General features: G+C 43.8%; 193 protein-coding genes and 2 pseudogenes (1 of these 195 running past the window's edge). 144 read left to right on the forward strand and 51 right to left on the reverse strand.

Features of this window, described 5'->3' with window-relative positions; genetic code table 11:
* Window positions 1-129: 129 nt before the first annotated feature.
* On the forward strand, window positions 130-753 hold the full coding sequence (locus NSQ20_RS15760; RefSeq protein WP_340020325.1) for a hypothetical protein: 624 nt from the start codon (window positions 130-132) through the stop codon (window positions 751-753).
* A 237-nt stretch (window positions 754-990) separates the two neighbouring features.
* Here the strand turns inward: NSQ20_RS15760 and NSQ20_RS15765 are convergent, their stop codons facing one another.
* The gene (locus NSQ20_RS15765) at window positions 991-1,656 is read right to left on the reverse strand and encodes an MBL fold metallo-hydrolase (RefSeq protein WP_076327648.1); all 666 of its coding nucleotides are present in this window, start codon (window positions 1,654-1,656) and stop codon (window positions 991-993) included.
* Between the two features lie 205 nt (window positions 1,657-1,861).
* On the opposite strand from NSQ20_RS15765, the gene NSQ20_RS15770 reads away from it, so the two are divergent.
* Entirely contained in the window at window positions 1,862-2,332 is a 471-nt protein-coding gene (locus tag NSQ20_RS15770; RefSeq protein ID WP_051449730.1) for a GNAT family N-acetyltransferase, read from the forward strand.
* A 142-nt stretch (window positions 2,333-2,474) separates the two neighbouring features.
* On the opposite strand, the gene NSQ20_RS15775 is transcribed toward NSQ20_RS15770, so the two are convergent.
* Window positions 2,475-2,840 (reverse strand): helix-turn-helix domain-containing protein, encoded by a 366-nt coding sequence (locus NSQ20_RS15775; RefSeq protein ID WP_076327920.1) that lies wholly within the window; start codon window positions 2,838-2,840, stop codon window positions 2,475-2,477.
* A 105-nt stretch (window positions 2,841-2,945) separates the two neighbouring features.
* On the opposite strand from NSQ20_RS15775, the gene NSQ20_RS15780 reads away from it, so the two are divergent.
* Both NSQ20_RS15780 and NSQ20_RS15785 read left to right on the forward strand, forming a co-directional pair.
* On the forward strand, window positions 2,946-3,803 hold the full coding sequence (locus NSQ20_RS15780) for an arginase family protein (RefSeq protein WP_076327646.1): 858 nt from the start codon (window positions 2,946-2,948) through the stop codon (window positions 3,801-3,803).
* 144 nt (window positions 3,804-3,947) lie between these two features.
* A complete protein-coding gene (locus tag NSQ20_RS15785) occupies window positions 3,948-5,126 on the forward strand; it encodes an MFS transporter (protein WP_076327645.1) in 1,179 nt (392 codons plus the stop codon).
* Between the two features lie 87 nt (window positions 5,127-5,213).
* On the opposite strand, the gene NSQ20_RS15790 is transcribed toward NSQ20_RS15785, so the two are convergent.
* The gene (locus NSQ20_RS15790; RefSeq protein ID WP_036608062.1) at window positions 5,214-6,026 is read right to left on the reverse strand and encodes an undecaprenyl-diphosphate phosphatase; all 813 of its coding nucleotides are present in this window, start codon (window positions 6,024-6,026) and stop codon (window positions 5,214-5,216) included.
* 210 nt (window positions 6,027-6,236) lie between these two features.
* Between NSQ20_RS15790 and NSQ20_RS15795 the strand changes: the two genes are divergently transcribed.
* From NSQ20_RS15795 to NSQ20_RS15815, 5 genes are all read left to right on the forward strand, one after another.
* Window positions 6,237-7,265 (forward strand): ABC transporter substrate-binding protein, encoded by a 1,029-nt coding sequence (locus tag NSQ20_RS15795; protein ID WP_083677359.1) that lies wholly within the window; start codon window positions 6,237-6,239, stop codon window positions 7,263-7,265.
* A 186-nt stretch (window positions 7,266-7,451) separates the two neighbouring features.
* Complete coding sequence (locus NSQ20_RS15800; RefSeq protein ID WP_036608058.1) at window positions 7,452-7,877, forward strand: MarR family transcriptional regulator; 426 nt, start codon at window positions 7,452-7,454, stop codon at window positions 7,875-7,877.
* Window positions 7,878-8,014: 137 nt separating this feature from the next.
* Window positions 8,015-8,659 carry an SDR family oxidoreductase gene (locus NSQ20_RS15805; protein WP_076327643.1) on the forward strand — a complete coding sequence of 215 codons (645 nt, stop codon included), beginning with the start codon at window positions 8,015-8,017 and terminating at the stop codon, window positions 8,657-8,659.
* A 51-nt stretch (window positions 8,660-8,710) separates the two neighbouring features.
* Window positions 8,711-9,055, forward strand: coding sequence for a rhodanese-like domain-containing protein (locus NSQ20_RS15810; RefSeq protein ID WP_076327642.1), 345 nt, complete (start codon window positions 8,711-8,713; stop codon window positions 9,053-9,055).
* 112 nt (window positions 9,056-9,167) lie between these two features.
* Complete coding sequence (locus NSQ20_RS15815; RefSeq protein ID WP_076327641.1) at window positions 9,168-10,190, forward strand: NADH:flavin oxidoreductase/NADH oxidase; 1,023 nt, start codon at window positions 9,168-9,170, stop codon at window positions 10,188-10,190.
* Between the two features lie 133 nt (window positions 10,191-10,323).
* Here NSQ20_RS15815 and NSQ20_RS15820 read toward each other — a convergent pair whose 3' ends face one another.
* On the reverse strand, window positions 10,324-11,247 hold the full coding sequence (locus tag NSQ20_RS15820) for an AraC family transcriptional regulator (RefSeq protein ID WP_076327640.1): 924 nt from the start codon (window positions 11,245-11,247) through the stop codon (window positions 10,324-10,326).
* A 288-nt stretch (window positions 11,248-11,535) separates the two neighbouring features.
* Here NSQ20_RS15820 and NSQ20_RS15825 point away from each other — a divergent pair, with 288 nt between their 5' ends.
* The gene (locus NSQ20_RS15825) at window positions 11,536-12,114 is read left to right on the forward strand and encodes a TetR/AcrR family transcriptional regulator (protein ID WP_076327639.1); all 579 of its coding nucleotides are present in this window, start codon (window positions 11,536-11,538) and stop codon (window positions 12,112-12,114) included.
* 98 nt (window positions 12,115-12,212) lie between these two features.
* On the opposite strand, the gene NSQ20_RS15830 is transcribed toward NSQ20_RS15825, so the two are convergent.
* Window positions 12,213-12,632, reverse strand: a complete 420-nt coding sequence (locus NSQ20_RS15830; protein ID WP_036608041.1) for a MerR family transcriptional regulator — start codon at window positions 12,630-12,632, stop codon at window positions 12,213-12,215.
* A 185-nt stretch (window positions 12,633-12,817) separates the two neighbouring features.
* Here NSQ20_RS15830 and NSQ20_RS15835 point away from each other — a divergent pair, with 185 nt between their 5' ends.
* The 4 genes from NSQ20_RS15835 (at window position 12,818) to NSQ20_RS15850 (ending at window position 16,516) form a co-directional block, all read left to right on the forward strand.
* On the forward strand, window positions 12,818-13,858 hold the full coding sequence (locus NSQ20_RS15835; RefSeq protein WP_047842906.1) for an NAD(P)-dependent alcohol dehydrogenase: 1,041 nt from the start codon (window positions 12,818-12,820) through the stop codon (window positions 13,856-13,858).
* A gap of 186 nt (window positions 13,859-14,044) precedes the next feature.
* The gene (locus NSQ20_RS15840; RefSeq protein WP_076327638.1) at window positions 14,045-14,518 is read left to right on the forward strand and encodes an HIT domain-containing protein; all 474 of its coding nucleotides are present in this window, start codon (window positions 14,045-14,047) and stop codon (window positions 14,516-14,518) included.
* 104 nt (window positions 14,519-14,622) lie between these two features.
* Window positions 14,623-15,876, forward strand: a complete 1,254-nt coding sequence (locus NSQ20_RS15845; RefSeq protein WP_143781408.1) for a hypothetical protein — start codon at window positions 14,623-14,625, stop codon at window positions 15,874-15,876.
* Between the two features lie 268 nt (window positions 15,877-16,144).
* On the forward strand, window positions 16,145-16,516 hold the full coding sequence (locus NSQ20_RS15850) for an iron chaperone (RefSeq protein WP_047842909.1): 372 nt from the start codon (window positions 16,145-16,147) through the stop codon (window positions 16,514-16,516).
* Between the two features lie 75 nt (window positions 16,517-16,591).
* On the opposite strand, the gene NSQ20_RS15855 is transcribed toward NSQ20_RS15850, so the two are convergent.
* From NSQ20_RS15855 to NSQ20_RS15865, 3 genes are all read right to left on the reverse strand, one after another.
* Window positions 16,592-17,572 carry an aldo/keto reductase gene (locus NSQ20_RS15855; RefSeq protein WP_076327636.1) on the reverse strand — a complete coding sequence of 327 codons (981 nt, stop codon included), beginning with the start codon at window positions 17,570-17,572 and terminating at the stop codon, window positions 16,592-16,594.
* 231 nt (window positions 17,573-17,803) lie between these two features.
* The gene (locus tag NSQ20_RS15860) at window positions 17,804-18,682 is read right to left on the reverse strand and encodes an NmrA family NAD(P)-binding protein (protein WP_074095023.1); all 879 of its coding nucleotides are present in this window, start codon (window positions 18,680-18,682) and stop codon (window positions 17,804-17,806) included.
* A 146-nt stretch (window positions 18,683-18,828) separates the two neighbouring features.
* On the reverse strand, window positions 18,829-19,146 hold the full coding sequence (locus tag NSQ20_RS15865) for a helix-turn-helix domain-containing protein (protein ID WP_017688544.1): 318 nt from the start codon (window positions 19,144-19,146) through the stop codon (window positions 18,829-18,831).
* Between the two features lie 369 nt (window positions 19,147-19,515).
* Between NSQ20_RS15865 and helD the strand changes: the two genes are divergently transcribed.
* The gene (gene helD, locus NSQ20_RS15870) at window positions 19,516-21,930 is read left to right on the forward strand and encodes an RNA polymerase recycling motor HelD (RefSeq protein ID WP_076327635.1); all 2,415 of its coding nucleotides are present in this window, start codon (window positions 19,516-19,518) and stop codon (window positions 21,928-21,930) included.
* Between the two features lie 221 nt (window positions 21,931-22,151).
* Complete coding sequence (locus NSQ20_RS15875; RefSeq protein ID WP_036616036.1) at window positions 22,152-22,856, forward strand: SDR family oxidoreductase; 705 nt, start codon at window positions 22,152-22,154, stop codon at window positions 22,854-22,856.
* 117 nt (window positions 22,857-22,973) lie between these two features.
* Here NSQ20_RS15875 and NSQ20_RS15880 read toward each other — a convergent pair whose 3' ends face one another.
* From NSQ20_RS15880 to NSQ20_RS15890, 3 genes are all read right to left on the reverse strand, one after another.
* A complete protein-coding gene (locus tag NSQ20_RS15880; RefSeq protein ID WP_017688542.1) occupies window positions 22,974-23,804 on the reverse strand; it encodes a carbohydrate ABC transporter permease in 831 nt (276 codons plus the stop codon).
* Between the two features lies 1 nt (window position 23,805).
* A complete protein-coding gene (locus NSQ20_RS15885; protein WP_062834362.1) occupies window positions 23,806-24,678 on the reverse strand; it encodes a sugar ABC transporter permease in 873 nt (290 codons plus the stop codon).
* Window positions 24,679-24,746: 68 nt separating this feature from the next.
* Window positions 24,747-26,060, reverse strand: a complete 1,314-nt coding sequence (locus NSQ20_RS15890; protein WP_076327634.1) for an ABC transporter substrate-binding protein — start codon at window positions 26,058-26,060, stop codon at window positions 24,747-24,749.
* Between the two features lie 206 nt (window positions 26,061-26,266).
* Between NSQ20_RS15890 and NSQ20_RS15895 the strand changes: the two genes are divergently transcribed.
* The 3 genes from NSQ20_RS15895 (at window position 26,267) to NSQ20_RS15905 (ending at window position 31,802) form a co-directional block, all read left to right on the forward strand.
* Window positions 26,267-28,030 carry a sensor histidine kinase gene (locus NSQ20_RS15895; protein WP_076327633.1) on the forward strand — a complete coding sequence of 588 codons (1,764 nt, stop codon included), beginning with the start codon at window positions 26,267-26,269 and terminating at the stop codon, window positions 28,028-28,030.
* 16 nt (window positions 28,031-28,046) lie between these two features.
* Entirely contained in the window at window positions 28,047-29,573 is a 1,527-nt protein-coding gene (locus NSQ20_RS15900) for a response regulator (RefSeq protein WP_076327632.1), read from the forward strand.
* 243 nt (window positions 29,574-29,816) lie between these two features.
* Window positions 29,817-31,802 carry a methyl-accepting chemotaxis protein gene (locus NSQ20_RS15905; RefSeq protein WP_076327631.1) on the forward strand — a complete coding sequence of 662 codons (1,986 nt, stop codon included), beginning with the start codon at window positions 29,817-29,819 and terminating at the stop codon, window positions 31,800-31,802.
* A gap of 79 nt (window positions 31,803-31,881) precedes the next feature.
* On the opposite strand, the gene NSQ20_RS15910 is transcribed toward NSQ20_RS15905, so the two are convergent.
* The gene (locus NSQ20_RS15910) at window positions 31,882-32,754 is read right to left on the reverse strand and encodes an AraC family transcriptional regulator (RefSeq protein WP_076327630.1); all 873 of its coding nucleotides are present in this window, start codon (window positions 32,752-32,754) and stop codon (window positions 31,882-31,884) included.
* 245 nt (window positions 32,755-32,999) lie between these two features.
* Between NSQ20_RS15910 and NSQ20_RS15915 the strand changes: the two genes are divergently transcribed.
* Both NSQ20_RS15915 and NSQ20_RS15920 read left to right on the forward strand, forming a co-directional pair.
* Entirely contained in the window at window positions 33,000-34,199 is a 1,200-nt protein-coding gene (locus tag NSQ20_RS15915; protein WP_340032939.1) for an MFS transporter, read from the forward strand.
* A gap of 216 nt (window positions 34,200-34,415) precedes the next feature.
* Window positions 34,416-35,171, forward strand: coding sequence for a gamma-glutamyl-gamma-aminobutyrate hydrolase family protein (locus NSQ20_RS15920; protein WP_076327918.1), 756 nt, complete (start codon window positions 34,416-34,418; stop codon window positions 35,169-35,171).
* 107 nt (window positions 35,172-35,278) lie between these two features.
* Here NSQ20_RS15920 and NSQ20_RS15925 read toward each other — a convergent pair whose 3' ends face one another.
* Together NSQ20_RS15925 and NSQ20_RS15930 are read right to left on the reverse strand one after the other, a co-directional pair.
* Window positions 35,279-37,603, reverse strand: a complete 2,325-nt coding sequence (locus NSQ20_RS15925; RefSeq protein ID WP_076327628.1) for an MMPL family transporter — start codon at window positions 37,601-37,603, stop codon at window positions 35,279-35,281.
* A 19-nt stretch (window positions 37,604-37,622) separates the two neighbouring features.
* Entirely contained in the window at window positions 37,623-38,270 is a 648-nt protein-coding gene (locus NSQ20_RS15930; protein WP_076253018.1) for a TetR/AcrR family transcriptional regulator, read from the reverse strand.
* 237 nt (window positions 38,271-38,507) lie between these two features.
* Between NSQ20_RS15930 and NSQ20_RS15935 the strand changes: the two genes are divergently transcribed.
* The 4 genes from NSQ20_RS15935 to nspC all read left to right on the forward strand — a co-directional run bounded on the left by NSQ20_RS15935 (window position 38,508) and on the right by nspC (window position 44,182).
* Window positions 38,508-39,401, forward strand: a complete 894-nt coding sequence (locus NSQ20_RS15935) for a TetR/AcrR family transcriptional regulator (protein WP_076327627.1) — start codon at window positions 38,508-38,510, stop codon at window positions 39,399-39,401.
* Between the two features lie 215 nt (window positions 39,402-39,616).
* Window positions 39,617-40,876, forward strand: a complete 1,260-nt coding sequence (locus NSQ20_RS15940) for a cytochrome P450 (RefSeq protein ID WP_076327626.1) — start codon at window positions 39,617-39,619, stop codon at window positions 40,874-40,876.
* A gap of 938 nt (window positions 40,877-41,814) precedes the next feature.
* Window positions 41,815-43,053 carry a saccharopine dehydrogenase family protein gene (locus NSQ20_RS15945; RefSeq protein ID WP_036616010.1) on the forward strand — a complete coding sequence of 413 codons (1,239 nt, stop codon included), beginning with the start codon at window positions 41,815-41,817 and terminating at the stop codon, window positions 43,051-43,053.
* Between the two features lies 1 nt (window position 43,054).
* The gene (nspC, locus tag NSQ20_RS15950) at window positions 43,055-44,182 is read left to right on the forward strand and encodes a carboxynorspermidine decarboxylase (protein ID WP_076327625.1); all 1,128 of its coding nucleotides are present in this window, start codon (window positions 43,055-43,057) and stop codon (window positions 44,180-44,182) included.
* A gap of 195 nt (window positions 44,183-44,377) precedes the next feature.
* On the opposite strand, the gene NSQ20_RS15955 is transcribed toward nspC, so the two are convergent.
* On the reverse strand, window positions 44,378-45,151 hold the full coding sequence (locus tag NSQ20_RS15955; protein WP_076327624.1) for an SDR family NAD(P)-dependent oxidoreductase: 774 nt from the start codon (window positions 45,149-45,151) through the stop codon (window positions 44,378-44,380).
* 111 nt (window positions 45,152-45,262) lie between these two features.
* Here NSQ20_RS15955 and NSQ20_RS15960 point away from each other — a divergent pair, with 111 nt between their 5' ends.
* The 7 genes from NSQ20_RS15960 to NSQ20_RS15990 all read left to right on the forward strand — a co-directional run bounded on the left by NSQ20_RS15960 (window position 45,263) and on the right by NSQ20_RS15990 (window position 50,600).
* The gene (locus NSQ20_RS15960; RefSeq protein WP_076327623.1) at window positions 45,263-45,619 is read left to right on the forward strand and encodes a MerR family transcriptional regulator; all 357 of its coding nucleotides are present in this window, start codon (window positions 45,263-45,265) and stop codon (window positions 45,617-45,619) included.
* 90 nt (window positions 45,620-45,709) lie between these two features.
* Window positions 45,710-46,582, forward strand: a complete 873-nt coding sequence (locus tag NSQ20_RS15965) for a YitT family protein (RefSeq protein ID WP_017688526.1) — start codon at window positions 45,710-45,712, stop codon at window positions 46,580-46,582.
* A 251-nt stretch (window positions 46,583-46,833) separates the two neighbouring features.
* The gene (locus NSQ20_RS15970; protein WP_076327622.1) at window positions 46,834-47,175 is read left to right on the forward strand and encodes a multidrug efflux SMR transporter; all 342 of its coding nucleotides are present in this window, start codon (window positions 46,834-46,836) and stop codon (window positions 47,173-47,175) included.
* Between the two features lie 3 nt (window positions 47,176-47,178).
* On the forward strand, window positions 47,179-47,493 hold the full coding sequence (locus tag NSQ20_RS15975) for a multidrug efflux SMR transporter (protein ID WP_100526216.1): 315 nt from the start codon (window positions 47,179-47,181) through the stop codon (window positions 47,491-47,493).
* 138 nt (window positions 47,494-47,631) lie between these two features.
* Window positions 47,632-47,826: a hypothetical protein gene (locus tag NSQ20_RS15980; RefSeq protein ID WP_340032940.1), complete on the forward strand. Its 195-nt coding sequence runs from the start codon at window positions 47,632-47,634 to the stop codon at window positions 47,824-47,826.
* 181 nt (window positions 47,827-48,007) lie between these two features.
* Window positions 48,008-49,978, forward strand: a complete 1,971-nt coding sequence (locus tag NSQ20_RS15985; RefSeq protein WP_340032941.1) for an AraC family transcriptional regulator — start codon at window positions 48,008-48,010, stop codon at window positions 49,976-49,978.
* Between the two features lie 31 nt (window positions 49,979-50,009).
* On the forward strand, window positions 50,010-50,600 hold the full coding sequence (locus tag NSQ20_RS15990) for a nitroreductase (protein ID WP_340032942.1): 591 nt from the start codon (window positions 50,010-50,012) through the stop codon (window positions 50,598-50,600).
* A gap of 106 nt (window positions 50,601-50,706) precedes the next feature.
* Here NSQ20_RS15990 and NSQ20_RS15995 read toward each other — a convergent pair whose 3' ends face one another.
* On the reverse strand, window positions 50,707-51,114 hold the full coding sequence (locus NSQ20_RS15995; protein ID WP_036615998.1) for a MerR family transcriptional regulator: 408 nt from the start codon (window positions 51,112-51,114) through the stop codon (window positions 50,707-50,709).
* A gap of 148 nt (window positions 51,115-51,262) precedes the next feature.
* Between NSQ20_RS15995 and NSQ20_RS16000 the strand changes: the two genes are divergently transcribed.
* From NSQ20_RS16000 to NSQ20_RS16010, 3 genes are all read left to right on the forward strand, one after another.
* Entirely contained in the window at window positions 51,263-52,117 is an 855-nt protein-coding gene (locus tag NSQ20_RS16000; protein ID WP_340032943.1) for an aldo/keto reductase, read from the forward strand.
* Window positions 52,118-52,374: 257 nt separating this feature from the next.
* The gene (locus NSQ20_RS16005; protein WP_340032944.1) at window positions 52,375-53,508 is read left to right on the forward strand and encodes a serine hydrolase domain-containing protein; all 1,134 of its coding nucleotides are present in this window, start codon (window positions 52,375-52,377) and stop codon (window positions 53,506-53,508) included.
* Window positions 53,509-53,802: 294 nt separating this feature from the next.
* The gene (locus NSQ20_RS16010; RefSeq protein ID WP_340032945.1) at window positions 53,803-54,945 is read left to right on the forward strand and encodes a DUF4309 domain-containing protein; all 1,143 of its coding nucleotides are present in this window, start codon (window positions 53,803-53,805) and stop codon (window positions 54,943-54,945) included.
* A gap of 103 nt (window positions 54,946-55,048) precedes the next feature.
* Here the strand turns inward: NSQ20_RS16010 and NSQ20_RS16015 are convergent, their stop codons facing one another.
* Window positions 55,049-56,017, reverse strand: a complete 969-nt coding sequence (locus NSQ20_RS16015; RefSeq protein WP_340020354.1) for a DMT family transporter — start codon at window positions 56,015-56,017, stop codon at window positions 55,049-55,051.
* Between the two features lie 160 nt (window positions 56,018-56,177).
* Window positions 56,178-56,738, reverse strand: a complete 561-nt coding sequence (locus NSQ20_RS16020; protein WP_127548802.1) for a TetR/AcrR family transcriptional regulator — start codon at window positions 56,736-56,738, stop codon at window positions 56,178-56,180.
* A gap of 200 nt (window positions 56,739-56,938) precedes the next feature.
* Between NSQ20_RS16020 and NSQ20_RS16025 the strand changes: the two genes are divergently transcribed.
* The 10 genes from NSQ20_RS16025 to glyA all read left to right on the forward strand — a co-directional run bounded on the left by NSQ20_RS16025 (window position 56,939) and on the right by glyA (window position 66,897).
* Window positions 56,939-57,346 carry a cupin domain-containing protein gene (locus NSQ20_RS16025; protein ID WP_076253026.1) on the forward strand — a complete coding sequence of 136 codons (408 nt, stop codon included), beginning with the start codon at window positions 56,939-56,941 and terminating at the stop codon, window positions 57,344-57,346.
* Between the two features lie 308 nt (window positions 57,347-57,654).
* A complete protein-coding gene (locus tag NSQ20_RS16030) occupies window positions 57,655-58,644 on the forward strand; it encodes a LacI family DNA-binding transcriptional regulator (protein ID WP_340032946.1) in 990 nt (329 codons plus the stop codon).
* The gene (gene rbsK, locus NSQ20_RS16035; RefSeq protein ID WP_036615980.1) at window positions 58,637-59,515 is read left to right on the forward strand and encodes a ribokinase; all 879 of its coding nucleotides are present in this window, start codon (window positions 58,637-58,639) and stop codon (window positions 59,513-59,515) included. Before NSQ20_RS16030 ends, rbsK begins: the two co-directional genes overlap by 8 nt.
* Window positions 59,515-59,916, forward strand: coding sequence for a D-ribose pyranase (gene rbsD / locus NSQ20_RS16040; RefSeq protein WP_127548484.1), 402 nt, complete (start codon window positions 59,515-59,517; stop codon window positions 59,914-59,916). The genes rbsK and rbsD overlap by 1 nt, the downstream gene beginning before the upstream one ends.
* A gap of 14 nt (window positions 59,917-59,930) precedes the next feature.
* Window positions 59,931-61,412 carry a sugar ABC transporter ATP-binding protein gene (locus NSQ20_RS16045; RefSeq protein ID WP_127548486.1) on the forward strand — a complete coding sequence of 494 codons (1,482 nt, stop codon included), beginning with the start codon at window positions 59,931-59,933 and terminating at the stop codon, window positions 61,410-61,412.
* Window position 61,413: 1 nt separating this feature from the next.
* A complete protein-coding gene (gene rbsC / locus NSQ20_RS16050) occupies window positions 61,414-62,385 on the forward strand; it encodes a ribose ABC transporter permease (RefSeq protein WP_036615973.1) in 972 nt (323 codons plus the stop codon).
* A gap of 14 nt (window positions 62,386-62,399) precedes the next feature.
* Window positions 62,400-63,332, forward strand: coding sequence for a ribose ABC transporter substrate-binding protein RbsB (gene rbsB, locus NSQ20_RS16055; protein WP_036615972.1), 933 nt, complete (start codon window positions 62,400-62,402; stop codon window positions 63,330-63,332).
* A gap of 326 nt (window positions 63,333-63,658) precedes the next feature.
* The gene (locus NSQ20_RS16060; RefSeq protein ID WP_076212076.1) at window positions 63,659-64,402 is read left to right on the forward strand and encodes a YggS family pyridoxal phosphate-dependent enzyme; all 744 of its coding nucleotides are present in this window, start codon (window positions 63,659-63,661) and stop codon (window positions 64,400-64,402) included.
* A 19-nt stretch (window positions 64,403-64,421) separates the two neighbouring features.
* Entirely contained in the window at window positions 64,422-65,627 is a 1,206-nt protein-coding gene (locus tag NSQ20_RS16065) for a benzoate/H(+) symporter BenE family transporter (RefSeq protein ID WP_101313745.1), read from the forward strand.
* A gap of 25 nt (window positions 65,628-65,652) precedes the next feature.
* On the forward strand, window positions 65,653-66,897 hold the full coding sequence (glyA, locus tag NSQ20_RS16070; RefSeq protein ID WP_340032947.1) for a serine hydroxymethyltransferase: 1,245 nt from the start codon (window positions 65,653-65,655) through the stop codon (window positions 66,895-66,897).
* A gap of 96 nt (window positions 66,898-66,993) precedes the next feature.
* On the opposite strand, the gene NSQ20_RS16075 is transcribed toward glyA, so the two are convergent.
* Together NSQ20_RS16075 and NSQ20_RS16080 are read right to left on the reverse strand one after the other, a co-directional pair.
* A complete protein-coding gene (locus NSQ20_RS16075) occupies window positions 66,994-67,614 on the reverse strand; it encodes an SDR family oxidoreductase (protein WP_127548490.1) in 621 nt (206 codons plus the stop codon).
* Between the two features lie 45 nt (window positions 67,615-67,659).
* Window positions 67,660-69,090, reverse strand: coding sequence for a PLP-dependent aminotransferase family protein (locus tag NSQ20_RS16080; RefSeq protein WP_340032948.1), 1,431 nt, complete (start codon window positions 69,088-69,090; stop codon window positions 67,660-67,662).
* Window positions 69,091-69,375: 285 nt separating this feature from the next.
* Here NSQ20_RS16080 and NSQ20_RS16085 point away from each other — a divergent pair, with 285 nt between their 5' ends.
* The 4 genes from NSQ20_RS16085 to NSQ20_RS16100 all read left to right on the forward strand — a co-directional run bounded on the left by NSQ20_RS16085 (window position 69,376) and on the right by NSQ20_RS16100 (window position 74,469).
* The gene (locus NSQ20_RS16085) at window positions 69,376-71,481 is read left to right on the forward strand and encodes a serine hydrolase domain-containing protein (protein ID WP_340032949.1); all 2,106 of its coding nucleotides are present in this window, start codon (window positions 69,376-69,378) and stop codon (window positions 71,479-71,481) included.
* Window positions 71,482-71,824: 343 nt separating this feature from the next.
* Window positions 71,825-73,270, forward strand: coding sequence for an amino acid ABC transporter substrate-binding protein/permease (locus tag NSQ20_RS16090; protein ID WP_340032950.1), 1,446 nt, complete (start codon window positions 71,825-71,827; stop codon window positions 73,268-73,270).
* A complete protein-coding gene (locus tag NSQ20_RS16095; protein ID WP_340032951.1) occupies window positions 73,263-73,991 on the forward strand; it encodes an amino acid ABC transporter ATP-binding protein in 729 nt (242 codons plus the stop codon). Before NSQ20_RS16090 ends, NSQ20_RS16095 begins: the two co-directional genes overlap by 8 nt.
* Window positions 73,992-74,112: 121 nt before the next feature.
* The gene (locus NSQ20_RS16100; RefSeq protein ID WP_340032952.1) at window positions 74,113-74,469 is read left to right on the forward strand and encodes a hypothetical protein; all 357 of its coding nucleotides are present in this window, start codon (window positions 74,113-74,115) and stop codon (window positions 74,467-74,469) included.
* A gap of 56 nt (window positions 74,470-74,525) precedes the next feature.
* Here NSQ20_RS16100 and NSQ20_RS16105 read toward each other — a convergent pair whose 3' ends face one another.
* The 3 genes from NSQ20_RS16105 to NSQ20_RS16115 all read right to left on the reverse strand — a co-directional run bounded on the left by NSQ20_RS16105 (window position 74,526) and on the right by NSQ20_RS16115 (window position 77,435).
* Window positions 74,526-75,806: a glycoside hydrolase family 27 protein gene (locus NSQ20_RS16105; protein ID WP_340032953.1), complete on the reverse strand. Its 1,281-nt coding sequence runs from the start codon at window positions 75,804-75,806 to the stop codon at window positions 74,526-74,528.
* Window positions 75,807-75,914: 108 nt separating this feature from the next.
* The gene (locus tag NSQ20_RS16110) at window positions 75,915-76,796 is read right to left on the reverse strand and encodes an AraC family transcriptional regulator (RefSeq protein WP_340032954.1); all 882 of its coding nucleotides are present in this window, start codon (window positions 76,794-76,796) and stop codon (window positions 75,915-75,917) included.
* 27 nt (window positions 76,797-76,823) lie between these two features.
* Window positions 76,824-77,435, reverse strand: coding sequence for a TetR/AcrR family transcriptional regulator (locus NSQ20_RS16115; RefSeq protein ID WP_074095055.1), 612 nt, complete (start codon window positions 77,433-77,435; stop codon window positions 76,824-76,826).
* Window positions 77,436-77,573: 138 nt separating this feature from the next.
* Here NSQ20_RS16115 and NSQ20_RS16120 point away from each other — a divergent pair, with 138 nt between their 5' ends.
* The 4 genes from NSQ20_RS16120 (at window position 77,574) to NSQ20_RS16135 (ending at window position 81,287) form a co-directional block, all read left to right on the forward strand.
* Window positions 77,574-78,335 carry an alpha/beta hydrolase gene (locus tag NSQ20_RS16120; protein WP_340032955.1) on the forward strand — a complete coding sequence of 254 codons (762 nt, stop codon included), beginning with the start codon at window positions 77,574-77,576 and terminating at the stop codon, window positions 78,333-78,335.
* Window positions 78,336-78,592: 257 nt separating this feature from the next.
* On the forward strand, window positions 78,593-79,027 hold the full coding sequence (locus tag NSQ20_RS16125; RefSeq protein ID WP_340032956.1) for a ribonuclease domain-containing protein: 435 nt from the start codon (window positions 78,593-78,595) through the stop codon (window positions 79,025-79,027).
* Window positions 79,028-79,041: 14 nt separating this feature from the next.
* Window positions 79,042-79,317, forward strand: coding sequence for a barstar family protein (locus tag NSQ20_RS16130; RefSeq protein ID WP_340032957.1), 276 nt, complete (start codon window positions 79,042-79,044; stop codon window positions 79,315-79,317).
* 275 nt (window positions 79,318-79,592) lie between these two features.
* Entirely contained in the window at window positions 79,593-81,287 is a 1,695-nt protein-coding gene (locus NSQ20_RS16135; RefSeq protein ID WP_340032958.1) for an ABC transporter substrate-binding protein, read from the forward strand.
* A gap of 118 nt (window positions 81,288-81,405) precedes the next feature.
* On the opposite strand, the gene NSQ20_RS16140 is transcribed toward NSQ20_RS16135, so the two are convergent.
* On the reverse strand, window positions 81,406-82,275 hold the full coding sequence (locus NSQ20_RS16140) for an AraC family transcriptional regulator (protein WP_340020370.1): 870 nt from the start codon (window positions 82,273-82,275) through the stop codon (window positions 81,406-81,408).
* 163 nt (window positions 82,276-82,438) lie between these two features.
* Here NSQ20_RS16140 and NSQ20_RS16145 point away from each other — a divergent pair, with 163 nt between their 5' ends.
* The 5 genes from NSQ20_RS16145 (at window position 82,439) to NSQ20_RS16165 (ending at window position 90,749) form a co-directional block, all read left to right on the forward strand.
* Entirely contained in the window at window positions 82,439-83,956 is a 1,518-nt protein-coding gene (locus NSQ20_RS16145) for a glycoside hydrolase family 43 protein (RefSeq protein WP_340032959.1), read from the forward strand.
* Between the two features lie 7 nt (window positions 83,957-83,963).
* Window positions 83,964-85,508, forward strand: coding sequence for a glycoside hydrolase 43 family protein (locus NSQ20_RS16150; protein WP_340032960.1), 1,545 nt, complete (start codon window positions 83,964-83,966; stop codon window positions 85,506-85,508).
* Window positions 85,509-85,638: 130 nt separating this feature from the next.
* Window positions 85,639-87,324 carry an extracellular solute-binding protein gene (locus NSQ20_RS16155; RefSeq protein ID WP_340032961.1) on the forward strand — a complete coding sequence of 562 codons (1,686 nt, stop codon included), beginning with the start codon at window positions 85,639-85,641 and terminating at the stop codon, window positions 87,322-87,324.
* Window positions 87,325-87,381: 57 nt separating this feature from the next.
* The gene (locus tag NSQ20_RS16160; RefSeq protein ID WP_036615921.1) at window positions 87,382-89,139 is read left to right on the forward strand and encodes a histidine kinase; all 1,758 of its coding nucleotides are present in this window, start codon (window positions 87,382-87,384) and stop codon (window positions 89,137-89,139) included.
* Window positions 89,124-90,749 carry a response regulator gene (locus NSQ20_RS16165; protein WP_076253035.1) on the forward strand — a complete coding sequence of 542 codons (1,626 nt, stop codon included), beginning with the start codon at window positions 89,124-89,126 and terminating at the stop codon, window positions 90,747-90,749. The genes NSQ20_RS16160 and NSQ20_RS16165 overlap by 16 nt, the downstream gene beginning before the upstream one ends.
* A gap of 124 nt (window positions 90,750-90,873) precedes the next feature.
* Here the strand turns inward: NSQ20_RS16165 and NSQ20_RS16170 are convergent, their stop codons facing one another.
* Window positions 90,874-91,641, reverse strand: coding sequence for a helix-turn-helix domain-containing protein (locus NSQ20_RS16170; protein WP_047842955.1), 768 nt, complete (start codon window positions 91,639-91,641; stop codon window positions 90,874-90,876).
* A gap of 274 nt (window positions 91,642-91,915) precedes the next feature.
* On the opposite strand from NSQ20_RS16170, the gene NSQ20_RS16175 reads away from it, so the two are divergent.
* From NSQ20_RS16175 to NSQ20_RS16245, 15 genes are all read left to right on the forward strand, one after another.
* On the forward strand, window positions 91,916-93,271 hold the full coding sequence (locus tag NSQ20_RS16175; RefSeq protein WP_340032962.1) for an extracellular solute-binding protein: 1,356 nt from the start codon (window positions 91,916-91,918) through the stop codon (window positions 93,269-93,271).
* A gap of 105 nt (window positions 93,272-93,376) precedes the next feature.
* Window positions 93,377-96,274 carry an extracellular solute-binding protein gene (locus tag NSQ20_RS16180; RefSeq protein WP_340032963.1) on the forward strand — a complete coding sequence of 966 codons (2,898 nt, stop codon included), beginning with the start codon at window positions 93,377-93,379 and terminating at the stop codon, window positions 96,272-96,274.
* Between the two features lie 19 nt (window positions 96,275-96,293).
* Window positions 96,294-97,250: a sugar ABC transporter permease gene (locus tag NSQ20_RS16185; protein WP_036615906.1), complete on the forward strand. Its 957-nt coding sequence runs from the start codon at window positions 96,294-96,296 to the stop codon at window positions 97,248-97,250.
* A 2-nt stretch (window positions 97,251-97,252) separates the two neighbouring features.
* The gene (locus NSQ20_RS16190; protein WP_026081082.1) at window positions 97,253-98,128 is read left to right on the forward strand and encodes a carbohydrate ABC transporter permease; all 876 of its coding nucleotides are present in this window, start codon (window positions 97,253-97,255) and stop codon (window positions 98,126-98,128) included.
* Between the two features lie 15 nt (window positions 98,129-98,143).
* Window positions 98,144-99,607 (forward strand): hypothetical protein, encoded by a 1,464-nt coding sequence (locus NSQ20_RS16195; RefSeq protein ID WP_340032964.1) that lies wholly within the window; start codon window positions 98,144-98,146, stop codon window positions 99,605-99,607.
* Window positions 99,591-100,226 (forward strand): YIP1 family protein, encoded by a 636-nt coding sequence (locus NSQ20_RS16200; RefSeq protein ID WP_036615901.1) that lies wholly within the window; start codon window positions 99,591-99,593, stop codon window positions 100,224-100,226. The genes NSQ20_RS16195 and NSQ20_RS16200 overlap by 17 nt, the downstream gene beginning before the upstream one ends.
* 17 nt (window positions 100,227-100,243) lie before the next feature.
* Window positions 100,244-102,820, forward strand: coding sequence for a DUF5696 domain-containing protein (locus tag NSQ20_RS16205; protein ID WP_340032965.1), 2,577 nt, complete (start codon window positions 100,244-100,246; stop codon window positions 102,818-102,820).
* A gap of 53 nt (window positions 102,821-102,873) precedes the next feature.
* The gene (locus tag NSQ20_RS16210; protein WP_082219083.1) at window positions 102,874-103,719 is read left to right on the forward strand and encodes a sugar ABC transporter permease; all 846 of its coding nucleotides are present in this window, start codon (window positions 102,874-102,876) and stop codon (window positions 103,717-103,719) included.
* Between the two features lie 17 nt (window positions 103,720-103,736).
* Complete coding sequence (locus tag NSQ20_RS16215) at window positions 103,737-104,684, forward strand: carbohydrate ABC transporter permease (protein ID WP_340032966.1); 948 nt, start codon at window positions 103,737-103,739, stop codon at window positions 104,682-104,684.
* Between the two features lie 58 nt (window positions 104,685-104,742).
* Window positions 104,743-104,964, forward strand: a complete 222-nt coding sequence (locus tag NSQ20_RS16220) for a hypothetical protein (RefSeq protein ID WP_339199706.1) — start codon at window positions 104,743-104,745, stop codon at window positions 104,962-104,964.
* A complete protein-coding gene (locus NSQ20_RS16225) occupies window positions 104,961-106,667 on the forward strand; it encodes an RICIN domain-containing protein (protein ID WP_340032967.1) in 1,707 nt (568 codons plus the stop codon). Before NSQ20_RS16220 ends, NSQ20_RS16225 begins: the two co-directional genes overlap by 4 nt.
* A gap of 294 nt (window positions 106,668-106,961) precedes the next feature.
* Complete coding sequence (locus NSQ20_RS16230) at window positions 106,962-109,313, forward strand: helix-turn-helix domain-containing protein (protein WP_340032968.1); 2,352 nt, start codon at window positions 106,962-106,964, stop codon at window positions 109,311-109,313.
* Between the two features lie 276 nt (window positions 109,314-109,589).
* On the forward strand, window positions 109,590-110,444 hold the full coding sequence (locus NSQ20_RS16235; RefSeq protein ID WP_036671100.1) for an ABC transporter permease subunit: 855 nt from the start codon (window positions 109,590-109,592) through the stop codon (window positions 110,442-110,444).
* 27 nt (window positions 110,445-110,471) lie between these two features.
* The gene (locus NSQ20_RS16240; RefSeq protein ID WP_036615892.1) at window positions 110,472-111,401 is read left to right on the forward strand and encodes a carbohydrate ABC transporter permease; all 930 of its coding nucleotides are present in this window, start codon (window positions 110,472-110,474) and stop codon (window positions 111,399-111,401) included.
* Between the two features lie 38 nt (window positions 111,402-111,439).
* Window positions 111,440-113,080: an ABC transporter substrate-binding protein gene (locus NSQ20_RS16245; protein WP_036615889.1), complete on the forward strand. Its 1,641-nt coding sequence runs from the start codon at window positions 111,440-111,442 to the stop codon at window positions 113,078-113,080.
* Window positions 113,081-113,304: 224 nt separating this feature from the next.
* Here NSQ20_RS16245 and NSQ20_RS16250 read toward each other — a convergent pair whose 3' ends face one another.
* Complete coding sequence (locus tag NSQ20_RS16250) at window positions 113,305-114,447, reverse strand: glycosyl hydrolase family 8 (RefSeq protein ID WP_340029477.1); 1,143 nt, start codon at window positions 114,445-114,447, stop codon at window positions 113,305-113,307.
* Window positions 114,448-114,735: 288 nt separating this feature from the next.
* On the opposite strand from NSQ20_RS16250, the gene NSQ20_RS16255 reads away from it, so the two are divergent.
* The 14 genes from NSQ20_RS16255 (at window position 114,736) to NSQ20_RS16320 (ending at window position 131,377) form a co-directional block, all read left to right on the forward strand.
* Window positions 114,736-116,019, forward strand: a complete 1,284-nt coding sequence (locus NSQ20_RS16255) for an SGNH/GDSL hydrolase family protein (RefSeq protein WP_340032969.1) — start codon at window positions 114,736-114,738, stop codon at window positions 116,017-116,019.
* A 41-nt stretch (window positions 116,020-116,060) separates the two neighbouring features.
* Window positions 116,061-116,834 carry an alpha/beta hydrolase-fold protein gene (locus NSQ20_RS16260; protein WP_340032970.1) on the forward strand — a complete coding sequence of 258 codons (774 nt, stop codon included), beginning with the start codon at window positions 116,061-116,063 and terminating at the stop codon, window positions 116,832-116,834.
* A gap of 71 nt (window positions 116,835-116,905) precedes the next feature.
* Complete coding sequence (locus NSQ20_RS16265; protein WP_047842966.1) at window positions 116,906-117,541, forward strand: glycoside hydrolase family 11 protein; 636 nt, start codon at window positions 116,906-116,908, stop codon at window positions 117,539-117,541.
* Between the two features lie 133 nt (window positions 117,542-117,674).
* Window positions 117,675-118,514, forward strand: coding sequence for an SUMF1/EgtB/PvdO family nonheme iron enzyme (locus NSQ20_RS16270; RefSeq protein ID WP_340032971.1), 840 nt, complete (start codon window positions 117,675-117,677; stop codon window positions 118,512-118,514).
* A gap of 349 nt (window positions 118,515-118,863) precedes the next feature.
* A complete protein-coding gene (locus NSQ20_RS16275) occupies window positions 118,864-119,979 on the forward strand; it encodes a helix-turn-helix domain-containing protein (protein ID WP_340032972.1) in 1,116 nt (371 codons plus the stop codon).
* A 4-nt stretch (window positions 119,980-119,983) separates the two neighbouring features.
* Complete coding sequence (locus NSQ20_RS16280; RefSeq protein WP_340032973.1) at window positions 119,984-121,765, forward strand: sensor histidine kinase; 1,782 nt, start codon at window positions 119,984-119,986, stop codon at window positions 121,763-121,765.
* 13 nt (window positions 121,766-121,778) lie between these two features.
* Window positions 121,779-123,320: a response regulator gene (locus NSQ20_RS16285; protein ID WP_340030308.1), complete on the forward strand. Its 1,542-nt coding sequence runs from the start codon at window positions 121,779-121,781 to the stop codon at window positions 123,318-123,320.
* A 139-nt stretch (window positions 123,321-123,459) separates the two neighbouring features.
* A complete protein-coding gene (locus NSQ20_RS16290) occupies window positions 123,460-125,115 on the forward strand; it encodes a sugar ABC transporter substrate-binding protein (protein WP_340030309.1) in 1,656 nt (551 codons plus the stop codon).
* A 112-nt stretch (window positions 125,116-125,227) separates the two neighbouring features.
* Complete coding sequence (locus tag NSQ20_RS16295) at window positions 125,228-126,193, forward strand: ABC transporter permease subunit (protein WP_017688458.1); 966 nt, start codon at window positions 125,228-125,230, stop codon at window positions 126,191-126,193.
* A gap of 12 nt (window positions 126,194-126,205) precedes the next feature.
* Complete coding sequence (locus NSQ20_RS16300; RefSeq protein WP_017688457.1) at window positions 126,206-127,108, forward strand: carbohydrate ABC transporter permease; 903 nt, start codon at window positions 126,206-126,208, stop codon at window positions 127,106-127,108.
* Window positions 127,109-127,391: 283 nt separating this feature from the next.
* Window positions 127,392-127,766 carry a response regulator gene (locus NSQ20_RS16305; RefSeq protein WP_036615858.1) on the forward strand — a complete coding sequence of 125 codons (375 nt, stop codon included), beginning with the start codon at window positions 127,392-127,394 and terminating at the stop codon, window positions 127,764-127,766.
* Window positions 127,756-128,391, forward strand: coding sequence for a chemotaxis protein CheC (locus NSQ20_RS16310; protein ID WP_076253050.1), 636 nt, complete (start codon window positions 127,756-127,758; stop codon window positions 128,389-128,391). Before NSQ20_RS16305 ends, NSQ20_RS16310 begins: the two co-directional genes overlap by 11 nt.
* Complete coding sequence (locus NSQ20_RS16315; protein ID WP_047842973.1) at window positions 128,384-129,346, forward strand: sensor domain-containing diguanylate cyclase; 963 nt, start codon at window positions 128,384-128,386, stop codon at window positions 129,344-129,346. Before NSQ20_RS16310 ends, NSQ20_RS16315 begins: the two co-directional genes overlap by 8 nt.
* A 1,233-nt stretch (window positions 129,347-130,579) precedes the next feature.
* On the forward strand, window positions 130,580-131,377 hold the full coding sequence (locus tag NSQ20_RS16320; protein ID WP_036615847.1) for a hypothetical protein: 798 nt from the start codon (window positions 130,580-130,582) through the stop codon (window positions 131,375-131,377).
* 72 nt (window positions 131,378-131,449) lie between these two features.
* On the opposite strand, the gene NSQ20_RS16325 is transcribed toward NSQ20_RS16320, so the two are convergent.
* Window positions 131,450-131,794 (reverse strand): helix-turn-helix domain-containing protein, encoded by a 345-nt coding sequence (locus NSQ20_RS16325; RefSeq protein ID WP_074095086.1) that lies wholly within the window; start codon window positions 131,792-131,794, stop codon window positions 131,450-131,452.
* A gap of 266 nt (window positions 131,795-132,060) precedes the next feature.
* Between NSQ20_RS16325 and NSQ20_RS16330 the strand changes: the two genes are divergently transcribed.
* From NSQ20_RS16330 to NSQ20_RS16350, 5 genes are all read left to right on the forward strand, one after another.
* A complete protein-coding gene (locus NSQ20_RS16330) occupies window positions 132,061-133,164 on the forward strand; it encodes a Gfo/Idh/MocA family oxidoreductase (protein ID WP_340030310.1) in 1,104 nt (367 codons plus the stop codon).
* Between the two features lie 115 nt (window positions 133,165-133,279).
* Complete coding sequence (locus NSQ20_RS16335; protein WP_340030312.1) at window positions 133,280-134,626, forward strand: NtaA/DmoA family FMN-dependent monooxygenase; 1,347 nt, start codon at window positions 133,280-133,282, stop codon at window positions 134,624-134,626.
* A gap of 14 nt (window positions 134,627-134,640) precedes the next feature.
* Complete coding sequence (gene nfsA / locus NSQ20_RS16340) at window positions 134,641-135,381, forward strand: oxygen-insensitive NADPH nitroreductase (RefSeq protein WP_340030313.1); 741 nt, start codon at window positions 134,641-134,643, stop codon at window positions 135,379-135,381.
* A gap of 138 nt (window positions 135,382-135,519) precedes the next feature.
* The gene (locus NSQ20_RS16345; RefSeq protein WP_340030314.1) at window positions 135,520-135,945 is read left to right on the forward strand and encodes a MarR family transcriptional regulator; all 426 of its coding nucleotides are present in this window, start codon (window positions 135,520-135,522) and stop codon (window positions 135,943-135,945) included.
* A 284-nt stretch (window positions 135,946-136,229) separates the two neighbouring features.
* Window positions 136,230-138,548 carry a glycoside hydrolase family 95 protein gene (locus NSQ20_RS16350; RefSeq protein ID WP_340030315.1) on the forward strand — a complete coding sequence of 773 codons (2,319 nt, stop codon included), beginning with the start codon at window positions 136,230-136,232 and terminating at the stop codon, window positions 138,546-138,548.
* Window positions 138,549-138,666: 118 nt separating this feature from the next.
* On the opposite strand, the gene NSQ20_RS16355 is transcribed toward NSQ20_RS16350, so the two are convergent.
* On the reverse strand, window positions 138,667-139,518 hold the full coding sequence (locus NSQ20_RS16355; RefSeq protein WP_340030316.1) for an AraC family transcriptional regulator: 852 nt from the start codon (window positions 139,516-139,518) through the stop codon (window positions 138,667-138,669).
* A gap of 159 nt (window positions 139,519-139,677) precedes the next feature.
* Between NSQ20_RS16355 and NSQ20_RS16360 the strand changes: the two genes are divergently transcribed.
* The 8 genes from NSQ20_RS16360 (at window position 139,678) to NSQ20_RS16395 (ending at window position 152,986) form a co-directional block, all read left to right on the forward strand.
* Window positions 139,678-141,660 (forward strand): hypothetical protein, encoded by a 1,983-nt coding sequence (locus tag NSQ20_RS16360; RefSeq protein WP_340030317.1) that lies wholly within the window; start codon window positions 139,678-139,680, stop codon window positions 141,658-141,660.
* A gap of 101 nt (window positions 141,661-141,761) precedes the next feature.
* The gene (locus NSQ20_RS16365) at window positions 141,762-143,348 is read left to right on the forward strand and encodes a response regulator (protein ID WP_340030319.1); all 1,587 of its coding nucleotides are present in this window, start codon (window positions 141,762-141,764) and stop codon (window positions 143,346-143,348) included.
* Complete coding sequence (locus tag NSQ20_RS16370) at window positions 143,330-145,069, forward strand: sensor histidine kinase (protein ID WP_036615824.1); 1,740 nt, start codon at window positions 143,330-143,332, stop codon at window positions 145,067-145,069. The genes NSQ20_RS16365 and NSQ20_RS16370 overlap by 19 nt, the downstream gene beginning before the upstream one ends.
* A 121-nt stretch (window positions 145,070-145,190) precedes the next feature.
* A complete protein-coding gene (locus tag NSQ20_RS16375; protein WP_340030320.1) occupies window positions 145,191-146,852 on the forward strand; it encodes an ABC transporter substrate-binding protein in 1,662 nt (553 codons plus the stop codon).
* 42 nt (window positions 146,853-146,894) lie between these two features.
* Window positions 146,895-148,571, forward strand: coding sequence for an ABC transporter substrate-binding protein (locus NSQ20_RS16380; protein WP_340030321.1), 1,677 nt, complete (start codon window positions 146,895-146,897; stop codon window positions 148,569-148,571).
* Window positions 148,572-148,748: 177 nt separating this feature from the next.
* Window positions 148,749-149,690, forward strand: coding sequence for an ABC transporter permease subunit (locus NSQ20_RS16385; RefSeq protein ID WP_047844314.1), 942 nt, complete (start codon window positions 148,749-148,751; stop codon window positions 149,688-149,690).
* A gap of 15 nt (window positions 149,691-149,705) precedes the next feature.
* On the forward strand, window positions 149,706-150,626 hold the full coding sequence (locus tag NSQ20_RS16390; protein ID WP_036615816.1) for a carbohydrate ABC transporter permease: 921 nt from the start codon (window positions 149,706-149,708) through the stop codon (window positions 150,624-150,626).
* A gap of 98 nt (window positions 150,627-150,724) precedes the next feature.
* Window positions 150,725-152,986 (forward strand): glycoside hydrolase family 3 N-terminal domain-containing protein, encoded by a 2,262-nt coding sequence (locus tag NSQ20_RS16395; RefSeq protein WP_340030322.1) that lies wholly within the window; start codon window positions 150,725-150,727, stop codon window positions 152,984-152,986.
* Between the two features lie 91 nt (window positions 152,987-153,077).
* Here the strand turns inward: NSQ20_RS16395 and NSQ20_RS16400 are convergent, their stop codons facing one another.
* Window positions 153,078-153,722, reverse strand: coding sequence for a TetR/AcrR family transcriptional regulator (locus tag NSQ20_RS16400; protein ID WP_036615814.1), 645 nt, complete (start codon window positions 153,720-153,722; stop codon window positions 153,078-153,080).
* Complete coding sequence (locus NSQ20_RS16405; RefSeq protein WP_036671164.1) at window positions 153,715-154,917, reverse strand: tetracycline resistance MFS efflux pump; 1,203 nt, start codon at window positions 154,915-154,917, stop codon at window positions 153,715-153,717. Before NSQ20_RS16405 ends, NSQ20_RS16400 begins: the two co-directional genes overlap by 8 nt.
* 137 nt (window positions 154,918-155,054) lie before the next feature.
* Here NSQ20_RS16405 and NSQ20_RS16410 point away from each other — a divergent pair, with 137 nt between their 5' ends.
* From NSQ20_RS16410 to NSQ20_RS16450, 9 genes are all read left to right on the forward strand, one after another.
* The gene (locus NSQ20_RS16410; protein WP_340030323.1) at window positions 155,055-155,477 is read left to right on the forward strand and encodes a DUF3237 domain-containing protein; all 423 of its coding nucleotides are present in this window, start codon (window positions 155,055-155,057) and stop codon (window positions 155,475-155,477) included.
* Window positions 155,478-155,716: 239 nt separating this feature from the next.
* Window positions 155,717-157,297 (forward strand): histidine-type phosphatase, encoded by a 1,581-nt coding sequence (locus tag NSQ20_RS16415; protein WP_340030324.1) that lies wholly within the window; start codon window positions 155,717-155,719, stop codon window positions 157,295-157,297.
* A 185-nt stretch (window positions 157,298-157,482) separates the two neighbouring features.
* Window positions 157,483-157,974: a sigma-70 family RNA polymerase sigma factor gene (locus tag NSQ20_RS16420; RefSeq protein ID WP_036615805.1), complete on the forward strand. Its 492-nt coding sequence runs from the start codon at window positions 157,483-157,485 to the stop codon at window positions 157,972-157,974.
* A complete protein-coding gene (locus tag NSQ20_RS16425; protein WP_340030326.1) occupies window positions 157,974-158,948 on the forward strand; it encodes a hypothetical protein in 975 nt (324 codons plus the stop codon). Before NSQ20_RS16420 ends, NSQ20_RS16425 begins: the two co-directional genes overlap by 1 nt.
* A 198-nt stretch (window positions 158,949-159,146) precedes the next feature.
* Window positions 159,147-159,902 (forward strand): carboxymuconolactone decarboxylase family protein, encoded by a 756-nt coding sequence (locus NSQ20_RS16430; protein ID WP_340030328.1) that lies wholly within the window; start codon window positions 159,147-159,149, stop codon window positions 159,900-159,902.
* Window positions 159,903-160,030: 128 nt separating this feature from the next.
* The gene (locus NSQ20_RS16435; RefSeq protein WP_340030329.1) at window positions 160,031-160,912 is read left to right on the forward strand and encodes a LysR family transcriptional regulator; all 882 of its coding nucleotides are present in this window, start codon (window positions 160,031-160,033) and stop codon (window positions 160,910-160,912) included.
* 178 nt (window positions 160,913-161,090) lie between these two features.
* A complete protein-coding gene (locus tag NSQ20_RS16440) occupies window positions 161,091-162,980 on the forward strand; it encodes a beta-glucoside-specific PTS transporter subunit IIABC (protein WP_340030330.1) in 1,890 nt (629 codons plus the stop codon).
* Window positions 162,981-163,008: 28 nt separating this feature from the next.
* Entirely contained in the window at window positions 163,009-164,433 is a 1,425-nt protein-coding gene (locus NSQ20_RS16445) for a 6-phospho-beta-glucosidase (protein WP_340030331.1), read from the forward strand.
* A 131-nt stretch (window positions 164,434-164,564) separates the two neighbouring features.
* Window positions 164,565-165,755 (forward strand): MFS transporter, encoded by a 1,191-nt coding sequence (locus NSQ20_RS16450; protein WP_340030332.1) that lies wholly within the window; start codon window positions 164,565-164,567, stop codon window positions 165,753-165,755.
* Between the two features lie 59 nt (window positions 165,756-165,814).
* Here NSQ20_RS16450 and NSQ20_RS16455 read toward each other — a convergent pair.
* Window positions 165,815-166,232, reverse strand: a pseudogene (locus NSQ20_RS16455) (N-acetyltransferase).
* Window positions 166,233-166,262: 30 nt separating this feature from the next.
* Window positions 166,263-167,138, reverse strand: coding sequence for a LysR family transcriptional regulator (locus NSQ20_RS16460; protein WP_340033034.1), 876 nt, complete (start codon window positions 167,136-167,138; stop codon window positions 166,263-166,265).
* A 109-nt stretch (window positions 167,139-167,247) separates the two neighbouring features.
* On the opposite strand from NSQ20_RS16460, the gene NSQ20_RS16465 reads away from it, so the two are divergent.
* The 6 genes from NSQ20_RS16465 (at window position 167,248) to NSQ20_RS16490 (ending at window position 175,763) form a co-directional block, all read left to right on the forward strand.
* Window positions 167,248-168,639, forward strand: a complete 1,392-nt coding sequence (locus tag NSQ20_RS16465) for an MFS transporter (RefSeq protein ID WP_340030333.1) — start codon at window positions 167,248-167,250, stop codon at window positions 168,637-168,639.
* Between the two features lie 394 nt (window positions 168,640-169,033).
* The gene (locus tag NSQ20_RS16470) at window positions 169,034-170,398 is read left to right on the forward strand and encodes a cytochrome ubiquinol oxidase subunit I (RefSeq protein WP_036615789.1); all 1,365 of its coding nucleotides are present in this window, start codon (window positions 169,034-169,036) and stop codon (window positions 170,396-170,398) included.
* The gene (locus NSQ20_RS16475) at window positions 170,398-171,411 is read left to right on the forward strand and encodes a cytochrome d ubiquinol oxidase subunit II (protein WP_340030335.1); all 1,014 of its coding nucleotides are present in this window, start codon (window positions 170,398-170,400) and stop codon (window positions 171,409-171,411) included. The genes NSQ20_RS16470 and NSQ20_RS16475 overlap by 1 nt, the downstream gene beginning before the upstream one ends.
* Window positions 171,412-171,425: 14 nt before the next feature.
* Window positions 171,426-173,249 (forward strand): thiol reductant ABC exporter subunit CydD, encoded by a 1,824-nt coding sequence (cydD, locus tag NSQ20_RS16480; protein WP_340030336.1) that lies wholly within the window; start codon window positions 171,426-171,428, stop codon window positions 173,247-173,249.
* Window positions 173,246-174,973, forward strand: coding sequence for a thiol reductant ABC exporter subunit CydC (gene cydC, locus NSQ20_RS16485; protein ID WP_340030337.1), 1,728 nt, complete (start codon window positions 173,246-173,248; stop codon window positions 174,971-174,973). Before cydD ends, cydC begins: the two co-directional genes overlap by 4 nt.
* 166 nt (window positions 174,974-175,139) lie before the next feature.
* Window positions 175,140-175,763, forward strand: coding sequence for a hypothetical protein (locus NSQ20_RS16490; protein ID WP_340030339.1), 624 nt, complete (start codon window positions 175,140-175,142; stop codon window positions 175,761-175,763).
* Between the two features lie 221 nt (window positions 175,764-175,984).
* Here NSQ20_RS16490 and NSQ20_RS16495 read toward each other — a convergent pair whose 3' ends face one another.
* On the reverse strand, window positions 175,985-176,260 hold the full coding sequence (locus NSQ20_RS16495) for a hypothetical protein (RefSeq protein WP_340030341.1): 276 nt from the start codon (window positions 176,258-176,260) through the stop codon (window positions 175,985-175,987).
* Between the two features lie 187 nt (window positions 176,261-176,447).
* Here NSQ20_RS16495 and NSQ20_RS16500 point away from each other — a divergent pair, with 187 nt between their 5' ends.
* Together NSQ20_RS16500 and NSQ20_RS16505 are read left to right on the forward strand one after the other, a co-directional pair.
* On the forward strand, window positions 176,448-178,064 hold the full coding sequence (locus NSQ20_RS16500; protein ID WP_340030342.1) for a helix-turn-helix domain-containing protein: 1,617 nt from the start codon (window positions 176,448-176,450) through the stop codon (window positions 178,062-178,064).
* A 28-nt stretch (window positions 178,065-178,092) separates the two neighbouring features.
* The gene (locus NSQ20_RS16505; protein ID WP_340030343.1) at window positions 178,093-179,838 is read left to right on the forward strand and encodes a sensor histidine kinase; all 1,746 of its coding nucleotides are present in this window, start codon (window positions 178,093-178,095) and stop codon (window positions 179,836-179,838) included.
* A 105-nt stretch (window positions 179,839-179,943) separates the two neighbouring features.
* On the opposite strand, the gene NSQ20_RS16510 is transcribed toward NSQ20_RS16505, so the two are convergent.
* The 4 genes from NSQ20_RS16510 to NSQ20_RS16525 form a co-directional block, all read right to left on the reverse strand.
* Window positions 179,944-180,834, reverse strand: coding sequence for a carbohydrate ABC transporter permease (locus tag NSQ20_RS16510; protein WP_100526293.1), 891 nt, complete (start codon window positions 180,832-180,834; stop codon window positions 179,944-179,946).
* A gap of 18 nt (window positions 180,835-180,852) precedes the next feature.
* Complete coding sequence (locus NSQ20_RS16515) at window positions 180,853-181,743, reverse strand: ABC transporter permease subunit (protein WP_076253078.1); 891 nt, start codon at window positions 181,741-181,743, stop codon at window positions 180,853-180,855.
* 90 nt (window positions 181,744-181,833) lie between these two features.
* Window positions 181,834-183,438, reverse strand: a complete 1,605-nt coding sequence (locus NSQ20_RS16520) for a hypothetical protein (protein WP_340030345.1) — start codon at window positions 183,436-183,438, stop codon at window positions 181,834-181,836.
* A gap of 186 nt (window positions 183,439-183,624) precedes the next feature.
* Window positions 183,625-184,635 carry an alpha/beta fold hydrolase gene (locus NSQ20_RS16525; RefSeq protein WP_340030346.1) on the reverse strand — a complete coding sequence of 337 codons (1,011 nt, stop codon included), beginning with the start codon at window positions 184,633-184,635 and terminating at the stop codon, window positions 183,625-183,627.
* Window positions 184,636-184,758: 123 nt separating this feature from the next.
* Here NSQ20_RS16525 and NSQ20_RS16530 point away from each other — a divergent pair, with 123 nt between their 5' ends.
* Window positions 184,759-185,643: a LysR family transcriptional regulator gene (locus NSQ20_RS16530; RefSeq protein WP_340030347.1), complete on the forward strand. Its 885-nt coding sequence runs from the start codon at window positions 184,759-184,761 to the stop codon at window positions 185,641-185,643.
* Window positions 185,644-185,754: 111 nt separating this feature from the next.
* Complete coding sequence (locus NSQ20_RS16535) at window positions 185,755-186,219, forward strand: NUDIX domain-containing protein (RefSeq protein WP_074095115.1); 465 nt, start codon at window positions 185,755-185,757, stop codon at window positions 186,217-186,219.
* Between the two features lie 162 nt (window positions 186,220-186,381).
* Here the strand turns inward: NSQ20_RS16535 and NSQ20_RS16540 are convergent, their stop codons facing one another.
* Entirely contained in the window at window positions 186,382-186,729 is a 348-nt protein-coding gene (locus NSQ20_RS16540) for a helix-turn-helix domain-containing protein (RefSeq protein WP_221821145.1), read from the reverse strand.
* 134 nt (window positions 186,730-186,863) lie between these two features.
* Here NSQ20_RS16540 and NSQ20_RS16545 point away from each other — a divergent pair, with 134 nt between their 5' ends.
* On the forward strand, window positions 186,864-187,778 hold the full coding sequence (locus NSQ20_RS16545; RefSeq protein ID WP_340030348.1) for a DsbA family protein: 915 nt from the start codon (window positions 186,864-186,866) through the stop codon (window positions 187,776-187,778).
* Between the two features lie 116 nt (window positions 187,779-187,894).
* Entirely contained in the window at window positions 187,895-188,467 is a 573-nt protein-coding gene (locus tag NSQ20_RS16550; RefSeq protein WP_340030349.1) for a hypothetical protein, read from the forward strand.
* A 631-nt stretch (window positions 188,468-189,098) separates the two neighbouring features.
* Here NSQ20_RS16550 and NSQ20_RS16555 read toward each other — a convergent pair.
* Window positions 189,099-190,607: an alpha-N-arabinofuranosidase gene (locus NSQ20_RS16555; RefSeq protein WP_218641565.1), complete on the reverse strand. Its 1,509-nt coding sequence runs from the start codon at window positions 190,605-190,607 to the stop codon at window positions 189,099-189,101.
* Window positions 190,608-190,816: 209 nt separating this feature from the next.
* Between NSQ20_RS16555 and NSQ20_RS16560 the strand changes: the two genes are divergently transcribed.
* Window positions 190,817-191,734 (forward strand): ArsR family transcriptional regulator, encoded by a 918-nt coding sequence (locus NSQ20_RS16560; RefSeq protein WP_340030350.1) that lies wholly within the window; start codon window positions 190,817-190,819, stop codon window positions 191,732-191,734.
* A 131-nt stretch (window positions 191,735-191,865) separates the two neighbouring features.
* The gene (locus tag NSQ20_RS16565) at window positions 191,866-192,990 is read left to right on the forward strand and encodes a phosphotransferase (RefSeq protein WP_340030351.1); all 1,125 of its coding nucleotides are present in this window, start codon (window positions 191,866-191,868) and stop codon (window positions 192,988-192,990) included.
* Window positions 192,991-193,088: 98 nt separating this feature from the next.
* Here NSQ20_RS16565 and NSQ20_RS16570 read toward each other — a convergent pair whose 3' ends face one another.
* Window positions 193,089-193,940, reverse strand: coding sequence for an AraC family transcriptional regulator (locus tag NSQ20_RS16570; protein ID WP_340030352.1), 852 nt, complete (start codon window positions 193,938-193,940; stop codon window positions 193,089-193,091).
* Between the two features lie 176 nt (window positions 193,941-194,116).
* Here NSQ20_RS16570 and NSQ20_RS16575 point away from each other — a divergent pair, with 176 nt between their 5' ends.
* The gene (locus NSQ20_RS16575) at window positions 194,117-195,523 is read left to right on the forward strand and encodes a glycoside hydrolase family 4 (protein WP_340030353.1); all 1,407 of its coding nucleotides are present in this window, start codon (window positions 194,117-194,119) and stop codon (window positions 195,521-195,523) included.
* Window positions 195,524-195,611: 88 nt separating this feature from the next.
* On the opposite strand, the gene NSQ20_RS16580 is transcribed toward NSQ20_RS16575, so the two are convergent.
* Window positions 195,612-196,499, reverse strand: coding sequence for a LysR family transcriptional regulator (locus tag NSQ20_RS16580; RefSeq protein ID WP_340030355.1), 888 nt, complete (start codon window positions 196,497-196,499; stop codon window positions 195,612-195,614).
* Window positions 196,500-196,883: 384 nt separating this feature from the next.
* Between NSQ20_RS16580 and NSQ20_RS16585 the strand changes: the two genes are divergently transcribed.
* The 3 genes from NSQ20_RS16585 (at window position 196,884) to NSQ20_RS16595 (ending at window position 199,521) form a co-directional block, all read left to right on the forward strand.
* Window positions 196,884-197,630: an acetoacetate decarboxylase gene (locus NSQ20_RS16585; protein WP_083677352.1), complete on the forward strand. Its 747-nt coding sequence runs from the start codon at window positions 196,884-196,886 to the stop codon at window positions 197,628-197,630.
* A 14-nt stretch (window positions 197,631-197,644) separates the two neighbouring features.
* A complete protein-coding gene (locus tag NSQ20_RS16590) occupies window positions 197,645-198,676 on the forward strand; it encodes a ketopantoate reductase family protein (RefSeq protein ID WP_036671215.1) in 1,032 nt (343 codons plus the stop codon).
* A gap of 194 nt (window positions 198,677-198,870) precedes the next feature.
* Window positions 198,871-199,521, forward strand: coding sequence for a hypothetical protein (locus NSQ20_RS16595; protein ID WP_340030356.1), 651 nt, complete (start codon window positions 198,871-198,873; stop codon window positions 199,519-199,521).
* A 42-nt stretch (window positions 199,522-199,563) separates the two neighbouring features.
* Here the strand turns inward: NSQ20_RS16595 and NSQ20_RS16600 are convergent, their stop codons facing one another.
* Together NSQ20_RS16600 and NSQ20_RS16605 are read right to left on the reverse strand one after the other, a co-directional pair.
* Window positions 199,564-201,282 (reverse strand): AraC family transcriptional regulator, encoded by a 1,719-nt coding sequence (locus NSQ20_RS16600; protein WP_340030357.1) that lies wholly within the window; start codon window positions 201,280-201,282, stop codon window positions 199,564-199,566.
* A gap of 171 nt (window positions 201,283-201,453) precedes the next feature.
* Window positions 201,454-202,407 carry an ABC transporter substrate-binding protein gene (locus tag NSQ20_RS16605; protein ID WP_340030358.1) on the reverse strand — a complete coding sequence of 318 codons (954 nt, stop codon included), beginning with the start codon at window positions 202,405-202,407 and terminating at the stop codon, window positions 201,454-201,456.
* 498 nt (window positions 202,408-202,905) lie between these two features.
* On the opposite strand from NSQ20_RS16605, the gene codB reads away from it, so the two are divergent.
* Entirely contained in the window at window positions 202,906-204,183 is a 1,278-nt protein-coding gene (gene codB / locus NSQ20_RS16610; RefSeq protein ID WP_100527848.1) for a cytosine permease, read from the forward strand.
* Window positions 204,152-205,420 (forward strand): cytosine deaminase, encoded by a 1,269-nt coding sequence (locus NSQ20_RS16615; RefSeq protein WP_076253096.1) that lies wholly within the window; start codon window positions 204,152-204,154, stop codon window positions 205,418-205,420. The genes codB and NSQ20_RS16615 overlap by 32 nt, the downstream gene beginning before the upstream one ends.
* A gap of 84 nt (window positions 205,421-205,504) precedes the next feature.
* On the opposite strand, the gene NSQ20_RS16620 is transcribed toward NSQ20_RS16615, so the two are convergent.
* Window positions 205,505-206,629, reverse strand: a complete 1,125-nt coding sequence (locus NSQ20_RS16620; RefSeq protein ID WP_338706022.1) for a GerAB/ArcD/ProY family transporter — start codon at window positions 206,627-206,629, stop codon at window positions 205,505-205,507.
* A gap of 131 nt (window positions 206,630-206,760) precedes the next feature.
* Between NSQ20_RS16620 and NSQ20_RS16625 the strand changes: the two genes are divergently transcribed.
* Together NSQ20_RS16625 and NSQ20_RS16630 are read left to right on the forward strand one after the other, a co-directional pair.
* Complete coding sequence (locus NSQ20_RS16625) at window positions 206,761-207,723, forward strand: WYL domain-containing protein (protein WP_340030359.1); 963 nt, start codon at window positions 206,761-206,763, stop codon at window positions 207,721-207,723.
* A gap of 85 nt (window positions 207,724-207,808) precedes the next feature.
* Window positions 207,809-208,339, forward strand: a complete 531-nt coding sequence (locus tag NSQ20_RS16630; RefSeq protein ID WP_340030360.1) for a VOC family protein — start codon at window positions 207,809-207,811, stop codon at window positions 208,337-208,339.
* A 359-nt stretch (window positions 208,340-208,698) separates the two neighbouring features.
* On the opposite strand, the gene NSQ20_RS16635 is transcribed toward NSQ20_RS16630, so the two are convergent.
* On the reverse strand, window positions 208,699-209,328 hold the full coding sequence (locus tag NSQ20_RS16635) for a GNAT family N-acetyltransferase (protein WP_340030361.1): 630 nt from the start codon (window positions 209,326-209,328) through the stop codon (window positions 208,699-208,701).
* A gap of 173 nt (window positions 209,329-209,501) precedes the next feature.
* On the opposite strand from NSQ20_RS16635, the gene NSQ20_RS16640 reads away from it, so the two are divergent.
* The 3 genes from NSQ20_RS16640 to NSQ20_RS16650 all read left to right on the forward strand — a co-directional run bounded on the left by NSQ20_RS16640 (window position 209,502) and on the right by NSQ20_RS16650 (window position 213,105).
* Window positions 209,502-210,809, forward strand: coding sequence for an AraC family transcriptional regulator (locus tag NSQ20_RS16640; protein WP_340030362.1), 1,308 nt, complete (start codon window positions 209,502-209,504; stop codon window positions 210,807-210,809).
* Between the two features lie 146 nt (window positions 210,810-210,955).
* Complete coding sequence (gene map / locus NSQ20_RS16645; protein ID WP_036615705.1) at window positions 210,956-211,696, forward strand: type I methionyl aminopeptidase; 741 nt, start codon at window positions 210,956-210,958, stop codon at window positions 211,694-211,696.
* A 170-nt stretch (window positions 211,697-211,866) separates the two neighbouring features.
* The gene (locus NSQ20_RS16650; protein WP_340030363.1) at window positions 211,867-213,105 is read left to right on the forward strand and encodes a DUF418 domain-containing protein; all 1,239 of its coding nucleotides are present in this window, start codon (window positions 211,867-211,869) and stop codon (window positions 213,103-213,105) included.
* 923 nt (window positions 213,106-214,028) lie between these two features.
* On the opposite strand, the gene NSQ20_RS16655 is transcribed toward NSQ20_RS16650, so the two are convergent.
* Together NSQ20_RS16655 and NSQ20_RS16660 are read right to left on the reverse strand one after the other, a co-directional pair.
* Entirely contained in the window at window positions 214,029-215,912 is a 1,884-nt protein-coding gene (locus NSQ20_RS16655; protein ID WP_340020413.1) for a beta-glucoside-specific PTS transporter subunit IIABC, read from the reverse strand.
* Between the two features lie 227 nt (window positions 215,913-216,139).
* The gene (locus tag NSQ20_RS16660; RefSeq protein WP_036671246.1) at window positions 216,140-216,982 is read right to left on the reverse strand and encodes a PRD domain-containing protein; all 843 of its coding nucleotides are present in this window, start codon (window positions 216,980-216,982) and stop codon (window positions 216,140-216,142) included.
* 110 nt (window positions 216,983-217,092) lie between these two features.
* On the opposite strand from NSQ20_RS16660, the pseudogene NSQ20_RS16665 reads away from it, so the two are divergent.
* Window positions 217,093-218,247, forward strand: a pseudogene (locus tag NSQ20_RS16665) (6-phospho-beta-glucosidase); the annotation flags it as partial.
* A gap of 150 nt (window positions 218,248-218,397) precedes the next feature.
* Here NSQ20_RS16665 and NSQ20_RS16670 read toward each other — a convergent pair.
* Together NSQ20_RS16670 and NSQ20_RS16675 are read right to left on the reverse strand one after the other, a co-directional pair.
* Complete coding sequence (locus tag NSQ20_RS16670; RefSeq protein WP_076253108.1) at window positions 218,398-219,363, reverse strand: LacI family DNA-binding transcriptional regulator; 966 nt, start codon at window positions 219,361-219,363, stop codon at window positions 218,398-218,400.
* A 232-nt stretch (window positions 219,364-219,595) separates the two neighbouring features.
* A complete protein-coding gene (locus NSQ20_RS16675; RefSeq protein WP_076253214.1) occupies window positions 219,596-220,039 on the reverse strand; it encodes a MarR family transcriptional regulator in 444 nt (147 codons plus the stop codon).
* 116 nt (window positions 220,040-220,155) lie between these two features.
* Between NSQ20_RS16675 and NSQ20_RS16680 the strand changes: the two genes are divergently transcribed.
* The 8 genes from NSQ20_RS16680 to NSQ20_RS16715 all read left to right on the forward strand — a co-directional run bounded on the left by NSQ20_RS16680 (window position 220,156) and on the right by NSQ20_RS16715 (window position 226,719).
* On the forward strand, window positions 220,156-220,908 hold the full coding sequence (locus tag NSQ20_RS16680; protein WP_100527860.1) for an SDR family NAD(P)-dependent oxidoreductase: 753 nt from the start codon (window positions 220,156-220,158) through the stop codon (window positions 220,906-220,908).
* Between the two features lie 45 nt (window positions 220,909-220,953).
* Window positions 220,954-221,784 carry an SDR family oxidoreductase gene (locus tag NSQ20_RS16685; RefSeq protein ID WP_100527861.1) on the forward strand — a complete coding sequence of 277 codons (831 nt, stop codon included), beginning with the start codon at window positions 220,954-220,956 and terminating at the stop codon, window positions 221,782-221,784.
* A gap of 203 nt (window positions 221,785-221,987) precedes the next feature.
* Window positions 221,988-222,380, forward strand: a complete 393-nt coding sequence (locus NSQ20_RS16690; protein ID WP_340030364.1) for a metalloregulator ArsR/SmtB family transcription factor — start codon at window positions 221,988-221,990, stop codon at window positions 222,378-222,380.
* Window positions 222,377-223,243: an aldo/keto reductase gene (locus tag NSQ20_RS16695; RefSeq protein WP_100527863.1), complete on the forward strand. Its 867-nt coding sequence runs from the start codon at window positions 222,377-222,379 to the stop codon at window positions 223,241-223,243. The genes NSQ20_RS16690 and NSQ20_RS16695 overlap by 4 nt, the downstream gene beginning before the upstream one ends.
* Window positions 223,244-223,884: 641 nt before the next feature.
* Window positions 223,885-223,977: a hypothetical protein gene (locus tag NSQ20_RS16700; protein WP_308600194.1), complete on the forward strand. Its 93-nt coding sequence runs from the start codon at window positions 223,885-223,887 to the stop codon at window positions 223,975-223,977.
* 27 nt (window positions 223,978-224,004) lie between these two features.
* The gene (gene dnaN / locus NSQ20_RS16705) at window positions 224,005-225,129 is read left to right on the forward strand and encodes a DNA polymerase III subunit beta (RefSeq protein WP_340030365.1); all 1,125 of its coding nucleotides are present in this window, start codon (window positions 224,005-224,007) and stop codon (window positions 225,127-225,129) included.
* A 102-nt stretch (window positions 225,130-225,231) separates the two neighbouring features.
* The gene (locus tag NSQ20_RS16710) at window positions 225,232-226,086 is read left to right on the forward strand and encodes an AraC family transcriptional regulator (RefSeq protein WP_340030366.1); all 855 of its coding nucleotides are present in this window, start codon (window positions 225,232-225,234) and stop codon (window positions 226,084-226,086) included.
* Window positions 226,087-226,272: 186 nt separating this feature from the next.
* On the forward strand, window positions 226,273-226,719 hold the full coding sequence (locus NSQ20_RS16715) for a GNAT family N-acetyltransferase (RefSeq protein ID WP_340030367.1): 447 nt from the start codon (window positions 226,273-226,275) through the stop codon (window positions 226,717-226,719).
* 103 nt (window positions 226,720-226,822) lie between these two features.
* On the opposite strand, the gene NSQ20_RS16720 is transcribed toward NSQ20_RS16715, so the two are convergent.
* Window positions 226,823-228,172 (reverse strand): response regulator, encoded by a 1,350-nt coding sequence (locus tag NSQ20_RS16720; RefSeq protein WP_340030368.1) that lies wholly within the window; start codon window positions 228,170-228,172, stop codon window positions 226,823-226,825.
* Window positions 228,172-229,881 (reverse strand): histidine kinase, encoded by a 1,710-nt coding sequence (locus NSQ20_RS16725; protein WP_340030369.1) that lies wholly within the window; start codon window positions 229,879-229,881, stop codon window positions 228,172-228,174. The genes NSQ20_RS16720 and NSQ20_RS16725 overlap by 1 nt, the downstream gene beginning before the upstream one ends.
* 317 nt (window positions 229,882-230,198) lie before the next feature.
* Here NSQ20_RS16725 and NSQ20_RS16730 point away from each other — a divergent pair, with 317 nt between their 5' ends.
* Window positions 230,199-230,686, forward strand: the 5' portion of a protein-coding gene (locus tag NSQ20_RS16730) for an ABC transporter permease subunit (protein WP_036616097.1). 397 nt of this gene lie beyond the right edge of the window; only the first 488 of its 885 coding nucleotides appear in the window; its start codon is at window positions 230,199-230,201; the stop codon falls past the right edge of the window.

Raw genomic sequence — 230,686 nt, forward strand, 5'->3', positions numbered from 1 at the left:
AAGTCAGAACGTTTTACGGTCCACATAACCCGCCATATGGGAAAGAGATTATTACGTTTGAAATAGACCCCACTAATGTTACAATGGTGAGCTATGTTCATACGAATGATTGAAAGGAAGGCGGTACGCATGAATCTGTATCATATCCAGTCCACCGTGCACGGAATCAACAGGGTAACATCCTTTTTGGAAGACAATTATATTGGTATTGCTTGGTCAGGTACAGGGGATCTAGAGCAAACGCCTCCGGAGCTATGGAAGGAACAGTTGGTTCAACACTATCCCTTGGATGAAGCAGAATTGGCGAGCACACTCGCGACACTACATATGTTTGGTAACCTCATGCAGGATGGAGATTATGTATTAATTAGCGATGATGAATGGACGTATGTTGGGGATATCGGGGATTATTATTACGACGATTCCGCTGGCACAGAAAACGACTTGATCTGTCACCGTCGGGGAGTTACATGGTTGGGTCGTATTCCTCTCGCTGAGCTGAATGACAGAGTGCAGGCACTGCAAAATGATTCAGCCATCCTTGCGAAATTTGAGTATCCTATATCACAAGCACAGCTGGATCGAGGTCTTGCAGTCAGCATAACAGCCGAAGCAACGAACTCTCTCTCAACAGGGGTAGATGAAGCCACGATTCAAACAGCTCTTAATGTGCTGAGAGAAGCGTTACACAGTGAAGAAGAAGAGCTGCGAATCCGTGCGGCTACAGCCATTTTGCAGTATGCCAAACAATAGGAAGACTATGCATAATTATAGAGAATTATAGTGGCATATACAGGATTTATTCGCTAAACAACCAATTGAAATATTATTAAGAAGCAGAGCGTTCGCCTACAAGCTTTCTGCAAGAAAGCTACATCGGAAGCATGCGCTATCCTCGGATTTCCCCTTTTAAAGACGGAATAAAAAAATCTGGGGATAACAGCGATCGGAAGGTTGTTCTGTCATCGGAGTGTCCAGTGTAAATATTCGTTAGTTCATTTTATATAGCTCTGAGATCTGTTCATTTACATTCCTATGAGTTAGTCCTCCGTGATAACAAACCACAGATGAAATGTCGAGTTCGATATACTTTTTCAAAGAGATTCGAGCAGTCTCTGTATCCAGCGTAGTAGGTTCATGAATGCCTCCAAGCATGCCGTCTACACTGTACATTGAATCTCCGGCGATGAGCGTCTTGCTGTCCATCAAATATAGACTGATATGACCTGGCGTATGACCAGGTGTATGAATAACGCGAATTCCACCGCAAAACGGCAGTTCCTGACCATCAGTAACCGTTTCATCTACTTTTCCCATTGGAGGATGTTCAAGGTGACCATCTTTGAGAAGAGGGAGCTGCCCCTCAATATATGGTTTATCCAGCTCATGCGCATATATCTTGACTTGTGAGCCACACTCCTGCAAAATCTCGGGAAGACACCCGATATGGTCCATATCCTGATGCGTCAAAATCACTGCTTTAAGTTGGCTGATCGGCACACCAATCTTTTCGAGTGCGATACACAAATCGTCATATTGTCCAGGGAATCCGGTATCAATTAACACAACCATTTCTTCATCCCATATCAGCACAGGGTGAATTATATTCCCCTCAAAATCAAGCTGAAGCATCGTTATTCCCTTTGAAATTTCCATAATATCAGACCTCCGAGAGTTGAATTTCATATACATCGTTGCTCGTTATATTTCTTATGTAAACGAATAAAGACGGCAAAAAGATACGTTCGGTTGCTTATAGAAATATTCAATGAATGGGGGAATTGACGCTTGGTGTTGGGAATGATAATTTAGATATATCATTTAAACCAATAAGTCCAATAAGATAAAGGGGGTATGTGGGATGACACATATCGTGCATGCAGCAGCTGAAGATATTCGGAGCGAGGATTCGCTACTATTGATCAAGGAACTGAGTGAAGAACTCGGTTTGTTATATGGTGGTGATGGAACTGCAGGATTTCAACTGTCAGACGTTGAGGTGCCCCGTGCGGCTTTTATCGTTGCCAGGATCGACGGGTATCCGGTTGGTTGCGGAGCACTTAGACCCCTTGATGAAACATCTGTAGAAGTTAAACGCATGTATACACGCAATGGTTACCGCCGTAAGGGGATTGCCCAGGCTATATTGGCCGAGGCAGAGCGTCTTGCGAACGAACTTGGTTATACGAATCTGAAACTGCAAACAGGTCCATTGCAACCAGAAGCTGCAGCGCTGTATGAGCGTGTAGGGTATTATCGAATTCCTGTTTTCAGTGGCAATTGGGACAGAGTGTTGGCCTATCAGAAAGATCTGGTACACGAAAAAGTATAATTCTACGAATCACAGCTTTTATTTGCTGAACGTACAGAGGAACACAAGATAAAAGTAAAAAAGTCGCCGATTGGCGACTTTTTGCATTTTAACATGCTGCATTTACTCCAATTATCTCATCTGAAAATATAGACAAAAGCGTTCAATCCATTGCGCTATTATTGATCGAAGGTTCCTGATGTTGAACACCCCATTCGCATAGTCCTTCCAAAACGGGCAATAACGTTTCAGCTTTGGCTGTCAGACGGTACTCGACTTTAGGAGGGACTTGAGGGTACTCTTTCCGTTCGACCATACCATCTGCTTCCAATTCTTTGAGCTGTGAACTCAGCGTTTTATACGTGATAGCGCCGATCTGTCTTTTAAGTTCATTGAAGCGGACAGGCTGGTTATCAGCGAGAAGATACATAATCACCATTTTCCATTTGCCACCAATGACAGACAACGTATATCCAAAAGGGGTATCTTGAATGTTTTTAACTTTACCGTGGTATTCAGCCATACTCATCATTTACACTATCCTTCCGGGTAGTACCTATCATAAAAGACCGTACTATTTATTTGTTTGGGCTCAGTTTATACTAACCTTACTTTGAAGTAAAGGGGATTTACGATGACTCAAAAAACAATACGTCTGCTTATGCCACAATGGCAAGGTGGAGATAATCCAAACTACTCATTTGGAGCGGAGTTGCTTGCATGGCTTGCACCTGACAATGATCAACCTCTCATTCATGTTCCTGTTGAGGCTTATGATGGAACATCTCTGGTAAGCGAGAACGGGATAAAAGGCAGAGCACCGCTACTTCAGCAATTGCAGGCTGCCCAGCATATTATTCAAGCTCACCAGCCCGATCGCATTGTCATGTTTGGCGGTGACTGTTTGGTTGAACAAGCCCCGTTTGCTTATTTAAATGAACGATATGGCGGAGAACTTGGTTTGATATGGATTGATGCACATGGTGATCTGGTTAGATACGAGGGCTATGACAACGGTCATACTTTACCGCTTGGGAACCTTCTTGGGGAAGGCGATCCGGAGTTTGCTAAACATGTGAGTGTCCCCTTGAAGCCCGAACATGTCTTCATGGCCGGGTTGACAACCCCCACGGAACAGGAAACCGAAGTGATTCAAAGATTGGGTATCCGAACGGCTGGAACTGAAGAATTAACCCGTGGCATGGATTCGATTAAGAAGTGGATTAAAGAGACTGGGTTTAAACACCTGGCAATTCATCTTGATCTGGATGTGCTTGATCCCAACATGTTCCGTTCATTGTTATTCGCCAAGCCAGGAGAACCTTATGAGTTTTCACCAGCGGGAACCATGCAAATACCTCACTTGCTTCATCTGATCAAAGAACTGTCTGAAGAAACAGATGTAGTTGGATTAGGAATAACTGAGCATATGCCGTGGGATGCCATTAACTTGAAGAATTTGCTTGGAGAAATACCTATCCTGAACCAGTGATATAGGTAATAAGTCACCAGAATATATCAGAATACTGATATAAGGAGTCAAAATATAGGAAGATTACAGATAGAAATATCAATATTATTATATGGGTGGTTCGATGAGAATCAGAAATTAAACAAACTGAGGAGAGACACCCAGATGGTCACGTTATTGTTAATCATTATTTATCTCGCATTTATAGGGCTGGGATTACCTGATGCTTTACTTGGCAGTGCCTGGTCCGTTATGAAAAACGATATACATGCGACAACAGAAATGGCTGGTTACATATCGCTAATCATTTCATTTAGTACAGTAGTGTCCAGTCTAATGGCCAGCCGATTGTTACACCGGTTCGGAACGGGTAAAGTCACATTATTCAGTATCCTCTCAACAACGATCGCGCTGTTGGGATTCTCATTCTCTGAGAATTTTGTGTTTTTACTGATTCTGGCGATCCCTCTCGGCTTAGGTGCAGGTTCGGTGGATGCGGCACTAAGTAATTATGTAGCATTGCATTTCAAGGCCAAGCATATGAACTGGTTGCATTGTTTCTGGGGAATTGGCGCAGTGACAGGCCCACTCGTTATGGCATATTGGCTGAATCAAGCAAACAACTGGCGTGCAGGATACGTTACTGTGGGGTTGATTTTGCTTGGGATCTTGGTGGTCTTATTATCAACTTTGTCTCTATGGAAGATTTTTGAGAAGGGAAGAGTAGAGGGTTCAGGCGATGAGAAGAAACGCGTAAGCAACCGTGAGGCCATACGTATCCCCGGCGTGAAAATGTCGATGATTGCGATGCTCTGTTACAACGGTTCCGAAACTGCTACCGGTCTGTGGATGGCTTCTTTCTTCATTGTTAGCAAAGGAGTTTCTCCAGGCACTGCCGCAGCACTATCCTCTCTATTTTTCATTGGCATTATCTTGGGACGTGTAATCTCAGGTTTTCTTTCGACTCATGTATCCAGCAAAAATCTCATCAGATATGGTGGAATCGTCGGATGCTTCGGATTAGTTATCCTGGTTATGCCGATTCCTTACTGGATTGCCGCAGGGGCTTTATTTATCGTGGGATTGGGCGGAGCACCGATCTATCCGAGTATTGTTCATGCGACACCGGAACGCTTCGGTGAGAAGGCATCCCCAAGTGTAATTGGACTTGAAATGGCCAGTGCCTATACAGGTTCAACACTCATCCCGTTAGGTATGGGACTTATAGCCAGCCAATGGGGAATGTCAATGGTACCCCTGATCCTGCTGATTCTGTTCAGTGTTATGTTCGCGGCTACAGAGCTGGTTAACAGAAGCAACAAGGCTACGCGCCTGACCGTCTAGCTCTTGCTATAGGTCATTAAGGTTCTGCCACTATACAACAAAGGAACAACCATCGCTGGTTGTTCCTTTTGGTGTGTGGACTATTTTTTATAAGAAGATCAGTAACAATGTTCCTGCAGCAAAACAGTAATACGAAAAGTATTTCAGATTGCCTTTGGCCATAATGCCCATAAACCATCTCATGGAGAAATACGTGACAAAGAGTGTCGTGATGAATGCGATCAGATAAGGGATAGCCAGTTGTGATCGATTCGGATCATTGGCAATGTCAGATACCCCCATGATAAGTCCGCCAATACTGATGGGAATGTACAGCATAAAGGAGAACTTCAAAGCTGTTTCCTGTTTCATGCCAACAGCGATGGACGCAATTACAGTTGCCCCTGAGCGGCTAATCCCCGGAATAAGAGCGACCGCCTGAGCCAGACCTACCAACAATGCATCTTTCGTAGACAGATCACCGTCTTGCTTGCGACCACGAAGATTACGAATAAGCCACAAGGCAACCCCGGTGATTAATAGCGCGATGGAAACGGTATATACGGATGAGAAGATTTCTTCAATCCGGTCCTTGAACAGGACTGCAACGACAGCAGCAGGGATCGTACCAATAATTATGTATAAGCAAAACATGAAGTCTGCTCGATATTCTTCTTTACGAGTACGCAGGTAACCTAATGCACCAATAATCAACTTTTTGATATCTTCCCGGAAAATAAAAATAATAGCGATAAGTGATGCTGTGTTTGTTAAAATCTCAAATGACAATCCATTCTGCTTGATGCCCATAAGTTTCTGGGCGATGATCAGATGACCGCTTGAGGAGACGGGGATTGGCTCCGTCGCACCTTGAACAATACCTAAAAACAAATACTTTAACCACAATATAATCTCTTCCATGTTGTCCTCCTTGATTACGTTTCATTGGCTTTTCAAAACTCTCTTTTTTTAAAAAAGTGAATGGTTTACTCTATTGATGATAGCTGTTTAACTTGGTGACTTGCAAGTTAGAGTTCATAGAGGGGGTGAAGTAAACATAGCTTGTCAAATCCTGCATAGCATGATATCGTTGATAACGATTATCAATATCAACGAAAAGGTGGGTTTATTTTGCGTAAACAGATAAAATCAATATGGATCATGATGGCACTTATCTTGCTGATTGTACTTAGTGCATGTGGTCAGTCTGCTACGACCAATAGTACAACCGGGGACAGCACGAATGCGGCTACGGAGACAGAAACCAAGACGGACTCGGATTCAGCTTCTTCCGCTGATAAAGCGGCAACTGCCGAAGAGGAACTTGTTACATATCAATCGGATGCAGGCGAAGTACAGGTACCGAAGAATCCTAAGCGCATTATTGATTTGACATCATTTTCGACAGGCTACTTTGTTGCCCTGGATGCACCGGTAGTCGGCGCTTTATCAGGAGCGATGAACAACAAATATATCAAGGATCAACTTGCAGCAGCGGGCACCAGTGATCTGGGTCAAGAGCCTACACCAGAGAAACTAATCAGTTTAAAACCTGACTTATTTATCGTGTACACTGGAACAGAGGGCATCGACAAGCTGGAGCAGATTGCGCCTGTTGTACAGATTGCATATGGTAAGCGCAATTTCAAGGATCTAATGCTTGAAATGGGTAAGCTCACCAATAGAGAAGACGCAGCGAAAGCTTGGAATGCTAAATGGGAAGCGAAGATCAACGAACTGAAGCCCAAGGTTCAGGAAGCTGTAGGCGATCGTACCGTTTCCATACTGAATCCATACGCCAAAGGATTATTTGTATTCGGTCATAACTATGGTCGAGGTGGTGAAATTATTTACGGGGAGTTTGATCTCAAGGCACCAGCCAAGGCCCAAGCTGAAGCGATTGACAGCGGAACTGGATGGGCTTCAATCTCCATGGAACTATTACCGGAGTATGCGGGGGACATCATCTTCACCAGCCCGTGGTCGGGAGATACAACCGATCCCAAGATCGTATATGACAATACATTATGGAAGAACTTGCCTGCGGTGAAGGCAAATCATGTGTTCCAGCTTGATCCGACTTCAGACTCGTACAACGATCCGTTAACGTTGGAAGGTCAGCTTCAATTTATTTCCGATAGCCTGCTTACCGCGAAGTAAGATTAGACTGCATAAATGGTAATACTGGAGCATTTCTAAATGTCGGTACAAGACGGGGAAATGCTCTTCTGATGAGCTTAGGATGTTATATACGTCGAACTTGGATGGGTTTTGACCAATGTAATTAAGCTTGATACAATAGGATAACAGCTGATGAACATTAAATATCAAGTGGGGTGATCTAGATTGCAGCAAAAGAGTGAACGTTTGAATGTTTGGTTGGCTTTCTCTAACATTCATACCCATCTGAACGAGAAGCTGGAACAAGCTCTGCTTCAACAATATGACTTATCTTTGAAGGAATTTTATGTGTTAAACTTCATATATAATGCGGAGGGTAAGGAATTACGCCTACAGCAACTTCAAGAACTAGTAGGCTTGAGCCAAAGTGCTACTTCCAGGCTCGTCGTTAGGATGGAAGCCAAAGACTGTGGGGCTCTGGAAAGACATGCATGTGAAGATGACCGACGTGGCATTTACACTCGTATTACGGAGCTTGGAGAGAATAAATACAAGAGAGCACTTCAAACGTTTAATCAGGTCTTGCAAACTGAATTGGAACAGGATGGATTTGAGACTCGATTAGAGAACCTCACTAAAGAATTGTTCTAAGGCTAGGGTGAATATAGGGTAATGTAGTCATTTACCCTATAAGAAGACTTGACACTCATTAATATATCCGTTAAATTAAATGCATGCGCATGAATTTAATATGGATGCGGTGATTTTGTATAAAGGAGGTATTGAACATGAGGGTGTTCGTCGTGGGATCTAATGGACAGATTGGTCAACAACTTATTCATCTTTTGAAGAATAGTGAAGAACACACCGTTCTTGCCATGGTACGAAAACAAGAACAGGTAGATTCATTTGCAGCACAGGGTGTGGAAACGGTGCTTGCCGACTTGGAAGGTACGGTTGACTCACTTGTAGCTGCTGTAACGGGTTGTGATGCAATTGTATTTGCGGCTGGTTCTGGCGGTACAACGGGATATGATAAAACACTCCTGATTGATCTGGATGGTGCCGGGAAAACCATTGAAGCGGCTCAAAAAGCGGGTATTGATCGATTTATCATGGTGAGTGCGATCCAAGCCAATAATCGTGAGAACTGGCATGATAACATCCTTCCATATTATGCAGCGAAACACTATGCTGATAGATTGTTAGAGATCAGTAGATTAACATATACCATTATACGTCCGGGGATTCTAATGAATGAACCGGGAACAGGAAAAGTAACTGCTGCTGAGAATATAACAACCGGTAACATTGCTCGTGAAGATGTAGCTCATGTGATTTTGGCCAGTTTGAGTGAGAAGAATACCTACAAGCGTTCATTTGATCTAATCGCTGGTGAGGATACAATATCTGAGGCATTGAGTGGGCTCTGATCCAAAACAAAATTTTCGACGATATCTGATGAGTTAAGAGAGGGCTATACAATGATTATGTTGATGCTTTTGACCTTCATATTAGGTATCTTCATCGTTGTACGTCAATTTTGGCCAGTACGCAATCTTGAATATATAGATTATCAAGTATTTCTCAGACAAGAGCGTGATTTTCGGCAGTATAAAGTGATTGATATTCGAGATGCGACGGATTATATGGCTAATCCTACTCCGGATACGATTAACATCTCATTGGGACGCCTTGCTTTCACATGGGAAAAATACCTTCTTCGAGAAGATAACGTAATTATAATGTCACCTGGTATGCTTCAATCCAAAAAGGCTGTTCGTATTTTGCGAAAGCATGGATTTGATTGTCTTTATGTGATGAAGTAAAAGATATATCTGAGTTCCAAATCATACGGAGTTATTAATTGTAGGCATTGATTCGATGCTTGCGCATGCATTTTTATTATTCATGATTCATGAAAAGGGGAGTTTTATTTTGATGACAGATTTGTTTAGTCCATATTCTTTTAAAAGCCTAGAGCTTAAAAACCGTGTCGTAATGGCTCCAATGTGCCAATATTCAGTTGAGCGAAAAGATGGTATTGCAACAGATTGGCATTATATGCACTACGTTAGTCGTGCCGTGGGAGGAACGGGTCTCATTATCATTGAAATGACAGATGTGGAGCCGGATGGCCGAATCTCAGATTATGATCTTGGGTTATGGTCAGATGAACAGATCCCGGCTCTGAAGCGGATCGTAGATGCGTGTCACAGTTATGGTGCCAAGGTTGGCATTCAGATTGCTCATGCGGGCCGCAAAGCAGAAGATGCTGAGGTTCCAGTTGCTCCGTCCGCGATCGCCTTTGATGAGAATTCCAAGCAACCTCGAGCGCTTACAACGGACGAAGTAAAAGGAATGGTTGAAAAATTCCGGAGTGCTGTAGCTCGAGCTGTGAAAGCTGGTTTTGATGCGATTGAGCTTCATGGCGCACATGGATATCTGATTCATCAGTTCCATTCTCCACTAACAAACAAGCGAGAAGACGAATATGGTCAAGATTTAACGTTATTCGGCCGGGAGATCATTCAGGCTGCAAAGGCAGAGATGCCCGAGGATATGCCCTTGATGATGCGTATTTCAGCCAAAGAATACGTCGAAGGTGGCTATGGCATTAACGAAAGTTCCGAGTTTGCCAAGGCTTATAAAGAGGCAGGTGTTGACGTATTTGACATCTCATCTGGTGGCGAGGGACCTATTGGTGCATCGGGCAGACCAGGAACTCACGCAGCTTATCAAGTACCTCTCGCTAAAGCAATCAAAGAAGCTCTTGATGTGCCTGTGATTGCTGTTGGAAGGCTGGACGACCCGAAATTGGCAAATGCAGTCATCGGAAATGAAGAAGCCGATCTCGTTGCAGTCGGCAGAGGTCTGTTAAGAAATCCTTACTGGGCCTTGGAAGCTGCGACTGCTTTGCGCAAGACAACGGACGTTCCAAAACAATATACAACTGGTTTTTAATGTATTAATAATTTAACGATTAAATGATCTTCATTAATACAGAAATAAGAAAGGACTCCTCTAATAAAACAGAAGGAGTCCTTTTTGAGGTTAAACTAGACGAGCTAAAGGAGCGATATTAGCCAGTAACCAGTCAAGAGATGGTAGTCGTCTCATCGGTTTTACCTCGCAGTCGTTTAATATCTTCTCTGGGCGGAAATCCGAACATGCGTGAATATTCACGGCTGAATTGGGAAGGGCTCTCGTAACCTACCTGAAATGCTACATCTGCTGCATCGGTGGACTTGGATAATAACAGGCGGCGAGCTTCTTGCAGCCTCAGTTGTTTTTGAAACTGAATCGGACTCATGGCAGTCACTTCTTTAAAGTGTCTGTGCAGCGAGGCAGTACTCATATTTGCCAAATCCGCCAATTCCTCAACCCGAAAATTCCGCTCAGAATGATTCATAATATATTCAATAACGTCTCTGATCCGATAGGTATGGCTGCCTTCCATGGTAGCTTGTTCTAGTGCAATCCCATGTGGACCTTTCAGAACTTTATAGAGAATTTCTTTTTTGAACAAAGGAGCGAGCAGCGGGATATCTTCCGAATGATCTTCCAACAAACGGGCTAACCTGACGACCGCATCCAGCAGAGACGACTCAGCTTGGCTGACAAACATCGCACGTCTCGTTGTTTTCCGCGGTCTTGCTGGGAAATCGGAATGGTTCAATACCTCCAGAATCTCACTGGATGTGAATTCAAGCTTCAGGGCCAGATAGGGAGCCTCAGACGAGGCTTGAATCACTTGTCCACTAACCGGCAAGTCAACGGTTGCCACGATATAACTTCCTGGACCATATCGGAAACGATCTTGTCCCAGCAGGACCTCTTTTTCACCCTGAACGATAATGCAAAAGGATGGTTCATTCACTCTAAATATAGGTTCAGTAACGACCGATTCACGGATTAGAAATAATGAAGGGATTGCCGTAGGATGTACCCCATCCTTGTCAGAATAACGATCAATGAGTGTGGCTAATTCGTTTTGTTGTTCATGTATTTGATCAGACATGCAAAGTTCTCCTTTTTCCTCACAACATAATAATCACATTCTATCGTATATTGACCGAAGGCGGTAGAAAACGGATAGGAATAGGCAAACATTTGATGTGAATGGATAAGACATTCTGATTGCTGGTTACATAATCACAAGTACACAGGTCATGATATACAACAAGTACAGAAGATATACACTTACGGTTGAGCTAATACATGCTCAGATGAGAATGAGATGGGTATCTGCATCTTTTATTTACTGATCGTTCCCGATGTGTTAGATTGATTTTGGGAGGGAAGTCGAATGGCTAGAAGTAAAGAGTTTGAAGTGAACGAAGTATTGGATAAAGCAATGAAGATCTTCTGGGAACAAGGTTACGAGAAAACGTCGATGAGTGACCTGGTTGAGCATATGGGAATTCATCGCAGAAGTATATATGATACATTTGACGACAAACATTCGCTGTTTTTGCAGGCAATGGATCGTTACAGAGGTAAGGTCAGCACCACATTACTTGCAGAAATCAAGGCATCCAAGACGGCAGTGGAAGCACTGCATAAAATTTTTGATGTTATGATCACTGAAGCAGAGGAGACACCATCGGGTTGTTTGATCGTGAACTCCGCCGTGGAGCTAGGCACACGCGATCCGGACGTGGATACGCGATCTCTTGATTCATTTAATGAAGCAGAGCAGATGTTTGAGCAACTCATTCAATGGGGGCAGCGGGAGGGAGAATTCTCTTCTGATCATGATGCGAAGGAAATGGCAGAGTACCTGCACAATATTTCTGTCGGCATCAGAGCCATGGCAAGAACCTCGACGGAAAAAGAAAAACTAAACCGTATTATCAATGTAACGATGAAACTTTTGGAAAAATGATGAGTAGAGACATACCCAAAAAAGTAGCTTGAAATCCGTTAGAGGACTTCAAGCTACTTTTTTGTGCGCTAATTTTAGAAAATAGAAAGTATGAACCATTAATTGGTGATGGCATTTTCCATCGGTTTAATTTTGTGAATCTCTTCGGTCCCAGCCTCCAAAGCTGTTTCGTAGTAGGAGCGTTTGTGCTCGATGACTTCCATGGTTCTTCTTAGTTCCTCCATTTGTGCTTCCACAATAGCTTTTCGCTCCGTAAACATGTCATATCTTTGCTTCAGCGAGGAGTCCCCCTCAGAGCACCATTCAATAAAGTCCTTAATGTCTTTAATAGGCATGCCGGTCAGCTTCAGACATTGGATGATCTTTAAAAAGTCAATGTCGGAGTCTTTGAACAAACGTGTTCCACTCGTGGTACGTTCCACAAAAGGCATGAGTCCTTCCTTGTCGTAGTAACGCAATGTATATACCGTAAGGTCTAATTTTTTGGCAACTTCACCGATTGAATAGGTCATTTTCATAAAATTCCTTTCTACTGGGGGTAGACTTCGAGTTAACTCTAGGATGATCCGAGTGAATTCTACCATGTTGGATTACTGGATGTCAAAGTACGTTGGAGATAAAAAAATAAGATAAACATTTGACCTAGAGTTAACTAGAGGGAGTAAGATTATTTTGAACTTTAAATTACTAGGAGGTTATCCCATTGATTATAGCTAAAGCCAGAGCCGTTGACGGACCAGACCAACAATTCAGAAGTGCTGAAATTAAACGACGTGATCTGGATACTAATGATGTATTAATTGAGATTAAATATGCTGGTATCTGCCATTCTGACATCCATACTGCCCACGGTGAATGGGGCCCTGTGAATTATCCACTTGTTCCTGGACACGAGATTGCCGGGATTGTAACCGATGTAGGAACAGGGGTCTCCAAATATAAAGTCGGTGATCGAGTAGGAGTCGGATGTATGGTTGACTCTTGTGGCGAGTGTGATAACTGCCGCAAAGGTGAAGAGCAATACTGTCTCAAAGGAAATATTCCTACTTACGCTGGTGTAGACAAATACGGTGAGCCTACGCAAGGTGGATATTCAACTCATATTGTTGTCGTAGAGGATTTCATCGTGCGCATCCCTGATAACATTGCACTTGATGCTGCTGCACCTTTGCTGTGTGCCGGTATTACGACGTATTCACCACTTCATCACTGGGGAGCTGGCCCAGGTAAGAAGGTTGCCGTTGTAGGTATGGGTGGTCTAGGTCATATGGCTGTCAAAATTGCACATGCGATGGGTGCGGAAGTAACGGTTCTCTCCCAATCCTTGAGCAAAAAAGAAGATGGACTACAATTTGGTGCAGATCACTACTTTGCCACCAGCGAGCCGGAAACATTCGAGAAACTTGCAGGCACATTTGATCTGATGATTAACACGGTAAGTGCGAATATTGACATTAACGCTTATTTCTCACTGCTCACACTGGATGGTACACTCGTGAACGTGGGTGCTCCTGCAGAGCCTTTAGCTGTTAACGTATTCTCACTCATCGGCCATCGCCGTTCATTCGCGGGTTCCATGATTGGTGGCATTCGTGAGACACAGGAAATGCTTGATTTCTGTGCAGAACATGATATTGCACCTAACATTGAGGTCATCTCCGCCGATCAGATTGACGAAGCATACAAACGTGTACTGGCTTCCGACGTGAAATATCGCTTTGTTATTGATATCAGCACCATGTAATTGTGAAGTGTGCAATAGTGATAGTTAAAGATAGTAGAAAGCAGCCGCCGCCAAGGTCAGCTGCTTTTTGCTTTTCAGTTTGTTAATTGCTGATCATTCTACAACCCGTGCTCTTTTCGCAACGAACAGAAGATACCTGCGTCTAATAACTAGTGAAGTAAACATGAAGGGAGTGGAATGAGAAAGATGACAGTATCATTTTCACATCAGCCTGAAGGGTACGAATGTCCATTTTGTCGTATTTGGGGTATCGAGCGACCTGATCAGGGAACAAAACAAAGGGATATCATCTATCAAAATGAAAAGGTAACGGCATTTATAGCGGGCAAATGGTGGCCAAACAATAAAGGACATGTTCTTACTGTTCCGAATCAACATTTCGAGAACATCTTTGAACTCCCTGCGGATTACGCTGTTGAGATTCACCGTGCGGCTCAGCTTACAGCATTTGCAATGAAAAGTACATATGGATGTGATGGGATTTCGACACGGCAACATAATGAACCTGCTGGTAATCAAGATGTGTGGCATTATCATCTCCATGTTTACCCCAGATACGTGAACGATCAACTTTATCTGACAAATGGTTCCCAGTCCGATCCAGATGAACGCTCGCTCTATGCGGATAAGTTGCGTTCTTGGATAAAGGAAAACATTTAAGGTCTAGAAGGAGATGAATCTGAGACCCTATGTTATATTTGATCAGAAGTAGCTACATTAGGATATTCTTTGTAACGAAAAAATCATAAGATAAGAGAAGGGCTGTGCCAGTATTGAAAGGTAAGATATCTAAAAGGTTGATAGCAATTTTCGTAGTTTTCACATTGTATTTAGGCAGCACAGATCAGATGTATGCAGAATTTACCGAGTTAAGCTTAGAGGAGCACGGAGGGCTACAGCAGGAATGGGTACATACTTTTCCTAAAGAAATTGATTATCTGAGCTTTGAATTAGGTCACACTCCACAAGACCATATTAATCGTGCTGCTCAGCTTGTTATGTTAAACCCCGCCACTGTGTCTGGTAATAACTTTAGCCTATATACGATAAATATTAAGACAGGGAAACTTGCCTGGACGTATGACATTAAAAATAAAGTGAAAAACTTTTATCCGTTGAATCATACATGGTTTTATAACGAGAGCGGTAATATATTTTATCAGTATTCTACAAATCACGGGAAAACGTTCAACATTCTTAGTTTGGATGCAAAAGGAAAGCGTTTATTCGAAAAGAAGGATTTAAGTTTCTCAAATATCTATCCGTATAAAAATGGAATTGTTCTGCAACAAACGGATAGTCTTAAAAATCAATCCCGTTTTATCACACTAAATTCCAAAGGAATAACGACAAGCGAGACTGTGTTAGGTTATAAAACTGAAGTACTGACTTCTGGTTATGTACTCCATTTTGTAGGTGAGAATAAAATCGAGGTTTTTAAAGATGTAAACTCTTTGAAAAAGCCGTTATTTACGATTAACTCCAAAAAGTTTGGTGGTTTCTACGTTGCGGGTTATCATCAACTAAATGGCGGTACACTAATTGTAGAATATGCAAGATCCAATTCATATGGTGGACAGAAATTAATGGCCTATGGAGTTAATGGTAAACTCAAATGGGACACCGTGCTTGATAGAAACATGAATATTTCTATGCATTCAACCGGAAGTAAACTATTAATTGATAACCAATCTGAACACAGTATCACTTTATATGATCATAACTTCAAAAAGCTGTTTTCTCGTACGTATGAAGGAGAGCTTAATTTTAATGGTTTAATGAGATCCTATCGAAACGATAGCTATATTGAGTATACAAGCTTTGGGACCATTGATGACAAATGGGGAGAGAGGTATACCTTAATGAAGGATAATGGAGACATTATACTTAGTAAATACTTTGTTTTAGATGATGTTCATAAGAGTAACTTTGCATATGACTCGTCCGAAAATGTGGTCTATCGCACTGTGATTAGCGACCACCGATATAAACTGATTAAATACAAGTTAACTAAATAATAGTTGGAGTGCCGTTGATAACAACAATCAACGGCTTTTTATATTCTATGAAGTTTCAATATATTTGGAAGCAGGTTTGCAATCCAATCTTAAATTTCTTAAACTGTTGTATACATCGTAAAAAAACGCCTATTAAAGAGAACTTTGTTGTTACAGATTCTTTTTGCATTAAAACAACCGATAAGGGTTTTTGAATTTGATATTCATGATAGAATAAGATTGAATTGGACAATATAAGTAGTAGATTTCTTGTTATAGGGGGAAACTAATGGAGACCTTTGCAGAATTTATAGCACGCATCGATAACCCGGAACACCAGGCACGAACGGAAGAAGTATTGAACTGGGTCACTGAAAAATTCCCGAATTTAAAACAAAAAATAGCCTGGAATCAACCGATGTTTACCGACCATGAGACCTTTATTATTGGCTTTAGTGTATCCAAGCAACACTTGGCTGTTGCTCCCGAGAAGGCAGGAATTAATCGTTTTTCGGAAGAGATCACACAGGCGGGTTATGATCACACCAAAGAGTTGGTGCGGATGAAGTGGAAACAGGAGATTGATTTTTCGTTACTTGAGAGAATGATTGAGTTCAATATAGCGGATAAGGCAGAATGTTCAACATTCTGGCGAAAATAAATCGTGATATAAAAAGAAGACCCCCAACTTCCGGATACGGAAAGAGGAGGTCTTCTATATTTTAAGCAAAAGCGATTATTGAGCACCTACTACGGGGTGAGGTACATAAGGCTCTTCAAGGAAAGTTACGTCTTCTGAGGTCAACTTAACGGAAAGAGCACCTACAGCATCTTCCAGATGCGATATTTTGGTGGCACCGATAATTGGTGCCGCTACAGTGTCTTTTTGCAGCAACCAGGCAAGTGCAATGTGTGTGCGAGGGACACCGTATTTTTCTGCAATGGATGCAACTCGTTCAACAACAAGCCGATCCGCATCACTTGTCGCATTGTACTTGGATTTCTGAATTTTGTCTGTCTCGGATCGAAGTGTTGATACGGACCAGTCACGGGTTAACCTGCCTGAAGCAAGAGGACTGTAGGGAGTCACACCAATCTTTTCTTCCTTGCATAAAGGCAACATTTCTCGTTCCTCTTCACGGTAGATGAGATTCAGGTGGTTTTGCATGGAGACAAACTTGGTCCAACCATTTTTCTCTGCTACATGTAATGCTTTTTGGAACTGCCATGCAAACATGGCCGAAGCGCCAATATATCTCACTTTACCGGACTTCACCACATCATGTAAGGCTTCCATGGTTTCTTCAATAGGCGTATTGTAGTCCCAACGATGAATGATATAGAGATCCACATAATCGGTTTCCAATCGTTTCAGGCTTTTATCAATCTCACTCAGGATGGCTTTTCTGGAAAGACCAGAACCGTTGGGTCCTTGATGCATTTGTCCGTGTACTTTGGTAGCAATGACAACCTCATCCCGATTGGCATAATCTTTTAACGCCCGACCAAGATACTCCTCGCTTGTACCCAGAGAGTATACATTCGCTGTATCGAAGAAATTAATGCCTAGATCCAGCGCTTTCTTTATCACCGGGCGAGAATTTTCTTCATTCAGTACCCATTCATGAACCCATTTACTGGCATCCCCAAATCCCATACATCCCAGGCAAAATCGAGATACGTCCAAGCCTGTATTACCAAGTTTAGTATATTCCATGTCATGTTCAAATCCTTTCTAATGTTTATTATTGCCACCTGTAGGGTGATCTATATACACATTATTATGTCATAATGAAGGGAACAACCTGTACCACATTTCTATCAAAGTTTTGCCTAATCCTATCAGAATCTCTGAATTTGAATCAGTTGAGCCCATTAAAGTTCTCATATAAAAAGAACAAGCCACTCGTTTCTCCGTTGGAGATTCAAATGGCTTGTTCATAAAATATTATTTAATCATTGTTTGATGAATCCAATCGCTTATTTTGGTTAATTTAAGATTGGCTTTGATATTATCATCTAACTCTTCATACCGTGGAAGAAGATCTGTATGCCCATCAATCCATTGGTACAATCCTTTAAGACCTGCTGCTGTCTCACTTCCCAACAAAGGCTGAATCGCTGCTTCAAAATGATCAAAAGGAAGAGACATGAAGCTGATCTTTTCACCTAATACAGCACTGAATTGTTCCGCTAATTGTGTACCTGTCAGGGCTTCTAATCCGGGTGCTGGGATAATGCTTCCTGCCAATTCCGAATGAGTCAAGGCATAGTAGTGGAATTGAGCTGCATCGTTTAAGCTAATCCAGGAGATCGGCTTGTCTGCTGGTACCGGGTAGGCCAAAACGCCATTGTTCAGTATTCCGGGAATCAGAAAGTTTTCCAAGTATACAATGGGTTCCACAATGATATATGGAAGACCACTTTGCTGCAATTCATGGATAACTTCACGTTTCAATTCAATTCCTTTGGAATGGGTGATAGGGTCAGGAACATAGGTACCCGTGTTAACTACAATCAATTTAACGTTTGCCTGTATAGCAGCATCAATTGCATTTTTGGTATATTGTCTGATCTTATCCGGATTGAACTCCACCGGCAGGTTCAGGAATACTTTACTTACACCTTCATGCGCCGTATGGAGCTGTTCCACATCTGATAGATCCCCGATGAAAGCTTCAATGTTTTGTTCCTTCAGTGTGTTGGCTGTTGCCTCATTTCGAGTAATCGTGCGAACCTCACAACCGTGTTGAACGAGTAATTGAGCGACAGCGCCGCCTTGGGAGCCCGATGCCCCATATACTAAAAATCGATCATTCTGTGTCATAATGGTCAATAACTTCCTTTCAATATGTGATTGGAATGAATGAGTTAACACTCAGCATTGACCTCAGCATAACGGATTTAGAATAGGAGCGTAAGTACGCACATTAATGATATAAAGTATCCCTTGGGATACTATGGGAAGGCGTTTTACATATGTTTCGATCCCCAATCACCTAGCTGAAACAAGATCGAAGTCAGGCTTTGTCCTTTTTCTGTAAGGGAATATTCGACTTTAGGCGGAACTACAGGGTGGGTAACACGGTTTATCAAACCAGCTTCTTCAAGTTCTCGTAATTGCCTGGTTAATGTGCGATGCGTAATGGGGTCCAGCATTTTCTGTAATTCATTGAATCGAATTGTTGAATGGCGGATGAGACGATTTATAATTAATAACTTCCATTTCCCACCAATCATATTGACTGCAAACTCAACAGGACACCGGTCCTCCACAGGTTCTATATTCATATTTATGTATCCCTCCCAAAAGCATCAACTCATGTTTCATGTTTCGTTCATTTTATCGAATTTATAAAGGGGTGTATAGCTTACAGCGCATTCAGGGTATGAACCATGCCCAGGACACAAAAAAAGATGCCCCCCAGTGTAGCTCGAGGGACACCTTATATAATATAAATTATTGTTCAACTCAGACAGAACGAAAAAAAGCATTGAACGTGAAAAAAAGCCATGATATAATCTATAGCGCAATTGACATTTATATTGAATGTAAAGGTTGAATCATTATTTCTCCTAATTTAATTTTACATCCGACATTCCGATTTGTCAATGCTCTTTTTTTGGTCCTAATAAATGGAAAAGGGAGTGGACTCATTCATGGATAAAACAAACGAATGGAAGTTGGAAGAGGAAAGACTAGTGCAGGTGAGGAACAAACTTCAGGCACGACTCGACGAGTTAGAACCGAAGGTTGCCGGACTGCATGAACAGGCTGCCGAAATTCGTAAACGGTTCTGGGAAGAAGTAACGATTAATACGGGTTCGTACACGGATTTTGAAGATGCATTCTATACCATTAATCAGCAGTCGAGAGTGTTGGCCGAGAGGGAGCGCGGGCACAAGCTGTTAACACAACAATGGAAAAATACAAAGAGACTGCTTCCAACGCCGTATTTTGGCCGTTTCGACTATAAGGAAAAAGGCATGACATTGACTGAACAGATCTACATCGGCGTATCATCCTTCATGGATGAAGATGGTTTGAACTTTCTAATCTATGACTGGCGTACGCCAATTGCGAGTCTGTACTATGATCACTCTCCCGGGCCAGCAAGTTATGACACACCTTCAGGACGAATCGAAGGAAAGATGGAGCTCAAGCGTCAATTCCAGATTCAACATGGGCAACTTCATAGCATGTTTGATTCAACTGAGACGATTGGTGACGAATTGTTGCAGCAAGTGCTCGCCAAGGGTGCAGACTCACAAATGAAGAGTATTGTAGCAACTATCCAGAAGGAACAAAACGCCATCATCCGTGATGACCGAAGCCGAATGCTTATCGTTCAGGGGGCAGCTGGCAGTGGCAAGACGTCGGCTGCGTTACAGCGAGTCGCTTACTTACTATATAAACACCGCCAGACAGTTAAAGCAGATCAGATTGTACTTTTCTCGCCGAATCCGATGTTTACCAGTTATATCTCGACTGTGCTCCCGGAACTTGGGGAAGAGAATATGCAGCAGACGACTTTCCAGGAATATCTGAATTATTGGCTGGATTCCTCCATCCAACCAGAGGATGCCTTTGATCAGATTGAATATGTGCTGACAGCTCAGAATGATCCGGGATATGAAGCTCGTATGGAGGCGATCAAGTACAAAGCTTCCGAGACATTCCTGCAAGTGCTCCAAAACTACGGTAAGTGGTTAGGAAGAGAGGGGATGCGGTTTAACGGCATTCAATTTCGGGGACGTGAATTCATCAGTTCAGACCAAATCAAGACCCAATTTTACAGTTTGGATCAGAATCTTACCTTGTCCAACCGTATACTTCTTTTGCAGGAATGGTTGCTGAGAGAACTTGTTTCGCTGGAACGTCTGGAACGGGAAGCAGACTGGGTTCTGGAGGAGTTGAATTATCTGGACACGGATGAGTATGTGGAAGCTTTCCGCATGTTGCACAAAGAAAAGCCTGTGTTCGATGTAGCGGAAAAATACGCAGCACGAGATAACGGTAATGACAGCGCAGTGCAAGATGAGGGTGCCTTTAACTTTGCAGTGCGAGAAGAGGAGCTGCTTCGTCAGAAACTGGTGAAAGACATGTTTAAACCTTTAAGAAAGAGTGTGCGGAAATTCCAGTTCGTGGATGTGAAAGGTATATACGAACAACTATTTATAGATGAAGCCGCTTATCAGGAACAAACGAATGGGGCAATCCCCCCACAGCACTGGCCTGAGATTTGTAAACAGACCAAGGCCATGATCCTTCAGAACAAGCTGTTCCATGAGGATGCTACTCCGTATTTATATGTAAAAGAGATGATCGAAGGCGTACGGACGAACACAGAGATTCGTTATGTCTTTGTCGATGAAGGCCAGGATTATTCGGCGTTTCAATACGAATATCTCAAGAAACTGTTTCCTCGTGCCCGCATGACGGTGCTGGGGGATTTCGGGCAAGCCATCTTTATGCAGGCTACGGATTTGGCAGCATCCAACTCGCCACTGGTTCACCTTTACGGAGAAGGCGAAACTACTTTGATACGGCTCGTACGCAGTTATCGTTCAACCAAAGAGATTGTTGAATTCACGAGACAGATGTTACCAGGGGGAGAAGAGATTAGACCGTTTGAAAGGGGAGATCAGAAGCCTCTTTTAACAGGATTGAAGGACGAAAAGCTGCGTGGTGCGCAGATTCTCGCAGACATCGCCGCACTTAAGGCGGAGGGGTTCGATTCCATCGCTGTGATTACGAAAACCGCGGCTGAAAGCCGTGACGCCTATGAAAGGTTGCAAAGTCAAGGCGGCGAAGGGTTGCAGCTCATAACAAAGGACACACAGATTTTTGAAAAAGGAATCATGGTTATTCCTGTGTATCTCGCCAAAGGCGTTGAGTTCGATGCTGTCCTGGTCTATGATGCTTCACCCGTTGCTTACAGCCAGGAATATGATCGCAAGCTTCTGTATACGGCCTGCACACGAGCCATGCACCGACTTCATCTATATACAGTGAGTGACTGGTCACCATTTGTGCAGGCGTTACCTGCGAATCTGTATGACATAAAATCATAATCCATATGTAAATCCGTTCTCAATGAAGGACCAAAGAAAGATGCTCGGAGCCTTTTTTCAAAGGTTATCGGGCATCTTCTTTTATTAAAGACATGGATTATAAAAGTTATTCTTTACTGATCGTTCCCGATGTGATAGATTGATATTGGGAGTTATGAGAATGATCATTCCCATAACAGCTCGAAAATGAATACATTCTCAATGAGAGGGAGTAATAATAAATGAATATTTCCAAACAAGTTGCTATTGTAAGTGGGGCTAATCGAGGGTTGGGTAAGGAACTTGCTCTTGAACTGCTGGCGAGGGGAACCAAAGTGTATGCTGGCGCGCGAAACCCTGAATCCATTGATCTGCCCGGGGCTATTCCACTGCAACTCGATATTACGGATCCACAATCTGTCATGGCTGCAGCTGAGGTAGCTAGTGATGTAACCCTTCTAATTAATAATGCTGGTTCCGCTACGGGTGCTTCTCTGCTCACAGGTGAGCTGAACGATATTCACTTGGAGTTCAATACACATGTATTCGGTACGCTTTCAATGATTCGTGCGTTTGCACCGGTAATAGAGAAGAATGGGGGCGGTTCGATACTGAATATCCTGTCCGCTCTATCTTGGCTAAGCCTTGGTAACTCAGGTGCATATTCAGCTGCAAAATCCGCTCAGTGGGGAATTACGAATGCATTACGTCTCGAATTAGCCCCTAAGAACGTTAGCGTTGCCGGATTGCACGTGGCGTTCATGGATACGGATATGACGGCAGGTATCGACGCACCAAAAACGAGCCCAACGGATATTGCCAAAATTGCAATAGATTCCATCGAAGCGGATCTCTACGAGATTATTGCTGATGATACCAGTCGGAATGTACAACAGGGTCTTGCTGGTGGTGTTGCTGCCCTTTACCCGCAATTGTTTCAAAAATAAAGAGGCGTAGATGCATTTTCTCGCTATAAATAAAACAACCCCCGCCAGATCTGGTGGGGGTTGAGTACGTCATGAATAATCCAATTCTATGCCTTGAGAACCGTGAGAATATAAGGTTTAACCTTTAACTGCACCGGCAGTAAGGCCGCTGACAATATATTTTTGCCCAAATAGATACAGGATGAATACAGGCAGCGAAGTAAGCACGAGATTAGCGAAGATCAGGTTCCAGTCCCGGCTATATTTGCCGTAGAAATTGTAGATCGATAGTGGCATCGTCCAGGTGGAACTGTCTGTCAGGAAGTATACCGGAATTGTAATGTCATTCCAGACGGACATGAACACCATGATCGCTACCGTTGCGTTAACGGGCAGGATAAGCGGTGTGACGATGCGGAAGAACACCCCGAACACACTTGCTCCTTCCAGAAATGCCACTTCGTCCAGCGCTCGTGGAATGGTTTTGATGAATCCACTATACAAGAATACACTGAAGGCTGTATTTAACGCGGCGTAGATCAGGATAACACTTGTGATGCTGCCGTAGAATCCCAATCCTTGTACAACTCGTATGGTCGTAATAATCGACATTGGCGCAATCAGTCCCATGAAGAAATACATGTAGATCGTGCCGGATAGCTTGGTTTCCCGACGTGCCAGAATGAATGCCGCTGCTGAAGAGGCAACGATATTAATAATGGAAGATACACCAGTAATCAAAATGCTGTTGAAGAACGCTCGCGACAGGCCGCCTTCCTGGAAGACACGAACATAGTTCGAGAACTGCCATGTTTCCGGGAAACTCAGGGAGAAGCTAAGCACTTCGGCGCTGGTTTTAAATGAACCAAAGATCAGAATGACTAGCGGCAACAGAACGATAAGAGAGGCCAGGATCAGGAAACCTTCCACAATATAGTTGCGGATGGCGAGTTTGCGTGTATAGCCCATGTTATTCCGTAACCTCCTTACGCCGCATGAAGATCAATAGCGGTATAGCAATAATGGTAACGACCACGAAGAGAAGTGTGTTGACCGCGGTACCAAGTCCCCAGTTGCCTTCGCCGAAAGATCGCAGAATGATTGTACCTACCACCTGTGAGGCGTTACCCGGGCCACCACCGGTCATGACATATACTTCGGAGAATACTTTGAGTCCGCCGATCAATGTCAGCATCAGGTTAATGTTAATCGCGGGCAGCAAGAGTGGAAGTGTGATTTTGAAAAAACTTCTCCACGAACTTGCGCCATCAATCTTGGCTGCCTCATAATACTCTTGAGAAATGGACTGCAGGCCCGCCAGATAGATGGCCATCTGGAACCCGGCACTCTGCCAGATCGAGACGATGGCAATCGTCCAGATCACAATCGATGGGTTGGTCAGCCAAGCTTGGCTTAACGAATGTAACCCAACAGATTCCAATAAATTGTTAATTGTACCTTCGGTACGCAACATGGGAGTGAACAGGATGCTGATCACAAGGATGCTGAGAATGGAAGGGGAGTAGAAGATCGCGCGCAGTAGGTTCTTTGTTCTTAATCGCATGTTAAGTCCTACGGCCAGCAATAGACCGATGACATTTTTGCCAACTACGGTGACGATTGCAAATATCGCCGTGTTTTTCAGCGCCAGAATAAGCGTTTTGTCCGAGAAAATTTTCTCGAAATTATCCCACCCGATGAACTTCAGCTCCAGCCGATCCAGCCGCCAATCCGTGAATGAATAATAGAAAGCGGCGAGAGCAGGCACAACGAAAAAGATGGAGTAGATAATCAGTGCGGGAAATATCATGTAATACGAGTACAGATTTTTAGTCCTTTTCATGTCTCACACTCCGTTATAGCTAGGCAGCATAACGAATGATTATGTTATGCTGCCTTATATTTCACTCTTTAGAAACCTTCTACGCCTTTATCCTGCATCAACTGACTGAACTTCTCATCCCAGGATTTCAGTACTTCTTCTGGTGACAATCCACCCGCGAATTGATCCTGTAACAACCGATACAGTTCGCTGCGATCAACCAGCATGTATGCATCCGTTGTCAGCACGGTTTTCTTCGGCGTAATATAGTTGTCTACAATATCCTGCTTGTAAGCCGGCAATTCTGGTGTGGTGACGTCACTGAAATTGGATACGTACCCTTTGGAGTCCACGATCTGTTGTGCAACTTCCTTGGAGGCGATGTAGTCCAAGAATTGTTTAGCTTCTTCCAAATGTTTGGATTTCTTCGGAATGAACAGTTGTCCGCCGAGTGGACTTGCACCCAGACTGGCATTGTCTGACGATGGAATCGGGAATACGCCCAGTTCCATATTTGGATCTTGCTCGGCCACGCCTTCAATTAACCAATCGCCCATAAACATCATGGCCACTTCCTTGTTCAGGAATTTACCTACGGCCATGTCATAGCTGTCGCTAAGCACATCCGTGTTGGTGTAACCTTTGGTGTAAATTTCATATTGTTGTTCCAGGAATGTTTTGAATTCCGGGATATCAGACCATTTTTTCTTGTTGCTGTTCAACTCATCAAAAAAAGTCGGTTCATTTTTGGCTACAAAATCGGCAAAAGCTGCAGCAGGCCAGATGTTGGCAGCCCAGGCATCTTTGTACGGCATAAATACAGGTGTAATGCCACTTGCTTTGATTTTTTCACAGATCGCCAGGAATTCTTCGTAGTTGGTTGGAATCGACAACCCGAGTTCTTCAAAGATTTGTTTGTTATAAACGACCCCTTGCATCCCCGTATCTTGGCTGACATGGAAGCTGTAGAGATGACCACCAGAAGAGAGGACGTCTTTGTTCACAATTCTGCTTGCCCAAGGCTCGTTATCCAGAATCTCGAAGTTACGTTCAAGGTTCAGGTCCGTGACTGCGCTCGCCAGATTGTACTGAATAATGTCAGGCGTTTCATCTACAGCCAGTTTGGTTTGCAGTACAGTTGTTGTTTGTTCCGCTGGAATCAGCTGCAAATTGACACGAATGTTCGTTTGTTTTTCGAATGCATCAAGAATGTCCTGCTGGATGAAAGCAGAGTCCTGAGAACTTTTAGAGATTGCCAGCTCCAATGTGACTTTGCCACTCTTGCTGTCCCCGCCAGCAGTTGTGCCGGAATCCGTACCCCCTGATCCACAAGCCGTTAACGAGACCGATAATAAACTGGCCAGAATAATAGAAAACGCCTTTTTTCTTTTTATTGTTTTCAATGCAAATCCCCCTCTGAAACGTTTAGTGAATCCGTTTACAAGTCCGATTATAGATTCTTTTCTCGCCCCGGTACATGTCTGTGCTTGAACGTTGATGTGTAAAATCCTGAACTTGAAATCGCTATCATTTCATGAAATACCGTGATAGAGTAGACATGAATATAAGGGATTTCACATCATGTCAGAACAGGAGGGCATCTCTGAGAATGGCAAAGCTCATACATAAAGCAACTCAATTCAGTTTGCAGACAAAGGTGTTTTTGACATTTCTGGCTCTGCTTTTGTTTGTGCTGGGCTGTTTTATCGTGTATGTAAATGTGATCGTTGTCCGCCCGCTCAAACTGAAAACAGAGCAGGATACGCTCGTTACAGCTACGAAGGTAAGAGAGCAAGTTGATCTATACGTAGAACAACAGAACCAGATGTCGCAGCGAATATTATCCAGCAAAAATATATTTGTAGCCATGGACAAGAGCTCCTCAGCTCATAGTAACTATGAAAGACTGAAGCAAATTCGGATCATCAAAGACATCATGTTTCAGGCCATCGGGCCGAGTATGAATATCAAGGACATGTCCATCTACGACAATCACGGGGTTCTCCTGACATCATATCTGGGTTCGGGTAATCCCCCCGCAATCCTGAACACCATGATGGAGAGTAGTCAGGTCGGACGAGATTGGACGGAAAGTGGTTTTGTTCTGCTGCGTCAAGACGATACGATCTCATTTGTGCGCACGATCAATGATCAGAACGGCAAGGTGTACGGTTATCTTAGCATCCAGATGGAACAGGCCTATATACAGAACCTAACAGAGGGTATTACCGCTGGCGAAGTCTATATTCTGAATGAACAAGGCGAGCAGATGACAGGTTCGGAAGCGGGTGTGACATTTACCAATTGGACAAAGCCTGCATCAGACGAGGGACTGGATGTGGACAAAAACGACAATTATATCACGCATTCCACTTCACCCAGTACAGGCTGGATCACGTATATCATAACGCCCAAAAAATCTGTTCTAGGCTCGATCCATTCGGTTCAGACGATGTCCATTCTGCTGATTACAGCACTGATGCTGGTTTCGTTTGTGTATATCTTCTTGTCGACACGTAACCTGCTGCTGCCTATCCGCAAGCTACGCGGTCAGATCTGGCGCATGAATTACAGCAATATGAATCTGAAAGTGGATGAAACGCCGAAGAATAACGATCTCTTATTGCTGAATGAAGCCTTTCAGGATCTGATGGAGAGGCTGCAGCAATCCATTGACCGGGAAAAATCGGCGCTTCATGAAGAAGTAAAGGCGCGTAATTCGGCGCTGCAAGCCCAGATTGCACCTCATTTTATTCATAATGTCTTATACCTGATCAGTATTGCCGCCCAAGAGGGGAAGACCAAAGTTGTATCGGATATGTGCAAACATCTTTCGGACAGTCTGCGTTATATTGTCTCTTCACCATACGCGCATGTGACTTTGGCTGAGGAGCTTCAACATACGAGACATTATCTGTCCCTTGTACAACAAAAGTACGAAGAGGATCTGGAGTGGGACATCTGTGCTGACGAGCTGGCGAACGATATCCGATTGCCGCGGTTGGTCATTCAGCCGTTTGTGGAAAACTGCATTGAACATGCCTTTGCCAACACCACGCCGCCTTGGCGTATCCAGATTACCGTGAAGCAATATAACGGATTATGGGCTTTGGAGATCAAAGATAACGGAGAGGGCTTTCCACCGGATAAGATCCAGGAGATTTTAGCCAATATTCAGGCATCGGGTTCCGGAATGAACCAGACTGCCGATCGTGCCACAGCCCTTGGTAACATGGGGATTATCAACAGTGTCAATCGACTCAAACTAATGTATAACAACCGGCTCTTTATTAATATATTTAACAATCATGCGGAAGAGCAACATGGAGCAACGATTCAAATCATCGGCTCACTGACGAAGGATTTTTACTAACTAGGAGGCATAGGCGATGTATAACGTTATGATCGTTGAGGATAGCAAACCGATATTACGTAATATTAAAATGCTCTTGGAAACGCTGAGCTTCCCGATTCGTGTAACGGCTACGGCAACAAATGGAGAGGAAGCCTTGGCGGCGATAAAGCAGTCACCGATTGATCTGCTGTTGACCGATATACGAATGCCGAAAATGGACGGACTGTCCCTGATTGAGCAAGCCAAAATTGCCAACCCGGATCTGAAGGTCATCTTGATTAGCGGTTACAGCGATTTTGAATACACAAGAAAAGCATTGAACCTGCAAGTGTTTGACTATTTGTTAAAACCCGTCGAGCGAGAGGCGCTTGAAGAAGTCATGGGTCGGGTAATTGACCAACTTGATCAACAGATGTCCAAGGAACTGCTGGATTTGCAGGAAATCATTCATCCCCAATGTGAGACTACGTCGAAACAGGGGGAGCATTTTCCGCCTTTATTCAGCCAGATGATGATCATTATGAGCAGACAGCCTTTTACCGCAGGGCATGAACGTTGGGTGCAGGTGGAACTTGAGGGCATAGTGCAGGATTTTTTTGCATTCCATCCTTGTCGTGTTTACACTAGTCAAACTTCATATCAATTTATCGCTTTTGTCAACAAGAGTGCACTTGAGGTGTACTCTTCCGTACATGAATGTCTTGAGTCGTTGCGACGGCATTTGGTTGCGCATGACATCGATGCGATCATTGGAGGACAACTTCTATTCACTGAGTCTGGTAATCTGCCTGAGCTCTATCACCGCATGTCGTCGATTTTGTCTGAGCAGCAACGGTTGAAACAAGGAATAGTGTTGGATACCGGGAATCCGGTGTCGATGGCCAGATCTGAGACAGGCTGTCTGGATCCGGTGCAGGAATCTGCTTTTGTACAGATGATACAGGCTCGGCAGAAAGAACGGTTTGCTTTTAAGTTATCCGAATTGCTGAATCGATGGGCAGAGGAAAATGTACATATGACCGAGGTGGATCGGTTTATCGGATTGATTGTAGACACGTTTGCTCATCTGTACGAGGAACAGGGGTCGGGCATGAGATTGGGCCTGGAGCTTCGGTCAAGACAATTCGCCCAGGCACAGTCCTATGCCGATTTTTGCCGGGAACTGGCGGAATGGACGGGACAGTGCTTCGATATGCTGCAATCCCACGTTCGAAAAAGCAAGGCGATCCTGTTCGAACAGATTGACGATTACGTAAAACTAAATAAATACTCTCAATTATCTATCAACGACATTGCCATGAAGTTTCACGTTAGCCCGTCGTACGTCAGCAGAGTGATCAAAAATGCAACACAAATTACGTTTGTCCAGTATTACACCCGGCTTCGCATTCAGGAGGCATGCAGACTGATGGAAAGTCTACCCGACATGAAGTTTAAGGAGGTTTCCGATGTACTGTCATTTAGCGACCAGCACTATTTCTCGAAGGTGTTCAAAGAGTATACGGGGCTAAGTCCTACGGATTATAAACAACAGATGTCTGGTATAAAGACCCAATCATAGTTAACAAACCCTTTTTATTTATGTTATAATACTAAACAAATACGGCTTGTTACTGAATTCATTCAGGCAATACCTATGTATATACATGCTCAAAGTTTCTTTGGGTGTGCATATATATGGGTTTTTTTGCGTTTACTGGCCGATTAGATCTACCAAAAATGAATAAAGAGAGGAAGATTGAACTTGAAAAAGGAAAGTGAAAAAAGGTCATTTTATAAGAAAGGAGGAGCCGTTTTACGATTAATGAGCACTCGACTCATTGCAGCTTTCCTTGCGGTACTTATTATCCCCACTGCACTTATCGGATATTTCTCGTATCATAGTGCCAAAGATCAAGTACAACAAAAAATGACAGAGCCCATCAATACCATATTAACGATGACCGGACAGCATATTAACAATCTGGTAGGGGAAAAAGCAGAATTATTGAGTTATATAGACAGTATGTATGGCTCCGATCCCAGTCAGGCGAACAACGAAGTAATACAAGTAGGAATCGACCAGTTAGCTGATACATATCCTGATATTCTTGCCATAACCGTGGGCAACGACCAAGGCGGTGTTATATCATCTCCAGCAATAGAGGATGCAACATACGATCCACGCAGCACAGAATGGTATGCCAATGGTACAAGTAACAATGGATCACTCTATTTTTCGAGTATTATGAATGATCCGGCATCCGGGAAGATTTATGTAGAGATTTCAAAAGCTCTTTCAGATGAACATGGTGTAGCAAGTATTAAACTTGATCTGGAGCCATTAGCAAAAGCGTTATCATATGTTGATGTAGGAGGCAATGGAAGTCTGATTGTAGTGGACTCCAATCGAACGATTGCAGCTTGGTCCGGTGCGATTGCAAAAGGTGGAGGAGGAGAGCTCGGCGGAGCACTGATCGAGGGAATTCCAGTCCATCCAAATACGGCTTCAAGTTCCGATGAACCGATGGCATTTTCCCAATTTGTTAGAACGGATCTGGCGTATGATCTGGAGGTATATAACGGTGTTAATGCTTTGACGGGTTGGAATGTCATTGCTTTGATGGGCCATGAAGATTTTATCGCCGCAGCGAAACCCATTATGGTATCGAGTCTAACGGTCATTGCTATATCTGTATTGATTGCCGGTGTAATTATTTTCTTCATTCTGAGATCTTTTATCGTACCTATGCAAAAACTGCGAAAGGCCACCCGCAGCGTAAGCGAAGGGAATCTGTCCGAACGGGTTAATCTTAAAACCGAAAACGAATTTGGTATATTGGCAAATGATTTTGACCAAATGACCATCTCCCTTCAATCGGTGGTTGATGAACTTCACCAGACTTCATCGTTGTTAAGTCACTCTTCCCAGATGATTCAGGAAAGTACAGAACAAACCACCCAATCGGTTCAACATGTGGCTGAAACCATGCAACAGACTGCGGAATCAGCTATCGTTGGGGCGGAGAATTCGGAACAAACCGCGAATGCTGTAGAAGAGATGGCGAGAGGCATCAGTGCAATTGCAGAATCTGCGAGTGCGATTGTGGACTCGGCTGAAGAGACGGAGCGCGCTGTTGCTAATGGTGGGAAAACGATAAACCAGGTCGGAGAACAAATGGAACATATTCTCGGAGCTGTTGAAGAAACCTCGGCATTGATTAACGAGCTGTCCAGTCTATCCGCTGAAGCCAATCGAATGAATGAAGCGATTGCGGATATCTCTCGGCAAACCAATCTTCTATCACTGAATGCCTCTATTGAAGCATCAAGAGCAGGAGAACACGGCAAAGGTTTTGCTGTCGTTGCTGGTGAAGTGCGCACGTTATCGATGCAATCCAAACAAAGTGCGGACGAGATTGGCGCTACCATTGGTAAAATGCTTGATCTGATTGCCAAATCCACGTCTCTTATGAATGATAAAGTTCGTAATCAAGTCGGTGAAGGAATGCGGATCAGCCAAGAAGCTTCTGCAACCATATCGAACATTGAACAATATACAACGCATATCGTGGATCAAATTCAGGATATTTCCGCTGTCTCAGAACAGTTGTCAGCCAGTACGGAAGAAGTCTCGGCTACCGTTGCCGCGATGAGTCATATCTCTAAAGTGTCGGCTGATAGTGCTCAGACAACTTCAGCAGCAGCCCAAGAACAAATGGCGGCGATGCAGGAGATATCGGCATCATCTGCACAGCTCTCCAAAACAGCTGAGAACATGCATGAATTGGTTCGCCGCTTTAAGCTTTAGAGTAGAAGTAAGTGTGTAAAGAAATATGTAAAGCAAAAGGCGCTCCCCCCAATGGAGCGCTTTTTTGCATTTAGAGAGATTAATAAGAATGTGACGCCTCATCCCCGAACATATCCTTTTGATTCTTTTTCCGGAAACTTCGAGGTGATTCACCAACGGTTTTGGTAAATAGAATCGTAAAGTAATTGGGGTTATCGTAACCGACCAGTTTGGCAATTTCCCATATTTTTTTGTTGGTTGAGACTAATAATCGGGTGGCTTCACCCAATCTTCGTTGAATCAGGTAATGATAAGGAGAAGTGCCATAGTGATTTTTATACATATGAATTAAGTAATAAAAATCGATATGAAATTGATCTGCCAATTCTTTGAGCTTAATGTTTTGCCGATAGTTGGTATCCAAATAGTCTTTAATGCTCTCAGCAAGGGTATTGCTCTCAACGATCTCCCCACTAGGAAGCTGTTGACGGGACTGCCGATCGATGATCAGAAGTATTGCTTTCAGGACATGCCCAGAGATCGACTCGTATCCATGTTCCCGGATTGAAAATTCATTGAAGAGAGTCTGCATTAACGAATGGAGCTCATCGGAATATCGGTTGGCTCGAATGATCGGATTGTTAGAGGGAGGGATGACCCAATCCTCAAGGGTCTGGGTGCCTTCTGTAAAACGAAAGCCGCAATAAAAGGTGGATAACGGGAATTCAGGATTGGATTTCTCCTCGTGAAGAGTACCCTTGTTATATATGAGCATGTCCCCTTTTTGAGCCCAGTGTTTGGTGCCGTCAATGGTGAACAATCCTTTGCCTTCAGTTACGTAGATAATCTCATGCAGATCGTCATGTTTATGCGTCGGAAAACTCCAATGGGGATTGTCGGCCAGTTTTCCTACATAAATAATGGTGCAATCTCGATTTGGATGCCGTTGGCCGGATTCGTGGTGTGTATTCATCTATGTCTTCCCTTCAGAATCAGTAATGAAAGTCTGTGTTGAAATGACAACATATATAATGTTTTGCAATAAAACCACAACAACCTTGATTGTCGCCATGGTATATCTGACAGTACAATTTCACTATCCAAAATGTACTATATATCGAAAGTGAAGGGATGGGAAAGCAGAAAATACATGAATTAATGATCGTAGACAGAATTGAAGCGCTTGCAACAATAGAAAGGATTAGTGAGTATTGATTTATGACTAGAAATAGAGAGAACCTACTTATTTTAACGCTTACGCTTGTTAGCTTTGTACTGGGAACAACCGAGTATGTTATCGTGGGTGTGTTGAAGGAAATTGAAAGTTACATGAAAGTATCACTTGCTGCCGCGGGTATGCTTGTCTCCGGTTTTGCGATTGCATACGCAGTGGGTACACCATTTGCTGTGGCTTTCTTGGCCAAAATATCCAGAAGAAGTTCCATATTGATCGGATTTGCAATCGTGTTAACATTAAATCTATTGACCGTGTTCTCAACAACGTTCTCTTCTCTGATGGCCATTCGCATCGTGTCGGCCGTTGCTTGTGGACTTACGATATCGCTTTCGATCTCGATCGTAAGCGACGCAGTGAACCGGGAGCGAAGAGGGGAAGCTATCGCCTGGATTTTAGGCGGATTTTCAATCGCTAATGTGCTAGGTGTTCCGCTCGGTACTTTTATCGGACAACATCTGAGCTGGTCCATGACGTTTTTTGTTACGGCATGCATAGGTGTTGTGCCCCTGGTGTTCATGTTCCGTATTCTGCCACGCCAAACAACAACGATTGCAGGTTCGTTCAGTGATCAGATGTCTCTCTTTTTAAAACCACGGATATTGCTGGCCTGTCTGATCCCGGTACTGGGAAACAGCTGTATTTTCGTCGTTTTTACTTACATTACACCACTCCTGAGTGAGACGATGGGTGTGCCAGTACAATGGATTAGTGCCATACTCCTGATCTATGGCGCCTGCAGCATCCTGAGTAACTGGATTGGTGCCAAAATAGCCAGGGGTGACTTCCTGCCCAAGCTCAAGCGGCTTTTCGTCATCCAAGCCATCCTGTTCCTTGGCATGAGTTTTACCGTTTCTAATGTGTGGCTCGGCTTGGCATTTCTATTCCTGATTGGATGTCTGTCATCCTCCATGAGCGCGGCATCCCAGTTATATTTGTTTGATGTGTCAGGATCGATCGCGCCGGGGTCCAAAGCATTTGCATCTACACTCCTGCCTGTGGCGGCCAATGTAGGTATAGCGCTAGGCTCTGGTGTAGGGGGAATTGCCGTTAATATGGGTGGTCTCCAGTGGGTGCCTCCAGTTGCTGTGATGCTTGCCTTGCTGGCTTTTGTCGTTACCCTGATATGCCAGCGTTCCATCCAAGTGAATTCAGACGAAGCAACCACTGTAAAAGCAGCTTAGATGAGATGATGTTTAAATTCATCAAGTGAATCCATATCCATGGTATTTGAACTACAAACAAAGTCGCTGTTATAGCGGCTTTGTTTGTTTTTTTAGTTTTCCAGCATTCTGGATGAAACGGGTTCGTAGATGATAGAGGTAGGATAATGCAATAATTCAGTGAATTTATATATGAAGAGATCTGATAAAATGAATGAAAAGCTGGGAGGTAAAGCCATGAAAAAGCCCATGATCGGTGTACTGCCTTTATATGATACGGACAAAAAAAGTTACTGGATGCTTCCAGATTATATGAACGCCATAGAAGGAGCAGGTGGGATTCCAATTATGCTGCCTTTGACAACGGATACCGAGATCATAGCAACGCTGGCTAATCAGTTCGATGGGTTCCTGTTCACCGGGGGACATGATCTCAATCCTGAGCTGTATCATGAGCTTGCAGAGGTTACCTGTGGAGAGTTATGTATTGAACGCGATATGATGGAGTCGATATTATTACAAAAAGTAATTGAGGTTGATAAGCCTGCTTTTGGCATATGCCGTGGACTACAACTATTTAACGTTATGTTGGGTGGAACGTTATATCAAGACATTCCGACTAGCCTTCAACTTCATGGGAACAAGATCGTTAATCATAAGCAAAGTCCGCCGTATACGAATCTTGTACATGATGTACATATTGAGAAAAATAATATCCTATACGATATTTTGCAAACCGATACGATAAAAGTGAACAGCTACCACCATCAGGGAATCAAAATGTTATCGGATAAGTTAACTGCTGTGGCCGTCGCTGAAGATGGACTCGTTGAATCCGTGGTCATGCCAAACCGCTCGTTTGTTTTGGCTGTGCAGTGGCATCCAGAGTACAGCTATAAAGTAGATGACTACAGTCAGAAGTTATTTGCGGCGTTTGTTAATGCTGCTAAATCCCCAAGCTATACTATCCATATTGAAGACATCACCGCATAAAATGTGAAAAAGAAAAAAGACCTCCTGTTTATAAAAACAGAGGAGGTCTTTGTATTGGTGAATATAGTCGTAATAGTAATCATGGTATCACCGTTCTATTGGCAGGATTATTTTAATCCAGACTTCGTGTTGGCATGCTCTTCAGCATTCAGGGAAGCAATCAGCTTCTCGCCTTCAACATCCAGGTTTGGCAGAATGCGATCCAGCCATTTTGGAAGTGCCCAAGCTTTGTCTCCGAAAATAGCCATGATGGCAGGGACCAAGCCCATACGGATGATGAAAGCATCAATCAGAATGCCTACCGCCAAAGTGAAACCAATCTGTTTGATCATGACATCGTCAGTGAATATAAATCCTGCAAATACAGAGACCATAATCACTGCTGCGGCAACAACCACGCGACTTACCTGATTGTACCCATGAACAACGGATTCGGTCCCGCGATGACCATGCACATAGGATTCCCGCATGGAGCTCACAAGGAAGACTTGATAGTCCATCGCGAGGCCATACAGGATACCTGTCACGATGATCGGCATAAAGCTCAGCAGCGGGCCGCCTGTATCGAAACCAAAGAGCGAATGCAGCCAGCCCCATTGGAATACAGCAGTGGTGATCCCGAATGTAGCCAGGATACTAAGCAGGAAACCAATCGTTGCTTTGATGGGAACGATGATCGAACGGAATACAAGTAACAGGATGATCAGCGAGAGCAGGATGATGATGCCTACATAAATAGGGAACACCTGCGCCAGTTTGGCAGACATATCGATGTTAACAGCTGTGAGTCCAGTAACTCCGAGTTTCACATCATAGGTCTGTGCGATGCCGGAATCAGCCGAGCGCAGATCAGTGACCAGTGTTTTAGTGAGATTATCGTTTGGACCCGTTTTTGGAATGAGACTGAAAATAGCTAAATCTTCTGTCATCCCAAGCGGTGTGACTTGTGCAACGTTATTCTGACCTTGGAGTTCCATCACCAGACCACCCAAGAGTTCTGGTGTAACTTTTGCGGAAGACTGATTAGGCTCTGCGACCAGAATAAGGGGTCCGTTGAATCCTTCTCCGAAGCCTTCGGAGATGGCATCATAACTTTGTCTTGCAGTTGTATCCAGATTCGCTGAGGAAGCGCCGGGGATACCCATTTCCATTTTGGTGATCGGCGTCGCGGCAAAACCAAGAATGACGATGATGGCGATAATGGTAGCCCAACGATTTTTGATAACGAATTTCACCCATCTGTTCGCGACTCCGTGGTTAGTGGCTTTAGGATGTTTCGCGCTTTTCTCACGAGCTTTGGCGGAACAGATGCGTTCTCCTACCAATCCCAGTAAAGCCGGCAACAGGGTTAAAGCAACAAATACGTTGATGAGCACGGTGGCAGCTGCGACCAAAGCCATCGTAGACAAGAATGTGAGACCGATGACAAGCATACCGCACAGTGCAATAATGACGGTTAATCCGGCAAAAAATACTGCGCTGCCCGATGTACCAATGGCTCTGGCCGTTGCTTCTTTTGCGCTCAAGCCTTGATCAATGATCATTCGACGCTGGCGATTAACAATGAAGAGCGCATAGTCGATTCCAACAGCCAATCCAACCATGAGAGCTAGAACGGAAGTGACACTAGGCATTTCAATGAATTTGGAGATGGAGAACGCACCACCAACTCCAATGGCAACACCGAGGAGTGCAGTGATCAGAGGTAGACCTGCTGCAACAACGGAGCCAAGGGTGATCAGCAATACAATGATAGCAATGACCAGTCCGACAATCTCTGCCGAGCCGACTCCAATCGATACCGTTTTGAGCGTTTCGCCCGGCAGCACCTTAATATTGGTTCCTTGCTCTACCGTCATAACGGACTGAATAACGGAATCAAATACATCCTGTGTTATGGCAGACTGTTCAATTGTAAATTGGAACTGGAACAGTGCAATGCTGCCGTCTGAAGAGATCAGCATTCCAGGTACAGGAACACCATCCACCATCAAAGGTCCATAGGGAGGAGGCGTGGTTGTTGCGGATTGCGCCATATCAGTAGCCTGAGCATTCTGAGCCATCTCCGCCTGAGCACCCGAATTACCCGCTTCAGCTGCATAGTCCGCAGGGTTAATGACTTTGTCTAATCCGTAAACTTCATTAACACCTTTCATCATGGCGGCCAAACGTTCAGGCGTATCCAAACGCTCGTTGTCTGGAGCTTTGAAGACAACACTTCCTTGACCGCCGGAGGCGGCAGGCAGTTCTTTTGCCAATTGATCCAGAACCTTCTGTGACTCTGTGCCTTCAATCTTCATTTCGGAACTGATGTGAATACCATTGATGCTGATCATGGAGATGACAATTCCCAGAATTAAAACCCAGCCAATGATGAAATAGGCAGGTTTGCTAAAAGCGGTTTTCCCCACTCTGTATAATAATGTAGACATTTCTCTATTTTACACTCCTCTATGATGAATGTGGATGGTTGGCATGTTCAAATCCTGCCCGTAAATGATTAAACGTGGTTTCCAAAAATTGATCGAATGTTAAAACACCGGGCTTGGTATCTTCAGTAATGACTTGTCCGGGCAGTAACACATTGAGTCTTCCATCAATTAATGGCAGTATTGTTCCATATAGTGCGTTGATCAAAAGATAAGTATAGATCTCGTCATACTTCCCGTTAGATAAGTCTAATAAGGTATCTTGTGCCTGCGTCTGCATCCGGTGCATGGCTCCAAGGTAATGCGGTTCAAGCACGGGATAGGTCTGGGATAGCGATAGTAGCTGATGAAGTCTTCCTATTAGTTCTGTTGTAAGCTGCATCTTGATCAGGTTATACAGTACGTCAAGCAAGGAGACGTTGTCGGGCAATTCGGTAAGCAACTCTTCGAGTTCCGTTGTATTCTGAACGGATATTGCGCCTCTTGCTACGGCTTCTTCTTTACATGTGAAGTAGTTTGCAAATGTTCTGCGGGAACAACCCACCTGATGCACGATATCTTCAACCGTAAAGCCATCAAGCCCATGTTCAAGGGTAAGTTCAAATGCAGCACTAGCAAGTGCTTTTTCAGTTGCTTCTTTCTTCAAATGTCGCAAGTTTCGTTTGATCATTATTCTCCGCTTATGCGTTCACCTCCAACACCAATGACTATGGTTTAATTCTTTTTAAGAAGAGCACACTTACTGAATATGCACTTTGTGAGGTTTATCATAACAAACAAGTTGCTCATTGTGCAAATTTACTCATTGTGCAATTATTTTATATGATATCTATACTGCGAATCAACGCTTCAACTCCTGAGGAATGAATGTTAAAATCAATAGAAAAACTTGGGGCGATAACGAGATATGAGTAGTCGTAAACAAAGTTTATTGGAAACAGCACTTGCACTATTTTTAGAGCACAGCTATGCAAATACAACAATCCAGATGATCTTGGATCAATCGGGTGTATCCAAAGGCACATTCTACAAATTCTTCAGTTCAAAAGAAGACTGTTTATATTCTATTATTGATCAGCGTATGCAAGAGGATGTTTTCATTCGCAAAGAGCTTGAACAAAATCACTATACATCGGATTATGACCTGCTCGTAGATCAGATTGCGATTCCTATGTCTGTACCTAATAAAGAGCGAGTATGGGAATTATATTGGACGGGTTTTTATTCCGGGGAGATCAACTCAGCCAAACTGGCTACAGTTCACCTAAAATGGCTGTCCACACGCTTGATTCAGGTTTACGGGAACGATATTAGCTTATATGCCAACGAAGGGGCCATATTGTGCTACGGCATATTACATCAGATTGCCAACACATCAAGAAGTCTAAATACGCCAAAACCGGTATGGAGCGAAGTGGTTCCCAAAGTATTAACGTACATTGAAGTGATCCTAAGAACAATGCATCAGAGAAATGAACATATTTTCGACTTTCAGTCTCTCTATTTCCTGAATGCCGATGAGCGTAACCATGATATGGGTCTGGACATCGATAATATATTGATCGAATTTAATGAGTTCAACAACCGTGTACAAAAATCCAAGGAATCTGCATCATTCAAGCAACTTTCGAAGGGGCTTTTAGCGCTATTACAAGATCAAGAGGATTTAAATATTCCTGTAATCGAAGTGGTGCTGCAAGCGTTTCACAAAGAGTACAAATCCAGTGCGTTTCAATCTGAAGCCAATAGACTGACCGAAGCCTGTTGGTGGTATTTGGAACTAGTGAAGCAACGTAATTAATATGGGGGTTGGCTCGTAGCCGACCTCTTTTTTTGCTTTTTTATGCCCGTAGTTTTTATTAATATACTATGAGTATATTAATTATTTATTGTTATAACAGTTATTTTTTCTGTTCAAACTATGATATTTGAAATTAATTATACGAGTAGTATATAATCGGAATGAACATATATTTCCATAGATTTGAATAACTTCACTTCGAAAGGAAGATTTATATGAATAACTCGAATAACCAGACATCAGAAAAAGTAGAATTTAATTTGTTTAGCGAAGAAAATAGTAAAGATCCATTTGCCATGTTTGCACAGATGCGTGCCAAAGGTTCCGTTGTCCCTATTCCTAATCCAATGGGTGGAGCAGGGCAAACCTGGATTGTAACTCGGATGGACGTCGCCATGGAAGTGCTGAAAGATCACTCTCGATTTACGGTAGATATGAACTCTATTGATAGTGGTAATGATATTCGAAAGAATCTCTCAGGTGAGCTTGGTTCATCGGAACCCCAGACTTTTTTTACCGGAAAGTCGATGCTCTTTGTTGATGAACCGGATCACCGAAGACTGCGTAGCCTGGTTTCCAAAGCGTTCACGCCAAGATATATGGAAAGCCTGCGTCCACGCGTCCAGGAAATTGCCGATGAGTTGATTGACCAAATCGAAGGAAAGGGAGAGATGGATCTTGTAAAAGACTATGCCTATCCTTTCCCAATCAACGTTATTTCCGAGATGTTGGGTATACCTCAGGAAGACCGACCTCAGATCCATGTATGGTCTGAAGCCATTGCCAAAGGTCTTGGTTTTGGTAAACAGGACCCTGCCGTAGCGCAGCACTTGCGATCATTCGCAGAGTACACCTCACAACTTGTGGCGAACAAACGAGTAGAACCTTCAGATGACCTCATCAGTCAATTGATTGCGATTGAGGAAGAGGGGGATCGACTGAATGAAGATGAATTAATATCCATGATCACGTTATTGATATTTGCCGGACATGAGACAACTTCCAATCTGATTGCAACTGGTTCTTATCTTCTTCTGACCCATCCCGAACAACTGGAACAACTGAAACAAGATCTGAATCTGGTTCCTTCTGCGGTGGAGGAGTTGCTGCGATATAACGGACCCGCGACTTCCTCAGGTCCTCGTTATGCAACGCAGGACACGGAGTTGGATGGACAATTGATTCAAAAGGGAGATGTTGTGATTCCCCTTCTGAAATCAGCGAATCGGGACGAGCAGCAGTTCATTGACCCCGAAGAGTTGGATATCGAACGCAAAATAAAACGGCATTTGGCCTTTGGACACGGCATTCATATGTGTCTTGGCGCTCCGCTTGCTCGTGTAGAAGGGGACGTGGCGTTTACTACGCTTTTACGTCGGCTACCGGATATTCAGCTCAGTATTCCTCAGGAAGAGATTCATTGGCACTCTGCTTTGTCATCACAGGGATTGGCAGCATTGCCCGTAAAATTTTAATAGATAAACTTAGTGTAACCCATTGGAGTATGACGAATTTTCGTCATACTCTTTATTTGTATAGATGATAGAATGGAATGAACAAGACACATATTAATGGATTGAACACTGCTTAATGTAAAAGATAAAGTGGGATACATAATTTTTGTGGTGGAGGTAAACCTTATGAATAAAGATGAACAATTCATGCATAAAGCCATTGAGATTGCTCTGCAAGCTCGCAAAGAAGGAGACGAACTATTCGGCTCATGATCAATTAGCGGAAATTGCTGGCGGCAACATCATGATCTCGTGTGAAGAAGTATTCGACAAAAGTCCTCAAAAGCCTGAAGTAACAGGGAAATTACTTAACACAGAAGGCTTAAAAGTTTTCGAAGGATATCAATTTCATTCCAACGCGTAATCAGATCAAAAAATTAATTTTAAATTATTGCTTGATTTTTTTTTCGACGTCTGATAGTGTAAGACCTGTGATTTTGGGAAGTTAATTTATCAATATGAATTAGAGCTTTCCAGCAGATAATTTGACCACTTCACCAGGAAGTTAAGGCCATACGGACAGCCGGGTCAAACGCCGATTGGCAACTTATGTTGCTTTATTGATTGAGTTCAAAGCTCAAATTTTATAAGTTGGTTACTTTACAACCAGTGCAATTGCACATCAACTTGTGAAACGGTCAATAAGAGTGGTAAAGGCGAATTATTTGCTATATAGACTCTGATCCAATATTGATATACATGAAGAAGCTTTCCGCCAAAGGAGTTCTTGTGAACTTTTTTGGTCATGGAGACTTCACGTCTTTTTTTATGATGTATATCGATAAGCAAGTGTGATGATGCGCGATTGCGAGCATTTTTCACCTTGCTTTTTTTGTTGTCTTGTTGTCACCGTATTAAACCAATTTAAAAAAATACATATTGGGATAGGAGAATGTAAAATGGGAAAAGCACTAATCATCGGCGCCGGCGGCGTTGCTTCCGTGGCAGTACACAAATGCGTTCAAAACAGCGAAGTTTTTGAGGAAATCTGCATCGCGAGTCGTACAAAATCAAAATGTGATGAACTCAAAGCCAAGCTGGACGGCGGAAAAACAAAAATTACAACAGCACAAGTTGATGCTGACAATGTTGACGAACTGATCGCTCTGATCAACGAAGTTAAACCGGATATCGTTATGAACCTCGCTTTGCCGTATCAAGATCTGACAATCATGGATGCTTGTCTTGCAACTAAAACAAATTACATGGACACAGCTAACTATGAGCCACATGATACAGCGAAGTTTGAATACAGCTGGCAATGGGATTACAAAGAGCGTTTTGAACAAGCAGGCATCACTGCATTGCTCGGTAGTGGATTTGACCCAGGTGTGACTGGCGTATTCTCCGCTTATGCCCTGAAGCACTACTTTGACGAAATTGAGTACATCGACATTCTGGACTGCAATGGCGGCGACCATGGCTATCCGTTCGCAACCAACTTCAACCCTGAGATCAACATTCGCGAAGTATCTGCGAACGGAAAATATTGGGAAAATGGTGAATGGATCGAAACGAAGCCGATGGAAATCAAACGTGTCTACGACTTTAAAGAAGTGGGCGAGAAAGACATGTACCTGTTGTATCATGAGGAACTGGAATCTTTGGCAAAAAACATGCCAGGTCTGAAACGTATCCGTTTCTTCATGACATTTGGTCAAAGCTACCTGACTCACTTGAAAGCTCTTGAAAATGTAGGCATGACTTCAATCGAGCCTATTGAATATGAAGGTAAACAAATTATTCCACTGCAATTCCTGAAAGCAGTACTGCCTGATCCAGCATCCCTTGGACCACGTACTGTAGGTAAAACAAACATCGGTTGTATTTTTAAAGGTAAAAAAGACGGCAAAGACAAAACATATTATGTTTACAATATCTGTGATCACCAAGAGTGTTATAAAGAAGTGGGTTCCCAAGCGATCTCTTACACTACAGGCGTTCCAGCAATGATCGGTGCAGCAATGGTCATGACAGGCAAATGGAACAAACCAGGCGTATATAATGTAGAAGAGTTCAACCCAGATCCATTCATGGAAGAGTTGAACAAATGGGGTCTCCCATGGGTAGAAGACTTCAACCCGGTACTCGTTGATGAGCTGCCAGAAGAAGTTAAAGAATCGGAGCTTGTTCGCTAAAATGCGGTTCGAGCAATTACCGACACCATGTTTTGTTGTTGACGAGGCGCTTATTGAGAAAAACCTGAAAATCCTGAACGGTGTTATGCAGCGTACAGGTGCCAAAATCGTGCTGGCTCAAAAAGCATTCTCCATGACTGCGATGTATCCGCTGATTGGAGAATACCTGAGCGGTGCAACGGCAAGCGGTTTGTATGAAGCGCGTCTGGGCCATGAGGAAATGGGCAAAGAGAATCATGTCTTTGCTCCAGCATACCGCGCAGAAGAGATCGACGAGATTATCTCCATCTGCGACCACATTATTTTCAACTCATTTTCACAGCTTGCAAAATTCAAGGATAAGGCGCTTCAAGCTGGCCGTAAGGTCGGCTTGCGCGTCAACCCTGAATGCTCTACCCAAGAAGGACATGAGATCTACGATCCGTGTTCTCCGGGTTCGCGTTTTGGCGCAAAACTGGAGGATTTCGATGCAGACCTGTTGGAAGGCGTTTCCGGACTGCACTTCCACACACTGTGTCAGCAAAACTCCGACGATCTGGAGACTACGCTGAATGCAGTTGTCGAGAAGTTCGGACAATGGTTGCCGCAGATGGAATGGATCAACTTCGGTGGTGGGCACCATATCACACGTGAAGATTATGATATTCCAAGACTGGAAGCATGCATCAAGCGTATGCAGAACGACTATGGTCTGGAAGTATATCTGGAGCCGGGAGAAGCTGTTGCGCTGAACGCGGGTTATCTGGTGACCTCTGTGCTGGACTTCCATAAGAACGGTATGGACATCGCTATTTTGGATACTTCAGCTACATGCCATATGCCGGATGTGCTGGAAATGCCATATCGCCCGCCGCTGATCGGTTCGGGAGAAGTGGGCGATAAGGCTCATCTGTATCGCCTTGGTGGACAAACCTGTCTATCCGGTGACGTGATTGGGGATTATTCATTCGATCAGCCTTTGCAAGAAGGCGACCGTCTGGTATTCGAGGACATGGCGATTTACTCCATGGTGAAAACCAACACCTTCAACGGCATGCCGCTTCCAGCGATTGCAGTCAAAAGAAAAGACGGCGATTGCGAAGTTGTTCGCGAATTCGGATATCAGGATTTCAAAATGAGGCTGGCATAATTACTTCATTATATAGTAAGTATTAATATAGAATTGATTATAAATACAAAGAAGGGAACCTGGAGACAGGTTCCCTTTTTAACGTTAACTGAAGTTTAACGATTAGATTTAATGATGTTTATTAGCCGGGTTAGATGATGTCTAACCGTATTCCGGTGATTCGGTTTCGAGTTCAGTTTCGAATTCGGTTTCGGATTAATTTTGTGGTTTCGAGGATGCTCTCGCAGCGTATGGAAAGATCGGTTCTCTTAGTTCAAAGTCATACGTCAACCCATCCACAATGCCGACTACACTTTCACTGTCATACAACTCCAGCAAGAATCCAGCCATTTGTTCCGCCGTATGGAACTTGGGGACTCTGCCTTCATATTCAAACTCATCTACATTAAAAGAATGTTTCGCAAATTCTGTCTCGGTTGCAGCCGGTGCGAGAACCTTGGCTTGCATCGCTGCGTTCTTACCTTTTAACTCTTGCGCAAGTCCTTCCGTAAAGGCACTTACATAGAACTTGGTTGCGCAGTAGGTTACTGCATCGGCTACAATCGTATATCCACCACCAGAGGAGATATTAATGATCTGTGTGCCATCAACATCTGCATAATCACGTACATACAGGGAAGAAAGAATCGTAAGAGCTTCTATATTTAGATGAAGCATCTGTTCAATCTTGGGCAGATGTTGTTCGCCCACGGAAGCAAAATTTCCGAATCCGGCGTTGTTAATCCACGTCTCAATGGAGTAAGCCTGAAGACTCTCATAGAATTCATGCACATTAGCGGCAATGGACAAATCCACTGTACGAATGACAACATCCAGAGCAGGATTGATTTCAGCTACTTTTGCTTTTAACTTGTCCAATTCATCGGTTCTGCGCGCTGCCAGAATTATATTTTTGCCACGAGTTGCAAAAGCTAAAGCCGCTTCATATCCAATGCCTGAACTGGCACCGGTAATCACTGTATATTTCATGGGAATTCCTCCTGGATCTGATTTCATTTTTTATTGTGATGTGACCACGAGTTGATTATACTGATTAGAGCTTACTCTAAGTCAAGCGGGAAAATGGAGGGGAGGTTAACCATGCATACCATTGGTGAAGTGGCAGAATTACTCCATATCAGTGCACATACGTTGCGTTATTATGAGAAGGAACAGATTGTAACTCCTCTCCGAGATGCCAGTGGAGACAGGCGATACAACGAGTCACACCTGAAGTGGCTGCAATTTGTGATCAAATTAAAAGAGACTCAAATGCCCATTGCTATTATTAAGAAATATGCGTCCTTGTTTCAGGAAGGGGAGCATACGGCGGGGGATCGTTTGAAGCTGCTGGAGGAGCATAAAGAGTCGATTCAAAAACAGATGCACATACTTCACACAGCAGATGAGATGCTTGAGCATAAAATTTCGTCGTATCGAACGCTCATCGGACAATGAACTAACACACACAAATGACGATCTATTGCCAAAACAGTGATTTTTATTATAGACTGTTTTTTATCGGTTGTTCATCAAGGGGGAAATGCAATGCATCAAAACAGAAAACAAAAGTCAAACAAGTTAAAGATCCTCTCCAAAGTATTATTGATTATCATTGGGGGATTTATAACGGCATATGGCCTCGAAGCCATATTGATCCCGAATAATGTCTCAGATGGTGGTGTCACAGGTCTGAGTATCGTAGGATCACAGCTGTTCGGATTACCACTGGGGATGCTCATCGGGATTATTAACATTCCATTTGTGTGGCTCGGGTACAAGCAAATCGGAAAAAGCTTTGCGTTATATTCGATCATCGGTATTGCTTCACTCGCAATCAGCACCAGTCTGATGCACCATATACCAACCATCATTGAAGGTGATACCTTGCTTGTTACGGTGGTCGGCGGGATTATCATCGGTTTTGGTATGGGACTTGCATTACGTAATGGCGGGGCATTGGATGGCATAGATATGCTGGCTGTACTCCTTTCGCGAAAAGTACCTTTTGGAACCAGTGATCTCATCCTGTTCCTCAACATGTTTGTATTTATTGTCGTTTCTACCGTGTTTGGTCTGCAAGGCGCGATCTTGTCAGGACTTGCGTATTTTATTGCTTCTAAAGTAATACATATTGTTGAAGAGGGCTTGAGCGGCTCCAAAACGTTTAAAATTATTACGAATCAACCTGAGATTATGGTTGAAACCATTCGGGACCGTTTAGGCCGTGGAGCAACGTATACCGAGGCTTACGGTGGCTACTCTAATGAGCAATTCAAGGAAATTACTTGTGTCATTAACCGGATGGAAGAGAGTAAAATTAAAGATATCATTCACGAAATTGACCCAACTGCTTTTGTAGTCGTATACGATGTAGCTGAAGTGAGAGGCGGCAATTTCAAAAAGAAAGATATTCACTGATTCCGAAAAACAAAATTAACTTATACGTAGTTGGTCAACCAGGAACTTCTGGTTGGCTTTTTTTGTATGTTCACAGCGTAACTTGAAGTTTTAACAGGCGGATTTTCTTATTAGTTTGATACGAATATTTAAATTTGCAAATAAAATAAAGATGATTTATTATTATATCAAATGATACAAATTACTATCATTATTGAATGTGAATGTTGATTACAAAACAACAACATGAATGCTGAAGAGGAGAATGTTTTATGGCGTGGTTATTCCTTATTCTTGGAGGGATTTTAGAGGTAGGTTGGGCATTAGGTTTGTCATTCTCCGATGGTTTTTCGAAAATCGAGATCGTAATCCCCACGGTTATTTTAATGATTGGCAGCTTCTACTTCTTTGCAAAATCCACTAAAGTACTTCCTGTATCAACGGCTTATGCGGTGTTTACCGGACTTGGTTCATTTGGAACCGCAATTGTGGGAATGATTTTTTTGGGGGACTCCGTAAGTGCAATCAAAATCGTGCTGGTCATGATATTAATCAGTTGCATCATCGGTCTGAAATTTGTATCCAATGAACCTAAACCAAAGGCAGGTGTATAGAATATGAGTTGGTTTTTCTTGATCTTAGCTGGTTTATTTGAAGTTGGCGGTGTAATATTTCTGAAACTTTCAGATGGATTCACCAAATTGAAACATACATTGATGTTCGCTATGTTTCTGGGATTAAGTTTCATTTTTCTTTCCCTGTCTTTGAGAGAGATCCCAATCAGCATTGGTTATGGAATCTGGACAGGTATTGGGGCATCGGGCAGTGTACTATTAGGGATGTATGTATTCAAAGAGCCCAAAAATGCAAAGAAATTGGCTATCGTTAGTGGAATTATCGTCAGTATTGTGGGATTGAAACTAGTCTCTTAACTGGATAAATTAGCTGTACTAACAACGGAACGATATCCATCTCATCTATATTCATGCATAAGTACAGCTCTCTTATGGAAAACTTCTGTAGTACGAATTAAATTGCATGACTTCAAGTATGTATGGGAGGTTAGCATAGTGACAAAGCAGGACCCGCAAGAGCTTTTGAAGCAAAAACATGAACTGGATGATCAAAAAAGACAGTTCACTACTTTTTCCCGAAATATTTCAGGTCATGGTGAGGTTGAAGCTGGTCAAGAGTTCAGTGTTGACCGAGTGCCAGATGACCAAAACCGTATGAAATCGGTTGAGAACAGACGCGGCGAAGTCTAAAACGTTACAACATAAGCCGATCCTTTCATGGATCGGCTTATTCGTGCGTAGCATTTTATCGAATAGGAAGATATATGTTGTAGTTGAGAATGATTATCGATAGAATGGAGAAAAGTGAAAATATCCGCTGATTTTGCTGATGTTTTGCTAACTTAATGGGTTGTGGAAGGTGAAGGAAGAGATGCACGTAGAAGAGCATGTGAAGTTATGGAATCTGGCCTCAATTAAAATATGGGATGTGCGTCACGTCGTCGTGCGCGCTGGCGAACCCATCCATGCCTATCGATTTCCAATTAGCGGTTTTATATATACAGTTCGCGGCAATGCAACGATTACGCTGGATGACACGATGTACGCGATCGATCAGGTGCAAGTCTTACATGGAGGCAAGGGGGTATGGATGAATATCTCCCTGAACGAGGATTCATTCGAATTTTATTTGATGTTTTATCGGGCTAATTTGTCGTTATCCAATACTCGTGAGAATCAAGCTCTGCTCAGGCAACATGTCCCGTTTCACGTACAATATGCTTTCGCCCCAAGCTATCCCATTGACTTATATGATAAAGTCCAAAGAATAGAGCAACATTGGGAACGGACGGATGCGTTCTCGAAATTTCAGGTAAAGACGTTATTTTATCAATTTATTAATGAATTAATGAGGCAGTTAAGTGCACAAGGAATTGAGACTGCCAAGCCCGATCTGGTAGCTCAAGCCGTTCGTTATCTTCAAGAGAACTACATGTTGCCCGTTATGGTCGATCCGCTCGCAGAACTTCTGGATTGCAGTGCAGGGCATCTGTCGAGAACGTTCAAGAAAGAGACAGGCAACAGTCTGATTACCTATTTAACTCGGATACGGATGTACAAAGCCAAGGAGCTGCTGTTGCACACAGATGCATCTCTTCAGAAGATTGCCGAGGCAATCGGCATTCCGGATGTGATCTATTTTAATCGTGTATTTAAAAAGTATGTTGGCCTTTCACCAGGTCGGTTCAAACAAAAATGTATCGCCTTGCCAACCGGTCAGAATAATGCTATCCAAGAATCAGAATTGTCCATTGTCAGTCCCATGCATCGCGGTTATGATCCTATTGATGATGATAATTATTATCAATACAACACAAAAGGAGAATCACTTACATCTATGAGATCGAGAAAACCCGTTGCATTGCTTTTGATGCTCAGCCTTACATTATTAATATCAGCCTGTTCCCCTTCTCAGGGCAGTTCAGCAACAAGCAGTAATGGAACAAGCGGTAACAATGCTCCAATCACCGAAGTCGCGCAATCCACCGAATCAGCAGTACAGGAGCGTGTTGTTAAGCATCCTTGGGGAGAAACTGTCATCAAAGGTGATCCTCAGCATATTATTTCGTTGTTCCCGGCTGCAACTGACTATTTGTTAGCACTCGGTATTGTACCCCAGGCAGCATCCAGTAATGAGGAGGGGAGTGATCAGTTTCCTACCTACCTGTCCGATCAACTACAAGGAAAAGAAAATCTGGGCTGGCAGGTTGATCCCAACTACGAAAGCATATTGGCGGCAGAGCCAGACCTGATTATCGGTCAGGATTTCATGAGTGATGCCTATGACAGCCTCAGCAAAATTGCGCCTACCTTGCTGGCAGAGAAGCTGCAGGACGAGCAAGGTATTATTCGTATGAAGACAAGCCTGTTACATATGGGAGATATGTTAGGGAAGACGGATCAGGCCAAACAGGTCATTGAAGAATACGAAAAGAAAGCTGCAGAAGCCCGTGAGAAAATCAAGCAATCCATCGGAGACGAGACCGTGATGTTCCTGCGTTTATCCGATAAAGAAGTGCGTTATTACAGTAAAAGAAACTACGAGGTTCTGTACGACGATCTAGGCTTGACACCTCCTGTATCCATACCTGACCCGACAGATTCAATGAAAGTAATCTCCATGGAGTCGTTACCATCAATTAACCCGGATCATATTTTCCTGTTGTCATCAGACGAGAATGAAACGACAGAATTGCAAAAAACAGCAGTGTGGAAAAGCCTGAATGCTGTTAAAAATAACAATGTCTACATCGTTGACTACGGCTTGTGGTTCCAAGGTCCGGGAGGACCCATTGGACAGAGCAAGATTATCGACGAAGCGGTAAATTTCCTTACCCAATAAATAAGGAAACGAGACAGGAGGATTAATGCATATGGAAACGTCCGTCGTAGAGAAGCTCATTCGTGAACGAAGAACCATTCGTCAGTTTAATGGCAAACCGCTGGCGAAAGAAACGATCATGCACTTGCTGGAAGCGGCCGTGTGGGCACCTGTTCATTCCCGTAAAGAGCCATGGCGCTTCATATTATTTGTAGAAGAAGGTCGGAAGCAATTTGCTGATGCGGTGCTACATACGTTTTCCAAAGATGAGCGGGAGCGCTGGACAGAGAAGCTGCAAAAGGACTATTGCGAATCTATCCAAGCCCATCTGCTGGTTGTGATTGAGGCTGATCCGAGACAACGGGTATGGGAAGATGCTGTGGGGGCTAGTGCTGCCCTTATACAAAATATTCAACTCCTTGCATGGGAGCAGGATATCGGCGTAGTGTGGAAGACAAATGAATATAATTTTGACCCTGATTTCTACGCCAAGACCGGTGTGAGACCAGGGGAGAGAATTGTTGGCACACTTCATCTGGGGTACTTTGATCAGGATAAGATTCCCAAGCCTCGTCCTCGTACTCCAGCAGAAGAGTTATTGACCTGTGTCTCGGTGGCAGGAGAAGACGCGCAACAGCATTAGTTGCCATTAGTAACGTACTATCAGATGTTCAAAAATTCATAGAATATTTCTCACCAAGCCGCTAAATTAGCGGCTTTTTTGGCGATCTTTGAATTTTGCGTAACAGTCAGGCTTTCATTTTGTTCCAATGTCCCGGATTGGTATCATCTGGGATGATTAAGTTAATAATATCCTGATAATGGTCTGCTTTATTGATCATATATTGGACTCGTTGTTGGGCTTCTTCCAACTGAGCAAACGCGGCTTCCTTCTGCCGTAAAATGATCTCATAGCGCTTTTGTATGGTTGAGTTCCCCTCAAGGCAGAGATCCACATAAGCTTTAATTTGTTCCACAGACATACCGCACTGTTTTAGATATTTTACACCCGTAAGCCAGTTTACGGATTCTTCGTCAAAAAGACGGTTATTGTTTTTGTCGCGTTGCAGATTTGGAACGAGCCCTTTATCTGTATAGAAACGAACCGTATGTTCGGAAAGGTCGAGCAGTTTGGCGACTTCTTTGACGTTATACATGACGAAACTCCTTATGTCTTCAAGTATGGAATGAAAAATGATAGAAAAAGATTGACTTCGAGTTACTCGAAGGTGATACCCTAAGTATAGTTTAAGGTTATTAGACTGTAAATCTCAAAAAATTATAACTAACAAGGAGTGTCACTCGATGGAATATGTAACGTTGAATAACGGAGTTCAGATGCCTATTTTGGGATATGGTGTGTACCAGATTGCTGATCAGGAAGAATGCGAGAAATGTGTGCTTGATGCAATCAGCGTTGGGTATCGTTCTATTGATACAGCACAAGCCTACCGTAACGAAGAAGCCGTGGGCCGCACTATTCAAAAAAGCGGAGTACCTCGAGATGAATTTTTCATCACGACCAAGGTATGGATTTCAAATGCAGGGTATGAAAAAGCCAAAGCATCCATAGAGGAATCTCTGCGGAAACTCCAACTGGAATATCTGGACCTGGTCCTGATCCATCAACCGTTTAATGACTATTATGGAACATATCGAGCTATGGAAGAGTTATATAAAGCGGGGAAAATCAAAGCTATCGGAGTAAGCAATTTCTATCCGGACCGATATATCGATCTTGTTCAGTTCAGCGAAGTCGTACCGGCAATTAATCAAGTTGAAACCCATGTGTTCAATCAGCAGACAGAGGCACATGAGATCATGAAAAAATATAATACGCAGATTGAATCCTGGGGACCATTTGCGGAAGGCAAAAATGACTTATTCACGAATGCGACGTTGCATGAAGTAGGTCAAAAATACAACAAATCGACGGCCCAAGTCGCTCTGCGTTTCTTGATTCAAAGAGGAGTGGTTGTTATTCCGAAAACGGTCAACAAAAATAGAATGGAAGAGAACTTCAATGTATTTGATTTTGAATTGACCTTGGAGGATATGGAAAAGGTAGCAGCACTGGATACAGGAACAAGCTCCTTTTTCTCACATTATGATCCTCAAACCGTAGAATTCTTGACTGACTATGGCAAGAAAGGACTGTAATCCAACTTATTCAATATCGTGCTCATTGTAGACGAACTTATGAAATTACAACAAGCCAGACAGATCATCTGTCTGGCTTGTTGTATTACAGGAAGAGAATCTCAGTTAACCAGCTGTTCCTGTTACGATCATTGAAGCAATATAGATGGTAGTCAATCGTTGTAAAAGGTCGTATATTAATAATATGTCGATTGTGGGAGGGAACATGTACCACATCGCAAAATGATAAACGATTTTACATAGAAGGACGGGAAAAAATGGACTTTAAACCGCTTGCTTCATTTATTGACCGCATTACATCCTGGCGTGTACCGTGGGCAGAGGTGCTGGTGATGCATCGAAATGATACCGTTTTCCATTATCGTAATGGATACGCCAATCTGGAAGAGAAAACACCTATCGGTGATGGAGCGATCTTCAATCTATACTCCATGACCAAAATTATGACTTGCGTGGCAGGGCTGCAACTGGTGGAGAAAGGGGCAATGCTGTTAAGTGATCCCTTATCTGATTATCTGCCAGAGTACGCTGAGATGACGGTTAAGAAAACGATGCCGAACGGGGAGATCCGACTGGAAAAGGCGACAAGAGCCATTACAGTACGTGATTTGTTCACCATGACTGCCGGGTTCTCGTATGACGTTGGTTGTCCAAGCATTCAAGAAGCTGTAAAAAGCACCGATGGAACATTGCCAACACGCGACTTCGCGAGAGCGCTTGCGAAAGAACCGTTGCTGTTTGAACCAGGGACACACTGGAATTACAGCATGTGCCATGATGTGTTAGGAGCCTTGGTGGAAGTGGTAAGTGGCAAACGCTTTGGTACGTATCTGCGGGACGAAATCACAGGACCCCTTGGCATGAACGATACAGCGTTTAATCTGAACGATGAGCAGCAGACACGTCTGATTCCACAGTATGCTTACAATGATGAGCTTGAAAAGGCTGTACGTTTGGACGGCAATGGATTCCGTGTGGGTACGGAGCTGGAAAGCGGCGGTGCAGGGTTACTATCAACCGTTAGCGATTATGCACGTTTTCTGAACGCGCTTACTGGGCATGGTACGAGTCCCGAAGGCGTGCGCATTCTGTCACAAGCTTCAGTGGAACTGATGCGAACGGACCACCTGAACGAGATGACTCGTGCTGATTATTCCTGGGATCATATGTATGGATACGGCTATGGACTGGGTGTTCGCACACATATCTCCAAAGCAGCAAGCGGCTCACTGAGTCCAATTGGCGAATTTGGATGGAGCGGCGCTGCTGGTTGTATGGCTATTATTGATCCGGATTCAGAGCTTACAGTTATGTATGCACAGCACCTGCTGAACAGTCAGGAGCCATACGTTCAACGACGCCTACGTAATGTGGTTTACTCCTGTCTATAAATCATATCGTATTCGAAGTTACTTGAAGAGCCGCTAAATAGCGGCTTTTTTATGTTATATGAGTCGAAATCTATTAATTAGATTGTTATTTCTTTATTAGAAAGGGTATGTTATCATTCTTAGGAAATTAGTACTAGTAGGAGGATATGCTTATTGAACATGAACCTAAATTCATTACATAGTTTGATCAAGATTACACGCTAGCAAGTACCTGTTTGAATGTTGAGATTGTGAACGATTCATAATTAGAAAAGAGCTGTTAGATTTTATTTTTTACTCAAAGGAGAGTCATCAATGATACACCCTAAACACAACGCAAAATGGGCTTCTCTGGCCTTACTTACCTTAATCGCCTATGTTCTGAGTGCATTGCTTCTGCTACCACCTAATGCCGCTGCCAAAGGAGAGAAAATCTCCGCCAAACAGCTCGAAAGTATGAGCCGACTTTCATTTACGCTTCGTGATGCCAAGCAAACGGCTTACACCGTTTATATTTTTGCTTATGATGAACAGAAGAGTACACTAACCGAAGAAAATGGTTGGACCAACAATAAAAAAGGCGACAAGAGTTATTCAGGAACGTATCGTGCAGCCTTGCTGAAAAAAGGTGCAGCATACGGAACTGTTCAGGCAGCAAAACTGGATCTGAGTACGATTATTTTGCCTCAAACCTGGAACTTTGTTGTGAAGAGCAAAGAGGCCAGTACACCAGACATGCTGATGATCACCGATTGGGGAACTTCTAATTTCAATGAGGTGAAAACGTATATTGTTCGTTCCGGGGAATTGCGCCGTGTAACATATGTCGATAATAAGGGAAAAAAAATCGACGATTCCTACTCTGCAAGCAGAGATGATGGAATCCGTACTCTTTCAGGTGCTCGAGTGCAGTTCAAAAATTACAACAACCTTCAATTCGTCTATGGGGTTGATACATTTAAGTTGAATGTGAATAAATTGGAAATGCGGTTGGAAGATACGCGTAACCTTCGTTCAAAAGCTTGGCCGAACTCGGGTGTTGGCGATCGCGCTTACCTGAAAAGCCTGAAGGAAGCCGCTTTAAAGGGTGTGTTGCCAGGCCGGACGGACATCAAGATTGGTATGACGCTTCAAGCAATGCAAAAAAAATTGGGGAAACCCAATTCTCGTTCAAACGGGGAATGGGGAGCGTACTATTATTATTCTAAATTCGGCATCGGGTTTGATTCATACATGCACGAGCTTAGCAAGAAATCACGTATTGCGGTTATCCAGCTGTACAATGAAAAGCAGTACCTCTCACCATGGAATGTGAAACGATGGATGGGAAAACCCACCTCGGAATATTATAATGAAGTTGTGGGTGGTTATGAGATGGAATATGAGCTGGGTAAGCACACTATAGTTTTTAATTATTTGGAAGAAGAAGACTTAATTGACTTTACGAATATATATTAAGGTATAGCATCGTAAAGAAATGAAAGCATAGCTTGATCACATTTACAAAAAAAAGCCGCTGATTAGCGGCTTTTTTTGTTATCAATGAAAGTGGACGCGTAGTCTATTTCATTGGAGTGTTATTAGAGCTTTGCACAGAACGTACACGATTGACTAAATAAATGCCAACCGACACGAACAGCAATGCGACCAGATTTTTCAGTTCCAAGATCGTTTCCCCCAGGAATAACGCTGATAATAAAGCTCCAAATACAGGGATTAGGAAGTTATAGACAGACACTCTTCCGACCTTGTTGTACTTGAGAAGCATATTCCATAGACAAAATGCGACAGATGACAGCAAAGCCAGGTAGATTAAGTTACTCGTGGATTCCAAGGTGAAATGGGTGACACGACCGCCGAGTGATAGACCTAACAGCGTAAGTACCAGTCCCCCGACGAATAAGCTGACACCTGTTATGATCAGAACATCGATCGTAGCCGTGAGACGTTTCGCGTAAAGGGCTGTAACGGAAAAAACAAGTGCCGCTATAATAACGAAGCCTTCGCCTGTGAATGAAAAGGAAAAAGCAAGCAGATCCGTATGGAAGTTTACGATGATTACACCAACGAATCCAAGCAAGCAACCAACGATTTTATTTCTGCTTAATTTGTCGTTTTTATAGATGAAATGGGCCAGAACAACACTGAAAAAGGTTGTAGTAGCGTTCATAATGGAGCCTTTGACACCCGTTGTATTGGCTACGCCGACGTAGAAAAACATATATTGCAAACCCGTTTGCAATATACCTAGCATGATGAGGCTGGTCCACTGCGGCTTGGATAATTGGAGCTTCTCTTTTCTAACGATACGAGACAGGAGCAAGAGCAGCAAGCCCGCCAGTGTAAACCGGTATCCGGCAAATACATACTTGGAAGCAATATCTTCCGGCAGAATGTTAAACGCGATATATCCAAGTTTGATGGATGGGTACGCACTTCCCCATAACAAGCAACAAAGGCTTGCCACGAGCATGACAAAAATGGGATCACTAAATTTACTCGGTTTCTCAAGGGTATTTCTCTCTATCACTTTCGATCTTCTCCTCACATTTCATGTACATATGTATGTATGAATCTATTAACATCCTCACTGACCATATCACATATCGTTAATCTTTGTAATGATAATTAATAAACCGCTCCTCAGCTGATAAGAATATCAAGAAGGAACGGTTCATGAGGAGTCTATGTTATAGATTCCTTTCTAATAAAATCCCTATTTGTTCTGCGACAATATGAGGTTGCCGGGGTAATCCATTGGTGAAATAGGATTCCACGATACCCACGATTGCTGTACCAAAGAACGTGAGAATCACTTCTTTTGTTAGTCCTTTATTTTTTCCCTCCGTCACATTCACCTCATCCTCCAGTTCTTCAATGACGAGAGCAAGGAAGCGATTGCGGAAAAAAGGGGCTCCTTTACTCAGTAACATAGCCGAGAAAAATGAATAGTGAACTTCAAAATAATCGAACCAAAGTACATTGCTTTCTATAAAATCCAGATCGGATGCTTCCTTGCACAATCTTCTTAGTTCATCGATATGTTCTTCAATTAATTTATCCAGCAAGTCAAATTTGTCCGAATAGTGATGGTATATCGTTCTGCGGCCGACATTTGCATGATCAGAGATATCTTGCATCGTAATGGTATCAAAAGGTTTCTCGTTCATGAGTTTGATAAAAGCGGATTTGATCGCTTCCTGAGACTTAAGTATTCTTCGATCTGTGATAAAAACGATAGTAATCACCATTCTTTCCAGAGAGTAATTGCACAAATGTTGTCTTCTTGCGCCATAAGACACAGATCGAGTTCATTTGATCCTTGCAGAGGCAGTGCAATTACTTTATATTATACACAAATGTGCGATATCGCACGTATGTGTGTAATCACTTTTAGGTCAACATAGGAGCAGGAAGCATTAATCAATAAGATCACACTGGAGGAAATAAAATGGCTAAACATGAAGAAGTTAAAGATGGAGTGATATTCCCGGTAGGAGAAAAAAACGAAGCATTTTCGCAATATTTCATAGGGCAAAGTTATCTCCAATCCTTGGTTGCTGATCCCAAAGTGAATGTGGGTGTTGGTAATGTAACGTTTGAACCGGGATGCAGAAATAACTGGCATATCCATCGTGGTGGATTTCAGCTGTTGTTAGTGACTGGTGGGGAAGGTTGGTATCAGGAAGAAGGAAAACCTGCCCAATTCCTCAAAGCCGGCGATGTTATTGTGACTCATGATGGTGTAAAACACTGGCATGGGGCCGCTAAAGATAGTTGGTTTGAACACATTGCGATCACTGCGGGTACACCGGAATGGTTGGAACCAGTGACAGATGAAGTATACGGGGAGTTGTAAAATAAACGCTATGAATTGATTTATTCGAAAATGGTACTATCTAATTTGTTAATTAAAGGCTAAATAAGTTCAGGAGATTGCTGATTCTTATGTTGATCTGGGTGCCATCACTCTCAGTTTTAATCGAGTGATGGCTCTTTACATCTATGAAGTATCAATCTCCTGGCAGGAAGAAACCATGATATAGATGAATTCTAGTGCACTTTATGTATACTTGGAGAAATTTCCAGAATGAAAACGCTTGTCAAATTAAAAATAATATGATAATTTAATGTCTGTAACCGGTTACACATAGAGGAGAGCAACTTATGACAACAATTAAAGACGTAGCTCAACTGGCTGGCGTATCTGTAGCCACCGTATCCAGGGTCATTAATGATAGAGGTTATGTTCATGCGGACACACGCAAAAAAGTGGAAGATGCAGTGAAGGCGCTTAACTTTTCACCAAATGAAGTGGCCCGCTCATTATATAAACGCAAGTCCAAACTGATTGGCCTGTTGTTGCCGGATATTACGAACCCTTACTTCCCGCAGTTAGCCCGCGGCGTAGAGGACCGGATGCAGGAGCAGGATTACAGACTGATATTTGGAAATAGTGACGAGGATGAACGGAAGGAGCAGGATTACATCCAGACGTTTATCCAGAACAACGTGGTTGGTGTGATCTCTTCAACGAACTACCCTCATTCTTCGATATATGAAAAACTAAAGATTCCCGTTGTGTTTCTGGACAGAACTTCACTGGATCGTCCATCCGTGTATGCGGATGGCAGGGAAGGTGGAAGACTAGCTGCAAGGGAGATTATCAAACGCGGCAGTCGCCGGATCACAGTTATGCAGGGACCGTCACAGATCAGACCCGCTCAAGATCGTTTTGAAGGGGCGATTGAAATCATCCGTGATGCTGGGTTAGACTACCGGGTGATCCAGACGACCTCATTTTCAATTAACGAGGCAAGTGTATGGGCTAAAGAATTATTCAGGAAGTATGCGGACACAGACGGGGTCATTGCCAGCAATGACATCGCAGCTATGGCAGTACTGCATGAGGCATCACGAATCGGGAGAAAGGTTCCTGATGACGTACAAGTGATTGGTTTCGATGATATTCCGATGAGCAGCCTGTTATCGCCGGCATTGTCCACCATCCGTCAGCCAGCATACGAGATGGGAAGAGAAGCGGCGGGATTACTTATCCAGCTTGTGGAACAAGCTGCAATAGAGAATAAAAACATACAGTTGCCCGTGAGTTTCATCGAACGGGGCACTACGAGAAAGGTGAGATCAGATGGCTAAAATATGTGTAATTGGAAGCAGTTCAATGGATCTGGTTGTTACTTCGTCAAGACGGCCGGGGGCGGGTGAAACCGTTCTTGGCGATAGCTTCAAAACGGTTCCTGGTGGCAAAGGAGCCAATCAGGCTGTTGCCGCTGCACGACTGGGTGCCGAGGTTGCGATGATCGGCCGGGTAGGCGACGATGCTTTTGGCAAAGATATTGTAGAGAACTTTAGAGCAAATGCTGTAAATACGCAAAATGTGAAACCGGTTACACATTTAGAAAGTGGTACGGCTCATATCATTCTGGCAGAAGGTGATAATAGTATCGTAGTGGTTGAAGCGGCGAATCGGGAAGTCACTCCTGCATATGTCGATGAAGCAGCTGAAGTGATCCGCGATGCAGATATCGTATTAATTCAGCAGGAAATTCCGGAGGAAACGGTTGTGCATGTGAGTGCATTGTGTGCAGAATTCGGAACACCGCTACTGCTTAATCCCGCTCCGGCGAGAACATTGCCGCAAGAAGTGATCGACAACGCTGCATATATCACACCGAACGAGCATGAAGCTGAGATTTTGTTTCAGGGCATGAGTCCGGCACAGGCATTACGTCAGTATCCAAACAAGTTGTTCATCACGGAGGGCAGTAAAGGTGTACGGTACTTTGATGGCACTGACGAAATTCTAGTCCCAACTTATAAAGTTGAGGCTGTTGATACTACGGGGGCAGGGGATACGTTCAACGCCGCATTTGCAGTTGCTTTGGCTGAAGGAAAAGCGTTACAAGAGAGTATACGCTTCGCCAATCGGGCTGCATCGTTGTCCGTCACCAAGTTCGGAGCGCAGGGCGGCATGCCGACGCGTGATGAAGTAGAGGAGAGCTTGTAATGAAAAGAAATGGCATGTTGAATAGTCACATTTCCAAGATTTTGTCTGATCTGGGCCATACGGACATGATTGCGATTGCGGATGCAGGTCTGCCAGTACCGGACGGGGTACTCAAAATTGATCTGGCCCTCAAACTGGGAACACCAAGTTTTCGCGAAGTGGTGGAAGTGATTGCAGAAGATATGGTCATTGAGAAAGTCATTGTGGCTGAAGAGATTCGCGAAGGTAATCCCGTAGCCATTCAATTCATCACAGAGAAATTCGGGGTAGAAGCAATCGATGCTTCCGTCAGCCACGAACAATTCAAAGCATTAACACGGCAGGTGAAAGTGGTCATCCGCACAGGTGAAGCCACACCTTATGCCAATTGCATTTTACAATCGGGAGTCCATTTCGGTTAAAAGGAGGTTGCGTAATGCACATTCAGATGCAAGACATTCATAAAGCGTTTGGAACGAATCAGGTGCTGAGCGGAGTGGATTTTGAACTAAAAGATGGTGAAGTTCATGCCCTGATGGGGGAGAATGGAGCCGGCAAATCCACACTGATGAACATCCTGATTGGTCTTCATCAGCGTGATCAGGGAACCATCACCATAGACGGAGAAGAAAACTATTTTGCAAGTCCGAAGGAAGCCGAGAAACTGGGTATCACATTCATACATCAGGAACTGAATGTATGGCCTGAAATGACGGTGCTGGATAATCTCTTTATTGGTAAGGAAATGACATCATCATTCGGATTGCTCAACACAAGACAAATGAAAGCGCTTGCCAAAGAACAGTTCGCCAAGCTTTCCGTAGACATACCACTTGAACGTCCTGCGGGAGAGTGCTCTGTCGGGCAGCAACAGATGATCGAGATTGCCAAAGCGCTAATGACAGATGCCAAGGTCATCATTATGGATGAGCCAACAGCAGCACTTACGGAGCGTGAGATCCAGAAGCTGTTTGGTGTAATCAGCTCGCTGAAGAAGGAAGGCGTATCCATCGTCTATATTTCTCACCGAATGGAGGAGATATTCACGATCTGTGACCGGATTACCATCATGCGTGACGGAAGAACGGTAGACACACAAGCTATTCCGCAGACAAGCTTTGATGAAGTGGTGCGGAAAATGGTAGGTCGTGAACTTACCGAGCGTTATCCTGTCCGGAATCCTTCTTATGGTGAAGTTGTCCTCGAAGTAAGGAATGCAAGTAGCAAAGGTCTATTCGAGAATATTAACTTCACCGTGAGAGCGGGGGAAATACTCGGTTTCTCAGGACTCATGGGTTCTGGACGAACAGAGATCATGAGAACCATCTTTGGTTTGGATACGTTGGATAGCGGTGAAATCTTCATCCGCGGCAAAAAAGCGAACATTCGTAAACCGGCAGATGCAGTGAAACATGGAATCGGGTTTATTACAGAAGACCGCAAGGATGAAGGGCTGGTATTAGACTTCTCTATTCGCGAGAATATGGCGTTGCCAAATCTGTTCAGTTTCTCAAGCAAAGGTTTCATCTCAACTTCAAAGGAACAAGACTTCGTAGATACACTGATCAAACGTCTACAGATCAAAACGCAATCCTCCGAGACGGCGGCAAGGAATCTATCCGGGGGTAACCAGCAGAAGGTGGTTATTGCGAAATGGGTTGGTATCGGACCAAGCGTGCTTATCCTGGATGAACCTACCCGCGGAGTGGATGTCGGGGCGAAGCGCGAAATCTATGAATTGATGAATGAACTGACTGACCGCGGCGTTGCAATCATCATGGTATCGTCGGAGCTGCCTGAAGTGCTTGGCATGAGTGACCGGATCGCGGTTGTGCATGAGGGACACATCAGTGGCGAGGTTGCAAGGGAAGTAGCCACACAAGAACACATTATGACATTGGCCACAGGGGGACAGTGATATGACAACAATGCAGGAAAACAAAACGGCTAAAAGCGGATTCCGTTTCTCAAACGTGATACAAAAATTGGGACCGCTGCTTGGCTTAATCATTCTTATTCTCATCGTATCGGTGTTGAATCCAAGTTTCTTGGAACCGCTCAATATCTTGAATTTATTGCGTCAAGTCTCGATTAATGCGCTGATTGCCTTTGGTATGACGTTTGTTATCCTGACGGGTGGAATTGATCTGTCGGTCGGCTCAATCCTGGCTTTATCCAGTGCTTTTGTAGCAAATATGATGTTGTCTGGTCTCGATCCGATCTTGTCCATCATCATTGGTGTAGCACTCGGTGGTGTCATGGGTATGGTGAACGGACTAATGATTACCAAAGGTAAAATGGCTCCGTTTATCGCTACATTGGCAACCATGACGATATTCAGAGGACTGACATTGGTGTACACCAATGGTAATCCAATTACAGGACTCGGGGATAACCTGTTATTCCAACTGTTTGGCCGCGGTTACCTGCTGGGCATTCCGGTACCTGCAATCACGATGCTGATTACCTTCATGATTCTGTGGATTGTTTTGCATAAAACGGCTTTTGGTCGTAAAACGTACGCCATCGGCGGTAATGAGAAAGCTTCCATTATCTCGGGTATCAAAGTTAATCGCGTGAAAATTATGATCTACTCCCTGACAGGTATGCTCGCTGCTCTGGCAGGTGCAATTCTGACATCGCGTTTGAATTCAGCGCAACCAACGGCAGGTACATCCTACGAGCTGGATGCAATCGCAGCAGTTGTATTGGGTGGTACAAGTCTTGCTGGAGGACGCGGACGCATCGTTGGTACACTGATCGGTGTTCTGATTATCGGCGTGTTGAATAATGGATTGAACTTGCTTGAAGTAAACTCATTTTATCAAATGGTTGTAAAAGGTATCGTCATTGCCATTGCCGTCCTGCTGGACCGCAAGAAAACAGCATAAGGAGAGAAGCGAATATGAAAAAGTGGACTGTAACACTCATAAGTATGCTGATGATCATCGTTCTGGCCGGGTGCTCTCTGGAGCCACCGGAATGGGCGAAACCTAACCCAAACAAAAGTAACGGACAGAAGAAAATAGGTTTGTCGATATCTACACTAAACAATCCATTCTTTGTATCACTGAAGGATGGGGTAATGGCTGAAGCCAAAAAACAGGGAATACAGGTCATCGTGGTGGATGCGCAGAACGATTCGGCCAAACAAACCAATGATGTGGATGATCTCATTCAGCAAGGTGTTAGTGCACTTCTGATTAACCCCGCGGACTCTGCAGCGATCTCCACAGCGGTTCAATCCGCTAATAGTGTGGGCATTCCTGTGATCACGCTGGATCGCTCCGCAGATAAAGGCGAAGTGGCGGCACTAGTGGCATCTGATAACGTTAAAGGTGGACGCATGGCAGCTGAATATTTTGTGGAACAACTGGGTGAGGGAGCAAAAGTCATTGAACTTGAAGGTGTGCCTGGTGCTTCCGCAACAAGAGAACGGGGTAAAGGTTTCCATGAAGTGGCTGACAAGCAACTTGATGTGGTTTCCAAACAATCTGCTGATTTTGATCGGTCCAAAGGATTAAATGTCATGGAGAACTTGCTACAGGGTAATCCTGACGTGCAAGCGGTATTTGCCCATAATGACGAGATGGCACTTGGTGCAATTGAAGCGATTCAAAGCTCAGGTAAAGACATTCCGGTCATCGGATTCGATGGTAATGATGATGCAATCAAATCCATTCAGGATGGGAAATTGACGGCAACAGTCGCTCAGCAGCCTATACTGATTGGCCAACTGGCGCTGCAAGCAGCTCTGGATGTGCTCAGTGGCAAGCAGGTGGAGTCATCGATTCCCGCTGAATTGAAGCTGGTAACCAAGGAAAATGTGAATGAGTAAATCATCATAAAACATGTATTTTCGTTTTGGACATGAACATAGAACTAAACCAAGCCGCTAATTTAGCGGCTTTTTTCATTTTGGAAGAAGCGTGCGGGCATCACATCAATCAGATTATTGACTTTTAAAAGCGTATTAAAGGAACCCCAATTGAATTAATGTCTACTTTGTCGTTTTGGACTGTTCCAAAATAGCATTTTTGGATATGTATATCCAATCCATGCGTTGCTATACTAGCATGACGTTCCACACAGTCTTCACAATACATAAGGAGGAGCTAATCTCATTGATTCATTCCTGTTCGGAATAGAAAGAAGGTGGCTGACATGAAACATCTAGTAGAAGAAAATCTTCAAGCTGTAAGACAGCAAATGGCATTGGCCTGCCAGGCTTCAGGTCGCAACATAGAGGACATCAAGTTGTTGCTCGCGACCAAAACGGTACCGCTAGAGAAATTACAAATAGCTATTCAAGCAGGTGAGGTCCTGTTTGGAGAAAACAAAGCTCAAGAACTCCGAGACAAATTCCCACTCATGGAACAAAGCAAGCAGGTGGAATGGCATTTTATCGGACATCTGCAAACAAATAAAGTAAAGGACGTAGTTAAATATGTTACTCTCATCCATTCCGTAGATCGTCTAAAACTGGGTCAAGCGTTACATAACCAGCTTCTCAAAGAGAATAAGACCTTAGACATTCTTGTGCAAATTAATACGTCCTACGAAGAAAGTAAATTTGGTGCCTCTCCAGAAACAGCCGTTGAGCTTGTAGAACAGTTGTCTCAATTCGAGACATTAAACGTGAAAGGTCTAATGACCATTGGAAAACTGAATGCGACAAACGAAGAAACACGACATTGTTTTCGATTGTTAAACCAGATCCGTACACAGATTAAAGAGAAAAATATTCCACGCGTAGAAATGGATATTTTATCGATGGGTATGTCTGGTGACTTCCAAGTCGCCATTGAAGAAGGAGCTACAATGATACGTGTAGGGACAAGTGTATTTGGTCAACGCTATTTACCGGACGAGTATTACTGGAATGAAAACACACGCATCGATGATTAAGTGAGAGGTAGTGTTAAATATGAAGACAGCATCCCCTTCGTTACGCGGCCGTGATTTGATATCTCCGGTGATCGCCGCTTTAATATCCGTAATTGTTAATTACGGGGGTACGTTTATCCTTGTTTTTCAAGCTGCAAAAGTGGCTGGTTTAAGCCCGGAAATGACCGCTTCCTGGATTTGGTCCATCTCGATTGGGGTAGGCGTAACGGGAATTTGGCTCAGTTATCGATATAAGGAACCGATTATTACAGCCTGGTCTACACCGGGTGTGGCGTTTCTCGTTTCAGCATTAGCGGTAACCCCTTATCCAGAAGCTATTGGCGCTTACATGATTTCAGCAGTCGGATTTATTATTTTAGGTTTGTCAGGCATGTTTGAACGTTTCGTTCGACTTATTCCCCCAGGCATCGCTTCCGGATTGTTAGCCGGTATTTTACTACAGTTTGGTATTTCGGCCTTTGGAGGGGCGAAGGTAGATCCTTTGCTTGTGATTGTACTGTTTGCAGGCTATATCGTGCTAAGAAGGTTTACTTCCCGTTACGCCATTGTTGGCATATTGGCAATCGGTTTGATTTATTTGATATGCATGGGGAAAACAGACTTCAGTACAATCCAATTGGCTGTAGCATCGCCTGTATTTGTTGTTCCAGCGTTTTCGTTAAACGCCTTACTTGGCGTTGCCTTACCGCTGTTCATTATTACCTTGACGGGGCAGTATATGCCCGGAATGCTTGTTCTGCGTAATGATGGATTCAAGACAAGTGCCAATCCTATTTTAGCTGTAACAGGTTTGGGTTCGCTTCTTGCAGCCCCATTCGGATCACATGCTTTTAATGTGGCAGCTATTACAGCAGCGATTTGTACAGGAAAGGATGCACATGAGGATTCAACCAAACGTTATATTGCAGGTATTGCTTGTGGTGTTTTTTATATTTTTGTCGGCATTTTTGGCGTAACATTGGCTGCTCTGTTTTTGATTCTTCCTGCTACCTTTATTGCAACATTAGCGGGATTAGCCTTACTTGGAACGATCGGTGGCAGTCTTGCCAATGCATTAACGGACCCTAAGGGACGTGAAACTGCATTGATTACGTTTTTGGCGACAGCAGCGAATGTGACTTTGCTTGGTGTGGGTGGTGCATTTTGGGGACTGTTTGCAGGAATGATGGCACATCTACTGATGAATAGTAAATTTCCCAAAAAACAACTTGGAACGAATAAATAACCGTAATATGGAGAGGAAGATGTTCATGAAACATTTGGAGAAGCAAGATAAAGTAATAGGAATGGCTGTCCAGCAAGAGCTTGGAAGGCAGCGGGATAAGATAGAACTGATTGCATCAGAGAATTTTGTAAGTCAAGCTGTGATGGAAGCAACAGGTTCGGTATTGACCAATAAATATGCGGAGGGGTATCCGGGCAGAAGATATTATGGCGGGTGTGAGCATGTCGATACAGTCGAAGAGATAGCAAATAGCCGCCTTAAAGCACTTTTTGGCGCTGAACATACGAATGTGCAGCCTCACTCCGGTTCTCAGGCCAACATGGCAGTATATTTTGCCTCGGTTGAGATTGGGGACACAATACTTGGCATGAATCTATCCCAGGGTGGTCATCTAACACACGGAAGTACTGTTAATTTTTCAGGTAGGTTTTACAATTTTGTTTCATATGGTGTCGATGCACAGACGGGCCGCATTGACTTTGACGAAGTACGTAAACTTGCTTATAAGTATCGTCCACGCATGATTGTTGCAGGTGGAAGTGCATACCCGCGGACCATTGAGTTTGAATTATTTGCCCAGATTGCCGCCGAAGTGGGAGCTCTTTTCTTTGTAGATATGGCGCATATAGCAGGAATTGTTGCGGCAGGTTTGCATCCTAACCCGGTACCACATGCCCATTTTGTTTCAACCACCACACACAAGACCTTACGAGGACCACGAGGGGGAGCCATTTTGTGCCGGGAGCCCTGGGCAAAGGCGATAGACAAAGCTGTATTCCCGGGGACTCAGGGCGGGCCATTCATGCACGTTATCGCGGGGAAAGCGGTGGCATTAGGCGAGGCATTGCAAACCGAGTTCACAACATATATTGAAGGTGTTCTGAATAACGCCAACGTATTGGCAGAAACTTTAATGAATGAAGGACTTACCCTTGTATCGGGAGGAACAGATAATCATATCATGTTGGTTGACTTACGAACTATGGGCCTTACAGGCAAAGAAGCCGAAGCTTTACTGGATGAAGTAGGGATTACGGCCAATAAAAATGCAATTCCTCACGATACGGCAAGTCCTTTGGTTACAAGCGGTATTCGTTTTGGAACTCCGGCTATGACTTCAAGAGGGCTTGGAGCCAGGGAAATGAAAGAAATTGCTCAGCTGATAGGGCTTGCTTTTAAAAATCCAAAGAACTCGGATGTGAAAAATCAAATATTAGGTAGTGTCCGTGAAATCACTTCGCAATTTCCTCTATATGAAGGGCTTAAATAGCTCAACAGCAGACACAAATAGAGCCTGCAATTGTTCCTAATGGATAACAATTGCAGGCTCGTAATGTGCTTGTTTATATTGAAACTTAAGACAGCCCTAGTAGGCTATACCTACACGAGACTGTACATACTCATCAGACATTAATTGCTGATAAGCAAACTCCGCAGTATCGATTACAGATATAGAAGTTCCACCGTCAGGCAAATAGTCGCGCTCAACCCGGTACTTACCAAGAGATTCTCCATCAAATAAGTAGGTAGGACACACGATGGTCCATTCTAACTCTGAAGCCTTCAGAATGTTGTACATCTCCAGATGCTCCTCAGCGGCTCGCGTGGACTTACGTTTGGACTCAGGGGATTGAAAACGAAGCAAGCCAGGATCCGTTCGACTTTCCAATATTCCTGCGGTACCAATGGTAATGATTCTTTTGATACGCTCCTGAGCCATAGCCTCAACAATATGTCCCATGGATTGCGATAATGTAGTCGTTCCATCGGTACTTAAGGAACTAACAACGAGATCCACACCCTGTATGGCGTGATGAATATCCTCTTTGACTAAAGCGTTTCCTTGATGTAGAACGAAATTGTCATCGTTGATTTGTACCTTTTCCGGGCTTCTAACCAGTGCAGTTACATGATGATTGGAACGTAGGGCATTGGAGACGAAATGACCTCCAACCCGTCCGGTGGCTCCTAACACTAAAATTTTCATTACAAAAAACATCCTTTCGAATCCGATTGCAGAGCATGTTCTCCATCATAATACAATCTTTGCAAGCCGATGTATGCCTTCCTCAATCTGCTCCTCATCCACTTTCGCAAAACCTAATATCCATCCTTTTCGATGACTCTCCAAGCAATATCTACTAAGCGGATACACGCGTACACCTTGATCAAGAGCAGCATTTGTCACCGCTTCTTCGTCAAATGACGTTTCAGATTCTAGAAGCATATGTAATCCCGTTTCCACACCACTTAATGTAAATCGTGAGCCTAACCCAGAAGCAACAATGGCTTTGGTCATGACTTCGTGTCTGCGTCGATATATGTTCCGAACTCTTCTCATATGGCGCATAAAATGACCACGCTCAATAAAATGAGTTAGCGTTAATTGTTCCATAATCGGCAGATGACGATAGGTTAATTCATGAACTTGGGTAAGGCGATCGATGGCTATTTTGGGGCCGATGATAGCGGATAGTCGAATGCCAGGTGCAACCATTTTGGAAAAACTCATCATATAAAGCGTATTCTGAGGTTGCTGACTAAATATAGTTGGAAGTGGATCTCCACGGTACCTAAATTCGCTATCGTAGTCATCCTCAACAATCCAATATCGATGATGAGCTGCCAAGTGCATCAATTGTTGCCTGCGTGGCTCCGACATAATAACACCAACGGCGCATTGATGAGAAGGTGTGACAAATACGAGTTTTGTCTGTGGGTGAATATGATCTACACATAATCCATACTCATCAACCGGAACGGGATCGACTTGCATCCGGCGGTATTTCATCGCCATCCAAGCGGCAGGGAAGCCGGGATCTTCAACCGAAACTCTGTCTCCCTCACTTAAGAGAGCCTGGGCAATTAAATCAATGCTATGTTGTGCACCTGAGGTTAACAAGATTTGATCAACATCGATATGAATGCCTCGTTCAAGTGACAAATAACGTTGAATCTGCTCTCTTAACGCCAATAACCCTCTGGCATCACCATAAGCCCAAAGATCCAGATTGGGTTCAGTAGAAGCTTGTAAAAAAGATTGCCTCCAGGCTTTTGTGAAACTTTCATCCAGATAAGGCTCGTGGGGATTAAAATCAATTTCTATTTTGCGATTGTCTCTATTGCCAAACCAACTATGCAGATGACCAATCGATTCGTTTAGTGTAGGCAGATCGGGCGGAATAGGCCCTTGCATCGTGACGTCTTCTGATGAACGAGGTGCATATGTCCAATCACTAACTCTTGTCCCGGCTCGTCGGGAGGTTACCGTATACCCTCGACTGAACAATTCCTCGTACACAATCTGTATGGTTGAGCGTGAAACACCAATTAATTGAGCAAGTTCACGTGAGGGGAGTAGCAATTCTCCTGGTTGCCATTTCCCGGTTGTGATATTATGAATCGCTTGATCCAAAAGTTGCTGCCAGATCGGGCGTTGGTCATTCCGATTAACTTTTAGCATTGCTTCAACTCCATTACTCATGCTGAATTATGGACTGCATTTATTTATGTACTTAGCCATGTTATTGGCACTCCATTGATTGATATACCATTATAGCAAAAGTTTAATTTGCAAACAAAACAAAGCTGGACTAAAGGGATTTTTACTGTGTGTCCAACCTATTTGGGTTGGTCCTGCTTGGTTCATACTCGATTCATATTCAAGCCACAGACAGTTCATCTTCTTCGGTTACACTACGGGAGTACTAACACAGAGATTCCTAATCCATAGACTAGACAGGAGAAGATGAGATTGACACGAAAGAAACGAACTTCTATCGCCGCCATAACCTTGGTGTTTGCAATGATGTCCCCAATGTCGGCCATGGCCATACCCGCTACCAGTAACGGTAATAACCCTACGTATGATCTAACTAAAAAGGCAGTAAGTGCAAAGGCCAAGGTACTCACTGAATCATACGCTACGACAAGTGTGCAGTACGCACTGATGGATGAGGGTGAGATTGTGATCTCCGGTCAGGCAGGCAACAATGATCTGAAAAACAACATCCCGCTTTCTTCAGATACCATGTATGGCATTGGTTCAACCAGCAAAATGGTGCTCACCACTGCCGTAATGAAGCTTGTTGACCAAGGCAAGATCGATCTCGATGAGCCTGTCGTGAAGTATATTCCGGATTTTATAATGAAAGACAAGCGTTACCAACAGATTACACCACGCATGCTACTGAATCATTCATCCGGACTTCTCGGAACGTCAAGTAACAGTGCAATTCTGTTTGGAGATAATGATACCTATGCACATGATACGTTACTGGAACAATTGGCGACGCAACATCTGAAGGCCGATCCTGGCGCATACTCGGTGTATAGTAATGACGGTTTTACATTAGCTGAAATTCTGGTTGAGCGGGTCAGCGGCATGGACTTCACAAATTTCATGCACCGGTACATAACTGAACCCCTTGGTATGGAGCATACCAAAACACCGCAGGATATTGTGGACTTTAGCCAGATGGCAGCAACATATGCCCCTTCGCATGAGGAGCAACTCCCATTAGAGACTACAAATATGATTGCCTCGGGAGGCATCTATTCCACCGCTGAAGATCTGGTTCAGTTCTCGAAAATCTTTACAGGTGAGGTTGAAGGTGTTCTTTCGGAGGAATCCGTAGAGGCCATGGAGCAAGAAGAATACAAGAGAGGCATGTGGCCAGAAGAAGGCGATTCTTCCATTGGTTATGGCCTGGGCTGGGACAGCGTGAACCTGTTTCCTTTTAATGATTACGGCATCCAGGCAGTAAGCAAAGGCGGCAATACAATCACCTATCATTCCTCCTTGATTGTGTTACCGGAGTATAATATGGCTGCTGCCGTAACCTCTTCCGGTGGTCATAGCTCAACGGATCAATTGCTGGCAACTGAGCTGTTGCTTGGCGCGCTTGAGGAGAAGAATATCATTCCTGAGCGTAAGCCGGAGAAGTCACATGATGCATCGGTGAAAGCAACCATGCCGAAGGAACTTACACAGCACACAGGCATGTACGCGGGTGGGGCAAACATGTTAATGAAGCTGGACGTAAAAGATGACGGGCAATTAACGCTATCTAATCTGTCGTCTCCTAACAGTTCTGATCAGACCTATACGTACACCCCTGATGGCTCATTTGTTAATGATGCGGCTACGGAAAAGCTGAAGTTCGTTCAGGAAGTCAACGGGAACACATATTTGTGGTCTCGCTCGTATCAGTCTGTTCCTGGACTTGGACAAGTTGCTTCCTCGGAATATAAGGCAGAAAAGCTTGAAACCAATGAATTGTCTGCAGAAGTAAAGGCCGCATGGCAGAAACGGGAAGGCAAAGCCTACGTCTTGGTCAATGAAAAATACACATCAACACTGTACAACGCAGCGATGCCGATGATTCCCATTCATACTTTTAATGAGCTGCCGGGTTATGTCTACACGAATAAAATCGTTGGAGCTAACCAAGCTGTGAACCAATTGCAAATTCCTGGATTAGCGGGCCGTGACACGATGGAGTTTAATTTCTATGAGGAAAATGGCGTGGAATATGTTACAGCTGGAGGCAACGTTTATGCTGCTCAAGACATCATCAAACCGATCTATGCGGGAAAAAAATCAAAGACAACGATTCAGGCGAATGGTCATGCCACATGGTATTCGATTCCAGCATCAGCTGCAGGTAAAGAAATGACGGTCAAGATGTCTGCAAACAGCGCATTTGCTGTATATAACCAAGCTGGCATAGGCATTAATCATACAGTGGTCAGTGGACAAAACGAAATTGTGTTGCCTGAGAACGGAACTATTGTATTCGCGGGTGAAGCTGGTTCGAAGTTCGAGATTGTATTGACAACCAGAGCAAATTAATAGATTATAAAAAACTGTACAATAAAAAGTCGCGGAAATCGCGGCTTTTTTGAGTTTTAAATTTTAAATAATACGTTTTAAAGTAAATGTAACTTTTTTCAGATTCACAATGTAATATTGGGTTTCGCGAAGCTTACTTAAAGGGTAAGTATTAAAAGGACTTTTACTGGTTGGAAAAAAATGATGGAGGAAAATGTTGCAAGTGGAAAGGCAAAGCATTGATTGTTAATATACAGTAAATAATAACAATCAAATGGGCAGAAGATCGACAATAAGCATAACCGTAATACCGATTCCAAAGAAAATAATGATTATTCGGACAATACCGAGACGGGGAGGACACATGAAAACAACGAAGATCTCATTTTTTATACTTTCACTGATGCTGCTCCTGGTGAGCGGTCTATCGGGATGGGTAGGGAACGCTGCTGCAGCGTCCGATTCCGGTAAAACCTATGTTATCGGAACTGATGTCACATTTGCTCCATTCGAATATGAAGATGAGAATGGTGATTTTGTTGGTATCGACATGGATTTGCTGGATGCCATCGCCAAAGATCAAAATTTCAAGTATCAAATCAAATCCCTGGGATTTAACGCAGCTGTACAGGCACTTGAGGCGAATCAAGTCGATGGTGTAATCGCAGGGATGAGTATTACGGATGAGCGAAAAGCAAAATTTGATTTTTCAGAGCCATATTATGATTCAGGCGTTGTTATGGGGATTAGTTCCAATAATGATACCATTAAAAGTTACGAAGATCTTCGTGGTAAAAAGGTCGCTGTAAAAACGGGAACAGAAGGGTACAGCTTTGCTGAGTCCATCGCCTCAAAATATGGCTTTACCGTTGTTCCATTCGATGAATCATATCAAATGTATGATGATGTAAAGACCGGTAATTCGGTGGCCTGTTTTGAAGATGAACCCGTTCTAAGATATGGGGTAAAGCAGAATAATGGTTTGAAAATCGTTACCGCCAAAGAAGACGGGGCTTCCTACGGATTTGCGGTAAGTAAGGGTAAAAATCAGGAACTTCTGGAGATGTTCAATGCTGGTCTTGTGAATATCAAAGCAAACGGTGAGTACAAGCGCATTATCGAAGAATATGTTGGAGAGAATTCCCAAGTCGCAAATCTGGGGCGTTGGGAGTTAATACAGAAATCTCTTCCTGCACTTTTTAAAGGTCTGGGAAAAACACTTTTATACACGATTGTATCCCTGTTCTTCGCGTTTATCATCGGTCTGATTTTCGGATTCATGAAGGTGGGACAGAACAAATTCCTTCGAGTTGTTGCCACCGTATTTGTGGATATCTTCCGCGGTATTCCGCTGATTGTCCTGGCATTCTTTATCTATTTCGGGATTCCACAGGCGATGGGCTTCACGATGCCATTGTTCCTGGCGGCTATTCTGACACTTAGTCTGAATGCAGGGGCGTACGTAACCGAGATTATCCGAGGCGGGATTCAATCGATTGATCGTGGTCAGATGGAAGCTGCCCGTTCATTGGGCATTCCTTATCGCAAAGCGATGATAAAGATCGTTATTCCGCAGGCAGTGCGGGTTATGATTCCGTCCTTCATTAACCAGATGGTTATCACGTTGAAGGATACGTCAATCTTGTCCGTTATTGGTCTCGTAGAGTTGACACAATCGGGTAAAATTGTTATTGCAAGAACGTTCTCCTCTTTTGACATTTGGTTAACGGTTGCGGTTATGTACCTGATTGTCATCATCACATTGACCAAAATTGCTGATTATCTGGAGGTGAAGGTTCGTCGTGGCTAAAATAAAAGTTGAAGGTTTGAAGAAAAGTTTTGGCACAAATCAGGTTCTGAAGGGAATAGATGTGGCGGTCAACGAAGGAGAAGTTGTCTGTGTCATCGGGCCTTCCGGTTCGGGAAAAAGTACCTTCTTGCGCTGCATCAACCAATTAGATGTGATTACGGCAGGCCGGGTTATTGTGGATGATCAGGATTTGAATGACCCTAAAACGAACCTGAACAAAGCTCGCGAAAATATTGGTATGGTATTTCAACATTTTAACTTGTTCCCTCATTTTAGTGTGCTTAAAAACATCATGTTTGCGCCCAGAGAACTCGGGATATTAAATGCACAGCAGGCGCGTGATACAGCACTCAAATTACTTGAGCGTGTGGGTCTTTCTGATAAAGCAGAGAGCTTCCCAACACAACTGTCAGGTGGACAAAAACAACGTGTAGCTATCGCTCGTGCGCTTGCTATGAATCCGGATGTTATGTTATTTGATGAACCGACGTCGGCGCTTGACCCTGAGATGGTAGGAGAAGTCCTCGGTGTTATGAAGGACCTCGCGAGCGAAGGCATGACGATGATGATTGTTACCCATGAGATGGGTTTTGCCCGTGAAGTAGCTGATCGTGTGATCTTCATGGATGGTGGTTATATTGTCGAGCAGGGCACTCCTGAAGAGATATTTGGAAATCCGAAGAATGAACGGACGATCAGCTTTTTGGAGAAGGTACTCTAGAACTGAATCGAGAATGAACACATTGAAAGTCGCTATTTTAGCGGCTTTTTTTGTTATATTTAAGAGGTGATTTAATAGAAAGACCGAACAAACTAAGCCAAGAAAGTGAGGTCTATACTCTATGGAAAACGTGTCACAAGAAGATCAACTGCAATCCATTAAAGCTTTTCAATCAACCATCCGCAAATCGGAAAATGCCTTAGTGAATATGACTGAGAAAAGGAATAACACAACATTGTTACAGAAACGTCTCCAAGCTTTATACATCGGCCTAGCACTGTTGGAAAAGGTATGGAATCAGAAATCTCATCCCTACACGGAGGAAGATATCGCAGAAGCTCGTCTTGTCTTGATGGGATTGTTCCCATCTCTAGAGAACATGTATGCCAAGTCCAAAGAAGGTAGCCCACAAAAGACTCTTCTGGAAAGAAGAATTAAAGCATTTCATCAGGCCGTTCAAGCCATGGATACATACTGATGAAATGAGAGAGATCTGTCTAATGAACGACAGACCTCTCTTTTTCTTTTGCAAGCTTAGGAAAACCGATAGAGGCGCACACCGTGCACAGGTACAGTAGTAACTAAGGAATTCTCTGTTAATTGAGCTGCTTCATGGCTCCACAATTCGGTACCTTCGGTAATGCCGGACAGTCCGACCTCATCCATGGACAGATCCACAGGTAGAGCATTCTCGCCGATGTTGAACACAGCGACGTAAGAGGAACCATCTGTATGCTGGGCAGTCCACACAATAAGATCTTCTTTGCGTAAGGCTTCTCTGGCTCCGTAACTCTCGCGATGCATTCGCAGAACCTCACGATTAGTTAGCAGGGATAGTGTCCAGTCATCGTTATCTCGCAGTTCACCACCAAAGATGAGCGGGGAACGGAAGATGCTCCACAGTGACATCATCGTCAACTGCTCGTCAGGTGTGAACCGAGTCCAGCGATCTGCTCCACCACCGTCTACAGAACGGATACCGATATGACCCAAAGGCAACATATCACAGTCTGGCCAGCAGCCTGCTTTGGGAACGCCCTGCCACGTCCGGCAGCGGTCGAACATATCCAATAACAGTGGCCAAAGGTCCCAGAAGTCGTCCGTGACACGCCACATGTTGGCATGATCAGCCAAGAATCCTGAGTATTCTACTGGAGCAGGGCCAGGAGAGAGACTTAGTACCATGGGCCGACCGGAGCGCTCAATCGCTTTGGATATCATTTCGATCTCAGGCTGATGGGTGTCATAGAGCCTTGAAGCAGCAATATCGTCAACCTTCACCAAGTCAACGCCCCATTGTGCATACAGTTCAAAAAGCGAATCGTAGTAGGCTTGTGCGCCTTCTTTTGAGCTATCAACACCATACATATCTGTATTCCACGGACAGATGGAGTTCGGATGAGCAATATCGCGCGCAGTGGCGGTTGTTCCCAGAATCGGAGTAGCCGCATGTGCAGCTTGACGTGGAATACCACGCATGATGTGAATGCCGAATTGCAGCCCCAGACTATGAACGTAGTCGGCTAATGGCTTGAATCCCTGTCCACCTGCAGCGGAGGGAAACCGATTCTCGGCAGGCATAAGCCGCGAATATTCATCCATGATGAGTGGAACGAACGGACGATATTGCGAAGAATTGGCCAAAGGCTCGTACCATTGAATGTCGACCGTAATATAGCTCCAGCCGAAGTCTTTAAGATGTTCTGCCATGTACTCGGCGTTGCCACGAATTTCGTCTTCCGTAACGGCTGCGCCGTAACAATCCCAGCTGTTCCAGCCAAGCGGTGGAGTTGATGCTGCAAGTGTATGATTCATGGGAATGCTCCTTTATGGATTAATTATTGTTCTCGCTCAATTCATCATAATAAAGGATTTTATTAATATCTACAGTAAAGTTGAGTGTGGAATAGCAAAATATTGCGGTTAATCGAAGAACAATTTACGGTACACAAGGCTTTCTCCGCCACTGCGAAATTCACCTGGCGTAACGCCGGTTATGCTGCGAAAGGCTTTGATAAAATAACTTCCGCTGGAATACCCGACTTGCTCGGCGATGACTTCTATGCTAAGCGTAGTTCCACGCAGCAGTTCCATTGCTTTCTCGGTACGTACACGGGTTAGATAAGCACCAGGCGTCAAGCCCGTACTGGAGGAAAAGTGACGTATAAAGTGATATTTGGAAAGGGAAACATGCTCCGCTAGGTGATCGATACTGATCATTTTGGAGTAGTTGTTTTCTATGTATTCAACGGCTATTTGAATGTTTTCAGACCAATTCTCCCTGTTGCGCAATGTTGTTTTCTGTAATCGCGTTAATTCTGTCATGAACTGATATACGCTGGATGATGCGATCAGAGGATCAGTGATTCTGCCTGCCGCCGCATCAGTCACGATCATCCGCAACAGTCGGATGGGTGTACAATCAGCGGGAAGATAGGGAACTTCTCCCGCTTCACGAAGAAATTTTCTCCAATGGGGCAGAATAAGAGTGGGCCTGAACAGCAGGAACAGAAACTCCCAAGGTTCTTTTGATACTGAATGGTAGTAATAGCGATGTGGCCCTGGAATTTCTGCCAAAAAAGCTTGTCCTGCGGTTACATGATGAATGCGATTATTCGACTCAAATACACCTTCACCCGAGACTGTATATTGGAATAACAGAAGAGGCCCGTCCGAACGTTCGAGTCCATCCCAATGATAAGAAGGATCGGTTATTGAATCACATCCAGCCGCATACAGTACACATAGTTGGAGCTCCTTGTCTTCCGCGAATCGAAACCCATAGGTTCCTCTAGGGATATTCATGTCAGCTCTCCTTGTTGCCCTGAATTTTTACTGTGCTCCGCGAATGAAAATATCTACTAGCTTCTGGCCTAGAGAAAAGTTGGAACCATATTTATGCAGGTTATCTTCCCGATTTCCCATTAACATCAATGTCGAGAAGGTCTCTGCCAGGAAAAATGGATCGTCCGTTCGTAGTCTGTTTTCATCCATTGCCCGTTGGAAATGGGAAGCTAACACTTCATGAATCTGATGCTCCGCGTTGCGTATATCCTGAATTTGAGCTGGTTCAAGAAAAGGCTCAGCTTCCCTGAGCATGGTTTCAATCTCCGCATGCGGATTTCCCAGTCTGGCCTCTGCCAGACGAACAAGCCCCGACTCTAGATTCTCGGCTTGATCAAGGATATGCGAGGTTAACCGGCTCACATTCTGTAACATCGTTGTAAAGGCAACCTTAAAAAGCTCTGGTTTGCTGGTGAAATGATAATAAATGGTTGGTTTTGATACGCTACATGTTTTGCCAATCTGCTGAAGCGTGACTGTTTCGTAGCCATACTCCATGAATAACTGTGAAGCAGTTTGAATAATGGTTTGCTGAATTGAGATATCGTCGTTGCCATGTTTGGGTCTTCCAGGCAATCGTTTGGGTGATTTTTCTGTCATTGGACTTCCCTCCATGAATATTTTATGACAAATAACGATAGTAAGCAAAATCATCTTGTAATTATACTTACCGGTAAGTATAATTATGAAGAGTTAAAAAAGGCATATCATTATCCTCATACTAAGGTGGTTTTAAGGTTGAAAACAGCACAACGTTCTAACAAATGGAAAAAAATAATCATGTGGACCATCTTGTCCATCGTTATCATCGTGGCCGGCGTTTACGTATATCTCAATTCGGTTACGTATAGTCCCTCTGAGCGAGCTGAAACGGCGATGACAAGTGATGCTCAGGTTAATGTCGCCAAGCTTAAGGACGGTTACCGATTTGAACCCGTGGGTACAGAGATAACCAAACCGAATATTATTTTTTATCCAGGTGGTCTGGTTGAACCTGAAAGTTATTCTCCACTTGCCAGAGAAATGGCAGAACAGGGTCACCGCGTATATATCGCGAACATGCCAATAAACTTGGCGATTTTCGGTCAAAACAAGGCTGATTCCTTTATCGAGGAACATCCTGACGAAGCGTTTGTTATTGGTGGCCATTCGTTGGGAGGCTCATTTGCATCACGGTATGCTGCGGAGCACAATGAGAAGTTGGAAGGCGTCTTTTTCTTGGCTTCTTATGCAGATGAAGGGGGGAGCGTAAAGAATACGGACTTGTCTATCTTACAGATTACAGGCTCGGATGACGGAGTGCTTAACTGGGAAGACTGGGAGAACTCCAAAGCAAATCTTCCGGAAGACACGACATATGTGAGTATTGAGGGTGGAAATCACGGTCAATTTGGCTCATACGGCATGCAAAAAGGAGATAATCAACCTGCAATTACAGAAGAAAAGCAGTTGGAAGAGGTAGTTATAGCCCTAGAGAACTGGATGAGTAAATTAAAATAATGTATTAAATGAATGTATGGAATGGTAATGATCGTGGTACGATTTAAGTCGCTATTTTAGCGGCTTTTTTTGTTGTAGAATAAAAATAATGCTTCAATGGAGCAGGGTAACAGCTTTTATTGATTGAATTTCAATACCATAATAGGCTTACAGAATTGCTTTAATTACCACAAATCGTTAACATTAGAAGCATTATCATCGAAATAGTAGCAAAACGGAAGACAGCAAGAGCAAGAACATCAAAAGGAGAAAAGATTATGTTTTTCAGAAAATTTGCTTACACGTTAGTGATCATCATCGCTGCATTATTGTTCTCAGGTTGTACGTCAGAGTCTTTGCGTGATCTCGGATCACCTCAAGTTTCGGAGGATATGGGATTTGATGAGGTTGCCAATTATATCTCGGAGCACAATGAACTCCCACCAAATTACATTACCAAGAAAGAAGCAAGAGATCTGGGATGGGAACCAAGCGAAGGTAACCTGCGAGAAGTTGCTCCAGGCAAAAGCATCGGCGGCGACGTGTTCAGGAACCGGGAAGGATTACTCCCCAACAAAAAAGGCCGGATCTGGTACGAAGCCGATATAAATTACTCAGGAGGACGGCGCGGAAGCGACCGAATTCTATACTCGAATGACGGTCTAATCTACCAGACGACAGATCATTACAAGTCATTTGAACAGTTAAAATAAACGGAGGAAATGATATGAGCATCATTCAGATTAACGGAAACGACTTTCATAGCAAGGAAGAGCTTCATCAAATTTTGCAGAACCAGCTTGAGTTAGACGAAAGTTATGGAGGCAATTTGGACGCACTATGGGATGTCTTAACTGGGGCTGTAAGCATGCCGCTTACTTTTCAATGGATTGGCTTCGAGAAAAGTAAAGAAATTCTTGGAGAATACGCTGACCAACTAATGGAATTGTTGCGGGAAGTTGAAGGGGAGATCCAAGGATTTACGTTGGAATTATATTATTGAAAATTAGCCTTGGCTTTATGAGGCGATGGGCAACCATCGCTTTTTTGGTCTTTACATTTTTACTGAGACTCATGTCTAGATCATGCTATTTTCATGGCTTAATAATCAAGGTTGGGGTGATTAGACTTCCTTATACTTTAAACATGGAATAGGGTAGGCAGGGTTGTAGTCGTTTACTAACGGTTGAATATGTAAGCGTATACTATCTCAAAGTGAACCATCGTAATGTCTGGATTGGTTATTACGACTAACATCATTTAGGGGGCAGAAAAATAATGAGAGCCGTATCAAAAGTGCTAGGAGCATGTCTCGTAACAAGTGTTGTGTTAGTTTCCGCCGGTTGCGGAAATGCTGGAGAGAATTCCGAATCAAATACGAGTGACACCAACAGCCCGATCACATTTACCTTCTTCGGCGCAGATGCAAGTCCCAACTGGAACAAAATGCAGGATGCGGTAGGGAAGAAAATTACGGAAGAAACCGGTGTAAGCATTGATGCTGAATTCGATATTTCGAGCGGAGGCGGAAACGACCGTATTTCCTTGATGGCTGCAAGCGGTGATTATCCGGATTTGATTTTCCCCAAAGGTAACTTGACCAGACTCGTTGATGCCGGGGCAATGATTGATCTGACGGATCTAATCGAAGAACACGCCCCCAACTTGAAAAAGATCTACGGTGAGCACTTCAATCGGTTGAAATACAGTAATGACGATCCTTCAATCTATTGGATTCCAACGAATGGTGCAATCGATCAGGTCAGCTTTGATGCGACGAATGGTACCGCCATTCAACATCGTGTAGTCAAGGAACTTGGGTATCCTGAGATCAAAACCTTAAACGATTTCGAAAAAGTGCTACGTGAATATTACGAGAAACATCCGACCACAGATGATGGCCAACCCACAATTCCGCTGACGCTTAGTGCAGATGGATGGCGGCGAATGATCACGGTTACTGATCCCGCTGTCATGTCTACTGGAGGACCTGGAGATGGTGAATATTTCATCAATCCGGACACCTACGAAGCCGTTCTGCATTACAAACGTCCCGAGGAGAAGGAATATTTCCGGTGGTTGAACAAGATGTACAATGAAGGCTTGCTGGACAAGGACAGTTTTGTTCAGAAGGATGACCAGTATAAGTCCAAAATCGCCAGTGGTCGCGTGTTATCCTTGCTTGATCCAAGCTGGGGATTCAGTGATGCGGAAAATGCTTTGAAAAGTGCAGGAAAAGACGATATGACCTACGGTTTCTATCCGGTCACGCTAGATGACAGTTTTCAGCGGAAAGACTTCCAAAATATCGGCTTTGATGGTTATGGCATTGGCATAACAGTCGATTGTGAAGATCCTGTCCGTGCCATCAAATTTTTGGATTGGATGTCTTCTGAAGAAGGCCAAGTATTGAGAAACTGGGGCGTTGAAGGCGAGCAATATAACGTGGAAGACGGTGTTCGCGCCATCCCAGCCGATGTACAGGAACGTAAAAACAAAGACAATAACACATTCACCAAAGAAACCGGAGTAGGCTTGTATTACATTTTTGGTGCTCATTACGGGGATGGCGTCAAAGATTCAACGGATAACTACTATACAACGAATTATCCTGAACAGATACAGCAAAGTTATTCTGATGAGGAGAAAGAAGCTTTGAAAGGTTATGGCATCACTACATGGAAGGACTTGTTCCCTTCCGAAGAGGAGTTTCCGGTGAAAGAGTGGGGCGCTGCTTACAATATGCCGATTCCTTCGGATAGCGGGGATTATAACGTTGTGTATCAGAAAACGCAGGACATTATTCAGAAACGGATTGCCGAAGCGATTACATCCTCTCCAAGTGCCTTTGAAGACATATACGACAATATGATTACCGAACTTGATAATGCAGGTGCAGTAGCCATGGAACAGCAGTATACGGAGTGGATTAAAGATCGCGTTAGACTGTGGACGGGTAAAGAGATCAATTAACTGGCGTATAATTACAATAAAATTGTTTGCAGATCCGAAGTATATCAAGAACTTAAAGAACATCGAGCCATGCAGGATGGCTTGATGTTTTTTTAGTTTACATTAAATGAGGTCATCATTATCTTGGCAGTGCTTCCATTGCATCACGTCTTTGTTTGATATATCTACCGGGGGAGATGCCAACCATTTTGGTAAAACTGCGAATAAAATTGGCATAGTCACTAAAGCCCGATTGAAAGCATGCATCCGTAATACTCATTCCTTCAGACAGGTGGAATTTGGCCCGTTCAATACGACGACCCAAAATGTAGGAACGGATGGTTAATCCAGTATGCTTCTTGAACTGGCGGCTGATATAAGTACTGTTCATGTAGAACACTTCGGCAAGTTTGCGAAGGGTAATGTCTTGATTTAGATGTGTTTCAATATAATCCATGGTTTCACGAACCAGTTCAGGCATAATGTCATTGGGAACAAAGGAATTGTTATGAAACCAGACGTTAATCATGACCAACAATTGGGCTACGGCTGCATTTATTTTGATATCGGTGCCATAAGCATCGGAAGCAAGCAATCCTTCCAGTTCGTTTGTACATTGCAGCATCTGTTTCAAGTTATCGTCGTCTAAATGTACGATGTTGCCTGTTCCTTTGGGGCGATGGTCAAAACATGACGATAGATTGGTTGATGGTGTGGAAAGCTGAAATAGATATGTTTTTTTGAGATTGATTGTAATTCGTTCATACTCAGATTCATCCAGAATAAAGGCTCGGTGCATCTCCTCGGGTGACATCACAAGCAGATCACCAGGCTGTACATGGTAACATCGATTATCTACATAAAAGTGAACGTTTCCACGAAGAAACAGGTAGATTTCGTATGCATTATGGCGATGATAGATCGTTTCCAGCTTATACGTCGTTACGCTGTGCAGATATAAGAGCTCAGGCTGGATGGGATCATAAAAACACTCAGAGGATCCACTCATGAAGTACCTCCCGTCATTTCACGCAATAAATAGAGCGGTTAACGCAATGAAATTGTACTCAGCTTACCTTAAAATGTAATCATCCTATCATGATACCTTTTGTATTGCAAACGCTTTCTCGTAAAAAGACACAACTAAAAACGATTATAGGGGGATTCTTTTGATGAATCATCATTCTACACCACAAGCTGGTGAGCAAAAGCAAGACCAAGCTGCCAATCTGGAGCGTATTCCAGGGGAGATTGGAAAGCTTCGTTCCAACGGTAACCCTTTGGTGGCCCACAAATTTGGAGCCGATCCCTATGCTTTGGTATTTAACAATCGAGTCTACTTATATATGACTAGTGATAAGCTGGAATATGATAAGGACGGTCTTCCTCAGAAAAACAGCTACAGTTCAATCAACCGGATTACGGTCATTTCTTCGGATGACTTAATCAACTGGACCGATCATGGGGAGATCAGAGTGGCTGGACCTCAAGGCGCAGCAACATGGGCTTCACAATCCTGGGCCCCGGCAGCTGCTCATCGAATCTTGGATGGCAAGGACTGTTTCTTTCTTTATTTCGCCAACAATGCCAGTGGAATAGGTGTACTGTCTGCACCCACACCTGTAGGTCCATGGATAGACCCTATAGGAAAAGCACTTATTACAAGAGAGACTCCGGGAGTGGAGGAAGTAACCTGGCTATTCGATCCGGCTGTCATTGTAGATGATGATCATCAGGCCTACATATATTTCGGTGGTGGTATTCCACAGGGGAAAGCAGAAAGACCGGATACGGCAAGAGTTATGCGATTGGGAGACGATATGATCAGCGTTGTTGGCAAAGCGAAGGTTATTCAGGCGCCTTATATGTTTGAAGATTCAGGGATACATAAATATAATAATAGTTACTACTTTACGTATTGTTCCAATTTTATTGAAGGTGATCGGCCAGATGGCAGCCCACCACCTGGTGAGATTGCATATATGACCAGTGTTCAGCCAATGGGGCCATGGACATATCAGGGTACGCTACTCCAGAATCCAGGACACTTTTTTGATATTGGCGGCAACAATCACCATGCTATATTTCAACTATCGGATCAATGGTACATTGCCTATCATGCCCAGACATTATGCCAAGCCATGGATATTCCCGAAGGTTACCGTTCAACACATCTGAATCGAGTCGAACATGATGAGGCCACGGGTAAGATCAAGAAGGTACATGCCGATTATCAGGGTGTAGATCAAATCAAATGCTTCGATCCTTATCGGCGGGTAAGCGGTTCAACGATTGGATGGAGTAGCGGAGTATCAACAGAGCAATATCTTGACTCTGGTGAGATGTCTGCATCAGATTCGAATATGATTTCCGCTAAACTGCAAAATGACAGCTGGATAGCTATATCGAAGGTGGACTTTGAAAGTGAAGGACCCACAACCTTCACAGCCACGATTGCGAATCAAGGAACCGAAGGTACGTTAGAACTTCGACTTGATCGTGCAGACGGACTGTTAATTGGAGAAATCATTGTTCCGCCTGCGACCGAATCCCTTCACTGGATGGAACTAACAACTAATGTTACGGGTGCGAAAGGTGTGCAAGACTTGTATATTAAGCTTAAAAGTTCAACAGACAGCTCAACCATCCTTTTAAGAGAATGGAAGTTTAACAGACAAAATGAGGTGTAATTAAAGTATGTATCCGAATCCGATTATTTGGGCCGATTACCCGGATCTTGACGTTATTCGTGTAGAAGACACATATTATATGGTCAGTACAACCATGCATATGATGCCGGGATGTGTCATCCTGCGTTCATATGACCTGATCCATTGGGAAGTAGCCACATATGTATACGACACATTGGACGATACACCTGCCCAACGGTTGGTGGATGGTCATCACGTTTATAGTAAAGGCATGTGGGCTGCATCGCTCCGCTATCATCAAGGGATGTTCTATGTGATCTTTGTTGCGAATGATACCCGTAAGACATACTTGTATACGTCGACCTCCATCTCGGGAGTGTGGAAGAAACAGATCGTGGAAGGGTTTTACCATGATTGCTCCTTATTTTTTGACGATGATGAACGAGCATATCTCGTGTACGGTAATACCGAGATCTATCTGACCGAATTAAGCTCTGATCTGTCCGGGCCCAAACCTGGTGGAGTGCATCGCTTGATTGTAAAAGACGAGCAGCCTCATCACCTTGGTTATGAAGGAGCACATTTTTACAAGATCAATGGTAAATATATTGTGTTCCTGATTCATATAACAAAAGCTTCCGGACGGAGAACACAGGCGTTTTATATGGCAGATTCTCTGGAAGATGTCTTCACTGGTGGAGAAGTATTCAATGACGATATGGATTATTTCAATTCAGGTGTTGCTCAGGGCGGTATCGTGGATACGCCGGATGGAGACTGGTATGCAATGCTGTTTCAGGATCATGGGGCTGTTGGCCGGGTTCCTGTTTTGGTTCCGCTACACTTTGATCAAGGTATACCGGTCTTTGCAAACAAAGCGCCGAAACAGATTGATATCCCGAGCACGAGACCAGAGCACTGTTATAACCCGTTAGTGGGTAGCGACAGTTTCAATTATGAACCCGAAGAAGATGGAAACATTCGCCTCCGTGATTTTTGGCAATGGAATCATACACCTAATCATGAACTTTGGTCCGTTACAGAGAAACCGGGAGTGTATCGTGTTCGAACGGGACAGATCAGCCCAAATCTGACGTTTGCGGTCAACACACTAACCCAGCGTTCAATGGGGCCCGCTTGCGAAGCAATAGTTACGCTTGACGGCAGTCGTATGAATGATGGGGATTATGCCGGGTTGTGCTTTCTGATCGGTTCGTACGGTATGATCGCTCTTACGAAGCAGGATAACAAGTTTTACTTGGTCATGCATGCCAGAGATAGTGAGGATTCAACCATATTTGGCAATCTGATCGACCAGAAGCCAGCGACTGAACATGAACGTATCCCGGTATCAGATCCAGTAGTTAAACTAAAAGCATTCGGAAATTTTGAGAACAATCTGGATGAGTGCTCTTTTGCCTATTTCGATGGAACTGAATGGAGAGATATAGGGATTGTCCACAAAATGATATATAAACTGGATCATTTTATGGGTTGTCGAACGGGGTTGTTTGTATATTCAACTGAAATAGCTGGAGGAACAGCTGACTTTTCGAATTTTGAATATCGCGTGATTAATCCTGTTGAGTAACAATAAAAATACGAAAAGCCGCCCAATGGCGGCTTTTCGTATTCAATGAGTACAAGTTGTTGTACAATGATATGGATTAAAGTTGACAGAGAGAAGAGAGTTGTTCAAACCGAACTGGGGGCATGTCGTCATGTATAAGAGATGTCTGGACATAACAAGATGGACCTTCATTCTGTTCCTTGCTGTATCCATACCAGCAGGTCATACCGAAGGTAATAGCAAACAACATCATCCGCAGCAAGATGGGCAGCAGATTCAATTTCCCGCTACGTTTGAGAGGTATTCTCCTCCCATCGTGGTCTCTTTTGTCAGGGAAACGGGAGATGACCTTGAGCGCATGATTAGTCAGTTACCTGGTGAGACGATACTGGATAATCGCTGGACTCGTTTGTACGAGAAAGAGCTAGGTATTCAAATTCACTATGACTGGACTGCTAATGGGGATGTATACAATCAGAAGTTGGGTGTATCCCTTGCTGCAGGACGTTTTCCAGATGTAGTGAAAGTTAATCCATATCAACTTAGACAACTGAGCAACGCTGGAATGATCGAAGATTTAACCCATGTGTACCAAGAGTATGCTTCCCCACTTACAAAGAGTATATTGGAGGCGGAGGGAAGAGGCGCATTTGATGCGGCAACCATTGATGGCAAACTCATGGCTATTCCCGAATCATCTTCCTCCATTGAGACAGCGCAGTACTTGTGGATTAGAACCGATTGGTTGGAGCAACTGGGGCTACGGCCGCCTGAAACGATAGAAGAGCTTCTCCAGGTTTCGAAAGCGTTTACAGAGGAGGACCCCGACGGGAACGGAGAGCATGATACGTACGGACTTGCGCTAACAAACCATCTATGGGATCCAGTTATGGGAGCTGCAGGGTTCATGTCTGGCTACGGTGCCTACCCTAATATATGGGTTAAAGATGCAGAAGGAAACCTCACTTATGGAGGTATACAGCCTGAAGTTCGGGAGGCTCTGAAAGTACTGCAAACGTTGTATCGTGAAGGCCAACTTGATCCGGATTTTGGTTATAAAAGTGGAAACAAGGCGTTTCGTCTAGTTCAAGATGGAAAAATAGGGATGCTTTACGGCGAACAGTGGACATCCTTTATGCTTCAGAGCACCCGTGATAAAGATACAGATATAGATGTAGAATGGCAGGCATATCCCATTGTTGCCAAGTCGGACCGGAGCCTGTTCGTACCGCTACGTTCCAACACTGGGCAATACTTTGCTGTAAAAAAGGGATTCTCTAATCCGGAAGTTGTTGTAAAGCTCATGAATCTGCATCTGGACATCAACTGGGGGGATCAGGCACAGTATGAAACATACTACAATGACGACTCCCGAGCTGTGTGGATGCTTTCACCGGTAACTCCTTTTCCCGGTAATAAAAATATAGATGCATACAAACAAATTCGTGATGCCAGAAGTACAGGAGACTTCTCGGCTCTGCAGAATGAAGCTCTCGCCATTCACAAACGCATTGTGGCCTATGAATTGGAAGATGTAGAGAGCGGCTGGGGTTGGAAACAAACCTATGGGCCTTCGGGTGCTTTTAGCATTGCAGATTCTTACGAGAAGAACGGCCAACTTCTCTATGATCAATTCACGGGCGGAATTACGGATACAATGGTTGATCGACAAATTATTCTTCGGGATCTTCAGCTTGAAGCCTATATGAACATTATTCTAGGCAGGTCGATAGATGAGTTTGATCAATTCGTTGAGAACTGGCGCAAGCTGGGGGGAGATCAGATCACATCGGAGGTTAACGCGTGGTTTCGCGCCAGCAAGCCAAAGGAGCGCTAATGTTCACTTTATTCTTACAAGGAACCCACTCAGCCTTTGGCATTGGAGGTGAATGCATTGATCAAGATCCCTGCTAAATCATGGTTTAACAGTATATTTGCGCGATTAATAATCACCTATCTGGTATTTGTACTCCCCCTTATTCTTCTTGGCGTGTATCTGTATCATTGGAGTTATGACAATGCAAGTCAGGAAATATCGTTGTCAACGGAAAGACGGTTGAACCAATATGTGGTGGAATTGAACAGAGAGATAGAATGGATGGAATTACAGCAGTTTGATATCGTTGAGGATCGAAAACTCAATCGTCTAGCCATTCTCTGGGACATGATGGATCAGGTTGAGCGGCGTGATACATTAAATTACCTGACTGAACGACTCGCTTCATTCAAGAATAGCACTGCTTATATCAAAAACGTTCATGTACATATCCCTTCTGTTGGCAAAAGTATATCCGCGATCCAAGGCATCGATGATTTCGATAAAAGTTCTTACCTATATTTCAGTTCAGGCATGCAAGGAAAAGGTACACGTTTCACTGTGAAAGAGGACGCCTTGAACTTAAGTGCCGTCAGGCTGACAGGCACGAGAGGAGAACCCCCGCTTTTTGTCATTCAGGTGGAGTTGGATACATACCATTTTCAGAATGAACTCACACGGCTTAATTTGTACCCGGAGAGTTCAACGTTTCTGATTGAGGACAAAACAGGGCATGCCATCACAGATAAACATCAAGCTAGTGTTATTCTCGCGAATTACCGTGAGCACAGTGTAAAGGGTACACTTGATGGCTTTCGGATGAAGGTGGGGGACACGATGTACCATGTTAGTCAGTTGCATATGGACTCCCTGGGCTTATCCGTAGCTACATATCTACCCGAGGCAATTGTTACGAAGCCACTTAGCAAGTTCTATCATTGGGCTTGGCTGTTTGCAATTACATCATTTGTTGCCATCACGGCGTATCTCTATTCAAGTTACAAGTTAATTCATATCCCGTTGCTGTTGTTGGTGAAAAGATTCAAAAAAATGGAGGGAGGCATGCTTGATGTCCCCATTGCGCATAACCGAAAGGATGAATTCGGCTTCCTCTACACCCGTTTCAATCTAATGATTGAAAATCTTCAATCCCTTATCGATCGAGATTTTAAGAAAACATTGATGATGCAGCGGGCCGAGTTGAAACAGCTTCAATCGCAGATTAATCCTCATTTTCTGTACAATAGCTTCTTTATTCTGAATTCACTGGCAAGGACAGGAGAAACCGAACGTATTGAGCAATTCACCAACATGCTCGGAGAGTATTTCAGGTTCATTACGCGGAATGAAACAGATCATGTGAAGTTGAAAGTGGAAGTTGAGCATTCACGAATCTATACAGAGATTCAACAATTACGATTCTCCAGACGAATCAAAGTTGATTTTGGGTCACTACCTACTGAGATGGAACATATTAAAGTTCCCAGACTCATTATTCAACCTATTATTGAGAATGCCTACGAACACAGCCTTGAAAAGAATACGGACTCCGGTCTTCTAATTATTGGGTTTAATATGGAAGGTGCATATGCCGAGATCACCGTAGAGGATAATGGAAATGAGCTGGAAGAGCAACACATTCAAACTCTTCAACAACGCTTGCATAAGGACGGAGGTACAGACGAAATGACCGCGTTAATAAATATTCATCGACGTCTGGTCCTGACGTATGGAGAAGGAAGTGGGCTTTTTCTATCCAGAAGTGAACTGCAAGGGTTAAAAGTCACAATTCGAATCCAGTGGAAAGAGGGGGAAAACGAATGTATCGACTTTTGATTGTAGATGACGAGGAGATTATTACGGATAGTCTCTATGAAACGTTCGCCAGACATATACCCGAACAGCTTGATGTATGTAAGGCCTACTCTGCAACAGAAGCATTGTCCTGGATGCAACGTTCGAGAATCGACATTGTTCTAACGGACATCCGTATGCCGGGCATGAGTGGGTTGGAACTGACAGAGCGGATTCAAGCCAGTTGGCCGAATTGTCGCGTCATTTTTCTGACAGGACATAGCGATTTTGATTATGCATATCAAGCTTTTCAGATGGCTAATGTGCGTTACTTGCTCAAAACGGAAGGTTATGACAAGGTGATGTCTGTTGTAGAAGATGTGATGGAAGAGATCCGGCAAAGTCACAGCATGGTCGAGTTGTTGGAACATTCTCATAAAGTCAATTCGCAGCTTGCACTGATACAGCAAAAAGAGTATTTGCGGAAGTTACTTCAAGACTGTACGGCGGTTATAGATTCTACTATGGATATGCAGGACGAATTATTCAAACGAGATATAAGATTACAGAACAACTCACCTGTGTATCTCATACTGGGTCGGTTCAATAATTTGCCAGAAAAAGGTTCGGACCTCACACAAGTCCAAGAATCTGTGCGCATTATCGGCTCTTCTCTGATGAATGAGCGTACAGTGTGCGCAAGTGTAACGGACCATTATGGGGATACGATCTGGCTGCTTCAGCCGAAGCAGGAGGAAGAGATGACAAATGATAAACTTGTGCGATTTCTAGAAGGTACACTGGAACTGGTACAGGAAGCATGCATGGTCTCACTCGGCGTATCCATTGCTTTTTCATTAAGTAGTCGCAGTTGCAATTGGTCCGAGTTAACCAAACAATATGAACGTCTGAGATTACTCCAGTGGATGAAAATTGGGGATGGTGTATCCATGGTACTCACGGATCATCGTAATGATCTCTCATCTGATGTACCCAAAGAATCCATGCGGATCTCAAACCGGATCGAGATTATGTCAGGATATTTGGAAACGGGACGAATTCAGCCATTTTACGATATATTTGAGGAGCTTGCAGGAGAACTGCTGCAACAGGAAATTACGATGGAACGTGCCATGGAGACATACTACAATCTGGCATTATTATTGCATTCAACGATCAATCGTTGGGGTCTTCAACAGAAAATCCCGGATCAACGAAGCTTGCTACACTTAGGGGAGTATACCTGCATGAAGGATGCAGTACAATTTCTATATCGTGCTGCTGATGAATTAGTCCGCTACAAAAGATCAAATGAACAGGAACGCGCTAACGTTGTCATTCATTCCTTATGCAGTTACGTCAAGGAGAATCTGGAGAAAGATCTCTCTCTGGTGAGACTGGCAGAACTTCATCATTTTAATCCATCCTATCTGTCGCGATTCTTTAAGCAGGAAATGGGAATAAACGTGTCAGAGTTCATTGACGACTGCCGAATACGGAAAGCCAAAGAATTGCTTCAGAACACAAATCTTATGGTGCGTGAGGTCGCACTTCAAGTGGGGTACGAGGCTGCCCATTCATTTACCCGACTTTTTAAGAAAATAACGGGAATGACTCCCCAAGAATACCGGGAATCCCTTTTGGTACGTTAACGGTGAATACTCTGGAATTGACCAAACCCAAACAACCACAAAAAAACGCAGGAAGTAGAATACATCCTGCGTTTTTTTGTGGTTATTATCTAATTGATAAACAAGCCGATTCGGCGACCCACCTTTAGGCCGTGTGGATTTTTTGTCTTCTATAAGCATTGGGACTCGATCCGGCATACGCTTTGAACTTTTTATAGAACCAATCAATATCCTTATAACCTACCTCAATAGCAATCTCATATATTCGCAGATTCGTGGAAGACAACAACTGCTGTGCCTTTTCCATACGTTGCTGGAGCATATAATCATTGAAAGACATCTTCTCTTCCAGCTTGAACTTCTGTCCAAGGTACGCACAGTTAAAATGAAGCATGTCAGAGATCTTCTTCAGCGTGATTTCATCACTCAGATGATCCCGTACATAGGCCTTAACGATACGAATAACATGACTGGAGTGCATGGGTTTACCGTTCATTTGAACGGGTGTTTTGAAGAACGACGACGTTTTGTGTGCCGGGTCGGTTTCAAGGTGGGATCTAAGTCCATGCAGACTGTTAAGTAAAGAAGAAGGACTAACAGGATACGGGAGATAATCATTTACCTGATACGTCAGGGCTTTGCGTACAAACCTGAAGTGATCTCTTCCACCCATCAGGAGGATAGGTATCTGACTTTTTTTTCGAATGTCATTGCATAACCAGAGCCCCGCGGTATCAAACCTCTCTGTATGTACCATAACAAGGGAAAAGTCTCGTTCTGACAATGCGGTCAAAGCCTCGGCCGATGAGAACACACAATTTGCGATAGTATATTGAGCTTTGCTCCGTAGCAACATCTGTTGCAACTCTCCGCACAAACGACGGCTGAAATCCACAAGTAAAATATCATACATGAAGCAATACCTCACCTTCTGCTGAATTGTAATGCGCTAGATTAACTGAAATTTGACTTAATTTCATTATGGTAATAAAAGAAAGCGCATACAATGTGCATATTTTTGTAGACAGTGCATTTCTTTACCAATTAAAACCTATAATGCACTTTGCTCGTGCAAAATTACGCAAATCTATATTCAGCCCGGGTAAACATCTGTATTTCGGCAGGTTGTTTGCGCTTTCATTTGAACGATACACTGTGATAGCAAACGACAATCAGGGGGGAAGACGATGAGAAAAAACAAGTTCATGCTACTGAGCCTGGTATTTGCGGTCTTGTTGGTAATTGCTGCATGCAGTTCTGCACCTACCGCTCAACCCGAGCCGGAAAAGACAACACCACAGGAGGAACAAAAACCCGCGGAAACCGAGTCAAAGAATGAAAACTCCACGCCAGAAATGGACTTTGACATGGGGGGCAGAACGATCAAGGTTGTTGCTTGGTGGGACATGGAAATACAGGGGAACAACCCGGACAACATTCAACGCCTTGAGAATCTCGAAGCGCTGAAGAAAAAACACAACTTTAATATTGAATATGTTTCCATCGATTTTGGTGAATATCAGGAAAAAGTAGTTGCTTCCCTGATGGCCGGTGAACCGCTTGGCGATCTGGTGAGACTGGGCAAAAACTATGCCATTCCGGCATTGACCAAACAGGATCTGTTATGGCCGGTGGATGATTATATTAAAAACGACAAGGTATTTAATCAGAAAACAACCAAAGAATACATGCAGTATGAAGGCAAAGGTTACGGCTTTACCGAGGACCAGTCCTCGTTTATCAACGGAATTTTCTATAATCGCACACTCATGCAAGAGCTCGGCTTGAAGCCACTTCAGGAGTATGTGGATGCCGATGAATGGAACTGGGATACGTTTATCAGCGTTGCCAAGCAAGCGAACAAAGATCGAAACAATGATGGCAAGCTAGACACTTGGGGACTCGCTCAAACGGGCTTGCTGGAACCGATTCTGTATTCCAACGAGGCTTCTCTGACCAAAGAGGATAAGCAGAACCTGGAAGATCCAAAAACAAAAGAAGCGTTGAACTTCCTGTCCAAACTGGCTACCGAGAAGGTCGGCAGAGCTTCTGAGGGCGGCGATTGGACAGAGCCATCCACGTTCTTCCGTCAAGGCAACACCTTGATGTATTCAGGTGCCATGTACGAAGTCGAAGGTATTATGACGGATATGCAGGACTACGATATTGGTTTTGTACCGTTTCCAAAAGGTCCAAGTGCAACAGCGTATCACTCCGGTGAGTCACGTTACCAAGCTATAACGATTCCAAAAGCGGTAGAGAATCCAGAACAACTGATGTACATCTGGGAGAAAATTAATGAGATCGAATCGATCTATGAGTATCCGGGACAATCCACACTGGAGACACATCTGACCGATGAAGCAGATATCAACAACGCCAGAGAGGTTGCGGAAGGTATGTTGGTTCTCGACCATAACACATTCCCGTCCTTGCCGTTCTGGGATTTTGATGGGGAACTCAAAGAAGGGGTATCCGTATCTACGCTGATCGAGAAATACAAGGCTCCTTTCCAGGCTGCGATTGATGAGGTTTACAAATAAGTATCACGTTACACGGGCAGAACGCACCAATGAAGGTGCGGTCTGTCCGGGTTAGTCAATCGTTCAGTTCTCTCAACGCTTACAGGAAAGGGGATACATTCAAACATGCGGTCACGTAAGAAAAAGGGACTAATCCTGGTGCTTGTCCTGGCCTTGGTGCTCTCCATATGGACACTATATCCATCGCGGGATCGTAATCCGGGAACGGTACATGCGCTTGAGGACTTTGAGGCGGTATCGGGAACCGAGGATTCATTCAGTTATGAGCATTATCTGACTGCTCATGACAATACGGCCAAACCGGATGAAATTGTACGCATCGAAGGCGAATCTTATGTTCAGGCAGAGGATGGAGAATTTGAGGTTGTGCAAGGGTACGCCGGATTAGACGGAAATGCCGTAATTACGCCGGAAACTGGAACCATTCGATGGGATGTTCCCGTTCAAGTGAGCGGTTTGTACAACATTCGCATTCACTATTATCCCGTAGAAGGCAAAAGCTCCGGGATCGAACGCAGGCTTGAGCTTAATGGTAAGGTCCCGTTCAGAGGGGCCGATATTCTTCTGTTTGACAGGGTATGGGGGAATCGCGAGGACAACGTCCGGCAGGACGATCGTGGCAACGAGCTTAGACCAAGACAAGTGGAACAGCCCGAATGGCAGCTGACTTCCTTCAAGGACAGCGCAGGGTACTTTGAGGAACCGTTTCAGTTTTATTTTGAAAAAGGCAGTCAGAAGTTATCGCTTACTTCATTAAGAGAAAGCATGGCGATCGATTATATTGAGCTATATCAAGAAAGCGAAGTTCCTTCCTATGCAGAGCTGGAGCAAACCTATGCCTCACTTGGCTTGAAACAATCGGCTCCTGTCATGCTGAAAGTTCAGGGGGAGGAAGCTGTTAGCAAATCATCTCCTACACTGGCACCAATCTCGGACCGATCAAGTCCTTCACTCGAGCCTTATAATGTATCGAAAATTCGGATGAACGCCATCGGGGGCATTAACTGGAAACTGCCGGGCGAATGGATTGAATGGGAAATTGACGTGCCTGAAGACGGACTGTATCAACTGGCGCTTAAGGTGAAACAGGATCAATTGCGTGGCATATATGCCACCCGCAGTCTGACGATTAACGGCGAAGTTCCGTTTAAGGAATTGAAACGCATTCGATTTAACTACAGCCCGGCTTGGCAAACTCAGGTCTTGGGTTCGGGAGAGGATAAGCCATATCAGTTTCATCTTGAAAAAGGGAAACACCGAATCCGAATGACAGTTACACTTGGCGACATCGCTCCGCTACTTCGGACCGTGGAATCCAGCGTGCTGGAACTGAATGAGATGTATCGCAAAATATTAATGATCACCTCCAACAGTCCGGACCCACTGCGGGATTACCAGCTGGAACGGCGTATTCCAGAGATGACGGAGGTGTTTGAACGACAAGCTGACACCTTGCGTTCCGTTGCAGATTACCTGGAAAAGGCCACGGGTGAGCAAAGTGACAAAGTGGCCGTACTTCACGCCATGGTATTGCAGCTTGAAGATATGGCGGCCAGACCAGAGACGGTTCCCAAACGGCTGGATACGTTCAAAATTAACGTAGGTGGTCTCGGCACATGGATTCTATCGGTACGTGAACAGCCGATTACATTGGATTACCTTGTCGTATCTCCGCCGGGTGAATCGTTGCCAAAAGCGGAAGCGAGCACCGTCCAGCAGGTGAAGCACGAACTGGGTGCATATGTTGCCTCGTATACCGAAGATTACGACAGCATTGGTAACGTGGAACAAAAGAAGGATGCCATCACCGTATGGATCACAACCGGACGAGATCAGGCCCAAGTACTGAAAGGCATGATCGACGATTCGTTTACCCCGGATACGGATGTGTCCGTGCAGTTACGTCTCGTTCCGCCTAATATTTTGCTGCCCGCAACACTCTCGGGGGAAGGACCGGATGTAGCCATGCAGATGGGCGAAGACATTCCGGTGAACTATGCGATGAGGAATGCAACAGCGGATCTGAGCCAGTTCCCCGATTTCGAGGAAATTTCGGGCAGGTTCCGTGAAAGCGGATTGACGCCTTACCGCTACAACGACGGGGTATATGCCCTTCCGGAGCAGCAACATTTTCCAATGCTCTTTTACCGCAAAGATATTCTGAATGAACTGGGCCTCGAGCCGCCAAAAACGTGGCAAGACGTATATAACGCCATCGCCGTGCTGCAGAAGCATAACATGGAGTTTTATCTGCCTATAGAGGATACGCTGAACAATGCCAACCTGGTTCCGAATTCAACCTTTGCGATGTTGTTATATCAGAATGACGGAACGTTCTACACCGAAGACCAGAAGAAAAGTGCACTGGATTCGGAGATTTCAATGGACGCGTTCAAACGTTGGACGCAATTTTATACCAATTACAAGTTTCCGCTCAAAGCCGATTTTCCGAACCGGTTCCGTACAGGGGAAATGCCGATCGGGATTGCTGATTACACCACGTATAACATGCTGACGGTTATGGCTCCGGAAATCCGCAATCTCTGGGACTTTACGATTGTTCCGGGTACACAGCTTCCGGATGGGTCCATACGGCATGAAGTGGCCAGCGCTACGAGCGCGGTGATGATGCTCGAAAATGCTGACAACAAGGAAGCGGCGTGGAAGTTCATGAAGTGGTGGACTGCTGAGCAGACCCAGATTGAATATGGGAGAGAAATGGAAGGTCTTATGGGAGCGGCTGCCCGTTACCCGACGGCCAATATCGAAGCCTTGAAGCAATTGCCTTGGCCTGTGAAGGATTATCAAAATCTCGAGAAACAATGGGAATGGGTACAGGGAATCCCACAGCTTCCTGGAGGTTATTTCACGGGACGACATCTGGACAACGCCTTCCGCAAAGTGGTCAATGCTAATGAAAATCCGCGTGAAGCCTTATCGGATTATGTCTTGTACATTGATGATGAAATAGAGTTGAAACGCAAGGAATTTAATCTGAAATAGAGGAAAGGGAGGGTAACGGTTGCAAGCTAAAACTACCAAGACAGCCGCCGCTCCTGCCGTCCATACCCGCCAGGTCGGCTGGTGGTCCCTATTGAAGCGGGATCTGTATCTCAGCAGGCATTATTACGTATTGATGGCACCGTTTATGCTGATTTTTTTCATGTTTACTGTCATTCCGGTCGGCATTTCACTCGGGCTCAGCTTTTTTCACTTCAATATGCTGGAGCTGCCGCGATTTGTCGGCTGGCAGAACTATTCCCGGCTTTTCCTGAACGATGACGTATTTCTGATCGCGCTCAAAAACACGCTGCTTTTTGCCGTAATTACAGGCCCTCTCAGTTATATAGCCTGCTTTTTGTTTGCGTGGATCATCAATGAGCTGTCTCCTAAAATTCGGGCGGTCATGACGCTGGTTTTCTATGCCCCATCCATATCGGGCAACGTCTTTTTCATCTGGCTGATCATCTTCTCGGGTGACAGCTACGGGTATATGAACGGATTCCTGATGCGCCTTGGCGTCGTACTGGAACCGATCCAATGGCTCGCAGACGAGAAGTATGTACTGGCAATCGTCATTATTGTACAGCTGTGGCTGAGCCTGGGAACCAGCTTCCTGGCCTTTATTGCAGGACTGCAAACCATTGATCGTTCTTTGGTTGAAGCAGGAACCGTAGACGGGATCAAAAACCGCTGGCAGGAGCTCTGGTACATCACCTTGCCTTCGATGAGACCGCAGCTGATGTTTGGTGCGGTAATGCAGATTACCGCTTCCTTCGCCGTAGCTGAGATCTCCATCGCACTGGCAGGTTTCCCGAGCGTAAACTATGCGGCACACACAGTTGTCACACATCTGATGGACTTCGGAACCATTCGTTTCGAGATGGGCTATGCCTCGGCCATCGCAACGGTTCTGTTTGCCCTGATGCTGGGTACAAACGTTTTCACGCAAAAAATGCTTAGAAAGATAGGTGAATGACGATGACCAGCAAAGTACGTGCCGTGTTTGGCATGCCAAAAAGGCTTAATCGGTCATTTACCGTCAGCCTGATGTTATTTGCATTGCTGGGCGTGTTCGGCTCCTTTATGGTGCTTCCGCTCATCTATGCTGTCAACAATGCATTCAAGCCGCTGGATGAGCTGTTTATTTTCCCGCCGCGCTTCTGGGTGAACAATCCGACAACGGAGAATTTTGCCGATCTGATCAATCTCATGGGCAATTCGTGGGTGCCGTTATCCCGCTATATTGCCAACACTTTGCTCATTACGATACTTGGCACAGCGGGGCATATCCTGCTTGCATCTGCAGCAGCTTATCCGCTGGCGAAATATCGTTTTCCGGGTTCCAAAGTGTTGTTCACCATTGTCATTCTGTCCCTGATGTTCTCGCCGCATGTTACGGCGATTCCGAACTACATGGTCATGTCCTGGCTTGGCTGGATTAACACTCATGCGTCCATTATTGTGCCATCACTTGCGTTCTCACTGGGACTTTTCCTGATGAAACAGTTCATGGAGCAGATTCCCGATGCTTTGCTGGAGGCAGCCAAAATCGACGGAGCCAATGAATACCGGATATTCTGGAGCATCGTGATGCCCAATGTGAAGCCGGCATGGCTCACGCTCATGATCCTGCAGTTTCCAGCGTTATGGGGAACGGATGGCGGGAGTTTCATTTACAGTGAAAATCTCAAAACGCTGCATTATGCGCTCAGTCAGATTGTGCAGGGAGGGATTGCAAGAGCTGGTGTAGGTGCGGCTGTTGCTTTGCTGCTGATGATTGTACCGATCACTCTGTTTATCATCTCTCAGAGCAGTGTTATGCAGACGATGGCCACTTCGGGCATGAAAGAGTAGAAAGGAGGCAGCGAGGTGCGGAGAAGCACATGGAAAAAACGTAAATCGATCATCATGGGCATGATCTGCCTCCTGTTGTTCGTTCAAGAGGCGCCCTACGTGAATGCAGACGGTAAAACGGATGCGTATCATTATTCCTTCTGGGGTGACGCAGTTCCTTCACCGGCGGCATATGAGGCAACAACCATTATCACCGGCAAGAAGCTGAACACAACTCCTATGAAAGAGCCAAGTGACATGCATGTTACCGCCAATCAGCACGTCTTTGTGCTCGATTCGGGCAATGGCCGCATCATTGAGATGGATCGCAACTTCAAGCTGGTACGGACGATTGATTCATTTGAGCAGGAAGGCAAGGAAGATCATTTTAAAAATCCACAGGGATTGTACGTCACGGAAAAAGGCCATCTGCTGGTCGCTGATTCGGATAATTACCGGGTGGTGCATCTGGATGAACAGGGGAAGCTGGTCAAGATCGTGTCTGAACCAAAATCGGATCTGTTAAAAGCAGACTTCCAGTTTAAACCGATGCGGATTGTTATGGACAAAGGGGAGCGTATCTACGTCATGGCCGAAGGCGTATTTGATGGATTCATGGAGTTCAGCGCCGATGGTACGTTCTCTTCCTTCATTGGAGCGAACAGAGTTCAGGTGGACCCGGTGGAGTATCTGTGGAAACGGTTTGCAACACGGGAGCAGCGGAGCCAGATGGTGATGTTCACTCCAACGGAATTTACCAATCTGGATATGGATGAAGAGGGCTTCATCTACGCCACTAGCGGGGATCGCGGCAAAGATCCGGTCAAGAAGCTGAATGCCCAGGGTACAGACATTTTGCGCAGAGAAGGCTATCAGACTCCGCAGGGTGATTTGCTGTATACCCAGGAAGCAGGGCCATCCCGCCTGATTGATGTGGATGTGGGTGACAGTGACATGTATTCCGTACTGGATTCCAGCAAGGGCCGAATCTTCACCTACAATGGAGACGGATATCTGCTCCATATTTATGGGGGCATCGGGAACCGGCTGGGCCAGTTTAATACACCTGTTGCCCTGGAACGTGCGGGAGACCGGATGTTAGTTCTGGATAAAGCGCTGGGTGAAATCACCGTCTTTCAAACAACTGAATACGGACGTACACTCCACGAAGCGGTGCGCAGCTACTATAACGGTGATGAAGATCAATCTTCGGTGCTGTTTGCCCAAGCTGCCGAGATGAACGCTAACTTGGAATATGCGTATGCGGGAATTGGCAAAGCATTGCTTCGTCAGAAGGAATACGCCGAGTCTGCGAAATATTTCAAGCGCAGCATGGAGCCCAAAGGGTATTCCAAAGCTTTTCTTTTGTACCGCAAAGAGCTGATGCGTGAGCATTTTTCATGGATGATGTCCGGTATATTCCTGGCTGTCGCTGCGATTGTCACCGTCATCATCGTTCGCAGGCAGAAAAGGAGGACTACGAATGCAGGCATCAAGTAAGCAACTATACCAGTACCCGCTGCATCTGATTTTTCATCCGTTTGACGGATACTGGGAATTGAAGTATGAACGGAACCAGAGAAACTCACTGCTGATTGCTTTCATGATCCTGGTGCTTCTGGTCATCACCAAAATTTTGCATGCCCAGTACAGCGGTTTTCTCATTAATCTCAGTAATCCAAAGTACCTGAACAGTCTGCTCGAAATGTTATATGTCATTATACCGGTACTGTTTTGGTGTGTGGCTAACTGGTCGTTAACCACATTGATGGACGGGGAAGGCAAGTTCTCCGAGATTTTCATGTCAACGTGCTTTGCACTGGTACCGTTGTTACTCATTCATTTTCCATGGATCTGGCTGAGTCTTGTGATCTCTGCGCAGGAAACTGCCTTTTATTATTTCTCCAATGCACTTGCCATTGCGTGGACGGTATATCTGTTATTTGTAGGGAATATGACGGTTCATCAGTACACACCAGCCAAAACGGTGCTCACGATGCTGCTGACACTTGTGGCGATGGCGTTTATGGCATTTCTGTGCCTGTTATTCTTCAGTCTTGTACAGCAGATTGTATCGTTTGTTGTAACCATCTATCAGGAATTAGTGCTTCGGGGCTAAGGGAGGAGGAATTTGTTATGAATTATACCGTAGCCAAAAAAATAACAGGAATGCTGCTCGCGGGCAGCCTGCTTCTGGGCGGTTGTCAATTCTCGCCAACACCGCTCGCTCACGAGACAGTGACTGCCGCTGATCAGACGGACTTTCCCTCCCTGCCTCCCGGAGAGAAACTGAAATCATCGTTCAGCGATGTCCGCCTTCCCGGCATGGTAGGCATTGCGCAGAATGCTGCGCTGCAATTGTTCATTAACGAAGAGACTGCCGAGATTGCAGTGATTCACACGCAGAGCGGCCAGATCTGGCGCAGCAATCCTGCAGATCGTGAGCAGGATGGGGTTGCAGCCGGGATAAACAAAGACCTATTGTCATCACAAACGAAGCTCAGCTTCTTCAACAGCCTCGGACAGAGCAGCACCGTGAATTCCTTCACGGATAGTGTTGCACACAAGCAGATAAGCTACGAGGTGCTGCCAAGCGGCGTGCGGGTCCACTACCAGTTTGGAAGCACTGAGCGATCCATAGAAGACTTGCCGATGAAGATCAGCAAGGAGCGATTTGAACAAAGGCTGCTTGCACAGCTAGACAAGGCCGGGCAACGGGCCTTGAAGGTCGGCTATGCGGAAGACAAGGATGAAGGCGCTTACGTCCGGATTGATAAGGCGATGCAAGGATTGCAATTGTCCCGGGCCTTGAAGGCTTTTGACACAGCCGGTTACACATCGGAGGATCTGGCTCAGGATCATGCCGAGTTTGGCATTGAAGAGGAACGAAGTGGACCACGGCTGTTTATGCTTACGATGGAATATGAGCTGGATGAAGAGGATCTGCTTGTACGTGTTCCGTCCTCAGGCATTCATTTTCCGGAGGAATATCCGATCAACAGCATATCTGTAATGGATTACTTCGGGGCTGGGGGTTCAGAAGAAGAGGGCTCCATACTGGTTCCGGACGGTTCGGGAGCGCTGATCCATTTTAACAATGGCAAGCTGCAGTATCCTGCCTATCAACAAGATATATATGGACCGGATATGACCATGAAACTACGGGAAGCAAGTTCGAATGAAGCCAGAGCCAGGTTGCCGGTATTTGGACTGATTCGGAAAGAGGGAGCTTTTCTGGGCATTATTGAAGAAGGGGATGCCGTTGCAGTTGTGAATGCCGATATCAGCGGCAAGCTGAACAGCTACAACAACGTATATCCCAGCTTCTATGTGGTGAACAAGAGCGATGTGACCCTTCAGGCAAGTGATATGGTTCGTACACTTCCGAAATTCCAGAAGAAACCGACCGCGTCTGATTTCGTCGTTCGATATGCTTTTGTCGGGGCGGATAAGGCCTCGTACTCGGGGCTTGCATCACTCTATCGGGATTATCTGGTGCAAAACGGCGGACTTCCCGAGTTAAACGCCAGCAAAGAGCAGAGTAACGTTCCCTTTTATCTGCAACTGTTCGGCGGCATGACAACAAGGCAGCATATGCTGGGCATACCGTATGATTCAACGGAGGCTTTGACCACGTTTGATGAAGCCAAAAACATTCTCTCCGCCTTGACGGAGAAGAAGGTATCCAATATTCAGGTGCGCTATGCGGGATGGCTTAACGGCGGACTTCATCATCGACTGCCGGATTCCATCCAAGTAGATGGCGCGGTAGGCGGGAAAAAGGGATTGCGGGATTTCAGCGCATACACACAAGAAGCGGGCATCGGCTTCTATCCCGATATCGCTCTGCTGAATGTGCAATCCAAAAAAGGGTTTAAACCGTCCAAGGAAGCTTCACGCACATTAACTCAGGAACCGGCGGTCTTGTATCCGATGAACCAGGCCATCCAGCGGCGGGACCGGGATCGTTCACCATCCTATGTGCTTTCGCCCAACATGCTGGAGGACGTGACGGCAGACATGTTAGATGAGCTGAGGTCCCTTCAAAAGGATGGACTCTCACTAAGCCTGAATGATCTGGCAGCTCAGTTAAACAGCGATATGAATCCGAAAAAGCTGGTGGACCGAACACAAGCGCTTGGCTCCGTAAAGAAGGCACTTGAACAAATCGGGCAGCAGTCTGGCTCGCTTGTTGCTGAAGGCGGGAACGCTTATGCCCTGCCGTATGTAACTGGTCTGACAGATGCGCCAATGACCAGCAGTCGTTTCAAGCTGGAGGATGAAGAGATTCCATTCTATCAGCTCGTTGTACACGGCAGCATCGGTTATACGGGGACGCCATACAATCTCTCCACATATACCAATGCAAGGCAATATGTGTTGAAGCTGATTGAATATGGAGCCAGTCCTTACTTTGCATGGTTCAATGCGCCAAACCATGTTGTGAAAGAAACGGATTATGATGATCTCTACGCGGCGAATTATGAACAATGGATCGATCTGGCTGCCGAGATTTACAACGAGGTGAACCAGGTGAACCAGCCGTTTGCCGGACGTTCCATGATGTCCCATGAATCCCTGGAGGAGGGCGTCTTCCGGACAACATATGAAGGTGGCGGGTTCGTAATCGTCAATTATAACGACTTCCCTGTAGAAGTTGACAACGATACAGTGGAAGCCCAAAGCTATGTGACTGGTGGTGAGCAGCTCTGAAGACGCTCCTGAAATGGAAATGGGGAAGTCGTACGTATGCTCAGCAGAAAGCCATGTGGGGCGTAATCTACGTGCTTCCCTGGCTCATTGGTTTTGTGTTGTTTTTCTTCATTCCGCTGTTAGCCTCTCTGCGATACAGCATGAGTACAATTCAGGCTAACGCGGAAGGCATAGCAATTCAGTTCAACGGTGTTGCCAATTATATTCAGGCGCTGACCGTCAATACAAGCTTTAACCGTGCGTTAATTGAGGCGATCACAGACGTGCTCATCAACGTACCGCTTATCGTTATATTCAGTCTGTTCCTTGCCGTCATCCTGAATCAGAAGTTCAGGGGCCGGGCTGTAGCGCGGTCGATCTTTTTCCTGCCCGTTATTCTGGCATCGGGAGTGATTATGACACTGGAGAGCACCAGCCTGATTGAAGCGGTTAATCAGAGCAGCACAGGTGGAAGCTCACTCGGGACATTTGAACTCGAAAATCTGATGGTTAACGCCGGAGTGAGCGATTGGATCGTTACGTATCTGAGCAGCGCCGTAGATCGGATCTATCAGATCGTCAGTCAATCCGGTGTACAGATTTTGATCTTTTTGGCAGGGATCCAGACGATTTCCCCTCAACTGTATGAGGCTTCGAAGATGGAAGGGGCAACGGGTTATGAAGCCTTTTGGAAAATTACGTTCCCAATGGTCAGCCCGCTTATTTTTGTCAATGCGATCTATACAATCATTGATTCGTTTGCCAATAACGCCATGACGGAACTGATCCGGGATACCGGCTTCGTCAAATTTGACTTTGGATTAAGTTCTGCCATGGCATGGGTTTACTTTCTGGCCATTGCCATCATTCTGGTTATCGTAAACATCATTTTCTCGAAGCGAGTCTTCTATCAAGATTAGAAAGGAGGGTGTCCCACGTGACAACATCACGATTATTATCGCTGGAGCATTGGAAAGGCTGGCTGTGGGCCATGATCCGATTCGTTCTGATTACCGGGCTTTCCTTCGTTATCCTGTTTCCCATATTTCAGAAGGTTTCCACATCCATCAAAGCTAAAGGTGATCTGTATTCGGCAGTGGTGGTGTGGATTCCACAGAACTTCTCCATCGACAATTTCAAAGAGGCGATACGCGTAATGGATTACTGGACAACGCTGTTTAATACGTTTGCGCTGTCTGCAACGACTACACTGCTGACTACAGCATCCTGTGCACTTGCAGGATACGGATTCGCCAGACTGAAATTCAGGGGAAGCAACTGGCTGTTTGCTGGTGTAATTCTGACGATTCTTGTACCGCCAACGACCATTCTCATCCCGGTATACCTGAATCTGAAAAGCTTTGACCTGATGGGGCTTATGACGCTTATAGCCGGCAAACCTGTTAATTTGCTTAACACCTATTGGCCGTTTATTCTGACGGCGATTACGGCCAATTCACTTAAGGCCGGCTTGTACATCTTTATCTTCCGGCAATTCTTCAGAGGTATTCCGAAGGAAGTGGAGGAGGCGGCCTATGTGGACGGCGCGGGCATCGGACGAACATTTTCAAGAATCATGCTGCCCAATGCCATTCCGTCCATGGTAACAGTCATGCTGTTTTCCTTCGTATGGCAGTGGAACGACAGCTTTTATACGACGACTTATCTGACTTCAAGTAAAGTCATGTCGACTCAGTTATCGTCCCTTCCGTATAATCTGGCCCAGCAGGTTACTGACGGTGCAGCTTCCCAAGCCGATCCGTTCTATCTGAGTATGATCCAGGATACAGGAATTCTTCTTGCCATTCTGCCTTTGATCATCATCTATTTGTTTGTGCAACGATATTTCGTAGAGAGTGTAGAGCGTACGGGAATCGTCGGTTAAGTTAAGTTCTTCTGTACGTTTGGAGTGGGATCAGACTGGAAGAGGGAGGAGGAACTTCATGCAACATTCCATCTGTGAAAAGGGGGCATGTAACGATCTCATGAACGTCTGCTCACAGCAGAACCGCGATCCTTCCCTGCGCAGGATCCCCCTGCTGGTGTGGAACGGGCTGCGGGAGCGGGCGCCGACCCTGAGCGATCTGTTTGATCAGAGATACTCTGACGGAGCTTACCTCGCATTATTGCAAGGCAATATATCAGATCAGGAGGAATTAAAGTGAAGAAGTTCATGACATCTTGTAAACTTGTACTCATTCTGGCTTTATTGATCACAATTGCTCCATGGGGAGGCAGCCGTGCCGAAGCATGGGTGGGCATGCCGATGGGCAAGCTGCACGTAAACGGCAAAAACCTGGTGAACAGCAACAACCAGCCTGTGCTACTGAACGGTTGGCATCAACCCTCAGGTGCCTACTGGACATATCAGGACAGCAATTATTATCTCAATCTGCACGGCAATAACCGTCATGCAGCTACACTGGCTTATCTGAAAGACATTACCGATACTTTTGCTGACACCAGCGCGAAGTACGGAAGCAATCATGGCTGGAATATGAATCAGGTGCGTCTGTTCATCGATCGTCAGGACATGGGAGATGTGGCTGCTGGTACATATAACTTTGCCGGTGTGCAGACCGTTACGCAAAATGTAATTATTCCGTACATTCAATATGCCAAAACAAAAGGTGTCTATGTTGTCCTGGGACTGGACTTCACACTGAAGGATGATCAGGCAACAACAACTGCCAACCTGCAAAAATTCAACGAAATCTGGGGTTATCTCGCTTCACGCCCGGAGATCAAAAGTGCAGACAACGTTCACTTCGAACTGATCAACGAACCGGTGAAATCCTATGCCAATGGACATTGGGGTGGATACAACGGGGAAAATGACTTTGTGGATCACTGGAATGACTTGCGTAATTTCCAAAATTCCATGATTTCAACAATTCGTAGCAAAGGTGCGGACAACGTCATCTGGGCGGCAGGTCTGGGATACAACCAATTTTACAGCTTGACGGCAAGCCATCCATTGACTGATCCGCTCAATAACTATGGATATGCGGTTCACTGGTACCCTGGTTATGGCGCATATGACAACTTCTCTATCCTGCAAGACCAGTGGAATACCAACGTGAAGGCAGCTGCTGACAAATATCCGATTAATATTACCGAGGTAACCTGGTTCAAAAACAAACCTGGCGATTCGGCCTATTGGAACTTGTTTAATGGTAGCAATGAAGGTTTTGGCACCAATACCAAAACGATTTTCAACGCATCAGGTAATGTCAGCATTGCAGCTCATATGAACGGATTCATTCTAAGTGAAGGACCACGAAGCTCCTTTGCCGACCCAACGGCTGGACTGAAATGGGATGGAGATGCTTCACGGAGTGCCATGGGACGATTCCTGTTCAACTGGTACCATGAACGTGCTCAGACTTACCCGGGCAGTGGACAAGGCGGCGGACCGACAACGGGTCTTGTATCCGGTGCAACTTATAAAATCGTAGCCCGGCATTCCAACAAAGTTGTTGATGTTCCTGGTGGTCAAAATGAAAATAATCTTCAGCTCCAGCAGTGGAGTGATCTGGGCGGTAACCCTCAGAAGTGGGTTCTGACCTCGATCGGCAGCGGCAACTATACACTGACAAGTGTGAACTCACCGGACAAAGTCATCGATATTCGCAACGGTACCCTCACCAATGGGGAAGCGGTTCAACTCATGAGCAATCTGAACACAACCGCTCAGCATTTTAAGGTCAACGATCTTGGTAACGGGTACTGGAGTATCATCAACGTGAACAGCAATAAAGCGATTGAAGTGGCAAACGCTTCCACTTCGGATGGAGCCTTGCTGCAGCAGAACACCTACACAGGTGCTACAAACCAACAATGGAAATTTGTTGCCGTTAGCAATTAATAAGCACAACATTAAACAAAAACCTCCCCAAGTCATTCCATGTCTTGGGGAGGTTTTTTGCGTTTATTTTTGATACTTTGTGATGGATGTCATGCGAAGGTAAAATACAACTATATTTGTGCGCTAACCCGCAGACCAACAATTATTTTCATGCAAGCATTGTACGCTACAGTATGTAAATGTACCATAAGGAAGAAGTTGTACCTTCACCAGGAAGAAATGCCCGGTGTATCATTGAACAGCTACCTTAACACAGAGAAATGTAAGCGCTCGATAAAAAAAGGGAGGGTACATATGCAGCTCCTATGGTCCAAATTTTCACCCGTGTTCCGCCGATTCCTCATTTCGTATCTTGTCATTCTGATGATTCCTCAAATTGCGGGATATGCCTCTTACCGAGCTTCTATTGAAGCGGCCCGTTCCAGTTCCATTGAAAACAGCTTGAAGTCGCTGAGTCTCGGGAAAGAGATCATTGAGCGTAACCTTCTTCAAGTTGAAGCCTTTACCAGGCAGCTTGCCGTCAATCCCGATTTGCAAAATTTAATTGCTGGCCCAAAGCCGCATGATCTCTACAATGTCTACGGTATGAACCGTATGCAGCGGAGCCTCTCCATGTACAGCAGTACCAATGATTACTTGTCCCATTTCTTCATTCACATACCAAACTACAATGCCATCATCACACCAAGAACTGTGTATTATCGTCCAGAGCATTATTATGCTGCCAATCAGCTGGACGGTATGTCGTTTGAACAATGGCATGACCAAATTCTCAAACAACCACACTTTAATGAAATCATACCGCTTCGAAACTATAAACGTGAAATACTCGGCACTGTGCTTGCAGACGTTCCCGCCATTACGTTTCTGCAATCTCTGCCTTTGAACAGCTTCAACAAACCGCAAGCGACGATTGGTGTCATGATTGATCAGGATCAGATGGCCAGCCTTACTCAAAATATTGTGGATCAATATGGCGGCTGGACTCTCGTCACTGATGCGGAAGGGCAGATCATTTTCTCCCATGGCATTGAACAAGCCGAAGCCGAGCAAATGGCACAGAGTCGCCAGAGAGAAGATAACGCTGCGGAAACGGAGCTGAACGTGCAGAATGTACAGCCTGGAAGTGATGGTCGGCTGCTGATATCGATGCAGTCCAGTCAAAATGGATGGAATTACATGGCAGGGATTCCGGAGAAAGCACTCATGACAAAAGCGGACCAAATCAAACAAGTCACGCTGGTCTTTACTTTGGCAACCATTGCCTTGGGACTGTTATTCGGGCTGGTTCTGGCCTATCGGAATAGTGCACCCGTTTACAGATTGTTGGCCTCTTTTAGGGAACAAATCACCGATTCCCCAGGCAGACGGGGCAATGAATATGATTTTTTGGCAAGCCATATTAACAATCTCATTGCTAATAACGACTCACTTAAAAACGCCATGAATGAGCAGATTCCGTTATTGAGAGACGGTTTTATCAAACGTTTGTTAACGGGAGAAGTCTATACCTCACTTGAGTTGGAGGTTATCTCATCCCAGGCGCACATTTCTCTTCATAGCAGCAAGGGCTTGGCAGGCTTAGTGAAGGTAAACGGATATGCCAATCCGGAGAGTGAAGAAACGATCCATGAACTGGGTGTCGCAAGGCTGCTCATCAAACAGGTACTTACAGAGTGGAATGCGCAGCTGCTGATCACGGATTGGGGAACAGACCAGATCGCTTTTGCCTGTCCATTGGATGAGAACCAACTGAATGAAACTATAGGGAGATGTGAAAAAGAGCTGAACACCTTGATGGAAGTGATCTACCGGGAGCATCGGATATCCACAACAATTGGCACAGGTGCAGCTTACGAGGTCTGGAATGATGCAGGGCGTTCCTTTGACGAAGCCAAACAAGCTCTGGATTATGCCATTCATATGGGAACAGATCATCTGGTGAGATTTGAAGATACGATGAAGGAAAATGAAATGTTCTATTATCCGATTGAGTCTGAACAGCGCCTGCTGAACACAATCAAAGTCGGTGAGCCTGAAGAGGCGATACGCATTCTGGAGCAATTGTTTCTTCGTAATTTAGAGGAGCGGGAACTGTCCTACGAGATGACACAGCAGTTCATCATGGAGCTGAAGGGGACTTTTCTGAAGCTGGACGAACCAAAATTCAAGTTGGATGCCTCCCTGCTGGAGGAATATAAAACCCGGGTGACATCCATTCAGATGACAGAAACGATTACTTCGCTGCGGGCAAAATTCAAACGGTTAACGGAAGACATCTGCGGTGATTTCCAGAGAAGAAGAGCAGGAGCACATGCGGATACTGTAAGCGAAATGATTTGTTTTATCCAACAACATTATGGGGATGCAAACTTGACGATCTATCGGATTGCCGAGCACATGAGCAAGTCCGAGAAGTTTATATCCCAACTGTTCAAAGAACATACGGGAGAGAATCTTTCCGATTATGTAGAACGGGTACGCATTGATGCTGCCTCGAACTTGTTGCACTCCACTGGTCAGACCATTGACGAGATAGCGGAGGCCACCGGGTATAACAGTGCACATTCATTCCGCCGAGCTTTCAAGCGGGTACGCGGCATTTCTCCGAGTGTATTTCGGAAAATGGACGTTCATAGCGGTTAATGTAGGCTGTTTCTCGGGAACTATATTCGCTTTTTGTACTTTCTCAGCGTAACTGTACCTTTACGCATCCCCAGCGCAATCTTATGATTACTCAAAAAAGTAAGCGCTACCAAGTTGAGCTGAAGTTCAGCACGATTTGGAGCCAAGAATGGGGGGATGATTCTGAGAACCACAATGACCAGTGAATCAAAGTCCGTGAAGAAACCAAGTAAAGCGTTTGCCTTGAAGCAAGCATTATCCAGAAGCTGGAGGCGACATTGGCAGCTATATCTGCTGATCCTGCCACCGATTGCTTACTTTATTATTTTCAAGTATGTACCCATGGTGAATGCGGTCCTGGCATTTAAAGATTACAACGTCATCAAGGGGATCTGGGGCAGTCCGTGGGCCGGAACCAAGTATTTCGAATTACTTTTTAAAAATCCGGCGTTTGTCATGCTGATCAAGAACACGCTCTACATTTCGTTTTACAGCCTGATCGTTGGTTTCCCGATTCCTATATTACTGGCGCTCGCGCTGAACGAAATCAAAAACATACGATTCAAAAAAACAGTACAAATGGTGACGTATGCTCCATATTTCATCTCTACCGTTGTTATGGTCTCCATCATTATGCTCTTTCTGTCTCCTAGGCTGGGTATTGTCAACACGATTGCAGGTGCCCTTGGTTTCGAAGCGGTGAATTTTCTCGGTGAGCCTGGACTGTTTCGATCCATCTACGTATTCTCCGATGTGTGGCAGGGAATGGGGTACTCCGCTGTGATATATCTGGCTGCTCTGGCAGGTGTTGATCCATCCCTGTATGAAGCCGCCAAAGTGGACGGAGCCAACCGAATACAGAAAATCATCAATGTTGATCTGCCTGGACTACTTCCGGCAGCCGTCATCATTCTGATCCTGAGTGTAGGGAATATCATGGCTGTTGGGTTCGAAAAAATATATTTGCTGCAAAATCCGCTCAACCTGTCTGCTTCGGAGATCATCTCCACGTATGTCTATAAAATAGGATTGCTGAATGCCAATTACAGCTTCGCTACTGCGGTTGGCCTGTTCAACTCGGTGATTAACCTGATTCTGCTATTAATTGTAAACGCGGTTGCCAAGCGACTGTCCAATACAAGCTTATGGTAACGGGAGCGAAAGGAGGAGAATCAACCCATGCCTAACACACAGACAAATGCAGGTCGTTCGCGGATCAAGAGCAGCAGTACGATTCGTGAATCCTGGGGAGACCGCGTATTTATAACGGTTGTTTACTTCATGTTGACAGTGGTGCTGATTGCCGTGCTGTATCCCTTGATATATATTGTGAGTTCTTCGCTCAGCAGCCCTGCTGCCGTCTCCTCGGGAAAAGTCTGGTTGTGGCCCATTGACCTGACGTTTGACGGTTACAAGTCTGTATTGCGGAATGATCAAGTCCTTACCGGGTATGCCAATTCCCTTTTTTATACAGCCTGCGGCACCTTCATCAGCGTGGCACTGACCATTATGATTGCTTATCCATTATCCAAAAAAACGTTTGTTGGTCGCAGCTCGTTAATGATGTTTATTACCTTCACCATGTTGTTCTCAGGCGGTTTGATCCCTACCTATCTGGTGGTCAAAACCATGGGACTGATTGATACCCGCTGGGCGTTGCTGATTCCCAATGCCGTCTGGGTATGGCAAGTCATCATTGCCCGCACCTTTTTTCAGAATTCGATACCGGAAGAATTGTCCGAAGCAGCAGACATCGATGGCTGCAGTGACATCCGGTTTATCTTCAGTATTATCCTGCCACTCGCCAAACCGATTATCGCCGTGTTGTCACTTATGTACGCTGTCGGTCAGTGGAATGCATACTTTGACGCCCTCATCTATCTGAAATCACAGTCGCTCTATCCGCTACAGCTGATATTACGCAGCATTCTTATTCTGAACAGCAGTACGGGGAGCATGGATGCATCGGAAATGATCAAACAGCAGCAGATGGCTGAACTCATGAAGTACTCGTTAATTGTGATGGCCAGCTTGCCGGTGCTAATCATCTATCCTTTTGTTCAACGGTATTTCGTGCAAGGTATGCTGATTGGCTCAGTTAAAGGATAAGTTCATTTTTTCTATTATTCATGAAGGAGAGGATTATATTGAAAAAAGCGGGATTCATCATTCTTGCCTGTATGCTGTTTACCTCGTTGGTACTTGCCGGATGTTCAAGCTCTGATAAGGGGAACGGGGAAGGCAGCGATCCGTCAGGCAAGACGGCCATTAATGTGTTTGCTCACCAGGGTTCGGATACCAACCTGTCCACTAACAAATTCACGAAGAAAATGGAAGAGAAGTTTGATATTCAGTTCAACTGGACTACGGTTCCATTCGACGGTGCAGCGGAGAAAAGACAGATTTCACTGGCTTCCGGTGATTATCCGGACTTGTATCTGCTCATCCCTTGGGTAGATCGTTTCTCCCAGACAGACTTGTTGAAGTTTGGTCAGCAGGGGGTTATTTTGCCGCTGAATGATCTGATTGAGGAGCATGCTCCCAATATTAAAAAAGTACTTGAGAGCAATGACTATTATCGGGCCATGAACACTGCTCCTGACGGAAATATCTATGGTCTGACGGGTCTGAATGAATGTTTTCACTGTTCATACCCAAACAAGATGTGGGTCAACACCAAATGGATGGAACAACTGGGCCTGACCGAACCCACGACGACAGAAGAATTTAAGGAAATGCTTCGGGCATTTAAAACGAAAGACCCGAACGGGAACGGCAAAGCCGACGAAGTACCGCTAAGCGGTTCGACTGAAAATTTCGGTGTGCACATTATTCCGTACTTGATGAACGGTTTTATCTATGACGACGATCGGAATTATCTCATTGTCAATCAGGGGAAAGTGGAGACCGTAGTGAACAAACCGGAGTGGAAAGAAGGGCTTGCCTATATTAAATCCCTGTACGATGAAGGGTTGATTGATCCAGGGGCATTTACCCAAAACGTCGGGGCCTTCAAAAAAATTGGAGATAACGCTGATGCACAGCTTCTCGGTGCGGGAGCAGCGATGCATCCATCATTATTCGTAACCACTGCCGAAGGTTCTCCTTACGGGAATGATTATAATCCCATCCCTCCATTGAAGGGACCCCATGCTGCTTATGCTACGTACAACTATCCGATTGATCCCGGAGCGTCTTTTGTACTGACAAACAAAGCCAGTGAGGAAACACAGATCGCGGCCATAAAGCTGCTGGATTATCTCTATACCCAGGAAGGAACCATGGCATCATATCTGGGAGAAGAGGGCGTAAGCTGGCGCAAACCACAAGAAGGAGAAGTGGCGCTCAATGATCAGATTGAGCCGTTATATAAAGCCATTCCGCTTCCTTCTGGAGAAGAACCTCGTAATGACAGTTGGGCTGCATTAAGTCAGTACAATCATTATCAGGCATATCGGGACTCCGAAGTACAGGGGACAGACATCTATGCCAATGATGGTGGTGAGCGACGTCTCTATGAGGCGACATTGTTAATGGAGGGCAAGGAACCAAAAGAGATTTTCCCTCATTGGGCATTGTGGGTAGATCCGTCCCAAGCTGATGAAGCCAGCATGATGCAGACCAATCTCAAGGATTACATCGATCAGAACGCCCTGCAATTTATTACTGGCGCCAAAAGTCTGGATAAGGATTGGGATGAATATGTGAAAGGCCTGGAGGGATTGAACATTAATCGATATCTGGAGATTATGCAGTCTTCCTATGATACTTCTTCTGTCTCCAAATAATTAAAGTATCTGGATCATACAGAGCGGGAAAAGTTACTGCCTGTATTTGCACAACCAAACGCGTTCCCGGTTCGCAGTCAACATATGCGAGCCGGGAACGTTTTTTATTGATATAGATTAAATCGTAATATCGTTGCATTTTTCTTAAAATTCAGTGATTGAACCTGTCCTGCAAGCCAAATGTTCACAGGACAGGTTCAACGGCTCATGCACATTTCCTTAGTTTAGTACATGCGATATCTTCCGCTTAGAGCGAGCATGCTGAAAAAATACAGGCAATTGTCGTAATAACGTCGCTCTCCTTGACGCAGAGGTGTGTTCCAGAACTTGCGAACGAATGTGTCAGCATGTGGACCGTCCGCAGCCAGTGAAGCCATGGCATTGGTAGCCAGCAAACCTACAGGATGCAGTGAAGGTTCGTCGAAAGGTTCACCTTCTATTGTATAACGACGATAATCGGACATTTCAATATCACTGAAGAAGGATTGAATCCGATTGGATTGTTCGATCTGCCAGTGATCCTTGCGGAACCATTCCCAGTCCAGCGCTATATTTGCAGCAACACGGTAGGCATCACTGTAAAAATGTCTGAAATCACCATGCGGCTGTATTGGAGCCGGAGAGCCGTCATAGTTCGCATATTCAGGTGATAGTCCCGTTACGGGATGGCAGGCTGTATGAAGGTAAGCGCGACTAGCGGCCGCCGCTTCTTTCCAGAAGCGCTGATCTTCTTCATCCGCATATTTCGCGAATAGTTCATAAAAATGAGGCAGATGGTAAGATGGGTCGCTAAACGGTGTTTCTGGTATGAATTTGATCAGTTTTGTTTCCGGGTCCCACATGGGATCGCCTTCGCCGTCTTCGCCTTGATGTATACATGCACGAAGAATCTTGCGGGCTTGTGCCTTGTAATCATAAGGTTCAGCGCCATCGCCCCAGCGGTTGGAGGCAAAAAAAAGCGCCATGGCAAAAAACTCCTCACCATCAGGAGCAGGACCTTGCGAGAGTTGGGTTCCGTCAGGCTTGCAATGCCAGGCAAAATAATCTTTATAACGACCCGCTTTATGTTGCATAAACGAGTGTGAGAAATTCCAGAGTCGATCAAATTCTTCCTTTTTGTCCATCTGAACAGCCATCATCATGCCATAGGACATGCCCTCGGAGCGAACATCGAGATTACCAGTGTCCAGCAAATAACCCTTATCCTCACCCATGGGGTAATATATTCGAGTATTATCATCGCCGTAAAACAGCTCGTTCCATGTTTCTTCCAATCTATTCGTGATCTCATTCTCATCGTAGCCTAGCTTCAAGAACAGATTTGTATATGTACCCGTATCCCACGCGCCTTGACCCGTGATATTCATGAGTATCCTCCTTCATCAATGCGGTTTTTCAAAATTATAACATGGAAATAGTATACAAATTAAAGCGTTTACATGAAAAATTATAGGTGTTCATATCTGCATGTCATTGTACTCAAATTAAAATGATATATTGGTTAAAATCCTATACTTTGTCAGGTTGTTGTAAAATTATGTAAGGGATACACTTTGGGAGAAGGATCACATCTGATCTAATAATACAAGCTGTGATTCTTTAAAAGTTGTTTGAGGATGGTCAGAATCTAAACCGGAAGGATGTGATGATGATTTATGCTCCAGGATTCAGGAGATGCAGGTGAAAACACGGAATTCACTGCACCGCGCGATCCAGTTGGAGTGACAGCGTCGGCAGTCAAGCCCGCAATTGATTTTGGGTCACCTAGATATCGCGACATGATTGGCCGATCTCTTCTGAACAAAGGAAATAATGTCAGATTAAAACGAGCCATTGAGAAGGCAAAAAACGGCGAACCTGTCGTTATCGCTTATATTGGAGGCTCCATTACCCATGGTGCTGGTGCAGTACCTATTCATCTCCAAAGTTACGCTTATCGGTCGTATGAGTCGTTCAAGTTTATGTTTGCGCTTTCAAAAGATAGTCCGATTCATCTGATTAAAGCAGGTGTGGGTGGAACTCCTTCAGAACTGGGGATTGTACGTTATGATCGTGATGTGCTGAGGGGAGGTGCCGTTCAGCCGGATATTGTCATAATCGAATTCGCAGTCAATGACGCAGATGATGAAACCCAAGGTAAATGTTACGAGAGTCTGGTACTCAAAGCACTTACTGCCGATAACAAGCCAGCGGTCATCTTGTTATTCAGTGTATTCGAAAATGACTGGAATCTACAGGATCGTCTCGCTCCGGTAGGCTGGCATTATGATCTGCCAATGGTAAGTGTGAAAGATGCTGTCGTAGATCAGTTCAGCAAGACAAAAGGTGAAGGCAACGTTATTTCCAAAAAGCAATTTTTCCATGATATATATCATCCAACTAACATAGGGCATCGAATTATGGCCGATTGTTTGGAATATTTGTTCGACGTGACGAATCGTTCTGAGTGGGATGAGAAAGATCATCATATTGAAAAAGCTCCGCTAATTGGGAATGAATTTGTTAATGTGAAGCTGTTGGATCGGAAAAATGGCAATCATATTGCCCGAATCGATGCAGGCTCTTTTTGTAAAACGGACACGGATCTGCAGATGGCTGAGATGGATGCTCATGACTATGGTACACCTCAGTTCCCCAACAACTGGATGCGTACAGGAGAGGGAAAAGAGGATCAGAGTAGCTTTCGGATAAGTTTGCAGTGCAAACGCCTCATTCTGATCTTCAAGGATTCTGGTAACGATGAATTCGGAACTGCACATATCAAGGTAGATGGGGTATTTGTCCAAAAAGTCGATCCGCGTCAAGTAAACTGGACCCATTGCCATGCCACACTTCTGCTTAACGAAGAGCATGTGGGGGAGCACTCCATCGAGATCGAAATGGCGGAAGGCCATGAACATAAATGCTTCACCATTCTGGGTTTTGGCTATGTGGATTAACTGAAGACTGATAGTCACTCATATGTTCGGAGGAAAAGAGAATGGAATTGATCTCACCAGCAGTAACGGGATATGACCAGTATCGGGAGAATATACCACGTGGAGTCATGGAGACGGTAGAATATCCTTCCACCACGGTTGGCAATTCCCGTAAAGCGATGGTGTACACCCCACCAGAATTTTCTTCGACAACGATGTATCCTGTACTTTTTCTTTTGCATGGTATTGGCGGAGACGAAACCGAATGGCATACTCATGGTTCTCCGCAAATTATTCTCGATAATCTGTACAACGATAATATGCTTGAACCGATGGTTATTGTTTTCCCCAACGGTCGCGCAATGTCGAATGATCGAGCCGTAGGAGACCTGTTTGAACCTGAGAAAATCAAAGCATTTAAACGGTTCGAATCCGATCTGCTCAACGATTTGATACCTTACATGGAGTCGAACTACCCTTTGCATAAAAGCTGGGATAAAAGGGCGATTGCTGGTTTATCCATGGGTGGAGGTCAATCCTTAAATATCGGATTAAGTAATCTAGACCATTTTGCATGGATCGGTGCTTTCTCCGCAGCCCCAAATACCAGAAGTCCGGAGCTGCTTGTCCCTGATCTTTCGAAAGCGCCTTCATTACTCTCGCTGTTATGGATCTCTTGCGGTGAACAGGACAATCTTATAGAGATTAGTCTTGGGGTTCACCAATATTTGGCGCAACACGGAGTACCTCACATTTGGCATGAGGAAAGTGGAGGACATGATTGGCCCGTGTGGAAAAACGATCTGTATCTGTTTTCGCAACGTCTTTTCAAGTGAATTTGCTGAAGAACATTGATATCGGATTGTAGCATCAACCAAATCTATTAAAATATCAGGAGGTATAATCTATGTTTAAATTTAGCAAAAAATTGTTAACCGTTGTTCTTGCATCTGCCATGAGTTTTGGTGTCTTCGCAGCCACATCGAGCGCAGCAACAGATTATTGGCAAAATTGGACAGATGGCGGAGGAACGGTCAACGCCGTGAATGGATCGGGCGGGAATTACAGCGTGAATTGGCAAAATACCGGGAACTTTGTTGTCGGGAAAGGGTGGACATACGGTACGCCTAATCGAGTGGTCAATTATAATGCCGGCGTATTCTCTCCTTCAGGTAACGGCTATCTCACCTTCTATGGTTGGACTAGAAACGCTCTAATTGAATATTACGTGGTGGATAGCTGGGGAACGTATCGTCCTACCGGAACGTATAAGGGCTCGATGACTAGTGATGGCGGCACATATGACATCTATACAACGATGAGATACAATGCACCTTCCATTGATGGTACTCAGACTTTCCCTCAGTATTGGAGTGTTAGACAGACCAAGAAACCAATCGGAGTCAATTCTACCATCACGTTCAGTAATCATGTGAATGCATGGGCGAGCAAAGGGATGTACTTAGGCAACAGCTGGTCCTATCAGGTGATGGCAACGGAAGGTTATCAAAGTAGCGGAAGCGCAAACGTGACGGTTTGGTAAAAATGATGTGATGCAGTTCAACTTCTGCACCTGCATTTGAAATTCAATTTTCCGGTAGCGTTGAGTAACGTTATTCTCCAGACTAACGGACCTCGACGTTGCCGGATTTAAGCTAGTAAAGGAGAATAATTGAATGAAGAAGCTGGTATGGTTAACTTTAATCGCTATAGTTGTTAGTCTAAGTGCTTGTTCAGCAAGTAATACGAAATTAAGCGATGACTTGGTATTCGTCGAAGGAGGAGCCTTCAAGAGCAGTAAGCCAAGTCAGATCGATAGGAATGAAACGCTGGATTCCTTCTATATTGGCAAATACGAAGTAACTCAAAAAGAATGGATGGAGGTTATGGGGGAAAACCCTTCTGGCTTCAAGGGAGATGACCTGCCTGTTGAAATGGTCAGCTGGTATGATGCAGTGGAATACTGTAATCAAAAAAGTATAAAAGAAAACCTGAAACCTTATTACAATATAGATAAAGACAACCAGGACACGAATAATCACAATGAAAATGACACTATAAAATGGAATGTAACGATCAACGAGGGCGCCAACGGTTACCGTTTACCCACAGAGGCAGAATGGGAATACGCTGCAAGCGGAGGTCAAAAGAGCTTAAATTACACATACAGCGGAAGTAACAATCCTGATGAAGTTGCTTGGTACTGGGTAAATGCCGGCGAGAACATTCTGACGGGTGACTGGAGCTGGCCCGCTATTGAGAGCAATCGTAATCAAACCAAAAAAGTCGGAACTCAGAAGGCGAATGAGTTAGGAATCTATGATATGTCTGGGAATGTGAGAGAATGGTGCTGGGACTGGTACAGCGATTCGGAGAGTCCAAATCAAACTTGGCGAGTTGTGAAAGGCGGAGGCTGGATCGGCGGTGTCAATAACAATGAAATATCATTTCGAGGCAAATTTGATGCAAATGGTTTTGGTCCCGATCAAGGATTCCGTATTGTACGTGGAGAATGAAAACTCTTTTTCCTGGCAATAGATTACTTCTGAGCTAAACCTATACTTTGTCGGGTGAAAACCTATAGTTTAACAGGTTGTTGTACCAAAATGTAAGCGTTACACTTGAATTGTTATCCCGGCGCTTCGCTAAAATCGGAGCGTTCTTATAGTACGGTCCGATGGAACCATGTTCTATGTTATTGATAAATGACGATGAGACTGGTAGAAATTTTGTTCTCCAAGTTGTGCGAGCAGACAACAATCCTGCTGTTGTTCTGCTGTTTAGCGTTTTCAGAACAACTGGAATCTACCTATTGATACAGATAAAATACATGCAGCTGATCAAGGATAAAAGTGAGGTGAGCTAATGTACAAGGTCATTGTCGCTGACGATGAGCCGTTTATGCTAGAAGGATGGAGAACGATGATTGACTGGCGAGCTTGTGGATATGAACTCTGCGGAACGGCAACGGATGGGGAGGAAGCACTTGCTCTATTCAACTCGGTTGAACCGGATCTTGTCGTCACTGATATTCAAATGCCTGTTATGGATGGTCTTGGTTTGATTCACACCTTGCGAGAAGATCTCGCCTATACCTCTAAAATTGTTATCGTTACAGGATACTCCGATTTTAATTACGCGAAGCAAGCCATACGTTATCAGGTCGATCAGTACGTGCTTAAACCTCTTGTTCCCGAGGAGATTCATCAAATCCTTATGGACATGATTGAACCTCTGGACAAACGCAGAAATGAGCAAAAACAGCAAAATGGAGTCATGGTTACAGATGAAGCCTATGAGAATCATCTTAATGAATATCGAATAAACGAAGAATATGATTTAGAGCAAATGATGAATATCTCCAAAGAGATCTTGGCGTTGATTGAAGCAGAAAACACGTATTCCATCGATATTGCAGTGAGTGCACTGTTAGAGAAAAGTGAGAAAGCAGAGGTTTCGTTGGAATGGATACATCATGTCATTCGATATATCCATGGGGAGTTGCTACGTAAATATGGAAAAAGAGAGGGTTGCAGAGAAATACTATGTGAAAAAGAATGGCATGAGGCTGCGAGTTGGTCTTCCGGCACATTGCAAGACCTGTGTGTTCGACTATCCAAGCAACTTTCCCAGTCTGAATTGAACCAAAAGACGGGTACGGGAGGGCTGGTTGCAGAAGCAGTGAATGAATTGAAGCAACACTATCGAAGTAAAATTAAATTACAAGATGTAGCTAATCGTATTCACGTGAATTCTGCCTACCTGGGTCAACAGTTCAAGCGGGAGATGGGGGTCAGTTTCAGTGACTATGTGCACCAGCTTCGTGTTGAGGAGGCCCGTAAACTCCTGCGACGTACCAATATGAAGATCACTGACATTGCATTCAGGCTAGGATATCATGATGCTGAATATTTCACCCAAAAGTTCAGAGCGCATACAGGGGAGCTTCCGTCAGTCTATAAAAACAAAAACCAAGGGTGATTATATGCGTCATAAATTCTGGATGTTCAGTAAGGTTAATGATATTCCCCTCCGATCCAAATTTCTGCTTATTTATGTACTTAGTATTCTCCTTCCTGTAATAACGATTAATATCTTCTTTTATGAACGAACCTCTGCGGATATCAAGATTAGAGAACAGGAAAATCTGCGTAAATCCATCGACAGGGCTGCGGGGGAACTGCTAGGCATGATTGATGAGAGCGTTGCCCTGAGCCGAATTATTGCAGCAGACGATTCGCTCTATGAGGCACTGGATCGGACCTATCACTCCCCCGTGGATTATTACAACGTCTACCATGCATTCCTGCGAGATAAATTAACACGGTACATGTCAGCGAATATTCTGGAGGTGCGTATCTATACAGATAACGATACCATTCAGACGGGCAGTCATTATATCGTGATGAAAGACAAGAATGTACTCCCTGGATTGAAACAGCTGAAATCCACCAGTGGAGGCATTCTTGTCGTTGATTATATTGAGCCATCCGGATTCAACGCGGGAAGAAGAATCAGTGTGATTGGCAAAATGGATACCTATACTTCCTATGCCAATTACAACAAGTATTCCAAGATTGATCTGGAACTTAGCCGGGTGTACAGCATTTTAAATCGTGAATCAGACAGTCTTCAGCTGCGTCTGGTGGACAGCAACAATCGAACTGTCGTTTCAAGTGGGGAGTTCAGCGAAACCGACTTATCCCCCCTTGATAATGAATCAATGCTCAAGGAATCTGGAGATTCTGCTTACACGCTCGAAAAATCGTTGGGGAATCTAGCCTACCTAAAAGGTTGGAAATTGATTGGAGTTGCCGATACGCGTCACCTTGACCACCTTTTGCAAGAAGCCTTTAAATCAATTCTGGGGTTGCTCGCATTAAGTATCGTGGTCCCCTCTGTATTGATCTACATTATTTTGCGTTCCTACCACTATCGGATTCGCAAGTTATCCAGACATATGGAGAAGGTTCGTAACGAACGATTCGATCTGATTGAAATTCACGAAGGCCGCGACGAAATTGGCGGGCTTATTCGTACATTTAACATCATGATTGGTAAAATTCATACGCTGATTAATGACGTATATAAACTGGAAATCCGCCAAAAAGATCTGGAGCTGGATCAAGTGAGGACTGAATTGTCCATGCTCCAGAGTCAGATGAATCCCCATTTTTTATTTAACACTTTGAATGCCTTGCTGGTCGTTAGTACGAAGAATGGATATACAGAAGTAATTGAGATTATTAAAAGTCTGTCCAAACTGATGCGACAGTTGCTCAGTCATTCTGACAATTTGATTCCTTTGCAAGAAGAGCTGCAATTTACGAATCTTTATCTCCAGATTGAGAAGTTTCGCTTTGGAGAGCTGTTTGATTACACCTTCGAGGTTGATCCTGATGCAGCTTCGTTGCTCATTCCCCGCATGAGTATTCAACCGCTCGTCGAAAATGCCTGCAAACACGGCTTGCAGGCGCGAAAAAATGGAAGAGAGATCAAGATAACGGCGAGTCGAAACGCTTCTGAACTGGTTATTCAGGTGATCGATAATGGAATCGGTATGGATGCAGGGAGACTAACCGAGCTCCTGCGAGATATTCGTTCTGAAAGACCCAGGAACGGCGAGCATGTAGGACTCCGCAATGTCTACCGCAGGTTGGAACTCTTTTATGAAGGAAATGCGATATTTGATCTAAGCAGTGTACCTGGAAAGGAAACTATTGCAGGGTACCGTATACCGATCTCCAAGCTGGAACAGAGGAAATAGGAGGTAAACTCTCATGTATAAAGTATTATTAGTCGATGATGAACCTTATGCAATTGAAGGGTTACAGCTTCTGATCAATTGGGAAAAGTATGGTTTTGAAATCAGAGGCGTGTGCGCCAACGGTGAGGAAGCCATTCGGATGATGGAACAAGATCGACCTGATCTCGTGGTGACAGACATTCGTATGCCTGTGATGAATGGGCTGGAACTTGTAGAAGAAGCACGACGATTGGAACATGAGTCTGTGCTGTTTGTCATCACGAGTGGATACAGTGACTTTAATTATGCCAGACAAGCTATTCGATTAGGTGTCTCCAACTATTTAACCAAACCGGTTGATAGTACAGAAGCAGAGGATATGTTGGTCCGTCTCCGTATGCAATTGCAGGAGCGTGAAACCCAGGAGCGTATAAGGGAACATGCAAACGAGCAAAGGATCAAAGCGTTTTTGTCCGCACTGATTAAGGATAAGCAAAATATATCGGAGGAGGAGATGTCAGAGATACTTCCTCGTTTAAACAAGTCCCATTGGGCATACCTGCGGATAGCCTTTCAGGGAGATATTCAGGAAGTCTGTTCAGTAGTCGAACAAACGGCTGAAGAAACAACTTGCTGTTATGTGATAGACAGAACAAGAGACTCATTGGGACTAGTATGGGGGGAGGAAACGAATGATAGAAATGAGACGTTTGAAGCAATTAAAGCTTTTACCCAGCGTTTGATGAATAATATGCAACATAACGGCTGCGGAGATATTCATATCGCGGTTGGATTAACGGTCAACAAACTGGAGCATTTATCTGAATCCTTCCGCTCCGCTCAGGAAGTTGGGCGTTATTTATTTTTTAACCAAGAGCGTCTTTTGTTTGCCGAAGATATTCAGCTGGAGAATTGGCAGTTTGATCCGGAAACGCTGTCAGAGGTGGACCATATTTGCGATTTGCTTGAAAACGGTTCTGTGGAGGAACTCTCATCTGCGATTCGGAGTGCTTTTGAACTGTTTGTACAGATGAAGGCTGCGCCAGAGATTGTACATATTTTCTCTACCCATATTATATTCCGCGGATTGTCCCTGTGCAGAGAATTAGGAGGAGAACCTAATGCTCTAATGAACGAATTGGCGAGCGGAATTCTGGAGAAGGGCCATCGAAATATAGAAGAGGTTGCTAACAATCTGGAACATTTCTGTTTGCAATGCAAGTCAGCACTGGCGATTTTCCGGGAGAGGCAAATGGGTGGTATTCAGGCAACGGTTGCTGAATATGTGCAGATGCATTACAGAGAGACATTTACGATCCAGGAGCTCGCAGAACGATTTTACGTGAATCCTGTCCATTTAGGGCAATCCTTTTTGCGAAAGTATGGTAAGGGTGTAATCGAGGTAGTACATGATCTAAGAATGGAAGAAGCGAAGCGTCTGCTCCAGCAGACGAATCAAACATCAAGTGCGATTGCGGAGCAAGTTGGGTACCGCAGTTACCAGCATTTTCTCAGACACTTCGAAAAACGAACAGCCATGAAACCAGTAGAATACAGGCAAACGTATGCGAATTGATCCATGAAAAAGAAGAACCCCTCCTGAATAAGACCTACAATTACAGGGGGGTAGACCTTAAATGTATATATTTTGTAACCGCATACATTTCTTCATACTAAAAACAGTAAGACATACCACTTCCAAGGAGGGCAAGTACATGGGGGGACTTAAGAAAAAGAAGCTTTGGGGTTCCGTATCACTCGTTCTGGCTTTGAGTTTGGCACTGGCAGGATGCAGCGGTGACAATGAGAAAGCGACTACAAAGGATGGGAAAGAGGTACTGAACATCTCGGCCTTTATCGGAACGCCAAATCAGGCGCCAGCTAAAGATAACCGAATCTACAAGAAGATTCAGGATGAACTCGGCGTTAATCTTGAGATGGAGTTTCTAGTAGGTGATCTTCAACAGAAGTTGGGCGTTATGATTGCCGGGGGCGATTTCCCGGATCTGATCACAGCAGACACCAAGTTGGTCTCAGCGGGTGCGGTTATTCCGCTCGAAGATCTCATTGAAGAGCATGCACCTAATCTGAAGAAACATTTCGGTAAAGACTGGAACCGGATGAAAGATTCCAGTGACGGACATATTTACTGGTTGCCTAACTATGGAGTGTATACAGGGGAGTTCATTAGTAACTATTATTCTGGTCCTGCATTCTGGATCCAAAAGTCCATACTGAAGGATGCCGGGTACCCAACTCCTAAAACGTTGGATGATTTCACAAAGTTGATCCGTGATTATGCAGCCAAGAATCCAACTATTGATGGTCAACCGACGATTGGTTTCACTACATTGGCTTCAGACTGGCGGACGTTCCCTTTGCTTAACCCACCTGAACATCTTACGGGTCACCCCAATGATGGGGGCGTAGTCGTAGATGATAGTGGAGTCGCAACCGTGTTTGCCGACAAAGATATCTCCAAACGGTATTATAAAGAACTAAACAATCTGTACAACGAGGGATTGCTGGATAAAGAAGCCTTTGTTCAGAACTACGATCAATATCTGGCCAAAATTTCTTCGGGACGTGTGCTTAGTATGTTCGACCAGCACTGGAATTTCCAAGCCGGCGAAGACCCACTCGTAGCACAAGGGAAAATTGGCCAGACATACGTAGGCTTCCCGCTTGTCTATGATACAAGTATCACAGATCATTATCTGGATCGTCCGGTCATTAACTTGAACAATGGTTTTGGTATCAGTAAAGATGCCGAAGACCCTGTCGCACTCATCAAATTCCTCGATAAGCTTATGGACGAGAAGTACCAGAAGCTCTTGTCATGGGGTGAAGAGGGTGTAGACTATCAAGTGAATGAAGAGGGAAGATTCTATCGTACACCAGAGCAACGGACAGAGCAGGATGATCCAGCATGGAGATTGGTTAACAAAGCTGAAGGTTTCTACGCTGCTGCACCGAAGCTCGAAGGAACATTTGAAGATGGCAATGCAATTGGAGCGATCAACCAACCTGAGGAATTCTATGACAACCTCAAACCGGAAGATAAAGAACTTCTGGATGCATACGGCTTCAAAACGTGGAGTGACTTCTTCTCTCCTGCACCAGAAAATCCAGTGTACTATCCAGCATGGCAGGTCGATCTGAAAGAAGGCTCTGATGCTGCGGTAGCGAACAAACAAATGACAGACACTTCATTGAAATTCTTGCCTAAAGCAATCATGTCAAAACCGAATGAGTTCGATAACATTTGGACTGAATATGTAGACGCTTACAAGAAGATCGATGTCAAATCCTATGAAGATCGAATTAATGATCAACTGAAATGGAGAATCGAGAACTGGTCTGTTAAATAAAAAAATGCGGCAATGATTCTCTCGGAAGGTATCAACCAAAGGATTACTCAGGCGAGTGCCTTCCGGGGACATCATGCTTAAAGTCGCTGCAAGCCAATAGGAGGAGTGAAAGATGGCGAACACGCCTGGAGCCATACCAGAGCAAACCACCCGTACAGTCGTTCCCAAGGCACCACTGTTAAAACGATTGCGCGGACAAAGACAACTCATGTTCATGTCATTGCCCATCGTTGCGTACATTCTCGTATTCTCGTATTATCCCATTTGGGGCTGGGTTATGGCCTTTCAGAATTACAGTCCTGCGAAGAGTTTCACCCAGCAGGAATGGGTCGGGCTCAAACACTTTAAGTTTTTGTTAACAGACGATGCATTTCTTAACGTGCTTCGTAATACCATTGCGATGAGCGTCATCAATATGGTGCTCGGATTTGCGACAGCAATTATATTTGCCATTTTACTTAATGAGATTAAACATAAGTTATACAAACGAACCATTCAAACAATATCGTATTTACCTCACTTTCTCTCATGGATTATTGTGACAGGTATCGTAGCAAGTTCACTATCTGTAGATGGTGGTATTGTGAATGTGGTACTCATGAAGCTGCATATCATTCAAGAACCTATCATGTGGCTTAGCGTTCCGGAATACTTCTGGGGCATTGTAGGCGCATCCCATGTATGGAAAGAAGTTGGCTGGAATGCCATTATTTATTTGGCGGCCATCACGTCTATCGATCCTTCCCTCTATGAAGCGGCAGAGATTGATGGTGCGAACCGATATAAGAAAATGCTGTATGTGACCTTACCCGGAATCAAATCCATTGTTATCATTTTGCTGATCATGAATATGGGCTGGATTTTGGAAGCTGGATTCGAGGTTCAGTATCTGTTAGGTAATGGTGTGGTTGTCGACTGGTCACAGACGATAGATATATTTGTCCTGAAGTACGGACTACAGATCGGGAATTATTCTTTGGCTACTGCGGCAGGTATCTTCAAAACAGTAGTTAGTATCACGCTGATCTTTGCGGCGAATTCAATTTCCAAACGGCTCGGGGAAGACCGATTAATATAAGGGGGACTAGAGATGGGAATCAATAAATCTCGGCTTGAACCGATTGTCTTCCATACGTTAAATGGTATACTGATGATCGCAATCGCGATTGTTACCCTGTATCCGTTTGTGAATACACTCGCCGTATCATTCAATGCCGGTAATGACACCATCCGGGGTGGGATTTATCTGTGGCCTCGGGTATGGACAGATCAAAACTACAGAGCAGTATTTGCAGGAGGGACCATCTTCAGCGCCTTTGGTATATCTGTGGCGAGAACGGTTTTGGGGACAGTTTTAAGTCTATTCTTAACCTCCATGCTGGCTTACACACTAAGCCGAAAAGATTATATATTACGAAAGCCCATTACCATTACAGTTGTTCTTACGATGTATTTTAGTGCAGGTCTTATTCCAACTTACTTCCTAATGAAAGATTTACATTTGTTAAACAACTTCCTGGTGTACATTATTCCTGGGCTGATCAGTGCCTTTAATATGATTGTTATTAGAACTTATATCCAGACACTACCCGAGGGATTGATCGAATCCGCCAAAATCGATGGTGCTGGAGATTTCAGAACATTCATTTCCATTATTCTACCGCTGTGCCAACCGGTTCTTGCTACTGTTGCACTGTTCATTGCAGTCGGTCAATGGAATTCTTGGTTTGATACGTTTCTGTATGCATCTTCCAAACAAAACCTAAGCACGCTGCAATATGAGTTGATGAAACTATTATCATCTTCTATGAATTCCAACAGCAGTGCAGCCGTTGCCAATGGTGCAGATCTTGGTGCTGCGCGTAACATGGTCACACCTGTATCTATTCGGGCAGCGATTACGATTGTTGCGGCATTACCCATCTTAGTCGTATATCCATTTTTGCAGAAGTATTTCGTTCATGGCTTGCAGCTTGGAGGGGTAAAAGAGTAAACTTAATGCAGTTCCAGATAACCGATCAAAAACGGTCACTAGGTGACCGTTTTTTTATGTTTTTTTAAACGGCGGGCCGTAGTATGTCAATTGCACACGAATCGAACTTATTCAATAATGTTGTTGACAATTAAATTAAAGTTACTATAATTTATATTTACTTGATTCACCAGTCAGTCTCTTTTCAGGGTGCCACTGCGCGCGAAAGCCCTATATCAAGAACTGTCCACAGCGCCTGACCATCCCGAGCTCTTACCATTTTATCAAGGAGACTGAAGAGAAAATGAAAGTATTAATCGTGGAAGACTCCATTTTCGTACAGAAATTACTTACAAAGCTGATTGTTGATCATATTCCAGAATGCGAGATTCAAATTGCTAACAATGGAGAGCAAGGATACAACCTATTTAAGGAATTTCAACCTGATTTTATAACCACTGACCTGCTGATGCCTGGTTTGAACGGACAAGAAATGCTTCGAATGATTCGAGAAACGGATAGCAATGTCAAAATTATTATCTTATCCGCAGATATTCAGAAGACAACTAGGGATGAAGTTGAAATGTTAGGCATTTCTGGTTTTTTGAATAAACCGTTAACCGCAGAGAAGGCAACTACCATGATTCAACTGATTCAGGCGGCCTATCATGCTGAATGATTTACAGAAGGATTTGCTTACTGAACTAGTGAACGTTTACGTGGGACAAGCGGCTAACATGTTGTCAGAGATTGTAGACAAGCGTATCGTTTTGAATATTCCGGAAGTGGAACTAATCTCCATCTCCGATGTTGATCCTGGAGATCGAAGATACAACATTTTCTTTAGTGAAGGTCACCTGTTTAGGTCATCCTTACAGTTCGGATACGAATTTCAGGGAAAAGCATTTCTGATGTTTCCTGTTGAGCAGGCTAAAGTATTGGCAAACATCTGTCTTGGAGAACTGGGTGAGAGCGTTATACCGAACGATCCGAACCTGATGGATACGGATTTGGACGTTTTGAAGGAAGTTAGCAATGTCCTGCTTAACGCCATTATTGGAGAATTCGGTAATTTCCTCGAGATCAAACTGGAATACGTCCTGCCTGATATTGAACTGATCTATGTCACCAATTCCGATCAACAAATATTGCTTCAGAATGAAGTTTATGTCCTGGTTTTACATACCTCGTTTTTACTTGCCGATACGGATGTGACAGGTATCATTGTCATAGCACTGAGTATGAACTCCATATCGAGCCTGCTGGCCAAAATGGACGCTTTGTTGGAGGCGGGCAATGGATAATCTTATTTCACAAGCTTTGAACAAAGCCCATATGGGAATAATGATCGTAGACAGGCATTTGAAAATTGTTGTGTGGAATGCCTGGTTGGAGCGCTTTACTGGCAAGAATGTAGAAGAGGTAGTAGGCTTGAACCTGCTTGAGGTCTGCCCACGGTTTAAGTCGAACATGTATTTAAATATTTTGCAAAATGCGCTGTATCATGGACAGAGCAGATTTTGCTCAAGCGCGTTACATAAGGCATTCATTCTTCCTAATGAAGGAGAGGATGAACAATTATTCAGACAAAATATGCATGTTGAACCGCTCTATCATGAAGATCGGAGTTATGCCCTTATTCAGATTACTGACATGACTAACACCAATACCAGGGTATATAAACTTAAAAATCTGATCAAAGAGCTGGAGACGGAGTACGCCAAAATCAAGATCTCCGAGAAAATCAGCAAGCATTTGTCTTTGCATGATCCACTTACCGGTCTGCCTAATCGTCTTGCTTATAATGACCGTCTTGCCTGGGCCATCAGTAATGCCAAAAGAAACCATAACAAACTAGCCGTCATGTTTGTGGATGCTGATGGGTTTAAACAAGTGAATGATACATATGGACACCATGTTGGCGATCAAGTGTTGCTGGAAATGGCAAAGCGATTAAGCGAAACAATTCCAAGTGCGGACACGGTAGCTCGGCTTGGCGGGGACGAATTCATCATTTTAAGCCATCTGAAAGATGATCACGATGCTGAAGTCATCGCCAAAAGATTGGAAGCTGCATTCAGTACCCATTTCAAAATTGCCGGAAACTATATTAACCTTTCGATGAGTATTGGTATCAGCCTATTTCCCAAGCATGGACAGGAGCCTTCCGAACTTCTGAGACATGCGGATGGAGCCATGTACAAGATTAAAAAGAATGGCAAGAATGGTTACGGAATTTATGAGCCTGAAAATGTTTAAGAAATCTAAGAGTGTCATTTAATAAAGTTGCTATAATAGCAACTTTATTTGTCTATACAATTAACATAAGAAAAAATATGTTTTTTCTATGAATAATATTTTTTTACATATGAAGATGAGAGAGTAGTTATTGAGTAATGTAGTAATCATTCAGCCAGTAATACTTATAAAGGAGTGTGCATATTGAATGTAATAGATGGGTCGATAATCGTACTTTTGCTGTTCAGTTTCTATATTCTATTACTGTACGGAATGCCGATTATCTTAATCATAGTGGGGTATTTCATATTTAAAGGGTACAAGAAGCGCAGGGGTGTGAAGACGAACGATAAGTCGGTGGCTCCTGATGGTCAGCAAGCTACTATTAAACCATAGATTAATGTTGATACCACGATATTGAGCGGGACCAGAGTAAGGCCCGATTGAGAGCCGCTATATTAGCGGCTTTTTTGGATTTTAAATAAGAAGAAGTCTGAAAGAGGCGATAGTCAGAACAGTACCAAAAGCAAGGAGAAAAACGCCTCTAAACTTGATGCCCATCATATCGTATTCATGAAGTTCATCCTTCGTACGATTAAAAGGCCATGAATTAGGTCGTCTCAGTGCTCTAACCCCAAAGAATAAACCAATCATTCCAAGCAACAGAAAGAAAAAGAAGAAAAACATATCATCCCCCCTTTAACAAAGATAAGTAATATGGAAACCTATTGATTTGCCTATGCTGGCTGAGAATACATACTTTATGAAGGGTTACGTGGTTTGAACATTTTGTAGAAGATCAAACTGTATACATACGCCATAACCATAGGTTTAAAATACGAAGCGTAAGACCAGATGATGTACCATCTATTAAAATACCACACTTTTCCGTAATCTTTGGCGATCCACTCTACAATAGTCAATATGAGAGCTGATACAACTGCTACTAACCATGGATGTGCTCGATGCCTGTTAATATAATATATCATAAGACATCCAGCCATAAGGAAGAGACCCACATCGAATGGCAGAGCTGAAAAGGAGCGATTCGTGAATTACGGAGCAAGGTGTCAAAAATATGTCTTTGATGTTAAGGCAAGAAAACTAGCGAATCTATTTCAAAAAAACTGGAACAGTGCTATGATATAAAAGGAAAATAAATCTAATTATTACAATAAATTTAATATATTTACAGAGAGGGATTAAAGATTGAAACTATAATCCAAATATTTTTTATTATGAGGAGGAGAAACTATGAATAAGAGAAAAACGAAGAAAGTTAGTACGGTAATGATTTGTATTCTATCGTTATTTTTGGCATCTTCAACAGTCCTGGCTAATACTGCATCTTCACCGTATAGTACACCCAAAATTAAGGGACACACGTACACTTTCACATCTGAAGTATGGACTCGAAATTTCACTACAGGTACGACTGCTGAAGCCGTTGCATCAGTGAAGGCTTCAGCAAGTGTTCCAAATGGATATATGGGAGCTATGGCTAGATTGTACACATCTGGCGGAAGCTTAACAGCTTCAAGTTCCATGACATATAATACGTCGAAAACCTCTAGTTTTTTTGTCTACTCTCCAAGAATAACGACTAAAACGACGTATTATGCTCAGAACGTTGGTGAATTCTATAATGGGAATGGATACACTCGTTATACTGGATACAAATCGCCAAACTTAAAGTTATCGAACGTAAATTCATCAAATGTTTTATTTGAAAACAACACTGAAACATCGGAAACGATTCACGAATTATTGCTTCAAACTAAATATGATGTCAATTCACAGGGCGATACCTATGGCTCAGCATTATCTGAACCAATCATTGGGGTTGAACCCGATTTGATTGCTGCAATTGGCACCAATGGAATCGAGGGTTATCTAAAAGCTGAAGATCTTACACCTAAAATCACTACCATCGAAGAAGCCTTGGCACAAACACAAGTGAATGGTACTGTTCGAACGATTCATTTGTATGATGTAGAAGGAGACAATATTATTGGAGAATTTGATGTAGTTACTGATTATAAAGTAGAATAGAAATTTTTCAGAGTAAAAGAGCCGCTAAATTGCGGCTTTTTTGGGTTAAGCTATCCATTTCAATTAAGTTGCTTAGCCGTATTCTTTTCCAAAGTCCTCCATCTTTTCAAGGATCGGTAGTAACTTCATTCCCTTGTCTGTTAACGAATACTCAACTCGTGGAGGAACTTCCGGATATACATCGCGTTGAATAACACCATCATTCTCTAACTCTTTAAGCTGCTTTGTAAGGGAGCCTTGAGACAGATCTCCAAGGAATTTTTTGATATCCGTATATCTCCGTGTTTCGTCTTTTAGGTACCATAAGATAAAATATTTCCAACGCCCAGAAAGGACATTCTGAGTAAAAGCTATGGCGTACATGTCACTTTTTCCATCTATAAACTCTTGTTCAAATCCTTCATTGCAAACTCTCATTCATATCACTCCTGATCCAAAGGTACAAAAAGATGTACTATGTTCATTTAAATTGCCCTCTTTGCTAATAAAACAAATACACCTATGATGGTGTCAACACCAAAACAATTTTAGTTTACCTAAAGTATGAAAGAATAATTAATGTTATCTCGATTGAATAGTTAGCAAGCTAAATAAATATATCATAGAAATGAGTGACTGATAAGAGCTGGAGACAAACCGATATTCGATCATACTGTAAATTTTAACAAGGGAGATGTTTAACAATGAGTAAAAAAATTCGTACAGGTATCATAGGGGCATCCATTAATAACGGGTGGGCGAGTGGAACACATATTCCAGCTATTCAGCATTTGGATGAGTTCGAGCTTACAGCGGTTGGGACAAGTAATATGGTGAGTGCAAAGGCAAGCGCAGAAGCTTTCAATGCAGATCACGGCTTTGATAATATGGAGGAGTTGGCTCAGCATCCTGATGTGGATATGGTCGTTGTCAGTATTAATGTCAAGGAACATTATAACGCCGTTAAAGCCGTCGTGCCTGCTGGCAAACCAATCTATTGTGAATGGCCACTGGGGTCGAATACAGAGGAAGCCTTGGAAATGCAGGAATGGATAGCGTCCGCACAACTGCCAAATGCGATTGGATTACAGGCTAGACAAGCCCCGGCCATTCAATATGTAAAAGATTTATTGGAAGAAGGTTATGTCGGTAAAGTGTTGTCTGCCAACCTGAAGATCTCTATAGATGGCATGGGTGGCGTTGGTGACAAGTCGACTGCGTACTTATATGACCGGAAAGTTGGAGGGAACTTGCTGACCATTGTAGGGGGCCATAATCTGGATGCCTTCACTTACATGCTTGGGGACTTTACAGAATTGTCTGCAACCACAGCTCAACAGTTTCCAGAAGTTGAATTGGTAGATATTCAGAAAGTCATCAAGAAAACAACGGATGATCAGATCATGATTACAGGGAAATTGACTAATGGGGCAGCAGCCAGTGTTCATATTCAAGGTGGAGTCAAACATCAGACAGGACTCACACTTGAAATTTTCGGAGACAACGGCACGATTGTTTTGAGCGCCCCTGCATCCATTCAATTCGGATCACATCAATTACGCGGTGCAGGATCTACGGACAACGAGCTTCGTGAACTACCCATTCCCGATGCCTATTACTCGGCTCCACATTCTCTATATAACGACTCCGGAATTGTTCTGAACATGGCTCAGGCCTATCGTAAGTTTGCCAAAGATATTCAAGGAGGTACTACCTTAGCACCTACTTTCGCGGATGCGGTGAAACTTCATCAGTTACTGGATGCCGTCGAGAAATCAGCCCAGACCGGTGAACGTCAATATCTATAACCCTCACTCATCGGAACAAAATCCGATCCATCCAGATACTTAGCATGCTAAATATATTCGCACTATTGAAAGGGCACACATATCTGTGCCTGTCCAGAACGAAGGAGAAAATCGTATGAAAAAAAGAAGTGAAATGCAACTGGCTTTACAGATGGTTTCGGGTTATGGAGCCGAATTTAGCGCATGGAGAATGCCTGGTACGGATCCTGCAGCTTACACCAATATGGATAGTTATGTAGAACGGGCTAAATTAGCTGAACAAGGAAAATTTCAAATGATTTTCATCGCTGACACTCCAGGATTATCCAATAATTTAGGCCCACAGACGCCTATGTTCCCTATGGACCCCATGTTGGCACTGATGGCAGTAGCAAGAGAGACACAACACATCGGGCTTGTGGCTACCCTCTCTACAACATTTAATTATCCCTACAACATTGCACGTCAGTTCAAAGCACTGGATGTTATCAGTCATGGACGTGTGGGATGGAATGCAGTTACCACATCCGATCCCCTAGCGGCTGCTAATTTCGGTGCCAGGGTTGAAAATCGCCAAGAGCGCTATGACAAGGCGCATGAAAGCATACAAATTGTTCAGGCCTTGTGGGGGAGTTGGGAACCAGACGCTTGGACGTTAGATGTAGAAGGAGGGGAATTTGCGGATATGGACAAAATCCAGCCTATTAACCTTCAGGGTCAATATTATGCATCTCGTGGTCCTTTGCCCATTCCGCCCTCTGAGCAAGGGCAGCCAGTGATTTTCCAGGCAGGGGGAGGAGGTGAAGGATTAGAATTAGCTGGGAAATATGCTTCGGGAGTGTACGCCAATCCTTATGATATTACTTCTGCCCTGGAACACAGACAAGCGATAAGGCAAAGTGCTGCCCGTTTTGGTCGAAACCCCGATGATATCAAAATGTTTGCTGGTTTTATGTTTTCTCTGGCTTCAACGGAGGAAGAAGCTCTGGATCGTCGGAAACAGCTTATGAGCTTTAACCCCCAGGAAATCCCCAGCAGGGTAAGTTACCTCGGATCCATGGTTGGTTTACCCTTATCGGTAAACTCAGTAGATATAGATCAACCTTTAGCGGCAGACTTGTTGAAAAACGCATATGCCAACCCCATGGACCCACGTTCTCCGAGAGCCTTAAAGTTATTAAAAGAAGGACTCTCTGTAAGGGATGTTCTCGCTCACGGGGTCATCAACTATCATCCGGTTGTTGCAGGCACCCCGACACAGGTTGCTGACTTCTTGGAAGAATGGTTTTTGGCTGAAGCATGTGACGGATTCTCAGTCGTGCCCGATGTATCTTTTGATGGCGTTGCAGATTTTGTGAATCAGGTAGTACCTATCTTGCAGGAACGCGGTTTGTTCCATAAGGAATATGAAGGAAAAACACTACGCGAGAATATGGGCGTTCCTTACGAATACGGATTGCAGGAACATGGAATCAACGAATAAAGGAGATTTTTTTAATGAATAACACAATTGAATTGCTTCATAACCATACATCGTTTCGTTCTTACACATCTCAACCCCTAACTGAGGAACAAATAGATGCAATATTTCAGGCAGCAAATCAAACTTCATCGTTCAGTCTTCTGCAGGCGGTATCCATTATACGCATCACAGATCCAGTACTTCGAAAAAAACTCAGACATCTGTGTGTCGATCAACCCTATATTGAAGAAGCGGCCGAATTCTGGATCTTCTGTGCAGATTTCAACCGAAATCATGAAATCGCTCCGGATGTGGATATTGAATATATTGAATTTCTGTTGATTGGTTCATTCGATGCTGGCCTGATGGCACAAAATGCGTTAACCGCGGCTGAATCGCTGGGACTTGGCGGAGTGTTCATTGGTGCGGTCAGAGCTAATATTAGCGAACTATCTGACGCATTGGATTTACCTAAATATGTTATCCCTCTGGTGGGGTTATGTATCGGTAATCCAGCTGGAGATAAGCCGGAACTGAAACCTCGACTCCCTCAATCCATGGTATTGCTTGATAATCAATACCAACCAATGGATCAAGAGAAATTAGCAATCTATGATGAGACCATGCTGAAGTACTATGAAAATCGTCCGACGAGAGCCCCTTTCACCGTAAAAAAAGTAAAAGGATGGAGTGACCATATCCAGGATCACCTCGAGAGAAGTATCCAACCGCAAATGATGGCCTATTTGAACAAGCAAGGTTTTGCCAAAAAATAAGGACTAAACCAATCTTTCGGGTGAAACTTGGATAGGAAAAGGCCCTTAAAGACGACACTAAGGTGAATTGACACCTGTATATCTCCATGATACATTTAGTCTGCTAAATATAATTCGGATGTTAGGGAGGGATCGTTCATGACAGATACAGTAGATTGTGAAATTCGACAGTCTTTAGATCGAATTACCTCCCAAATGCGACGAAATTATAGTGAATCTCTTCGGGAACTTAATCTCTATGTAGGACAAGATAATCTGTTGTATCGGCTGTGGTTGGGTGATGGGGTAACCCAGATGCAACTAAGTGAACATATGAAATGCGAACCACCAACGGTTACAAACATGGTCAAATCACTGGAACAGAACGGATTTATATATCGCAAACGTGATGTACAGGATGCAAGGATCATGCGTATCTTTCTAACCGATAAGGGCAAAGAATTAGAAAAACCGGTTGAGCATAAATGGAGAGAGCAACAAGAGAAACTACTTCAATCCATTTCTTCGGAAGATCGGCTGATATTGAGACAATTTATGCAACAAATGGAGCGAAATATCTTATAACTTATGCCAAGATTCACGTAATCTAAATAAATGAACGAAACAGAGCCGCTATTATAGCGGTTTTTTTATTGCCAATAGCTATATTTTCTTGCCCGGAACAAGAATTTGTACTGTCAGTTTCGGAATTCACGATTACATCTTTAATGCTGGGATAAGATTGTGATAATTCAAGTTAATTTTGTTCATTTAGATGCTTAAGAGATTACAGTACACTGAAAGAACATACAAACGGAACACACTAAACATGAAAATATGAGGAATTATAATTCGTTGGAGGTTTTAACGTGAAGACCAAAAATATCTGGTTTAATCAACCTGCTGGAACATGGGAAGAGGCATTACCTATCGGAAATGGAACTCTTGGAGGCATGATTTTTGGAAAAACACAGATCGAGAGAATTCAGCTTAATGAAGATAGTCTGTGGTATGGTGGTCCGATGCAGCGGAATAATCCTCAAGCACTTGAATCTTTATCTCAGATCAGAAGCCTGATTTTTGACGGTAAGATTAGGGAAGCAGAAGAACTCGCAGCAGATACTCTGGTAGGTGTTCCTGACGGGCAAAGGCATTATGAGCCATTAGGGGACTTCTATATCGCTATGGATCACAGTGAACATGAACCAAATGGATATCAAAGACATCTCGATCTGGAACAAGGCAAGGTAAACGTGGATTATACCGCAGATCAATCCATTTACAGCCGAGAATATTTTGCTAGCTACCCGGATCAAGTGCTCGTTGTTCATCTCAAATCTAGCGTGCCTGGAAAGTTATCTTTCTCCACTGTTTTTGGCAGGGGAACCGTTCTGGAATCAACATCCTATTCCGATATTCTTAAGCATCCTGTTGGTTTCCAATCCTATCTGGACCGGATCGAGAAGCGTGGAACGAATGACTTGATCATCCGGGGAAGAAGTGGGGGAGAAGAAGGAATCCGTTTTTGTTGTGCGATTCGCCTTATATCTGAAGGAGGGCAGGTTCATTATTCAAGCGGCCAGCTTTCTCTGAAGGATGGTAATTCAGCGACTATTCTAATCACGGCTTGCACGGATTTCCGAGTACCTAAGGAACAACTTGAAGCGGAGTGCCTCCGAAGAATTGAGGCCGCTTCAACAAAGCCATATAGCGAACTGCTCGCCGATCATGTCTCGGACTATCAATCCTTATTCGAAAAGATGGATATACATCTCGAAGATGAAAATAAAGATGTGATATGTTCCGAACTTCCAATCGATCAGCGCCTTGAACGGCTTAGAGCTGGTAAGCATGATCCGGAACTGATGAGTCTATACTTTCAATTTGGTCGTTATCTGCTTATCTCAAGCAGCCGTCCAGGTTCTTTACCGGCAAACCTTCAAGGGATTTGGAATAAAGACATGCTTCCTGTATGGGATAGCAAATATACGATTAATATTAATACACAGATGAACTACTGGCCTGCAGAAAGCTGCAATCTGTCTGAATGTCACGTTCCATTGTTTGATTTTATAGATCGACTGCAAGTCCGGGGAAAGGAAACCGCTAGAACCATGTATGGTTGCAAGGGATTCGTTGCTCATCACAACTCGGATATCTGGGCAGACGCTGCTCCGCAGGATGTATGCATGACATCGACGTTTTGGACTATGGGAGGAGCATGGCTTTCATTACATCTATGGGACCACTATGAATACAATAAGGATGTTCAATTTCTCAAAAAAGTTTACTCCACGATGAAAGATGCGGCTATGTTTATTCTGGATTATCTAATAGAGGATCCTTCCGGCAATTGGGTGATATGTCCTTCGTCCTCACCGGAAAATCGCTATATATTAGATAATGGAGAGTCGGGGGCTTTATGTTTTGGTGCTTCAATGGATAATCAGATTATTAGAGAACTCTTCACGCGTTGCATTGAAAGTACCCGAATATTGCAAGAAGATCAGGAATTTGGAGAAGTACTCCGTGGTGCTTTAACCAAAATACCGGAGGCCTCCATTGGCAAACATGGCCAGATCCAAGAATGGAGTAACGATTATGATGAATTGGAACCGGGCCACAGACATATTTCCCATTTATTCGCTTTGCATCCTGGAACGCAAATTACGTTGCAATCAACGCCTGACCTGGCCAAGGCAGCTCGTGTAACACTCGACAGAAGACTGGAACACGGTGGTGGACACACAGGATGGAGCAGGGCGTGGATTCTCAACATGTGGGCACGATTAGAGGAGTCGGAACTTGCACACGAAAACGTCGTGGAACTTCTACGTTCCTCCACGTTACCCAATCTGTTTTGTGACCATCCTCCATTTCAAATTGATGGGAACTTTGGAGGTACTGCAGGGATAGCAGAGATGCTTCTTCAGAGTCATAACGAAGTAATCAGATTGTTACCTGCTTTGCCATCAGCTTGGCCAAAAGGATATATTCGTGGTATTCGGGCTCGTGGCGGATTTGAAATAGATCTGGAATGGAATAATGGTCGTCTATTCAATACCAGAATTCGCTCTATTGCAGAATCAAGAGTAACCGTATCCTATCTGGACCAAAAGATAGAATTAACCTTTCCTGGCCCCAATTCAATAATTGAACTAAGAGGATACGACTGGAATAACAAATAAGAACTTACTGATTACCTGAGCGAATACCCGCTGACAAAATTGTCGGGCGAATTCGCTCTTTTTCTTTGCTGAGATAAGATATAGGCAAGAGTCGGCGTGTTTTTGCTCAATGCCATGTTTAAAGAAGACTTCCATATTTAACAAATTTACCAGGTGAAGTGCCGACCATCTTCGTGAAGCTGCGAATAAAATTGGCATAATCTCCAAAACCGGATTGATAACAGGCCTCTGTAATACTTAAACCTTCGATTAAATAAGATTTCGACAGCTCTATACGCCGACTAAGAATGTATCCTCGAATCGTGAGTCCGGTATGTTTTTTGAATTGTCGACTAATATAGCTGCTATTCGTGAACATAGCCTCTGACAATTGTTTGAGCGTCAGTTGCCTCGTCAGATTACATTCAATGTAATCCATCGTGTTTCGAACTAGTTCAGGCATAATATTCGTTGCAACAAAATCCGTATTTTGAAAAGTTAGATTCGTTAGAAGGAGTAGCTGTGTAATCAAAATATTCCCCAGAATATCCGCTCCATAGTCACTTGATGAGAGACACTGTTCAAGTTCGCCAGCTAATTGCAGCACTCGTTGAAGCTCTTCCTCTTCAAGATGTACGATATTACCCTTACCCTTGGGACGGTAGTCGAAACATGCGGATAAGTTGGTGCTTGAAGTAGACAAGCGGTTCAGATATGACTTTTTCAGATTTATGGTGATTCTCTCATATTCATTTTTGTCCAAGGCAAAGGAACGGTGCATCTCCTCCGGGTTAAGAACGAGCAGATCGCCACGTTGCAAATGGTAACAATGGTTCTCAATATAGAAGTTTACATTGCCACGAAGAAACAAGTAGAGTTCATATGCATTATGTCGATGATAAAACGTTCCCATATTATACGTGGTGGTGCGATGAAGGTACAACAGCTCATTCTGGATTGGATCAAACAGGTATTCTGAAGTCTCATTCATATCAGATATATGACCTCCTTGTCGTTTCGCGCAATAAATATAGCCGTTTGTGCAATGAAATTGCAGACGTGAACCTATAAAATGTAACCATCCTAGCATGATGGATACATAATTGCAAGCGTTTCCACTCAGGTGTGTACAACGCGATTGGAGGAAAAGATGGATCTGATTTTCACGGCTAGAAGTAGAGTGCAGGACAACGTAGAGTACACGGCATTGGACAAGCATGAACTTAAAGCTGACGTAAAAGTAATAAGCGGGAACGGTAGTGCAGAAGACCCGTGGCAAGCCGACATTCAGATTTACAACGAGGGACAGAATGCCTGGACAGGAGTTATTCATGTGGAAATGCCGTTGGACAAAAAGAATCCGAGATTTTTTTTGCCTGCATTTATGTATGGCCGCAACCGGGGCGAAGCGCCTCAGAATGTTCCAAATGAGTTCCCCAGGCTAAGGGAGGGCAGTCCTTCTCGTCCTTCATCACCCTGGTGGATGGTAAGAAGTGATCGTCTGTCTCATCCAGCTGCACTTATCTATGATGAAGGTCGGATTGTTGGTCTAAGCGCAAGTCCCTACTGGATCAATACAGGAAACCAGAAGCAACAATGGTATCCAGGAATGGAAGGAAACTTTGTGCAATATGGGGGATTCACATGTTCTATTGAAAAGGGTACGGTCGGATATACGTTGGGATATGAGAATGCTCCGTTGTTATTTATCAAATCCAGACTTGTCCACGAGCGAGCTGCCCTTGGAGAAAACTGTTTTGAACTTGCGGCAGGTGAATCGGTCAGGCTCACACTTGAACTATATAACTACGAGTCTGAATCAGAACTGGGCATCAATCCAGCACTGGAAACAATCTATAAGAGATATCACGAAAAACCAAGAGAAGGAAGTGACATTCAGACAACGGTAACGGATTTGTCCAATGCCATCTATGAGTATGCCTGGCTTCCGGAGGATCGTCATTATTCTACATTTGTATATGAAGATGCTGCTAAAACCAGTAGCTACCGATACAACAAAATTATCTCAATCAGTTGGACAAATGGTATGACCATAGCTGTACCAATGCTTATGGCCGCACTGCGCCTGAATAATGAGCCCATGCGACAGCAGGCGTTATCCTGTATTACCAATATTATCGAGAATGCCATGAATCCCGAATCCGGACTTCCGTATGACGCTTATCAGGATGGGATCTGGAGTGTTAAAGGCTGGTGGTTCGACGGCATGCGTACCCCAGGACATTCCTCTTACCTTGTAGCTCAAGCGATGTTCTACATTCTGAAAAGCTACGATTATGAGAAGCGCATTCGAAATGTGAGACACGATGATTGGCTTTCTTACGTCAAACAAATACTTGATCGTCTGGAGTGCACGAAAAATACGGATGGAGAATATCCCACCATTTTGTCAGAGCGGACCGGAGCAGGTCTTGAATATGATGCTTTTAGTGGAGTCTGGTGTCTTGCTGCCAAGGCATATCACTGTTGGTTAACCCATGATGAATCTTCTCTGGAAGAGCTCAGACGCAGTGAAGCCCACTATTACAACACCTATGTGCAACACATGGAATGTTACGGCGCTCCACTGGATGCGGACAAGGCAGTGGATTCGGAAGGCATTTTGGCTTACATCAAAGCTGTTCGGTTTCTGCACGCGTTGACCGGTGACGAGCTATATCTAGATCACATGAGAGATGCGATCAGTTATGAATTCAGCTTCAAATTTTGTTACAACTCACCTATTAAGATTCCTCCACTCAGTACATTAGGCTGGTCCAGTTCCGGGGGAAGTGTTACTTCAGTAGCTAATCCGCATATTCACCCCATGTCCAGCAATCTAGTGGATGAGCTGTTGTATTATGTTGGACAGCGGGAAGAGAATTATGTTCGTCAACGTATGATGGACACCATCGGGTGGGGTTGTCAGACCTATAATCGTTATGATCAAGAATTCGGCTATGGCAAAAAAGGATGGATGTCTGAACGCTTCTGTCATTCGGAAGGACTGGTCACTGAAAAATATGCGGATGGTACGCCAGCCAGCACCTGGTTTTGCCTGATGCCATGGGCTAGTGGATCGATCATTGAAGGCCTCGTTGGCGACTATTGGGATTATGCACGACATGAATGAATTTATTATGCAATAACTACAACAGTCACCATATTAGATTCCGCCGATAGGGAGACACGCTACCGGCGGTTTATTTTCGTTGGAGGAAAGGGGACACACGGATGTTAAAAGTATTACTGGTAGATGACGAGATGTATATACGAAAGGGGCTGTATGAACTCATAAATTGGATGGATCTTAATATGGAGATTATCGGAGAGGCAGAGAACGGTGTAGAGGCATTAAATCTGATTAAATGCCTGCAACCAGACGTGATTATTACAGATATCCGTATGCCAATCCTGGATGGACTGGAACTGATACGTGCCGTAGAGAAAATACCACATCTGGAACCTGTGTTCATTATCATCAGTGGTTATCATGACTTCAAATATGCACAGCAGGCAATCAGGTACGGTGTTCATGACTATATCCTGAAGCCTATTGATGATGAAGAACTGACGGCGACGTTGCAGAAGTCAGCTAATCTGATTTGCAATAAAAGAAAACATATTCTTTGGACTGAGGGACAGGCCAGTAACATCATGCTGGAGGATGTGATCAAAGGCCATGTACAGAAGGAGGATGAACATCGATATGCCGAGATGCTTGGCATCAATCGTAACTCCAGTCTGCTCATAACTTTGATTGAACTTCAGACCGGATTAGATGCAATTAAAATTACGATTGAACAGCTACGTGAAGCAGTACATTCTCTGGAGAGTAATTTATGTAAAATGTTCATCAGTGAGCAACAACGCGGCACGTTTGCTTTATTACTGTTGTGGCCTGATCATCATCAAGGAGACTCGGCGTTACAGGATAACCTGCATAATATTCATATAACACTGAGCAAAAGGTTCAACCTGGATATCGGTCTTTACGCAGGAACACTTGTCAAAGAAATTGGTGATGTCACACAATCCCTTATGGCGGCTGAAGAAGCAGCCAAGCATAAATATGCTGAAACTGGTGGTGTCGTACGTTATACGGAAATCAAGGACAAACCACTGTTTGTTTTCAATGTATACCAGGACGAGGTGGATCAATTAATTCTGAGCCTGGAAGAGGGGAATAGGTCAGCTTACCACAAGATTGTAGAAGAGAAATTCAAATTGTTTCATATGAATCGATTTTCTTCTCAGGCTGTATCGGGTTCTCTTTTGCGTTATATAACGGGTATTCTCGCTGTGGTCCACGAAATGGGTGGTAATGATGAAGGGTTGCAACAACTGAAGGAGCTGGCACAACAAAGTCATGAAGGTTGGAATTTACGACTATTGAAAGATGCTTTTCTCATCGCGCTGGAGGAAGCCGAGGATTATGTCTCTCATCTGCGGATGGAACGATCCAAAGGGGATATCAGCAAGATCAAACGATATATTGATGCAAATTATACCGAGAACATCAATCTCAAAAGCATTGCTGCGCTCTTCTATATGAATCCCGTTTATCTTGGGCGATTATTCCGCAAAAGCTACAATCAATATTTCAATGACTATCTGCTCAACCTGCGGATTCATGAAGCGAAGAAGTTATTGCGCCAGACGGATCTGAGAATGTACGAGGTTGCTGCACGTGTAGGATTTCAGAATGCGGATTATTTTGTAACCCAGTTTGAGAAACTGGTTAAGTTATCGCCTACAGAGTATCGCAATCTCCTTATGGGAAATGAGCAGCGAGGTGCACAATGCCAAGATGGAACCTGAATTACATGAAGCTTCGAGATAAGCTACTGCTTATGTATGTCTTATCTGTATTTATTCCCATCGTTGTCACCAATGTGGTGTTCTACAATGTCACATCCGCCAATATTCGTAGTCAGAAAACTCGTGATGCAGGCATGGCCTTGAACAATCTGAAGAACGACCTGCGAGTAACCATTGATCAGGGCGTCGGCCTCTCTTATTCGTTATATACTGACCCTGTATTCAATGACACCATCTCCCGTTCATTTCAGAGTCATTTTGAGTATATTGACGCTTATAATTCCTATCTAAAAGGGCAATTCTCCGGTCAAATGAATCAGGGAATTCGCTGGTATCAAGTGTATACCGATAATTCTACCATTTTATCTTCCGGTTATATTGATCGTTTAACTGACGATGTCCGCAACTCGGACTGGTACGTTCAATTTCAGGCATACTCCGCCCCTTATCCGGCATTGATCTCATCGGATCAGATGTTAAGTCTGGTTCAAAGGCTCGACAATCTGGACACTGGGGGGAGAGAGCAGTTACTTAAAATTGACCTGAATATGGATATGATCAAGCAGTATTTTCACAACAGCGGATTTGATGGAAAAGTGTATCTTCTTGATCCGGGGGGACACATCCAATTTTCAAATGATCCTACAGCAGAAGAAGCTCAGATAGGGAAACGTTACAGCGAGATCCAGTTTCCAAACAAAATGATTCCCTTTGAGATTACGTATACAGGTATTAACTATCTGGAAGGGTGGTCCCTGCATGGAGTGATGGATGAAGAAATTGTGTTGAAGGAGGTGCGGAAGTCCCGTTCCTTCGTCGTATGGCTGGCTTGCATTAATTTTGTCCTGCCTTCTATTATCATCGCGGCGATGTCCAGATCCATCCATGTCAGGCTGGTGCGTATTCTAAAACATATGAAAAAAGTAAAAACACAGAATTTCCAGACGATTCCGCCTGAAGATGCAAGAGATGAAATAGGTCAACTCACGATGGAATTTAATCGAATGACCGAGACGATCCATAACCTGATTCATGAGGTATATCTCGCCGACATCCAAAAGAAAGACCTGGAGTTGAAGCAGCAGGAAGCACAACTTCATGCGCTCCATAGTCAGATCAACCCACATTTTTTGTTTAATACGCTGGAGTCGGTACGTATGCGGAGCCTCATCAAAGGTGAGAAAGAGACTGCCAAAATCGTGCATAACATGGCCAAGATGTTTCGCAAGTCGATTAGTTGGAATCAGAATGATGTGACAGTGAAGGAAGAATTGGAACTCATCGAGAGTTTTTTGCAAATTCAGAAATACCGCTTTGGAGAAAAACTCCAATATACCATTGAAGCAGATCCTGCGGTACTGATGTACCGAATCCCCAAGATGGTTATCCTTCCCTTTGTTGAGAATGCAAGTATTCATGGAATTGAGTCATCTCCGGGTGTAGGCATCATTCAACTCTTTGTTTCAATGGAAAATGAACAGCTCCATATCAGACTAACGGATAACGGTATAGGGATGTCACAAGCAAAATTAGAAGAGTTGTTAAGTTACCTGGATCAAAACACCGATATGGGAGAGCATGTTGGCATGAAAAATGCGTATAGTCGCTTAAAACTTTGTTATAAAAATCACTTTACATTCGACATCCAGACATGGGAAGGAGAAGGTACGCGTATCCAAATTAAGCTTCCACTTGATCCATCAGCCATGCCAGGCGACTAAATACGAGGGATATACTTTTCTAAGTAGGAGGTACACTTTCATGGGTAACTTTGAAAGCGCTATCTTGATATATTGAGAAGGCTTAAAGACACAAACAATACGTTAAGGGGGCATTTGCTACATGTTTAGAAAAAAAAACATTATAACAGGTCTGGCCATTTTACTGGCTGTAACCCTGGCAGGTTGTAATAAAGCCAGCCCGGAAGCCTCTTATCCTGACAGTAATGACAACACCCCGGTCACCTTTAAATATTTCACGTTTGGCGGTGGCAAGAAGGACATTCTGGCAAGCAACACGACCATTGGCAAGAAGCTACAGGAACAAACAGGCGTTGACTGGAAGATGGAATATCTGGTCGGTGACGGTGCAACCAAGGCAGGTGTAATGATTGCGAGTGGTGATTACCCCGATATCATCGACTCCAGTGGTGAAATGGCCAAATTGATGGATGCAGGATCTTTTATCTCGCTGGATGAACTGATCGATCAATACGGGCCTAACATCAAGCGAGTATACGGGTCTTATATGGACAAATTCAGACAGGAGGATGGAAAGATCTATTTCTTGCCATACACTGCCAACATCGGTTATGTGTCAGAGCCTAATTTTCAGACCGGCTTTTATTTTCAGCGTGCTGTGTTAAAAGAGTTTAACTATCCCAAGATCAAAACGCTGGACGAATATTTTGACTTGATTGAGCAATACAAGCAAAAGCATCCGCAGATCGATGGAAAAGAAACTATCGGCTTCGCTACACTTGCGGGTGAATCGGGCAGCTTTTTCACCCTGCTAAATCCAGCTATGCATCTGGCAGGTTATCCAAACGATGGCAGTGTGATGGTGGATATGCAGAGTCATGAAGCCAAACTGGTAGCCGGATCTGATTATCAAAAACAATGGATTCAGAAGCTGAGCGAGGTTAACGCACAGGGGATGTTTGATCCAGAATCCTTCACAATGAACCAGGATCAGTATCTCGCCAAGTTGACATCCGGTCGGGTGCTGGGATATTTCAGTTACTCCTGGCAGGTTGGAGACGCAACGAACAACCTCAAGAAGGCTGGTATTGACGATAAACGATACGTATCTCTACCGATCGTATTTGATGACAGTGTCAAAGACCAGTATGTGGACCCGCCAGGTTTTGTGAACAACTACGGTGTCGGAATTACCGTAAATGCCAAGGATCCCGTGCGAATTATTAAATATTTTGATAATTTGCTTAAGGAAGAAAACCAGATTCTGGTTCAATGGGGTGTTGAGAACGAGACGTATAGTGTGAATGATGAGGGCCGCTTTTACTTTGAAAATGATGACCAACGCAAAGCACATGAAGATCCGGAATTAAGTCGTAAATTCGGCTTTGACTATTTTAATTACAGCTGGCCTCGTTACGGGAATAACTCCGTACTGGAGGATGGCAACGCCTATGGGCCGGGCAATCAACCAGAAGTCGCCACTTTTAGCTACACGGACGGTGACAAGCTTTTGTTAGAGAAATATGGTGTGGAGACATTTACAGAATTATTCAGCACACCGGATGAGCGTCCTTGGTCTCCTGCTTGGTCTATTGCACTGGAGCAGGGCTCTCCTGAACAGATTTTTATCACCAAGGCAGAAGACCTCCAGAAGAAATATTTACCCAAAATGATTATGGATTCGCCTTCCACTTTCGAGAACACATGGAATGAATATATGAGTCAATTGAATCAACTCGACAAGAAAACATACGAAGCTACGATAACACAGGCAGTTAAGGATCGTGTAGCTGGCAAATGGTGAGTGTAATCCACGAGAGAAAACACGGAACGGGGGAATATTCACATGTTAAAACCAAAATTTAGAACAGCGGGTTTAGCTGTATTACTAACAGCTTTGCTGGCTGGGTGCAGTCAAAACAGTTCGTCATCAGCGCCTTCAGCCACAGGTGATGATGAGAACAGTCCAGTCACGTTCTCGTATTACATGTTCTCTCCAGGCAAGAAGGATGTTCTGGCAAGCGAAACTACCATCGGTAAAGCGTTGCAAGAGCAGACGGGTGTGGACTGGAAGATGGAATATCTGGTAGGTGATAGTGCTACAAAAGCCGGTGTCATGATTGCCAGTGGAGACTATCCTGATGTCATTAGCTCCAGTGGTGAGATGTCCAAGTTACTGGATGCAGGTGCCTATATTCCGCTGGATGATCTGATTGAGGAATACGGTCCTAATATCAAAAGGGTGTATGGACCATATTTCGATAAAATGAAAAATGCCGAAGATGGAAAAATCTATGCCCTGCCTTATACGGCTAATCAGGGTGAGTATTCAGGTAGTCCAAATGTGGGCGGAGGAGCTTTCTGGATTCAACGATCTGTGCTCAAAGAGTTTGATTATCCCAAGATCACTACACTGGATGAATATTTTGATCTAATTCAGGATTATAAGGAAAAACATCCAACTGTCGACGGTGCAGAGACAATCGGATTTGTGTCACTTGCGGGTGTGGCCAATAACTTCTTCACCTTGCAAAATCCAGCGATGCATCTCGCCGGTTATCCGAACGATGGCAGTGTCATGGTGGACATGACAACCCATGAAGCAAAAGTCGTCGCGGGAACAGATGCTCAGAAAAAATGGATTCAGAAGTTAAATGAAATCAATGCTCAAGGCATGCTTGATCCAGAATCCTTTACGATGAACAAAGACCAGTATTTGGCCAAGCTGACTTCGGGTCGTGTGCTAGGATACTTCAATTACGGCTGGCAAATTGGAGATGCGTCGAAAAACCTGCTCTCGGCAGGCATTGATGAGAAGCGCTACGCTCCACTTCCGATTGTGTTTGATGAAGGAATTAAGGATCAGTATGTGGATCCTCCGGGCTTTGTCAACAACTATGCAACAGGCATCTCGGTGAATGCCAAAGACCCTGTTCGTATCATCAAATATTTTGATAATTTGCTGAAGGAAGAGAATCAGGTTCTGGTGCAATGGGGAATCAAGGATGAGACGTACAGTGTGGATGAAAAGGGCCGATTCTATTATGCAAATGAAGATCAACGCAAGGCTCATGATGATCTGGAGCTGAGCCGTAAATTCGGGTTCACTTACTTCGGATCAGACTGGCCGCGATATGGCGGTGAATCTACACTTACCGATGGTAATGCTTATAGCCCTGGCAACCAGCCGGAAGTGGCCGCTGCATCTTACACCGAGGGAGATAAGAAATTCCTTGAAGCCTACGGTATCCAAACCTTTAGTGAATTGTTTAACAAACCGGAAGAGCGGCCTTGGTTCCCGGCATGGTCCATCGCATTGGAGCAAGGATCACCTGAACAGATCTTCACGACCAAATCGGATGATTTGCAACGTAAATACTTGCCGGAGATGATCTTGGGAGCGCCATCGAATTTTGATAAATTGTGGGATGCCTACATGGCTGAACTGAACAAATTGGATAAAGCTGGTTATGAAGCGACCATTACCAAAGTTGTGAAGGATCGTGTAGCAGGAAAATGGTAATACGAACACTTTAAGTGCGTGTTCAATAAGACCGGTTTTCAACAATCTCTTTAAAACAAACTGTTACATGCGCAGGAGAAGACGAAAGAGCATAAACTCCGGCTTCTCCTCGCATGAATAACAGCACAGGAAAGGAGCAGGTCCACCGTGGAGAAACCTAATGTCTCCCTTAACTCGATGCCTCCGGCCTCGAGTCCGAAGGGAACCAGAGCACACTCGTTCTTTAAGCGACTTGTGCAGCAACGAACGCTTGCCTGGATGTGTATTCCTTTTGTCATCTGGGCTTTTATCTTCAAGTACCTGCCGTTATGGGGATGGACCATGGCTTTTCAGAATTTCAAACCGGCAAGGTCCTTCTCGGATCAGCAATGGGTAGGTTGGCAACATTTTAGTACGTTATTTGAAGACAATACCTTCTACCGGGTGCTGCGAAATACACTCGTTATGAGTTCCATTAAACTGGTGTTGGGATTTGTGACAGCAATTACGCTGGCTCTCTTGTTGAATGAGCTGAAAAATGTCATATTTAAACGTTTTGTGCAAACCGTCAGTTATCTGCCTCACTTTATCTCGTGGGTTGTTGCTTCCAGCATTGTATTAACAGTCCTGTCACCAGACGGAATTATCAATCTTCTGCTGATGAAGCTTCACCTGATTGACAGTCCGGTACTATGGATGGGGAAAGGAGAATACTTCTGGGGTATTCTGGGGGCAACTGAGGTCTGGAAAGATGTCGGTTGGAACACCATTATCTATCTGGCAGCAATTACGGCAATTGATCCGGCGCAATATGAGGCTGCCGAGATTGATGGAGCCAGTCGCTTCAAACGGATGTTATATATCACCCTGCCTGGCTTGAAACCGGTTATTGTGATCTTGTTGATCATGAACATGGGAAGTATTCTTGAATCCGGATTCGAACCGCAATATCTGCTGGGTAACGGGATGAATATGGACTATTCGGAGAATCTGGACATCTTTGTACTCAAATATGGATTAGGGATGGGGAACTTTTCCTTAGGTACAGCAGCTGGCATATTCAAAACGGTGGTCAGCTTCATCTTCCTTTTCTCAGCGAACTATATAGCGAAAAAAATGGGAGAGAGCAGACTATTCTAAAAGGAGGCCTATGCCATGCGTAAAGGAAACACATCCCGCTTGCGGAATAGCAGCACCGGGGATCGAGCGTTTGACACTTTTAACATCATCTTCATGGTATGTCTGATGATTGTGACGATTTATCCCTTTGTTAATATGATTGCCGTATCTTTCAATAATGCAAATGATGCCATTCGGGGTGGAATATATCTATGGCCTCGTGTATGGACACTGGACAACTACAAATACATTTTTGGCGAATCCGATATCTATCACGCAACTCTGATCTCGGCGCTGCGTACGATCATTGGAACCGTGGTGTCCGTCTTCTGTACAGCCATGCTCGCGTATACGGTTAGTCGTCAGGAATTTGTGCTTCGCAAGTTTGTTACGATGTTTTTTGTATTCACCATGTATTTCAGCGGGGGGTTGATCCCCGGTTATCTGCTGATTCGAGACCTTGGATTGATCGGTTCCTTCTGGGTATATATCATTCCGGGTGTAATCGGTGTCTTCAATATGATCGTCATCCGTTCATTTATTGAGGGTCTTCCTGAAGGCATTCTGGAGTCAGCCCGTATTGACGGGGCAGGGGAGTTCACGACATTTATCCGCGTTGTCCTGCCGCTAACGATTCCCGCAATGGCAACCGTATCACTCTTTGTAGCTGTGGGACAATGGAATTCCTGGTTCGATGTATTCCTGTACAACTCTTCCAATAAAGAATTAAGCACATTGCAATATGAGTTGATGAAGATTCTGCAAACTTCGACAACCTCAGCGACTTCATCAGCAAGTGATGCTTATCAGTCTGCCGAAAGCAATGCAACGGCGGTCACACCAACCTCGATTCGAGCGACCATGACCATTATTGCAAGTGTTCCTATTCTGATGGTGTATCCGTTCTTACAGAAATACTTTGTCCAGGGTATGACGATTGGTGGCGTGAAGGGATAGTCATGACCTGAATATAATTTCATTGAACTTATGAAAACGCAACAAACTATACCGTAGTAACGTCTATTCATCCATAGAATACAACAGGAGTGAAACAAATGCATGTAAAATGGATGACGATTATTGGTGCCGTTGTTGGCTCTATGCTTATAGGGGTGGGAACGGCAGCTGCGGAAGAAACGTTTGTTGATCTAAAGTATTCAAAGTGGGCAGAGGATGGCATCACGTATATGGCGAAACGGGGAACAGTAGCCGGATACGGCAATGGGATCTTCAAGCCAGAGGCACTTGTGACAAGGGCACAAGCTGTCACTTTTATGGTGCGCGAGCTCTATTCAGATCAGCTTCAAAGAGCAGTGGAAGGCACAACTTATTCCGATGTTCCAACTACACATCCTTTCCATCGAGAAATCATGATAGCTGCTAAAAATGGACTTGCAAGTGGTTTTCCTAACGGAACTTTCCGTCCGGACGCACCACTTAGCCGCGCAGAGACTGCGGCCTTCCTTACACGGGCATATGCACTCGTGGAAGGTAAGAACGCCGCAAAATGGACAGACACGGACAGGCATTGGGCAGCAGCACCCATTCTTATTATGAGTTCAAACGGCTTGGTCGGCGGTTATTCAGATGCCACCTTCCGTCCGAATCAAGCTGTCACGCGTGCTGAATATGCCGTATTTATGGCGAGAGTAATTCGCTTCGAACGTGAAGCGGCCATTCGGACACACGATTGGGACAAACTGATATCCTATATGACGGTGAGCGAGCAAGTTGGTCAGATGCTTATGCCCGACATTAGGCAATGGAATGGTAAAGCGACAACGACCGTTAATGAGGGGCTGAAACGCACGATCCATGATCAGGACTTGGGCGGACTTATTCTTTTTGACAAAAATATTGTAGACGTGACGCAGCTTACAACGTTCACACATGATATACAAAGAGAAGCAGGTGACATTCCTCTATTTCTTAGCATCGACCAAGAAGGAGGCGTTATTAAGCGAATACCAGGCGGTACGAACCTGCCAGGTCAGATGGCGCTTGGCGCAACTGGAGATGCAACACTAGCCGAAGCAGCTGGTCAGCTGACAGGGGAGGAGCTGAAGGCACTGGGACTGCAGATTAATTTTGGGCCAGTGCTGGACATCAACAGCAATCCAGATAACCCCATCATTGGTATACGGTCGTTTGGCTCGGAGGCGGATTTGGTGACACGGCTTGGTCTGGCAACAATAAAAGGGCTACAGCAATCAGGGGTGATGGCGGCAGTTAAGCATTTTCCGGGACATGGAGATACAACGGTAGATTCCCATCTTGGTATGCCTGTGCTTGCCCATAACCGAGAACGGCTTGATGCGGTAGAATTAAAACCGTTTCGGGCTGCAATCAAAAATGATGTGGAGATGATTATGACCGCACATATTGCTTTCCCTGCCATAGACAACGAACATGTCACTTCGCTCAAAGACGGTGAACGTGTGCCGATTCCTGCCACCTTATCGAAAAAGGTACTGACAGGACTTCTTCGCGGAGAGCTTGGATATGAAGGTCTCATTGTGTCTGATGCCTTTACCATGAATGCAATTGCAGAGCATTTTGGGGAGAATCAATCGGTAGAACGCGCCGTTTCCGCAGGTGTTGATATCATCCTTATGCCAAAAGATTCAGCAGCGGCCCATCAAACGCTGGTAAACGCGGTGAACAATGGAACGATCAAGGATGAAACCATACATGCATCTGTGAAACGAATCTTGGAGATGAAAGCGAAATATGGTTTATTTGAACGCAGTCAAACTCTTGCGCAAAAGCTAACTCAACTTAACGGTATCATCGGATCGAAGGCTCACCGAGCAGTGGAGCAGACAATCGCAGAGCGAGCGGTCACTGTACTCAGCAGTCGCAAAGGTATGCTTCCTGATCCAATTCAGCAAGGCGACCGGGTTGTTATTGTCGCAGCCGAGCAGGAACAGGCGAAACAGCTTGAGAAACAACTGTTGCAAGCCGCTAATAACCTGTCGTTAAAGACTGAAATATCACTTGTTGGACAAGGCAACATGAATGAAACGCTCCAGGCGATTGGCAAAGCCAATTATGTCATTCTTGCTTCTTACCAATTCCGCAATGTGGCCAGCCAGTTCGGGTGGAGTGATTATCAAACCTTGATTAATGCAATGAACAAGAGTAATCAGCGATACACGCTGTTGTCTCTCGGTAACCCTTACGAAACGATCTATTTGCAGAACGTGCGCTCAGGAATTGCTGTGTATGGAAAGCAGGAACCAAATACGTCTGCCGGGATCAAAGTATTGCTTGGTCAACTGAAAGCTGGAGGACAATTACCCGTACTAACGGATTAACGCTTAATTAATGAAGAAAAAAACGGATTCCAGCATACGGAATCCGTTTTTTATTTCAAACTTTTGTTTTATCGATCCATGTACCATGCCATCACTCGGGTATTTCTTCGCTACAAACAAAATGAAGCAGCATCTTCACAAATTGCTCCGTCATCCGCATATCCAATGAATTATCATGAGCACCACGAATAGTTACCATGCGCTGGAGCATGCCCATCATCGTTGTGAAGATAAACTGAGCCAGATCCAGCGGAGGGGACGGATTCTTAATACTGCCGTCAACAACGCCTTGGGATAAAGCGTCCATCAGGAAATGATTTTCTTTCCCGTTCTGGTTGAACTTATCATACTCTTCTCTTAATTCAGGGCTAAAATCATACATCTCATAGTTGATATCAAACAATTGAATAAACCGGATGTAGTCTGGATGATTCTCGGCATAAACAACCCATGCATTCAACATAACCGTGAGTTGTTCCCGCCCGTTTAAGTCCTTCGTTGAAGCACGGCTAACCTCATCCGTTAAATGTTCGATCAGTTGCATCTGAATGGCTAGAAGAAGCTCATCCATAGACTGGAAATGTTTATAAAAGGTCACTCTACTAAGTTCAGCTTTCGTACATACATCCTTAATCTTCACCTGGAGCAATCCATATTTCAAAAAAAGCTCCTTACCTGCTGCAATCAAATCATCACGATGTTTATTTCCCAATTGTTGATGCCAGTTTTCATTCACTTGTATACAATTGTCCTTTCTTCGAACGAAATGCGTTCAAGGTCAGTCCGAGAGAAGCGAGTAGCATAATTGCACCAAAAATATACGGGAAGTTTATGTTTTTGTCAAACAATAGTCCTGCGATCAGCGGCCCAATCACCGTGCCGAGACTGGAAAATGTAGTATTCAGACCCGATGCATAACCTTGCCGATCTCCTGCATTTTTGGATATTAACGTGCTGACCGAAGGTCGTAAAAACGAATTAAAGGCAAAGAATAACGCAGAAGCGAACAACAGAAACACAAGGTTGACCTTAATTAACATTAACAATAAAGCTATGGGTGTGATTATTAAGGAGAGACGGATCAACTTAACTTCACCTATTCTCTGTACGAACCAATCCAAAAGCCAGATCTGCACAACGATACCGATAATTGCGCCCAAAGTAATAATGATGGAGATTGTTGCAGCGTCGAATCCGTATTTTTGCTCTGCAAAAAGCGCGAATACTGTCTCATAACTCATGAGACCAAAGGTCATGACAAGCAACACAATCAAGTATTTGAAATAGGGGACTTTAAAAGAACTCCAGATTTTCTTGCCCAAGTGATCTCCTTTTTGAAGACGGATGGAGACCGTTCTTTTCTCGGGGGGAAGTGTCTCAGGCAATAGCAGCGTCATCAGGGCCGCAATCAGTCCCAGACCCGCTGCGAAGAAATAGGGCATGCGGATGCCCATCTCGGCGATGAGACCGCCCAGACCAGGTCCGAGAACCATCCCCAAGTTCATAGCTGCGCCGAAATAGCCCATGCCTTTTGCACGTGTCTCTGGCGTTGTAATATCGGCGACATATGCGAGGTTGGCAGGAACCATTAAACCGAGACTGATTCCACCGATAAACCGTGCGACATAGAGGAACGGCAATGACGTCGACAGCGCAAATATGATATCTGAAATGACAGACAGAAACATACCGGCAATGATCAACTTTTTGCGACCAAATCGATCAGACAGTTGTCCCCCGAGAGGGGAAAAGAAGAATTGAGCGGCACCGAAGGCTGCAACTAAAAATCCTGCTACTGTGCCTCCCGCATGAAAAAGCTTCAAATACTCCGGCAATATGGGGATGAGCATCCCTTGCCCCAATAAAGCAATAAACAGATTTAACATCAGAATGAACAGTGGAAAGCGAACTGATTTTGGTAATGTACTCATGTACGTCATTAACCCCTTCATTTACAACTTGTTAACCTTTACATTGTGTAAACCATTTTAAATGATTTGAAGGAAATATGTAAATCTTTTTTTTAGTGAGTAGAGTTATAATTGAATTCATATGGAGGTGGGAACACGTGAAATTAGAGGAATTGTTTACGGTACATGTGAACATTGAGAAATCATTTGATTTACAGAATAGCGAAGATGATTCGGTTGTCATGATTACTTTTACAGGCAGCGTAACCGGAAAGTACTTTGAGGGAATTGTGCTGGGTGGAGGAGTGGATACGCAGATCATCGGGAAGAATGGTGACCCGCATACGCTATCGGCAAGATACATGCTCCAAGGGACCGACAACACAGGTCATTCCTGCAAAATTTATATCGAAAATAACGGAAATATTGATAAAACGCTGAAAACTTCTTTATTTCGTACTTCCCCCAAAATGATTACAGACAGCAAAGCCTTATCCTTCTTGAACCGTGAGACACTTATTGGAGAAGGTCATCCGACGGAGTCAGGGATAGATATAAAAATATATAGAAAACCGCTGTAATGCGGGGCAAATAGCAATTATCTTTTTATTGTATGGCAGAGAAGATAGCTTCTTATAATGAAAAGTCAGAGTCGCTAAGGAGCGGCTCTTTTTGTTGTATGAGACTTTACGTCAATATTTATATGTACTCTTTTACAATTAATTAACATAGGATGGATACGGCGCAGACACTTCACACCTATAGTATGATGAGCGAAAATAAACCAATATCAGGCGGAATAAGGAGAAAACTATTCATTATGATGATCAAAAAAATCGGGATTTCAGTAGCATCACTCGCCATCTTAACGTCTGTAAGTGTATTTGACGCATATGGTGCAGGCTCCAAACGCATGATCGAAGTTTCTGAACAATCGGCTAATGTGGTTGTGAACGGACAAAGGGTGGAAGGCGAATCATTTCTCTACAATGGGGTCACTTATGTACCTGCAAGAGCGATTGGTGAAGCCTTGGGGCAAGAGGTAGACTGGGATAACAACACCCAATCGGTGTTTGTTGGACAAAAAATGGATGATCAGCAGGGATACCGCGGTACCAAAACGCCATATCCTTTTAAGGAAACAAGTTACACAAAAGCTCCTATTGGATATGAACCCATATTTATTAACTACATAGGGAGACATGGTTCCAGACATCTATCCAGTTCCAAGTACGACAAGACGTTATTTGAACTGCTCGACATCGCTGAAAAGGACGGGCAGATCACTAATCTGGGCAAAGAGCTGAAGAAGGAAATTGGCAATCTGATGAAGGTTGAAAAAGATCATTATGGATTGTTATCCACTACGGGTGGAGAAGAACTGAAAGGAATAGGGGCCAGAGTTGGGCAGAATTTCAAAGAACTCTTTACATCGGATAAAAAAGTGATTGCACAAGCAACCTTCAAAGATCGAACGCCGCAGAGCAGAGATCAGTTTATTGACGGGTTAAAGGAAAGCTTGGGAGATAACAAGGTAGACATTCTGGCTTCAGCTTTTGAAGAAGGGAAAGACCCCTATCTACGGCCCTACGACTTGGCTACGAAGTATAACGAGTACGTAGAAGATGGAGACTGGGTTAAGTTATACGAGGATTATGTCACACAGAACACTGGAACGCGTTATGCAAAAGAGGTCCTTCTGCAATTTTTCTCTGAAGGCTTCTATCAACGGCTGAACGCTGGAGAGTTTGAACTGAAAGATGAGAAGGGAAAAGTGAAGCTCAGCAACCCAACCGAGGCTGCTTCTAATCTATATGAACTCTACATCATTTCTTCGAATATTAAAGGAGAAGGTGACTTCGAATTCGGGCGGTATTTCACGGCTAATCAGTTAAAATGGTACGAGAGCATTGACAATATCAATGATTTCTATGAAAAAGGTCCATCTTTAACCTCAACGGATCTGCCGCAAAATATCATTGCACCTCTGGTCAAAGAGTTGATCGTGTCTACCGACCAGTCCATTCAGCAGAAAGACACGGCTGGTATATTTCGTTTTGCTCACGCAGAAACCATCATTCCACTATCTTCATTCCTGGATATCGCCGGAGCTAATGTGAGTATCGACAAACCGCAGGACGTGACCCAAAACTGGAATGGCTCGGTTATCTCACCAATGGGAGCAAATATTCAATGGATTCTTTATTCCAATGGTAAGGATGTTTTCGTGAAAATGCTTAGAAATGAAGAAGAGATCGCGTTCCCGATCGAAACAAAGACCTATCCATACTATAAGTGGGAAGATGTAAAAGCATATTACCAAAACAAACTGCAGAAGGTAGGCGTAAGCTTGGACAGCAGTTTGGAAGACAATATCGAGCTTTTACAGAAGAAATTCTAATCGGTGAAACGATATGCATTTTATATGAAAATAAAGACGAAGATGAAGAAAGCAACTCCTTTTCATGGAGCTGCTTTCTTTTTTTGCATTTTGAATGAAATGGACCAGTAAAAAAATCCTAAAACAAAATGTGACCAAATGCCGTCCGTAAGAGTGTTAGAGGTATAAAGGAGGGCATAACAACCATGCAGCGATCAGTGCCCCAGCTGGGCGATCATGTGATGAAAGTCTATGAGACATACGCGGATACGCTGTTCCGGATTGCCATGGTGCACCTCGGCAGACGAGAAGACGCGGAGGAAGCCACTCAGGATACCTTCATCAAACTAATAGAAAAAGCCCCTACGTTCAACGATGCGGAGCATCAAAAAGCATGGTTGATTCGGGTCATCACCAATCATTGCAAATCCTTATTAGGCAGAGGCTGGCGCAAACGGGAGGTCAAGCTGGAGGGAGTCGATCCTCTTACAACAGACAACCCTGAAGATCACGCGCTGATCGAACTTGTGCTGTCATTGCCCGTCAAGTATAGATCGGTGGTTCATCTGTATTATTACGAAGATTATCCGATTCGAGAAATCAGCGAGATCCTGGAGATTAGCGAATCAGCAGTGAAAATGAGATTGAAACGAGGAAGACAGCTGTTAAAACTGGAGCTGGAAGGAGAGGAACTGTAATGAACGAAGAACAATTCAAACAAAACTACAAGAAAGCGGTGGATCATATGAAAACAAACGAGCAAATGAAAAAACGGGTAGAGCAATCCTTAAACACGCAACATCAGGGACCAAAACGTCAACGTAAACCACTATACATTGCAGCAAGTGTTGTTATCGCTGCCAGCATTGGATTGGCTGCGCCAAGTGTATGGCAACAATTCAATGGACCAGCCGCACCAACACCACAGGTGGCAGCGGTGACTCCAGGAGCATCGTTTGATCCGATCGTGATTCCGAAGATGGAGTTGCCGAGTTCACAGGGCAAAGGCGCGATGGCTGATATGATGCAACTGGTTGTATATGGAGGAAACGTATATACACAGTCCCCAACATTGCTTGAAGGCGCAAATGCACTCAACCTGCGGGGTGAAAAGCTTGGTACTACAACTGGTGGCATCAATGAACTGAGCGGCCAGGATAAATATACGGAGCTTGCTTCCAACATTGGCGAAGCAGACATCTATGCGGTCAATGGCTACGACAAGGATTTCCGCATCATGTCTTACACCGAGATCGATGGTCAGGTGTATGCTCAGTTATTCGACAAGAACAACGGGATCACTATTGGTACTGGTGCCGACCTGATCGGCAAGCTTCATCTCGAAGGCAACATCGCCTCGGCGCAATGGGAGACGTTTAACAGCTGGAATAATGGATTGCAGCAGCTTCAACCGTTAGCAGCGGATGAATCACTGGAAAGCTTCATCTCATCGCTAAATGCTGCCAAACCGATCGCAACGAGCCCAGAGTTGGAAGAGAACCTCTACGGCAAGGAAGATCGCAAGATCATCTATCTCACGCTGGAAGACAAAACGCAGGTCCCACTGGTTCTGTTTGGTGAAGAAGGTATGGTTCGTTATGGTAATGTTCCGGCATTCCTGGAAGTGGAGAAAGGCGCGTTCCAATCATTCTGGAACAGCTTGGGCGAGTAAGGTGAAGACAGTAATATGGCTTAACCAAGAAGAGCGAACAGGGCACGCAAGTGCTTTGTTCGCTTTTTTCATCAACAAACAATCATTTGATAGGATTAGGCAATAAAATGATATGAATAGGATATGGATTCTTTCCCCTTTCAATGTAAAATGGGTACACCTAGTTTTAACTAAAAAGAAACAGGAGGTTAGATGAATATGAATCGAATCGAAAAGAGCCAGGAAACATATAAAAGACTATTCGGCGAGGGAGTTCCAGCGGCATATGCTACTGATCCTGAGTTACAGGACATATTAAGTCGCTTCATATTTGGTGAAATTTTTGATCAAGGCACTCTTGACGATAAGCAACGTGAGCTTATTACTTTGGTCGTACTGGCTACTAATCAAACGTTGCCACAGCTCAAAGCACATACTCGTGCAGCGCTAAATGTTGGGTTGACTCCAACGGAGATCCAAGAAGCAATCTATCAATGCGCACCTTATTTGGGATTCCCCAAAACCTTAAATGCCATATCGGAAATGAATGAAGTGTTCAAAGAGCGAAATGTTGCACTGCCTCTTGAAAGTCAAAAACGGGTTGAAGAAGATAATCGCTTTGACAAAGGACTTGGTATTCAAAAAGAGATTTTTGGCGATATTATTGAGAAAAACCGGGGAAATGCCCCGTCAAATCAGAAGCATATCCAGGACTATCTTTCAGCATTTTGTTTTGGTGACTTCTATACCCGTGGTGGTCTGGATCTGAAAACACGAGAGCTGCTTACTCTTTGTATACTAAGTACACTCGGAGGTGCGGATAGTCAAGTCAAAGCACACGTTCAGGGTAACATCAATGTTGGCAATAATAAAGAAACCATGATCACCGCTCTAACTCACTGCCTTCCCTACATGGGATTTCCTAGAACACTAAATGCTTTAGCCTGCGTTAATGAAATCATTCCAGAGAAATAATCTTCTTTATTTGAAACAACAGACAGTTGATTATCCCAATCAACTGTCTTCTTCTGGTTAAAAGGAAGGTATAGTAAAGAAATGAATGATTCAGTAGACACTTAAATGAACGTAAATCAGGAGGAATTATGGAGTTAAGAGTACTTCGATATTTTTTGACAGTAGCTCGAGTAGAAAATATCACACATGCTGCAACGATCTTACATGTGACACAGCCAACGTTAAGCAGACAGTTGGCTGATCTGGAAAAAAATTTAGAAACTCAATTGTTTATACGCGGTAAAAGTAAAATAACACTGACAGAAGCAGGCATGCTTTTACGTCAAAGAGCAGAAGAAATTCTCACTCTTGCGGATAAAACAGAGAAAGAGTTTAAAGATCAGAACAATCTGGTCGGAGGAACCATATCGATCGGGAGTGTTGAATCATTAACGTCCAATGTTATTTTACAATTATTAAAAGACTTCAATATGGAGTATCCGCAGGTTAAATATCACATCTATAGTGGAACGGGGGATGACATAAAGGAGCGAATCGATAAAGGACTGCTCGATGTGGGCATTTTGTTAGAGCCCATTCACATTGAGAAATACGATTTCATCAGACTGCCCCAGAAGGAACGCTGGGGAGTCCTTATGAAGACCTCATCACCTCTTGCCCAGAAAGAATATGTCACTTCAACCGATTTAGCCGGAGTGCCTCTGCTCATATCCAGCCGATCTGTCGTACAGAATGAGATTGCAAGCTGGTTTGCCGATGAGTATGCACATTTAAACTTCGTTGCGACCTATAATTTAATATCTAACATACTTAACCTCGTAGAGGAGGGGTTAGGGACGGCCATCTGTATTGAGGGTGCGCTTGCAATGAAGCAGTCTGACACATTATGCTTCAGACCTTTTCAACCGGAACTTCAGTTTCCAACAGTGATTGTCTGGAAAAAACATAAGGTATTCAGTCAAACGGAGGTACGTTTTTTGGAACATATCAGGCATGCCTTTCAGGCATAATAAAGTATGAATTATAGGTATTGGCTATAGCTGTTTATCAGATGATATTTTAAAGGTGTAATGAATGCAGCCTTTATGTATTTCAGATAAATAGCTTTTTTTATTGCAAAGAGAAGTTATTTAGAGCGCTTTTGGTCTCATTCATTTAGATGGCAACAACAAGAGGGGGCATTATTGGATGAGCAAGAAATACGAGAAGTTGGCTCAAGATATTGTAGAGAAAGTGGGCGGTAGTGAGAATGTATCCACTCTGACTCACTGTATGACTAGGCTTAGATTTGCACTGAATGATACTAATAAAGCAGATCAAAAAGCGCTTAAATCGTTTGACGGTGTTATTGATGCGGTTGAGAGCGGCGGACAATTTCAAGTCGTCATCGGCACACATGTTGAAGACGTTTACAAAGAAGTGATCAAGCATCTTCAACCTAACGCGAGTTCATCGGGTGAACCAACTCAAGCTAGAAAAGTTAGTATTTTGGGGAAATTAATCGATTTCGTCTCGGGGACATTTAGTCCGATTGTCCCTGCTATAGCTGGGGCTGGTATGATCAAGGCATTACTCGCTCTACTTATTTTGTTCAACTGGATTTCAAAAGATTCCCAAACCTACTATGTCGTAAGTCTTATGTCAGATGCTATTTTCTACTTTTTACCATTCTTGTTAGCGTTGTCGGCTGCAAATAAACTAAAATGTAGTCCCGTCTTAGCACTCGTTTTAGCCGGTGTTTTACTCCATCCCAACTTGACACAATTGCGTTTGGATGGGTCTGACGTAAGTGTTTTTGGAATCCCGCTAACTCTTGTATCTTACAGTTCTTCTGTAGTTCCAATTCTCTTAATCGTTTGGTCACAATCATATATTGAATCGTTGTTTAAAAGGATCATTCCGAATGCAGTGAAAGTTATTTTTGTTCCCATGTGCACTATTTTAGTAACGGGAATTCTGGCCTTAACCGTATTGGGGCCGCTGGGGTCATTTTTCGGAACCTATTTAGCGATGGGCTTTGAATTCTTGGGCGCACATGGTAGCTGGCTGGTTATTTTCCTGGTTGCAACCTTCTGGCCAATACTGGTTATGTTTGGACTGCACCATAATATTGTTCCTCTATCCATTGCTCAAATCACCACATCAGGTTATGAGAATATCCTCGGTCCTGGGGCGATGATCAATTGTATAGGTCAAGGTGTTGCGGCATTAGTTGTAGGGATGAGAACCAAGGATAAAGCATTAAAACAAATTTCAGCTTCCAGTGGGATCACCGCGTTGATGGGAATCACGGAACCAGCTCTTTACGGCGTAAACTTACCGAAGAGATACCCACTTGTCGCGGGTATGATTGGAGCTGCCAGTGGGGGACTATTTGCAGGGCTAATGGATGTTTCCCGTTACGCAACAGGCGCTTCAGGAATCCCGGCGATTCCTCTGTACATTGGTGAAAATATCTGGAATCTATATAACATTTTGATCGCACTTGTTATAACAACTGTCGTAACTGCTGTACTTACCTATTTGCTCAGTTTGAAATATGAAAAAGATGCACCTTCACAGAACACTGTTTCAAATGCGAACGAAGGGAGTGGGGTTGCGGATGAAGTCATTACAATTAAAGATTCTGTTATTGCAACTCCACTTAAAGGTCAGCTTATTCAACTTCAGGATGTACAAGATGCAGCGTTTGCCTCAGAGGCAATGGGTAAAGGAATTGCTATTGAACCTAGCGAGGGGAAAGTCATTGCTCCATTTGATGGCATGATTGTATCTCTATTTCCTAAGAAACATGCTATTGGACTATTATCCGATGAAGGAGTCGAAATTCTTATTCATGTCGGCTTAAATACGGTAAAGCTGAACGGAAAATATTTTGAAGCGTTCGTTGAAGAAGGTCAGAGAATTACAAAAGGACAGACCTTGCTAACTTTTGATCTGGACAAAATCAGACAAGAAGGATATGTCACTCAAACGCCCGTTATTGTAACCAATTCGTATAGTTACTCGGATGTGATCGCAGAGACTAGTCCCCAAAATATTGATTTTAACAATACATTGTTGGTTGTCAAAGCTTAACAAAACTACAGGTTAGGAGTGTGTTTTAATGACTTTAAGAAAAGACTTTTTGTGGGGTGGGGCAGTTGCTGCTAACCAATGTGAAGGTGGATATGCAGAAGGCAACAAGGGACTATCCACAGTTGATGTAATCCCGGCAGGGAAAGATCGTGTTCCTGTCATGCGAGGACAGTTAAAAATGTTGGAGTGTGATCAAGAACATTTTTATCCGAGTCATGAGGCTATTGATTTTTATCATCGGTATAAAGAAGACATTGCTTTATTTGCAGAGATGGGCTTTACGTGTTTCCGTTTATCTTTGGCATGGACTCGGATCTACCCTAATGGAGATGACGAGTTACCCAACGAAGAGGGTTTGAAATTCTATGAAAATGTATTTGACGAATGTTTGAAGTATGGCATTGAGCCGTTAGTCACCATTACCCATTTTGATGTCCCTATTCATTTGGTGAAAACTATTGGATCGTGGAGAAGTCGAAAAATGGTGGATTATTATGAGAGACTGTGTGAAACGATCTTCACCCGTTATAAAGATAAAGTGAAGTATTGGCTTACCTTTAATGAAATTAACATGCTGTTGCATCTACCTTTTGGCAGCTCAGGCCTAGTGTTTGAAGAAGGTGAGAATGAGGATGCTGTGAAGTATCAGGCGGCTCATCATCAATTGATCGCAAGTGCAAAAGCAACTGAAATTGCGCGTAGAATTAAACCGGAAATTAAAATTGGCTGTATGTTAGCAGGTGCCAACACTTACCCGTATACATGTGCACCAGATGATGTCTGGAAAGCCATGACAAGAGATCGCGAGCACTACTTCTTCGTCGATGTACAATCCCGAGGAGAATACCCAAACTATGCCAAGAAAATGTTAGAACGAATGAATATTCATTTAGCCATGGAAGACGGGGACGAGGAATGTTTGAAAAATAATACGGTTGATTTCGTTTCGTTCAGTTATTATGGTTCACGATTAACCAGTGCAGACCCGGAAGTAAACACACAAACGGCAGCTAACCTGTTTCCGACACTGCGCAATCCTCATTTGAAAACGAGTGAATGGGGATGGCAAATCGATCCTGAAGGTCTCAGAATTACAATGAACTCCTTGTATGACCGCTATCAAAAGCCACTATTCATCGTTGAAAATGGTTTAGGAGCGATGGATACTCCTGATGAGACGGGATATGTTGCTGATGATTATAGAATCGAGTATCTGCGTCAACACATCCAAGCTTTCATAACAGCAGTGGAAGAAGATGGCGTAGAGTTGTTGGGTTACACGTCCTGGGGTTGCATCGATTTAGTAAGCTCAAGTTCTGGAGAGATGAGTAAACGATACGGTTTCATACATGTCGACAAAGATGACGCTGGAAATGGTACGTTGAAACGCAGCAAGAAAAAATCCTTTGAATGGTTCAAAAAAGTTATTCAAAGTAACGGCAAAGAACTCTAATCGACTGAGCAGTAACGTATGAAGTCATCGACTTATGCGTTACTGCTTTATCCATTTATCGCAGCATCAAGGCTAACTATCGGCCATATGGAGCAAATACAAACATTAGGAGTTGGTTTTTTATAATATCCATGGAGAAGCTTAAAACATATTCGTTATTGTCCGTTGCGTTATTAATTTCTTCAGGTCCAGTGATTGCCGCTAACATTCCTGCGATAGCCAATGATTTTCCAGAGATATCGGTAACACATGTAGGATTATTAACGACCATACCTTCATTATTTGTCATTCTTGGTGTGTTAATTGCTAATCGACTTGAACTTCTTATTGGGAAGAAAGCAACTATACTAACTGGATTAGGACTTGTTCTCATTGCGGGAGTATTCCCTGCATTGTATCATGACCTTTTTTCGTTGCTGTTCATTTCTCGCTGTTTGTTTGGGTTAGGTGTAGGTTTATTTAACCGGCTCATCATTCAGATGATCAGTGATATGTATCATAAAAATCCAGGTAAACAAGCAACCGTAATTGGCTTAGAGAGTGCCTTTGAGGGATTAGGAGGCATTTGTCTAACACTACTCGTTGGTCAACTATTGAAAATGGGCTGGCACACATCATTTTATGTCTACGCCCTGGCACTTCCTATTTTCATTGCATTCCTGATTTTCGTTCCTTCTGATAAAAAAGAGCTTAATAGAAGAGAAGAGGTCACCACGAATCCAAGCCATACAAATAATAAAAAAGCCCTTCAAGTCATGGTTGGCTATGGTCTCTTATTATTTGTGATTGTAGCTATCTTCATCAATTATAATTTACAGATTACTCCTTTGATTTTAGAAAAAAATATCGGAACTGCGACAAACGGAAGCAACATGATTGCATTTATAGGTTTGGGAGCTTTTGTTGCCGGCTTTTCTTTTGGGAAAGTATACAAAACACTCGGTAACTATATCGTTCCATTATCGATTCTGTTACTTGGAAGCTCGATGTTCGTTACGACGATCTCGCAAAGTATTATTCTTACTACCGTGTGCTCAATGATCATCGGGTTTTCATTCCGCTGTATAATGCCCTATTTATTGCATACTTTTGCACAACAAATCGCCAAAATGGCAAAGCTGGGTACGACCATTGTTCTGATCGCGTATAACTTGGGAGCCACACTTTCACCGTATGAAGGAAGGTTAATTACGCAATTATTACGACTAGATACAGTGCAATCATTAGTCTCAAGTAATGCAATAATTCTATTATGGATTTCGGCAGTTAGTTTGGGAGTAGTAACCCTTCATCGCAAAAAGAAGAATATTCAACAAACATAGAAAACAGGGAACTTCATGATATGAAGTTCCCTTGTTTTAGAGTAAGTTGTATGAACCGTTTAATTAGAATTTTTGTAATACACCAAGTGATCGGTCCATTCATTATTTTCGTGTATAAACCCTTTACGTAGGCATTCGAATTCCATACCTGTATCCGAAACTTCCCCATTGAAAATCATCTCTCGCCAAGGTCGCAATATCAATCATACCCAGATGTGTACCATCTTGCTTTCTAAACACACCAAATACATAAACCGCATCGGTACGCGCTAACTCCTGGTGTCGATCTACCAGATCATGAAACCAATCCAGTGTACATTCACTCATATCCATTTTCCCTTTATCATGGCCCTGTTGGGAAGGCAAGCGGTTTTCAAACTCATTCAACCAATTTTCATAGTCGTCTTTCTGTAATGGTCGGATGACTAGCCGTTCTGTCTCCGAAATATGATCAAATTTTTCTGGTTTGACTATCAAAATGACATCTCCTCTGGATTAAATATATGCTCATGGCATAGCACTGAAATAGTCCATAACCAAGCTGCGAAACTCTAAAGCGGCTTTGGAAATATACCTGTTTTTATGCGAAAGTAAAGCGATTTTCCGAACGAGTTGGTGCTCCTCTACCTGAAGATATTTAATGCGCTCATGGGGGGTTCTGGCTGTGCTAGGTATAAACGCGAGACCGATCTCCGCCTCCACAAGGGCGGTTAATCTTGCAGGCTCATCACCTTCATATACATACTTCGGTAGGAAACCAGCGGATTGACATACGGAATCTACCATATCACGAACCCCATACCCTTGCTTCACCCCAACAAACCACTCGTCCTTAAGCTCGGATAATTGAATGCTGCTTCGGTCTGCATATCGATGACCCATAGGAACAGCGACTACAATCGGATCGTCATATAGTATCTGACATTCGATATCGTCACCTTCAATCGGAGGGGAGGAGAGACAAAAGTCCACCTCGCCCCGATGTAGAAGTCTGGACATGTTTTCTAACGAAACCATTTGCACATGGAACTGAATATCCGGTTTATTTTTTCGGAATTCCCGCAGTATGCCTGGCAAAGTACTTGCCGTAGTCACCGCCAATTGCAGTGTACCCTGATCCGGGTTGGAGAGGTCAGCGATTTCCCGCTTTCCTTGTTCCAATTCAAATAAGGCTTTTTCAGTTCGCTGAAGAAATGTTCTTCCAAAGTCGTTTAATCGCAGCTTTCTCCCGATTCGATCAAATAAAGGGACTCCCAGGTCATCCTCTAATCGTTGTATCGTTTTGCTCAGGGAGGATTGCGTGACATGCAGCTTTCCCGCAGCTTCCGTAACATGTTCGCATCGGGCCACTGTCAGGAAATATTTTAGTTGAAGAAGTTCCATTTGCACCATTCCTTCATTCCTTCTAGTTCATCAAATCATAACATATAATGCGTTGGAATAAATGAACACGTTCAAGTAAGATAACAGCAGAAGAGAGAGAGGTGCACCAATGAACGTTCGAAACAAAGGATTGATGTTAGCTGTTGGACTCGGAATCATGTTGAATCCGTTAAATTCCTCCATGATTTCTGTGGCTATTTCAAGATTACAACAAGTGTATCAACTTAATTTTACAGCCGTCTCGTGGATTATTTTATCATTTTACATTGCTAGTGCTGTCGCTCAACCCGTCATGGGCAAGTGTAGTGATTTGTTTGGCCGCAGGAAGATATTCCTCATGGGTCTTATTATTGTTTTTGTATCGTCCATGCTAGCTCCGTGGTCTCCCAGTTTTTCGTGGCTCATCGTATTCCGAATCATTCAATCAATTGGCACAAGCATGATGGTGGCTGTCGGAATGGCGATTGTCAGAATGAACGTGACTGAAAAACAAGCCTCCGCCTTGTCCACCTTGGCTATATTCCTTTCTGGAGCGGCTGCAATTGGACCTTTTATTGGTGGAGTATTGATTCATTGGTGGGACTGGCACAGCATATTCTTCGTTAATATTCCGTTTGTCTTGGTGAGTTTTTGGTTCGCCTGGAAAACAATCCCGAAGGACGAGCAATCTCCGTCTATCTCTGGTCACATGTCCATTCGGCAATGGCTTGCGTTAATTGACGCACCAGGTATCCTGATGTTTACGGTAGCTTTGGTGACTCTGCTCATCGGTTTACTTTCAGTAAATTCCACAGGAGATATTTCAACATGGCATCTGCTGACAGGGGGGATCGGGTTAATCGCATTCGTCATGTTCTTCCGACATGAATTAAAAGCAGCCACGCCTTTTATCCCTCTGCGAACGTTTGCCTCATATCCGGAGATGACTTGGGTGAATGTGCAATACATGCTGGTGAACATCCTGTTTTACGCACTTTTTTTTGGAGTTCCTACGTATTTGAAGCAGGTACGTCATCTCAACGAAGTTCATACAGGAATGAGCATGCTAGCTTTGGGGTTATGTTCAGTCATTATTGCTCCGATCGCAGGGCGCTGGATTGACAGATCAGGATCACGGCCAGCTCTGATCGTATCCGCTTCTTTAATGACATTTGGCTCTATATTAATCGTTGTTATGAATGAAACTTCTCCAATCTTCATAATCATTGTTGCCTTAGCTTTATTTGGCATAAGTAACGGCCTAAACGCGGTCGGTATGCAAGCAGCACTGTTTAAAAGCACACCCAAAGAAATGATTGGAGTCGCATCGGGTATTTTTAATACATCACGCTACCTGGGGACCATTTTATCGTCGTTATTGATTGGGATTGTCATGGGAGATACATTTAATGTGACAGGATTTCAGATGCTTGGAATCATCCTTACGGTATTAGCTGCATCACTGATCATCATGAGCGTACGTCGCGAGGCAGGTGCGGTGAGTCCGGAGAAAGTAAAATAGAAAATCTTCCGTGCAATAACACGTTTACACCCAATGAATCAATAGCTCCATTGGGTGTATTTTTTGATTTTCACCAAGTTGTCAGAAAGAGTTGATCCTTTCTTGAACGTTTAGGGTAGAAGACGTGTCTTTGATTGAATTAGGTAAAAATAAAGATATAATAATTTTGATTAATAGGTTTCGTTAGTACTTTAAGTGCATCAATATCAGATTTTAATAGGCATCCAATGATTGTTATTATCGGAGGCCTACAGGAGTAAACGCATTATAGGTGTGGCAAGATATCGTCATACCTAACTTTGTGAAATTTTTCGCAACTCTGCATTGAGCTTGGCCAAATCTGATATTGAATGTTTCTAAATTGAACAGAGTTTGAAAGGAGGCAACACAAAGAATGGCTATTGATACGGTTTTATGGAGCAGGCTAGTGACTGGTTTGACGCTCGGGTTCCACGTGATTTTTGCAACGCTTGGTGTCGGCGTACCTTTGATGATTGCTATTGCAGAGTTCATCGGCATTCGGAAGAAGGATCACCATTACATACTTATGGCAAAGAGGTGGTCCAGAGGGTTTGTCATTTCTGTAGCGGTTGGTGTCGTGACAGGCACAGCGATCTCACTACAGTTGGCCTTGGTATGGCCGAATTTTATGAAACTTGCCGGGAATGTCATTGCACTGCCACTATTTATGGAAGTATTTGCATTCTTTTTTGAAGCAATATTCCTGGGCATTTATCTGTACACGTGGGATCGGTTCAAAAATCCGTATATCCACTGGTTGCTGACTATTCCGATTGTCGCCGGGGCAGGCATGTCTGCTGTTTTTATTACAACAGTGAACGGATTCATGAACCAGCCTGAAGGTTTTGTCATGGAAGCAGGTCAATTCATGGCAGTGAACCCCGTGCAAGCGATGCTGAATACAGCGACGTTCTCCAAAGTGTTCCATGTATTAAGCTCGGCTTATCTGACAGGAGCTGCTCTGTTAGCAGGAATAGCAGCCTTTGCGATGCTGAGAAAAGGAGTGTCGGCCTACCACAAAAAAGGCTTGAATCTCATGATGGCCGTTGTGCTGGTATTCAGTTTGTTAAATTCTTTAGCTGGAGATGTGTCTGCCAAGTTTTTGGCTGAGCATCAGCCGGAGAAGCTCGCAGCTGCCGAGTGGCATTTCGAGACGGAAAGCGGCGCGGATTTGATTTTTTTGGGATGGCTGAATGCAGAACATGAAATTATAGGCGCTCTTCATTTGCCGAAACTGCTCAGTTTCCTTGCCTTTGGAGACTTTAACGCCGAGGTAACCGGGCTGAACGAATTTCCACCAGATGAACACCCGCCCTTACTTGTGCATTATTTATTTGATCTAATGGCTGGTATTGGATTCGCTCTGCTTGCTATATCAAGTCTGTACTTCCTGTTTGTATTCTGGAAGAAACGTAATCAGTTTAACAAGTGGATGCTTCGTATGGTTGCACTGAGTGCACCGCTTGCTTTTCTGGCCGTTGAGATGGGTTGGTTCTATGCAGAGATCGGGCGGCAGCCATGGATCATCCGAGGTTATATGCGGGTAGAAGAGGCCGCTACTTCTTCACCGAGTGTGAGAATTTTATTTTTCGTCTTCTTGCTTCTCTACATCCTGCTAGGCGTTATGTGTGTCGTCGTACTGAGACGGTTGTTCAATAACAATCCTGCTGAACTCGAGATGGAGAAATGGTTGAAGGAGAAGCATGATCAATCAGCCAAGAAAGGGGATCAGGCCTGATGAGTTATGAATTAATTGGTATTTCGGTACTTTGGCTGTTCTTGTACGGCTATCTTATTGTAGCTTCCATTGATTTTGGAGCAGGTTTCTTTGCCTTTTATGCACGCCTGACAAAGCAGGATCATCTGATTAATCGTCTGATCTCCCGTTATCTATCACCGGTCTGGGAGATCACCAATGTATTTTTTGTCTTTTTCTATATTGGTATCGTCGGATTTTTCCCGGACACGGCCTATTATTATGGCTCCGCGCTGCTTGTTCCAGGAAGTATTGCCGTCATTCTACTTGCCATTCGTGGGTCGTTCTATGCTTTCGAAAATTATGGTTCCAAAAAAAGTATCGTGTATTTGTTCTTATATGGAGCTACAGGGTTGCTTATTCCAGCGTCATTGTCAGTGGCACTGACCCTGTCTGAAGGTGGCTTTATTTTGAAGCAGGGAGATACCGTTTCCCTGGATTACTGGGCACTATTTACGAATCCATTATCGTGGAGCATCGTTGGACTGGCGATCGTGTCCGTATTGTTCATTAGTGGGTCATTTCTCACATTTTACGCTTCTCGCGCAGAGGACCATTCGGCATTGAAGCTGATGCGGAACTATGCTTTGTTCTGGAGCACACCGACCATTATTCTCGCGCTGACTGCATTTATATATTTGGGTCAACACAATGAGCGTCATTTTCAAAATATGATGGATTTATGGTGGCTGCTGGCGCTTTCCGTTGCGTTTTTCATGATTGCCATGTGGCTGTTATATAACGGACGCCGTTATGGTTTAGCTTTTATATGCATCATGCTGCAATTTCTCACAGCCTTTTTCGCTTACGGGATTGGGCAATATCCTTACATTCTCGATCCATACATCACCATTCAGAGTAGCGCGACACCACCAGCGATGGGTTTTGCACTCGTCGTTGTGTTTATCGGTGGTCTGTGCTTGTTAATTCCTTCTCTAATCCTGGTCTTCAAACTGTTCCTGTTTGATGCGGATTATGTGAAAGGGAAAAAATAAAGGAGGAGCGTTCAATGAAAAGGAGAGGCAAATCCAATCTGATCTCGCAGCAAATGTCTTTACAACGAAAAAACAGACTTCTCCTTGCGATCATTTCGCTGGCCCTTGGTGTAGCTATTATAAGCCAGGCCACCTTGGTGGCTGAAGCAGTCCAGCGAATCTTTGTAGAGAAAGCTTCCTTTTCATCAGTGGTCCTGTTGCTTGTCCTATTACTGGTTATTATGGCTGTACGCTCACTGTTGTCGTATGGTAATGGGAAAGTGGGCTTGCATATGGCAGCACGCGCCAAGACAAATATGCGAGCATCTGTGTTGCAGAACCTGACCCGCGCTTCCATGCCTTCAACTCTGAGTGGACAGACGGGAGGAAAGGTCAGTGTTGCTTTGGATGCTGTGGATGAGGCCGACAGTTATTTCAGTCAGTACATGCCGCGTATGATGGAAGCTGCGATGATCCCGATTCTGATTCTGGTTGTTACGTTTACGCAGCACTCTAACACAGGCTGGATTATGCTGTTTACGGCACCGTTTATCCCGCTGTTCATGATCTTGGTTGGGCTCAAGACAAAGAACAAATCAGAAGAAAAATACGCGCAACTGGCTGAGTTTTCCGGTACGTTTCTGGATTCGCTTCAAGGGCTGGTTACGTTAAAAATATTCGGACGGGCTAAACGTCAGCAGCAGGAAATTGAACGTAGCAGTCTGGGGTATCGTGATGCCACCATGGGCATTTTGAAAATTGCATTTACAAATACGTTTATGCTGGAATCAATCGTGATGTTAAGCATTGGTATTGTAGCGCTTGAACTGGCTATCCAGTTACTCGTTTTCAAATCAATGACCTTTCATACGGCCTTTCTCGTGTTGTTACTCGTCCCTGAGTTTTACAGTCTGTTGAAGAATACAGGAACGGCTTTTCACAGCGGGCGAACCAGTATGGGGGCCATTCGTAAGGTGGAACAAATGCTTGAGGAAACAAGTGTCAAGAGCACACAAACGAAGCCTGAAGAAGGACCGGATCAAAGCGAATTAACCGATGTCGATGCAATTGCAAAGACGGAAGAGCTTCGTACAGCTCGTGCCGAGTTGATTCCAATGCCACCAACCATTGAACTGAACGATGTCCGATTCCAGTACACACCTGATTCCTTTGGACTTGAGACAGGACAGATCTCGATTGGACCGGGAGAACAGATTGCTATTGTAGGCAAAAGCGGCTCAGGTAAAACCACGTTGCTTCATCTCATTGCCGGTTTACTGAAACCAGATTCGGGAGCGGTTCTGGTTAACGGAAGCCAGCTTTCGCAACATGATGAGGCTGCATGGTTTGAACGTGTTAGCTATATTACACAGCATCCGTATATTTTTGCAGGTACATTTGCCGAAAATATAGCGATTGGCGCGGGTCGGAACGTCTCCAGAGCTGAAATTGAGCAGGCGGCAGAGGAAGCAGGACTTGCTGGCGTTGTTGCTCAATTGGAGCAGGGCTTGGACACATTTGTTGGTGAAGGTGGCCGGGGGCTGTCTGGTGGGGAAAAGCAGCGACTTGCTTTGGCACGTGCTTTTCTGAAGCGACCAGCTGTTATTTTGTTCGATGAACCCACCGTTGGTCTGGATCTGCACACCGAGCGGGTACTACAACAATCCATTGCGGCATTAGCCAAAACGGCAACGATGATTACGGTGGCACACCGTTTATATACAATTCAACATGCGGACAACATTTTGTTTATGGATAGTGGGGTATTAGTGGATTCAGGACATCATGAAGCACTTCTGGCGCGCCTGCCTCAATATGCGGAGATGGTTGATGTACAACGGAAAGGAGGGTTAGCATGAATGAGCTGACGATTCTGTCAAAAGCGATGATTCAGGAGCGCAAGGATATCTTGCTTTCGATATTGGGCGGATTTATCGCCGGCATAGCAGGGGTAGCTCTCTTTTCCGCGAGTGGGTATATGATATCGCAAACGGTATTTGCGCCACCGCTGTACACCTTAATTGTACTCACCTCCATGGTCAAACTACTTGGTTTCCTTCGAGCGGCAAGTCGCTACGGGGAACGCTTGTATTCGCACAGGGCAACATTCTCCATGCTGAGCCGTTTGCGGACGTCCTTTTTTGCCAAACTGATCCCGGTAACGCCAGGTATATTGAACAAAAACCGAAGCGGGGATCTACTTGCGCGGATCGTGGGTGATGTGGAAAGCTTGCAAAATTATTTTTTGCGGGTCGCGTATCCACCCATCATGGTCGTTATGGTGTTTTTGGCTACCATGCTGTTCACTTCGGCCTTTTCGATCTGGATTGCGTGTTTGTTAGTACTAGGTATGCTGATTACGGCATTTGTTGTACCAGGTATTGTCTTGTTAGGTCAGCGAAAAATACACGGACGTGTCCGCCAGCAACGGGCCTTGCTGTCCACGGAAGTGACCGAAGTGTTGTATGGTTTCCGGGATTTGAAAGTATACGGCCAATTGGAACAGCGTGAGCAACAGCTTCAGCAGGCTTCCGCTGCATTGGCAACGGAGCAGAAACAAGCCGCTTCGCACCTGTTGCGCGGGCAGTCCATGCACGTTTTTGTGACGTATCTCGTTACATGGGGAGTGCTAGCATTCAGCGCTTTCTTAATTGTGAATGGAGCATTTGCCGGTGTATTTCTCGCCATGCTGATCCTGGCCACGCAGACCGTGTTCGAAGAAGCTGCCGCAATGGCTATATTGCCTCTATATAAGCAGGACAGCGAACACGCCGCTCAGCGACTGGCGGAAACGGTGCCAACCTCCGATGTACAACCTGTACAGCCAAGCGGTGAAATTTCAGCCGATCAGGCGGTTTCGATTGACCTATCCGGTGTTAACTTCCAATATGAAGGGGAATGGAGACCGGCGCTGAGGGAGCTATCTCTACAACTTGCAGCAGGCTCCAAAACAGCGATTGTCGGGCCGAGCGGGTCAGGCAAGTCAACGATTATTGATTTGTTACTCAAGTTGCGCGCACCAACGTCTGGCGATATACGATTAAACGATGTTTCGGTGAAGGAACTGAATGAAGAGAGCATTTGGCAAGGGACGAATGTCGTGTTGCAGCAAAGCCACTTCTTCCGGGGAACCATCCGGGACAACCTGTTGCTGAATGGAGAAGAACATTCGGATGAACAACTGTCGGCTGTGCTGGATAAAGTCCAACTGCCGAATAAGTTGTTGACCGACATGGTCTATGAAAAAGGGGAGAACCTGTCGGATGGTGAGAAGCAGCGGCTGGCTCTCGCACGGGCCATGCTGCGCAAAGGACGGTTATGGCTTCTGGACGAACCAACTTCTTCGTTGGATTACGTCACAGAGAAACATGTGCTCCAGCATCTTCTTGCACAAGCATCCGAAGATACATTTCTTCTGATCTGCCATCGGCTGACGGGATTGGAAGAGATGGATCGGATTGTGGTCATGGACCAAGGCAAGATCGTGGAATCAGGTTCTTTCCGTGAGCTGATGGAGCAAAAAGGCTATTTTTATGAAATGAAACAAATTGAACGACAAATGATTGGAGACGCCGGGGCGTGAGAATCTAGTCTATTGAGTTGATAATACTGTCGGTTGTCGTTAATGAAGAAAATTTCAATAAATCAATTTTTATAAATCTAACTAAACCCCAAAGGATGCAGTGCATATACTCCTTGGGGTTTGTTTTGATATAATAGTTTTTTTATGTCTATAAAGGAGATGGAAGATGAGAAAATATAAGTGGGACATTGTTTTTTATTTGGCCGTATTTTTATTTGTTGTGTACATGAAGATGAATGACCAATCTCTATTTTGGATACTTGGGGTCGTTCTCACCGCTACTCTGATCATGTTTACCATTCGTATTTTTTATCCTCTGGGTTGGGAAACACGCATGGAGCGCGTCGAGGCTTTTCTACGCAGACAGGAGAATACCCCAAAGCTTTATATCTATTACGCTCTTGCAAACAGACTTGATGATGAATTGGAACACACAATAGAGCGCATCAGAAATGAGGACACAAATAAAAGGACCCAAGCAGTCTATAATGCAGCCTATGGCATCTATCGCAACGACTTGGTAGCTGTTCGTACTGCGGTGCAGAATATGCGTAGATCGGATTATCGTACATATTATGAAACGTATTTGCTTATGGAAGAAGGAAGAAGTGAGCAGGCGAGGGAACACTTGAAATCCATTAACAAGGTCTGGATGAGATCTTCGCTTCTTGCAGCGATCGAACTAAAAGCGGGACAACGCGAAACTGCGATTCAGCTATTACAGGAAGCAATGCATGCTGTCAGAGGTGTCCATCGTTATATGATATTTAAGGAATCAGAGAGATACTAAACGGTGAACAACAATCTTTCTTGGCATATAGTACAACTGACACGGATAAAAGCTTGTTCCACATAGGAGCAAGCTTTTATCTTTTGTCTTAAAGGAAGGACAGGAAGGACAAGAGTATACTGAGGCGCTAAAATGTTCGGCATAGCGGAGAACACCCGAATTAAAATGCTTTCCAACCAGTTAGCCTATATGAGGAAAATCTTAAAGTCTTTTAAACGCTTTTACATAACAGCAGATGATTCAGCCGTTTTATTTTTCTTCGCAAGCGGCTTTTTCCTTAGTGTCCTATCATACAGATATGGCTTTCCGTGATATTCCCGTGCATGCTTTTGTTTCTGCTTTTTATGTATATCAACCTTGATCTCCAGATTGGCAACGTTGTTCTGGAATTCAGTAGCAATTCGTTTGCACCATTTCAATCCACTTTCTTCAGATGCACTGAAATGAACACGTAATAGATATCCGTTCACCGTTAATTCAAACTTGTATAAATTCATGATATGTATCCTTTCCAGGCGGGCATGTTATGTTACACCAAATACGATAATCTGATTATAACAGGAACGTATGTTCTGTAAAAGTGTTATTTATGATACCCGCAATTCAATAAGGTTCGCTAGACATCTTTGCAAGAGTCCGTTTAATGGTAAAATATCTAAAAATGGTTCATGTTGGGGGATACGCATGTATAAACTGATGATCGTAGATGATGAATTGCTCATGCGGGTTGGAATTCGTTCCATGCTGAATTGGGAAGAGTACAATTTCTATGTTGTTGGTGAGGCGGGAAATGGAAAAGAGGCATTAAGCCTTGCGCTTGAAGTGATGCCTGATCTAATTATTACAGATATTAAAATGCCGATTATGGATGGGCTACAGCTTATACAAGAGGCCTCCTGCGTACTGAAAACCTGTAAGTATGTCATCCTGAGTAATTTTGACGAATTTCATTATGTGAAAGAGGCGCTAAAACTTGGCGCTTCAGATTACTTGATTAAAAGTGAGATCACCGAATCCTCCATTATTGACCTCCTGAGCACTGTTGGACAGAAACTGCAAAGTGAACATGTTCACCCAACCAACACACCCTCTATAACACAGGACTATTCCAAGAGCCTAAGATATCTAAAGGATAGTTTCTTCCAAGATATTGTAAACGGTTTCATTAGTGAGGAGGATATCGTCACCAAAGCGGAAGAACTGCATTTTCGTATACGTTCGGACCAGTTGGTTGTCATGAAATTCATCGTGAACTATTACGAGGATGCAAAGCGGAAATATGTAGAGAAAGGGGAAAAGCTGCTCCGATTTTCGATTCTTAATATTATGGAAGAGATCATTCCATCGAAGTGGGAGAAAGAGATTTTTGTTGAAAGTTCCTCTGAATATTGGGTGATCGTCAATGTACTTCCTGAGAGCCAATCTGTACACGCCGACTTAAATAAACTATGTAATAAATTGCTGTCTTCGATCAAGGATTTTATGAATCTATCGCTCACGGCTGGGGTAAGTAGAATGACTTCCGGATTCCTTCACATCAGGAAGGCCTGCCAAGAGGCAGAAACGGCTCTACAACAGAGTTTCTTCACAGGAAGCAACCAGGTGTTGTATTACGATGATATGGTTCAATCCCCAGATCGACATGAAGTTAAGGGGGCTTTAAGCCCACAACAAGAACGAGATTTGTTGAAGTTATGGGTAAGCAAAGACAACAAAAAGGCGGAAGAGTTCCTTGAAGGAATCCGATCCAATCTGGAACAGCTACGAGCGGATGAGAATAGCATTCGCAAGCAATATATCATGGTAATGGAAACGATACATTCTCATCTATCCCGAGCTACGGAAAGAGGTGCACCTTCTTTAACAGAAAAATCACCCTATGAAATCGTTCTAAAGGGGGAGTATTGGGAGGATATCCACCAAGATATGCTTGCTCATATTGCGTATTACTTCCAAACCGATTCCCAAATCAAACAGGAAAGCACGTACACCGATCTCGCCACTGAATTGATCGACAAGTATTATGCGGAAGATATCTCACTGCAAAGTATCGCTAGCCAAATTAGTGTGAATCCGTCGTATCTCAGCCGTGTGTTCAAACAGGAACGAGGAGAGAACTTTATCACGTACTTGACCCGAGTTCGAATTGAACATGCCAAGGCGTATCTATTGAGTAGAGGAATGAGAGTGTATGAAATCGCAGAAAAGGTGGGCTACCATAATTACACGTACTTCAGTAAGATTTTCAAAAAATCGGTAGGTGTCACTCCTGAGGAATATCGAGAATTACAGCAGGGATGAATGTAATCGGTGAATAGAGGTGCAGCATATGAAGCATGTTCGGCCCTTCCGAATCAAGTACAAAATTATGGTAATCTGTATGACGGTCATTATCCTTCCGGTATTGGTGATGACAATCAATTCGTATTACTCCTCAGAGCGGTTGTTGGCACAGAACTATACAACGTTGCTAAACGATCTGGCCAAACAGACGAATATTCGCATTGATGAGTTCCTCAAGGAGATTGAGAAAATTTCGCTGCTCGCCAGCAATGGCCTTAGTGACAATCTGTCTGCGACTCATGAAGGGAGTTTTCCGATCCAGGATTTCCTGCGAGAGGGTGATGAACAACATGAGATTGCCGCATACAATATTCTGATGAATTACATCATGATGAAAGATCGCGTATTCTCCATCTATCTCTACAATATGAACGGGGGACAGGACCTTTTTGTAAGTCCACATCAACCCATTGATCCAAACTTCAAAGTAGCAAACGAATTGTGGTTTAAAAAGTTCATGCATGATAAGGATCGAACCATTACCCTCACAACACGAATCGACGAGCAATTGGAGAATAAAATACTGGCAGTGTCACACGCTCGCAAAATTCATGATGTGACTAGTGGAAAACTGCTTGGCGTGATTGTTGTCAGCATTGATATCAAATTCATCGAAATCGTCAATCGAAACTTGCAGGAAGGGCTGCGCTCCAGATTCATGATTGTTGATGCGGATGACAAGATCGTATATAACGTGAATGAACGATTAATCGGGACACTGTTCCGGGACAACGTTCGTCCGCCTGAAGCACTGAATGTCGTGGTGACCAGTCCCCTTAGTCAGCAAAAATGGACAACTTACTTATATATGCCTCTGGATGAGCTGACTGCTGATGGCAAAATATTGGGCCGTAATCTGGTGACGCTTGCCATTGTCATTGTTCTTTTTGCTGCCGTCATTTCCATCTTTCTATCTCATGTCATTACAACTCCCATTAAAAAACTGCTACGGAATATTGCTCTAGTCGAGAAAGGTCAGTTTGAACAAGTTGAACCTATTGGATCAAGAGACGAGATTGGACATTTATCCATTCGATTTAACAGAATGTCGCATGAATTGAAGCGGTTGGTCGAACGGATGCAGCAGGAAGAAATAGAGAAAGCCAAGGCCGAGATGCGTGCGCTCCATGACCAGATCAAGCCACATTTTCTGTATAACACCCTTGGGTCGGTGAAATGGATTGCCTCAATGCAGCAGGCTGATAAAATCGTGGAAATGACCGATGCACTAATCTCGATGCTCCGCTATGCAACAAAATCCGATGGAACCCTCGTAACCATTCGTGAGGAACTTGATAATATAACGAATTACGTAACGATCCAGAATGTCAGGTACTACGATTGTATTCAGATGAGATATGAGGTTGAGGATAGACTGCTGGATTATCGCATGCCCAAAATGATCCTGCAGCCGATTGTGGAGAATGCGATTTTTCATGGTCTGGCCGAACTTGAAGAAGACGGAATCATCACCATTCGAATTCAATCACAACTGGATGAAGTTGTGATCGAGGTCTGCGATAATGGTGTTGGTATAGATCATCAAACGATGCAGAATCTATTGGAAGAGAAGCCCGGTGCAAGTACGGGAACGAATGGGATTGGATTGCATAATGTGCAGCGGCGGATTCAACTTCATTTTGGGAAACCCTATGGAATACAGGTGGAGAGTAAAATAGGTGAAGGTACCATTTTCTCCATTCTGCTGCCTGCCATCCTAGAAGCCAAATAGTCATACATGCTTTCATTTATGCATCTCATAATGCGATACAGCGAACGTAAAAATAAGTTTAGATATAAACAAAGGGCACGCAGTATGAACTGCAAGCCCTTTTGTTCACCCTTTGACGCTACCTAACACCAAACCTTTGGTGAAATATTTCTGTAAAAACGGATACACGAGTAAAATCGGAATGGCACCCAAGAACATCTGAGCGGCGCGCCCCGTTCTGGCGTTCATCATGGACAACAGCTGCGTATAGTCTGACCCAGATTTCAGCATGATTTGCTCAAAGCTTTGCAGCAGGGTCTGGAGGTAACTTTGTAATGGATAATTGTCTGGATTGTTCATATAGATAATGCCATCGAACCACGAATTCCAGTGGGCAACGATACTGAACAAACCAACCGTAGCGAGGGCAGGCTTGAGAAGTGGGAGTAGAATACGAAGCAATACCTGTACAGGCCCAGCACCATCGATAATGGCTGATTCTTCAATCTCCTCGGGTAGCCCCCGAATGAAATTCATGAGGATAATCATACTGAATACGGGGAGGGCCCCAGGCAGGATCAGAGACCAGATGGAATCGATCAGTCCCATTTTGACAACCACGAGATAGGTTGGAATTAGTCCTCCACTGAATAACATGGTTATTATGAAAAATCCCATATAGATATTACGCCCCATCAATTTTTGTTTTGATTTGGAGAGGGGATAAGCCGTGAGTACGATCAGAACCAGATTCACCACCGTTCCGATAACGGTTCGTTGAATGGCTACCCAGAGAGAGGAGAAAAATGATCCTCCAGTTAATGCAAATTCATAGGCTTTTGTCGTAAATTCCACAGGCCAGAACGTAACACTCCCCGCAGATACAGCCGCGCTGCTGCTGAATGAAACAGCCAGCAGGTTGATAAACGGCAGGATACATAGGAGAGAGATTAGAAGCAATATGGTGTAGTTTATGATAAGAAATACACGTCTGCTCATACTTTTATCATAGATCATAATGTAAGTTCCTCCTTCTTAGAAGATACGATAGCCAGCCACTCTGTAAGCCAGGATGTACGATACAGCAACGAGAACACTGGAAATGATCGATTTGAATAACCCAACAGCGGTACCAATTGAATACTGTGCCTGTTGAATTCCTAAACGGTAGACATAGGTATCAATAATATCACCCGTCTGATAGACAACAGGGGAGTAGAGATTATAGATTTGGTCAAAGCCAGCATTGAGTACGTTCCCAAGTGAAAGTACGGTCATTAAAACAATGGTTGGCATGAGTAGAGGCAACGTAATGTAGATGGTTTGTTTCCACCGTTTCGCTCCGTCGATCACCGCGGCTTCGTAAAGTCCCGGATCAATACTGGTCAGGGCTGCCAAATAAACAACCGTGCCAAACCCGAAACCTTTCCATATGTCACTCACAATCATCGTCCAAGGAAAAATAGAGGGTGTGCCAAGAAAGGAGATCGGTGCAATCCCAAATACACTTAGAAATGTATTGATAATGCCGTCGGAGCTAAGGATATCCAGCATGATGCCAGCCATAATGACCCAAGAGAGGAAGTTCGGAATGTAGACAAGGGTTTGAAATGTACGTTTGATTCCACTGTGTAGTACCTCGTTAAGCAGTAATGCAAAAATTACGGGTACGATTATACCACCGATAATCTTAAAGACAGACATGTACAATGTATTCCAGATCGTTCTTACGAAGTTCGGCTGATTAAATATGTGGGTAAAGTTATCCCATCCTACCCATGGCGAGTTGAATCCGAGGCCCGGATTGTACTTCTGAAATGCAATAATAAGTCCGTAGAAAGGGATATAACAAAAGATGAAGACCAAGACCAGGCTTGGAATTAACATGAGATGGTAAGCACGCTGCTGCTGCCATTTTCTCAGCATTCGTATTCCTCCGTTCCTTGTACGCCAAATGTAATCGCTATCAAATAAAGGGGAGGGATGACCCTCATCCCCTCTTTGTGACAAACGAGATTATTTCTTCCCGTAGGCTTCATTAACTGCCTGAGTTGCGTCATCGCCCCCGGCTGCACGCCAATTCTGGACAATAACATCGAAATAATCGATACTTTCGCTACCCATAATGATCTTGGTGAAGCCTTCGGTCAGGATATCATCCAAGGTTGTTCCGTAGCTTGAAAGTATTTCTGGCGTAACACCCCATAAGGCCGTCTTTGTATAGTTCTCGCTGTCCAGTACTTTCTTGGCAAGACCATACGCATTCTTTGGAGCCCCTTGTTGCAAATAATCACCAACTGCTCCTGGGGTTGCATTCTCCATGAATTCCACACTGTTGTTATATTTTTGCCACATACCCGAAGTTGTGAGTCCACTGGTATCCTTGGATTGAAGGGCAGCGGAGACCGCCTCAAATTGCTCGTAATCGGAATTCGGATTAAGTACACGGAACGCTCCAACCACATGGGCAATATCGTTGTCCAGCAAGGCGGATAACGTTTCTGTGGATTCCTTGCCATTGCCTTCATCCACAATATAAGCATAGTCGTTCAAAATTTTGATCACTTCTTCAGGGCTCTTAAATCCCTTTTTCATAACGATATAATTGTTGTTGGCGAAGAAAATGGATTGTTTGGCTTCTTTCCCATCAACGGTAGGGATGATATAAGGGTAGAAGATGGCGTCCTTACCCAGATTGGATACCGTATCGACACCCGGATTATAACCCCACCACTGGTAATAAGGCTGCATGCCCACTTTTCCGGCTACAATGTCCGCGTTCATCGCATTAAAGTCTTTGATTGCAAATTCCGGATCAATGATACCTCGCTTGTACCATTCTGACCACTCAGCCAGCGCATTTTTCATCTCAGGCTGCACGGAGCCGTACACGAGTTTTCCAGTGCTATCCTCCATCCACATATCCGGATGCGCATTCCATGCAATGGCCAGCAGGTTGAGGTAATCCAACGATTGGTCTACCGCTATACCATAACCACCGTGCTTTTCCATGAATTTTAGTGCGATATTTTTGATGTCTTCCACAGATTTCGGATCTTGGACTCCCAATTCTTCTTTCCAGTCGTTCCGAATCCAGATGAAGTCTGGTTGTTCAATTAATCCCCAGTGCATCTGTGGTATCCCGTATAGCTTACCGTCCTTCTTTCCAGATTCGTAACTGTCTGCATCTGCTTCCATGTAACCTTTGAGACGATCTGAAGCGTGTTGATCAAAGACCTCGGAAAGGTCCATGACCATATCTGCTTCGACTAACTGTCTCAGTTGTGATGGATTAACTCTGAATACGTCAGGAAGATCGTTCGATGCGATAGCCAAATTGAGTTTTGTATCGTACTCATCGCTGACCCAGTCTGTTTTGACATTGATATTAAACTTCTCTTTGTATCGCTTAATCCATACATTGTTGGTGATATCGTCGCCCTTTGGATATTTTGCTGAAGTGTATTCTGAGGTTACGGTATGAATGGTTGTCGTTCCAGCCTCGTTGGAATCCGTGTCCGTCGTTGAACCTTTATCAGCACCGCTTCCATTGCTACAGGCTGCGAGTAATAAGGCTGACATGCACACAGACAAGACTAAGGCTTTCGTTTTCTTGTTCATTTCTTTTCCCCCTTATCAGTCATATTTCAATAACGCTTACTTGAAAATATTCTAAACGAGAAAGGGGGAACGTGATATAAAGGTTATTGACGAGAACTGGTATCTTTTTTTACTTTTGAGTTGTAGCGGAGAAAAGAATAATGAGCTTTGTGCACTTTTTTTACTTTGTGCTCCTTCTTTTTTTACTCATGTCTCCAAAAATTGCTTTAGATGACGATCGATAACGAGTGAATCCTCTTCGTTTGCTCCGATTCCAAAGCAGTGTCCCCACTTGGACTCTACAGGTTGATACACCGCGTTTGGCATATGCTGAGCATCATACGAACTGTCTTCTGGCGTGAAAAACAAGTCACTTGATCCTGGCATAACGAGTGCAGGAGCAGTGATCTTGCTTAACGCCTGTTCGAAGTTGCCGTCATCGACGGGATTAGCGCTAATGTCTCCATAGATTCCTGTACGCAACATGGTAATCAAGTCGTTAGCATCGAAGGGAAGAAATACTTGATCCCAGTAATCTTCTACATAAGATTTCAAGGAGTCGTAACCCTCAGATTGGTACAATTTCTCCAAATAGTACGCCTGCGAGAACCCCCATGGAGCATAAGCTCTTCCCATCGCTGCGAGACCGGCAACCGGAGGGCGCTCATATCTACCATTTTTATAATTCGAATCTGCCTGTAACGCCGCGATCATTGCTTCGAATACCAACTGTGTATGGGGTCTGCTCTTTGCCGTTCCGCCAAAGGGGGCAATACGCTCAACCATCTCAGGATAACTGGTTCCCCATTGATAAACCTGCATGGCTCCCAGAGACCACCCCACAACAAGTTTGATTTTGGAGATACCGAATTTTTGAGTGATGAGTTGATGTTGGGCACGCACATTGTCATACATGGAGATGAGAGGGAAGTTGTTCTTATCATACGGGGCAGGGGTATTACTTGGAGAAGACGATAACCCGTTACCTAACATATTGGGCACAACGATAAAATAACGACTGGGGTCCAGTGCCTTGTCTGTTCCAATTAACCATTCATTATCTGTGTGAATTCCAGCAAACCATGTTGGGACAACAATAACATTGTCCTTTGCCGCATTTAAGTTTCCGTAGGTCTTGTAAGCGATAAAGGCTTGAGGGAGCCGTTGTCCCGATTGAAGTAATGTATCTCCTAGGTTATATGTTTCATAATCGTTCATAGATTGATTCTCCTTATAAAATAGTAATAACTTGATTTCACTCTACAATACGTCTATTATCAATTCAACGAAACGTTATCGAACATATCATTCATTTATTTTGAACTTGGAGGTGCCTGACTCATGGAAATACGCCAGCTAAAAACCTTTTGGACACTTGCATCGACCTGCAGCTTTAGTCAAACTGCTGAATTATTGAGCTATGTACCGTCTACCATAACCATGCAAATCAAATCGCTGGAAGAAGAGCTTGGGGTGAAATTGCTGGATCGATTAGGCAAAAAGGTTGTGTTAACGGATGCTGGCCAACAGTTTCTGCCGTACGCCACTAAGATTTTAAACGATGTAGAGGAAGCAAAGTGCATATCCAGTCAGCACGGAGAATTAGCGGGAACGGTTGTGATCGGAGCAGACGAAGTGCTGTGTGCATATCTTCTTCCAGCCTTGTTCAAACGCTTCCGAGCGGACTATCCTGGTGTGCGGTTATTGTTCCGCCCCTTGTCTGGGCAAGAGCTTAAATCGAGTCTGAGAGAAGGGCATGCCGATGTCGTTTTTGTATTGGATGAGCCTATTAATTCCAAAGACCTTCAGTCAGAGTTTTTAAAGGATGAGACCTTTCAAATGGTGGTTTCTCCCGATCATATGTTAGCATCGCGTTCCGAGTTGGTCATCGATGACTTCCACAAACAGCATTTTTTACTGACCGAAAAGAACTGTTCGTATCGCACTCATTTTGACCAATCCATAACGAAGAAAGGTGTGGATGCTCTGACAGAGCTGGAGTTTCATAGTGTAGAAGCCATTAAACAATGTGTTGTGGCTGGTCTAGGGATCGCTTTATTACCTGAAATGGCTTTGAAGAAAGAGTTGAGAGAAGGGGAAGTGGTTGCTCTGCCGTGGGATTTATCAGATGTATCCTTTTCTGCGCAAATGCTCTGGCATCGGGAAAAATGGATCTCTCCGTCTATGGCTGCTTTCATGGAGGTCGCCAAGAGTGAGTTGATTTGATTGTTCAGAATTTGTTTAGATGTATGTGTTAAAATATTCTTCATGGAGATCGTGAGGTTAAATGGAATCAACCTTCAACAACATGATACAGATATATATGGGGGATTAGCAATGGAGAGAAAGATTAGAAATTCTGCAAAAGCATTGATCATTAAAGACGGGAGAATGCTTGCAATGAAGCAGGATGATAATGATGAAGTCATCTACATTCTGCCTGGTGGGAGCCAGAATGCAGGTGAAACCCTGACGGATGCGGTGAAGCGTGAAGTTGCGGAAGAAATCGGAATAGATGTAGAACCGTTATCACTGGAATTCGTAATTGAAGGGGTATACGGTGAAGCTCTTCATCGTGTAGATTTTGTTTTTTTATGCGAGTACATAGGTTTGATGGACCAAGATAGTTCTATTCTGCCAAGTGACGAAAATCAAGTGGAATTTGAATGGCTTGAAATTAAAAATATATACGAACTACCTTTATTTCCTGCAAAATTACGAAAGCAGATCATTAGATTGGTTGAGGGAGAAAAAACGGTTATGTATTTAGGAAATGAGGAAGATGACGACCTGAATAGTTAGATGTGCACACGTCGTAAACAAGCGGCCGTCTTGTATTTATAAAGGAAAGACTATTTCAAAGGACATGATGGTCCAGTGAAATAGTCTTTTTGCCGTTGAACAAATTGTGCAGAGCGATTAGATAATGAACATCTATGATAAGGGGTTACAATAGGCCAGGAGTTATATATCTTGTTGCTTCACGCCTGCTTTCATATTTTTCTGACCCCACATTACCATGGATTCAATTAAAGGAACCAATTCCTTGCCTGATTCTGTGAGCGAATACTCCACTCTCGGTGGAACCTCGTTATATTGCTCCCGATGCACGATGCCGGAATGAATCAAATCCTTCAAACAGTTCGTTAACATCGTTCCGGTAATGCCAGGCAGTCTTCTTTTTAATTCATTGTAACGTATACAGTCATTTTCACTGAGGATTGCCAGGATCGGAAGATTCCACTTGCCTCCAATGACCTGAAATGCATAAGTCGCTGGACATAACTGATCGAAATTAAACTCGTATTTCACTTGATACCCTCCAATAGTATACTTTTTGATACTAAGTCAGAAAAAGAATCGTACTTGTTCAGAAGATTGTAGACATTATAATCAAACTAACACAAGAAAATCAATTCATAAGACAATATAAAGGCGGGATAAACGTGAGTAACGAATCTATGATGTGTGATCTGGAAACAGGCGTATGTGGTGTGAATGAGGAAGAGGCGATGCAAGAAATCAATCTGAATCACGTTGAGAAAAGGATAACTCTATATTACGCAACAGATCCGATCTGCTCTCACTGTTGGGCGCTTGAGCCTGTGCTTCATCGGTTTATTGAGGAATACGGCCATTATTTTACGCTGCAAATCAAAATGGGTGGGTTACTGGCTAACTGGAATGGTTTCTCGGATGGCGCTAACGGGATTCAGAAACCTTCGGACGTTGCAGAGCATTGGAAGGAAGTGGGTGAACATTCACGCATGCCCATCGACGGTTCCTTATGGCACCATAATCCAATACTTTCTTCCTATCCGCCATCTCGCGTATTTAAGGTCATTCAGAGTACGCACCCTGGTAAAGAGCATGACTTTTTAAGACGTGCGCGTGAAGCCGTGTTTGCATTTAATCGAAATATTGGAGAAGATGATGTGCTGATGGATATCGTCAATCAACTGGGCTTGAATGGTAAAGAAGTGGTTGAGGCCGCTGCACAGCAATCAGCACAAGAGTTATTAGAGGAAGACTTTGAGAGTGTGGCTAGTTTGGGAGTTAGAGGTTTCCCATCAATTATCATTGTGAATGAAGAGAACCAGGGTATAAAAATTGTCGGAGCGCGTTCTCTTGAAACATATGTGCAAGCACTTCAGCAGGTGCTCGGTGGTGATCTGAAACCCAAACAGATAACCTCGTTGGAACAGAAAATCAATGAGGGACACCTTCTTTTCTCTAAAGAAATGGAGGTCTTGTACAGTATCGAAAAGAGTGATATTGAATCATATGTGAAATCTGAATTGGCAGAGCACACATATCGTATAGGTCATATTTTGAATGAGATGTATATTGAGCATATTTGAGACAGGAGCCATGTAAGAATCTTCCTGCTTTCGGCACACGGATGTGTTATTCGCACAGGCAAGTCGTCCACCCATTGCGTAGACTGAAGTAGATCAAGTCAAGTGAGGTGAATTCCATGGCTAAAACCAATGAAATACACGTCCGGGTGAAACGGCTCAAGGATCGCCCAGTCTGCGTGACTCTTCATAATGGCGAGACGTACGTCGGGTACATCTCTGGCGTTAACAGCGAAGGCGTAGTGCTTACCGGGGGCGGAAAGCTTACTCAGACCGCAATCACAGCACCCTCATCTGAAGGCAGTGCTCGCAAAACCAAACCTAAAGCAGGGGCTACGAGAAAAACAGCATCCTCTCGAAACCGTAAACGGGTGAACAGCACACGTAAGTCGCAAGTACGATCCCGGTCGATGTCTCGCTCAACGTTTAGGCAAGCCCAGGTATCATCTTTCATGCCTATGCTAGGCTCACTGTTAGGTGGCTTTGGCGGTGCCGGCTCAATTGGAGGTATGTTAGGCGGGGGTATGCGGTTGTTTGGCATGATCCAGCGGTTTACACCTGTGGTCAAAATGGGGTATGGCATGATTAAGCAGATTCAGCCATTTATGGGGGCAGTTCAAGGGCTGATGACTCCAGCAAGTCAAGCAGCTCAGGCTGAAACCGAAGGTGAAGAGGAAGCACAACAAGGATAATACTTGAAATGAAAATCGTGAAATAGAACATAACCTTCTTTTCATTTGGGAAGGAAGTATTGCTAGTGTGTTGGGTGATTTGATCTCTTTCTGATCTGTTCTGTTCTGTTCCTTATCTTCTTCTCTGTTCTGTTTCAGCTTCTTCGCTAGATGCTTAACTGCAAGCTGCTCTCCGTACGGCAAACGGAGGGTGGCTTATTTGCTTATGCTGTATATGAAGTTCGAACCAGCTCAATATAGCATGCTTGCTCAGTGCTAACGAACCTCAGAAACCGTATTCGAGTCAATATCAAGCCATTAAAATTCTAACGAACATGACAAACCCTATTCGCTGCAAAATGTAAGATATAGTGTGAAAAAGGGGCTGATTCTGCAGCATAACTTCTCCTGTGTTCGTTAGAATTAAAATCCGCCCGAATCGGGTTAAATAAGACTCCCTGTATTCGTTAAATTCGTTCGTTGTGAGGAATAAAAACTGAGGTTTCAAATACGCGCCACACTTCTAACTTTGGAACTATGTAGTTGGGCCGTTTGCCATCATACAGCAAAAAGCACCGCGCGCAGGGAGCTGCACGCGGTGCGAAAAACAATGCTGATGTTGCAGAGTAGGAGAAAACTCTATCCGCTCTTATTAAGCCTGTTTGGTTTTGAGGCGAATCACGTTCCATGATGCTTTGTTCAAGACTGCTTGCACTTTACCCTGATCAACCGTTGTATATCCGCCGTTGTGAGGAACAACGTTACGTGGGTTTTCTTTGGTATTGGTGGCTTTCAAGTCGTTGTTCTCCAATACGATATGCTCCACAAATGTGGTTTCTCCGAAGGAACGCAGATCCACATTCAGTTCCAACTTCTCATCCAGATGTCTGTTCACCGCAAAGATTGTGATCGTGCCGTTTTCTTCATCATGCACACTGATCGCTTCGAGATAAGGCACATCTGTAAAGTCTTTGGAATCATATTTAGGTGAAGAGGTGATGGATCGCAACACCGTACCACGACCGAAGTTGGATGCATGCATGAACGGGAAATACGTCGTCTGGAACCAGATTGCTCCGTTATTTTCCGTCATGATTGGTGCAATGGTGTTAATCAACTGAGCAAGGCAAGCCATTTTTACACGGTCGGCGTGCTTGAGTATGGTAATCAGATAACAGCCCACAGCTAGTGCATCTTCATGTGTATACACATCTTCAAACTCTGGAGGAGCAATCTGCCACCGTTCTTCCATACGGCTCGTGCCGATGGATTTCCAGACATTCCATTCATCCAGAGACAGCATTAATTTCTTTTTGCTGCGTTTCTTGGCTTGTACAAAATCACAGATTGAAGCAACACTATCAATAAATTGATCCAGATCCAGCGATGTCGCCAGGAAGTCATACGTGTTGTCTTTGTTGTTGTTGTAATACTGATGCAGGGACAAGTAGTCCACATTTTCATAGGTGAGATCCAGCACGGTTGCTTCCCAATCTGCAAATGTACTCATGTCACGGCTGGAACTGCCGCAAGCCACAAGCTCGATATCCGGGTCTACCCATTTCATCGCTTTAGCGGTCTCATTGGCAATACGCCCATATTCATATGCAGTCATTGCACCAATCTGCCAAGGGCCGTCCATTTCGTTGCCTAGACACCAGGTTTTGAATTTATGCGGGTCCTTGTAACCGTGAGAGATACGCAGATCACTCCAGTATGTGCCAGATGGGTGGTTGCAGTATTCGATCAGGTTTCTGGCCGCATCAATGCCGCGAGTACCCAGATTTACAGCCATCATCACTTCGGTTCCAACCAGTTTGGCCCAATCTGCAAATTCGTTTGTTCCTACCGCATTTGTTTCAATCGTCCACCATGCCAGTTCAAGTCTGCGTTTACGCTCCGCTACCGGACCAACGCCGTCCTCCCAATTGTAACCGGATACGAAATTGCCGCCCGGATAACGAACAATTGGCACATTCAGAGCTTTGATCGCTTCAATGGCATCCTGACGAAAACCTTGAGCATCTGCCGTGGGATGACCTGGATCATAAATTCCGCCGTATACGGCCCGTCCCAGATGTTCTATAAATGAACCATAGACACGCGGATCTACTTCAGCAATCTGAAAGTCTTTATCGATAAGCATTTTGGATGTAAGCATGGTATGTACCTCCATTGGATGAATTCATATTTTTAAAAGAATTAACAGTGGTATTGAATTCGCTTAAAAGCAAAATCAAATCATTGATTTGTTATCTAATATGTATCATAATGCTATTATATTGAGCAAGTTTATTTCACAGGGTTCGCTAAATAACGAATTCTAAATCAACAATATATGGATTCTATAGAGATAGGGAAGTGAAGTTCATGATGCTTGGCACGGATGCCACATCCTTGATCATATATGAGGCGCTCGCCAGCGAGGCCCGTTTAAATATCGTTCGCTTATTATTGCAAAACAGGGCGATGCATATCAATGCGCTTGCCAAAGAGCTGTATCTGAGCAAAGCCATCGTTAGTACACATGTGAGCAAATTGCAGAAAGCGGGCATCGTAGGCAGCCGCATGAAGCGCGAGAACGGTGGAACGTATAAATACTGCTTTATTCTGCAAGAATTTATGACTATCAATCTCTCCCCTGAACCAGTTGATGCTCCTTATCATGAAGTCTCTATTCCGGTAGGTCAATATACAGATTATGAAGCATGGCCGACCTGCGGGATTGCGACAACTACGCAGATGATTGGACAGTACGACACGCCTGCCTGCTTTATGGACCCGGATCGGGTGAACGCGGGAATCCTTTGGATGGCACGAGGTTTTCTTGAATATAAGATTCCCAATTATCTGAATACAGAACAGCATCTCCAGGAAATTGAAATTTCACTCGAACTCAGTTCGGAAGCACCCCAAGTTAATGAAAACTGGCCTTCTGACATCCGTTTTTCCCTTAATGGTCATCACCTCGGAACCTGGACAAGCCCAGGGGATTTTGGAGATCGGAAGGGCAAACATACACCGTTATGGTGGAAATTGGACGTCAACCAGTATGGTGTACTGAAGGTGCTACGTATTAACGGAGAAGGGACGTTTATGGATAGCCAGCGCATCTCAGATGTGCGTATCCATGATCTGGAGCTGGATTCATCCACTTACTGGACGTTTGGATTAAGACCGGAAGAAGGGGTGCCCGGTCGAGGCGGACTTACGTTGTTCGGGAAAGGGTTTGGCAACTACGATCAGGACATTTTGATAAGGTACTATTACGAGGCTGCTGAGTTATAAATTTGGCTAGTAAAATGTGGAATATTAGGATAAGATGTAACCATCTGAACAAAAAGGAGCGTTTTTAAATGTCTAACAAGGTGATTTTGCTTTAGGTTCACAGAAGGATATTTGCATTACAGAGATTCCTTTTGTGGACATTGCAGTGCGGGAAACCGTCCAAACAATGTTTACTGGAGGAGATTATTATTAATTTTAACGAAGCTGTTAACATCAGCAATACGCATGTATTGGCATTGGTATCCGAGTTGTTTGACCTGGAGGGTTACAACATTCAGCTTATTCCGCCTCATGAGGGTGGACGGAATGTCGTTTACACCTGTGAGCAAGAGGGACGTGAATCGCTAATTCTCCGAGTGTCTTTTTTGCCTGACAGAAAGCGTGAAGATTACATTGCCGAACTGGAGTATGTCCGGTATTTATTTGAGCACGGTGCAAGTGTCTCGAATGTAGTCAGCTCGAAAAAGGGGCATCTGCTGGAAGAGATCACTTATGGTGAGCATACGTTCTTTATCTGTATGTTTGTGAAGGCCACAGGGAAGTTGCTGGTAGAAAACCATTATCAGTACCGGGAAGGCGTTCCACTTAGCGAATACTATTATAATAGCGGAAAAGTTCTGGGCAGAATGCATCAACTATCGAAAGGCTACACTCCCGTCCATCGCCGGCATCATTTGATTGACAATTACAGCGGTGAATATATCGATAACCTGGTACCTGAATCATTTCCTCTGCTTAAGGAGAAGATGGTTGAGCTTCTTAATACCTTAGAAGGTTTGGATACAAACCAAGAGACATTCGGCATGATCCATTTTGATTATAACGATGGGAATTACTCAATCGATTTTGATACCGGTCAGATCACCGTGTATGATTTTGATAATTCATGCTTCGGTTGGTATATGTATGATCTGGCAGATCTATGGACACACGGCGTCGGCTGGATTCAATTTGAGCCGAATGTGGATAAACGCAAACAGTTCATGGATGACTATTTCCAAACTGCCCTCGTTGGATATACTTCCGAGACCAAGATCGAAGATTCGATGCTGGAGAAGCTGCCTTTATTTATTCAAGTCACTCTCTTGGAGAATATTCTAGGTCAATTTGAGGAAATGCAGCGTGCTGGCGAAGAACCGGAAGCTAACGAAGAACTGTTGTATCTCATTAAATGTCTGGAAGAGGATATACCGTTTAAAGGATTTTTCCATGAGATGTATTCCACTGAAGCTCCGTTTGAGTATGAGGGACGCTGAAGGGACCTGTAGGTAAACTAAACCCTGAATAACCAAGGATTCATCAAGTGGGGAGGCAGCCGGATCGACCGGTTGCCTCTTTGTTTGTCTGCGGTATGTTATTCAAATTTGGAAGGGGGCACGTTGTAGAATTTTTTGAATGCTTTGGAGAACGTAAAGGGATCGGGATAACCCAGAAATCCGGCAATTTGCTGGATCGTATATTTTTTCTCATACAGATAGTCTCTGGCCCGGTTCATTTTGATCTGATTGATATACTGCCCCGGTGTAATACCGAGAATTTTTTTAAACAACGAAATAAAATATTTCTCAGAGACGCCAGCAATGTCTGCAAGCTCGTTAACTCGGATGGCACGATGCAGATTCGCATCCACGTATGGAAAAACATTCTGCAGAACTTCCAGACTTCCTTCGATCTTCTTCGGTTTTCGGTCTTTCAGAAACTCACCGTGATACAGCCCTTGCCTATGTAATTCCAAAATTTTGGCGATGACGAGAAGCAGAGAGGCTTTCAAGTAAAGTGGACTGGCAGAAGCACCGCTACTCTGCTTGAATCTTTGATAGGACGAGGTGAATAGCGTTGATTCCTCTTGAATCAGATTGCCAGGTACGATGCCGGGAAGTTGAAACTCGCTGAGAATCCGCTTCTGCTCAGCGATGCTGAAATCAAAGTGCATGTATACGAATCGGCACAACTCTCCGGTCGTGGAAGCCGTGTAGGGCATATCCGGATAAAAAAACACGACGTCACCCGGGTTCGCCATATGCTCGATTCCATCGATGGTAATCTTGAGGGAGCCTGCTGTAATGAACCATAGATCATAATCGGAATGAGACTTGTGCTCCGTCCAATTACTGTCGTGTGTTTGTTCCAAATAAGAGCTCATGCGAAGTGTGATATACTCCGAAAGTTCGTCGATTATACTCATATTTACAGTTCCTGTGTGCATCTAATCCAACCGAATCCTCTCCACTTTATGACATCCTTCATTTTTCACTATCATAACAAAGGATTTATCTCTTGTTAACTATCGTACGATATGACATGTATTGAAAACTATCACACATTCCGATTCCAGCCCACTCACCTATAATGAACTTATATCGTTAAAAGGAGGGGTTATTAATGAATACTACAAGTACTCAGCATCCAAAGGTAGTTGTTATTGGGGCGGGCAGCCTGTTTTTTGGTCGTCAGTCCATCTGGCAGATGGTACACTCCCCATATTTGAATCAGGGAACGCTGGCTTTGGTGGATACGGACGAGGAACGGCTTTCGAAAATGGTAAAAGTAGCGGAAATGGTCGCCAAGGAGAACAACGTATCCCTAAAGATTGAGGGTTCAGTGGACCGAAGACAGGTACTACCGGGAGCCGACTTCGTTGTGCTCAGCTTTGCGGAAGAATCGGTGAAATATCGGGGCATTGACTGCCAGGTTTCTCTAAAGTATGGAATTCGTATGTGTTCCGGCGATACGATTGGCCCTGGCGGAATCTTTCGCGCGATGCGGGAACTGCCGGTTATCATGGAATGCGCCAAAGACATCGAGGAGCTGTGTCCGGATGCGTGGGTGATCAATTATATTAACCCGTCTACCGTTCATGGCATTGCATTACATCGATATGCACCGAAGCTTAAATCGTTCGCGCTGTGCGATAGTCATCATATGCCGCATAAGAAAGCCTATTATGCCGTACGAGCCGGAATCATCGAAAATACAAGCCAGTTTACCGCAGGAATAGACCAGAAATTCGATTTTCGTATCGCGGGTGTCAATCATTTCACTTGGCTGCTCAAAGCCGAGTATGAAGGAACAAATGTGATGCCCACTATCGCAGAAGCCATGCGCAAGATGGCAGGTGATGAGAATAACGGCGGTGATCGCGGCGCAAAAGCTCTTTTTAACGATGCGATTACCTATGAACTGTATGATATTTTCGGAATCATTCCTACTTGTACGGCGCATACGAAGGAATACGTTCGGTATTGGCAGGGTCTTGGCAAAACTGCGGACACCATTCCGCCATTATCGATCTGGGAGACAGAGGACAGGTATGAGCGTCATGACGAAATGTGGCGTCAGGTGGATGACTTTCTTACGGGGAACATTCCGATTGTCGATTATATGAGGACCTTCGGGCCGGATCATGCGACCGACATCATTGAAAATATGGTGGGGAACTTGGGCAAAAAATTCTTCATCAATACGCTCAATCAAGGCTCCGTAACCAATATGAATAACGATTCGTTCCTGGAACTCCTGTGCGATGTAGATATGGATGGAGCGAAGCCACTCCATGTAGGCGAGATGCCACGTGGAGTTAGAGGTATGCAAGAACTTGTACTGGATACGCATGAGCTCACAGTTGAAGCTGTTCTGGAACAGAGCTACGAGAAGCTGAGAAGGGCGATGCTCACCGACCCGCTCGTGAGTTCCATCAGTGACGCGGACAAGATCATCCATGAATTGTTGGAACTGGAGCGTAAGATGATTCCGGACGTTTGGTACAAGGATAGACTGCAGTATAGCTAAGAATGGAGAATGATAATAGACCACGTCGGTTCCTTCCAAGGGGCTAACGTGGTCTTTGTTTTTATCGTTTGTCATGTATCAAGAAATCCTACTCCACTTTAAACAAGCCAGCATGGTCTTCATAGTACGAAGTAATAAAATCACGAAATTCTCTTACAGCAGGAGATAACCATTTTTGTTTGACCCAGGATAGGCTAATGGGATATATAGCGGAATCATCAGCAATTTTTACATAACGTAACCCCAGTGCTCTACATACGGAGATCGGAATTAATGCAACACCTTGATTAAGGCTGATAATTTCAAGCAGGGTATGAGAATCGACCTCAAATGCATGATTGGGGAGGAAACCTGCTTTTTCACAGAGCATAGTTGTAAAGCGGCTGTACTCCTTATTATCGGCAAGGGAAATAAAGGGCTCATTTGCAACAACACTTAATGAAATGCTTGTTTCTCCGCCGTATGCATGATCCGTGGGCACAACAAGAACAATGTCTTCCTCAACAAGAACAACACTCTCAATCTCCTCATCCTGAATCGGATGCCCCGTAATGCCCAGATGCATGTCACCTTTCTTCAAACCTGTAATAATTTCACTGCGGGTCCCAATACCCTGATGAAGCTTGGTTTCAGGGGAACCGTTGATATAGTCACTAATGAGACCAGTGAGAAATCGGGTATTCGTAATCGAGATCCTGATCGTATTGGATATTTGCTGTTCCTCCGCTTTAATCTCCATCTCTGCATTTTCAATTTCAATAAAAATCCGGTTTACATGCTTCAATAAAATCTCACCTGAGGAATTCAATTGAATGTTTCTTCCTCTCCTGTGGAATAAGGGGGTACCCAGTTCATCCTCAAGTCTTTTAATCGTTAAGCTTAGGGAAGGTTGAGCAATATTCAATTGGGCAGCTGCCTTGGAGATATGTTCAGTATAGGCAACGGTCTGAAAGTATTTGAGCTGAAGCAATTCCATTTATCTGCACTCCTTATTTATTCTGATAAATATATATAGTACTTATTATGTATTATATTAAATTTAAATATTGATGTAGAATTTTTTTATGAGATACAGATCAAATTTTAAATAACAAAAACCTGACTATATAAGTTGAACTAATCATTTACACAATAACGGAGAGGACAGAAAAAATCTGAAAAAGCAAAGTGTTCGCCTAAAAGCTTTCTGAAAGAAAGCTACATCGGAAGCATAACCTATCACCGGATTTTTCCCTTTAGAAGGGGAATCGAAAAATCTGGGGATAACAGCGATTGGAAGGTTGTTCTGTCATCGTAGTGTCAGTGTAAATAATCTTTAATTCAACTTATATAGAACCAAAACATAAGGTAGGTGTCTTTGATGAAAATCGATGTGAATAACATAGCTAAAAATCTGAATACACCCCTAACGGCTCCGGCATACCCGATGCCACCGTACAAATTCGTGAATCGTGAATATTTGAATATTATTTACCGAACCGATGAAAAAGCGCTGCGGGCAGCCGTACCGGAACCTCTGGAAATTACTGAACCTTTGGTTAAATTCGAAGTGATGTGGATGCCAGATGTTTCTGGACTGGGTGCTTATACAGAAGCTGGACAAGTTATCCCTGTGCAATTCAATGGGGAGGAAGGCGATTATGTGCATTCGATGTACGTAGACAATTTCCCCGCGATTGCGAGTGGTCGAGAGCTCACCGCCTATCCGAAAAAGCTGGGTGCGCCCAAGCTGTATACCGATTCAGATACACTTGTTGGCACACTTGATTATGGAACGCTGCGTGTAGCCACGGCAACGATGGGATATAAACATGTGGAGATGGATAAAGAGTTCGCCAAACGTGAAATATGCCGACCTAATTTTATGATTAAGATGGCTACCGACTATACCGGGAATTTAAGAATATGTGATCTGATCCGTACTCAAATTACGGACATCGAAGTGAAGGAAGCTTGGACAGGACCTGCCCGACTTCAACTGTTCGAACATGCGTTGGCACCTCTTGCAGATCTGCCTGTGTTGGAAGTGGTGTCCGCTTCTCATATCCTTACCAACCTAACCTTAAACGCTGCACAACCTGTATATAACTACCTGGAAGAAAAATAAGGAGGAAAAATAAAATGAGAATTGCAATTGTAGGAGCAGGATCTTTGGGAACCATCGTAGGTGCATACCTTGCGGATGGCGGACTTGACGTTGAGTTAATTGATGCATATCAAGAACATGTAGATGCTTTAAATCAGACGGGTGCTAAAGTGACGGGTACCACAGAGTTTCAGGCAAAAGTAAAAGCAATTACTCCTGATCAGAAATCAGGACAGTATGACCTTGTTTTACTTTTAACCAAACAACTCTACAACGATTCCATTCTTCAGGAATTACTTCCATTCTTGAAAGAAGAAAGTATGGTGTGTTCGTTGCAGAACGGGATTCCGGAAGAAAAAGTGGCGTCCATTGTGGGTGAAAAACGTGTCATTGCTGGCTCCGTTGAATTCGGCGCTACGTTCATTGAACCAGGTGTATCAAGTCTGACTACCGAGTACACTCAATTTAAGCAGTATGCTTTTCAGATTGGCGAATTAAATGGTGAAATTACCGAACGAATTCAACGCGTAAAATCGGTGTTGGATCTTGTGGGTGGAACACATATTTCCGATAACCTGGTTGGAACCAAATGGTCCAAATTGCTGATCAACAATGCCTTCAGTGGTTTGTCGGCTGCATTGAATGGTGAATATGGGGACATTATTGATCATGAAGCCGGCATTGTGAGTGCAGCTCATATTGCGGACGAGACGATTAAAGTTGCTCGCGCCAATGGGGTTACCTTGGTTAAAATGAATGGATTCGACATCTCTTCACTCGAAGTGAACAGCAAAGAAGATATTTCTGAACGGGTGAAAACATTACGTTACGTGATGGAGCCCTCCAGATTGCTCAAAGCAAGCATGCTTCAAGATCTGGAGAAGAACCGCAAAACGGAAATTGATTACATTAACGGAGTTGTTTCAAGCAGGGCAGAAGGTACGGGAATTGCGACACCTTATAATGATTTAGTTGTAAAACTGGTCAAATCTGCTGAAGAAACTCAAACCGTTCCTGATTTTGACACGAACATAAAAGCTTTTGAAGAACTATTAAGTGCACAATAATAAATTCAATTATTTCAACTGAAAGTCGCTAATATAGCGGTTTTTTTGTTGTATCAGTAAATCTAATCAGGCTTGATTTTGCTACAGATAGAATATTCTTCGTGATTTTTTTTCCTAAGATTATACAAAAAGGGGAATTAAATTTGATATAATATAGACTTGCTGGTCATTTTTCTATTCGAAGGAGATACATAATGAGGTACTCTTGGTGGGAATTCACGTTTTATTTTGCTGTATTGATGTTTGTTTTGTTTATGCAAATAAACGAATATCCTCTATTTCTGATTGTGGGGGTTGTAGTCGTTACCATTCTTATCGCATTTATTAAGCATGTTTTTTATCCTTTAGTATTTGATAAGCGTATAGATCGTTTAGAGTCCTTTTTATCCAAGCAGCAAAATACACCTGGGACATACATTATTTATGTTTTTGCGAACAGACTTGATGATGAGGCAGAACTTGTTATGGAGCAGATTATGCAGAAATATAAGCGAAGAACGACACAAGCACAGTTCAAGGCAGCTTACGGGTTATATCGTAAGGATATGTTTGCCATTCGGCAAGCTGTACCTCATATCGGCTTATCGGACTACCGTACATATTACGAAACCATACTACTTTTGGAGGACGGAAAGAGTAATCAGGCGCGGGAAAGACTTCAATCCATTAAAAAACAGTGGATGAGATCAACACTGCTCGTGGGTATTGAACTCAAAGCAGAAAACCGCGATACCGCTATTCAGCACGCGCATGAAGCACTTAACTCTTCCAGAGGTGTTAATCGTTATGTTTTATATAAGGAATATGAAAGAGTATTAGCAGAGGTAGTTGGACACATATCGTAAGATGGTGAAAATCTTTCGAAAAAATAAACCGTGCTTCACGGTTTATTTTTTTTCATTTGCTAGCAGAGGTGTGAGTCCATCCTTAGCAAAAATAGAGGGTAGAATCGTCAATAACCTCTCACGGGTAAGGGGATCATCGTAGTTCCAGCCAGCTTCTACTATATGTACTTTACTGGGTAACAACATGCCAACCAAACTTTGGAGCGGAGAAGGTATATTTACATTCATCTCCTCCTGAGGTACCATCACGAAGTTTCGGTCTCCACCGTATTGTGTGATTTTATTGTGATCAATTTGTATCCAAGGTCTGCCATTAATGATCAGTTGATTTATGGATTCGTTGGGTCGAAAGCCAAGTGATTCATACACGGTAGCAGCAAATCCCGTCTGTCCCATAACATATATGTTCTTACCCAGCACCAGATAGACAGTTGCTCGTTCTCCTGCAATATAATCATCCGCCAATTGTCGCCGTATCCTCCTGACACTTTCCTCATAGCGGTCGATCCACTGTTCAGCCGTTCTGCTTCGACCGAAAAGATCCGCAATATAACGAAGACGCTCAAAAGTGCTGGTTGATTCGCGATAAACGATGGTAGGTGCAATGGCATCCAGTCGAGGTAACTGCTGCTCACTATAGTTGCCTAGCAGGATAAGATCAGGCTTCAGTAGGGAGACTTGTTCCGGTGCTCCTTGCAGGCCAATATCCGGGATGTGATGCAGTTTGTTTCGATATATGACTTGTGATTTCATTGTAGTTATACCCGCACCGACTGGACGGATACCGATAGCAAGCAACTCACCAAGGGTATTGGTACCTGTGGCCACGATTCGTATAGCCACATCAGGGAGGGAAATCTGCCTGCCGAGGGAATCGGTGATCGTTCTTTGCCTGGTACGTCTTAGTATATTGGCGTATTCCCGGGGAGGGTGTCCTGTGAGCTGATGAAAGCGTCGACTGAAATAATACTCATCCTTAAAACCGACTTGTCGGGATATTTCACGTAAGGTCTCGGTAGAACTGGACAGTAGTCTTTTAGCGTGTTGGACCCTAAGCTCTGTTAGGTAGTCCGTCGGCTTCTTGCCAGTAATCACTTTAAACAATTTGCTATATTGCCATCGAACCATGCCGGCCATTTCCGCCAAAAGCTCTACGGTCAGATCTTCGTTGTAGTGCTGCTCCATATAGCTGAGTGTACGCTGTACCGCTTGATCATTTTGCACTGGCGGAGCAGCGCTTTCTAGCTGAGCCATCAGGCTAAGTATCAGTTGCAGCCGGGCCTGAGTAACTGCTGATTTTGAATGATGCGTAGGCGTAAATTTCTTCTCCTGCAACCGATTTTGCTTGTTGGATTGCAAAGGCAGCGGAGAAATCCAGTCTTCACTTGCCAACGCAAGTTTTATAGTAGAAAGAGACAGCCTGTAAGGAAATCCCAGAATAAGAGGAGGGCAAGCCGGAAGCAGAGTCAACTGATCCACTTGAAAAGAAAGAAAGGTCAACCGGGCTACATGCGCTTGCTCTTTTATCGTTTTGAGAATGTAGGATTGCTGAGTAGGGAGCAGAATACAACTGCCTTGGCTCAGATCTTGGGAGATGTTGTTTGTTAACAGCCGAATTCCATGATCCAGAGCAATAAGCAATGTATATTCATTGGCAGCCTTGCTCTTGGTTGATGGATTATGATGATTGGTTTCCTGCAGTGGTGTGAGCTGAAGCAGATCATGCTGCTGCAGTTGGATGTATAGGGAAGCCATTTGCATTCTGGAGCACTCCGATCTAGTGATAATAATTCTCAATTACTAGTTTACCACATTTTACACGTTAGAGAATGTTTCGTTGCAGACCTTATTACACGATGCTGAAGTTTACAGAATCCAAAAATCCTCCATAACCAAAGAGGTTGGAGGATTTTTGACGTTATCTATGCGATATTATTGATTCATCCATTTCGGTAGTTCATCAAGCAATTGCTCCAGTGCCAGTAGGTTGTCGGTATTCCAATCGGCTGATGCTTTGTAAACGTGTCCTTGCTGAACGGCCGGCAATGTTTTCCATAGTGTGCTCTGTAACAACCGATCAGATTCAGCTCGACTTTCGTCATTATCCAGCGTTAGGACAAAGAGATGATCTCCTGCATAGTCCGGCATTAGTTCTTCCGAAAGTTCGACGAATGTTAGCTCCTTGTCGATAATGTTTTGCTGAATTGCTGGTGGAATTGCAAATCCGTGCTCTTGATACAAGACTACACCCAATGAACGATTGCCCATCACATAGAGCTGTTTACCCAACTGCAAGAAGATGGTCGCTGTCTCGCCCTCTGCCACATTCAGCTTGTCCCACATCGCTTCCGCTTTTGTATCAAATCTGCTGATCCATTGCTCTGCCTCATCCTGTTTGCCAAAAATGTTGCCAAGTTCGCGTACGCGTTCCGTAAATGGTAACGCCGAGTTGAACGGAATGGTAGGCGCAATCTTCGAAAAAGCGGTGTTTCGGTCAGCATCTTGGTTATAACCATTCAAAATCAAGTCAGGCTGCAAGGCTGTTATTGCCTCCAAATCACCAGGATTTCCGACATCATCAATACCTTCTAATCGGTCTACAATATAGCTTTCGGAAGCATGAATCAGATTGGCTCCAACGACGGAAATATCCATGGCCAGGAGATCTCCAAGTGTTGAACCAAGATAGATCACCCGTTGCGGCTGAGTGGGTATTTCAATCACTTCGCCTGTTTGGGTTGTATAGCTTTTTGTCGTTTGTTCGTTGATCTTCACAGCTTCTTGTGAAGGGGCGCTTTCCGAACGGCTGCATGCTGCAAGGACGGATAGAAGAAGGAAGCATGCTCCCCATATGAATAGGTGTTTCTTAATTGTACTGTTCATCATTGTTTCCCCCTGATTTCTCTTTTTCTCATTGATAACCATTATCAATTACAACGTAATTATAGGTGCCTTTTCAGCGGCTTACAATGAAAAAAACGCAGTGAATTTATTTGTACAAATGTCAATGCGTGCATCTATTTGTTCGTTGCTTTGTTTTCAATCCGCAGGTGTGTTGTCATCGGAGTATGCGTGATCAAAAACAGCTTGCTCTATAAGGAATTAATAACCTTTGGATAATAATGACATTGACAACTGCAGGTTTTTCCAAAATAATAGTATGTAATTGAATACTGGTACCTTTAATTCAGTCCAGAGAGGCTGGCAAGGGCAGCGGATTTCATAATCACGCGAGAATCAGGGCTTATCCCGTCATGGGATGCTCTGTGTCTTCGCGCGGATTATGATGCAAAAAGAGGCTACTTGTCAGTGTATAACTTGACGAGTAGCCTCTTTTTTCTGCTTTTTTTGGTATCAGATACACTTTATGTTGGGGGTATTCTGATGAGCAAACAAGATCAAGAGTTTTCATGGCAAGCTGTACCGAAATCGCAAAGAAACCACTTTTGGAAGACGTTATCCGTCATGCTCGGTTTCACTTTCTTCTCTGCAAGCATGCTGGCAGGAGGCACGTTGGGCGTAAGCTTGACGTTCATGGAGTTCATTGGCATCGTACTTGCAGGCAATCTGGTGCTCGGTATCTACACAGGGGCACTGGCACATATCGCTGCCAAAACAGGCCTGTCGACACATTTGCTCGCTAAATATGCGTTCGGCGCAAAAGGGTCGTATCTGCCTTCATTCCTGCTAGGCTTCACACAAGTCGGATGGTTCGGAGTAGGCGTAGCCATGTTCGCGATTCCGGTCGCCAAAGCCATGGATTGGAACGTGTACCTGTTGATTATCGTGTTCGGACTTGCCATGACAGCATCAGCCATTTTCGGCATGAAGTCACTCGTCATTCTCGGATATATCGCAGTTCCTGCGATTGCCATTCTCGGTGGTTACTCCATGTTCGAAGGTGCAGGTTCGCTGGGTGGTCTGCAAGGGTTGCTTGATTACACGCCGACTCAGTCGCTTACCGCGGCGGCGGCATTAACGATCTGTATCGGATCATTCATAAGCGGCGGAACGCTGACACCCGATTTTGCCCGGTTTTCCCGAACATCGAAACAGGCAGTTACCGCAACAGTGATTGCATTCTTCCTGGGTAACTCACTCATGTTTCTGTTTGGTGCAGTTGGTGCAATGGCCTATAACTTGGCCGATATCTCGGAGGTCATGTTCCTGCAAGGATTGATCATCCCGGCAATCATCGTTCTAGGCTTGAATATCTGGACAACCAACGATAATGCACTGTACGCTTCGGGTCTTGGTTTTGCGAACATCACCAAAATCTCAAAGAAATTCTTCGTCGTCGTAAACGGTATCGTGGGTACCGTATTCGCCATGTGGATGTACAACAACTTCGTCAGTTTTCTGAACGTACTGGGCGCGGCGGTACCATCGATCGGGGCTATTATTATCGCAGATTACTTCATTGTGAAACGTAGAAACTATAAGCCATTTGCCGACATGTCATTCAAAAATGTAAACTGGGTAGCGATGGTGGCTTGGGCCATCGGCGTGGCATTTGCCCAACTGGCTCCTGGCGTAACACCATTGAACGCACTGCTTGGTACAGCAGTGGCCTATATCGTCTTGATGCTGATTGTTCCTGCGAAAGAATCTAAAGAAATGGGGAAAATAAATGATTATACAGAACGCAAAATTGCGGGGTAAAGAAGGACTATGGAATATCGTTGTGAAAGACGGAAAGTTTGAACGAATTACACAATCGCTGGAAGTGACCGAGAATGAAGAGATCCTGGATGTTAACGGATCGCTTGTGCTGCCACCGTTTATTGAGCCGCATATTCATCTCGATACAACGCTCACCGCAGGCGAGCCGGAATGGAATCTAAGCGGAACGCTGTTCGAAGGCATCCAACGCTGGTCAGAGCGCAAGGCTTTCTTAACACATGAGGATGTTAAAACACGTTCCAAAACGGCACTCAAGTGGCAATTGGCACAGGGTATCCAGCATGTACGGACTCATGTGGACGTTACCGATCCAAGCTTGATCGCAGTTAAAGCGATGCTTGAAGTCAAAGAAGAAATGGCTCCATATATGGACATTCAGCTTGTTGCTTTCCCACAAGAAGGCATTCACTCTTATCCAAACGGGGCAGAATTGCTGGAAGAGTCACTGAAAATGGGCGTTGACGTGGTCGGCGGCATTCCACACTTCGAATTCACACGGGAATACGGCGTTGATTCAATGAAAGTTGCCTTTGATCTGGCCGAAAAATACGACCGTCTGATCGATATCCATTGTGATGAAATCGATGACGAGCAATCCCGTTTTGTTGAAGTCGTTGCCAAGGAAGCTTACGAACGTGGACTGGGTTCACGCACAACGGCAAGCCACACAACAGCGATGGGGTCATATAATGACGCTTATACGTACAAATTGTTCCGTTTGCTGAAGATGGCTGATCTGAACTTTGTCTCCAATCCGCTGGTTAACATTCACCTGCAAGGACGCTTCGACACGTATCCAAAAAGAAGAGGGCTGACGCGTGTCAAAGAGTTGCAGGAAGCAGGTCTAAATGTGTGCTTTGGTCACGATGACATCTTCGATCCTTGGTATCCGCTCGGTACAGGCAACATGCTGCAAGTACTGCACATGGGGATTCATGCTTCACAGTTGCTTGGTTACGACCAGATCGTGAATTCGATCGACCTCATTACGAAAAACAGCGCAAGAACGTTACACATTGAGGATGTATACGGTATTGAAGAAGGTAAACCTGCTAACTTCATCGTACTTGAAGCAGAGAACGAATATGAGGCTGTTCGCAAACAAGCCGGCGTACTTTATTCCTACAGAGGCGGCCGTAAAATTGCGGAATCGAAGCCGCGGGACACATCCATCATTTTTGAAGGCGGTACAGAAAAGGTTACTTTTAATAAATAATGAAGAAAATATACTCCCATTAAAGTCGCTATTTTAGCGGCTTTTTTCTTTTTTTACTGTCTACATACAATAAGAACCAAACATTCAGCTTGTCTTAAGTGCTTCACTAGAAGCCTGCTTCCCGCCTTTTTTACGAACAAAACTAATGATTAGCAGTAGCAGTGGTAACAAGCCAAATAAAAAAATGGACATATTGCCAAGAAAATCACCCAAAGCTAACGTTTCCTCCAGGTTTTTAGGCAAGTAAGCAATTACATACAAGACTGGCAACATGGCGAATTGTATGCTCGTAATATTTTTGAGACGAAACAAATCTCGGATCCCGATTGCCGCAAAATAGTGTTTAAAAGCATAGGTTGCAAAGATCTGCATCAGCCAAAACACAATGAACAGTGATTCATATCGCTCAAAAAGAAACCCCTCAATTTCAAAACTTCGAACCATGTCGAACGTTGGCCACATTCGTGTTTGAATTCCTGGCAAAGATAAGTTTCCTACAACGGTAACAATCGTGACCAAATATATGATCGTACAACTAAGTATGCTGTATATAGCAGCTTTATTGCTTGCTTTCACGTCCACCATGTAAGCTGTGATGATGAGTAAAACTTCATATCCAGAATAGGAGAGACACGAAGGTTTAAGACCTTTCAACACAGGCATGAATCCATCGCCCAGGAGTGGTCTGAGGTTATTAATTTCAAACATCTTGCTGCTTAAAAGAAAAACCAGCGCTAACAACACAAGCGTAACGGGCAACACGATTGAAAAGACCCGGATGATGACCTTAAGACCACCCGTTAACATATAAATACCAATCCACAGACTGACCATAATGGTGACCCAAGTAGGCGTGCGCTCAAGGATGTACATACTTGTAATTTCGGCCATGACTCTAACTTCGAATGAACAAAGAACAACAAAATATACGATAATTAAAAGTCCCAATAGATAAGCAATCCACTGACCTGTGATTTCGGGTATGAATTCGAATACCGTTTTACCGGGGAATCTACGACACAAGGTTACAAGGAGGATGCTGATTGTGGTTACAATTAATCCTGATAAAATGACAGAAATCCATACATCTGGTGTCCCTACTGCTTTACTAATTGTGCGAGGGAGTGTTAGAATTCCAGCTCCGAGTATTGAATTGATAACTACAATAATGACCTCGGAGGTATTAATATTAGATGTGGATTGCTTCATTTGGCCTTCGCTCCAAACCGGAGAATATATTTCTAGGTAGTATCGCCCAACGCAGATGTTTTATGTAAAATATGCTGTACTGATATAATGTAGAGATATCCAATAATGAACTGAAGATAAGGATGTAGGTTATGCCAAAGAACGATAATATGTTAGCGATTCTATGGATGCTGAATTCAGGCACCAAAGTAACTGCAAAACAGATGTCCGAAAAGTTAGAAATCAATATAAGAACCGTATATCGATATATTGATGCATTATGTGCCAGTGGAGTACCGATCATTTCCGATACGGGTCACAACGGCGGGTATAGCTTGCTGAATCAGCATATCAAGGCACCTCTGTTATTTGATATTGATGAAAAAAAGGCACTTCTCCAAGCTGCTGTGTTTGCAAAAGAAGCTGGATATCCTTTGAGTGAGGCATTGGACAATGCAACATCCAAATTGAAAATGTATACAAATCAGGATCAGGAAAACACACTTCGCCGTCATTTAGCCGGGTTTAACGTTATCAATCGCATGGGAGATCCATCCGTTCAGCCGATCTTGGCGGAATTGGAGCAAGCCGTGGCTAATGATTGCTCTGTCGAAATTGATTATCTCAGAAGCCGAGATGAACAACCCAAGAATAGAGTAATAGACCCGTATGGAATGGTTTACTGGAATAATAAATGGTATACCATTGCGTTTTGCCACTTGAGGAATGAATTCCGCAGCTTTCGGGCAGATCGTATTCTGGGAATCAAGCTTACTCTGCTCCGCTTTAAGCGTTCGGAATCTTTTTCAGCTCGTGAATTTTTTCTGCAAAATTTGTTACCTGATGTAGGAGGGAAAGAGGGGTTAATTTCCTTGGTTATCGAAGGCCGATCAGAGGCATTGGATGACTTGGGGCTGCATTGGTTTATGGGACATTATCTGAAAGAGCGGACTTCTAATCAAGCCATCTTTTTATTTGATGAAAAATCAATTGATACATACGTCCCCTATTTTCTCCTATCCTATGGGAAGTCCATTCAAGTCATCGAACCACAGCGTTTGAAGGACAGACTTGTTGCTGTTGTATCCGAGTTAATGGAATACTATCAACTTTAACAACTTCACTGACAGTAGATGTCAGTGAAGTTGTTTTATAATGTTGACAATCTCGGATTACTGAAAAGGAAGGCGGAGTAAACATATGAGTGAACAGACAAAACACAAGGCAGTATCAGGAAAATATACAAACAAGGGTACACCTAACGGCGTTACATCGATTACCCCATTTATAACAGTGAAAGACCCTTCTGAAGCAATAGAGTTCTACAAAGTTGTTTTCAATGCAAGGGTGAAAGATATCACTGAGCATCCAGATGGAAATCGTAATACGATTATTGTTCATGCCGAATTAGATTTTGGAAATGGTTTTTTACAGCTTGGGGCTGCAAACCCGGCATATCAATTGGCTTTGCCCCCAGATCAAGATCATGCATGTTATTCTTTAGGGATTTATGTCATTAATGTGGATGAAACCATTGCAACCGCCGTATCCAGAGGGGCGAAAGTAAGAGAAGAAATTATTAACTTTGCGTCTGGTGATCGATTCGGAAGTATACTAGACCCTTTTGGCGTACGCTGGTCTATTCTTACTCGGATTGAAGATCTATCGGAAGAAGAAAGTAGTCGAAGAGTCGCTGAATGGGCCAAAAGCGATTTTTCCATAAACAGCTAGTTCAGAGCGCATCCTAAACATGGATGCGCTCGTTTTCTACTGTCCGTAATCCTATTCGTCTGTATCGGTCGAAGTATCCTCATTGAGTTTCTTATAATCTATTCCCCATGTTTCCATCACACTAATGAAAGGAGGGAACATGTTTAAGCTAAGGAAAACACGGAAGATGTTAAATTTGTTAAAGTTAACTTGGATGATAAAGTGGAAAACTCGTCACGTTTTCAGATTATGAGCATTCCTGCAACCATTTTATTCAAAGATGGTAAGCCTGTTGAGCAAGAAATCGGTATGTTGCCATCAGAGCGTTTAAAGAAACGGTTGCTGTTATTAACGTGGACACAAGATCCGCTTAGCATCCTTTATTCTGATTTTATTGATGAATGGGTGCTCGATAAGCATTTTTGCATAAATATCACTTTTTTGAAGTCTGCCTTGGCAGTAAACGGGCCCGATTTCAGTTCTTTTTTAAGCATATAACCGAACCGCTCATATAATTTTTGTGCTGAAGGATTCGTATCGACGACCTCTAGATTGATTATAGTAATTTGCTTATTTCTTGCGACTTGCTCCAACTTACTTAATAGCAATTTACCTATGCCATGACCACGTGCTTCTTCAGATACGGCAATAGGGTCAATATGCAATACATGTTTGTGATACAAATGAAATTTCAAATAAAACGCATAAAATAAAAATCGCCAAGTCGCTACCACTGGGGAGTACACGTTCCGAAAAGCTGCATAATTGGCAGGTGTGAACGCTTTTTTTCCTATATTGTAACCGAGAAATCCAACTACTTCTTCATTTCTTAATGCGTAAATGCCCTGTTCAAATTGAATAGACTGAGCTAATAGTTCTACTGCTTGTTTTTTCGTTTTTGCATAAAACCAAAGATGTGTTACTTTCAATGGAAAAGCTTCGTAAAATAAATGAGCAACTTGTTCTTGTTGTTGTGCATTAACCTGCTGTGTGATTTGAATTTGGTTCATTCATATCTCCCCAATCCTTCATTTAAGATTTTGTTGATGTTCTATCATTTATTTTCCTAAAATGCAGAAGCGTGGACAATTCACATTTCTTTGAGTTGTGGGTTCATTTCTTAGATTTCCTTTGTATGTTGCTTGCGACTCGTTGGATTGGAGTGGAAGGAGGAGATCACAAGATGAGTGGTAGGGGTTATTTCACCGACAGTTCTCCCATGAACGTACAGTTTCTAAAGTTCAAAGATGAACCGTTCCGATGGCATAATTCCATTGAAGTGGTGATTATATTGGAAGGTAGCATTCATGTTGCCATTGCAGATGAGCAACGAACATTAGGTGCTGGTACAATAGAAATTTTCAATATCAATCAAGTTCACCGTCTATGGCAGACCGATGAAAACAATGTCGTCCTCCAAATAAATATCGATGCTGCATTTGCAAAGGAATATTACCCTGATTTATCCTATGTCTGGTTTGCGCATGAATTTAGCCCTGGAGCATATCTAGGTTTAGAACGAGCAGAAGGAATCATTGAGGCCATATGCATGTTAATAACTCCAATTGTAACTAAGAGTGAGATGCCATTTTTAACGTTAAAGAATACAGTCGAACAGTTATTGGACCTGCTTATTATAAATTTTGATGCGAAAAGAATGTTCGAAGGGAACCCAACCAAGCTGCAACGAATAGGAAGAATATATGATTACTTATTCAATAATAGGGGGTTTATTAACAAGGCATCTTTGAATGATATCGCCAAGCACACAGAGGAATATTTGAATTTGGATTATTTATCATCACAATTCAAGTTATTAATAGGAGATACGCTGCAAAACTTGCTTCATTACTTGCGCATTGAGCACGCAATCAAACAATTATTGACGACAGATCGAAGTCTGGTAGAAATATCAATTGAGAGTGGTTTTTCTTCACCCAGATATTTTTATCAACGATTTAATAAGATTTTCCCGGAAGGACCGAAAGCATTTCGTGAACAACATAAAAAGAAACAGGAGATGAAAGATCACTGTAGGGAAATCATCGATCCAGCATTAGTTTTTGCAAGACATCGTAGATTATTTGAAATTCCTGAGACGATAAACAGCGAACTAAATAAATGGATTCACATCGATATATTTGGACATGATGAACAAAATTCAACTTCTCCATATTTGATCAAGCTATCTGAATTAGTAAAAGGTGATTCACATGCGTATCTTAAGAAGATCCTTCAGGAAAATAACGTAAGCCCCAACAACATTTTTCGATTTGAAGAAACTTTGGATAATGCAAACCGTGACGATTTTCAAGTTTTGACATGGCTGCTCAACCAATTCAGGGAAAACGATATCTTGCCTGTATTTATCGTCAGGACTAGTAGTAACTCTATTCTAGAACAGATAACCACCATACAAGGACTACTTCAAAACTATACGCTCACTTATGGCGCAGAATATATGAAGGGATGGAGAATTGAACTTCAATAATACGAAGGTACAAGAGAATAACCACACTCATAATGTTGATAAAAAAGTTGCGAAGCTTTGCTGCTTTGGATATGATTATCTAATGTGCAATCAAAGATAACACTTATGTAATCAATTAATGATAAAAGATAGTGAGGTAAGAAAAAATGATCGCAAGAACAGAAGAAGATTTTAATGGCTTGAAGGAAATTGGCAAAATTGTAGCTTCTATTCGAGATGAATTGGTTCAAAGAACCATCCCAGGCATAACGACTAAAGAACTTGATGATTTGGCAGGAGAGCTTTTTGAGAAAGCTGGCGCAGTTTCTGCTCCAAAAAGTGAATATAATTTCCCGGGATTTACTTGTATTAGTGTTAATGAAGAAGTGGCACATGGTATTCCGGGAGACCGGGTTATTCAAGAAGGGGACATCGTCAATATTGATGTGTCTGGCTCCAAGAACAGTTATTTTGCAGATACGGGACTCTCGTTTGTCGTAGGCGAAGGTGCAGAAGTGTTAACGAAAATATGCGACGTTGTTAAACTGGCATTTGAAGCAGGTCTTAAAAAAGCAAAACCGGGCTCCAAAAAAAGCGGGATCGGAAAAGCCGTATTCCAAACTGCTAGACAGCATGAATTAACGGTTATCAAAAACCTTACAGGACATGGTGTTGGACGTGGAATACACGAAGCACCTGACCACATCTATAATTATAATGATCCATCGGATGATGAATTGTTAAAAGAAGGTATGGTTATCGCATTCGAGCCATTTATTTCAACTTCAGAAGAAGAAGTAGTCCAAACTGGAGATGGCTGGACCTTTGTTACTAAAAACAGCTATGTAGCTCAAATAGAACATACCATTATCCTTACTAAAAATGGTCCGATTATTGTCACTCTTTAAGGTGTTCAAACTGAAAGTCGCTAAATTTAGCGACTTTTTTTGTTTTTGTTTTATTGGTACGTCAAAGTAAATCAAAATATAAACGTTCGCTTATTAATTTATGTTGAAATTATGGAAGGATTTAACGTATATTTAGATCTGATCTTTATGTTATAGACAGAGGTGATTGATTGAGCACAACAAAAAAGCGCGTTCAAGTCATTGATGGACTGCGTGGATTCAGTCTGGTCGGCATTGTACTGGCGAATATGCTGGCTTTCCAATATGGAATGTATGGCCAGAGCAAACCCCAACTGTTCGGGATTGGCGGAGCAGATCAGGCTTTCCTCTTATTCCTGCTGATCACTGTGGTGGGCAGTTTTATGCCGATTTTTGCATTTATGTTTGGCTTTGGAATGGTTAAGCTCTCGGAAAGCCTAAAATCACGAGATTTACGACCAAAGTGTCATCTGGCACGCCGTTTTCTACTACTGTTTGGAATCGGATTACTGCACATCATCTATCTATGGGAAGGGGATATCCTTACATTTTATGGTGTACTCGGTTTCTTCTTGCTCATGTTCCTTAATCGGAAGCCCAAAACGCTACTCATATGGGCGGTACTGCTACTCATGGGAGCGGGCATACTTGGTCTCCCGGCATCTAATCCGATGAACCCGCTGGCGATTGAGTCCATTCATATGGAGAACTACATCATTCAAAGTCAGGATGTATACGGCAACGGCACATACGCGGAAATCAGGAATTTCAGTAATAACGGCGATCCATTCGGCGGGGATTTGGAGCTGTCATTTGCCCTGATAGCCCTGATGTTAGCACCACTCATGACGGTGCCGATGTTCCTGCTCGGCATGCACGCTGCCAGAATAGGCACGTTTAGCGATCCCCAAACGATGCGAGCTATATATCTTCGCCGGGCATCATTATTGATTCCGGTAGGTTTGATACTCAAAGCATACGGTGTATTGGCGCCACAATTGGGTGCGGAAGGTTGGCTCGGAATCGGAATCGGGGGGACGCTTGGAGGAGCGTTGCTTGCACTCGGATACATATACGCATTCGCGCTGTTGTATGCTGGAAACCGCCGTTTCAGCCTGATGGGCAGGTTCGAGGCGGTCGGCCGTCTCTCGTTGACGAATTATCTGATGCAGAGCGTAATCTGTACAACAATTTTCTATGGATATGGCCTGGGACTGTTTGGAAGTGCTGGCGTGTTTATCGGAGCAATTATTGCGCTTGCTGTCTACGGTATTCAATTGTGGCTCAGTCCGCTATATCTTAAGAAATTTAGCAATGGACCTGTCGAGTATATCCTACGGATTTGGACTTATCTGTCCTGGAAAGGGCAGCCAAGAAAGAAGAAAAGATCAAATTTAACTACGAATGAAAACGCGCCTGGTGTCCAGTAAGCATAAAGTGTTATCGTGAAACGCAAAAAGAAGCTCGTTCCACCAAAAGAAAGGGCTTCTTTATGTCGTAACGATCATCTTCCTAATGTTTCCTGTTATAATTAGTAATTATTTATAGATTCAACATATCAACCCTAATACATAAGCTAACTAATATAGTGCGGGCAGTGGTAAGGTAATGCGAAATGAAAGATGAAGCATATACATTCAACTGTTTCCACTCAAGCTTGAAAGGATCATTATTGTGCTAAAAATAATTAATTTTCTTCTTTTCTTGCTGATCATTTGGGTAGTCATCTTTTATCCTTTTCGTTTTGCTTGGTTTGAAGGTTTGAAACAGATACCTGCAGATCTTCATGTTATTTATTTACTTTTCTTGTTCTTTGGGTATCTGATCTGTTCATCGGCTATGGGACTTATGGTTGGCAAGATGTTTTTTAAACGAAAAGAACAGTGAGTATGTGTAAGTATGGAGGTTGGAGAATTATGAAGTTACATACTAAAAGACTTTCTCAAGAAATAGAAGATCTGCACTCAGGGAAATATTTTTCATAGGATACTCTGCTGGAGATTAGGTATTCATATAAAAGTGGCTAAAGCAGCGGCTTTTTTTGTTTAATCCATGTAATTGCCTATCTCAAAGGTTGAGGGGAAAGAACTTATTCCAATGATCAATTAGATAATTATGCATCACTTTTGCTTTCGATACGCCACCAATCGCATTAACCATTGCCGTGGAAGCAATGAAGGAGTTTGCTACATAATAGCCTTACGCTGATAAATAAACGGAAAGTGCTATCCAGAGAAAAACCACTCCTTTGCCGGAGTGGCTTCTTTGGATCATACGGAATAAGTGAATTAGTAGACAGTATATAACCCGAAAAAAATAGTTCGATTACCGACAGGTAATCCATCTCCAATCGTTAGACTACCGCCGACATTAGATAATCGCCTTGCTTCACTTCCTGTTCAGTAGTTTTTAACACGTCCAAGTAGTTGGCGGAGTTGGTAACGATGACTGAGGTGGCAGTGATGTAACCGGCTGTCCGGATTTGCTCCGCGTCAAACTCTACAAGCAGTTGCCCGCAAGAAACCCGATCGCCCTCTTTAACTTTTTTCTCAAAAAATTGTCCTTTTAGCTTTACCGTATTCACTCCAATATGGATCAGAAGCTCCATGCCACTGTCCGTGGTCAGACCGAGCGCATGACCGGTAGGGAATACGGTGGTTACGACACCATTGATTGGCGATACCAAAATTCCATCAGTGGGTTCAATGACAAGCCCCTGTCCCATGGCACCTGAAGAGAAGGCGGGATCGGGCAAATCTTCAAGTAGCTGAACACTGCCTTTAAGCGGACTCACAATGATTTCCTTGTTTAACCGAGATTCACTTGGCTCAATCGCTTGTTTTTCCTGTCCAGAAGTTTCAATCTGCGGCTCCTCAACAGTAGCCTCAAGATCCTTGAATCCAAGCAGCAACGTGAGTAGAAAAGCCAGGACAAAAGATACGGAAACACCGATCACAACCGAGGCGAACCCCGTTGTCACGTAAGTAGGAAAAGCGAGCAGGCTGGGAAGTGAGTAAGCGACTGCCCGACCACCCCCGACTCCGATAATTGCGCCCCCGATCGCTGCGGAAATACATGCGTAAATGAACGGTTTTTTCAATCGTAAAGTAACTCCGTAAATGCCTGGTTCCGTAATTCCGAAAATCGCAGTAATCGTAGCAGATCCGGAAAGGGTTTTAAGCTGTGAATTGCGGGTTTTCAGCATAACGGCGAGCAAAGCACCGGCTTGAGCCAGCACGGCTGCGGTCAACATCGGGCGCATTAAATCATAGCCTATTGTCGCCAGATTATTAAGTGTAATTGGAAGAAAAGCCCAGTGGAGTCCAAAGATAACAATGACCTGCCAGAAACCACCAGTGACTGCTCCTGCCAACATTGGGCTGAATTGCATGAGTGAGGTAAAACCGCTAGCTAACCCCTGACTAACACTGTTGCCGATCGGTCCAAAAGCAAGAATGGTAAGCGGGACGACAATTAGAAGCGACAGCATCGGCACAAGAATATTGCGGATAGACTGGTGAATAATCGAGTTGAACCATTTTTCTATATGAGATTGAACCCACACCGCCAGAAGGATTGGAAACACGGTGGAAGTGTACATCACAAGCACAATGGGGATGCCTAAGAAATCATAAGTTTGACCGCTATTAAACGCAGCGGAAATGGTCGGAAAGACCAGGGCTCCTGCAATAGCCAAGGATACGTTCATATTAGCTTTGAATTTCCTTGCGGCAGTAACTGCCAAAAATATGGGCAAAAAGGTGAATACACTGCTTGATGCCGCGTTTAAAATTAGATAAGTTCCTGAGGTGTCATCTAGCCAGCCGAGCGCCACAGACAAAACAACCAGACCTTTGAGCAATCCAGCTCCAGCTAGCGCACTGAGCAGCGGGGAAAAAACACTGGAAATAAGATCTACGGTTTTTCCGAATATTCCTGTTTTTTCTGCATTCTCTTTAGTATCCGTTTTGCTGCCGCCATCTTGAAGGTTGGTGTGCTCCATGATTCCTTCATAAACTTTGGACACGTTGTTGCCGATGACGACTTGAAATTGACCGCCGCTTTTCACAACGGTGATGACTCCAGCTGTATTTTTCAACGCCTGTTCATTCGCTTTTGTATGATCTTTCAGTGTGAATCTAAGCCTGGTTGCACAGTGATATACATCATTCACATTAGATTCACCTCCAACAAGTTCAATAACACGTATGGACAGTTCTTTGTCTTTATTACTCATAGCATATTGCCTCCTTCATGATGGGTAATTGATCTCAGGTTGTGAGCTGTTCGTTCCTGATGTGCCGGCTTACATCGTTTCACTTCCAAAAAGCAGCAAAACCTGAACTCGTGGCAAAATAAAAAGAAAAATCATTTTGCCATCAGTCCAGGTTTTGCCTGCTTTACCAGTCACAATCCTTTATCCTAATGTGTTGTATATGAAGTTTTAGCTTGAAAGAAATAGGGCTATAAAGTGCTTCGTTCAGTAAGCCGCTGGATATGAATGGTTAAGTAAACGAATTCATCTTTGTTTAAGGACTGTACATACGTTTTTTCTAAGTACTCGTTGATCTTGCAAGTGCAAGAAAAGGCTCTGACATAAGTCTTTTTCACCTGCTGATATAAAAAATCTTCGCCGCTTTGGTGAATCTCGTGGCGCAATAAGCGCATGGCGAAATATTGAAGGTGTGTTAAGAAACGCGAATAATTTAAGCTCGATTCATCAAGAACGGTGCCGTAATGGTACGTGACGATTTTCAAAATCTCGTTGACAATTTCAGTCATCTTTATCGTCAATTTCATTTCCGTGCCGTCAAGTCGGGCATTGACGACATGTAAGGCGATAAACCCAGCCTCATCTTCCCCGAGCGAAACTCCAATCATGTCGCTGATTAACTGCAAAGCATCCAATCCGATACTGAATTCCGTTTTATAGAAACGTTTAATTTCGAACAACATGGCATTTTTAATCTCCATACCTTTGTTCTTACGTTGGATGGCAAAACTAATATGGTCGGTTAACGACAGATAAATATTGTCGCTGAGTTCAGTACCAAGGACATGGTTGGCGTGTTTTACGATCTCGTTCACAACTTCGAAATGAACGGCGGGTAATTCATGTATCAGTTCAGCCATTTTTACAGCAAATGCATGCTCGGCTAAATGGAAGATTTTATCGATCTTGTGTTCATCGACCTCATCACCTGCACTTTTTTGGAAGGAGATGCCTTTACCCATAACGATGACTTCCTTCCCCTTTGTATTGCGGGTCAGCAGAAGGTTATTGTTTAATACTTTTTCAATAATCATGTGCATCGGCTCCTTGTTTTCTGCAATATGCATAAAAAAAACCTAAGATAGTTCAAACGCCGCCAATTGGTTAACGGCATTCAAACTTTCTTAGGTATTGCCCGAATCAACGGATGGTAAAAGCGGCGGGAATCGACTGTGATATTCACTTGACGCTTAATCGAAGAGAAGCGTTGGCCGATGCCGATTTTGTCACCACCCAATTCCGGGTCGGCCTTTTGGAAGCTCGTATTAAGGACGAAACGATTCCGATTAGCCATGGGATGATTGGTCAGGAAACCAACGGAGCAGGTGGGATGTTCAAAGCATTCCGTACCATTCCGGTCGTTCTTGGAATTGTTGAGGACATGAAGGAACTTTGCCCAGATGCTTGGTTAATCAATTTCACGAACCCTGCGGGAATGGTAACGGAAGCTGTGCTCCAATATGGTAAATGGGAGAAGGTCATTGGTTTGTGCAATGTTCCGATTATTTCCTCCAAGAATGAAGCTGCTGTTCTGGAAAAAAATGAAGAGGAACTGTTCTTCAAATTTGCCGGTATTAATCACCTTCACTGGCACAAAATTTATGACCGAGATGGTAAAGAGCTAACTAAACAGGCCATCGAAAAGCTCTACGGTCCTGATGCCGAGCCAGAAAAAATGGTAGAAAATATAAAAAGTATGCGTTTCTTGTATGAGCAAATTCTCCAACTGGGTATGCTGCCTTGTCCTTATCACCGGTACTATTACATGACCGACAGCATGCTTGAAGAGGAAGTAGAAGCGGTCAATGGCGAAGGAACTCGCGGGCAGGTTGTGAAACGCCTGGAGGAAAGTTTGTTTGAACTTTATAAAGATCCTAACCTGAATTACAAGCCTAAGGAATTGGAAAAACGCGGAGGTGCTTATTACAGCGACGCAGCTTGTGAAGTTATTAATTCCGTATATAACAACAAGGGAACGCATATGGTAGTCAACACACAGAACCGCGGAGCAATTAGCGATCTACCATATAACAGTGCCATCGAAGTTACAAGTATCATTACAGCCCATGGTGCAGAGCCTGTTCACTTTGGCGCATTCCCGTCCGCACAAAAAGGGCTATTGCAGGTGATGAAGGCAATGGAGGAACTGACGATCGAAGCAGCGGTCACAGGAGATTATGCAACCGCTCTACAAGCATTCACACTTAATCCGCTCGTTACCAGCGGTGACATTGCTAAGGTAGTTTTAGATGAAATGTTGGAAGCGCATAAAGAACATCTTCCGCAATTTCACAAATAATTTATTTAGAGATTGAAGTCATTCAGGCCTGTCCCTCATATAGGGACAGGCCTGAATGTTGTTCGTTCATGAAGTTTAACGGGATGGAAGAGAAAAGAACTCATGATCTCAAATGGGCTCTTTTCTTCGTTTAAAAGGATGGATGTTGTTTTATGTAGATTTTCGTTCAATCAGTCTAAACTGAAGAGGATGAAGATTGGATGCCGAATTTTCCAGCATACTCATAATAATATTAAAGGCATTCTCTGCTTGTTTATCCACGGGGTAATGGATCGTTGTCAGATCCAGCAGGTGAGCGCTGTCTGTATTATCAAATCCCATGATTCCCACATCATCCGGAACCGAAAACCCCGAGCGTTGAATCTCCGTTAAAATACCTGCTGCTACCTCATCAGTCGAACAGGAAATGGCATCCGGCTTGTCCGTTTGTTCTATCCACCATCGCGCTATTTCCTCACCATCATGAATGGTGACTTTATTATGAAATTGCGGAAAGCCAGTGTTCTTCAACCCATGCTTCTGTACAAAATCCTCATAAGCTCTTATTCGCTCCAAGGTATTCTGTCCTTTGGACGAATACACGTTCAAAATTTTACGATAACCTCTGGCATACAGATATTCGAGACCCAGCGTATAACCTTGATATTGGTCCATAAATACGGACGGTATGGTGTCGCTGGTAAGACGCTGCCATGTTACAATTGGCCCATATTTCGTATAGGATTCGATGATATCCCACTCAATCGTCCGTACCAGACAAAGAAGGGCATCCACCTGTTTACTGCGTAACATTTCAAGCGCTACAAGCTCCTTATCACGATCTCCGTCTGTCATAAAAAGCATAATGTTGAATCCGTATTTTTGGGATATCATGTGGAATGAACGGACAAGTGACATCAAAAGGGGATTGTAAGTAACACCCATAACACCGATGACTTTTGTCGCTCCATTTTTTAAGGACTTTGCATTTGAATTAGGGACATAATCCAATTGCTCAATGATGTTCAAGACTTTTTCTCTTGTTAAATCGCTTACATAAGGATGTCGATTAATTACCCTTGAAACGGTTGCTGTAGAAACGCCTGCAAGACGTGCAATCTCTTGAATATTTGCCATCTGATCCACCTCATCATAAGGATAGCACGATTTTAATTGTTTACAAGGTAGAGGCCATCATCTCGATATGTGACCAGATAATGGCATGTTAGATGTTGAGAACAAAAACTTAAATCCTCACAAAGTGACACGTATTTTTCATATACCTTCTACGTTGGTTGACAAACCAAAACCACGTTTGTTAGAAGCTCACCTTTAACAAACGTGGTCGAGACGGCGGCTAGATAAGACGCTAAGAGCTTGAGTTTGTCCTTTCCGCCAGTTTAGTAATCAACTCGATATCTTGTTCGGTTAATTGTTCAAAAAAATGTTTGCGTATTGCCTTGGAGAGGTAGGGACGGGCATCATCTAACATTGATTTTCCAGAAGAAGTGATACTGACTTGTACTCCACGATCGTTGTCTAATGGTTTCTTCATCACGAGTCCACGTTTTTCCATACGCTTCAGATGATGAGATAATCGACTTTTATCCCAGTCCATAGAGTCGGCTAATTCCTGTTGGCGAAGGCTACCATCCCCAAAAAGGACTAATCGGTCCAATACTCCAAAATCACCCTCCGACAATCCTGAGTGATCGGCCATATCTTTGACGATACGACCGAAGATGGTCTGAAAGGAACCTTTCCACATATGCCATATTCGCATTTCTTCTTCGTTAAGTTCATTTTTATCCATAGGAGCATAATAACATGGTTGACGCGTCAACTTCAATGTGCTAAATTTGATCCAAGGTTGACGCGTCAACTTAGTTCATATGGACCCACCAATCACAAAAAAAGGAGATTATAACTATGCAAGATAAACCTGTCGCTCTGGTCACCGGGGCTAATAAAGGTATCGGCCTTCAAATTGCGAAGAATCTCACGAAACAAGGATTCACCGTGCTCGTTGGATCTCGCAGCCTCGAGAATGGAGAAACTGCCTCAAAAAGCATCGGTTCAGATTCACACGCTCTCCAGCTCGACGTTACAGATGAAAACTCCATCGCTGCTGCTGCTGAACGTATTCGGAACGAATTTGGTCGTCTCGATGTACTCGTGAACAATGCGGGGATCTCGCACGCAGGCAGATCGGGTGAATCATTTCCGAACGGTGGCGCAGCGAGTGGTCTTTTGACCGTTGCTTCGCTTGAAGATATTCGTACAGTTTATGAGACTAATGTTTTTGGAGTTATTGCTGTTACGCAGGCGATGTTGCCACTTTTGCGGGAGGCCCCGGCAGCACGTATCGTCAACATAGGCAGTACCGGCGGCTCCCTTAGCTGGAACTCTATTCCCGAAAACTCGCATCGTGCGATGTTTGGTGCCTATTCGGCATCAAAATCAGCTGTTCATGCGGTGACACTTGCCTTTGCATTTGCGCTTGAATCAACAAACATCAAGGTCAATGCGGCATGTCCAGGCTTCACATCGACTGCGCTTAATAATTTTGCTGGTACTCGTAGTGTTGAACAAGGGGCTCGTGAAGCGGTCCGGCTGGCGATGATTGGAGCGGATGGCCCAACAGGAACATTCTCAGATGAGGATGGACCCATTGCTTGGTGATCATAGTTATACAATGAGGGTGAGTAACTTAAGGAGGATTTCAGGATGCGCGTTTTCGTAACAGGAGCAACAGGCTACATCGGTTCCGCTGTCACCAGCGAACTTATTGAAAGGGGGCATCAGGTCATCGGTCTCGTGCGTTCAGACAGTAGTGCTGCGAAACTAAAAGAGTCCGGGGCCGAAGTACACCGCGGTGACATCAACGATCTTGACAGCCTCCGTAGTGGTGCAGCTGCTGCGGATGGCGTCATTCATCTGGCATTCCATCACGACTTTTCGAACTTCGCTGGAGCACTCACAACAGATCTGCATGCCGTAGAAGCGATGGGGGCGGCACTTGAAGGATCTGGCAAGCCGTTTGTAATCACCACACATGTGAATGGAGTGGCAACGGAGAACATAGTGTTAGCGCTGGCAGGGCGTGGAGTGCGTACATCGATTGTAGAGCTTTGTCCATCGGTACACGGTGAGGGTGACACAGGATTTGTTCCGAGCCTGATCAATATTGCCAAGATTAAGGGCTTCTCAGCCTATGTGGGAGAGGGGAACAACCGCTGGCCGGCTGTGCATCGCCTTGATGCCGCGCATCTATATTGTCTGGCGTTAGAAAAGGCACCCGCTGGTTCACGACTAGATGGGGTCGCAGATGAAGGAGTGCCATTTTGCGACATCGCGAGTGCTATTGGTGAGCAGCTGAATGTACCTGTAGTCAGCATTTCACGCGAAGAGGCAGATGCCCATTTTGGCTTTCTCAGCACACTCGCAGCGCTCGATATCCCGAGATCAAGCGTTGCAACACAGGAACTTATGGGATGGCGGCCAGTGCAACCTTCACTGATTCCCGACCTTAAACAGTCTCATTACTTCAACAACTGATTGGAATTTTCACGCCTTTTTTAAAAAAATAACAACTATTTATAGAAGCCACTCCATTCATCAGGGGTGGCTTCTTCTTTTGCTAATGTATTCTTAAGACATGGGAAAAATAGGTTCTTGAATTTCTTTCCCGATATACAGCCGAATCCGAGATTGTGATAGGCTGTATCTACAAAAGTATTACACATTCTAAATGGAAGGGGATGATTTATCTGGATCAGGAACTTACGACCACGATTGCTATCGAATTTAAGAACAATCAGAAGGTGTTGAATGCGATCGGAGACGAGACTCGGCAAGCCATCCTCATAGCCTTGATTCAAGGGCCGCAAAAACCCGGTATGCGCGTAGGAGAGATCAGGATGAAAACTCACCTTTCCCGACCGACCGTATCACATCATCTGAAAATATTGAAAGAATCACAGATTATAAGTGTTCGTAAAGAAGGAACTCTCAACTATTACAGACTAGACTCCGGTAGCAAGTTGAAATTGTTGAAAAACCTGGTGAACGAGATAGAAAAGTTGCTAACGCAATGTGAAGAACAAGCATCGGAACAACAATTAGAAAAAACGGGGAGGGGGAGTTGCGAATGAATCAGACAGTCGCAGCGGCAAACGGAGTGGACATTCCTCAACTCGGGTTCGGCCTATATAAGATCAAAGACGGGGGGACCTTCGAAAGGACTGTCGAGGAGGCTATTCGAATGGGTTATCGCCATTTCGATACGGCCAAAATTTACGGAAATGAAGCGGTGTTAGGTCGGGTCATCCAAAACAGCGGCATTCCCAGGGAGGAGTTCTTCATTACCTCCAAGGTATGGACGACAGACCTGGGGTACCGTGCGACGAAAAAGGCGTTCGAGAAGACTTGCCAGAAGCTGAATGTGACATATCTGGATATGTATTTGATTCATTTTGCAGGTCCTCAATACGTGAATGCCTGGAAGGCGATGGAAGAGTTATACGACGCAGGTAAAATCAAAGTTATAGGTGTAGCCAATTTCGAGATCCGGCATCTGGAGCATCTGAAGAAACATTCCCGGATTTCGCCGATGGTAAATCAGATCGAGACCCATCCGGAATTTCCGCAACACGAATTGCATGATTATATGGTTCGACATCGGATTCTGCATGAGGCTTGGGGACCGTTGGGGCAGGGAAGCAAAGCGCTGCTGGAGCATCCGGAGCTGGTGGCAATTGCCCTTTGCCATCAGAAGTCGGTTGCGCAAGTCATTTTGCGCTGGCATCTGCAACGCGGAATTATTGTCATCCCCAAATCAACGAATCCTCAACGGATAAAAGAGAACAAAGAAACATTCGACTTTGAGTTGAATGAGAGGGAAATGGAACAAATACGACGGTTGGACACGGGTAAGAGATATTCCGTAAGTCCAAATGGCTACATGGTCAACCCGATTTATATCAATTTGCTGAAGTTATTTATTCGTTCTCATTGATGGATCATAATTCGATTTTGAACAACAACCGGATACTCAAATTTGGTGGTCATTCCCCAAAAGCTTCTTTCTTCCCGAACATGAAACGACACTTCGATTCCCGAAGTCCAGTTGAGTATATAAAAAAGGTGTCTATACGTAATTATTTTCTTGGGGCTGTCCTGTGAGTCATGAGCATGACCGGGTACAGCCCTTTGTCAGGGTTATACAGTTCTAACGGACCTAGCACACGCTATTTGCTCTCATTTGCATAGGTTTGAATTCTAACGAATCATAGAGACGTTATTTCATCGAGTTGGTCCATTTATAGTGCGGTAGGTTCGTTAGCGCTTGAAGCGAAGGGAATTCCTTTTGAGATAGTCCCAGCTTTACATTCGATGAGTTGTTCTTCAGCAATCGCTTTTAAAATATTGTAAATCCATGTAGAGACATGATAAGATGAGAAGAGATTCGTTTGAATGAGGTTACCTAAATCAAAATTTGGGGGTGTTATTATATTGAACAACAATAACATTAAAGTTGGTGTCTCTAATAAAGAAGGCCAGTTAGGTTTTGTCTTTTCGAGAGGTGGTCTGCGAGAAGGTTCCGGGAGAAAGAGTATAGGTGTGACTAAAAAAATATCTTTAACTCTAACAGAGGACATGTGGGGGGAAATCGAAAACCATTGCACAGAGCATAAACTTTCTCGTTCGGAGGCTATACGTAACATCATTGAGTCCTTCTATACAAAATAATTTTTTTATTCGAGGTAGGTGACGTCTTTGCTGGTAGAGATAACAAAAAATTCTCTTATGAATGCCATACAATATGTGATAAAGGCAGTAGCAGCAAATAGTTCAATACCTATTCTTCAAGGAATACATATTCAAGCAGGTGCAGATGGCGTTACTTTTACGGCAAGTAATACAAGTATGACGATACAGTCTATGATTGCTCAAGATGGTGTTTCTCTGACTGTAAAAAGAACAGGGGCTATCGTTATACCATCGCGTTATTTTCACGATATTATTCGTAAATTTAATGGTGACAAAGTTATACTTGAAATTAAAGAGCCAATGATTCTTTCGATTGTATCCGGTCATTCTCAATTACGTTTATGCGGCATGGACCCTACAGAATTCCCTTCCATTGATGATGGAGAGGCGTTCCCTTCTACTAAACTACGCATTAATACTTCCTTACTTCGTTCGACTATTAAACAGCTAGCAATCGTAGCATCAACGTCCGAGACCAGCCCCATATTAACAGGAGTTTCTTTGGAATGCAGTAATGATTGTCTTAACTTAATTGCTACAGATGGAGTGCGGCTTGCATACCGCGTTTTGCATTTAGAAGATGCTACCCACAGCAGTTTGAACGCTGTTATTCCGGCGAAAAATCTCTATGAATTATCGAAAATATTGAACAAAACAGATGACACAACTAAAATTGAAGTGACTAATAACCGAGTTAAATTCATGACAACTGGACTGAAAGTGGAGTCTGCTCTTATTGAAGGAACGTTCCCATCCATAAAGAATGTAATCCCTCAATCTTATTTGTGTGAAATCGCAGTTGATACAGCATGTTTGTTGAAAGCAGTTGAATGTGTAACTGTGATGGCCAGTGAACAAGTGATCAGATTAGTAGCTAATGCAGACACATTAAAACTATTGTCCAAAACAGCCGATGTTGGAGATATTCAGAATGAAATTCCACTATTAGAGATGTGTGGGGAAGAATTTGTGGTATCACTAAATGGAAAGTTTTTTATCGATATACTTCGCAACATAGATTGTGAGATCATCCGATTAAGATACTCCGGGAAAACAAGTCCCATCGTCGTACTTCCAGATGATTCGCTCATGTCTACTCTGTTCTTGATTACTCCAGTGATGACCCGGTGAACCGTATCAGAGGAGCAAGTTTTTTACTGACTTTTTCGTGCAGAAATTGCAAGGTATTCATTATTTATTTCCCATAAAATTACCTTGAAGGGAGGGAATACGATGGATTGGTTGGTCAGGATGAATAGTGCCATGGAATATATCGAAACAAATCTAGCGGACACTATTTCATATGATGAAATAGCACAGAGAGCCTGTTGCTCTACCTATCATTTTCAAAGAATGTTTCCATTTATTACTGGCGTAACGTTATCGGAGTACATTCGACGTCGACGGTTGACATTGGCTGCATTCGAACTGCAGACAACAGGCTCAAAGGTTATTGATGTAGCTATGAAATATGGATATGATTCGCCAGAGGCGTTTGCACGCGCCTTTAAGAATCTTCATGGTATTATGCCTATATCCGCGCGTGATACAGGCGTTTCTCTAAAAGCCTATCCTCGAATGTCCTTTCATATTTCAATAAAAGGGGATGTCGAAATGAATTACCGTATTGAGCAAAGAGATTCTTTTGAGATGTTTGGAGTATATGGAATTATAAATGCAGACCAGAAAACAGCCTTCTCTGAAGTTCCTCAATTCCGTATAAAATGTGATGATGATGGCAGCGTTGATCTTATGAACGACTTACTGGGACGTTTTGGCGATACCATGTTACACGCCGCCCTTTACGATCACACTAAAGAATCTTTCAAATACATGATCTGTTATCATGTACCTAAGGGGCTTGAGATTCCGGAGAGATTCACAAAACTTGCTATCCCAACATTAACGTGGGCGGTCTTCCCGGAGCCGCAGTGTGATATGCAAAAACTATGGGAACGAATCTATTCTGAGTGGTTTCCGACATCTGAATACGAACAGGTTGAGGGCCCTACTTTCGAAATGTATTATGGAATGGCACGACATGGGAATGTTTCAGGAGAAATCTGGATACCCGTGAAGAAAAAATAACGCTCTTATGCGATCAAAATGCAGGTGTTAACGAAGATGAAAACTGAACAAATTTAGATTATAATATAGGGCCATCTCCACAAAGGATGGCCCTATAACTTGCCGTTGCAAATAGCGCGGATAACCTTAACACAAATAGAAGGATAGGGGATATTGTTCGATTATTTTATATTGAAGGGGCTAGGTATGGATATTAAAATACGAGAAATTATATCAGATGATTATGCTGAAGTTGTTTTTTTATGGAATGATGTACTTGAAATTCGTAATGTTAATGATGCAGACTTCAGAGTGACTATGGAAGAGATGAATAAGGCCGGGAATTACAAAACATTTGTTGCACTAATAGATAATGATGTCGTCGGTTTTGTAACTATTGTACAGTCATTATCTGTAGGAGTTCCAATAGGTTATCTACATATTCAAGCTCTTGCTGTTAAAAGAGAGCTGCAAAATAGAGGGATAGGCACAAAACTACTAAGACAGACTGAACATTTTGCTAAAGAACGGGGAATATCAAGTATTATTTTATGTAGCGGAATGAAGCGAACCGACGCCCATGCTTTTTATGAGCATAACGGCTATGACAAAGATTCATATTGCTTTGATAAGGTGATCGACCTAACCCATTAATTGTACTAAAAAGACCCAACTCACTCTGTAAACACAAGAGTAGGAAGTTGGGCTTTTTCGGTACTGCATTGGACATATCATTTATGTACATATTCAACCGAAGTCATTGATGGATCATATTTCTGCGGTACTGGTAGGGCGTAACTCCGTATTCGACTTTGAACAACTGGATAAAATATTGATTTTTTCGGTAACCAACCATCTGCGCTATATCGGCTACACGGAGTTCCGAATCTTGAAGCAATTGAGAAGCCTTCTCCAACCTTTTCCTGGAAATGTAGTTTGACACATTTTCGCCTGTCTCCTGTTTAAACAGTTTGGAAAAGTAAACGGGATGGAGATGTGCAACTTTCCCCAGTTCATCCAGGCTAAGGCCATGTGACAGATGGTCTTCGATATACGTTTGTACTTTGTCAACGATAGTTTGAATGGACATCTGTTTGTTGTTTCTGATTCGACTGACCCGATCCAAGAGAGTTGAGGATAGTTCATCAGGATGCCGTAACTGGTGAAATATCCAATCCACGGTTTCAGAGTCATCCTGATCCTTGTCCGCCAGATATACATATAGAATGGTCTCCATGAGAAAGATTATTTTTTGCTTTCGGAGATGGATTTGATCATATTTTTTAATGATATTTCCCGCCGACTCCCAATCACTGCATGACGGAGAATGGTTGAATATCCCGCTGAAGTCTTCTGAGTGCACGTCTTCATTAAGGAAGAACCTGTAGAACATCTGTCGGGTCACGTTTCGATCAGCCAACAAAAATGGAGGAGACGCGACCGATTGCTCCAGTTTGATGGTCAGTTCTGCAGCAACTTCTTCCGGAACAAGACCGAACAGTCGTGTTCCCGCATTCCAAACGAGACGATCCAATTTGTCTCCGACAGCATGTTTTATAACATCTTCATGTTCCTGTGTGAAAACCTCCAGCTTGAAGCAGCAAAAACGGCGTTCCCCTAAAAATTCAGTATACGCATCATACTCTTTCCTGAAGTTCTCGTTATGACCAAGAAGCGAAAGCAGATACCCCAATCCATCGAAGTTCTCCCATGCAACAGATTGAGCGGGCCGTGTCTTTGTAATATTGTTGATGGCTTTGAACATGGCTTTCTCCACATCATCTTTGTCGACAGGTTTGAGCAAGTAGTCCAGCGCTCCTAAACGAATTCCTTGTTGCGCGTATTCGAACTCAGAGTAGCCGGAAAGGATGATCACTTTGGTTGGCAAGTTATGTTGGTGGATATGTTGAAGCAGATCAATACCAGAAACCTCGGGCATTCGTATGTCAGTGATCAGAATATCGATATGGTTTTGAGTCAACATGTCACGGGCTTCAATCGAATTTGTCATCGTCTCGATCTGATGAATGCCAAAGGTGTTCCAATCGAGTAAGTGCTTCATATACTCAACGACATAATGTCCGTCATCCACAATTAATAATCGCATTAGTTATCTCCTTTCACCTCGGGAATGCTGATGAGCAGCAGGACGGACAAGCCGCCCCAATCATTCGTAGTAAAATGTAACCCGCTAAGTTCGCCGTACGTATTTTTCAGACGTTGATTTACATTCCAGAGCCCTACGCCTTTAATTCCTTCAGGCGGGGTATCACTCTCAAGCCGAGCCTCCAGGCTACGGATATCATCAAGCGAAAGACCTTTGCCGTCATCGGAGACCTTGATCGTTATTGCAGCCTCCGTCTGTTTTACATCAATCGTAACCCGATGTGCACCTTGTTGTCCTTCGATTCCATGTTGAATCGCATTTTCAACCACTGGCTGGATGATCAGCGGCATGAGGGGAAGGGAGGCCAGTTCTGGCGGCAGATCAATGCTGTACTCCATTTTTTTGCTGAGAGCCATAATGATCAGGAAATGTTCCGCAAACTGAAGCTCGCTTTCGAGCGTGACTTCATGTCGGTCCAACTTGGTTAAATAACGATAATATTCAGCTAGATGTTTGCTCATGCGCATGACAGAATCAGGTGAGAACTGAGCCACCGACATGATGAAAAACAAACTGTTGTACAAAAAATGAGGATTGATCTGAGCTTGGAGTTGTTGAAGTTCCGCACTTCGTCTTAGTTCCGTTTCAGTCTTCAAAGATACAAACAGATCCTGGATCTCGGTAACCATATGATTAAAACTTCTGAACAGGCTGTAAAACTCTTTGCCCGTATTTTCGGTGATCCGCGTGTTGTGATTACCTTGCTCGACCTGTGAAAACTTTCTCTCCAACAAACGGAGATTACGGTAGTAGTTCCGATAAAACGTAAAGATCACAACCAGACCAAGCGTGAACACGGCTAAAATACTGGTAAAAAAAACTTTACGGTTGCGGTCAATCGGTTGCAGAAAATCATTCGTCTGTGTATATGTAATCAGGTAGGCGTCGATTGATTCAATATATCGGGATAGAACATAGTAATCGTCCGACTTGGTGTGATAATCATATTTCAACGTGATCTCCGGCTGTGGAGAAAGCATATTAGTAACCGCTTTCAATAGATCGTTGTCGACTTCTTTCTCACTCCATAACTGATGGGAATTAAACCAAAAAAAAGCGTTTGAGCTGTCGTTGTTCACAGCCTTTTTCAGCAGATTTTTCAAATAATCGGTATTCAGCTTTACACCAACGACGTACTGAGTCGGTTCATTTTGTCCGGATTTTTGGATGTAAGGGTAGAGGGCAAAGTAATACAAGCTATTGCCGACGATTTGCCATCCCCGTTGATGAACATCCTTGAACGGAAGTCTCGCCTCCGGCGTGCTGTTGGTGGACAGAAACGTTTCTTCAGACTTCCAGTAAATGCCGATTGATTCAATCGATCGACTGGAGAGGAGCGTTTGCCGCAAGCGATCAACGATATCGTTTTTCTTCATTTGGGAATCGTAATTGCTCAGCTCGATAACATGCCTCTGATAAAATCGGACATCACTGTCAGCTGCATATTGAACTCCGTACATGTTAGCCTCGTATATAATCCCGTCCAGAATGCCTTTCACATAATCAAGCTGGTTTTTGGAAGCGCCAATCAGATTTTCTTCAAGTGTCTTGGAGCTTAATCGGTTCATCACGAAAAACAAACTTAACGTCAGCAGCAGAAAAAAAACAAAGAAATAGATAAATCGCTTCATATACATTTTTCTGATCATATGTGTTTCCTTTCATATCGTCACAAGCAGAAGTTTAAACTCCAGATCGGATTAACTTTAATATAAGCCAAACCTTAGAAAAGCGGAAGGGCAGCAACGACGATAAATGAAAGCGGCTTTAAAGTGCTTCAGGGTGGGGTGATGATCTTGAAATTTTGGCATTTTGGAGTGAAAGCGCTTTTGTTAAGCTTATCTTCAAGGATCGCTTTCGAAGAACCATCATAGAGGAGGTATGCAACATTAACGAGATTGTACCCGCCAGATCCGCGAAAAAAACAAAAACAAAGCTATCCCAGCGGACTTCATTCAAAAAGGAAATCAAGAAAAGCTGGCCTTTGTACGTACTGTGTATTCCCGCATTTGTGTTTGTCTGCATCTTTTCTTATGGCCCGATGGTGGGTTTGCTCATGGCATTTCAGGACTACAAACCATGGCTGGGCATCACAGGTTCACGGTGGATCGGGTTAGATAATTTCGAACGAATTTTCCAGTACAAAGAAGCCACACAAGCGATCGTTAATACGTTAATTATCGCCGTTTCTAAAATTATCGTTGGGATTATCGTTCCGATCGTCATGGCTATTCTGCTGAGCGAGATCCGAAATATGGGCATTAAGAAAAGTGTTCAGACACTGGTGTATCTGCCGCATTTCTTGTCCTGGGTAACGGTCGCGGGGTTGATGATTGACATTCTGGGATTAGACGGAGGAATCAATCACATCTTGACACGTATTTTCGGGAACGATCCCATTTACTTCTTGGGTGATCCTGATCTGTTTCGATTTACGGTTGTGATCAGCGATGT

The organism is Paenibacillus sp. FSL K6-1122 (assembly GCF_037977015.1).
Lineage (GTDB): Bacteria > Bacillota > Bacilli > Paenibacillales > Paenibacillaceae > Paenibacillus > Paenibacillus amylolyticus.

Bases quoted from the DNA above. Each gene is read 5' to 3' on its own strand.
- NSQ20_RS16390 (WP_036615816.1), top strand. From the start codon at position 149,706: ATGCGTAAAGGAAACACATCCCGCTTGCGGAATAGCAGCACCGGGGAT.
- NSQ20_RS16365 (WP_340030319.1), top strand. From the start codon at position 141,762: ATGTTAAAAGTATTACTGGTAGATGACGAGATGTATATACGAAAGGGG.
- NSQ20_RS16660 (WP_036671246.1), bottom strand. From the start codon at position 216,982: ATGATTATTGAAAAAGTATTAAACAATAACCTTCTGCTGACCCGCAAT.
- NSQ20_RS16415 (WP_340030324.1), top strand. From the start codon at position 155,717: ATGATGATCAAAAAAATCGGGATTTCAGTAGCATCACTCGCCATCTTA.
- NSQ20_RS16570 (WP_340030352.1), bottom strand. From the start codon at position 193,940: ATGCACACAGGAACTGTAAATATGAGTATAATCGACGAACTTTCGGAG.
- NSQ20_RS15765 (WP_076327648.1), bottom strand. From the start codon at position 1,656: ATGGAAATTTCAAAGGGAATAACGATGCTTCAGCTTGATTTTGAGGGG.
- NSQ20_RS16250 (WP_340029477.1), bottom strand. From the start codon at position 114,447: ATGAATATCACGGGTCAAGGCGCGTGGGATACGGGTACATATACAAAT.
- NSQ20_RS15760 (WP_340020325.1), top strand. From the start codon at position 130: ATGAATCTGTATCATATCCAGTCCACCGTGCACGGAATCAACAGGGTA.
- NSQ20_RS15900 (WP_076327632.1), top strand. From the start codon at position 28,047: ATGTATAACGTTATGATCGTTGAGGATAGCAAACCGATATTACGTAAT.
- NSQ20_RS16535 (WP_074095115.1), top strand. From the start codon at position 185,755: ATGGAGAGAAAGATTAGAAATTCTGCAAAAGCATTGATCATTAAAGAC.
- NSQ20_RS16305 (WP_036615858.1), top strand. From the start codon at position 127,392: ATGAAAGTATTAATCGTGGAAGACTCCATTTTCGTACAGAAATTACTT.
- NSQ20_RS16145 (WP_340032959.1), top strand. From the start codon at position 82,439: ATGAATCATCATTCTACACCACAAGCTGGTGAGCAAAAGCAAGACCAA.
- NSQ20_RS16530 (WP_340030347.1), top strand. From the start codon at position 184,759: ATGGAAATACGCCAGCTAAAAACCTTTTGGACACTTGCATCGACCTGC.
- NSQ20_RS15815 (WP_076327641.1), top strand. From the start codon at position 9,168: ATGACAGATTTGTTTAGTCCATATTCTTTTAAAAGCCTAGAGCTTAAA.
- NSQ20_RS16140 (WP_340020370.1), bottom strand. From the start codon at position 82,275: ATGAGTGGATCCTCTGAGTGTTTTTATGATCCCATCCAGCCTGAGCTC.
- NSQ20_RS16010 (WP_340032945.1), top strand. From the start codon at position 53,803: ATGATACACCCTAAACACAACGCAAAATGGGCTTCTCTGGCCTTACTT.
- NSQ20_RS16100 (WP_340032952.1), top strand. From the start codon at position 74,113: ATGGAAAACGTGTCACAAGAAGATCAACTGCAATCCATTAAAGCTTTT.
- NSQ20_RS15940 (WP_076327626.1), top strand. From the start codon at position 39,617: ATGAATAACTCGAATAACCAGACATCAGAAAAAGTAGAATTTAATTTG.
- NSQ20_RS15970 (WP_076327622.1), top strand. From the start codon at position 46,834: ATGGCGTGGTTATTCCTTATTCTTGGAGGGATTTTAGAGGTAGGTTGG.
- NSQ20_RS16495 (WP_340030341.1), bottom strand. From the start codon at position 176,260: ATGAATTTATACAAGTTTGAATTAACGGTGAACGGATATCTATTACGT.
- NSQ20_RS16130 (WP_340032957.1), top strand. From the start codon at position 79,042: ATGAGCATCATTCAGATTAACGGAAACGACTTTCATAGCAAGGAAGAG.
- NSQ20_RS15965 (WP_017688526.1), top strand. From the start codon at position 45,710: ATGCATCAAAACAGAAAACAAAAGTCAAACAAGTTAAAGATCCTCTCC.
- NSQ20_RS16110 (WP_340032954.1), bottom strand. From the start codon at position 76,796: ATGAATATCCCTAGAGGAACCTATGGGTTTCGATTCGCGGAAGACAAG.
- NSQ20_RS15955 (WP_076327624.1), bottom strand. From the start codon at position 45,151: ATGAAATATACAGTGATTACCGGTGCCAGTTCAGGCATTGGATATGAA.
- NSQ20_RS16725 (WP_340030369.1), bottom strand. From the start codon at position 229,881: ATGATCAGAAAAATGTATATGAAGCGATTTATCTATTTCTTTGTTTTT.
- NSQ20_RS16080 (WP_340032948.1), bottom strand. From the start codon at position 69,090: ATGCTAAAAGTTAATCGGAATGACCAACGCCCGATCTGGCAGCAACTT.
- NSQ20_RS16625 (WP_340030359.1), top strand. From the start codon at position 206,761: ATGCCAAAGAACGATAATATGTTAGCGATTCTATGGATGCTGAATTCA.
- NSQ20_RS16615 (WP_076253096.1), top strand. From the start codon at position 204,152: ATGATTATACAGAACGCAAAATTGCGGGGTAAAGAAGGACTATGGAAT.
- NSQ20_RS15910 (WP_076327630.1), bottom strand. From the start codon at position 32,754: ATGAATACACACCACGAATCCGGCCAACGGCATCCAAATCGAGATTGC.
- NSQ20_RS15850 (WP_047842909.1), top strand. From the start codon at position 16,145: ATGGAGACCTTTGCAGAATTTATAGCACGCATCGATAACCCGGAACAC.
- NSQ20_RS16685 (WP_100527861.1), top strand. From the start codon at position 220,954: ATGCGCGTTTTCGTAACAGGAGCAACAGGCTACATCGGTTCCGCTGTC.
- NSQ20_RS16190 (WP_026081082.1), top strand. From the start codon at position 97,253: ATGACCAGCAAAGTACGTGCCGTGTTTGGCATGCCAAAAAGGCTTAAT.
- NSQ20_RS16355 (WP_340030316.1), bottom strand. From the start codon at position 139,518: ATGAATGAGACTTCAGAATACCTGTTTGATCCAATCCAGAATGAGCTG.
- NSQ20_RS16280 (WP_340032973.1), top strand. From the start codon at position 119,984: ATGCGTCATAAATTCTGGATGTTCAGTAAGGTTAATGATATTCCCCTC.
- NSQ20_RS15960 (WP_076327623.1), top strand. From the start codon at position 45,263: ATGCATACCATTGGTGAAGTGGCAGAATTACTCCATATCAGTGCACAT.
- NSQ20_RS15895 (WP_076327633.1), top strand. From the start codon at position 26,267: ATGGCAAAGCTCATACATAAAGCAACTCAATTCAGTTTGCAGACAAAG.
- NSQ20_RS16460 (WP_340033034.1), bottom strand. From the start codon at position 167,138: ATGGAACTTCTTCAACTAAAATATTTCCTGACAGTGGCCCGATGCGAA.
- NSQ20_RS16695 (WP_100527863.1), top strand. From the start codon at position 222,377: ATGAATCAGACAGTCGCAGCGGCAAACGGAGTGGACATTCCTCAACTC.
- NSQ20_RS16085 (WP_340032949.1), top strand. From the start codon at position 69,376: ATGAGATTGACACGAAAGAAACGAACTTCTATCGCCGCCATAACCTTG.
- NSQ20_RS16175 (WP_340032962.1), top strand. From the start codon at position 91,916: ATGAGAAAAAACAAGTTCATGCTACTGAGCCTGGTATTTGCGGTCTTG.
- NSQ20_RS16115 (WP_074095055.1), bottom strand. From the start codon at position 77,435: ATGACAGAAAAATCACCCAAACGATTGCCTGGAAGACCCAAACATGGC.
- NSQ20_RS15825 (WP_076327639.1), top strand. From the start codon at position 11,536: ATGGCTAGAAGTAAAGAGTTTGAAGTGAACGAAGTATTGGATAAAGCA.
- NSQ20_RS16710 (WP_340030366.1), top strand. From the start codon at position 225,232: ATGGATTGGTTGGTCAGGATGAATAGTGCCATGGAATATATCGAAACA.
- NSQ20_RS16395 (WP_340030322.1), top strand. From the start codon at position 150,725: ATGCATGTAAAATGGATGACGATTATTGGTGCCGTTGTTGGCTCTATG.
- NSQ20_RS16640 (WP_340030362.1), top strand. From the start codon at position 209,502: ATGAGTGGTAGGGGTTATTTCACCGACAGTTCTCCCATGAACGTACAG.
- rbsB (WP_036615972.1), top strand. From the start codon at position 62,400: ATGAAAAAGTGGACTGTAACACTCATAAGTATGCTGATGATCATCGTT.
- NSQ20_RS16520 (WP_340030345.1), bottom strand. From the start codon at position 183,438: ATGAACAAGAAAACGAAAGCCTTAGTCTTGTCTGTGTGCATGTCAGCC.
- NSQ20_RS16560 (WP_340030350.1), top strand. From the start codon at position 190,817: ATGATGCTTGGCACGGATGCCACATCCTTGATCATATATGAGGCGCTC.
- NSQ20_RS16435 (WP_340030329.1), top strand. From the start codon at position 160,031: ATGGAGTTAAGAGTACTTCGATATTTTTTGACAGTAGCTCGAGTAGAA.
- NSQ20_RS15885 (WP_062834362.1), bottom strand. From the start codon at position 24,678: ATGAAAAGGACTAAAAATCTGTACTCGTATTACATGATATTTCCCGCA.
- NSQ20_RS16165 (WP_076253035.1), top strand. From the start codon at position 89,124: ATGTATCGACTTTTGATTGTAGATGACGAGGAGATTATTACGGATAGT.
- NSQ20_RS16370 (WP_036615824.1), top strand. From the start codon at position 143,330: ATGCCAAGATGGAACCTGAATTACATGAAGCTTCGAGATAAGCTACTG.
- NSQ20_RS16020 (WP_127548802.1), bottom strand. From the start codon at position 56,738: ATGGTGATTACTATCGTTTTTATCACAGATCGAAGAATACTTAAGTCT.
- NSQ20_RS16265 (WP_047842966.1), top strand. From the start codon at position 116,906: ATGTTTAAATTTAGCAAAAAATTGTTAACCGTTGTTCTTGCATCTGCC.
- NSQ20_RS16490 (WP_340030339.1), top strand. From the start codon at position 175,140: ATGAGAAAATATAAGTGGGACATTGTTTTTTATTTGGCCGTATTTTTA.
- NSQ20_RS16700 (WP_308600194.1), top strand. From the start codon at position 223,885: ATGTGGGGGGAAATCGAAAACCATTGCACAGAGCATAAACTTTCTCGT.
- NSQ20_RS16125 (WP_340032956.1), top strand. From the start codon at position 78,593: ATGTTTTTCAGAAAATTTGCTTACACGTTAGTGATCATCATCGCTGCA.
- NSQ20_RS16240 (WP_036615892.1), top strand. From the start codon at position 110,472: ATGCCTAACACACAGACAAATGCAGGTCGTTCGCGGATCAAGAGCAGC.
- NSQ20_RS15775 (WP_076327920.1), bottom strand. From the start codon at position 2,840: ATGAGTATGGCTGAATACCACGGTAAAGTTAAAAACATTCAAGATACC.
- NSQ20_RS16585 (WP_083677352.1), top strand. From the start codon at position 196,884: ATGAAAATCGATGTGAATAACATAGCTAAAAATCTGAATACACCCCTA.
- NSQ20_RS16170 (WP_047842955.1), bottom strand. From the start codon at position 91,641: ATGTATGATATTTTACTTGTGGATTTCAGCCGTCGTTTGTGCGGAGAG.
- NSQ20_RS15780 (WP_076327646.1), top strand. From the start codon at position 2,946: ATGACTCAAAAAACAATACGTCTGCTTATGCCACAATGGCAAGGTGGA.
- NSQ20_RS16600 (WP_340030357.1), bottom strand. From the start codon at position 201,282: ATGCAAATGGCTTCCCTATACATCCAACTGCAGCAGCATGATCTGCTT.
- NSQ20_RS16595 (WP_340030356.1), top strand. From the start codon at position 198,871: ATGAGGTACTCTTGGTGGGAATTCACGTTTTATTTTGCTGTATTGATG.
- NSQ20_RS16385 (WP_047844314.1), top strand. From the start codon at position 148,749: ATGCCTCCGGCCTCGAGTCCGAAGGGAACCAGAGCACACTCGTTCTTT.
- NSQ20_RS16295 (WP_017688458.1), top strand. From the start codon at position 125,228: ATGGCGAACACGCCTGGAGCCATACCAGAGCAAACCACCCGTACAGTC.
- NSQ20_RS16515 (WP_076253078.1), bottom strand. From the start codon at position 181,743: ATGCTGAGAAAATGGCAGCAGCAGCGTGCTTACCATCTCATGTTAATT.
- NSQ20_RS16620 (WP_338706022.1), bottom strand. From the start codon at position 206,629: ATGAAGCAATCCACATCTAATATTAATACCTCCGAGGTCATTATTGTA.
- codB (WP_100527848.1), top strand. From the start codon at position 202,906: ATGAGCAAACAAGATCAAGAGTTTTCATGGCAAGCTGTACCGAAATCG.
- nspC (WP_076327625.1), top strand. From the start codon at position 43,055: ATGCGGTTCGAGCAATTACCGACACCATGTTTTGTTGTTGACGAGGCG.
- NSQ20_RS15875 (WP_036616036.1), top strand. From the start codon at position 22,152: ATGAATATTTCCAAACAAGTTGCTATTGTAAGTGGGGCTAATCGAGGG.
- NSQ20_RS16500 (WP_340030342.1), top strand. From the start codon at position 176,448: ATGTATAAACTGATGATCGTAGATGATGAATTGCTCATGCGGGTTGGA.
- NSQ20_RS15790 (WP_036608062.1), bottom strand. From the start codon at position 6,026: ATGGAAGAGATTATATTGTGGTTAAAGTATTTGTTTTTAGGTATTGTT.
- NSQ20_RS16555 (WP_218641565.1), bottom strand. From the start codon at position 190,607: ATGCTTACATCCAAAATGCTTATCGATAAAGACTTTCAGATTGCTGAA.
- NSQ20_RS15880 (WP_017688542.1), bottom strand. From the start codon at position 23,804: ATGGGCTATACACGCAAACTCGCCATCCGCAACTATATTGTGGAAGGT.
- NSQ20_RS16445 (WP_340030331.1), top strand. From the start codon at position 163,009: ATGACTTTAAGAAAAGACTTTTTGTGGGGTGGGGCAGTTGCTGCTAAC.
- NSQ20_RS15860 (WP_074095023.1), bottom strand. From the start codon at position 18,682: ATGACACAGAATGATCGATTTTTAGTATATGGGGCATCGGGCTCCCAA.
- NSQ20_RS15995 (WP_036615998.1), bottom strand. From the start codon at position 51,114: ATGTATAACGTCAAAGAAGTCGCCAAACTGCTCGACCTTTCCGAACAT.
- NSQ20_RS16155 (WP_340032961.1), top strand. From the start codon at position 85,639: ATGTATAAGAGATGTCTGGACATAACAAGATGGACCTTCATTCTGTTC.
- NSQ20_RS16030 (WP_340032946.1), top strand. From the start codon at position 57,655: ATGACAACAATTAAAGACGTAGCTCAACTGGCTGGCGTATCTGTAGCC.
- NSQ20_RS16290 (WP_340030309.1), top strand. From the start codon at position 123,460: ATGGGGGGACTTAAGAAAAAGAAGCTTTGGGGTTCCGTATCACTCGTT.
- NSQ20_RS16220 (WP_339199706.1), top strand. From the start codon at position 104,743: ATGCAACATTCCATCTGTGAAAAGGGGGCATGTAACGATCTCATGAAC.
- NSQ20_RS15820 (WP_076327640.1), bottom strand. From the start codon at position 11,247: ATGTCTGATCAAATACATGAACAACAAAACGAATTAGCCACACTCATT.
- NSQ20_RS16380 (WP_340030321.1), top strand. From the start codon at position 146,895: ATGTTAAAACCAAAATTTAGAACAGCGGGTTTAGCTGTATTACTAACA.
- NSQ20_RS16000 (WP_340032943.1), top strand. From the start codon at position 51,263: ATGGAATATGTAACGTTGAATAACGGAGTTCAGATGCCTATTTTGGGA.
- NSQ20_RS15915 (WP_340032939.1), top strand. From the start codon at position 33,000: ATGACTAGAAATAGAGAGAACCTACTTATTTTAACGCTTACGCTTGTT.
- NSQ20_RS16655 (WP_340020413.1), bottom strand. From the start codon at position 215,912: ATGAGTAATAAAGACAAAGAACTGTCCATACGTGTTATTGAACTTGTT.
- NSQ20_RS16315 (WP_047842973.1), top strand. From the start codon at position 128,384: ATGGATAATCTTATTTCACAAGCTTTGAACAAAGCCCATATGGGAATA.
- NSQ20_RS16580 (WP_340030355.1), bottom strand. From the start codon at position 196,499: ATGGAATTGCTTCAGCTCAAATACTTTCAGACCGTTGCCTATACTGAA.
- NSQ20_RS16060 (WP_076212076.1), top strand. From the start codon at position 63,659: ATGAAACATCTAGTAGAAGAAAATCTTCAAGCTGTAAGACAGCAAATG.
- NSQ20_RS15975 (WP_100526216.1), top strand. From the start codon at position 47,179: ATGAGTTGGTTTTTCTTGATCTTAGCTGGTTTATTTGAAGTTGGCGGT.
- NSQ20_RS16425 (WP_340030326.1), top strand. From the start codon at position 157,974: ATGAACGAAGAACAATTCAAACAAAACTACAAGAAAGCGGTGGATCAT.
- map (WP_036615705.1), top strand. From the start codon at position 210,956: ATGATCGCAAGAACAGAAGAAGATTTTAATGGCTTGAAGGAAATTGGC.
- helD (WP_076327635.1), top strand. From the start codon at position 19,516: ATGGATAAAACAAACGAATGGAAGTTGGAAGAGGAAAGACTAGTGCAG.
- NSQ20_RS16075 (WP_127548490.1), bottom strand. From the start codon at position 67,614: ATGAAAATTTTAGTGTTAGGAGCCACCGGACGGGTTGGAGGTCATTTC.
- NSQ20_RS16205 (WP_340032965.1), top strand. From the start codon at position 100,244: ATGAATTATACCGTAGCCAAAAAAATAACAGGAATGCTGCTCGCGGGC.
- NSQ20_RS16275 (WP_340032972.1), top strand. From the start codon at position 118,864: ATGTACAAGGTCATTGTCGCTGACGATGAGCCGTTTATGCTAGAAGGA.
- NSQ20_RS16065 (WP_101313745.1), top strand. From the start codon at position 64,422: ATGAAGACAGCATCCCCTTCGTTACGCGGCCGTGATTTGATATCTCCG.
- NSQ20_RS16715 (WP_340030367.1), top strand. From the start codon at position 226,273: ATGGATATTAAAATACGAGAAATTATATCAGATGATTATGCTGAAGTT.
- NSQ20_RS16510 (WP_100526293.1), bottom strand. From the start codon at position 180,834: ATGATCTATGATAAAAGTATGAGCAGACGTGTATTTCTTATCATAAAC.
- NSQ20_RS16550 (WP_340030349.1), top strand. From the start codon at position 187,895: ATGGCTAAAACCAATGAAATACACGTCCGGGTGAAACGGCTCAAGGAT.
- NSQ20_RS16260 (WP_340032970.1), top strand. From the start codon at position 116,061: ATGGAATTGATCTCACCAGCAGTAACGGGATATGACCAGTATCGGGAG.
- NSQ20_RS16320 (WP_036615847.1), top strand. From the start codon at position 130,580: ATGAATAAGAGAAAAACGAAGAAAGTTAGTACGGTAATGATTTGTATT.
- NSQ20_RS16690 (WP_340030364.1), top strand. From the start codon at position 221,988: ATGATTTATCTGGATCAGGAACTTACGACCACGATTGCTATCGAATTT.
- NSQ20_RS16230 (WP_340032968.1), top strand. From the start codon at position 106,962: ATGCAGCTCCTATGGTCCAAATTTTCACCCGTGTTCCGCCGATTCCTC.
- NSQ20_RS16310 (WP_076253050.1), top strand. From the start codon at position 127,756: ATGCTGAATGATTTACAGAAGGATTTGCTTACTGAACTAGTGAACGTT.
- NSQ20_RS16285 (WP_340030308.1), top strand. From the start codon at position 121,779: ATGTATAAAGTATTATTAGTCGATGATGAACCTTATGCAATTGAAGGG.
- NSQ20_RS15990 (WP_340032942.1), top strand. From the start codon at position 50,010: ATGGAAACGTCCGTCGTAGAGAAGCTCATTCGTGAACGAAGAACCATT.
- NSQ20_RS15905 (WP_076327631.1), top strand. From the start codon at position 29,817: ATGAGCACTCGACTCATTGCAGCTTTCCTTGCGGTACTTATTATCCCC.
- NSQ20_RS16430 (WP_340030328.1), top strand. From the start codon at position 159,147: ATGAATCGAATCGAAAAGAGCCAGGAAACATATAAAAGACTATTCGGC.
- NSQ20_RS16470 (WP_036615789.1), top strand. From the start codon at position 169,034: ATGGCTATTGATACGGTTTTATGGAGCAGGCTAGTGACTGGTTTGACG.
- NSQ20_RS16150 (WP_340032960.1), top strand. From the start codon at position 83,964: ATGTATCCGAATCCGATTATTTGGGCCGATTACCCGGATCTTGACGTT.
- NSQ20_RS16360 (WP_340030317.1), top strand. From the start codon at position 139,678: ATGGATCTGATTTTCACGGCTAGAAGTAGAGTGCAGGACAACGTAGAG.
- NSQ20_RS16045 (WP_127548486.1), top strand. From the start codon at position 59,931: ATGCACATTCAGATGCAAGACATTCATAAAGCGTTTGGAACGAATCAG.
- rbsK (WP_036615980.1), top strand. From the start codon at position 58,637: ATGGCTAAAATATGTGTAATTGGAAGCAGTTCAATGGATCTGGTTGTT.
- NSQ20_RS15920 (WP_076327918.1), top strand. From the start codon at position 34,416: ATGAAAAAGCCCATGATCGGTGTACTGCCTTTATATGATACGGACAAA.
- NSQ20_RS16090 (WP_340032950.1), top strand. From the start codon at position 71,825: ATGAAAACAACGAAGATCTCATTTTTTATACTTTCACTGATGCTGCTC.
- NSQ20_RS16375 (WP_340030320.1), top strand. From the start codon at position 145,191: ATGTTTAGAAAAAAAAACATTATAACAGGTCTGGCCATTTTACTGGCT.
- NSQ20_RS16025 (WP_076253026.1), top strand. From the start codon at position 56,939: ATGGCTAAACATGAAGAAGTTAAAGATGGAGTGATATTCCCGGTAGGA.
- cydC (WP_340030337.1), top strand. From the start codon at position 173,246: ATGAATGAGCTGACGATTCTGTCAAAAGCGATGATTCAGGAGCGCAAG.
- NSQ20_RS16420 (WP_036615805.1), top strand. From the start codon at position 157,483: ATGCAGCGATCAGTGCCCCAGCTGGGCGATCATGTGATGAAAGTCTAT.
- NSQ20_RS15985 (WP_340032941.1), top strand. From the start codon at position 48,008: ATGCACGTAGAAGAGCATGTGAAGTTATGGAATCTGGCCTCAATTAAA.
- NSQ20_RS15865 (WP_017688544.1), bottom strand. From the start codon at position 19,146: ATGAATATAGAACCTGTGGAGGACCGGTGTCCTGTTGAGTTTGCAGTC.
- NSQ20_RS16405 (WP_036671164.1), bottom strand. From the start codon at position 154,917: ATGAGTACATTACCAAAATCAGTTCGCTTTCCACTGTTCATTCTGATG.
- NSQ20_RS16005 (WP_340032944.1), top strand. From the start codon at position 52,375: ATGGACTTTAAACCGCTTGCTTCATTTATTGACCGCATTACATCCTGG.
- NSQ20_RS16450 (WP_340030332.1), top strand. From the start codon at position 164,565: ATGGAGAAGCTTAAAACATATTCGTTATTGTCCGTTGCGTTATTAATT.
- NSQ20_RS16330 (WP_340030310.1), top strand. From the start codon at position 132,061: ATGAGTAAAAAAATTCGTACAGGTATCATAGGGGCATCCATTAATAAC.
- cydD (WP_340030336.1), top strand. From the start codon at position 171,426: ATGAAAAGGAGAGGCAAATCCAATCTGATCTCGCAGCAAATGTCTTTA.
- nfsA (WP_340030313.1), top strand. From the start codon at position 134,641: ATGAATAACACAATTGAATTGCTTCATAACCATACATCGTTTCGTTCT.
- NSQ20_RS15805 (WP_076327643.1), top strand. From the start codon at position 8,015: ATGAGGGTGTTCGTCGTGGGATCTAATGGACAGATTGGTCAACAACTT.
- NSQ20_RS16635 (WP_340030361.1), bottom strand. From the start codon at position 209,328: ATGAACCAAATTCAAATCACACAGCAGGTTAATGCACAACAACAAGAA.
- NSQ20_RS16325 (WP_074095086.1), bottom strand. From the start codon at position 131,794: ATGAGAGTTTGCAATGAAGGATTTGAACAAGAGTTTATAGATGGAAAA.
- rbsD (WP_127548484.1), top strand. From the start codon at position 59,515: ATGAAAAGAAATGGCATGTTGAATAGTCACATTTCCAAGATTTTGTCT.
- NSQ20_RS16335 (WP_340030312.1), top strand. From the start codon at position 133,280: ATGAAAAAAAGAAGTGAAATGCAACTGGCTTTACAGATGGTTTCGGGT.
- NSQ20_RS15925 (WP_076327628.1), bottom strand. From the start codon at position 37,603: ATGTCTACATTATTATACAGAGTGGGGAAAACCGCTTTTAGCAAACCT.
- glyA (WP_340032947.1), top strand. From the start codon at position 65,653: ATGAAACATTTGGAGAAGCAAGATAAAGTAATAGGAATGGCTGTCCAG.
- NSQ20_RS16270 (WP_340032971.1), top strand. From the start codon at position 117,675: ATGAAGAAGCTGGTATGGTTAACTTTAATCGCTATAGTTGTTAGTCTA.
- NSQ20_RS15930 (WP_076253018.1), bottom strand. From the start codon at position 38,270: ATGATCAAACGAAACTTGCGACATTTGAAGAAAGAAGCAACTGAAAAA.
- NSQ20_RS16720 (WP_340030368.1), bottom strand. From the start codon at position 228,172: ATGCGATTATTAATTGTGGATGACGGACATTATGTCGTTGAGTATATG.
- NSQ20_RS15830 (WP_036608041.1), bottom strand. From the start codon at position 12,632: ATGAAAATGACCTATTCAATCGGTGAAGTTGCCAAAAAATTAGACCTT.
- NSQ20_RS16525 (WP_340030346.1), bottom strand. From the start codon at position 184,635: ATGAACGATTATGAAACATATAACCTAGGAGATACATTACTTCAATCG.
- rbsC (WP_036615973.1), top strand. From the start codon at position 61,414: ATGACAACAATGCAGGAAAACAAAACGGCTAAAAGCGGATTCCGTTTC.
- NSQ20_RS16345 (WP_340030314.1), top strand. From the start codon at position 135,520: ATGACAGATACAGTAGATTGTGAAATTCGACAGTCTTTAGATCGAATT.
- NSQ20_RS16440 (WP_340030330.1), top strand. From the start codon at position 161,091: ATGAGCAAGAAATACGAGAAGTTGGCTCAAGATATTGTAGAGAAAGTG.
- NSQ20_RS15785 (WP_076327645.1), top strand. From the start codon at position 3,948: ATGGTCACGTTATTGTTAATCATTATTTATCTCGCATTTATAGGGCTG.
- NSQ20_RS16465 (WP_340030333.1), top strand. From the start codon at position 167,248: ATGAACGTTCGAAACAAAGGATTGATGTTAGCTGTTGGACTCGGAATC.
- NSQ20_RS15810 (WP_076327642.1), top strand. From the start codon at position 8,711: ATGATTATGTTGATGCTTTTGACCTTCATATTAGGTATCTTCATCGTT.
- NSQ20_RS16210 (WP_082219083.1), top strand. From the start codon at position 102,874: ATGTGGGGCGTAATCTACGTGCTTCCCTGGCTCATTGGTTTTGTGTTG.
- NSQ20_RS16255 (WP_340032969.1), top strand. From the start codon at position 114,736: ATGCTCCAGGATTCAGGAGATGCAGGTGAAAACACGGAATTCACTGCA.
- NSQ20_RS15945 (WP_036616010.1), top strand. From the start codon at position 41,815: ATGGGAAAAGCACTAATCATCGGCGCCGGCGGCGTTGCTTCCGTGGCA.
- NSQ20_RS16505 (WP_340030343.1), top strand. From the start codon at position 178,093: ATGAAGCATGTTCGGCCCTTCCGAATCAAGTACAAAATTATGGTAATC.
- NSQ20_RS16590 (WP_036671215.1), top strand. From the start codon at position 197,645: ATGAGAATTGCAATTGTAGGAGCAGGATCTTTGGGAACCATCGTAGGT.
- NSQ20_RS15855 (WP_076327636.1), bottom strand. From the start codon at position 17,572: ATGGAATATACTAAACTTGGTAATACAGGCTTGGACGTATCTCGATTT.
- NSQ20_RS16300 (WP_017688457.1), top strand. From the start codon at position 126,206: ATGGGAATCAATAAATCTCGGCTTGAACCGATTGTCTTCCATACGTTA.
- NSQ20_RS16105 (WP_340032953.1), bottom strand. From the start codon at position 75,806: ATGAATCATACACTTGCAGCATCAACTCCACCGCTTGGCTGGAACAGC.
- NSQ20_RS16575 (WP_340030353.1), top strand. From the start codon at position 194,117: ATGAATACTACAAGTACTCAGCATCCAAAGGTAGTTGTTATTGGGGCG.
- NSQ20_RS16670 (WP_076253108.1), bottom strand. From the start codon at position 219,363: ATGGCAAATATTCAAGAGATTGCACGTCTTGCAGGCGTTTCTACAGCA.
- NSQ20_RS16675 (WP_076253214.1), bottom strand. From the start codon at position 220,039: ATGGATAAAAATGAACTTAACGAAGAAGAAATGCGAATATGGCATATG.
- NSQ20_RS15770 (WP_051449730.1), top strand. From the start codon at position 1,862: ATGACACATATCGTGCATGCAGCAGCTGAAGATATTCGGAGCGAGGAT.
- NSQ20_RS16605 (WP_340030358.1), bottom strand. From the start codon at position 202,407: ATGATGAACAGTACAATTAAGAAACACCTATTCATATGGGGAGCATGC.
- NSQ20_RS16200 (WP_036615901.1), top strand. From the start codon at position 99,591: ATGCAGGCATCAAGTAAGCAACTATACCAGTACCCGCTGCATCTGATT.
- NSQ20_RS15840 (WP_076327638.1), top strand. From the start codon at position 14,045: ATGACAGTATCATTTTCACATCAGCCTGAAGGGTACGAATGTCCATTT.
- NSQ20_RS16680 (WP_100527860.1), top strand. From the start codon at position 220,156: ATGCAAGATAAACCTGTCGCTCTGGTCACCGGGGCTAATAAAGGTATC.
- NSQ20_RS16630 (WP_340030360.1), top strand. From the start codon at position 207,809: ATGAGTGAACAGACAAAACACAAGGCAGTATCAGGAAAATATACAAAC.
- NSQ20_RS15935 (WP_076327627.1), top strand. From the start codon at position 38,508: ATGAGTAGTCGTAAACAAAGTTTATTGGAAACAGCACTTGCACTATTT.
- NSQ20_RS16135 (WP_340032958.1), top strand. From the start codon at position 79,593: ATGAGAGCCGTATCAAAAGTGCTAGGAGCATGTCTCGTAACAAGTGTT.
- NSQ20_RS16475 (WP_340030335.1), top strand. From the start codon at position 170,398: ATGAGTTATGAATTAATTGGTATTTCGGTACTTTGGCTGTTCTTGTAC.
- NSQ20_RS16180 (WP_340032963.1), top strand. From the start codon at position 93,377: ATGCGGTCACGTAAGAAAAAGGGACTAATCCTGGTGCTTGTCCTGGCC.